This is a genomic window from Micromonospora sp. PTRAS2, assembly GCF_054052245.1.
The window spans coordinates 391,681-617,084 of record NZ_JBSWBU010000003.1 but is presented as its reverse complement, the minus strand read 5'-3'; the positions used below and the strand labels follow the sequence as shown (position 1 = coordinate 617,084).

General features: G+C 73.4%; 217 protein-coding genes, 4 tRNA genes and 1 pseudogene (1 of these 222 running past the window's edge). 145 read left to right on the top strand and 77 right to left on the bottom strand.

The features are described from left to right. From pstB to ACVMYR_RS13640, 7 genes are all read right to left on the bottom strand, one after another. Window positions 1-310, bottom strand: the beginning of a protein-coding gene (gene pstB / locus ACVMYR_RS13670) for a phosphate ABC transporter ATP-binding protein PstB (protein WP_074472378.1). 467 nt of this gene lie to the left of the window's left edge; 310 of the gene's 777 nt are visible here — the first part of the coding sequence; the start codon lies at window positions 308-310; the stop codon falls past the left edge of the window. Between the two features lie 20 nt (window positions 311-330). Next, entirely contained in the window at window positions 331-1,419 is a 1,089-nt protein-coding gene (gene pstA, locus ACVMYR_RS13665) for a phosphate ABC transporter permease PstA (protein WP_178066555.1), read from the bottom strand. Beyond that, window positions 1,416-2,507: a phosphate ABC transporter permease subunit PstC gene (gene pstC, locus ACVMYR_RS13660; protein ID WP_396789683.1), complete on the bottom strand. Its 1,092-nt coding sequence runs from the start codon at window positions 2,505-2,507 to the stop codon at window positions 1,416-1,418. Before pstC ends, pstA begins: the two co-directional genes overlap by 4 nt. 46 nt (window positions 2,508-2,553) lie before the next feature. Then, the gene (gene pstS / locus ACVMYR_RS13655; protein WP_396789684.1) at window positions 2,554-3,660 is read right to left on the bottom strand and encodes a phosphate ABC transporter substrate-binding protein PstS; all 1,107 of its coding nucleotides are present in this window, start codon (window positions 3,658-3,660) and stop codon (window positions 2,554-2,556) included. Window positions 3,661-3,958: 298 nt separating this feature from the next. Beyond that, window positions 3,959-4,882: a mycothiol synthase gene (gene mshD / locus ACVMYR_RS13650; protein ID WP_457121936.1), complete on the bottom strand. Its 924-nt coding sequence runs from the start codon at window positions 4,880-4,882 to the stop codon at window positions 3,959-3,961. A 122-nt stretch (window positions 4,883-5,004) separates the two neighbouring features. Next, a complete protein-coding gene (locus tag ACVMYR_RS13645; RefSeq protein WP_091285715.1) occupies window positions 5,005-5,889 on the bottom strand; it encodes a polysaccharide deacetylase family protein in 885 nt (294 codons plus the stop codon). Window positions 5,890-6,097: 208 nt separating this feature from the next. Further along, entirely contained in the window at window positions 6,098-6,811 is a 714-nt protein-coding gene (locus ACVMYR_RS13640) for a winged helix-turn-helix transcriptional regulator (RefSeq protein ID WP_043965210.1), read from the bottom strand. A 252-nt stretch (window positions 6,812-7,063) separates the two neighbouring features. On the opposite strand from ACVMYR_RS13640, the gene ACVMYR_RS13635 reads away from it, so the two are divergent. From ACVMYR_RS13635 to ACVMYR_RS13615, 5 genes are all read left to right on the top strand, one after another. After that, entirely contained in the window at window positions 7,064-8,116 is a 1,053-nt protein-coding gene (locus ACVMYR_RS13635; RefSeq protein ID WP_091285717.1) for a hypothetical protein, read from the top strand. Between the two features lie 172 nt (window positions 8,117-8,288). Beyond that, window positions 8,289-9,077 carry an LmeA family phospholipid-binding protein gene (locus tag ACVMYR_RS13630; RefSeq protein ID WP_457121935.1) on the top strand — a complete coding sequence of 263 codons (789 nt, stop codon included), beginning with the start codon at window positions 8,289-8,291 and terminating at the stop codon, window positions 9,075-9,077. Between the two features lie 117 nt (window positions 9,078-9,194). Continuing rightward, on the top strand, window positions 9,195-9,272 hold the full coding sequence (locus ACVMYR_RS13625) for an Ms5788A family Cys-rich leader peptide (protein WP_311202345.1): 78 nt from the start codon (window positions 9,195-9,197) through the stop codon (window positions 9,270-9,272). A gap of 205 nt (window positions 9,273-9,477) precedes the next feature. Beyond that, window positions 9,478-10,326, top strand: coding sequence for a sulfurtransferase (locus ACVMYR_RS13620; RefSeq protein ID WP_043965215.1), 849 nt, complete (start codon window positions 9,478-9,480; stop codon window positions 10,324-10,326). Window positions 10,327-10,329: 3 nt separating this feature from the next. Beyond that, on the top strand, window positions 10,330-10,662 hold the full coding sequence (locus ACVMYR_RS13615) for a DUF1416 domain-containing protein (RefSeq protein WP_077938151.1): 333 nt from the start codon (window positions 10,330-10,332) through the stop codon (window positions 10,660-10,662). A gap of 149 nt (window positions 10,663-10,811) precedes the next feature. Here ACVMYR_RS13615 and ACVMYR_RS13610 read toward each other — a convergent pair. Continuing rightward, window positions 10,812-11,060: pseudogene (locus ACVMYR_RS13610) on the bottom strand (hypothetical protein); the annotation flags it as partial. Further along, on the bottom strand, window positions 11,057-11,494 hold the full coding sequence (locus ACVMYR_RS13605) for a DivIVA domain-containing protein (RefSeq protein WP_457121934.1): 438 nt from the start codon (window positions 11,492-11,494) through the stop codon (window positions 11,057-11,059). The pseudogene ACVMYR_RS13610 and the gene ACVMYR_RS13605, both read right to left, overlap by 4 nt. A gap of 249 nt (window positions 11,495-11,743) precedes the next feature. On the opposite strand from ACVMYR_RS13605, the gene ACVMYR_RS13600 reads away from it, so the two are divergent. Beyond that, window positions 11,744-11,983: a winged helix-turn-helix domain-containing protein gene (locus ACVMYR_RS13600; RefSeq protein ID WP_077938152.1), complete on the top strand. Its 240-nt coding sequence runs from the start codon at window positions 11,744-11,746 to the stop codon at window positions 11,981-11,983. A gap of 117 nt (window positions 11,984-12,100) precedes the next feature. On the opposite strand, the gene ACVMYR_RS13595 is transcribed toward ACVMYR_RS13600, so the two are convergent. From ACVMYR_RS13595 to ACVMYR_RS13585, 3 genes are all read right to left on the bottom strand, one after another. Continuing rightward, a complete protein-coding gene (locus ACVMYR_RS13595; protein WP_457121933.1) occupies window positions 12,101-12,691 on the bottom strand; it encodes a DinB family protein in 591 nt (196 codons plus the stop codon). A 193-nt stretch (window positions 12,692-12,884) separates the two neighbouring features. Continuing rightward, window positions 12,885-13,025 (bottom strand): hypothetical protein, encoded by a 141-nt coding sequence (locus tag ACVMYR_RS13590; RefSeq protein ID WP_176734426.1) that lies wholly within the window; start codon window positions 13,023-13,025, stop codon window positions 12,885-12,887. Between the two features lie 11 nt (window positions 13,026-13,036). Then, the gene (locus tag ACVMYR_RS13585) at window positions 13,037-14,242 is read right to left on the bottom strand and encodes a glycosyltransferase (protein ID WP_077938164.1); all 1,206 of its coding nucleotides are present in this window, start codon (window positions 14,240-14,242) and stop codon (window positions 13,037-13,039) included. A 277-nt stretch (window positions 14,243-14,519) separates the two neighbouring features. On the opposite strand from ACVMYR_RS13585, the gene ACVMYR_RS13580 reads away from it, so the two are divergent. Further along, entirely contained in the window at window positions 14,520-15,311 is a 792-nt protein-coding gene (locus ACVMYR_RS13580; RefSeq protein WP_457121932.1) for a hypothetical protein, read from the top strand. A 46-nt stretch (window positions 15,312-15,357) separates the two neighbouring features. On the opposite strand, the gene ACVMYR_RS13575 is transcribed toward ACVMYR_RS13580, so the two are convergent. The 3 genes from ACVMYR_RS13575 to ACVMYR_RS13565 are packed head-to-tail and all read right to left on the bottom strand — an operon-like array spanning window position 15,358 to window position 18,242. After that, window positions 15,358-17,415 (bottom strand): amylo-alpha-1,6-glucosidase, encoded by a 2,058-nt coding sequence (locus tag ACVMYR_RS13575; RefSeq protein WP_457121931.1) that lies wholly within the window; start codon window positions 17,413-17,415, stop codon window positions 15,358-15,360. Between the two features lie 10 nt (window positions 17,416-17,425). Next, window positions 17,426-17,818, bottom strand: coding sequence for a hypothetical protein (locus tag ACVMYR_RS13570; protein WP_052503866.1), 393 nt, complete (start codon window positions 17,816-17,818; stop codon window positions 17,426-17,428). Between the two features lie 49 nt (window positions 17,819-17,867). After that, window positions 17,868-18,242, bottom strand: coding sequence for a DsrE family protein (locus ACVMYR_RS13565; RefSeq protein ID WP_043965234.1), 375 nt, complete (start codon window positions 18,240-18,242; stop codon window positions 17,868-17,870). Window positions 18,243-18,254: 12 nt separating this feature from the next. Here ACVMYR_RS13565 and mtfM point away from each other — a divergent pair, with 12 nt between their 5' ends. Both mtfM and ACVMYR_RS13555 read left to right on the top strand, forming a co-directional pair. Next, window positions 18,255-18,359: a small membrane protein MtfM gene (gene mtfM / locus ACVMYR_RS13560; RefSeq protein ID WP_043966460.1), complete on the top strand. Its 105-nt coding sequence runs from the start codon at window positions 18,255-18,257 to the stop codon at window positions 18,357-18,359. 4 nt (window positions 18,360-18,363) lie between these two features. Next, on the top strand, window positions 18,364-18,957 hold the full coding sequence (locus ACVMYR_RS13555; protein WP_077938157.1) for an FABP family protein: 594 nt from the start codon (window positions 18,364-18,366) through the stop codon (window positions 18,955-18,957). Between the two features lie 74 nt (window positions 18,958-19,031). Here ACVMYR_RS13555 and ACVMYR_RS13550 read toward each other — a convergent pair whose 3' ends face one another. Then, window positions 19,032-19,895 (bottom strand): aminotransferase class IV, encoded by an 864-nt coding sequence (locus tag ACVMYR_RS13550; protein ID WP_457121930.1) that lies wholly within the window; start codon window positions 19,893-19,895, stop codon window positions 19,032-19,034. A 68-nt stretch (window positions 19,896-19,963) separates the two neighbouring features. Between ACVMYR_RS13550 and ACVMYR_RS13545 the strand changes: the two genes are divergently transcribed. The 4 genes from ACVMYR_RS13545 to ACVMYR_RS13530 all read left to right on the top strand — a co-directional run bounded on the left by ACVMYR_RS13545 (window position 19,964) and on the right by ACVMYR_RS13530 (window position 23,629). Then, window positions 19,964-20,431 (top strand): Fur family transcriptional regulator, encoded by a 468-nt coding sequence (locus tag ACVMYR_RS13545; protein ID WP_043965237.1) that lies wholly within the window; start codon window positions 19,964-19,966, stop codon window positions 20,429-20,431. Then, window positions 20,428-21,534 carry a CAF17-like 4Fe-4S cluster assembly/insertion protein YgfZ gene (gene ygfZ / locus ACVMYR_RS13540; RefSeq protein ID WP_091285742.1) on the top strand — a complete coding sequence of 369 codons (1,107 nt, stop codon included), beginning with the start codon at window positions 20,428-20,430 and terminating at the stop codon, window positions 21,532-21,534. The genes ACVMYR_RS13545 and ygfZ overlap by 4 nt, the downstream gene beginning before the upstream one ends. A 177-nt stretch (window positions 21,535-21,711) precedes the next feature. Then, window positions 21,712-22,548: a 3-keto-5-aminohexanoate cleavage protein gene (locus ACVMYR_RS13535; protein ID WP_457121929.1), complete on the top strand. Its 837-nt coding sequence runs from the start codon at window positions 21,712-21,714 to the stop codon at window positions 22,546-22,548. 121 nt (window positions 22,549-22,669) lie between these two features. After that, window positions 22,670-23,629 (top strand): asparaginase, encoded by a 960-nt coding sequence (locus ACVMYR_RS13530; RefSeq protein WP_457121928.1) that lies wholly within the window; start codon window positions 22,670-22,672, stop codon window positions 23,627-23,629. Between the two features lie 48 nt (window positions 23,630-23,677). Here the strand turns inward: ACVMYR_RS13530 and ACVMYR_RS13525 are convergent, their stop codons facing one another. The 3 genes from ACVMYR_RS13525 to ACVMYR_RS13515 all read right to left on the bottom strand — a co-directional run bounded on the left by ACVMYR_RS13525 (window position 23,678) and on the right by ACVMYR_RS13515 (window position 26,588). Then, window positions 23,678-25,075, bottom strand: a complete 1,398-nt coding sequence (locus ACVMYR_RS13525) for a hypothetical protein (RefSeq protein WP_457121927.1) — start codon at window positions 25,073-25,075, stop codon at window positions 23,678-23,680. Continuing rightward, window positions 25,065-25,706: a SigE family RNA polymerase sigma factor gene (locus ACVMYR_RS13520; RefSeq protein ID WP_457121926.1), complete on the bottom strand. Its 642-nt coding sequence runs from the start codon at window positions 25,704-25,706 to the stop codon at window positions 25,065-25,067. Before ACVMYR_RS13520 ends, ACVMYR_RS13525 begins: the two co-directional genes overlap by 11 nt. A gap of 84 nt (window positions 25,707-25,790) precedes the next feature. After that, window positions 25,791-26,588 (bottom strand): alpha/beta fold hydrolase, encoded by a 798-nt coding sequence (locus tag ACVMYR_RS13515; protein ID WP_457121925.1) that lies wholly within the window; start codon window positions 26,586-26,588, stop codon window positions 25,791-25,793. A 246-nt stretch (window positions 26,589-26,834) separates the two neighbouring features. On the opposite strand from ACVMYR_RS13515, the gene ACVMYR_RS13510 reads away from it, so the two are divergent. The 4 genes from ACVMYR_RS13510 to ACVMYR_RS13495 all read left to right on the top strand — a co-directional run bounded on the left by ACVMYR_RS13510 (window position 26,835) and on the right by ACVMYR_RS13495 (window position 29,686). After that, entirely contained in the window at window positions 26,835-27,506 is a 672-nt protein-coding gene (locus tag ACVMYR_RS13510; RefSeq protein WP_457121924.1) for a helix-turn-helix domain-containing protein, read from the top strand. After that, window positions 27,503-28,351 (top strand): hypothetical protein, encoded by an 849-nt coding sequence (locus ACVMYR_RS13505; protein ID WP_457121923.1) that lies wholly within the window; start codon window positions 27,503-27,505, stop codon window positions 28,349-28,351. Before ACVMYR_RS13510 ends, ACVMYR_RS13505 begins: the two co-directional genes overlap by 4 nt. 133 nt (window positions 28,352-28,484) lie before the next feature. Continuing rightward, on the top strand, window positions 28,485-28,802 hold the full coding sequence (locus ACVMYR_RS13500; protein ID WP_043965247.1) for a DUF2516 family protein: 318 nt from the start codon (window positions 28,485-28,487) through the stop codon (window positions 28,800-28,802). Beyond that, the gene (locus ACVMYR_RS13495; RefSeq protein WP_077938168.1) at window positions 28,799-29,686 is read left to right on the top strand and encodes an alpha/beta fold hydrolase; all 888 of its coding nucleotides are present in this window, start codon (window positions 28,799-28,801) and stop codon (window positions 29,684-29,686) included. The genes ACVMYR_RS13500 and ACVMYR_RS13495 overlap by 4 nt, the downstream gene beginning before the upstream one ends. A gap of 18 nt (window positions 29,687-29,704) precedes the next feature. Here the strand turns inward: ACVMYR_RS13495 and ACVMYR_RS13490 are convergent, their stop codons facing one another. After that, window positions 29,705-30,403, bottom strand: a complete 699-nt coding sequence (locus ACVMYR_RS13490) for a nucleotidyltransferase domain-containing protein (RefSeq protein WP_457121922.1) — start codon at window positions 30,401-30,403, stop codon at window positions 29,705-29,707. Between the two features lie 75 nt (window positions 30,404-30,478). Here ACVMYR_RS13490 and ACVMYR_RS13485 point away from each other — a divergent pair, with 75 nt between their 5' ends. Beyond that, window positions 30,479-31,399 carry an SDR family oxidoreductase gene (locus ACVMYR_RS13485; protein WP_077938170.1) on the top strand — a complete coding sequence of 307 codons (921 nt, stop codon included), beginning with the start codon at window positions 30,479-30,481 and terminating at the stop codon, window positions 31,397-31,399. Here the strand turns inward: ACVMYR_RS13485 and ACVMYR_RS13480 are convergent. Continuing rightward, window positions 31,390-32,409, bottom strand: a complete 1,020-nt coding sequence (locus tag ACVMYR_RS13480; protein WP_457121921.1) for a helix-turn-helix transcriptional regulator — start codon at window positions 32,407-32,409, stop codon at window positions 31,390-31,392. The two genes, ACVMYR_RS13485 and ACVMYR_RS13480, sit on opposite strands and share 10 nt — an antisense overlap. Before the next feature lie 121 nt (window positions 32,410-32,530). Here ACVMYR_RS13480 and ACVMYR_RS13475 point away from each other — a divergent pair, with 121 nt between their 5' ends. Beyond that, window positions 32,531-33,346: an EI24 domain-containing protein gene (locus ACVMYR_RS13475; RefSeq protein WP_077938172.1), complete on the top strand. Its 816-nt coding sequence runs from the start codon at window positions 32,531-32,533 to the stop codon at window positions 33,344-33,346. Window positions 33,347-33,361: 15 nt separating this feature from the next. Here the strand turns inward: ACVMYR_RS13475 and ACVMYR_RS13470 are convergent, their stop codons facing one another. Further along, window positions 33,362-34,303 (bottom strand): GNAT family N-acetyltransferase, encoded by a 942-nt coding sequence (locus ACVMYR_RS13470; RefSeq protein ID WP_457121920.1) that lies wholly within the window; start codon window positions 34,301-34,303, stop codon window positions 33,362-33,364. Between the two features lie 168 nt (window positions 34,304-34,471). On the opposite strand from ACVMYR_RS13470, the gene ACVMYR_RS13465 reads away from it, so the two are divergent. Beyond that, a complete protein-coding gene (locus tag ACVMYR_RS13465) occupies window positions 34,472-35,011 on the top strand; it encodes a hypothetical protein (protein WP_457121919.1) in 540 nt (179 codons plus the stop codon). A gap of 39 nt (window positions 35,012-35,050) precedes the next feature. On the opposite strand, the gene ACVMYR_RS13460 is transcribed toward ACVMYR_RS13465, so the two are convergent. The 7 genes from ACVMYR_RS13460 to ACVMYR_RS13430 all read right to left on the bottom strand — a co-directional run bounded on the left by ACVMYR_RS13460 (window position 35,051) and on the right by ACVMYR_RS13430 (window position 42,206). Further along, window positions 35,051-35,467 (bottom strand): RidA family protein, encoded by a 417-nt coding sequence (locus ACVMYR_RS13460; protein ID WP_457121918.1) that lies wholly within the window; start codon window positions 35,465-35,467, stop codon window positions 35,051-35,053. Window positions 35,468-35,596: 129 nt separating this feature from the next. Beyond that, window positions 35,597-36,604 carry a LacI family DNA-binding transcriptional regulator gene (locus ACVMYR_RS13455; RefSeq protein WP_077938176.1) on the bottom strand — a complete coding sequence of 336 codons (1,008 nt, stop codon included), beginning with the start codon at window positions 36,602-36,604 and terminating at the stop codon, window positions 35,597-35,599. Between the two features lie 19 nt (window positions 36,605-36,623). Further along, a complete protein-coding gene (locus ACVMYR_RS13450) occupies window positions 36,624-38,003 on the bottom strand; it encodes a GH1 family beta-glucosidase (RefSeq protein WP_396791368.1) in 1,380 nt (459 codons plus the stop codon). After that, window positions 38,000-38,833 carry a carbohydrate ABC transporter permease gene (locus ACVMYR_RS13445; protein ID WP_043965268.1) on the bottom strand — a complete coding sequence of 278 codons (834 nt, stop codon included), beginning with the start codon at window positions 38,831-38,833 and terminating at the stop codon, window positions 38,000-38,002. Before ACVMYR_RS13445 ends, ACVMYR_RS13450 begins: the two co-directional genes overlap by 4 nt. Further along, window positions 38,830-39,846 carry a carbohydrate ABC transporter permease gene (locus tag ACVMYR_RS13440; protein ID WP_091285808.1) on the bottom strand — a complete coding sequence of 339 codons (1,017 nt, stop codon included), beginning with the start codon at window positions 39,844-39,846 and terminating at the stop codon, window positions 38,830-38,832. The genes ACVMYR_RS13445 and ACVMYR_RS13440 overlap by 4 nt, the downstream gene beginning before the upstream one ends. A gap of 85 nt (window positions 39,847-39,931) precedes the next feature. Continuing rightward, window positions 39,932-41,236: an ABC transporter substrate-binding protein gene (locus ACVMYR_RS13435; RefSeq protein WP_077938179.1), complete on the bottom strand. Its 1,305-nt coding sequence runs from the start codon at window positions 41,234-41,236 to the stop codon at window positions 39,932-39,934. A 208-nt stretch (window positions 41,237-41,444) separates the two neighbouring features. After that, the gene (locus tag ACVMYR_RS13430) at window positions 41,445-42,206 is read right to left on the bottom strand and encodes a maleylpyruvate isomerase family mycothiol-dependent enzyme (protein ID WP_457121917.1); all 762 of its coding nucleotides are present in this window, start codon (window positions 42,204-42,206) and stop codon (window positions 41,445-41,447) included. A 69-nt stretch (window positions 42,207-42,275) separates the two neighbouring features. Between ACVMYR_RS13430 and ACVMYR_RS13425 the strand changes: the two genes are divergently transcribed. Then, window positions 42,276-43,367, top strand: coding sequence for a UDP-N-acetylmuramate dehydrogenase (locus ACVMYR_RS13425; RefSeq protein ID WP_077938181.1), 1,092 nt, complete (start codon window positions 42,276-42,278; stop codon window positions 43,365-43,367). 34 nt (window positions 43,368-43,401) lie between these two features. Here ACVMYR_RS13425 and ACVMYR_RS13420 read toward each other — a convergent pair whose 3' ends face one another. Further along, window positions 43,402-44,181: a class I SAM-dependent methyltransferase gene (locus ACVMYR_RS13420; RefSeq protein WP_457121916.1), complete on the bottom strand. Its 780-nt coding sequence runs from the start codon at window positions 44,179-44,181 to the stop codon at window positions 43,402-43,404. A gap of 31 nt (window positions 44,182-44,212) precedes the next feature. Further along, window positions 44,213-44,977 (bottom strand): SDR family NAD(P)-dependent oxidoreductase, encoded by a 765-nt coding sequence (locus ACVMYR_RS13415; RefSeq protein ID WP_457121915.1) that lies wholly within the window; start codon window positions 44,975-44,977, stop codon window positions 44,213-44,215. Between the two features lie 192 nt (window positions 44,978-45,169). On the opposite strand from ACVMYR_RS13415, the gene mshA reads away from it, so the two are divergent. The 3 genes from mshA (at window position 45,170) to ACVMYR_RS13400 (ending at window position 48,275) form a co-directional block, all read left to right on the top strand. Further along, entirely contained in the window at window positions 45,170-46,534 is a 1,365-nt protein-coding gene (gene mshA, locus ACVMYR_RS13410; protein ID WP_457121914.1) for a D-inositol-3-phosphate glycosyltransferase, read from the top strand. Window positions 46,535-46,631: 97 nt separating this feature from the next. Further along, window positions 46,632-47,165 carry a type III secretion system chaperone family protein gene (locus tag ACVMYR_RS13405; RefSeq protein WP_077938184.1) on the top strand — a complete coding sequence of 178 codons (534 nt, stop codon included), beginning with the start codon at window positions 46,632-46,634 and terminating at the stop codon, window positions 47,163-47,165. A 288-nt stretch (window positions 47,166-47,453) separates the two neighbouring features. Further along, entirely contained in the window at window positions 47,454-48,275 is an 822-nt protein-coding gene (locus ACVMYR_RS13400) for a hypothetical protein (protein ID WP_457122052.1), read from the top strand. Window positions 48,276-48,697: 422 nt separating this feature from the next. Here the strand turns inward: ACVMYR_RS13400 and ACVMYR_RS13395 are convergent, their stop codons facing one another. Next, the gene (locus tag ACVMYR_RS13395) at window positions 48,698-49,984 is read right to left on the bottom strand and encodes an MDR family MFS transporter (protein WP_077938186.1); all 1,287 of its coding nucleotides are present in this window, start codon (window positions 49,982-49,984) and stop codon (window positions 48,698-48,700) included. 151 nt (window positions 49,985-50,135) lie between these two features. Between ACVMYR_RS13395 and ACVMYR_RS13390 the strand changes: the two genes are divergently transcribed. Further along, window positions 50,136-50,903 (top strand): phosphoglyceromutase, encoded by a 768-nt coding sequence (locus ACVMYR_RS13390; RefSeq protein WP_043965291.1) that lies wholly within the window; start codon window positions 50,136-50,138, stop codon window positions 50,901-50,903. Between the two features lie 69 nt (window positions 50,904-50,972). Here ACVMYR_RS13390 and phoU read toward each other — a convergent pair whose 3' ends face one another. After that, on the bottom strand, window positions 50,973-51,626 hold the full coding sequence (gene phoU / locus ACVMYR_RS13385; protein ID WP_043965293.1) for a phosphate signaling complex protein PhoU: 654 nt from the start codon (window positions 51,624-51,626) through the stop codon (window positions 50,973-50,975). Window positions 51,627-51,837: 211 nt separating this feature from the next. On the opposite strand from phoU, the gene ACVMYR_RS13380 reads away from it, so the two are divergent. Further along, window positions 51,838-53,148 carry a sensor histidine kinase gene (locus tag ACVMYR_RS13380; protein WP_077938187.1) on the top strand — a complete coding sequence of 437 codons (1,311 nt, stop codon included), beginning with the start codon at window positions 51,838-51,840 and terminating at the stop codon, window positions 53,146-53,148. 13 nt (window positions 53,149-53,161) lie between these two features. Then, entirely contained in the window at window positions 53,162-53,845 is a 684-nt protein-coding gene (locus ACVMYR_RS13375; RefSeq protein WP_043965295.1) for a response regulator transcription factor, read from the top strand. A gap of 107 nt (window positions 53,846-53,952) precedes the next feature. Here the strand turns inward: ACVMYR_RS13375 and ACVMYR_RS13370 are convergent, their stop codons facing one another. After that, window positions 53,953-54,759, bottom strand: a complete 807-nt coding sequence (locus tag ACVMYR_RS13370; protein ID WP_096761667.1) for a hypothetical protein — start codon at window positions 54,757-54,759, stop codon at window positions 53,953-53,955. A 74-nt stretch (window positions 54,760-54,833) separates the two neighbouring features. On the opposite strand from ACVMYR_RS13370, the gene ACVMYR_RS13365 reads away from it, so the two are divergent. After that, window positions 54,834-55,778 (top strand): Ppx/GppA phosphatase family protein, encoded by a 945-nt coding sequence (locus tag ACVMYR_RS13365; protein ID WP_077938188.1) that lies wholly within the window; start codon window positions 54,834-54,836, stop codon window positions 55,776-55,778. Window positions 55,779-55,885: 107 nt separating this feature from the next. After that, window positions 55,886-56,692: a sugar phosphate isomerase/epimerase family protein gene (locus tag ACVMYR_RS13360; RefSeq protein WP_176734114.1), complete on the top strand. Its 807-nt coding sequence runs from the start codon at window positions 55,886-55,888 to the stop codon at window positions 56,690-56,692. Between the two features lie 49 nt (window positions 56,693-56,741). Here ACVMYR_RS13360 and ACVMYR_RS13355 read toward each other — a convergent pair whose 3' ends face one another. The 3 genes from ACVMYR_RS13355 to ACVMYR_RS13345 are packed head-to-tail and all read right to left on the bottom strand — an operon-like array spanning window position 56,742 to window position 58,794. Next, complete coding sequence (locus tag ACVMYR_RS13355; RefSeq protein WP_077938189.1) at window positions 56,742-57,314, bottom strand: CGNR zinc finger domain-containing protein; 573 nt, start codon at window positions 57,312-57,314, stop codon at window positions 56,742-56,744. An 18-nt stretch (window positions 57,315-57,332) separates the two neighbouring features. Next, complete coding sequence (locus ACVMYR_RS13350; protein WP_091276688.1) at window positions 57,333-58,499, bottom strand: glutathionylspermidine synthase family protein; 1,167 nt, start codon at window positions 58,497-58,499, stop codon at window positions 57,333-57,335. A gap of 1 nt (window position 58,500) precedes the next feature. After that, window positions 58,501-58,794 (bottom strand): hypothetical protein, encoded by a 294-nt coding sequence (locus ACVMYR_RS13345; protein ID WP_457121913.1) that lies wholly within the window; start codon window positions 58,792-58,794, stop codon window positions 58,501-58,503. A gap of 101 nt (window positions 58,795-58,895) precedes the next feature. Here ACVMYR_RS13345 and ACVMYR_RS13340 point away from each other — a divergent pair, with 101 nt between their 5' ends. The 5 genes from ACVMYR_RS13340 (at window position 58,896) to ACVMYR_RS13320 (ending at window position 62,999) form a co-directional block, all read left to right on the top strand. Beyond that, a complete protein-coding gene (locus ACVMYR_RS13340) occupies window positions 58,896-59,816 on the top strand; it encodes a proline dehydrogenase family protein (protein ID WP_043965299.1) in 921 nt (306 codons plus the stop codon). Window positions 59,817-59,903: 87 nt separating this feature from the next. Continuing rightward, entirely contained in the window at window positions 59,904-60,704 is an 801-nt protein-coding gene (locus tag ACVMYR_RS13335; protein WP_457121912.1) for an alpha/beta fold hydrolase, read from the top strand. After that, window positions 60,697-61,269, top strand: coding sequence for a TetR/AcrR family transcriptional regulator (locus ACVMYR_RS13330; RefSeq protein WP_457121911.1), 573 nt, complete (start codon window positions 60,697-60,699; stop codon window positions 61,267-61,269). The genes ACVMYR_RS13335 and ACVMYR_RS13330 overlap by 8 nt, the downstream gene beginning before the upstream one ends. Window positions 61,270-61,272: 3 nt before the next feature. Further along, window positions 61,273-61,608, top strand: coding sequence for a YrdB family protein (locus tag ACVMYR_RS13325; protein WP_457121910.1), 336 nt, complete (start codon window positions 61,273-61,275; stop codon window positions 61,606-61,608). A gap of 77 nt (window positions 61,609-61,685) precedes the next feature. Then, window positions 61,686-62,999, top strand: a complete 1,314-nt coding sequence (locus ACVMYR_RS13320) for a hypothetical protein (protein WP_457121909.1) — start codon at window positions 61,686-61,688, stop codon at window positions 62,997-62,999. A 60-nt stretch (window positions 63,000-63,059) separates the two neighbouring features. Here ACVMYR_RS13320 and ACVMYR_RS13315 read toward each other — a convergent pair whose 3' ends face one another. Continuing rightward, the gene (locus ACVMYR_RS13315) at window positions 63,060-67,721 is read right to left on the bottom strand and encodes a LamG-like jellyroll fold domain-containing protein (protein WP_457121908.1); all 4,662 of its coding nucleotides are present in this window, start codon (window positions 67,719-67,721) and stop codon (window positions 63,060-63,062) included. A gap of 554 nt (window positions 67,722-68,275) precedes the next feature. On the opposite strand from ACVMYR_RS13315, the gene ACVMYR_RS13310 reads away from it, so the two are divergent. The 6 genes from ACVMYR_RS13310 (at window position 68,276) to ACVMYR_RS13285 (ending at window position 78,941) form a co-directional block, all read left to right on the top strand. Continuing rightward, entirely contained in the window at window positions 68,276-74,932 is a 6,657-nt protein-coding gene (locus tag ACVMYR_RS13310; protein WP_457121907.1) for an RHS repeat-associated core domain-containing protein, read from the top strand. A 35-nt stretch (window positions 74,933-74,967) separates the two neighbouring features. Beyond that, window positions 74,968-75,417, top strand: a complete 450-nt coding sequence (locus tag ACVMYR_RS13305; RefSeq protein ID WP_396791341.1) for a hypothetical protein — start codon at window positions 74,968-74,970, stop codon at window positions 75,415-75,417. 554 nt (window positions 75,418-75,971) lie between these two features. Next, window positions 75,972-76,181, top strand: coding sequence for a helix-turn-helix domain-containing protein (locus ACVMYR_RS13300; protein WP_007073166.1), 210 nt, complete (start codon window positions 75,972-75,974; stop codon window positions 76,179-76,181). A gap of 348 nt (window positions 76,182-76,529) precedes the next feature. After that, a complete protein-coding gene (locus ACVMYR_RS13295) occupies window positions 76,530-76,631 on the top strand; it encodes a 30S ribosomal protein bS22 (RefSeq protein WP_007465623.1) in 102 nt (33 codons plus the stop codon). Window positions 76,632-76,755: 124 nt separating this feature from the next. Further along, on the top strand, window positions 76,756-77,829 hold the full coding sequence (locus tag ACVMYR_RS13290) for an NAD-dependent epimerase/dehydratase family protein (protein ID WP_077938204.1): 1,074 nt from the start codon (window positions 76,756-76,758) through the stop codon (window positions 77,827-77,829). 215 nt (window positions 77,830-78,044) lie between these two features. Then, entirely contained in the window at window positions 78,045-78,941 is an 897-nt protein-coding gene (locus tag ACVMYR_RS13285) for a lysophospholipid acyltransferase family protein (protein WP_457122051.1), read from the top strand. Between the two features lie 46 nt (window positions 78,942-78,987). Here the strand turns inward: ACVMYR_RS13285 and ACVMYR_RS13280 are convergent, their stop codons facing one another. The 3 genes from ACVMYR_RS13280 to ACVMYR_RS13270 form a co-directional block, all read right to left on the bottom strand. Next, window positions 78,988-79,845, bottom strand: coding sequence for an HAD family hydrolase (locus ACVMYR_RS13280; protein ID WP_357748438.1), 858 nt, complete (start codon window positions 79,843-79,845; stop codon window positions 78,988-78,990). Between the two features lie 245 nt (window positions 79,846-80,090). Further along, on the bottom strand, window positions 80,091-80,999 hold the full coding sequence (locus tag ACVMYR_RS13275; RefSeq protein WP_077938198.1) for a DUF5667 domain-containing protein: 909 nt from the start codon (window positions 80,997-80,999) through the stop codon (window positions 80,091-80,093). Between the two features lie 412 nt (window positions 81,000-81,411). Beyond that, the gene (locus tag ACVMYR_RS13270) at window positions 81,412-82,380 is read right to left on the bottom strand and encodes an ECF subfamily RNA polymerase sigma factor, BldN family (protein ID WP_091276667.1); all 969 of its coding nucleotides are present in this window, start codon (window positions 82,378-82,380) and stop codon (window positions 81,412-81,414) included. Window positions 82,381-82,954: 574 nt separating this feature from the next. Here ACVMYR_RS13270 and ACVMYR_RS13265 point away from each other — a divergent pair. Together ACVMYR_RS13265 and ACVMYR_RS13260 are read left to right on the top strand one after the other, a co-directional pair. Continuing rightward, a complete protein-coding gene (locus ACVMYR_RS13265) occupies window positions 82,955-83,209 on the top strand; it encodes a glutaredoxin family protein (RefSeq protein WP_043965311.1) in 255 nt (84 codons plus the stop codon). A gap of 127 nt (window positions 83,210-83,336) precedes the next feature. Beyond that, window positions 83,337-83,987, top strand: a complete 651-nt coding sequence (locus ACVMYR_RS13260; RefSeq protein ID WP_077938207.1) for an HAD family hydrolase — start codon at window positions 83,337-83,339, stop codon at window positions 83,985-83,987. A 36-nt stretch (window positions 83,988-84,023) separates the two neighbouring features. Here the strand turns inward: ACVMYR_RS13260 and ACVMYR_RS13255 are convergent, their stop codons facing one another. Beyond that, window positions 84,024-84,677 (bottom strand): LuxR C-terminal-related transcriptional regulator, encoded by a 654-nt coding sequence (locus ACVMYR_RS13255; RefSeq protein WP_077938209.1) that lies wholly within the window; start codon window positions 84,675-84,677, stop codon window positions 84,024-84,026. Window positions 84,678-84,799: 122 nt separating this feature from the next. Further along, window positions 84,800-86,095 carry a sensor histidine kinase gene (locus ACVMYR_RS13250; RefSeq protein ID WP_228986922.1) on the bottom strand — a complete coding sequence of 432 codons (1,296 nt, stop codon included), beginning with the start codon at window positions 86,093-86,095 and terminating at the stop codon, window positions 84,800-84,802. A gap of 387 nt (window positions 86,096-86,482) precedes the next feature. On the opposite strand from ACVMYR_RS13250, the gene ACVMYR_RS13245 reads away from it, so the two are divergent. From ACVMYR_RS13245 to ACVMYR_RS13220, 6 genes are all read left to right on the top strand, one after another. Beyond that, complete coding sequence (locus ACVMYR_RS13245) at window positions 86,483-87,256, top strand: redox-sensing transcriptional repressor Rex (protein ID WP_077938210.1); 774 nt, start codon at window positions 86,483-86,485, stop codon at window positions 87,254-87,256. Then, on the top strand, window positions 87,253-88,596 hold the full coding sequence (locus ACVMYR_RS13240) for a glutamyl-tRNA reductase (RefSeq protein ID WP_077938211.1): 1,344 nt from the start codon (window positions 87,253-87,255) through the stop codon (window positions 88,594-88,596). Before ACVMYR_RS13245 ends, ACVMYR_RS13240 begins: the two co-directional genes overlap by 4 nt. Beyond that, entirely contained in the window at window positions 88,593-89,561 is a 969-nt protein-coding gene (hemC, locus tag ACVMYR_RS13235; RefSeq protein ID WP_077938212.1) for a hydroxymethylbilane synthase, read from the top strand. Before ACVMYR_RS13240 ends, hemC begins: the two co-directional genes overlap by 4 nt. Beyond that, the gene (locus ACVMYR_RS13230) at window positions 89,558-91,138 is read left to right on the top strand and encodes a bifunctional uroporphyrinogen-III C-methyltransferase/uroporphyrinogen-III synthase (protein WP_077938213.1); all 1,581 of its coding nucleotides are present in this window, start codon (window positions 89,558-89,560) and stop codon (window positions 91,136-91,138) included. Before hemC ends, ACVMYR_RS13230 begins: the two co-directional genes overlap by 4 nt. A 55-nt stretch (window positions 91,139-91,193) precedes the next feature. Continuing rightward, window positions 91,194-92,177, top strand: a complete 984-nt coding sequence (gene hemB, locus ACVMYR_RS13225; RefSeq protein WP_077938214.1) for a porphobilinogen synthase — start codon at window positions 91,194-91,196, stop codon at window positions 92,175-92,177. Window positions 92,178-92,521: 344 nt separating this feature from the next. Further along, complete coding sequence (locus tag ACVMYR_RS13220) at window positions 92,522-93,175, top strand: helix-turn-helix domain-containing protein (RefSeq protein ID WP_457121906.1); 654 nt, start codon at window positions 92,522-92,524, stop codon at window positions 93,173-93,175. A 57-nt stretch (window positions 93,176-93,232) separates the two neighbouring features. On the opposite strand, the gene ACVMYR_RS13215 is transcribed toward ACVMYR_RS13220, so the two are convergent. From ACVMYR_RS13215 to ACVMYR_RS13205, 3 genes are all read right to left on the bottom strand, one after another. Further along, on the bottom strand, window positions 93,233-96,508 hold the full coding sequence (locus tag ACVMYR_RS13215) for a lamin tail domain-containing protein (RefSeq protein ID WP_457121905.1): 3,276 nt from the start codon (window positions 96,506-96,508) through the stop codon (window positions 93,233-93,235). A 96-nt stretch (window positions 96,509-96,604) separates the two neighbouring features. Beyond that, window positions 96,605-97,615: a GNAT family N-acetyltransferase gene (locus tag ACVMYR_RS13210; protein WP_077938217.1), complete on the bottom strand. Its 1,011-nt coding sequence runs from the start codon at window positions 97,613-97,615 to the stop codon at window positions 96,605-96,607. 89 nt (window positions 97,616-97,704) lie between these two features. Beyond that, on the bottom strand, window positions 97,705-99,075 hold the full coding sequence (locus ACVMYR_RS13205; RefSeq protein ID WP_457121904.1) for a lytic murein transglycosylase: 1,371 nt from the start codon (window positions 99,073-99,075) through the stop codon (window positions 97,705-97,707). Window positions 99,076-99,131: 56 nt separating this feature from the next. On the opposite strand from ACVMYR_RS13205, the gene ACVMYR_RS13200 reads away from it, so the two are divergent. Next, window positions 99,132-99,356, top strand: a complete 225-nt coding sequence (locus tag ACVMYR_RS13200) for an FmdB family zinc ribbon protein (RefSeq protein WP_091276636.1) — start codon at window positions 99,132-99,134, stop codon at window positions 99,354-99,356. Between the two features lie 230 nt (window positions 99,357-99,586). Then, a complete protein-coding gene (locus tag ACVMYR_RS13195) occupies window positions 99,587-102,424 on the top strand; it encodes an ATP-binding protein (RefSeq protein ID WP_228986924.1) in 2,838 nt (945 codons plus the stop codon). A gap of 51 nt (window positions 102,425-102,475) precedes the next feature. Here ACVMYR_RS13195 and ACVMYR_RS13190 read toward each other — a convergent pair whose 3' ends face one another. Together ACVMYR_RS13190 and ACVMYR_RS13185 are read right to left on the bottom strand one after the other, a co-directional pair. Then, entirely contained in the window at window positions 102,476-103,000 is a 525-nt protein-coding gene (locus ACVMYR_RS13190; RefSeq protein WP_091276627.1) for a phospholipase, read from the bottom strand. Between the two features lie 181 nt (window positions 103,001-103,181). Then, the gene (locus ACVMYR_RS13185; RefSeq protein ID WP_457121903.1) at window positions 103,182-104,858 is read right to left on the bottom strand and encodes a family 10 glycosylhydrolase; all 1,677 of its coding nucleotides are present in this window, start codon (window positions 104,856-104,858) and stop codon (window positions 103,182-103,184) included. Between the two features lie 286 nt (window positions 104,859-105,144). On the opposite strand from ACVMYR_RS13185, the gene ACVMYR_RS13180 reads away from it, so the two are divergent. Next, window positions 105,145-106,632, top strand: a complete 1,488-nt coding sequence (locus ACVMYR_RS13180) for an amino acid permease (protein WP_457121902.1) — start codon at window positions 105,145-105,147, stop codon at window positions 106,630-106,632. 39 nt (window positions 106,633-106,671) lie between these two features. Here ACVMYR_RS13180 and arfA read toward each other — a convergent pair whose 3' ends face one another. Beyond that, a complete protein-coding gene (gene arfA / locus ACVMYR_RS13175; RefSeq protein ID WP_457121901.1) occupies window positions 106,672-108,183 on the bottom strand; it encodes an arabinosylfuranosidase ArfA in 1,512 nt (503 codons plus the stop codon). Window positions 108,184-108,276: 93 nt separating this feature from the next. On the opposite strand from arfA, the gene ACVMYR_RS13170 reads away from it, so the two are divergent. The 3 genes from ACVMYR_RS13170 (at window position 108,277) to ACVMYR_RS13160 (ending at window position 111,298) form a co-directional block, all read left to right on the top strand. Further along, window positions 108,277-109,287 carry a LacI family DNA-binding transcriptional regulator gene (locus ACVMYR_RS13170; protein ID WP_457121900.1) on the top strand — a complete coding sequence of 337 codons (1,011 nt, stop codon included), beginning with the start codon at window positions 108,277-108,279 and terminating at the stop codon, window positions 109,285-109,287. 134 nt (window positions 109,288-109,421) lie between these two features. After that, complete coding sequence (locus tag ACVMYR_RS13165; RefSeq protein WP_091276620.1) at window positions 109,422-109,889, top strand: hypothetical protein; 468 nt, start codon at window positions 109,422-109,424, stop codon at window positions 109,887-109,889. Next, window positions 109,886-111,298 carry a hypothetical protein gene (locus ACVMYR_RS13160; protein WP_457121899.1) on the top strand — a complete coding sequence of 471 codons (1,413 nt, stop codon included), beginning with the start codon at window positions 109,886-109,888 and terminating at the stop codon, window positions 111,296-111,298. The genes ACVMYR_RS13165 and ACVMYR_RS13160 overlap by 4 nt, the downstream gene beginning before the upstream one ends. Before the next feature lie 45 nt (window positions 111,299-111,343). Here ACVMYR_RS13160 and ACVMYR_RS13155 read toward each other — a convergent pair whose 3' ends face one another. The 3 genes from ACVMYR_RS13155 to ACVMYR_RS13145 all read right to left on the bottom strand — a co-directional run bounded on the left by ACVMYR_RS13155 (window position 111,344) and on the right by ACVMYR_RS13145 (window position 114,195). Continuing rightward, window positions 111,344-112,069: a methyltransferase domain-containing protein gene (locus tag ACVMYR_RS13155; protein WP_077938225.1), complete on the bottom strand. Its 726-nt coding sequence runs from the start codon at window positions 112,067-112,069 to the stop codon at window positions 111,344-111,346. An 82-nt stretch (window positions 112,070-112,151) separates the two neighbouring features. Further along, window positions 112,152-112,469, bottom strand: coding sequence for a hypothetical protein (locus tag ACVMYR_RS13150; protein ID WP_091276614.1), 318 nt, complete (start codon window positions 112,467-112,469; stop codon window positions 112,152-112,154). Window positions 112,470-112,557: 88 nt separating this feature from the next. Further along, window positions 112,558-114,195, bottom strand: a complete 1,638-nt coding sequence (locus tag ACVMYR_RS13145) for an ABC-F family ATP-binding cassette domain-containing protein (protein WP_457121898.1) — start codon at window positions 114,193-114,195, stop codon at window positions 112,558-112,560. Between the two features lie 187 nt (window positions 114,196-114,382). Here ACVMYR_RS13145 and ACVMYR_RS13140 point away from each other — a divergent pair, with 187 nt between their 5' ends. Both ACVMYR_RS13140 and ACVMYR_RS13135 read left to right on the top strand, forming a co-directional pair. Next, on the top strand, window positions 114,383-114,751 hold the full coding sequence (locus ACVMYR_RS13140; RefSeq protein WP_396791315.1) for a tetratricopeptide repeat protein: 369 nt from the start codon (window positions 114,383-114,385) through the stop codon (window positions 114,749-114,751). A gap of 392 nt (window positions 114,752-115,143) precedes the next feature. Beyond that, window positions 115,144-115,398 (top strand): Smr/MutS family protein, encoded by a 255-nt coding sequence (locus ACVMYR_RS13135; protein WP_099849438.1) that lies wholly within the window; start codon window positions 115,144-115,146, stop codon window positions 115,396-115,398. 269 nt (window positions 115,399-115,667) lie between these two features. Here ACVMYR_RS13135 and ACVMYR_RS13130 read toward each other — a convergent pair whose 3' ends face one another. Further along, a complete protein-coding gene (locus ACVMYR_RS13130; RefSeq protein WP_457121897.1) occupies window positions 115,668-118,049 on the bottom strand; it encodes a M28 family peptidase in 2,382 nt (793 codons plus the stop codon). 295 nt (window positions 118,050-118,344) lie between these two features. Here ACVMYR_RS13130 and ACVMYR_RS13125 point away from each other — a divergent pair, with 295 nt between their 5' ends. From ACVMYR_RS13125 to ACVMYR_RS13095, 7 genes are all read left to right on the top strand, one after another. Continuing rightward, on the top strand, window positions 118,345-119,553 hold the full coding sequence (locus tag ACVMYR_RS13125; RefSeq protein ID WP_091276606.1) for a PP2C family protein-serine/threonine phosphatase: 1,209 nt from the start codon (window positions 118,345-118,347) through the stop codon (window positions 119,551-119,553). Beyond that, window positions 119,550-121,358, top strand: coding sequence for an ATP-binding protein (locus ACVMYR_RS13120; protein WP_396791311.1), 1,809 nt, complete (start codon window positions 119,550-119,552; stop codon window positions 121,356-121,358). The genes ACVMYR_RS13125 and ACVMYR_RS13120 overlap by 4 nt, the downstream gene beginning before the upstream one ends. Continuing rightward, window positions 121,355-121,807, top strand: a complete 453-nt coding sequence (locus tag ACVMYR_RS13115) for a response regulator (RefSeq protein ID WP_077938233.1) — start codon at window positions 121,355-121,357, stop codon at window positions 121,805-121,807. The genes ACVMYR_RS13120 and ACVMYR_RS13115 overlap by 4 nt, the downstream gene beginning before the upstream one ends. Next, entirely contained in the window at window positions 121,800-122,645 is an 846-nt protein-coding gene (locus ACVMYR_RS13110; RefSeq protein ID WP_077938234.1) for an inositol monophosphatase family protein, read from the top strand. The genes ACVMYR_RS13115 and ACVMYR_RS13110 overlap by 8 nt, the downstream gene beginning before the upstream one ends. A 145-nt stretch (window positions 122,646-122,790) precedes the next feature. Continuing rightward, the gene (locus tag ACVMYR_RS13105; protein ID WP_228987022.1) at window positions 122,791-123,804 is read left to right on the top strand and encodes a coiled-coil domain-containing protein; all 1,014 of its coding nucleotides are present in this window, start codon (window positions 122,791-122,793) and stop codon (window positions 123,802-123,804) included. A gap of 36 nt (window positions 123,805-123,840) precedes the next feature. After that, complete coding sequence (locus tag ACVMYR_RS13100) at window positions 123,841-125,415, top strand: fused MFS/spermidine synthase (RefSeq protein WP_228987021.1); 1,575 nt, start codon at window positions 123,841-123,843, stop codon at window positions 125,413-125,415. A gap of 70 nt (window positions 125,416-125,485) precedes the next feature. Further along, window positions 125,486-127,150, top strand: coding sequence for a protein kinase domain-containing protein (locus ACVMYR_RS13095; RefSeq protein WP_457121896.1), 1,665 nt, complete (start codon window positions 125,486-125,488; stop codon window positions 127,148-127,150). A gap of 34 nt (window positions 127,151-127,184) precedes the next feature. Here the strand turns inward: ACVMYR_RS13095 and ACVMYR_RS13090 are convergent, their stop codons facing one another. Both ACVMYR_RS13090 and ACVMYR_RS13085 read right to left on the bottom strand, forming a co-directional pair. Continuing rightward, the gene (locus ACVMYR_RS13090; protein WP_176734118.1) at window positions 127,185-127,817 is read right to left on the bottom strand and encodes a potassium channel family protein; all 633 of its coding nucleotides are present in this window, start codon (window positions 127,815-127,817) and stop codon (window positions 127,185-127,187) included. Window positions 127,818-127,842: 25 nt separating this feature from the next. Then, a complete protein-coding gene (locus ACVMYR_RS13085) occupies window positions 127,843-129,177 on the bottom strand; it encodes a TrkH family potassium uptake protein (RefSeq protein WP_431896873.1) in 1,335 nt (444 codons plus the stop codon). A gap of 105 nt (window positions 129,178-129,282) precedes the next feature. Here ACVMYR_RS13085 and ACVMYR_RS13080 point away from each other — a divergent pair, with 105 nt between their 5' ends. From ACVMYR_RS13080 to ACVMYR_RS13045, 8 genes are all read left to right on the top strand, one after another. Next, the gene (locus ACVMYR_RS13080; protein WP_457121895.1) at window positions 129,283-130,443 is read left to right on the top strand and encodes a glycerophosphodiester phosphodiesterase; all 1,161 of its coding nucleotides are present in this window, start codon (window positions 129,283-129,285) and stop codon (window positions 130,441-130,443) included. Window positions 130,444-131,099: 656 nt separating this feature from the next. Next, on the top strand, window positions 131,100-132,305 hold the full coding sequence (locus ACVMYR_RS13075; protein ID WP_457121894.1) for a substrate-binding domain-containing protein: 1,206 nt from the start codon (window positions 131,100-131,102) through the stop codon (window positions 132,303-132,305). Between the two features lie 3 nt (window positions 132,306-132,308). Further along, window positions 132,309-133,052, top strand: coding sequence for an ABC transporter ATP-binding protein (locus tag ACVMYR_RS13070; protein ID WP_043965379.1), 744 nt, complete (start codon window positions 132,309-132,311; stop codon window positions 133,050-133,052). Then, complete coding sequence (locus tag ACVMYR_RS13065; protein WP_457121893.1) at window positions 133,049-133,780, top strand: ABC transporter ATP-binding protein; 732 nt, start codon at window positions 133,049-133,051, stop codon at window positions 133,778-133,780. The genes ACVMYR_RS13070 and ACVMYR_RS13065 overlap by 4 nt, the downstream gene beginning before the upstream one ends. Continuing rightward, the gene (locus ACVMYR_RS13060) at window positions 133,777-134,667 is read left to right on the top strand and encodes a branched-chain amino acid ABC transporter permease (RefSeq protein WP_091276581.1); all 891 of its coding nucleotides are present in this window, start codon (window positions 133,777-133,779) and stop codon (window positions 134,665-134,667) included. Before ACVMYR_RS13065 ends, ACVMYR_RS13060 begins: the two co-directional genes overlap by 4 nt. Next, on the top strand, window positions 134,664-135,779 hold the full coding sequence (locus ACVMYR_RS13055; protein WP_457121892.1) for a branched-chain amino acid ABC transporter permease: 1,116 nt from the start codon (window positions 134,664-134,666) through the stop codon (window positions 135,777-135,779). The genes ACVMYR_RS13060 and ACVMYR_RS13055 overlap by 4 nt, the downstream gene beginning before the upstream one ends. Window positions 135,780-135,817: 38 nt before the next feature. Continuing rightward, window positions 135,818-137,983 carry a DEAD/DEAH box helicase gene (locus ACVMYR_RS13050; RefSeq protein WP_457121891.1) on the top strand — a complete coding sequence of 722 codons (2,166 nt, stop codon included), beginning with the start codon at window positions 135,818-135,820 and terminating at the stop codon, window positions 137,981-137,983. 148 nt (window positions 137,984-138,131) lie between these two features. Beyond that, entirely contained in the window at window positions 138,132-139,088 is a 957-nt protein-coding gene (locus ACVMYR_RS13045) for a hypothetical protein (protein WP_457121890.1), read from the top strand. Between the two features lie 56 nt (window positions 139,089-139,144). Here ACVMYR_RS13045 and ACVMYR_RS13040 read toward each other — a convergent pair whose 3' ends face one another. Further along, a complete protein-coding gene (locus ACVMYR_RS13040) occupies window positions 139,145-139,561 on the bottom strand; it encodes a helix-turn-helix transcriptional regulator (protein WP_043965390.1) in 417 nt (138 codons plus the stop codon). Between the two features lie 277 nt (window positions 139,562-139,838). Here ACVMYR_RS13040 and ACVMYR_RS13035 point away from each other — a divergent pair, with 277 nt between their 5' ends. Then, entirely contained in the window at window positions 139,839-140,300 is a 462-nt protein-coding gene (locus tag ACVMYR_RS13035; RefSeq protein WP_457121889.1) for a hypothetical protein, read from the top strand. Window positions 140,301-140,500: 200 nt separating this feature from the next. Here ACVMYR_RS13035 and ACVMYR_RS13030 read toward each other — a convergent pair whose 3' ends face one another. From ACVMYR_RS13030 to ACVMYR_RS13015, 4 genes are all read right to left on the bottom strand, one after another. Continuing rightward, entirely contained in the window at window positions 140,501-141,655 is a 1,155-nt protein-coding gene (locus tag ACVMYR_RS13030; RefSeq protein WP_077938246.1) for a class I SAM-dependent methyltransferase, read from the bottom strand. A gap of 274 nt (window positions 141,656-141,929) precedes the next feature. Then, window positions 141,930-143,600, bottom strand: coding sequence for a DEAD/DEAH box helicase (locus ACVMYR_RS13025; RefSeq protein WP_431897172.1), 1,671 nt, complete (start codon window positions 143,598-143,600; stop codon window positions 141,930-141,932). A 384-nt stretch (window positions 143,601-143,984) separates the two neighbouring features. Beyond that, entirely contained in the window at window positions 143,985-144,212 is a 228-nt protein-coding gene (locus ACVMYR_RS13020; protein ID WP_077938248.1) for a DUF3107 domain-containing protein, read from the bottom strand. Between the two features lie 65 nt (window positions 144,213-144,277). Then, window positions 144,278-144,916: a TetR/AcrR family transcriptional regulator gene (locus ACVMYR_RS13015; RefSeq protein ID WP_043965396.1), complete on the bottom strand. Its 639-nt coding sequence runs from the start codon at window positions 144,914-144,916 to the stop codon at window positions 144,278-144,280. A 147-nt stretch (window positions 144,917-145,063) separates the two neighbouring features. Here ACVMYR_RS13015 and ACVMYR_RS13010 point away from each other — a divergent pair, with 147 nt between their 5' ends. The 6 genes from ACVMYR_RS13010 (at window position 145,064) to ACVMYR_RS12985 (ending at window position 153,363) form a co-directional block, all read left to right on the top strand. Then, a complete protein-coding gene (locus ACVMYR_RS13010; protein WP_457121888.1) occupies window positions 145,064-148,021 on the top strand; it encodes a hypothetical protein in 2,958 nt (985 codons plus the stop codon). A gap of 44 nt (window positions 148,022-148,065) precedes the next feature. Further along, complete coding sequence (locus ACVMYR_RS13005; protein ID WP_077938249.1) at window positions 148,066-149,040, top strand: alpha/beta fold hydrolase; 975 nt, start codon at window positions 148,066-148,068, stop codon at window positions 149,038-149,040. Window positions 149,041-149,045: 5 nt separating this feature from the next. Further along, window positions 149,046-149,981, top strand: coding sequence for a DUF3152 domain-containing protein (locus ACVMYR_RS13000; RefSeq protein WP_457121887.1), 936 nt, complete (start codon window positions 149,046-149,048; stop codon window positions 149,979-149,981). 92 nt (window positions 149,982-150,073) lie between these two features. Then, window positions 150,074-151,006 (top strand): DUF3152 domain-containing protein, encoded by a 933-nt coding sequence (locus tag ACVMYR_RS12995; RefSeq protein WP_457121886.1) that lies wholly within the window; start codon window positions 150,074-150,076, stop codon window positions 151,004-151,006. Between the two features lie 40 nt (window positions 151,007-151,046). Continuing rightward, a complete protein-coding gene (gene moeZ / locus ACVMYR_RS12990; protein WP_176734112.1) occupies window positions 151,047-152,294 on the top strand; it encodes an adenylyltransferase/sulfurtransferase MoeZ in 1,248 nt (415 codons plus the stop codon). A gap of 187 nt (window positions 152,295-152,481) precedes the next feature. Continuing rightward, window positions 152,482-153,363 carry a prenyltransferase/squalene oxidase repeat-containing protein gene (locus ACVMYR_RS12985; protein ID WP_091276549.1) on the top strand — a complete coding sequence of 294 codons (882 nt, stop codon included), beginning with the start codon at window positions 152,482-152,484 and terminating at the stop codon, window positions 153,361-153,363. Between the two features lie 91 nt (window positions 153,364-153,454). Here the strand turns inward: ACVMYR_RS12985 and ACVMYR_RS12980 are convergent, their stop codons facing one another. Further along, entirely contained in the window at window positions 153,455-154,699 is a 1,245-nt protein-coding gene (locus ACVMYR_RS12980) for a glutamate-5-semialdehyde dehydrogenase (protein ID WP_091276546.1), read from the bottom strand. Window positions 154,700-154,768: 69 nt separating this feature from the next. Further along, entirely contained in the window at window positions 154,769-155,926 is a 1,158-nt protein-coding gene (gene proB, locus ACVMYR_RS12975; RefSeq protein ID WP_457121885.1) for a glutamate 5-kinase, read from the bottom strand. Between the two features lie 13 nt (window positions 155,927-155,939). Here proB and ACVMYR_RS12970 point away from each other — a divergent pair, with 13 nt between their 5' ends. The 4 genes from ACVMYR_RS12970 to ACVMYR_RS12955 all read left to right on the top strand — a co-directional run bounded on the left by ACVMYR_RS12970 (window position 155,940) and on the right by ACVMYR_RS12955 (window position 159,934). Continuing rightward, the gene (locus ACVMYR_RS12970; RefSeq protein ID WP_074472481.1) at window positions 155,940-156,254 is read left to right on the top strand and encodes an MGMT family protein; all 315 of its coding nucleotides are present in this window, start codon (window positions 155,940-155,942) and stop codon (window positions 156,252-156,254) included. Between the two features lie 32 nt (window positions 156,255-156,286). After that, a complete protein-coding gene (locus ACVMYR_RS12965) occupies window positions 156,287-157,702 on the top strand; it encodes an MFS transporter (protein ID WP_457121884.1) in 1,416 nt (471 codons plus the stop codon). Continuing rightward, window positions 157,699-159,267, top strand: a complete 1,569-nt coding sequence (locus ACVMYR_RS12960) for a pyridoxal phosphate-dependent decarboxylase family protein (protein ID WP_457121883.1) — start codon at window positions 157,699-157,701, stop codon at window positions 159,265-159,267. The genes ACVMYR_RS12965 and ACVMYR_RS12960 overlap by 4 nt, the downstream gene beginning before the upstream one ends. Before the next feature lie 85 nt (window positions 159,268-159,352). Continuing rightward, window positions 159,353-159,934: an NADH-quinone oxidoreductase subunit B gene (locus ACVMYR_RS12955; protein WP_091276539.1), complete on the top strand. Its 582-nt coding sequence runs from the start codon at window positions 159,353-159,355 to the stop codon at window positions 159,932-159,934. Between the two features lie 51 nt (window positions 159,935-159,985). Here ACVMYR_RS12955 and ACVMYR_RS12950 read toward each other — a convergent pair whose 3' ends face one another. Beyond that, a complete protein-coding gene (locus ACVMYR_RS12950; RefSeq protein WP_457121882.1) occupies window positions 159,986-160,906 on the bottom strand; it encodes a hypothetical protein in 921 nt (306 codons plus the stop codon). Between the two features lie 680 nt (window positions 160,907-161,586). Here ACVMYR_RS12950 and ACVMYR_RS12945 point away from each other — a divergent pair. Further along, window positions 161,587-162,903 (top strand): DUF2252 domain-containing protein, encoded by a 1,317-nt coding sequence (locus ACVMYR_RS12945; RefSeq protein WP_431897191.1) that lies wholly within the window; start codon window positions 161,587-161,589, stop codon window positions 162,901-162,903. Window positions 162,904-162,916: 13 nt separating this feature from the next. On the opposite strand, the gene ACVMYR_RS12940 is transcribed toward ACVMYR_RS12945, so the two are convergent. Then, complete coding sequence (locus ACVMYR_RS12940; protein WP_198956615.1) at window positions 162,917-163,963, bottom strand: glucose 1-dehydrogenase; 1,047 nt, start codon at window positions 163,961-163,963, stop codon at window positions 162,917-162,919. A 126-nt stretch (window positions 163,964-164,089) separates the two neighbouring features. Here ACVMYR_RS12940 and ACVMYR_RS12935 point away from each other — a divergent pair, with 126 nt between their 5' ends. Together ACVMYR_RS12935 and ACVMYR_RS12930 are read left to right on the top strand one after the other, a co-directional pair. After that, window positions 164,090-164,758 carry an NADH-quinone oxidoreductase subunit C gene (locus ACVMYR_RS12935; protein ID WP_457121881.1) on the top strand — a complete coding sequence of 223 codons (669 nt, stop codon included), beginning with the start codon at window positions 164,090-164,092 and terminating at the stop codon, window positions 164,756-164,758. Beyond that, window positions 164,758-165,720, top strand: coding sequence for a complex I subunit 1/NuoH family protein (locus tag ACVMYR_RS12930; RefSeq protein ID WP_077938289.1), 963 nt, complete (start codon window positions 164,758-164,760; stop codon window positions 165,718-165,720). Before ACVMYR_RS12935 ends, ACVMYR_RS12930 begins: the two co-directional genes overlap by 1 nt. Window positions 165,721-165,784: 64 nt before the next feature. On the opposite strand, the gene ACVMYR_RS12925 is transcribed toward ACVMYR_RS12930, so the two are convergent. Together ACVMYR_RS12925 and ACVMYR_RS12920 are read right to left on the bottom strand one after the other, a co-directional pair. After that, window positions 165,785-167,047, bottom strand: a complete 1,263-nt coding sequence (locus tag ACVMYR_RS12925) for a S8 family peptidase (protein ID WP_457121880.1) — start codon at window positions 167,045-167,047, stop codon at window positions 165,785-165,787. A gap of 125 nt (window positions 167,048-167,172) precedes the next feature. After that, the gene (locus ACVMYR_RS12920) at window positions 167,173-168,171 is read right to left on the bottom strand and encodes a glutathione S-transferase family protein (RefSeq protein WP_457122050.1); all 999 of its coding nucleotides are present in this window, start codon (window positions 168,169-168,171) and stop codon (window positions 167,173-167,175) included. A 248-nt stretch (window positions 168,172-168,419) separates the two neighbouring features. Between ACVMYR_RS12920 and ACVMYR_RS12915 the strand changes: the two genes are divergently transcribed. Continuing rightward, window positions 168,420-168,851, top strand: coding sequence for an ester cyclase (locus tag ACVMYR_RS12915; RefSeq protein WP_457122049.1), 432 nt, complete (start codon window positions 168,420-168,422; stop codon window positions 168,849-168,851). A gap of 42 nt (window positions 168,852-168,893) precedes the next feature. Here ACVMYR_RS12915 and ACVMYR_RS12910 read toward each other — a convergent pair whose 3' ends face one another. Next, entirely contained in the window at window positions 168,894-169,469 is a 576-nt protein-coding gene (locus ACVMYR_RS12910) for a Uma2 family endonuclease (protein ID WP_457121879.1), read from the bottom strand. 104 nt (window positions 169,470-169,573) lie between these two features. Between ACVMYR_RS12910 and ACVMYR_RS12905 the strand changes: the two genes are divergently transcribed. The 8 genes from ACVMYR_RS12905 to ACVMYR_RS12870 all read left to right on the top strand — a co-directional run bounded on the left by ACVMYR_RS12905 (window position 169,574) and on the right by ACVMYR_RS12870 (window position 178,691). Next, the gene (locus ACVMYR_RS12905) at window positions 169,574-170,218 is read left to right on the top strand and encodes a NuoI/complex I 23 kDa subunit family protein (RefSeq protein ID WP_228987016.1); all 645 of its coding nucleotides are present in this window, start codon (window positions 169,574-169,576) and stop codon (window positions 170,216-170,218) included. After that, window positions 170,215-170,787: an NADH-quinone oxidoreductase subunit J family protein gene (locus tag ACVMYR_RS12900; protein ID WP_457121878.1), complete on the top strand. Its 573-nt coding sequence runs from the start codon at window positions 170,215-170,217 to the stop codon at window positions 170,785-170,787. The genes ACVMYR_RS12905 and ACVMYR_RS12900 overlap by 4 nt, the downstream gene beginning before the upstream one ends. Next, window positions 170,784-171,152, top strand: coding sequence for an NADH-quinone oxidoreductase subunit NuoK (gene nuoK, locus ACVMYR_RS12895; RefSeq protein ID WP_396791264.1), 369 nt, complete (start codon window positions 170,784-170,786; stop codon window positions 171,150-171,152). The genes ACVMYR_RS12900 and nuoK overlap by 4 nt, the downstream gene beginning before the upstream one ends. Beyond that, the gene (locus ACVMYR_RS12890; RefSeq protein ID WP_457121877.1) at window positions 171,149-173,092 is read left to right on the top strand and encodes an NADH-quinone oxidoreductase subunit 5 family protein; all 1,944 of its coding nucleotides are present in this window, start codon (window positions 171,149-171,151) and stop codon (window positions 173,090-173,092) included. The genes nuoK and ACVMYR_RS12890 overlap by 4 nt, the downstream gene beginning before the upstream one ends. A gap of 52 nt (window positions 173,093-173,144) precedes the next feature. Further along, a complete protein-coding gene (locus ACVMYR_RS12885; RefSeq protein WP_457121876.1) occupies window positions 173,145-174,650 on the top strand; it encodes a complex I subunit 4 family protein in 1,506 nt (501 codons plus the stop codon). Beyond that, window positions 174,647-176,173, top strand: coding sequence for an NADH-quinone oxidoreductase subunit N (locus ACVMYR_RS12880; RefSeq protein ID WP_457121875.1), 1,527 nt, complete (start codon window positions 174,647-174,649; stop codon window positions 176,171-176,173). Before ACVMYR_RS12885 ends, ACVMYR_RS12880 begins: the two co-directional genes overlap by 4 nt. 166 nt (window positions 176,174-176,339) lie before the next feature. Then, entirely contained in the window at window positions 176,340-177,218 is an 879-nt protein-coding gene (gene htpX / locus ACVMYR_RS12875; protein WP_043965448.1) for a zinc metalloprotease HtpX, read from the top strand. Between the two features lie 213 nt (window positions 177,219-177,431). Beyond that, window positions 177,432-178,691, top strand: a complete 1,260-nt coding sequence (locus tag ACVMYR_RS12870; RefSeq protein ID WP_457121874.1) for an MFS transporter — start codon at window positions 177,432-177,434, stop codon at window positions 178,689-178,691. 31 nt (window positions 178,692-178,722) lie between these two features. Here the strand turns inward: ACVMYR_RS12870 and ACVMYR_RS12865 are convergent, their stop codons facing one another. The 6 genes from ACVMYR_RS12865 to ACVMYR_RS12840 all read right to left on the bottom strand — a co-directional run bounded on the left by ACVMYR_RS12865 (window position 178,723) and on the right by ACVMYR_RS12840 (window position 180,823). Then, window positions 178,723-179,058 (bottom strand): YnfA family protein, encoded by a 336-nt coding sequence (locus tag ACVMYR_RS12865; RefSeq protein WP_077938276.1) that lies wholly within the window; start codon window positions 179,056-179,058, stop codon window positions 178,723-178,725. 107 nt (window positions 179,059-179,165) lie between these two features. Then, window positions 179,166-179,363, bottom strand: coding sequence for a hypothetical protein (locus tag ACVMYR_RS12860; RefSeq protein WP_457121873.1), 198 nt, complete (start codon window positions 179,361-179,363; stop codon window positions 179,166-179,168). Beyond that, window positions 179,347-179,517, bottom strand: coding sequence for a hypothetical protein (locus ACVMYR_RS12855; protein WP_396791254.1), 171 nt, complete (start codon window positions 179,515-179,517; stop codon window positions 179,347-179,349). The genes ACVMYR_RS12860 and ACVMYR_RS12855 overlap by 17 nt, the downstream gene beginning before the upstream one ends. Before the next feature lie 27 nt (window positions 179,518-179,544). Further along, complete coding sequence (locus ACVMYR_RS12850; RefSeq protein WP_396791252.1) at window positions 179,545-179,808, bottom strand: MerR family transcriptional regulator; 264 nt, start codon at window positions 179,806-179,808, stop codon at window positions 179,545-179,547. Beyond that, window positions 179,805-180,164: a hypothetical protein gene (locus tag ACVMYR_RS12845; protein ID WP_396791250.1), complete on the bottom strand. Its 360-nt coding sequence runs from the start codon at window positions 180,162-180,164 to the stop codon at window positions 179,805-179,807. The genes ACVMYR_RS12850 and ACVMYR_RS12845 overlap by 4 nt, the downstream gene beginning before the upstream one ends. 164 nt (window positions 180,165-180,328) lie before the next feature. Then, window positions 180,329-180,823 (bottom strand): YajQ family cyclic di-GMP-binding protein, encoded by a 495-nt coding sequence (locus ACVMYR_RS12840; RefSeq protein WP_043965453.1) that lies wholly within the window; start codon window positions 180,821-180,823, stop codon window positions 180,329-180,331. Between the two features lie 147 nt (window positions 180,824-180,970). On the opposite strand from ACVMYR_RS12840, the gene ACVMYR_RS12835 reads away from it, so the two are divergent. After that, window positions 180,971-181,051 (top strand) — tRNA-Tyr (locus ACVMYR_RS12835). Between the two features lie 139 nt (window positions 181,052-181,190). Here the strand turns inward: ACVMYR_RS12835 and ACVMYR_RS12830 are convergent. Together ACVMYR_RS12830 and ACVMYR_RS12825 are read right to left on the bottom strand one after the other, a co-directional pair. Beyond that, on the bottom strand, window positions 181,191-181,544 hold the full coding sequence (locus ACVMYR_RS12830) for a hypothetical protein (RefSeq protein ID WP_457121872.1): 354 nt from the start codon (window positions 181,542-181,544) through the stop codon (window positions 181,191-181,193). Window positions 181,545-181,670: 126 nt separating this feature from the next. After that, window positions 181,671-182,363 carry a lysophospholipid acyltransferase family protein gene (locus ACVMYR_RS12825; RefSeq protein WP_396791246.1) on the bottom strand — a complete coding sequence of 231 codons (693 nt, stop codon included), beginning with the start codon at window positions 182,361-182,363 and terminating at the stop codon, window positions 181,671-181,673. Window positions 182,364-184,100: 1,737 nt separating this feature from the next. Between ACVMYR_RS12825 and ACVMYR_RS12820 the strand changes: the two genes are divergently transcribed. Next, entirely contained in the window at window positions 184,101-184,667 is a 567-nt protein-coding gene (locus ACVMYR_RS12820) for an RNA polymerase sigma factor (RefSeq protein WP_396791244.1), read from the top strand. Further along, on the top strand, window positions 184,664-185,245 hold the full coding sequence (locus ACVMYR_RS12815) for a hypothetical protein (protein WP_396791242.1): 582 nt from the start codon (window positions 184,664-184,666) through the stop codon (window positions 185,243-185,245). Before ACVMYR_RS12820 ends, ACVMYR_RS12815 begins: the two co-directional genes overlap by 4 nt. A gap of 102 nt (window positions 185,246-185,347) precedes the next feature. Here ACVMYR_RS12815 and ACVMYR_RS12810 read toward each other — a convergent pair whose 3' ends face one another. Then, window positions 185,348-186,271 (bottom strand): DMT family transporter, encoded by a 924-nt coding sequence (locus ACVMYR_RS12810; protein WP_457121871.1) that lies wholly within the window; start codon window positions 186,269-186,271, stop codon window positions 185,348-185,350. Continuing rightward, the gene (locus ACVMYR_RS12805) at window positions 186,261-187,034 is read right to left on the bottom strand and encodes a GntR family transcriptional regulator (protein WP_457121870.1); all 774 of its coding nucleotides are present in this window, start codon (window positions 187,032-187,034) and stop codon (window positions 186,261-186,263) included. The genes ACVMYR_RS12810 and ACVMYR_RS12805 overlap by 11 nt, the downstream gene beginning before the upstream one ends. Before the next feature lie 327 nt (window positions 187,035-187,361). Here ACVMYR_RS12805 and ACVMYR_RS12800 point away from each other — a divergent pair, with 327 nt between their 5' ends. The 48 genes from ACVMYR_RS12800 (at window position 187,362) to rplO (ending at window position 225,331) form a co-directional block, all read left to right on the top strand. Further along, a complete protein-coding gene (locus ACVMYR_RS12800) occupies window positions 187,362-187,508 on the top strand; it encodes a hypothetical protein (protein ID WP_357965865.1) in 147 nt (48 codons plus the stop codon). Beyond that, entirely contained in the window at window positions 187,505-188,695 is a 1,191-nt protein-coding gene (locus ACVMYR_RS12795; protein WP_457121869.1) for a helix-turn-helix domain-containing protein, read from the top strand. The genes ACVMYR_RS12800 and ACVMYR_RS12795 overlap by 4 nt, the downstream gene beginning before the upstream one ends. Window positions 188,696-189,187: 492 nt before the next feature. Next, the gene (locus tag ACVMYR_RS12790) at window positions 189,188-189,589 is read left to right on the top strand and encodes a hypothetical protein (protein WP_457121868.1); all 402 of its coding nucleotides are present in this window, start codon (window positions 189,188-189,190) and stop codon (window positions 189,587-189,589) included. 430 nt (window positions 189,590-190,019) lie between these two features. After that, window positions 190,020-190,166 carry a hypothetical protein gene (locus ACVMYR_RS12785; RefSeq protein ID WP_158229434.1) on the top strand — a complete coding sequence of 49 codons (147 nt, stop codon included), beginning with the start codon at window positions 190,020-190,022 and terminating at the stop codon, window positions 190,164-190,166. A 121-nt stretch (window positions 190,167-190,287) separates the two neighbouring features. After that, window positions 190,288-192,828 (top strand): putative bifunctional diguanylate cyclase/phosphodiesterase, encoded by a 2,541-nt coding sequence (locus ACVMYR_RS12780; protein WP_396791232.1) that lies wholly within the window; start codon window positions 190,288-190,290, stop codon window positions 192,826-192,828. Window positions 192,829-192,954: 126 nt separating this feature from the next. Further along, window positions 192,955-193,027 (top strand) — tRNA-Thr (locus ACVMYR_RS12775). A 25-nt stretch (window positions 193,028-193,052) separates the two neighbouring features. Beyond that, window positions 193,053-193,125, top strand: a tRNA-Met gene (locus tag ACVMYR_RS12770). A 133-nt stretch (window positions 193,126-193,258) separates the two neighbouring features. Continuing rightward, complete coding sequence (rpmG, locus tag ACVMYR_RS12765) at window positions 193,259-193,426, top strand: 50S ribosomal protein L33 (protein WP_013288652.1); 168 nt, start codon at window positions 193,259-193,261, stop codon at window positions 193,424-193,426. Between the two features lie 122 nt (window positions 193,427-193,548). Next, complete coding sequence (locus ACVMYR_RS12760; protein ID WP_043965472.1) at window positions 193,549-193,995, top strand: MaoC family dehydratase N-terminal domain-containing protein; 447 nt, start codon at window positions 193,549-193,551, stop codon at window positions 193,993-193,995. A gap of 1 nt (window position 193,996) precedes the next feature. After that, window positions 193,997-194,389, top strand: coding sequence for a MaoC family dehydratase (locus ACVMYR_RS12755; RefSeq protein WP_077938285.1), 393 nt, complete (start codon window positions 193,997-193,999; stop codon window positions 194,387-194,389). Window positions 194,390-194,516: 127 nt separating this feature from the next. Next, window positions 194,517-194,589 (top strand) — tRNA-Trp (locus tag ACVMYR_RS12750). Window positions 194,590-194,801: 212 nt separating this feature from the next. After that, a complete protein-coding gene (gene secE / locus ACVMYR_RS12745) occupies window positions 194,802-195,197 on the top strand; it encodes a preprotein translocase subunit SecE (protein WP_077938286.1) in 396 nt (131 codons plus the stop codon). A gap of 38 nt (window positions 195,198-195,235) precedes the next feature. Further along, the gene (gene nusG, locus ACVMYR_RS12740) at window positions 195,236-195,958 is read left to right on the top strand and encodes a transcription termination/antitermination protein NusG (protein WP_077938287.1); all 723 of its coding nucleotides are present in this window, start codon (window positions 195,236-195,238) and stop codon (window positions 195,956-195,958) included. A 193-nt stretch (window positions 195,959-196,151) separates the two neighbouring features. Continuing rightward, window positions 196,152-196,583: a 50S ribosomal protein L11 gene (rplK, locus tag ACVMYR_RS12735; protein ID WP_043965477.1), complete on the top strand. Its 432-nt coding sequence runs from the start codon at window positions 196,152-196,154 to the stop codon at window positions 196,581-196,583. A gap of 85 nt (window positions 196,584-196,668) precedes the next feature. Then, complete coding sequence (rplA, locus tag ACVMYR_RS12730; protein WP_043965479.1) at window positions 196,669-197,382, top strand: 50S ribosomal protein L1; 714 nt, start codon at window positions 196,669-196,671, stop codon at window positions 197,380-197,382. A gap of 78 nt (window positions 197,383-197,460) precedes the next feature. Beyond that, entirely contained in the window at window positions 197,461-198,282 is an 822-nt protein-coding gene (locus ACVMYR_RS12725) for an ABC transporter ATP-binding protein (protein WP_457121867.1), read from the top strand. Further along, on the top strand, window positions 198,279-198,968 hold the full coding sequence (locus ACVMYR_RS12720) for a hypothetical protein (protein WP_457121866.1): 690 nt from the start codon (window positions 198,279-198,281) through the stop codon (window positions 198,966-198,968). Before ACVMYR_RS12725 ends, ACVMYR_RS12720 begins: the two co-directional genes overlap by 4 nt. Before the next feature lie 331 nt (window positions 198,969-199,299). Continuing rightward, on the top strand, window positions 199,300-199,848 hold the full coding sequence (gene rplJ / locus ACVMYR_RS12715) for a 50S ribosomal protein L10 (RefSeq protein WP_074472513.1): 549 nt from the start codon (window positions 199,300-199,302) through the stop codon (window positions 199,846-199,848). 54 nt (window positions 199,849-199,902) lie between these two features. Then, window positions 199,903-200,292: a 50S ribosomal protein L7/L12 gene (gene rplL, locus ACVMYR_RS12710; RefSeq protein WP_077938294.1), complete on the top strand. Its 390-nt coding sequence runs from the start codon at window positions 199,903-199,905 to the stop codon at window positions 200,290-200,292. Between the two features lie 581 nt (window positions 200,293-200,873). Next, on the top strand, window positions 200,874-204,305 hold the full coding sequence (gene rpoB / locus ACVMYR_RS12705; RefSeq protein WP_457121865.1) for a DNA-directed RNA polymerase subunit beta: 3,432 nt from the start codon (window positions 200,874-200,876) through the stop codon (window positions 204,303-204,305). Window positions 204,306-204,386: 81 nt separating this feature from the next. Next, on the top strand, window positions 204,387-208,274 hold the full coding sequence (locus ACVMYR_RS12700; RefSeq protein WP_077938295.1) for a DNA-directed RNA polymerase subunit beta': 3,888 nt from the start codon (window positions 204,387-204,389) through the stop codon (window positions 208,272-208,274). Between the two features lie 166 nt (window positions 208,275-208,440). After that, window positions 208,441-208,809, top strand: a complete 369-nt coding sequence (locus ACVMYR_RS12695) for a hypothetical protein (RefSeq protein WP_043965490.1) — start codon at window positions 208,441-208,443, stop codon at window positions 208,807-208,809. A gap of 1,028 nt (window positions 208,810-209,837) precedes the next feature. Next, window positions 209,838-210,206, top strand: coding sequence for a DUF4190 domain-containing protein (locus ACVMYR_RS12690; protein ID WP_043966510.1), 369 nt, complete (start codon window positions 209,838-209,840; stop codon window positions 210,204-210,206). 676 nt (window positions 210,207-210,882) lie between these two features. After that, a complete protein-coding gene (rpsL, locus tag ACVMYR_RS12685; RefSeq protein WP_014440718.1) occupies window positions 210,883-211,257 on the top strand; it encodes a 30S ribosomal protein S12 in 375 nt (124 codons plus the stop codon). A gap of 1 nt (window position 211,258) precedes the next feature. Then, a complete protein-coding gene (gene rpsG / locus ACVMYR_RS12680) occupies window positions 211,259-211,729 on the top strand; it encodes a 30S ribosomal protein S7 (RefSeq protein ID WP_077938296.1) in 471 nt (156 codons plus the stop codon). A 76-nt stretch (window positions 211,730-211,805) separates the two neighbouring features. Then, window positions 211,806-213,902 (top strand): elongation factor G, encoded by a 2,097-nt coding sequence (gene fusA, locus ACVMYR_RS12675; RefSeq protein ID WP_077938297.1) that lies wholly within the window; start codon window positions 211,806-211,808, stop codon window positions 213,900-213,902. Window positions 213,903-214,124: 222 nt separating this feature from the next. Then, window positions 214,125-215,318 (top strand): elongation factor Tu, encoded by a 1,194-nt coding sequence (gene tuf, locus ACVMYR_RS12670; protein WP_043965499.1) that lies wholly within the window; start codon window positions 214,125-214,127, stop codon window positions 215,316-215,318. Between the two features lie 357 nt (window positions 215,319-215,675). Next, the gene (gene rpsJ, locus ACVMYR_RS12665) at window positions 215,676-215,984 is read left to right on the top strand and encodes a 30S ribosomal protein S10 (RefSeq protein ID WP_007073037.1); all 309 of its coding nucleotides are present in this window, start codon (window positions 215,676-215,678) and stop codon (window positions 215,982-215,984) included. An 11-nt stretch (window positions 215,985-215,995) separates the two neighbouring features. Further along, a complete protein-coding gene (gene rplC, locus ACVMYR_RS12660) occupies window positions 215,996-216,661 on the top strand; it encodes a 50S ribosomal protein L3 (protein WP_043965509.1) in 666 nt (221 codons plus the stop codon). Further along, window positions 216,658-217,308, top strand: coding sequence for a 50S ribosomal protein L4 (gene rplD, locus ACVMYR_RS12655; protein ID WP_077938298.1), 651 nt, complete (start codon window positions 216,658-216,660; stop codon window positions 217,306-217,308). The genes rplC and rplD overlap by 4 nt, the downstream gene beginning before the upstream one ends. Beyond that, the gene (gene rplW / locus ACVMYR_RS12650) at window positions 217,305-217,607 is read left to right on the top strand and encodes a 50S ribosomal protein L23 (RefSeq protein WP_007073034.1); all 303 of its coding nucleotides are present in this window, start codon (window positions 217,305-217,307) and stop codon (window positions 217,605-217,607) included. The genes rplD and rplW overlap by 4 nt, the downstream gene beginning before the upstream one ends. Window positions 217,608-217,619: 12 nt before the next feature. Further along, the gene (rplB, locus tag ACVMYR_RS12645; protein WP_043965513.1) at window positions 217,620-218,459 is read left to right on the top strand and encodes a 50S ribosomal protein L2; all 840 of its coding nucleotides are present in this window, start codon (window positions 217,620-217,622) and stop codon (window positions 218,457-218,459) included. 12 nt (window positions 218,460-218,471) lie between these two features. After that, window positions 218,472-218,753, top strand: a complete 282-nt coding sequence (gene rpsS / locus ACVMYR_RS12640; protein WP_007073032.1) for a 30S ribosomal protein S19 — start codon at window positions 218,472-218,474, stop codon at window positions 218,751-218,753. Between the two features lie 39 nt (window positions 218,754-218,792). Beyond that, the gene (rplV, locus tag ACVMYR_RS12635; RefSeq protein ID WP_043965515.1) at window positions 218,793-219,251 is read left to right on the top strand and encodes a 50S ribosomal protein L22; all 459 of its coding nucleotides are present in this window, start codon (window positions 218,793-218,795) and stop codon (window positions 219,249-219,251) included. Next, a complete protein-coding gene (gene rpsC, locus ACVMYR_RS12630; RefSeq protein WP_043965517.1) occupies window positions 219,251-220,105 on the top strand; it encodes a 30S ribosomal protein S3 in 855 nt (284 codons plus the stop codon). Before rplV ends, rpsC begins: the two co-directional genes overlap by 1 nt. 3 nt (window positions 220,106-220,108) lie before the next feature. Further along, window positions 220,109-220,534 carry a 50S ribosomal protein L16 gene (rplP, locus tag ACVMYR_RS12625; RefSeq protein ID WP_043965519.1) on the top strand — a complete coding sequence of 142 codons (426 nt, stop codon included), beginning with the start codon at window positions 220,109-220,111 and terminating at the stop codon, window positions 220,532-220,534. Next, the gene (gene rpmC / locus ACVMYR_RS12620; protein ID WP_074472523.1) at window positions 220,534-220,770 is read left to right on the top strand and encodes a 50S ribosomal protein L29; all 237 of its coding nucleotides are present in this window, start codon (window positions 220,534-220,536) and stop codon (window positions 220,768-220,770) included. Before rplP ends, rpmC begins: the two co-directional genes overlap by 1 nt. After that, entirely contained in the window at window positions 220,767-221,048 is a 282-nt protein-coding gene (gene rpsQ / locus ACVMYR_RS12615) for a 30S ribosomal protein S17 (protein ID WP_074472524.1), read from the top strand. Before rpmC ends, rpsQ begins: the two co-directional genes overlap by 4 nt. 97 nt (window positions 221,049-221,145) lie before the next feature. After that, a complete protein-coding gene (gene rplN / locus ACVMYR_RS12610) occupies window positions 221,146-221,514 on the top strand; it encodes a 50S ribosomal protein L14 (RefSeq protein ID WP_007073026.1) in 369 nt (122 codons plus the stop codon). Continuing rightward, on the top strand, window positions 221,511-221,831 hold the full coding sequence (gene rplX / locus ACVMYR_RS12605; RefSeq protein WP_007073025.1) for a 50S ribosomal protein L24: 321 nt from the start codon (window positions 221,511-221,513) through the stop codon (window positions 221,829-221,831). The genes rplN and rplX overlap by 4 nt, the downstream gene beginning before the upstream one ends. Next, on the top strand, window positions 221,831-222,400 hold the full coding sequence (gene rplE, locus ACVMYR_RS12600) for a 50S ribosomal protein L5 (RefSeq protein WP_043965524.1): 570 nt from the start codon (window positions 221,831-221,833) through the stop codon (window positions 222,398-222,400). Before rplX ends, rplE begins: the two co-directional genes overlap by 1 nt. A 1-nt stretch (window position 222,401) precedes the next feature. Continuing rightward, the gene (locus ACVMYR_RS12595) at window positions 222,402-222,587 is read left to right on the top strand and encodes a type Z 30S ribosomal protein S14 (protein ID WP_007073023.1); all 186 of its coding nucleotides are present in this window, start codon (window positions 222,402-222,404) and stop codon (window positions 222,585-222,587) included. A gap of 118 nt (window positions 222,588-222,705) precedes the next feature. Continuing rightward, window positions 222,706-223,113, top strand: coding sequence for a 30S ribosomal protein S8 (gene rpsH / locus ACVMYR_RS12590; protein WP_043965527.1), 408 nt, complete (start codon window positions 222,706-222,708; stop codon window positions 223,111-223,113). Between the two features lie 16 nt (window positions 223,114-223,129). Further along, window positions 223,130-223,672: a 50S ribosomal protein L6 gene (gene rplF / locus ACVMYR_RS12585; protein WP_077938299.1), complete on the top strand. Its 543-nt coding sequence runs from the start codon at window positions 223,130-223,132 to the stop codon at window positions 223,670-223,672. Then, window positions 223,669-224,058: a 50S ribosomal protein L18 gene (gene rplR, locus ACVMYR_RS12580; RefSeq protein ID WP_043965529.1), complete on the top strand. Its 390-nt coding sequence runs from the start codon at window positions 223,669-223,671 to the stop codon at window positions 224,056-224,058. The genes rplF and rplR overlap by 4 nt, the downstream gene beginning before the upstream one ends. Before the next feature lie 33 nt (window positions 224,059-224,091). Beyond that, window positions 224,092-224,706 (top strand): 30S ribosomal protein S5, encoded by a 615-nt coding sequence (gene rpsE / locus ACVMYR_RS12575; protein WP_077938300.1) that lies wholly within the window; start codon window positions 224,092-224,094, stop codon window positions 224,704-224,706. Further along, on the top strand, window positions 224,706-224,888 hold the full coding sequence (gene rpmD / locus ACVMYR_RS12570) for a 50S ribosomal protein L30 (protein WP_043965530.1): 183 nt from the start codon (window positions 224,706-224,708) through the stop codon (window positions 224,886-224,888). Before rpsE ends, rpmD begins: the two co-directional genes overlap by 1 nt. Continuing rightward, a complete protein-coding gene (gene rplO, locus ACVMYR_RS12565; RefSeq protein ID WP_043965531.1) occupies window positions 224,888-225,331 on the top strand; it encodes a 50S ribosomal protein L15 in 444 nt (147 codons plus the stop codon). The genes rpmD and rplO overlap by 1 nt, the downstream gene beginning before the upstream one ends. The last annotated feature ends 73 nt before the right edge of the window (window positions 225,332-225,404 follow it).

Below are 225,404 nucleotides of genomic sequence, written 5' to 3'. Positions count from 1 at the left end.
CGTAGATACTCATGGTGGGGAACGGGTTGGGCCGCTGGAAGACCATGCCGATCATCCGACGTACGGCGGTGACGTCCACGTCGCGGTCGTAGATGTTCTGCCCGTCGATGGTGAGGTCGCCCTCGACGCGGGCGCCCGGCAGCACCTCGTGCATCCGGTTGATCGACCGCAGGAACGTCGACTTGCCGCAGCCGGACGGCCCGATGAGGGCGGTCACGGTCTTCGGCTCGACGGTCAGGTTGATGTTCTCGATCGCCTTGAAGCCGCCGTAGTAGGCGGTGACGTTGGTGGCGTCGACGCGCTTGGCCATGGTGGTGGTACCTCCGGGATTCATCGGCCGAGCCGGTTCCGGCGAGCCAGCAGCTTCGCCGCGATCGTCAGGATCAGCACGAGGGCGACCAGGGTCAGCGCCGCCGTCCACGCGCGGGCCGGGGCGTACTTCGACGCGTCGCCGGCCTGCTGGTAGACGAACAGGGCCAGCGACGACTGGTTGTTCTCGAACGGGTTGAAGTTGATCGCCGCGCCGCCGCCGGCCACGAGCAGCACCGGCGCGGTCTCGCCGGCCGCCCGCGCGATGGCGAGCATGACGCCGGTGACGATGCCGGGCAGCGCGGTCGGGAGCACGACCCGCAGGATGGTCTTCCACTTCGGCACGCCGAGGGCGTACGCCCCCTCGCGCAGCGGCGCGGGCACGAGCCGCAGCATCTCCTCGGTGGAGCGGACCACGGTGGGCAGCATCAGCACGCTCAGCGCCAGCGCGGCGGCGAAGCCGGAGAAGCCCGGCCGGCCGTCGTTGAACACCGGCGAGACGACCAGCACCCAGAAGGCCAGCACGAACAGGCCGGAGACGATGGACGGGATGCCGGTCATCACGTCGACGAAGAACCGGATCGCGAAGGCGAACCGGCCCCGGCCGTACTCGACGATGTAGATCGCGCAGAGGATGCCGAGCGGGACGGTGATCAGCGCGGCGATGCCGACCTGCTCCAGCGTCCCGACGATCGCGTGGTACGCGCCGCCGTTGGCGTCCCGGGCCCCGATGTTGTTCATCGAGGTGCCGAAGAAGTTGCCGTCGAGGCGCTCGACGCCCTTGCTGACCAGCGTCCACACCACGGAGGCCAGGGGCAGGACGGCCAGCACGAACGCGGAGTGGATCAGCGCGCTCCAGGTGCGGTTGCGGGCCGAGCGCCGCCCCTCGACGGCGTGCGCGGCGGCGAAGAGGCCGGCCAGGTAGAGCAGCGCGGCGACGGCCACGACGAGCACGGGGCCGCCGATGCCGGTGCCGTACACGACGGCGGCGGCGACCGCGACGGCCCCGACGGCGATGGCCGGCGGGGCGTACTTCGGCAGCCGCTTCGCCCGGAGGCTGGCCGGCTGGGCCGGCGGCCGGGTGCGGTGGTTGGCGACGGTGGTGCTCATGCGGCCGACTCCGTGAACTCCCGGCGGCGGTAGATGATCGCCCGCGCCGTGATGTTGACGATCAGCGTGATGGTGAACAGCACCAGGCCGGAGGCGATGAGGGCGCCCCGCCCGGTGTCGTTCGCCTCGCCGAACGCGTTGGCGATGTTGGCGGCGATGGTGTTGCCGCCGTTCTCGATCAGGTTGAACGAGATGCCGAAGGTGATGCCGAGAGTCATCGCCAGCGCGATGGTCTCGCCGAGCGCGCGGCCGAGGCCGAGCATCACGGCGGCGATGATGCCGGGGCGGCCGTACGGCAGGACGGCGGTGCGGATCATCTCCCACCGGGTCGCGCCGAGCGCGAGGGCCGCCTCCTCGTTGGCGGTCGGGGTCTGGAGGAACACCTCGCGGGAGAGCGAGGTGATGATCGGCAGCACCATGATCGCCAGCACCAGCGCGCCGAGCATGATCGACTTACCGAACGGGCCGTCGCCGCCGAAGATCGGGATCCAGCCGAAGTAGGTGTTCAGCCAGACCGAGAAGTCCCGGACCGGGTTGACGAAGACGTCCCGCCCCCAGAGGCCGAAGACCACGCTCGGCACGGCGGCGAGCAGGTCGATCAGGAAGCCCAGCGCGGTGCCGAGGCGGCGCGGCGCGTAGTGGGACAGGTAGAGCGCGATGCCCAGCGCCACCGGCACCGCGATCAGCAGCGCCAGCGCGGAGCTGAGCACCGTGCCGAAGGCGAGCGTGCCGATGCCGAACTTCGGCTGCGTCTCGTTGGGTGCCCAGCCCTCGTACGTCCAGAAGTTCGCGGTGTTGGCGCGCAGGGCCGGCACCGCCTTGGCGATCAGGAAGACCGCGATGGCGGCGATGATCACCAGGACGGCGGTGCCGGCGGCCAGGGTCAGGCCGCGGAAGGCACGTTCCGCGCCGAAGGCCCGCGCCCGGGGCAGGCCACCGCCGCCGCCGAGGCCGTCCCCGCCGGGGGTACGGGTGCTGACTGGTGCCTCGGCCACACGCGCCGAGGCACCGGCGGGTCGCCCGTGGCCGGAGGCCACGTGGATCCCGCCGGTGCCGGCGTCGGCCGAGCGGGGAGGGGTTTCACCCATCTGCTCGCTCGCTTCGAGTTGAGGGAGGTGGTGGTGTCGGGTCCGGTCAGGAGAGGTTCTTGACCGCGGCCTCGACCTTGGTGCGGACCGAGTCCGGCAGCGGGGCGTAGCCCAGCTCGGTCAGCTCGGCCTGGCCCTGGGCGCTGGCGGCGTGGCCCAGCAGGCCCTTGACCAGCGGCAGCTTGTCGGCCGCGATGCCCTTGCTGCAGACGATCTCGTAGGTCACCAGGACGATCGGGTATGCCCCGGCCTCCTTGGTGCTGTAGTCGACCGACATCTTCAGGTCGTCGCCCTGGCCCTCGATCTTGGCCCCGGCGATGGTCTTGCCGGCGTTCTCGGCGGTCAGCTCGGCGAACTCACCCGCGCCGTTACCGATCTTGGCCATCTTCAGGCCGGCGTTCTCGGCGAAGGACCACTCCATGTAGCCGATCGAGCCGTCCGCGCCCTTGACGGAGCTGGCCACGCCGTCCGAGCCCTTGGCGCCGGTGCCGCCCGGGGCCTTCCACGCCTTGGCGTTCTCGAAGGTCCAGTCCGCGGCCGAGGTCTTGGCCAGGAACTTGGTGAAGTTGTCGGTGGTGCCGGACTCGTCGGAGCGGTGCACCGTCTGGATGGTGGTCGACGGCAGCTTGGCGTCCGGGTTGTCGGCCTTGATCGCCGGGTCGTCCCACTTGGTGACCTTGCCCGCGAAGATCTTCGCGAGCGTGGCCGGCTTGAGCTGGAGGTTGTCCACGCCGCTGACGTTGTAGGCGACGGCGACCGGGCCGATCACCATCGGCAGGTGGATGGCCTGGCCGCCGCTGCACTTGGCGTCGGCCTGCGGCTGCTCCTCGGGCTTGAGGGCCGAGTCGGAGCCGGCGAAGTCGGCGGTGCCGGCGATGAACGCCTGGATGCCCGCGCCCGAGCCGGACGGCTCGTAGTTGATCGTGCTGCCGGCGCACTTCTGCTGGTACGCCTTGATCCACTCGGCCATGGCGTTCTTCTGGGCCGACGAGCCCTGCGCGTTCAGGGTGCCGGTGGCGCAGTCGGCCGCGGCGGCCGAGCCGGACGCGGAGGCGCCGCTGGCGGGCTCGTTGTTGTCCGAGCCGCATGCACTGAGACCGAGCACCGCAGTAAGAGCGAGGCAGGCGATAGTGCCGTGCCGCTGGAGCTTCACCTGAGGGGTTTCCCTTCACGTCTGGACGGGCCGTTCCCGGCTGGGTGGCCCGGGGGAGGGCCGGCGTGACCCGGCTGAACTGAAAGTTAGGAGGGCCAGGTAGCCGGATCGCCGGTCGCAAGTGAACGAGGAGTGAACAGGTGCGGCCGGGCGGGTGGCCGTGGGCTGAGGAAGGGTTGTCCATTTCGTGAACTCGCGGCCGACTATCGCTATTAATGCGATATATCCGGGCAGCCGTTATCGCGCCGAGGCCGTGGTGTGACATCGCCGTGACGCGGAAACCGGGGGAAGTAGAGCCTCAGCCGAGGTGGTAGTTGACGTGCGCGCACCAGCGGGCGAAGCCGGACCGCTCGTAGAGGGCGACCGCCCCGGTGTTCGACTCGTCCACGTAGAGCATCACCCGGTCCAGCCCGCGGCGGCGCAGGTGAGCCAAACCGGCCGAGGTGAGCGCCTTGCCGAGCCCGCCGCCGTGCGCGGCCGGGTCGACCCCGAGCACGTACACCTCGCCGATGCCGGCCGCGCCGGGCCGGGAATGCACCTTGGTCCAGTGGAAGCCGAGCAGCCGGCCGGTGTCCGTGGCGACGGCGAGCAGGAAACCGGCCGGATCGAACCACGGCTCGGCGAGGCGTACCCGCAGGTCGTCCGCCGTCCAGCGGCCCTGCTCGGGGTGGCTGGCGAAGGCCCGGGCGTTGAGCGCGAGCCACTCCGCGTCGTCCCGTCCCGGCACGAACGCGCGCAGCGTCACCCCGTCGGGCAGGCGCGGCTCGGGCGGCGGGTCGGCCAACGGCCGGCGCAGCTGCCAGAGCACCCGGGCCCGGGTGAGGCCGAGGTCGACGCCCAGCGCGGCGGCGGACGGGTGGTCGCCGTGCGCCCACGCGCGTACCGGCCCGGTGGCGGCGGCGAGGACCTCCCGGGCCAGCGCCCGGCCGGTGCCCCGCCGCCGGTGCGCGGGGTGCACGGCCAGCTCCACGCCGACGCCCCCGGCCGGGTCGGTGGTGTCCAGGTGGGCGTACCCGGTCAGGGCGCCGTCCGGCGCGCGGGCCGTGAGGTGCACGGCCGGGGCGTGCGGGTCGCGCAGCCGCAGCAGCGTGTGCTCGTCGAACGGGTCGGCCCCGTCGGCGTCGCCCGCCGCGCGGGCCAGGGCCAGCACGTCGGCCACCTCGCCCGGCGTCAGCAGGTCGGCCCGGGTCACCCGGTCGGTCGTCGGCTCGGCGCTGCTCATCCGACCAACGGTAGCGGGACCGCCGGCCGGGCGGGGCCGGCAGGCGTCGTCGCGTTCGGTGTGGGCCTGGGCGAGTTCCACGGGGGCAGGCGCGACAGCCGGCCCGGGCACCGGCCGTCGGCTCAGGTGGTGCCCGTCGGCAGGGCCTCCAGCCGGAACCGGGCGGCCAGATCCGGCAGGAGGCTGCGCAGCGCGTCCACCGTGCCCTGCCGGTTGCCGCCGGCGTCGTGCAGCAGCACGATCGAGCCCGGCTGCGCCTCGGCGGAGACGTCGTGGACGATCCGGGTCGCCCCCGGGGCCTTCCAGTCCGACGGGTCGACGGTCCAGTGCAGGGGGACCAGCCCCAGCTCCTCGGCCACCGACACCACCGGGTACGTCCACGCGCCGCCCGGCTGGCGGTAGTAGGCGATCTCGGCGTCCGGCACGGCGGCCCGGATCGCCGCGTTGGTGCGCAGCAGGTCGGCCCGGATGACGTCGGTCGACCGCTTGCCGAGCAGCTCGTCGTGGTGCCAGGAGTGGTTGCACAGGGTGTGGCCGTCGGCCACGATCGCCTGGATCAGGTCGGGGTGGCTCTGCGCGTTCTCGCCGACCACGCAGAACGTGGCCGTGACGCCGTACTCCCGCAGCAGCGCCAGGACCTGCGGCGTGTACTGCGGGTCCGGCCCGTCGTCGAAGGTCAGCGCCACCTGCGCCGTCCCGGTGGTGACCCGGGCGCCGAACAGGCCGTCGCCCCCGCTCTCCGGTGACTGCGCGGTTCCGCCGTCCTGACCGGCCTCGGTGGGCGCGGCGGGACCGCCGGCGGAGGAGGGCGGCGCCCCGCCCCGGCCGGGGCCGGTCTGCGCGGGCTGGTCGGCGAAGCTCGGGTCGTCCGCGCTCGCCGTGATCCCGGTGGCCTGCCGGGTCGGGCCGGGCACCATGCTGCGGCCCAGCGCGTACGCGGAGCCGAGCAGGGAGACCACCACGAGGGTGGCGAGCGCCACGAACCGCCCGGTCGCGTCGACGCGCATCAGTGGTCGCCGCCGCTCGGTTGCGGGGGCCGGCCCCTCGTCGCCCCCGTGGTCATCGCACGCACCGTCGCCCCTTTCCTCGGCCACTTCGCCAGTCAGGATAAAACTGGCTAGTGGTGCAAAAGGGGCAAACCGGCAATCACGTGGCTCGGGCTGGCACCGGGCGGGTCAGCCGGGGGACAGGGCCGGGCGGAAGCTGAACGGGCGGTCAGACCGGGATCGGGGCGTGCTCCGACTCGGGCAGCGACCGCGACGGCGGCACGACGAACTTGTAGCCGACCTGCCGCACGGTGCCGATCATCGACTCGTACTCCGAGCCGAGCTTCGCCCGCAGCCGCCGCACGTGCACGTCCACGGTGCGGGTGCCGCCGAAGTAGTCGTAGCCCCAGACCTCGCGCAGCAGCTGGTCCCGGGTGAAGACCCGGCCCGGGTGCTGGGCCAGGAACTTCAACAGCTCGAACTCCTTGTACGTCAGGTCGAGCGGCCGGCCCTTGAGCTTCGCGGCGTACGTGTCGGGGTCGATGCTCAGCTCGCCGGCCCGGATCGAGCCGCCCGCCCCGGACGTGGCGTTGCTCAACCGGCCGACCGCAAGCCGCAGCCGCGCCTCCACCTCGGCCGGACCGGCGCTGGCGAGGATGACGTCGTCGACGCCCCAGTCCGCGTTCAGCGCGATCAGCCCGGCCTCGGTGACCACCGCGACCAGCGGCACACCGAGCCCGGTGGCGTGCAACATCCGGCAGGTCGCCCGGGCCTCGCTCAGCTCCGAACGCGCGTCCACGAGGACGGCGTCCGGGCTCGGGCCGGCAACCAGCGTGCGGACGTCGCGGGGCGCGGTGCGCACCGAGTGTGGCAGCAGGTCGAGCGCCGGCAGCACCACCGATGGTTCACCTGCGCGCGCAGTCACCAGCAGCAGGATCTCCACACGATCACCTCCGTCCCGGCGGCCCTCAAGGCCGCTCGCGACCAGCAGCACCCTGAGGCGGGGTGCGCTGAGAACTTGCGTGGGTCCCGGCGTCGCTGACGGGCGGGTAACGGCTTGAGCGTAACCGATCGCTCCGTCCGTGCCTCCAGGTCGTTTCCCGTTTGTCGGCCTTGCCCACGATCGCGCCGCAGGTTTTAACGTCGCGGAAACCGTGGCCACCGATCCGACACCCCGGTCTGGCACGATCAGGGCGTGTTTCCCTCGACCTCCTCCGAGGCCGGCCGGGACCCGTGGGCCGACGAGGCCCACCCTGGGCCGGCCGGTCGTGCGCACCCACCGGCCCCGCGCACCGGCCCGGACGTCGACGACGACGCCCCTCCGGCACGCCGTGGGCGGCCCCGCCGGCTGCGCCGGGGCGGCGAACCCGCCCGGCGTCCCGACGACGAGGCCATCGACGAGCTGGACGAGGAGGAGATCGAGCCGGTCGAAATACGCCGGCCGCTCGCCCTGACCGTCGCCGGGTTCGCCGCGCTGCTCGGCGTCGGCCTGGTGCTCGGCGCGCAGACCGCCGGTCCCGGGCACCGGCTGCCGTTCGCGCTCATCATCTTCGGCGTGCAACTGATCTTCGTCCTGGCCTGGACGATGGCCATGCGCCCGCCCGCCCTGCTGCTGGTGGCGCTCACCAGCGCCGTGGTGGCCGCCGCCGCCGACACCGCCGCCGTGCGGTCCGACGTCGCCGGCCTCGCCCCGCTGGGCTACCTCGCGGCCGGGGGCTTCCTGCTCGGCGTGCTCGGTCAACTGGTCCGCCGGGTCGACCGCGTCCGGGTCACCGACTCGCTCGGCACCACGCTGCTGATCGTCGTCGGCGTGGTCGCGTTCGCCACGCTGATCGTGCTCAGCCGGATCCCGGCGGGCACCCAGGCGATCACCGTCTGCCTCACCGCCACCGGCGTCGCGCTGACCGTGGCCCGGATCACCGACGCGGTGCTGCCCTGGCCCAGGCTCGCCCCGCAGGTGCCCCGGGGCGCGGCCGGCGTCGTGATCGGCGCGATGGTCGGCACCCTCGCCAGCGCGGTCCTCGGCAGCTTCCTGGTCGGCTTCACCCCGACCAGCGGAGCGGTGATCGGCCTGGTCACCGCCGCCACCGCCGTGCTCGCCGACCTCGCCGTCGGATACGCGGAGGCGGGGCGCCTGATGGCCGGCGAGCCGCCGACGATGTGGGTCGCCCGGCACATGCAGGGCCCGCTCGGCGGCTTCGCCCTGGCCGCCCCGGCGGCGTACGCCATGTGCGTGCTGTTCCTCTGACCGGTCCTCCGGCCGCTCCCCGGCCGCTCCGCCGACCGTCCGAGGGGCGGCCGGCTGGTCGGACCGCGCGGCGCGACAGGCGGTTGGGGCTTTCCCGCTTCGGGTACTCTCCGGGGCGCCGCTCGGGCGGCACCGGTGCCAGGGGCGCGCCGGCACGACAGAAGGAGGCGGCGTGGCGACGGCCCACCCGGCGTACGAGGAACGTCCCCGGCGACGCGGGCGCAAGGTGCTCATCACGCTGCTGGTCCTGCTGCTGATCCTGGGCGGGCTGCTGGTCGCTGCCGACCGGGTCGCCGCCGGGGTGGCCGAACGGGCCATCACCGACCAGGTCAGCCAGGAGATCACCAAGCAGGGCGCCCAGTCCTCGCCGCCCGAGGTCGAGGTCGGCGGCTTCCCCTTCCTCACCCAGGTGCTCGACGGCAGGTACGAGCGGATCTCCATCCGGCTGCGCGACGTGCAGGGCTCGGTGAACGGCGACGCGGTGGCCCTGCCCGAACTCGACGTCGACGCCCGCAACGTGCGGGCCTCCCTGGAGACCCTGCGCACCCAGCAGGGCGACGTGGTCGCCGAGACCGTCGACGGCACCGGCACCATCACGTACGAGAGCCTGGCCGCGCTCCTCAACCGGCCCGGCCTGACCCTCGGCGAGCGCGACGGCCGGCTCGCCGTCACCGCCCCCGTCGACATCCTCGGGCAGAAGCTGACGCTCACCGGGACCGCCGACGTGACCGTCGGCAAGGAGGGCGCGATCTCGCTGCGCTTCAACGACGTCGACGCCGAGGGGCTGCCGAACATCCCGATGGCCCGCAACATGCTGCGGGGCATCGCCCAGGACATCTCGATCGACGTCCCCCTGCCCGACCTGCCGTTCCAGCTCGCGGTGCGCGAGGTCAAGCCGCTGCCGCAGGGCCTCGCGGTGACCGCAGCCGCCAAGGACGTCCCGATCAACTCGGCCGGCTGACCGCCCGCGCCCGTCCGCACGGCGTGCGCCCGGCCGGCGACTGTCGGTCGGGACGGGCGTCCCGGATGCTGGTCGGGCCGGTGGCGGGATCCGGGATCGCTGGTAGTGTCCCTGCTCATGGGGACGCTCCTCACCAAACGGCGCGCGGTCGACCTGTGCCGCGTGGCCACCTGCCTGTGTCGCCCCGTCATCTGACGGCGGGGCTGTCCTCGGCCGCCTGACGGCGGCCACCGGCCACAGGGTCTGCGTACCCTCCCGGTTCTTCCCCCTGAACGCCCGGCAGCGGCGCCGTCGCACGAACCCGTGATCCCGTCCTTCCTCTGGGTCCCGCGCGGGGTGCGACAGCTACAGACTTCGTACTCGCGCAGGCTCACCATCCACCTCACCAGGGAGTGATCTGATGAGTCGCGACACCGCACTCGTCTCGGCCGAGTGGGCCGAGAAGAACATCGACGCCCCGGGCGTCGTCTTCGTCGAGGTCGACGAAGACACCTCGGCCTACGACACCGGCCACATCGCCGGCGCCATCAAGCTCGACTGGCGCACCGACCTGCAGGACCCGGTCCGCCGGGACTTCGTCAACAAGTCCCAGTTCGAGGCGCTGCTCTCCGAGCGCGGCATCTCCAACGACGACGTCGTCGTCCTGTACGGCGGCAACAACAACTGGTTCGCCGCGTACGCGTACTGGTACTTCAAGCTCTACGGCCACCGCGACGTCAAGCTGCTCGACGGCGGCCGCAAGAAGTGGGAGCTGGACGCCCGCCCGCTGGTGACCGACGCGGTGACCCGCCCGGCCACCCAGTACGTCGCGCAGGAGCCGGACACCTCGATCCGTGCCTTCCGCGACGAGGTCGTCGCCGCGATCGGCACCAAGAACCTGGTCGACGTGCGCAGCCCCGACGAGTTCGCCGGCCGGCTGCTCGCCCCCGCCCACCTCCCGCAGGAGCAGGCCCAGCGCGCCGGTCACATCCCCACCGCGATCAGCGTGCCGTGGTCCAAGGCGGCGAACGAGGACGGCACCTTCAAGTCCGACGACGAACTGCGCAAGATCTACGCCGCGGCCGGGCTGGACGACAGCAAGGAGACCATCGCCTACTGCCGGATCGGCGAGCGCTCCTCGCACACCTGGTTCGTGCTCCAGGAGCTGCTCGGCCACGCCAACGTGAAGAACTACGACGGATCCTGGACCGAGTACGGCTCGCTGGTCGGCGTGCCGGTCGCGCTCGGCGACGAGCCCGGGGAGGCCTGAGCCATGACTGCTCCCACCGCTCCTACCGCTGCCGGGTGCGCCGCGCCCGACCAGGCCGCCCCGCTGCCGGCCAGCCTGGACCTGGAGAAGGAGACCGTCATCACCGGTGCCGTCCGGTCCGAGGCGGGCGACGCCGTCGCGGGCGCGTACGTCCGGCTGCTCGACTCGACCGGTGAGTTCACCGCCGAGGTGGTCACCTCCCCGGCCGGCCAGTTCCGGTTCTTCGCCGCCCCGGGCACCTGGACGCTGCGGGCGCTGTCCCGGCACGGCAACGGCGACACCACCGTGACCGCCGCGCGCGGCATCAACGAGGTAACGGTCACCGTAGCGCCGTAGGTGCAAGGAAGGGCCCCCTGTTAACGCTTTCTGTATAGGAGGGGCCCCCTCCTAACACCTCGGCACCGCACGCGCATCGGCTCGGGCCGGTCGCCCCGCACAAGGGGTGACCGGCCCGAGCCGTGCCGGTTCCCGGGAGCGCGTCACGAGGTGCAGCCGCCGGCATGATCGACGCGACGCACGCAGCGGCGTCGACCGCCGAGCCGCCGGTCGCAGAAGACCTGGTGCTGCGCGTCCGGCGCGCCCTCCTCCGACACCGTCGTCTCGCCGAGCACCAGCTCCGGCAGGAACGCCAGCGACCGGCCGATCGCGCGGGCCAGCAGCCGCGCCGCCGGCAGGTCGTCGGCGGCGACAGTCAGGTGTACGACGTACCGCTCGCGCCCGGTCGCGGCGGTCACCCGCGCACCACCCGGGGCCCGAACCGGGACTGCCAGTCGCGGAGCGCGCCCTTGATCCGCGCGTTCTCCTCCGGGGTACGGGCCAACTCGGCGTGCAGCGCGGCCAGCTCGTCGGCGATCCGGCGCAGGTAGCCGTCCACCTCGGCCGGGTCCAGCCCGCTGCGGCAGCGGCCGAACCGTTGCTGCCGCACCTGCGTGGCGCAGAGCGGCCGGTACGCCGCCGACCGGTGATGGTGGCCCGCGTTGCGCCGCCCCGGTGGCCCGGATCGGGCGGTGGAGCGGATGGCGGGCCGGTTGTCGACATGGCTGCTCGTGGGTCGGCTGGTGGCGCGGTGCCGGGCCGGTGGCCGGCGGTCGGGGGGTCGCTCGGCTACCGCAGCTCGGCGGGTAGTCGTCGACCGGCTCGGGCGCAACAGCCGCAGGAGCATGCGCACGATGAGGACCACCTCTCCGCAAGGGCAGCCGGGAACGGTGCTGCCGGGGAAGGCGGTCGGGGCGGGCGTATCCCTTCCAGCTTCGACACCCGCCCCGACCGGGGGAAGAGCCCTACTCGTTGCCACGCGAGGAGCGCTCACCGCCCAACTTATTTGAGGAACTGGAAAGAGTCAACGACCGCTTGCTGTGCGTGGTTGCAGGTGGTGATCGGGGCGTGATCGAATCGGAGGTGCCACGCGAGGAGTGCCATGCCTGCGACACCGGACTACATCCGGATCTCTGACGAGATAGTTGCCGACGTCAGGTCGGGTAAGTACAAGCCGGGGGACAAGCTGCCCTCGATCAGTGAGCAGTGCAGCCGGTTCAAGGTCAGCGCGTCGACGATCAACCTCGTCAACGTGCGGCTGGAGGCGCTCGGGGTGATCAGCCGTCACCAGGGCAAGGGCATCTTCGTCACCGATCCGGAGACGTGGCTGCGCAAGCCCTGACCGCGCCCAGCCCCTGCCAGCGAGCGGCAGTCAGCGTAGATCTTGGAAGATTTCGGCCCCCAGAGGGGCCATAAACTTCCAAGATCTCCCATTTGCGGGGCGGCAGGGTGCCGTTCCCTACCCGTCCGACGCCTGCTCGGCGGCCCGCTGCACCCGGGCGTGGTGCTCCGCCCATCGGCTCGCCTCGGCGTACGGCAGGTTGTCGATGTCCCGCAGCAGCCCGGCGGTGCCGTCGATCGCCTCCCGGACGATGTCCGCGTGCCCGGCATGCCGGTGGCTCTCGGCGGTCACGTGCACCAGGACCCCGTGCAGGGTCAGCCGGTTGCGGCCGGCCGGCCACCAGGGGACGGTGCCGATCGCGTCGAGCGGCAGCGCCTCGATCGTCGCGTCGGCGTGTGCCCAGGCCCGACGGTAGAGCGCCACGATCTGCTCGCGGGACTCGTCGGCGGTCGCCCACATGTCCGCGTTGGGGTCGGTGTCGGAGTCGAGCCAGGGCATCGACTCGTCGTGCGGCCGGCCGAACGTCGGCCCGAAGTAGCCGAACTCGACGCCGGCCAGGTGCTTGACCAGCCCCAGCAGGTTGGTGCCGGTCGGGGTCACGGGCCGGCGGATGTCGTACTCGGAGAGCCCGTCGAGCTTCCACAGCAGGGCCTCGCGGGCGTCACAAAGGTATCGGTGCAGGTCGGCCTTGGCGTCGAGTGGCGTCATCCGCACACCCTCCCACCCGCACTCCCGCCCCCGCCGCCCCTCCCGCCCCTGCCGCCCCCACCCTGCCCGCGCCGATCTTGCACTTAGGGCCCCGATCCTGTCTCTTTTGCCGCTTATGCGGGGGCCGAAACTGCAAGATCGCGGGGGAGCGGGGGCGGGACGGGCGGGGGCGGGGAGCAGGGGCAGGCGGGGGTCAGTTGCCTCGGCGGCGGAGCTTGGCGCCCCACTGGGCCACCGTCACCAGCAGCGCGCCGATGCCGAGGGCGAGTGCGCCGATCAGGCCGACGGCCGCCGTGGAGGCGCCCGTCACCGGCAGATCCTGGCTCGCGGACATGTTCACCTCCCTTACGCGTCGGTCGTGGCGGGGACGGCGAAGCGGGTGGGGGAGGCCCACACGCACCGGTCCACCGTTGGCTGGCGGATGGCCTTGACCAGGGCGTGCACCAGGATCACCCGGTACAGCAGGTCGGCCAGCACGATCGTCGGCAGGAACAGCAGCAGACGGGGGCGGCGCAGCCGCCAGGCGGCGAGCGCGACCCAGAGCCCCTGGCCGGCGAGCAGGAGCAGCAGGCCCGTGCCGAGGCCGGGCCCGGCGGTGGCGAGCAGCCACAGCGTGAGCGGCGCGCCGAGCACGTAGAGCAGCCAGTGGGCCATGAGCAGCACGTACGCGTAGTCGAAGCGGGTGTTCCGGCGGCCGACGCGGTGCCCGATGATGCCCTGGAAGGTGCCCCACAGCCAGCGCAGGTTCTGCTTGTACCAGTCCCGGCCGTTCGTCGGGTCCTGCAGCAGCGCGGTGGCGCGGGGGGCGTACACGACGCGGCCGAGGCCCCGGCGGTGCGTCTCCAGCACCCAGTACGTGTCGTCGACGATGTACGGCGGCTGCTGCGGCAGCAGCACGTCGAGCAGCTCGGTGCGGTAGATCGAGTTCGAGCCGGAGATGCAGTTCATGACGTTGAAGTGGCTCTGGATGCGGCGTACGACGGCCTGGTAGTTCCAGTAGCTGTAGGCGCGCTTGGCCAGCCACGGGTTCCACCGCCGCTCCGGCGGCCACCAGGTGACGTTGTGCCCGACGACGATCGCCACCCGCTCGGTGAGGTGCGCCAGCGCGGCGGTGACGAAGTCGGGCGCGACCAGCACGTCGTCGTCGAGGATGGCGACGGCCCGGTACGCGGTGCCGAGCCCGAACCGGACGTATCCGGCGTGCAGGGCGGCGGGCTTGCCGACGTTCTCCGTGAGCTCCAGCACCTCGGCCCCGGCCTCGGCGGCCTCCCGCGCGGTCGCGTCGGTGGAGGCGTCGGAGACCACGTACACCTGGGCGCCGGTGGCGCGGGCGGCCCGCACCGCCCCGGCGATCGTCGCCGCCCCGTTCCGGCAGGCGATCATGATGGCCACCTCGTCGGGGGCGACCGGCCGGTACCGGGGGAACTCGGGGCGCTCGCCGTGCCGGGTGACCCGCTCGGGGCGGAGGAAGCCGTAGCCGAAGGCGGCCACGATGAGGAACAGGACGATCCCACCGAGAGTAATCGTGGAGATCAGGAAAACTTCCCGCATGAGGCCCATTTCGCAGGTGAGGGGGTATGCGAAAGCCGCTCACGTTGCGGCGCTGCGGTAACGCTACGTGTTCTTCAGGCGGTCGCCAAATGTCGGCCCGGGTTCTGGCCGTTCGGCTGACCCGCCGTCGCCGGCCGGCGGAGTCGTGGCCGGTCAGGGGTGTGAAGCGCCGCGCGCCGGCCGGGCGTTGGGCCCCGCGTGACACGATGAGCGGGTGAGTGGTGCTGCCCCTGCCGGATACGCCCCGCCGACCGGCCCCGGCGGAAGCGGAGAGCCGATGCCGCCGGCCCGCCGGTCCCGTTGGCTGCTCGTGGCGACCGTGGCCTGGGCGGTGCTGCTCGGCGTACTCACCTGGGTCTCGGTCCGCGACGACGGGCCGACGGTCCGCGAGCAGCGCAGCCTGGCCCAGGCCGGGCCGGTGGTCGACCGCGCGGTGGGCGAGCTGGTCGCGGCGGCCGGCGACCGGGCGGTCGCGCTCACGCCGGCCCGCACGGAGCCCGGCTGCCGGGTGACCCCCCTGCTCGACGGCGCGACCCTGGAGCGCGGCGTGGAGATCCTCGACCCCGCCGCCGACCCCCGCGCGGTGCTCACCGAGGTCGCCGACCGGCTGCCGGCCGGCTGGGAGGCCGGGGTCCGGGTGACCGGCGACGGCCCCCGGCTGCGGGCCGACGCGGGGGAGTTCGTGCTGGTCGAGGGCCGCCCGGCCGGCGACGGCCGGCTCCGGCTGACCGTCCGCACCGGGTGCCGGCCCGTCGGCGACGGCTACCGCCCGCCGTCCGCGCAGGGCGGCCCGGAGGCGGACGCGCTCGCCGCCGCCCTGCGGGCGCTGGCCGCCCCCGCAGCGCCGGCCCCCGAGCTGCTCGCCGCGCCGTGCCCCGGCGGCGACCGCCAGGCCCGCACCGCCCGCGTCACCCTCGACCCCGCCCCGGCCGCGCCGGCCACCGCGCTCGCCCCGGCCGCCGGCCGCGCGGTCCTGTTCGACACCCCCGAGGGGTACGCCTACCGTGCCGGCGCGGTCACGGTGGCCCTGACCGGCGGCGACCTCACCGCCACCACGCCCTGCCCCTGACGCCCACCCGCCACGCCCAGCCCAGTCCTCCCGAGCCTGACGGGGCTCAGCGGCGGCGCACCGGGTCGCTGGCGGTGCGGCTGCGGCCCAGCGCGTCGACCAGCCCCCACCTGCCGGGGATGTCGAGCAGCTCCACCCGGCCCATGCCCTCCGGCACCGCCGGATCGATGATCAGGTGCTCGCCCTGCGGCTCCAGGCCGAGCATCACCCGCAGCAGCAGCAGCGGGGTGCCGGCCGACCAGGCCTGCGGGCTGCACGCCGTCGGATACTCCACCGGATAGTCGGTGAGGTCCCGCTCGTAGCCGGCGAACGCCTCCGGCAGCCGCCCGCCGAAGTGCCGCGACGCCGAGAAGATCCCCTCGCAGATCCGGCCGGCCTCCTCGCGGAAGCCGTACCGCCACAGGCCCCACGCGATGATCGCGTTGTCGAACGGCCACACCGTGCCGACGTGGTAGCCGATCGGGTTGTAGCGGCCCTGGTCGTCGGCGAGCGTACGCACGCCCCAGCCGGAGAACAGCCGGGGCCCGAGCAGGTGCGCGGCGACCGGGCCGGCCTTGTCGGCGTCGACGATCCCGCTCCACAGCAGGTGACCGATGTTCGATGACAGGGCGTCGACGGGCTGCCCGTCCGGGTCCAGCGCCAGCGCGTAGTACTCGCGGTCGGGCAGCCAGAAGTCCCGGTTGAACCGCTCCTTCAGCTCGGCCGCCTCCCGCTCCAGCCGCTCGGCGTACGCGGGATCGTTCCAGACCGTGCGGGCCAGCCGCGCCCCGCGCAGCTTCGCGTCGTACGCGTACCCCTGGGTCTCGCAGGTGGCCCGGGGGAAGCCCGGCAGCCGGCCGTCGGAGTAGGAGATGGCGTCCCAGGAGTCCTTCCAGCACTGGTTCGCAAGCCCCGTCTCCGGGTTGCGGGTCCGGTACCAGACGTACCCGGTGCCGAGCAGGTCGCCGTACGTGTCGATCCACTCCAGCGCGCCCCGGGCCGGGGCCTCCAGCTGCCGCACCAGGGCGGTGTCGCCGGTCCACCGCTCGTACTCGTCGAGCAGGATCACGAACAGGGGCGTCGAGTCGGCGGCGCCGTAGTACGGCGAGTGCGGCTGCTCCTCGAACCCGGCCGTCTCGCCGTACCGCAGCTCGTGCAGGATCTTGCCGGGCTCCTCGTCGCGGAAGTCGTCGATCCGGAACCCCTGGAGACCGGCCAGCATGGTGATCGTCGGCGGCACCAGGTCCGGCAGGAACGGCAGCATCTGCAGCGAGGTGAAGATGCTGTCCCGCCCGAACAGGGTCATGAACCAGGGCAGCCCGGCGGCCATCAGCCGCACCCCGAGGGCGATCGACTCGTAGCGCAGGGCCGCCAGGTCGTTCAGGCTCCGCAGGTACGCCCCGGCCAGCGGCTCGCAGTCGCAGCCGAGCTTCGGCGCCCGCGCGACGATCTCCTCGTGCTCGGCCTGGATCTCGGCGACCGAGCGGGGTTCCGCGCCCAGCGGCAGGTTGGCCCGGACGTCCTCGCCCCGGGCCCCGTAGATCACCGTGGCCACGTCGAGCCGGGTCGTCCACTCGCCGTGCGGGTCGACGCACACCCGGAACGTCATGCCCGCCGGGTCGACGGTCGCCGTGGCGCTGCTGCCCACCACGGTCTCCCGGTGGAAACCCTCCCGCCGGTACGTGAACCGCAGCTCGTTCTCCCCCGGGGCGGCGGTGGCCCGGCCCTTCTTGCGCCGGGCCTGCTTGATCTCGAACAGGTCGGCGAAGTCGGCCCCCATGTCGACCCGGACGACGAACTCGACCTGCCGCCCGGAGTGGTTGAGCACGGTCAGCTCCTCGGCGAAGCTGCCGCCGATGGACCGGCTGCGGATCACCGACACCTTCGCGTCGAGGTAGTGCGTCGGCGCGCCGGGCACCAGGAAGAACCGGGTGCGGTACGAGAACGCGTCGTCGGTGGAGAGCGGATGCAGCCGCTCCCCGTCGATGGTCAGCACCCAGGTCGACAGGAACCGGGTGTCGAAGGAGAACAGCCCGGTCGGGAAGTCCTGCGACGGCTCGATGTCGCCCCGCCGGTCGCTGACCAGGAAGGTGTTGCCGTCGAGGATGCTGACCTGCTCCCTCACGCGGGCTTCCTCACGCCGGCCGGCCGGTCTGCTCCCGGGCCACCGCCCGGGGGTCCCGGGTGCCCGGCCGGGTGGGGAAGAACCGCCGGAACGCCAGGAAGAGCACCACGTCGCCGGTGAACGTGCTCTCGTTGCGCAGCATCGACGAGATGCCGTGCGCCCGGCCGGTGACGAGCTGGTCGAACAGGTCGGCGCTGCCGAACCAGTAGGCGTCGGCCGGCCCGGTCTCCCGGGTCACCCGGGCCGAGCCGGGGGCCATCTCGACCCGCCAGTGCTCGCTGTGGTTGCCGGTGGTGATCCGGAGCTGGAGCGTGCCGCGCACCGGGCCGCGCAGGACGGCGGGGGCGCGCGCCGGCAGCGTCGCGAAGAACCGCTCCGTCGCCTCGGTCGTCGCCCCGGTCACAGGGGAGATCGTAGGCAGGGCGGGGGACGAACCGGGTGGTTATCGACACTCAGTAGACGAGTGCCCGCGCCTCCTCGGCCATCGCCTCCTCGACGAAGACCGCCGCCCCGGCGATCCGCACGCCGGGCAGCACGTCGCCGGGGCCGATGTCCCGCCGGGCCGCGCACTGGGTGCAGGCGGTCACCCGACCCGTCGTCAGGATCACGTGCAGCAGCTCGCCCAGCGGCGCGGAGTGCGGCAGCTCGAACTGCTGGGCCCGGCCGGGCAGCGCGAACCAGGTCGACTCCCCGGTCAGCCAGAGCGACACGTCCACCCCGGCGGCGGCGGCCGTGGCGGCGACGGTGAATGCCTGGGCGCACCGCTCCGGGGCGTCGGCCCCGGCGGTCGCCTTGACGACGAGAGAGCGGGCCATGGGGCCCAGCATAGGATGACCGGGATGGTTACCGAGATCGGGTTCGTCAGCCTGCTGGTCGCCGGCCTGGGCGCGCTCGCCGGTGGCCTGGTCTACGTTGCCGTACGCATCTCGAGAGGACGTTGGTGACCTGGTGAGCGACGAGAACCCCCTCCAGCCGCCGTGGCTGAACGCGCCCCCGGTCGAGGAGTACCCGTACGAGGAGAGCCACGATCTGCGCGTCGGCCCGAAGCTGCACCCGACGCTGGACGGCCTGCTGCCGTACGTCGGGGTGTGGCGCGGCCGGGGCCGGGGCGGCTACCCGACGATCGAGGACTTCGACTTCGCCCAGGAGATCCGGATCAGCCACGACGGCCGGCCGTTCCTGCACTACGAGTCGCGGGCGTGGATCCTCGACGAGCAGAGCCGGCCGGTGCGCCCCGGCGGCCGGGAGATCGGCTGGTGGCGACCGGTGCTCGACGGCGACGGCCGGGCCACCGACGAGCTGGAGGCCCTCATGTCCGTGCCGACGGGCGTGATGGAGCTGCACATCGGCAAGCGCAAGGGCACCCAGGTCGAGTTCGTCACCGACGCCGTGGTGCGCACCGCCACGGCCAAGGAGGTCACCGCCGGCCACCGCCTCTTCGGCATCGTCGAGGGCGCCCTGCTCTACGCGCAGGACATGGCCGCCGTGGGCCACTCCCTGACCCCGCACCTGTCGGCCCGCCTGATCCGCGTCGCCGGCTGACCCGCGTCGCCGGCCCGGCCCCCGCCCTCCGGGCCCGGCCTCCCGGCCCCGCCCGGCCCCGCCGCCCCGTGCCCTCAGCGGGGGTGGGCCAGCAGGGCCTGGGCGGCCTCGGTGAGCGCCGGGCGCGGCAGGCGGGCCCCGTCCAGGGTGTGCACCGGGGCCAGGCCGCGCAGGGACGAGGTGAACCACACCCCGTCGGCGGCGCGCAGCCCGGCCGGGGTGACCATGCGCTCCTCGGCGGTCAGGCCCAGGTCGGCGGCGTGGTCCAGCAGCCAGGCGGCGGTCACCCCGGGCAGGATGCCGGTGGCGGCGGCCGGCACCGTGCACAGGGTGCGCCCCACCAGCCAGACGACGTTCGCGGTCGGCCCCTCCAGGGCGTAGCCGTCGGTGGAGACCCACAGCACGTCGTCCACGCCGTGCCCGGCGGCCCAGCGGCGGGCGGCGGCGCTCACCGCGTACGACGTCGACTTGATCCCGACCGGGAGCCAGCCCAGGGCGGGGCGGGCGGTGGCGGCCACGCCCAGCGGCAGGGTCGCCACGGAGATCCCTTCGAGCCGGGCCCGCCGGGCGGCGGCCGGCACCCCGGCGAGAGTGGCGTGCGCCGACGGCGGCCCGCCGCCCTCCGGCCCCCGCGTGCAGACCAGCCGCAGCGCGCCCTCCGCGCCGACCGGCCAGCCCGCGCAGACCTCCTCCAGCAGCTCGACCAGCACCCCGGCCGGCGGCAGCGGCAGGTCGATCCGGGCGGCCCCCCGCGCCAGCCGGGCCAGGTGCTCGTCGCGCAGCCAGGGCCGCCCGCCGCGTACGTGCATGGTCTCGAAGAGCCCGTCGCCCTGGAGCGCGCCCAGGTCGTCGCCGCGCAGCACCGGCTCGACGGCCGGCACGACGCCCCGCCCCAGCACCGCGACCCGCGCGTCCGCCCCGCTGCCCACCTCCGCCACGATCGGTGAGCCTAGTCGCGTACCCCGTGGCGGCCGACGCTTCGCGGCGGCCGAACTATGATCGGACGGTGTCCGAGTCATCCCTCGCGGAAGTGCTCCGCGCCCGTGGGCTGCGGCTGACGGCGCAGCGGCAGCTGATCCTCCAGGCGGTGCTGGATCTCGGGCACGCCACACCGGAGCAGGTGCACACCGCTGTCCGCGAGGTCGCCGCCGGGGTCAACATCACCACCATCTACCGCACGCTGGAGCTGCTGGAACGCCTCGGCCTGGTGACCCACACCCACCTGTCGCACGGCTCGCCCACCTACCACGCGGCCGGCGAGCACCAGCACGTCCACCTCGTCTGCCGGGAGTGCGGCGCGATCGACGAGATCGACCCGGGGCTGCTCGGGCCGCTGGCCGACCGGCTGGTCGCCGAGCGCGGGTTCCGGGTGGACATCGGGCACGTGGCGCTGTTCGGCGTCTGCGGCCGGTGCGGGGAGGACCCCGCGGACGAGGGCGTGCCGGGCCGGAGCGAGGACGGGGAGCAGAAATGATCGACATCGCGGGTGCGGTGACCACCGACGCCATCGACGAGGAGACCCGGGATCAGCCGGAGCCGGCGCACCGGGCGGCCGGGGTGCTGTCCGTCGCCGCCCACTACGGCGACCCGCTGCGGGAGCAGCGCGTCCTCGACACCGCCGTCGGCCTCGTCGACCGGTCGCACCGGGGCGTCGTCGCCGTGCCCGGCGAGGAGCGCATCGGCTGGCTGCACACCCTCACCACCCAGCACCTGGCCGCGCTGGCCCCCGGCGAGGGCACCGAGCTGCTGGTGCTCTCCCCGCACGGCCACGTCGAGCAGCACGCCATGGTCGCCGAGGACGGCGACACCACCTGGCTCGACACGGAGCCCGGCGCCACCGGGGGCCTGCTGACGTACCTGGAGAAGATGCGGTTCTTCAGCAAGGTCGAGCCCCGCGACGCCACCGCCGAGCACGCCCTGCTCTCGCTGGTGGGGCCGGAGGCGACCGGGGCGCTCGCCACGCTGGGCGTGACCGGGCTGGCCGCGCCCGACGCCGTCGCGGTGCCCGGCCCGAAGTTCCGCGCCGGCGAGCTGCCGCCCCGGCCCACCGTCCGGTACGCGGTCGCGCCGCTGCCCGGCGGCGGGTGGGCCCGGCGGGGGCCGCTGGGCGTGGACCTGCTGGTGCCCCGCCCCGCCATGGACCGGGTCGTCGCCGAGCTGCGCGCGGCCGGGGTGCCGCCGGTGGGGCTGTGGGCGTACGAGGCGATCCGGGTCGCCGCCCGGCGGGCCCGGGTCGGGGTGGACACCGACCACCGGACCATCCCGGCCGAGGTGGACCTGGTCGCCCCGGCGGTGCACCTGGACAAGGGCTGCTACCGGGGCCAGGAGACGGTGGCCCGGGTGCACAACATGGGGCGGCCGCCGCGTCGCCTCGTACTGCTGCACCTGGACGGGGTGACCACCGACCGGCTGCCGGCCGCCGGCACGCCGGTGACCCTCGACGGCCGGGCGGTCGGCTTCGTCGGCACGGCGGTGCTCCACCACGAGCTGGGCCAGGTCGCGCTGGCGGTGCTGAAGCGCAACGTCCCCGACGACGCCCGCCTGCTCGTCGGCGACTCAGCCGCCGCCATCGAGTAAGGAAGGGCCCCCTGTTAACGCTTTCTGTATAGGAAGGGCCCCCTCCTAACACCGCAGCCGGCGCGCAGGCAGTGCGTGGGCGGTGCGCGGCGCGGTGGCCGGCTGGCGGACGGGCGCGTCCGCTGTGGGAGCGCGCGCCGTCGACCGGGCCCCGGCGGGGCGTCTAGGATCGCCGGCATGACGACAGGGACGTTGATCACGGTTGCCCCCACCGGCGCGGAGTCGGCCAAGGCGGAGGTCCCGGCGCTGCCGGTGACCCTCGACGAGCTGCTGATGACCGCCAAGGAGTGTGAGGCGCTCGGTGCCGCCGTGATCCACGTCCACATCCGCGACGACGAGGCCCGGCCCACGCTCGACCAGGGGCGACTGCGGGAGACCGTGGCGGCGCTGCGCGAGGGCACCGACCTGATCGTGCAGCTCTCCACCGGCGGCGCGGTGACCGACCCGGAGGCCGACCGGCTGGCCGTGCTCGACGCCGGGCCGGACATGGCGTCCTGCACCATGGGCACGCTCAACTTCGGCGACGACGTCTTCCTCAACCGCTGGGAGTTCATCGTCGACCTGCACACCCGGATGCAGGAGCGCGGCATCGTGCCCGAGTACGAGATCTTCGACCTCGGCCACCTGACCGCCCTGCAGCGGCTCCTCGGCAAGCACGGGCTGCCGCACGGCGGGCACGTGCACGTCGACTTCGTGATGGGCGTGCCGGGGGGCATGCCGGGCACCACGGCGACGCTGGCCGCCGCCCACCAGGCGCTGCGCGACCTGCCGGAGGGCACCACGTTCTCGGCCACCGGCATCGGGCGCAGCACCATCCCGGTGCTGCTGGCCTCCCTGTCGGCCGGCGGGCACCTGCGGGTCGGCATGGAGGACACGGTGACGTACGCGAAGGGCCGGCCGGTCGAGTCGAACATGCAGCTCGTGGCGCGGGCGGTGGGCTTCGCCCAGCTCGCGCAGCGCCCGCCGCTGACCACCACCGAGGCCCGCGAGCTGCTCGGCGTCGCGCCCCGCTAGGCCCCGGTCGGGCGGCGCGCGCCGGTAAGCCCCGGCCCGGCCGTCGCCCCTGTCGCGGCTCGGGCGACTGCGCTGGTCACCCGCGTTTCGCCGCCCGCCGGCCCCTCGGTACCGTCCACCCGTGAGCAAGACGTACTCCGGTGGCGTGCCGCTGGCCGAGGTGGTCCGTTCCGGGTTCGTGGAGGGGCTGCACCGCGGCTCGGTGGTGGTGCTCGACGCGGCCGGCGCGACGGTCGCCGCCGCCGGTGACGTGGGGTCACCGGTCTTCCCCCGCTCGGCCAGCAAGCCGATGCAGGCGGTCGGCATGCTCCGCGCCGGGCTGCCGCTGACCGACCCGGCCGACGTGGCGATCGTGTCGGCCAGTCACGCCGGGGAGGAGTTCCACGTGGCCCGGGTCGGCGCGCTGCTGGCCGGTGCCGGGCTGGACGAGTCCGACCTGGGCTGCCCGCCCGACCTGCCGATGGGCGAGCTGGCCCGGGAGGCGGTGCTGCGCGCGGGCGGCGGGGCGACCCGGGGCCGGATGAACTGCTCCGGCAAGCACACCGGCATGCTGCTCACCTGCCTGGCCGCCGGCTGGCCCCGGGCGGGCTACCGGCAGCCGGAGCACCCGTTGCAGCTCGCGCTGCGGGCGGCCGTCGAGGAGTGCACCGGGGAGCCGGTGGCGGCGGTCGGCGTCGACGGCTGCGGCGCGCCGGTGCTGGCCGTGTCGCTGACCGGGCTGGCCCGCGCGTACCTGCGGCTGGTCTCCGCCGTGCCGGGCTCGCCGGAGCGGACCGTCGCGGACGCCATGCGGGCGCACCCGGAGCTGGTCGGCGGCACCTGGGCCGAGGACAGCCGGCTGATGCGCGGCCTGCCCGGCGCGCTCGCGAAGATCGGCGCGGAGGGGGTGATCGCCGCCGCGCTGCCCGGCGTCGGCGCGGTCGCCCTGAAGATCGACGACGGGGCGACGCGGGCCCGGATGCCGGTCCTGGTCTCCGCGCTGCGCCGGCTGGGCGTCCGGGCACCCGTGCTCGACGAGTACGCCGAGCTGCCGCTGCTCGGCGGCGGGATCCCGGTCGGGGCGGTCCGCCCGGTCTGGTGACGCGGCAGGGCCTCGGGGCCGAACCAGCGCGTCACCAGGCCCCGCTCGTCACCAGGCCCACACGGTCGGCTCGCCGAACTGGTCGGAGTTGGTGCCGAGGTTCGGCGTGGCCCCGGTCAGCAGGAGCCGGCCGGCCGCGTCGAAGACCTTCGCTCCGACCACCTGGCGAGGATCGACGCGCAGCGCGCCGGCCCCGGCGGCGAGCTGGCCGTCGGCGATCGTCCGCCCGCTCTTGTCGAGCAGCTCGACGCGCGTTGCCGTTTCCGGCCCGACGACCAGCACCCCGGCCGTCTCTCCCGGCACCGGGACGACGGTCAGGTCGGGGCGGCCGACGGCGGTCCGATAGCCGGTCGGTGCGCTCGCTTCCCGTGGCGGCTGCGGCCCTGCGTCGATCTTCAGCAACGCGGCGCAGCCGGCGTCGGTCGAGCACGAGTTCACCAGCACGGCCTCCGGGGCGTCGGAGACCCAGTCGGGCAGCCGCCCGCCCCAGACCACCTTCGGAGCCGGTCCGGTGAGCCCCTGGCCCTCGGCCAGCTCGCGCAGGTCGCGCACGGCGACAGCGGCGAGCGCGGCGTCCACCGAGCCGCGCGCGCCGGCGGTGGGGACCGGTGTCGCCGCCTTCGTCGACAGGACCACCCCCGGTCCGCCACCCGCCGGACCGGAGTAGCGCACCACGCCCTGGCAGGTGAAGCGCCACCGCTCGGTCACCGGGCCCGCCCCGCCGACTGCGAGGCCGTCGCTGCTCGCCACCTGCCAGCTGCGGGCGATCGAGCCGTCCGGCTGGAGCCGGCCGTCGCCGGAGGTCTCGACGAGGCACCCGGCCGGGGCGAGCCCGACCGTGACGTCGGCGACGTGCCCGCCGTCCGTCGGCGAGAGTCGGCTGAGGAAGGCGTACGGCTCCAGGGGCAGCGGCGCGTCCGGGGTGCCGGTCTTGCTCAACAGGTCCGGCACGGACGCCCCGACCTGCGCGATCGCGGAGCGGAGCAACGCGTGCGAGTCGCCGAGGAAGGCCACCACCACGATCCGGCCGCCCGGTGCGTCGTGGGCCAGCAGCACCTTCACCTCGCCCAGCGCCGGGTCGACCAGCAACCGGGCGCGGGCCGTCCGGTACTGCCGTTGGATGTCCGCGATCAGCGCCCCGTCACCGGCGAGATTGCCCCGGGTCGGCGAGTCCAGCAGCTGCCGCACCAGCGGCGTCTCGATCCGGCTCGCCGGCTGGTAGGTCCCGGTGGCAGGCGGCGACGATGCCACGCCGGTGACGAGCCGGCCGGCCGCACCGAAGGCCGGCAGCGCCAGCGCCGCCGCCGTCAGGCCGGCCACGCCCGCCACCGTGATCCGTCGCTGCCGGCGTCGGCGGACCCGGACCAGCAACCGCTGGTACGGGTCGGGGCCGGGCATCACCGGCTCGGCGAGCCGCGTCAACGCGTGCCTGATCTCATCGGCCATCGTGCACACCTCTTCCTCTCGTCGTGACCGGCGACGCGTCCGACGGTGGCGGGATGTCGGACGACGGCTCCGGCTTGTCGGACGACGGCGCCGGGGTGTCGGACGACGGCTCCCGGGCAGGTGACGAGGGCGACCCGTCTGGCGAGGCCGGCAGTACCGCGCGCAGCCGGGCGAGCCCACGGGACGCCTGGCTCTTCACCGTGCCGACCGAGCAACGGAGCGCCTCGGCGATCTGCGCCTCGGGGAGGTCCTCCCAGTAGCGCAGCACCAGCACGGCCCGCATCCGGGGCGGGAGGCCGAGCAGCGCGGTGAGCACCTCGTCGCGCAGCACGACGTCGTCCGCGACGTCCGGGCCCCGGCTCTGGCCGGCGTGCAACCGCCAGGCACCGGTCACCCCGGCCAGGAACTCCCGGGAACCGAACCGGTGCCACAGGCTGACCCGTTCGTTGACCATGATCCGGCGAACGTAGGCGACGGGGTTGTCGACGTGCCGCCAGCGGCGCATCACCCGTATCAGCGCGCTCTGCACCAGGTCCTCGGCCGCGTGCCGCGAACCGGTCAGCAGGTACGCGGTCCGCAGCAGATCCGCGTACCGGATCTCGACGAACTCGCGGAAGCTGTCCTCCGTCACCTGCGATCTCCAGTCCTGCCCGGCGTCACCGTCGAGAGGAAGACCCGGGGCGGGCAGGAAAGGTTGACCGGGGTCGTGACCGATCTACCGCAGGAAGTCCAGCAGCGCGTCGTTGACGGCGTCCGGGCGTTCCAGGGGGAGCAGGTGCCCGGCGTCCGGTACGTCCGGCAGCCGCACCGCGCCCGGCACCTCGGCGGCGATCCGGTCGGCCAGTCGGCCGATGTCCGGCACGTCGGCGGCCCCGGCGGCCACCAGCACCGGTACGCGCAGCTCGCCGAGCCGCTCGATCGCGGGCGGGTCGAGTTCGTCCACCTCGACGGCGCTCAGCGCCAGCTCGGCCGCGAGGGCCCGACGGTCCATCTCCTCGGCGAACCGGATCAGCTCCGGGTCGACGTCTTCGGGGCGGCGGCCCGGGCCGACCACCCAGAACCGCACCTCGCCGGCCGCCGTGGCCGCGTAGTCCTCGGGGTCGGTTTCGCCCACCAGGTCGTCCCAGAGGTCGTTGGCCTCGTCGGACCACTCGCTGCCGCTGACGGCCGTGCCGAACAGGGCGAGTGCGCCGACCCGATCCGGGTATGCGAGAGCGGTGTCGATCGCCACGGCCCCGCCGAAGGAGCACCCGACGAGGGCGGCCCGGGGCAGTTCCAGGGCGTCCAGGAGGCCGACCACGTCGTCGTGGTGGGCGAACGGGTCGGTGGGCAGTTCGGAGTCGCCGTAGCCGCGCAGGTCGACGGCGATCACGCGGTGCCGGGCGGCCAGGGCGGGCACCTGTTCCCGCCACATGCGCCGGTCGGCGATGCCGGCGTGCAGCAGGAGCACGGGCGTTCCGTCACCCGTGTCGTCGTACGCGAGATTCGCGCCGTTGATCTCGATCTTCGTCACCCCGGGGAAGGTACGGACCGGACGCACGACGCGCAACAGATTCAAGCCGGGCGGCGTTGACCAGGGGCGGCGGGCCGGGTTGATCGACTTCATGTCGGGGACATGGGGGTATCCCGTCCCGTTGATACCCGCATCCGGCCGGCATCCCGTCCCGCGACGACCGTGTCCCCGGCCCGGCGTGAGACCTTGCTAACTCGGGTTAGCGTTTTGCTTGCAGCAGCTAGCAGGGCCGGTTAGCGTGGGGTCATGGCCACTCCCAAGGACCTACCTGACGTCGGCGGGTTCATCCGTGACCTGCGGCGCAACGCCAAGATCTCGCTGCGGCAGCTCGCCGAGCAGGCGGGCGTCAGCAACCCGTACCTCAGCCAGATCGAGCGCGGCCTGCGCAAGCCCAGCGCCGAGGTGCTCCAGCAGCTCGCCAGCGCGCTGCGGGTCTCCACCCCGGCGATGTACCTGCGGGCCGGCCTGCTCGACGACAAGGAGGGGCAGGGCGTGCTCGCCGCCATCGCGGTCGACCCCGATCTCACGATGGCGCAGAAGCAGTCCCTGACCCAGATCTACGAGACGTTCCGGCGGGAGAACAGCCGGCTCGCCGAGGCGGAGGCCGCCACCGAGGCGGCCGAGGCCGCCACCGAAGCCGCCCAGGCGGGCTCGGGTGCCGGCCCGGCCGCCACGGCCGCCGCCCCGTCCGCGCCGGCCACCGCACCGGAGGCCCCGGGCACGGCCACGCCGGCCGCGACCGGGCCCACCACGCCGGAGGGCACCCCGACCGAGGCGGTCCTGGAGTCGGTCGCCGTCACCGAGGCCGGCCCGGCACCCGCCCCGCCCAGCAGCACGCCCGCGAGGAAGGCCGCCGAGAGGGCGACCGCCGTCGAGACCGAGCAGACCGCCGCCGCGGTCGAGGAGGAGAAGTCATGACCCAGCCGAAGACCCACCGCATCCCGGCCCCGCTCTACGCCGCCGCCGGCGCCGGCGACCTGGCCCTGGAGCAGCTGCGCAAGCTGCCCACGGTGGTCACCGACCTGAGTGGCAAGGTCGCCGCCGACCTTGGCGGCAAGGCCGTCGTGACCGGCTTCGAGCTGCGCCAGAAGGCCACCGAGACCCTGCGTACGGCCAACCAGACCGCCGCCGAGCTGCGTGGCCGGTCCGTCCCGGCCGAGCTGAACCGGCTGCGCGAGGCCGCCGACGTCAACCGGCTGCGCGAGGTCGCCGACCTGAACCGGCTGCGCGAGGCCGCGGACGTCAACCGCCTGCGCGAGCTGACCGACCTCGACCGGCTGCGCGGGCTGGCCGCCCGCAACGCGGCCGTCGTCGTCGCCGGCGCGCAGGCCGCCCAGGAGCGGGCCCTCGCCGCGTACGCCGAGCTGGTCGCCCGTGGCGAGCGGGTGGTCGGTGCCGGCGTGCTGGAGGCCGCCGACACGGTCAACGCCGACATCGCGGCGACCGAGGCCGAGCTGAACCCGGCCCCGGCCGCGCCCGCCGCGCCCGCCCCGGCGGCGAAGGCCGACGCCCCGGCCCCGGCGGCGAAGGCCGACGTCCCGACCCCGGCCGACGTGGCCGAGGTCGTCGAGGCCAAGCCGGCCGCCGCCCGGACCCCGCGCACCCGCGCGACCAAGGCGACCACGGCCAGGGCCACCGCGAAGACCGCTGCCAAGGGCGGCCCCAAGGCCAAGGCCGCCGACAGCCCGGCCCCGGAGGCCGCCGACACCCCGTCGGCCAAGCTGCCCAAGGCCACCCGGCGGGCCCGCCCGGCCGCCGAGTAGCGCAGCGACCCCGTTCGGCCCCGCCGCCGCCCCGCGGCAGCAGCCGCCCGGCGGCTTGCCGGAGTGAGACGCCGCACGACCCCGGAGACGTCCTGGCGGACGGATCCGGGGTCGTCGGCATAAGCTTGCCGGCATGGCCATCGCCGCGCCGATCTTCGCTTTCCAGGTCCAGTATTGGATCACCATGCTGCTGCTGGTGTTCGCCCTCGTCATCGAGGGGGTGGCGCTCGTGCACGCGATCACCCAGCGCGGCGAGGGCTTCGCCGCGATCGGCACCCTGCCCAAGGGCGGGTGGATCGCCATCCTCGCGGTGTGCCTGGTGCTCACGCTGCTGACCAACAACGTGCTGAACATCTTCGGCCTGATCGGCATCGCCGCCGCCCTGATCTATCTGCTGGACGTCCGGGTGGGGCTGCGTGACCTGCACGACGGCCGGGGATCCTCCTGGTGAGAGGGTTCCGCTGGCCACCGCCACCGGACGGCGGGCCACGGACCTGGGGCCCCGGCCCGGGCGCCCCGCGTACGGGCCGGCCGGCCCTGCCCGAGCCGGAGACGGAGCTGGTCGCCACCCCGCACGGGGTGCGCCTCGAACAGCTCGTCACCGGCGTCGGCGACCCGGTCACCGTGTTCGCGCACGGGCTGGGCAACGGCATCGCCACCACCCGGCCCTTCGGCAGCGGCGTTGCCGGCCGCAAGGTCTTCTTCCAGTTCCGGGGGCACGGCCGTTCCGAGGCACCGCCCGGGCCGTGGAGCTACCTCGACCTCGCCCGGGACCTGCGGGCCGTCGCCGACCTCGGCAACGCCACCCGCGCGTTCGGCGCGAGCCTCGGTGCGGGCGCGCTGTGCCGGCTGCTCGCCGAGAGCCCGGAGCGCTTCGACCGGCTGGTCTTCTTCCTCCCGGCGGCGCTCGACCGGCCCCGCACCCCGGCCGCCCGGAGCCGGATCACCGACCTGATCGAGGCGGTGGAGAGCGGCGACGCCTCCGCCGTCGCCGACGTCGTCTCGGCCGAGCTGCCGCCCGCCGTGCGCAACACGCCCGCCGGGTGGGCATACCTTCGGCAGCGGCTCGACCACCTGCTGCGCGACGGCCTCGCGGCGGGCCTCGCCGACCTGCCCGACCAGGCCCCGCTCGGCGACCGGGCGCAGCTTGCCGCGGTGGCCGCCCCGGCCCTCGTGCTGGCCTGTGCGGGCGACGACCTGCACCCGGTCGAGGTCGCCGAGCAGCTCGCGGCCGCCCTGCCCCGGGCCACCCTCCACGTGTACGACCGCCCGGGCGTGCTCTGGTCGGAGCGCGCCGACCTGCGGGAGCGGATCTCGGGGTTCCTCAACGGGTGACGCCGGCCGCCGCAGGCGTCACCCGGGGCACGCCCCGGCCGGCGGCAGGTGGGCGGCGCGCACGTCGAGCAGCCAACGCTCCACCGTGGCCTCGTCGGGCCGCTGCGGCAGCGGCGTACGCGTCGTGTCGAAGTCGCGTTCCGCCTCGGCGAGCAGGTCCCGCGCCTCCGCCAGTTGCCCGCCGGCCACCCGCTCCCCGAACGCCCGGAACCGCTCCGGGTCGGCCAGGCGGATCTCCAGCACGCCGGTGGCGTAGAGCAGTCGGCCCTGGTGCACCAGCCGGGCCAGGTGCCGGGCGTGCTTCGCGGTCCGCCGCCGCGTGTCGGCCGAGAACGTCCCGTCGCCCCGGGACGCGAGCTTGCGGAACTGCTGCGCGGCGTACCCGAGGTAGGCGTCGCGGACCCGGGGCGCGCTGAGGAACGCCGACCGGATGCCGATCAGCCGGTCGCCGAGCGCGGTGCGCGTCTCGTAGCAGTCGTCGGGCAGCCACATCAGCTCGGTGGCGGTCGGGTTGCCGCCCAGCGCCAGCCGGGCGTACTTGCCGGCCTCGTGCAGGGTGACGTCCGGCTCGGTGGTGACCACCGACTCGCGGGGCGGGTGCAGGCCGTGGAAGGCGACGGTCGGCGCGGCGAACACCCCGATCCGGTCGACGTCGGAGCCGGGCCGGGCCAGCCCGTACGCCACCGAGCCGACGATCCCGGAGAGCAGCAGGTGCATGCGCCGAGCATGACGCAGGACACCCGTTCGCGAAACCGGACTTCGGCTGTCAGGTATTGCTGTCAGGGTCGACGCATGACGACAAAACCCCTGACCGGGACGGTCGCGCTGGTTGCCGGGGCGACACGGGGCGCCGGCCGGCAGATCGCGATCCAGCTGGGCGCGGCCGGGGCGACGGTGTACGCCACCGGCCGCAGCAGCCGCACCGCCGGCCGCTCCGAACTGGACCGGCCGGAGACCATCGAGGAGACCGCCGAGCTGGTCACCGCCGCCGGCGGCACCGGCATCGCCGCCCGGGTCGACCACCTCGTGCCCGAGCAGGTGCGCGACCTGGTGGCCCGGATCGACGCCGAGCAGGGCCGGCTCGACGTGCTGGTCAACGACGTGTGGGGCGCCGACCCCCTGATCACCTGGGAGAAGCCCGTCTGGGAACAGCCCCTCGATGCCGGCTTCCGCACCCTGCGGCTCGCGGTCGACACCCACATCATCACCAGCCACTTCGCGCTGCCGCTGCTGATCCGCCGCCCCGGCGGGCTGGTGGTGGAGATCGGCGACGGCACCCGGGAGTACAACGACGCCCACTACCGGCTGTCGGTCTTCTACGACCTCGCCAAGACCTGCGTGAACCGGCTCGCCTTCACCCAGGCGCACGAGCTTGAGCCGCACGGCGGCACCGCCGTCGCGCTCTCGCCCGGCTGGATCCGCTCCGAGTTCATGCTGGAGCACTTCGGGGTCACCGAGGCCAACTGGCGCGACGGGGCGGCGAAGGACCCGCACTTCCTCATCTCGGAGACCCCGGCGTTCGTCGGGCGGGCCGTCGCCGCGCTGGCCGCCGACCCCGACCGGGCCCGCTGGAACGGCAGGTCGACCTCCGCCGGCGAACTGAGCCGCGTGTACGGCTTCACCGACCTCGACGGCAGCCAACCGGACGGCTTCCGCTACATCACCGAGGTCGTGCACGGCGGCAAGCAGGCTGACGCGGCCGACTACCGCTGACCGTCGCCCGTCCGCTCGTGGCCCTCCCGTCCGCCGCCCGGCCCGCCGTACAACTCGGCGAGCCGGGCGGCGGCAGCGGCCACCCGCCCCCGCAGCTCCGGCGGATCCAGCACCTCCACCTCCGGCCCCAGCCGCAGCACCAGGTCGTACGCCACGTCGACGGACTCGATCGGCAGCCAGGTGACCACCCAGCCGTCGCCGTCGGGCGCACCGGCGGCGGCCGTCGCCTCCGCGTACCCGAAGGGGGTCTCCGGGGCGCTGCGCAGCGCGCGCAGGCCGGCGGGGCTCAGCCGGACGCGGACCCGGGTCCGCTGCATGCTCCGCAGGAACGCCTCGGCCTGCTCGCCCCAGTAGCCGCCGAGGTCGAAGCCCTCGTCGCGGTCGAACGCCTCCCCGCCCGGGGTCACGTCGACCACCCGGTCGACCCGGTACGTGCGCGTGCCGTCGCCGACGCGGGCGACCAGATACCAGGTCCCGCTCTTGAGCACGAGCCCGTACGGCTCGACCCGCCGGACGACCTCGCCGTCGCCGCGCCGGTAGCGCAGCTCGACGACCCGGTCGGCCCACACCGCGCGGGCCAGCTCTGCCAGCCGGGGCGGCGGCGACGCGTCGCGGAACCAGCCCGGCACGTCCAGGTGGAACCGCTGCCCGGCGCGGGCGGGGGCGTCGCGCAGCGCGGGCGGCAGCGCGGCCAGCACCTTCAGCTCGGCCGAGGCGACCGCGTCGGCCAGCCCCATGTCGCCCGCCGGCCCGGGCAGCCCGGCGAGGAACAGCGCCTCCGCCTCGTCCCGGGTGAGCCCGGTCAGCCGGGTCCGGTAGCCGCCGAGCAGGCGGTAGCCGCCGGCCCGGCCCCGGTCGGCGTAGACGGGCACCCCGGCGGCCGACAGCGCCAGCACGTCCCGGTAGACCGTCCGCTCGGAGACCTCCAGCTCGCGGGCCAGCTCGGCCGCCGTCATCGCCTCCCGCGACTGGAGCAGCAGCACCAACGAGATCAACCGCGAGGCCCGCACTTACCCATTGTGTAAGGAAGGGCCCCCTGTTAACGCCTGCGGTATAGAAGGGAACCCTTCTCACCTCGCCCCGCGTTGCTTGGCGGGGCGGGCGGGACGGGCGCCGATAGGCTCAGCGGTCGTGAACGTACCCAGCAGCATCACCGCGCCGGTGACCGGTGCCGTCGGCCGATTCTTCTCCGGGGTCGGGCTGCTCCTGCGCGGCATCGGCCTGTACGTCCGCAGTCCCGGCCTGATGCTGCTCGGCATCGTGCCGGCGCTGATCTCCGGAACCCTCTTCGTGGCCGCCTTCGCCACCCTCGTCTACTTCGTGGACGACCTGGCTGCGCTGGTCACCCCGTTCGCCGACGACTGGTCCGGCACCGCCCGCAGCCTCGTCCGGGTCGTCGCCGGCCTGGCCTTCCTCGGCGTCGGCGGGCTGCTCGCGGTGCTCACCTTCACCGCCGTGACCCTGGCCATCGGCGACCCGTTCTACGAGAAGATCTCCGAGCGGGTCGAGGAGCGTTACGGCGGCACGCCCGGCGCGGTGGAGGCGCCGTTCTGGGCGTCGCTGCGCCGCAGTGTCGTCGACTCGCTGCGGCTGGTCGCGATCTCCGTACTCGTCGGCATTCCGCTCTTCGCGGCCGGCTTCATCCCGGTGGTCGGCCAGACCGTCGTGCCGGTGATCGGGGCGGCCGTGGGCGGCTGGTTCCTCGCGCTGGAGCTGGCGGGGACCCCGTTCTACCGGCGCGGCATGCGGCTGCCCGACCGCCGGACGCTGCTGAAGGCCGACCGGCCGACGACGCTGGGCTTCGGGGTGGCCGTCTTCGTGTGCTTCCTGATCCCGCTCGGCGCGGTGCTGGTCATGCCGGCGGCGGTGGCCGGCGCGACCCTGCTCACCCGTCGTGCGATGGGCCAGTCCATCGAGCCGCCGGGCCGCCCGGTGCAGGAGCGGTGACGGGGAGGTCGACCATCAGCCCAGCTCGCGGAGGCAGGACCACTGGCTGGTCACCGGCCGGTAGCCCAGCCCCTGGTTGATCGCCAGCATCGGAGCGTTCGCCGCGTCGTTCGAGGTGTACGCGACGCGTACCCCCGAGGTGGCGGCCCGGCGCAGCGCACTCGTCTTCACCAGCCGGGCCAGCCCGCGCCCCCGGTGCCCCGGCACGGTGCCGGTGTAGTCCGACCACATCCGGTCGCCGTCCCGCTTGACCAGGCTGAACGCGACCACCCCCTCGTCGGCTGCCTCCTCGCCGGCCCCCTTCCCGTCGGCCACGGCCACCGTGCTGGCCTGCCGGTCCAGCCCGAGGTTGTCCCAGATCTCGTACCGGAAGCTCTGGTAGCTCATCGCGTCCACCGGCACGTCGCCCGGCTCGTCGACGGCCGCCGCGCGGACCGCCGGGTACAGCTCATCGGGCCCGACGTCGGCCAACGGCAGCAGGCGTACGCCAGGTGCGGCGGGTGGCGGCGGCGGGACGGACCGCAGCTCCAGCGCCGAGTAGCGCAGCTCCCGGCCCGGGGTGAAGCCGTGCCGGCGGGCGAAGGGCAGCGCGTCGTCCAGCGCCCAGGCACGCACCCGGCGGATCCCGAGCGGGGCGAGATGGTCGAGTGCGGCGGTCAGCAGCGCGGAGCCGAGGCCCCGCCCCCGGTGGTCTGGGTGGACGTGCAGCAGCGAGACGCAGCCGAACCCGTCCGTGGACGTCCGGCCCTCGCGGTAGGCCGACACCCAGCCGACCACGGCGCGGTCGACCTCGGCCACGAAAGCCGTCCAGTGCTCGCCGGGCGAGGGCTCGGCGATCATCTTCCGGGTCGAGGCCACACCCCGCACGATGTACGGGTGGACAAGCGCCCGTAGGGCCACCACGTCGGGGGCGTCGTCCGGTCGGGCGACGCGCACCGGCGCCGGGGGATCGCTCATCCGCGTGACGCTAGCCCGCCCCCGACCCCGCCGCCACGCGATAACCGCCCCGCCACGCGCTCACGCGCCCGCCGGAGGTGGTGAGAAGGGAACCCCTCTCTACCGTATGCGTTAACAAGGGGCCCCTCCTTGCACCTATCCTGAAGCGGACGAAAGGTGCAATAGGGGGTGCCTCGCGTGCGGTTCGGCCGGTTCAGGTCCGCGGTCTCTGCGACCACGACCTGCCTGCTGGTGCTCGGGGCCGCGGGCCTGCCCCGGCGCGAGGTCCGGACCGACCCGTCGACCGCCCGGCCGTCCGCGCCGCCGGTGCCGCCCGCGCCCCTGCCCGGTCCACGCACGACGATCCGGCTGGACCCGGCCGACGCGCCGGTCCGGGCGGCCGGGCGCGGGCCGGCGTGCGCCGCGGGCCTGGGCGGCGGGCCCTATCCGGACGAGGACGTGTGGGTGTTCGGCCTGGCGGCCGGCGGGGTCGGGGCCCGGTTCGTCGCGGTCACGCCCGAGTTCGTCGCCCCGAACCGGGAACGCGTCGCCCTCACCGTGCCCACCGAGGGCGGCGCGCTGACCGTGGACGACGCCGGGGCCAGCGCGGCCTGGCTGCGCCTGCCCGCCGGCTGGACCCTGACGGGCGGCTCGGCGGCGATCGCCGGGGACGCCGGCTCCTTCGCGCTCACGGCGGTCTGCCCGGCGTCCGGGGCACCGTCGTCCTGAGCGGCCCGCCCGGTGCGACCCCACCGCCGGAGCGCACCGTCAGCGGCCGGGCTCCCGGACGGCGGCGACCGCCTCCACCTCGACGAGCTGGTCGTTGTAGCCGAGCACGGTCACCCCGAGCAGGGTGCTGGGCGGCTCGTGGTCGCCGAACGCGTCCCGGACCACCTCCCACGCGGCCACCAGGTCGGCCTGTTGGGTCGACGCCACGTACACCGTGGTCTTGACGACGTCGGCGAGCCGCGCCCCGGCGGCGGCGAGCGCGACCTCCAGGTTGGCCATCACCTGCCGGGCCTGCGCCGCCGGGTCGCCCGGCGCGACCGTGGCCCCGTCGGCGTCCAGCGGGCAGGCGCCGGCGGCGAACACCAGCCGGGCCGGCGGGTCGACGGTCGCCGCGTACGCGTACTCGGCGACGTCGGAGAGTTCGGACACGTGCACCAGCGCCACGGGATCGCTCATCCGCGTGACGCTAGCCCGCCCCCGACCCCGCCGCCACGCGATAACCGCCCCGCCACGCGCTCACGCGCCCGCCGGAGGTGGTGAGAAGGGAACCCCTCTCTACCGTATGCGTTAACAAGGGGCCCCTCCTTACGCCGAGGCGCGCAGGACCAGCTCGGTGGGCAGCACGAGGGCCGGCTCGACGTCCTCGCCGGCCGCCATCCGCAGGAGCTGGCGGGTCGCCTCCCGGCCCAGGTCGAGTATCGGCTGCCGCACGGTGGTCAGCGGCGGGTCCGTGTACGCGGCCGTCTCGATGTCGTCGAACCCGATCACGGCCACGTCGGCGGGCACCCGCCGCCCCGCCTCGCGCAGCGTCCGCATGGCGGCGTGCGCCATCAGGTCGGACGCGGCGAAGACGGCGTCCAGATCGGGGTGGGCGTCGAGGAGCTGCCGCATCGCCGCCGCCCCCGACTCCCGGGTGAAGTCCCCGTACGCCACCCGCTCGGGCAGCCCCGCCTCGGCGATCGCCGCCCGGTAGCCGGCGAGGCGTTCCACCCCGGCGAACATGTCCTGCGGACCGGCGATGGTGGCGATGCGCCGCCGCCCCGAGCCGAGCAGGTGCCGCACGGCCCGGGTCACCCCGCCGACGTGGTCGACGTCGACGTACGGCACGCCGACGTCGCCGAGGAACCGCCCGCTGCACACCACCGGGATGCCGAGCCGGGCCAGCCGGGCCGGCAGCGGGTCGGCCCCGTGCAGCGAGGCGAAGACGACGCCGTCGACGTGCCGCCCGGTGGTGTACCGCTCCACCCGGGCGTGCCCGGCCGGCGAGCCGGCGAGCATCAGCACGAGCTGCTTGTCGGCGGCCTCCAGCTCCTGCGCGACGCCCCGGATGATGCTCGGGAACACCTGGTCGTCGGAGAAGACGCGGGTGGCCTCCTCGGGCAGCACGAGGGCGATGGAGTCGGTCCGCTGGGTGACCAGGCTGCGGGCGGCCAGGTTCGGCACGTACCCCAGCTCGGCCACGGCCTGGCGGACCGCCTCCCGGATCGGCTCGGCGACGGTGGTGGAGCCGTTCACCACCCGCGACACGGTCGCCCGGGAGACGCCGGCCCGTCGGGCCACCGCCTCCAGGGTCGGCCGCTGGGCCGTCGTCATCGGAGCGCTCCCCACCTCGTCACAGCCCGTTCCGGGAGATCACCTCCTGGTACCACCGGGCGCTGGCCTTCGGTGTGCGCCGCTGGGTCAGGTAGTCGACGTGGACGATCCCGAACCGCTTGCGGTACCCCTCGGCCCACTCGTAGTTGTCCAGCAACGACCATACGAGATAGCCGCGCAGGTCCACCCCCCGGCCGATGGCCGCGTGCACGGCCCGAAGGTGCCCGTCGAGGTAGGCGATCCGGTCGGCGTCGGCCACCCGACCGGCGGAGTCGGTCGTGCGGTCCGGGAAGGCCCCGCCGTTCTCGGTGATCATCAGCGGCAGGCCGGGGTAGTCGGCGGCGAGCCGGTCCAGCAGGCGGCCCAGCCCGGCCGGCTCGATCGCCCAGCCCATGTCGCTCACCGGCCCGGCGGCCGGCAGGAACTGCACCGCCCCCTCGGTGCCCGGCCAGGCGCTGCTGCCGGCCCCGTCCGGCCGCCCGGCCACGTAGGTCGGGGAGTAGTAGTTGATGCCGAGCAGGTCGATCGGGGCGGCGATCAGCTTCTCGTCGCCGTCCCGCAGGAACGTCGCCGGGTCGACCATCCGGGACACGTGCTCCAGCACGTCGGCGGGGTACCCGGCGCCGGTCAGCGGGTCCAGGAAGATCCGGTTCTGCAGCCCGTCGACCAGCCGGACCGCCGCCGCGTCCGCCGCGCTGTCCCGGTCCGCCGGCTGCACCTCCGCCGGGTTCAGGGTGATCCCGACGACCTCCGCGCCGCCCGCGCGCAGCGCCCGGACCGCCAGGCCGTGCCCGAGCAGCAGATGGTGTACGGCGGTGAAGGCCGCGCCCGGGTCGCTCACTCCGGGGGCGTGCACCCCGTTGCCGTACCCGAGGTAGGCCGAGCACCACGGCTCGTTGAGCGTGGTCCAGGTGCGGATGCGGTCGCCGAGCCGGCCGTGCACGGCCGCCGCGTACGTGGCGAAGTGCTCGGCGGTCTCCCGGTTGGTCCAGCCGCCCCGGTCCTGAAGGGCCTGCGGCAGGTCCCAGTGGTAGAGCGTGACGATCGGGTCGATGCCCCGGTCGAGCAGCGCGTCGGTGAGCCGGTCGTAGAAGTCCAGCCCGCGCGGCTCGACCGGCCCGGTGCCGTCGGGCTGGATCCGGGGCCACGCGATCGAGAACCGGTACGCCTTCAGCCCCAGCTCCGCCATCAGGGCCACGTCGTCGGCGTACCGGTGGTAGTGGTCGCAGGCGACGTCGCCGGTGTGGCCGGCGAAGACCTTGCCCGGCGTACGGCTGAAGGTGTCCCAGATCGACGGGCCGCGACCGTCGTCGCGGGCCGCGCCCTCGATCTGGTAGGAGGCGGTGGCCGCGCCCCAGACGAAGTTGTCGGGGAACCGTAGCTCGCTGCTCGCGCTCACGCCTTGACCGCACCTTCCATGATTCCGCCGATGATCTGGCGGCCGAACAGGACGAATACCAGCAAAAGGGGCAGAGTTGCGATGGCCGTGCCGGTGAAGACCTGTGACATGTCCTGGTAGTAGCCGTCCGACAGCGCCCGCAGGGACAGCTGCACCGTCGGGTTCTCCGGGTCGTTGAGCACAGCGTACGGCCAGAGGAAGTCGTTCCAGGTCGTCATGAAGGTCAGCAGGCCGAGGACGGCCGCGGCCGGGCGCAACGCCGGCAGCACCACGTTCCAGTAGATCCGCGCCGTGCCGCAGCCGTCCATCCGGGCGGCCTCGATCAGCTCGGTGCTGACGGCCTGGCTGGCGTACTGGCGCATCATGAACACGCCGAACCCGGTGACCAGCGCCGGCACGATCACGGCCGGCAGCCGGTCGTTCCAGTTGAGCTTCGTCATCAGCAGGTACAACGGGATGACCCCGAGCTGGGTGGGGATCATCATCGTCGCGATGATCACCAGCAGCAGCCCGTTGCGGCCCCGGAACCGCAGCTTGGCGAAGGCGAACCCGGCCAGCGTGGAGAAGAAGACCACCGACACGGTGACCGTGACGGCCACGATCGCCGAGTTGATCAGACCGGTGAGGAAGTACGCGTCGGTGTTGTCGAACAGCCGGGCGATGTTCGCGCCCAGGTTGCCGCCGGGGGTGACCGGTGGCGGAATCTGGCCCATCGCGTCGCTGGAGCGGCTGGCGACCACGAACATCCAGTAGATCGGGAAGACCGACAGCAGGGCGGAGACGGCCAGGGCGGCGTACGTGAGCCGGCCGGCGGACCAGAGCTTGTTCATCGGGTGCGCTCCTTCCGGGGCCGGCGGACCCGCGTCGGCCCGTCGGTGCCGCCGAGCCGGCGCAGGATCACCACGTTGATCGCCGCGACGATCGCGATCAGGGCGAACAGCAGCCAGGCGACCGCCGAGCCGTAGCCGAAGTTGTAGTGCGGCGCGAAGGCGTTCTCGAACATGTACATGGTCATCGTCTGCGACTCGCGAAGCGGCCCGCCCCGGATCGGGTTGGTGCCGGAGTGGAACATCCGGGGCTCGGTGAAGAGCTGGAGGCCGCCGATGGTCGACACGATCACCGCGAAGATGATCGTCGGCTTGAGCAGCGGCACGGTGATCTTCCAGAACTGCCGGGCCCGGCTGGCCCCGTCGATCGCCGCCGACTCGTACAGGTCGCGGGGGATGGCCTGCATGGCGGCGAGGAAGATCAGCGCGTTGTAGCCGGTCCACCGCCAGTCGACCATGGCGGAGATGGCCACCCAGGAGGCGAACCGGTTGGACTTCCAGTCGATCGCGTCGACGCCGACCAGGTCGAGCAGCCAGTTGATCATGCCGAACTGGCGGCCGAACAGCACCCCGAAGACGATCGCCACGGCGGCGGTCGAGGTGACGTTAGGCACCAGCACCGCCATCCGCCAGGTGGTCCGGGCCCGCAGCCGCCGGTTGAGCAGGCTGGCCAGCCACAGCGCGGCGAACAGCTGCGGCACGGTCGAGATGACGAAGATGCCGAGGGTGTTGACCACCGAGTGCCAGAAGTCGGGGTCGGCCAGCAGGCGGGTGTAGTTCTCCCCGCCGACGAACGGGTGCTCCGCGGCGAGCAGGTCCCAGTCGTGCAGCGACACCCAGAACGTGTACGCCAGCGGGTACGCCCCGAACACGCCGAAGAGCAGGAAGAACGGTGCGATGTAGAGGTAGGGGGAGTACTTGTCGTCGAGCCGGCTGAGCCGGTACCTCCGGGGCGGGCGGGCGGTGCTCCGCTCCGTCGGTGTCACCGGTGGCAGGGCGTCGAGCTGGACGGCCATGGGCCCGGTCACTCCTTTCCGCGTCTTGCGCGGCGCGGGCGGCGCTCCGGCACGCCGGAGCGCCGCCCGCGCGTCCGCGTCGGGCCTACTTGGCGGCGGCCTTCTTGGCGTTGTTCACCGCGTCGGTCCACGCCTGCTCGGGGCTGCGCTGGCCGAGGTCGACGGTGCGGACGGCGTTCTCCACCTCGGTGCGGACGGCCTGGTTCTTCGGGCCCATGTAGACCGGCTTGAGGCTCTTCGCGCCCGCCGCGAAGATCTTGCCGACGGGGGCGTCGGAGAAGTACGCGTTCTTCGAGTCGACGATCGCCGGGTCGTCCAGCGCCTGCGGGTTGGACGGCAGCGGGCCCTTGGCCTTGAACGCCCCGATCTGCCCCTTGGCGCTGGTCAGGAACTTCGCCAGCTCGATCGCCTCGGCCTGGTGCTTGCTCTGCTTGGGCACGGCGAGGAAGGAGCCACCCCAGTTGCCGCCGTTGCCGGGCACCTGGGCGATGTCCCACTTGCCCTTGGCGGCCGGGCCGGCGTTGCCCTCGATGACGCCGGTCATCCAGGCCGGGCAGGCGATGGTGGCGAACTTGGCCTGCTTGAACGCCGAGACCCACTCCTCCGACCAGGAGCCGTACTTGCCGGACAGGCCGGAGTCGAGGATGTCCATCGTGGTGTCCCACGCCTGCCGCACGGCCGGGTTGCTGTCCACCACCAGGTTGTTGGCGGTGTCGTAGTAGTGGTAGCCCTGCGCGTTGCCGGCGGTCTGCAGCACGATCGTGTTGAAGATGTTGGTGGCCGAGTCCAGGAACGCCGCGCCGGTGTTGGCCGCCTTGAACTTCTCGCCGGTGGCGACGTAGTCCTGCCAGGTGGGCCAGAGCTTGGACACCTCGTCGCGCTGGGTCGGCAGCCCGGCCTTGGCGAACAGGTCGCTGCGGTAGCACATGGCCATGCCGCCGACGTCGGTGCCGAGGCCGATGAGCTGCTTGCCGTCGGCGGTCAGCGCCTGGTTCCACTTCCAGTCGAGGAAGTTGCCCTTGAGCTCGGCCGCGCCGTGGTCGAGCAGGTTGACGAAGTTCTGCGGGTTGGCCTTGTACTCGACGAGCAGGCCCTCCTCGATCGCGACCACGTCGCCGGCGCCCTTACCCGCGGCGAGCCACTGGGTGAGCTTCGGCGAGTATTCGTCGAGGTTGCCGCCGGTGCCCCGCTCGACGATCTTCACGTCGGGGTGGGCGGCCATGTACTCCTGGTAGAGCTCCTGGTAGCCCATCTGGCCGAAGACGTCGACGGTCAGCGTGACCGGCCCGCCCTCGGCGGGCTCGTCCCCGCCGCAGCCGGCGGTGGTGAGCAGTGCGGTGGCCGCGACGAGGGCCACGGCCGCGAGGCGGCGGCGTGGAAAGACACCCATCTTGTTCTCGGACCCCTCTCAGGTCGTGCGCATGGTGGTGGGGACGGGGGTGGAACCTTCGAGAGAGCGCTCTCACAAGAGAGTGGTCGCTGTCCATGCGGATGTCAATAGAGCGCTCTCGGAGCGGAAAGGAAGGGCGGGGCGGCGGGCACGACGACGCGTGGCCCCCGGCAACGCCGGGGGCCACGCGAGGCGGGAAAGAGGGCGGTCAGCCGGTGCGCAGGCCGTCGAGGAGGGCCCGGTCGCCCCGCACCCCGAGCGTGTCGAAGCTGACCCGGCCCATCAGCGCCAGCAGCAGGTCGCTCGCCGTGCCGGTGACCTCGACCCGGGCGTGGTGGTCGTCGTGGTCGAGGATGGTGTCGGTGTCCAGCAGCGCCACGCCCTCGCCGCGCAGCCGCAGGTACCAGTCCTGGCCCGCGTCGGGCGCGGCCAGGTGCACCACCCCGTGCCACTGGCCGGTGGCCTTGCGCCGGCCCGCCGGCAGCCAGGTGTCCAGCACCTCGCTCACCCCGTCGGCCGCGAGCTTGGCCTCGATCGGCTCACCGGCGGCGATGGCGAGCTGGGCGTCCCAGCGGTGCACCGAGGTCTCGTGCGCCATCCGGCGCGGCCAGAAGCCGGCCTTCTTCGGCTGCGGCGCCCAGTTCCACGTCGGGGTCTCCGGGTCCAGCCCGTCGAAGGTCGCCATCAACCGGTCGTACGACTGCTGCCAGAACTCCACCGCGGACGTCCCGGCGGGCGGCGCGGCCGGGACGCTCGGGCGCTCGGGCCGGGTGGTGCCCCCGGTCGTCACGATGGTGTTCACCCAGGTGTAGACCTCGCCGAGGTGCACGGTCAGGTCGGTGATCGTCCAGCCGGGGCAGGAGAGCACGGGTGTCTCGGGGGGAGCCTCCGCAACGGCGGCGGCGAACGCGGGACCCTCGGTCCGCAGCGCGCCGATCCAGAAGTCCTTCGTGCCGTGCAGTCTGCTCATCACGATCCTCCCGGGCGACCGCGCCACCAAGTGGGTGCCGCGGCTCCCTCTCAGCCTAGGGTGAAAGGCGTGTCAGATGTTAGTGCCCGCCCGGCCACCGAAACCCGCGCCGCCGAACCGACCAGGTTGGCGGAATACACCACGCTGTGCCTCGGAGGCCCGGCCGGACGGATCGAGACCGCTGCCAGCGCCGAGGAGATCGTACAAAAGGTGCAGCAGGCCCGCCTGCGGGACGATGAGGTCCTGATCCTCGCCGGCGGCAGCAACGTGGTCGTCGGCGACGCCGGATTCCCCGGCACCGTCGTGCTGGTGCGCTCCCGGGGGCTGCGGGTCGTCGCCGAGGACGCCGACACCGTCACCGTACGGGTCGAGGCCGGCGAGCCGTGGGACGACCTCGTCGCCGCCACCGTCGCCAACGGCTGGTCGGGGCTGGAGTGCCTCTCCGGCATCCCCGGCTCGGCCGGCGCCACCCCGATCCAGAACGTCGGCGCGTACGGCCAGGAGGTCGCCGAGACGATCACCGGCGTGCAGGTGTACGACCGCGTCGAGGAGAGCCTGGGCCGGGTCGAGGCGGCCGACTGCGGCTTCGCGTACCGGTCGAGCATCTTCAAGTACAGCGAGCGCTGGGTGGTGCTGTCGGTCGACTTCCGGCTCGCCCGCTCCCCGCTGTCCGGCCCCGTCCGCTACGCCGAGCTGGCCCGGGCGCTCGGCGTCGAGCCCGGCGACGCGGTGCCGCTGGCCGACGCCCGGGCCGCCGTGCTGCGGCTGCGCGCCGGCAAGGGCATGGTGCTCGACGCCGCCGACCCCGACACCCGCTCGGTGGGCTCCTTCTTCACCAATCCCGTGCTCGACGGCGAGGCGTACGAGCTGCTGCGCGGGCGGGCCGCCGACCTCGGCGAGCCGCCGCACTGGCCCGGGGCCGGCGACACGGTGAAGGTGAGCGCCGCCTGGCTGATCGACAAGGCCGGCTTCGCCAAGGGCCACCCCGGACCCGAGGGGGTGGCCATCTCCAGCAAGCACACCCTCGCCCTGACCAACCGCAGCGGCACCGCCAGCACCGCCGCGCTGATCGCCCTGGCCCGCGACATCCGCGACGGCGTGCACGCCCGCTTCGGCGTGCCCCTGCACCCGGAGCCGGTCCTGGTCAACTGCGCCGTCTGACGACCCCACCGGCCGGGCCGAGGAGCGGGGCGGCTCAGGCGGGGGCGACGGCGGACCAGTCGACGGTCAGCTCGCCGTGCCGCCAGCGGCGGGGCCCGTCGGCGACCGGCCAGCCGGCGTCGCGGACCGCCGCCACCGCCCGCAGCCACCGCTGGCGGGGCCCGAAGGGCGCGTACGCGGCGGCGGAGCGCCACGCGTCGTCCAGGTCGCGGAGGAGGTCGTGGATCGCCTCGCCCGGCACGTTGCGGTGGATCAGCGCCTTCGGCAGCCGCTCGGCCAGCTCGGCGGGACTGCCCAGCGTGGTCAGCTTCGCCGCCAGGGTGAGCGTGCGCGGGCCCTCGGAGTCGATCAGCAGCCAACCGCCGAGCCGGCCCAGCTCGTCGCAGGTGCCCTCGACCAGCAACCCGCCCGGGGCAAGCCGCCCGGTGACCGTGCGCCACGCGGCGGCGACCTCGGCCTCGTCGTACTGCCGCAGCACGTTGAACGCCCGGACCAGCGCGGGCCGCAGCCCGGCCAGCTCGAACCCGCCCCGGGCGAACGTGAGCCGGGGCGGGTCGGCGGCCGGCTGCGCGGCGGCGACGCGTTCCGGATCGATCTCCAGCCCGACCACCCGCACGTCGGCGCGGACCCCGGCGGCGAGCCGGGCGCGCAGCTCCACGGCGGTGACCGGGGTCGCGCCGTAGCCGAGGTCGACCACCAGCGGGTCCGCCGCGTCCCGCAGCCGGCCGCCGCACGTCTCGACGATCCAGTTGTCGACCCGGCGCAGCCGGTTGGGGTTGGTCGTGCCCCGGGTGACGACCCCCTGCGGCCTCACCGCCGCCTCCGCCCGCGCGACCGGGGACCCATCAGCCCGCCCGGTGCACCTTGTGCTGCGCGGCCTGGGCCAGCGGGCGGACCACGAGCCGGTCGACGTTGACGTGCTGCGGCCGGGTCGCGCACCAGGCGACGCAGTCGGCGACGTCCTCGGCGACCAGCGGCTCGGCCACCCCGGCGTAGACCGCGTCGGCCCGGTCGGCGTCGCCGCCGAAGCGGACCAGCGCGAACTCGTCGGTCTTCACCATCCCCGGGTCGATCTCGATCACCCGGACGGGCCGGCCGCACAGCTCCAGCCGCAGCGTGCCGGCGACCGCCGTCTGCGCGTGCTTCGCGGCGCTGTAGCCGCCCCCGCCCTCGTAGACGACGTGGCCGGCGGTCGAGGAGACGATCACGATCGTGCCGGCCCCGGACGCCTCCAGCGCGGGCAGCAGTGCCTGGGTGACCCGCAGGGTGCCGAGCACGTTCACGTCGTACATCCACTGCCAGTCGCCCACCGACCCGGACTCCACCGGGTCGAGCCCGCGCGCGCCGCCGGCGTTGTTGACCAGCAGGGTGACCGGCCCGGGGGCCGTCGCCGCGGCCGCGGCGAGGCCCGCCACCGACTCCGCGGACGTGACGTCGCACTCGACGGCGGCGGCCGACCCGCCGGCCGCCCCGATCTCCGCGACGAGCGCGGCCAGCCGGTCGGTGCGCCGCGCGGCGGCCAGCACGTGGAACCCCTCGGCGGCCAGCCGGCGGGCCGTGGCCGCGCCGATCCCGCTGGACGCCCCGGTGACGATCGCGACAGAGGTCATCGGGCCATTCTCACCCCGCCGGGACGCCGCGCGCGCCGCCGGCCGGCCGCCCGCGTCGATGAGGTCCGTCACGCCCGGGGGCCGCCGGTACGAATTTCCGGTTCCCGATGGGGAAGATGACACGCGGCGCGCAGGTTGACCGAGGAGCGCCGGTCGTGCGGGACGGCATCAACCGTGACAGAGGGAGCGGACGTGGCGGAACAGCACACCGGCGTGGGTCGTCAGCGAGGTGCCCGGCCGTGGCCGCGCCCCCGGCGCATCGCCACCCTGTCGGTGCACACCTCGCCCCTGCACCAGCCCGGCACGGGCGACGCGGGCGGCATGAACGTCTACATCCTGGAGGTCGCCCGCCGGCTGGCCGCGGCCGACGTCGAGGTGGAGATCTTCACCCGGGCCACCTCCGGCGACCTGCCGCCGGTGGTCGAGATGTCCCCGGGCGTGCACGTCCGGCACGTCACCGCCGGCCCCCTGGAGGGGCTGACCAAGGAGGAACTGCCCGGCCAGCTCTGCGCGTTCACGGCCGGGGTGCTGCGCACCGAGGCGGCCCGCCCGCCGGGCCACTACGACCTGATCCACTCGCACTACTGGCTCTCCGGGCAGGTCGGCTGGCTGGCCAAGGAACGCTGGGGGGTGCCGCTGGTGCACACCGCGCACACCCTGGCCAAGGTCAAGAACGACCGGCTCGCCGCCGGTGACCGCCCCGAGCCGAAGGCCCGCGTCATCGGCGAGGAGCAGGTCGTCGCCGAGGCCGACCGGCTGGTCGCCAACACCCGGGTGGAGGCCCGCGACCTGCTCGACCGGTACGACGCCGACCCGGCCCGGGTCACCGTGGTCGAGCCCGGCGTCGACCTGGACCGGTTCCGGCCCGCCGCCGGGGACCGGCACGCGGCCATGCTCGCCGCCCGCCGCCGGCTCGGCCTGCCCACCACGGGGTACGTGGTGGCCTTCGTCGGCCGGATCCAGCCGCTGAAGGCCCCCGACGTGCTGATCCGCGCCGCCGCCGCCCTGCGGGAACGGGACCCGCTCCTCGCCGACGAGCTGACCGTGGTGATCGTCGGCGGCCCCAGCGGCAGCGGGCTGGACCGGCCCACCGCCCTGATCGAGCTGGCCGCCTCGCTCGGGATCGCCGACCGGGTGCGCTTCCTGCCGCCGTGCACCGGCGACGACCTGCCGGCCGTCTACCGGGCCGCCGACCTGGTGGCCGTGCCGTCGCACAACGAGTCGTTCGGGCTGGTCGCCCTGGAGGCGCAGGCGTGCGGCACGCCCGTGCTGGCCGCCGCCGTGGGCGGCCTGGTGACCGCCGTCCGGGACCAGGTCAGCGGGGTGCTCGTCGACAGCCACGACCCGGTCGACTGGGCCCGTACGCTGGCGGGGCTGCTGCCGGACCGGGCGCGGCGGGCGACCCTGGGGCGGGGCGCCGAGCAACACGCCCGCAACTTCTCCTGGGACCGCACGGTCGGCAACCTGCTCGCCGTCTACGGCGAGACGATCGCCGAGCACCGGGAGCGGCTGGCCAGCCGGCTCGCGGCGGACCGGGCGCTCTCCTGCGCCTGGTGAGGTGCAAGGAAGGGCCCCCTGTTAACGCATACGGTAGAGAAGGGCACCCTTCTCACCGCGCCGTCGCGCCACCGCCGGCGGCCGTAGAGTGGGGCGGATGAGCGCGAGGAGCCAGGTGGCCGCCCTGATCGAGTCGGTCTGTGCCGAGCGGGAGCTGGCGGTCGAGTCCACCGGCGAGGCGTCGTACGCGGTGACCCTGCCCGGCACCCACAAGCTCAAGACGATCTGCAACCTCGTCGTCGGCGAGCACGCGCTGCGGATCGAGGCGTTCGTGATGCGCCAGCCGGACGAGCGACGCGAGGAGCTGTGGGCCTGGCTGCTGCAGCGCAACGCGCGGATGTACGCCGTGTCGTTTTCCATCGACGCGGTCGGCGACGTCTACCTGACCGGCCGGGTGAACCTGGCGGGGGTCGACGAGGACGAGCTGGACCGGCTGCTCGGCAGCGTGCTGACGTACGCCGACGAGTCGTTCGACACGATGCTGGAGATCGGCTTCGGCAGCGCCATCCGGCGGGAGTGGGAGTGGCGGGTCAAGCGCGGCGAGTCCACGGCCAACCTGGCGGCGTTCGCGCACCTCTTCGAGCCGTCGCCCGCCGGCCGGGCTGCGGCGGGAGGTTCGGAGCCGTCCTGACGGGTATGCCGCACCGCGCGGTGCGGCACTGGGATCCACCGCGCGCCGAGGACGGACTGTCAAGGAGCGGAGCATCCCATGGCTCAGCGGAACAGCTCAGGTCGCGGCGGGGCTGCGACCAGGACGAGACGGCAGACGGGCAACCAGACCCCGAACACCCCGACGATCTCCGAGTCGGAGATCTCCCGCATGCGGGTGGACGACATCCGCGGCCAGCTGCGTCGTCGGGGCGTCGCCGGGATCTCCGTGCTGCGCAAGCCGGAGCTGGTGAAGGCCCTGGCCCGTACCCTGCGCGCCGAGGGCCGGGGCGCGGCGCGGCGCAGCACCGGGCCCGCGGGCCGCGCCAGCGGCACGAAGGCCAAGACCGCCGGGGGTACGCGCACCGCGGCCGCCGCCCGAACGAAGGCGACCCCGGCCCGGGCGAAGGCTTCCCCGGCCCCGACGAGGGCGAAGGCGGCCCCGGGCCGGGCCAAGGCGGCCCCGTCCCCGGCGCGGGCGAGGGTGGCCCAGAGCCGGGCGCGGACGACGGCGTCCCCCACGCGGGCGCGGGCGACGGCGTCCCCGGCGCGGGCGAAGGCGACCCCGACGCGGGCGGCCAAGGCGGCCCCGGCTTCGGCCTCGGCGCGCCGGGCCGCTTCGGCGAGGAAGGCCGTCCCGGCTTCGGCCTCGGCGCGCCGGGCCACCCCGGCGAGGAAGGCGGCCCCGGCGCGGGCCGGCCAGGGCGCGGCCCAGCGGTCGGCGATCCGGACCGGCCGGTCGTCGTCCCGGTCGGCGCGGTCCTCGCAGCCGATCACCTCGCTCCAGGACCGGCCGGAGCGTCCGGGGCGCAGCCTGGTCACCACCAACCACGACGTGATCCGGCGCTGGGCGCGGGAGCGCAACGCCCGGCCGGCCACGATCGCGGGCACGGAGCGCAACGGCCGGGCAGGGGTGCTCACGTTCAACCTGCCGGGGTACCGGGAGAGCAGCCGGGTGCGGGAGATCACCTGGGACGAGTGGTTCCGCACCTTCGACGGCCGCAGGCTCAACCTGATCTACCAGGAGCAGCTGCGCGACGGCCGGCAGAGCAACTTCTTCCGCACGGAGTCACCCGATCGTGAGGACGCCTAGGCGTTTGCGGGGCCGGCGCACGGGTAGTCCCGGTGTGCCGGTGGTGACCCGGCGAACGGGTACGGTTTCGGACGGTGATGCTGTGACCGGCGAGACAGCCGTTCCGGGTTGAATCCGCAACCAGGGGAAACTAGCTTTATTGCACGCGCCACGCTCGTAACCGTTCGGGGGAGCGGTGGATCGATCAGATCCGTGCACGAGTGCAGGCGCAGGGACGGGTGGATCCCGCCGTTGGGGGACGGCGCCACCCGTTGGAACCGGCGGCGCGAGCGGGCGACGCTTACGGGGGTGAGTGTCGCCCGCCGCCGCCGGCACGATGCGGGCGCCCATCACGACCACTGGTCGAGGTGGGCGCTTTGCGTCGCCCCGGCCTTTCGTACCCCCGGATCCCGGCCTTTCGTGCCCCCGGATCTTGGACAGCTTCAGTTCACGACGGACGTCAACTGTCCACGTTCCGCCGGCGCGGGCCCGACGGGCTCGGCCGGCGGGCGCAGCGCCGTGGCCCGCCGCTCCCGGGCCGGCCCGGAGGCCAGGTGGGCGACCGCCACCACGACGCCGACCGCCGCGCAGCCCAGCCAGAGCGCCGCGTTGCCGGCCTGCTGCCGGACCAGGCCGCCGAGGATCGGCGCGCTGGCCCCGGCGACCTGCCAGGACAGCGAGAAGACGCCCTGGTACCGGCCGCGCAGGTCGGCGGGGGAGAGCTCCGCGATCAGGGTGGAGTTCGACGGCGAGTTGAGCATCTCGCCGAGGGTCCAGACGAGCACCGTGAGAGCGTAGAACCAGGCGGCGTCGGCGAACGCGGTCAGCCCGAACCCGACGCCCATCACCACGGCGGCGAGGGCGAGCACGTGCGAGCGGCTGCGCCCACGGATCAGCCGGGGCACGAAGAGCTGCCCGGCCACGATGAGCACCCCGTTGAGCGCGATCACCACGCCGTACGTGGACGGGCTCAGGCCGTCGTCGCCCATGGCGATCGGCAGCATCGAGATGTGCTGGAGGAAGACCAGCGCGCCGAGCAGGTTGAGCGCCACGAAGCCCAGGTAGACCCGGTCGCCGAGGATGGTGCGCAGCGCCCCGCGGGGACGGGCGGCCCCGGCGGGGTGCACGGCGGCGCGGGCCGGAGCCCGGGTCTCGGCCACCTTCACGAAGATGATCACGGCGGTGGCCAGGGTGGTCGCCGCGTCGATCACGAACAGCAGGAGGTAGCTGGCCTCGGCGGCCAGGCCGGCGAGGATCGCCGCGCAGGCGAAGCCGAGGTTGATCGCCCAGTAGTTGAGCGAGAACGCGCGCAGCCGGTCCCGCTCCGGCACCACGTCGATCATCATCGCGCCGAACGCCGGGCGGGCCGCCTCGGCGAACAGGCCGAGCAGCAGCGCCCCGCCGGCCACCGCCCAGAGCTGCTGGGCGAAGCCGAGGGTGAGCATCATGGCCGCCGCGCCGAGGTGGGCGGTGAGCAGCGTCGGTCGCCGGCCCCACCGGTCGGCGAGCGTCCCGCCCAGCGTCGTCCCGACCGCGCCGCCGACGCCCCACAGGCCGAGCACGAGGCCGGCGGCCAGCTCGTCGAAGCCGCGCTCCTGGGTGAGGTAGATGGCCAGGAAGACCAGGACGAACGAGCCGAGGCGGTTGATCAGGGTGCCCGTCCACAGGTACCAGAAGGTCCTGGGCAGCCCGCCCGTGGTGTCCCGGAACCAGCCCCGCATCGCCCGCACGCTCGCGCCCCGCTTTCGGTAATGACCGATGTATCTAAAGCGCCTTACAACCTAGTCGCGGGGCCGAAGGCCGGTCACCGGCTTTTCCACGTGGTGGTCGTCACCGCAGGTCCCCGCGTGTCCATCGACGGAGTGCGGCAGGATGATCGGCATGACTGCGAGCGAAGGGCCCACCGTCGGGACGCTGGTCCTGCTGCGGCACGGCGAGAGCGACTGGAACGCGAAGAACCTCTTCACCGGCTGGGTCGACGTCGACCTGACCGCCAAGGGTGAGGCGGAGGCGCGCCGCGGCGGTGAGCTGCTGCGCGAGCACGACCTGCTGCCGGACGTGGTGCACACCAGCGTGATGCGCCGGGCGATCCGCACCGCCGAGCTGGCGCTGAACGCCGCCGACCGGCACTGGATCGCGGTGCGCCGGTCGTGGCGGCTCAACGAGCGCCACTACGGCGCCCTGCAGGGCAAGAACAAGAAGCAGACCCTCGACGAGTACGGCGAGGAGCAGTTCATGCTCTGGCGTCGGTCGTACGACACCCCGCCGCCGCCGATCGCCGACGACGACGAGTGGTCGCAGGTGGGCGACCCCCGGTACGCGCTGCTGCCGACCGAGCTGATGCCGCGCACCGAGTGCCTCAAGGACGTCGTCGAGCGGATGCTGCCGTACTGGTACGACTCGATCGTGCCGGACATCCTGGCGGGCCGGACGGTGCTGGTGGCCGCGCACGGCAACTCGCTGCGCGCGCTGGTCAAGCACCTCGACCAGATCAGCGACGAGGCGATCGCCAAGCTCAACATCCCGACCGGCATCCCGCTGCGCTACGACCTGGACCCGCAGCTGCGTCCGCAGGTCCTCGGCGGGACGTACCTCGACCCGGCCGCCGCCAAGGAGGCCGCCGCCGCGGTCGCCAACCAGGGCCGCTGACCGACGAAGGAAGGGCCCCTTGTTATCGCTTTCGCGATAACAAGGGGCCCTTCCTAACGCGTGGGGCGCTCACTCGGCCGCGGCGGCCGGCTCCCCGGTGATCAGGTAGACGACGTGCTCGCCGGCGTTGACCGCGTGGTCGGCGAACCGCTCGTAGAAGCGGCCGAGCAGGGTGGCGTCGATCGCCGTCTCCACCCCGTACGGCCAGTCGTCGCCGAGCAGCACCCCGAACAGGCTCTTGTGCAGGTCGTCCATGGCGTCGTCGTCGCGGTCCAGCTCGGCGGCGAGGTCGGCGTCGGGCTTGGCCAGCACCGAGCCGATCTTCTCGGCCATCCGGTCGGCGATCGACGCCATGTCGACGAAGACCGGCCGCAGCTCCGCCGGCACGGCCGGCGAGGGGTGCCGGCGCAGCGCGGTCTTCGCCACGTGGTCGGCCAGGTCGCCCATCCGCTCCAGGTCGGCGGCCACGTGCAGGGCGGTGATCATGGCCCGCAGGTCGGAGGCGACGGGGGCCTGCCGGGCCAGCAGGTCGCAGACCCGCTCCTCGACGTGCCGGTAGAGCTCGTCGATCTCGGCGTCCCGCTCGATCACGTTCTCGGCGGCCTGGCGGTCGGCGGTGAGCAGGGCGCGGGTGGCCTGGCGCATGGCCGCGCGGATGGCCTCGGCCATGTCCACCAGCAGCTGGCTGACAATCTGGAGGTCGGCCCGGAACTCGTCGCGCATCATCACGTCCTGTGGTCGGTGGTCGCCGGCCCGGAGCTGCGGGCGTCGGCGCTGGTCTGGCAGGGTGCGCGACAACCGTAGGCCGGGGGAGATGACCGGAGGTGAACGCTGGTGAACGACGCGGGACCGACGGGTGAACATCGCCGGAAGCGAGAGCGTTTCATCCCGTTTGTGGCGATGTCCAGATGAACAATGACCCTACGATCGCCGGGTGGAGTGGGCGGTGACGACGGCGGCGGTCGTGACACTGGTGGCCGGGCTGGCCATCGGGTCGCTGCTGCCCCGGCTCGTCCGGTCGTGGCGTCGCCGCGGCCCGGCCGCCGGGAGCGGCGGCCCCGCCCGCCTGTTCCGGACCAGGGGGAGGCCCGTGATGGTCGACGAGCAGCAGACCGGCCTCTCCAGCCTGGGCCGCCGCACGGTGGACTCGCTGCGCGCCGGCGTCGTGGTGCTCGGCCCCGATGACGTGCCGGTCCTGGTCAACCCGGCGGCCCGCGCGATGGGGCTGCTGCGCACCGGGGCCACGCCCGGCTCGATCGCCGCGCACCCGCTGATCCGTACCCTCGCGGGGCAGGTCCGGCGCACCGGCGTGCGGCGCGAGATCGAGCTGGACCTGCCGCGCGGCCGCGACGCCTCCGGCCCCGACCCGCTCGGCGTGCACCTGCGGGCGATGGCCATCGGCGGCGGGCACGTGGCCGTGGAGGCGGCCGACGTCACCGAGTCGCACCGGCTGGCCCGGGTCCGCCGGGACTTCGTGGCCAACGTCAGCCACGAGCTGAAGACGCCCATCGGGGCCCTGCAACTGCTCGCCGAGGCGCTGCTGGACGCCACCGAGCCGGCCGGCGCGGCGGCCCCCGACCTCTCCGAGGACCTGGTCGCCGCGCGCCGGTTCGCCGAGCGCATCCAGCACGAGTCGACCCGGCTGGGGCGGCTGGTGCAGGAACTGCTGGAGCTGACCCGGCTCCAGGGCGCCGAGCCGCAGCCCGCCCCGGAGCCGGTCGCCGTGGACTGGGTGATCGCCGAGGTGATCGACCGCACCCGCACCACCGCCGCCGCCCGGCGGATCGAGGTGGCCACCGAGGGCGAGCGCGGCCTGACGGTCTACGGCAGCGACGCCCAGCTCGCCACCGCCGTGGCGAACCTCGTCGAGAACGGCATCACCTACTCGGGCGAGGACACCACCGTCCGGGTCACCACCCGGTCCGACGGCGAGCACGTCACGATCTCCGTCGCCGACCAGGGCATCGGGATCGCGCCGACGGACGTCGAGCGGATCTTCGAACGGTTCTACCGGGCCGACCAGGCCCGTTCCCGGGCCACCGGCGGCACCGGCCTCGGCCTGGCCATCGTCAAACACATCGCCAGCAACCATGGCGGCCGGGTCGAGGTGTCGAGCACTCTTGGTGGTGGGTCGACGTTCACCCTCCGGCTGCCGGCCCGTCCACCGGACGACCTGCTGCCGACACCGCAATCGGATGGGATCGAGGCCGGCCCGGCCGAGCTCCGGCAGGTCCGACCGCTATGAAAGGAATACCCCGTTGAGCCGCGTTCTGGTGGTCGAGGACGAGGAGTCGTTCTCCGACGCCCTGTCGTACATGCTCCGCAAGGAGGGCTTCGAGGTCTCGGTCGCGGCCACCGGCCCGTCCGCCCTCACCGAGTTCGACCGGACGGGCGCGGACATCGTGCTGCTCGACCTCATGCTGCCCGAGATGTCCGGCACCGAGGTGTGCCGGCAGCTCCGCCAGCGCTCGCACGTGCCGATCATCATGGTCACCGCGCGGGACAGCGAGATCGACAAGGTCGTCGGCCTGGAGATCGGGGCCGACGACTACGTGACGAAGCCGTACTCGCCCCGGGAGCTGGTGGCCCGGATCCGGGCGGTGCTGCGCCGGCAGACCCCCGACGTGGCCGAGTCGGGGGCGCCGACCCTGGCGGCCGGGCCGGTGCGGATGGACATCGAGCGGCACGTGGTCACCGTGGACGGGGGCACCGTGCAGCTTCCGCTCAAGGAGTTCGAGCTGCTGGAGCTGCTGCTGCGCAACGCCGGCCGGGTGCTGACCCGGGGCCAGCTCATCGACCGGGTCTGGGGCGCCGACTACGTCGGCGACACGAAGACCCTCGACGTGCACGTCAAGCGGCTGCGCTCGAAGATCGAGCCGGAGCCGTCCGCGCCGCGCTTCATCGTCACCGTCCGGGGCCTGGGCTACAAGTTCGAGCCGTGACGGGCCCGATCACCGCCTGACCGCACCCGGTCGGTGCGCTGAGCACTCGCCAGCGTGGTTAGGAAGGGGCCCTTCCTATGCAGAAAGCGTTAACAGGGGGCCCTTCCTTACGCGCTGGCCGGGTGGGGGGCGATCTGGCCCTGCCGCAGCCGGGCCGCGCACAGCTCCGCGAGCTTCGCGTACGCCGCCGCGCCGACCAGCGCGGTCAGCTCCGGGCCGTACGAGACATACATCGGCTCGGTGCCGACGTGCGCGTCCGTCGACGAGGTGCACCACCAGTCGAGGTCGTGCCCGCCCGCGCCCCAGCCCCGCCGGTCGAACTCGGCCAGCGTGGAGACCAGCACCTTCGTGTTGTCCGGCCGCTTGTGCCACTCCTGGTCCCGGCGGACCGGCAGCTGCCAGCAGACGTCCGGCTTGTATTCCAGCGGGTGCACCCCGTCGCGCAGGGCCTGCGCGTGCAGCGCGCAGCCGCCCCCGCCGGGAAAGTCGGCGTCGTTGAGGAACACGCACGGTGCGTCGATCGCGCGGGTGGCGGTGCGCCGGGCCGGCGTCTTGCCGTCGACCGTGTCGTTCTCGGTCCAGTTCTTGAACCCGCGCCGGAAGTGCTGCCAGTTTTCCGGGGTGAGCCGCTTGACGGCCGCCCGGACCCGCTTCTCGTCGTCGGAGTCGGTGAAGAACGCCCCGTGCGAGCAGCAGCCGTCGGCGGCCCGGCCGGCGACGATGCCGTGGCAGCCCTGGCCGAACACGCAGGTCCAGCGGGAGAGCAGCCAGGTCAGGTCGGCGCGGATCACGTGCGTGGCGTCGGCCGGGTCGACGAACTCGATCCACTCCCGGGGAAAGTCCAGCCCCACCTCGCGGCTGCGCGGGTCGTCGGGGTCGTCCACCAGCACCTGGATCTCGATCTGGCTCGTCACCCGGACCAGCGTACGCCCGGTGCCCCGCTCGCACCGGCGAGCCACCGATCCGGGCAGGCCCTAGTGTCTTCGGCATGCGACTGGGAGTCCTCGACGTCGGTTCCAACACGGTGCACCTGCTGGTGGTCGACGCCCACCACGGCGCGCACCCGTGGCCGGCGCACTCGGAGAAGGTGGTGCTCCGGCTCGCCGAGCAGATCGGCCCGGACGGGGCGCTCACCGAGGCCGGCGCGGACGGGCTGGTCCGGGCGGTCGACGCGGCCCGCGCCTCGGCCACCCGGCTGGGCAGCGACGACCTGCTGGCCTTCGCCACCTCCGCGGTGCGCGACGCCACCAACGCGGCCGAGGTGCTGGCGCGGGTGCGCGAGGCCACCGGCGTACGGCTGGAGGTGCTCTCCGGCGCGGACGAGGCGCGGATGACGTTCCTCGCGGTCCGGCGGTGGTTCGGCTGGTCGGCGGGCCGGCTGCTCGCCCTGGACATCGGCGGCGGGTCCCTGGAGATCGCCGCCGGCATCGACGAGGACCCGGACGTCGCGGTCTCCCTGCCGCTCGGTGCGGGCCGGCTGACCCGGGAGCGGCTGCGCATCGACCCCGACGGCGCGGAGCCGCCGCCGGCCGGGGCCGTGGCGGAACTGCGGGAGTACGTCGACGGGCTGCTCGACCCGGTGGTGGAGAAGATGGCCGAGGTGGGCTGGGAACGCCCCGTGGCCACCTCGAAGACGTTCCGCACCCTGGCCCGGCTGGCCGGGGCGGCCCCCTCCGGCGCCGGCCTGTGGGCCCGGCGCAGCCTGACCCGGGACGGGCTGCGGCAGGTGCTCGGCTTCGTCCGGCACATCCCGCCGCGCCACCTGAGCGAGCTGGAGGGGGTGAGCGTCGGCCGGGCGCACCAGTTGCTGGCCGGGGCGGTGGTGGCCGAGGCGGTGCTGCGCCGGCTCGACGTGCCCGCGTTGGACATCTGCCCGTGGGCGCTGCGGGAGGGGGTCATCCTGCGCCAGCTCGACCGGCTCACCGAACGCTGAACGCCCGGTGACCTGCCGTGACGTCCCGGAGGCCCGTTGCGGCGCTACGGGCGATTTGCGATTACTCGTCACGATGCCGCAACGTGGGCCGGGCTACGCTGGCAGCTGTGACTTCCCGCGTCCCGGTGCTCCTGTCCACGTCCTCGGTGTTCCCTGAGCGGACCGCGGCGGCGTTCCAGCTGGCCGCGGCACTCGGATACGACGGCATCGAGGTCATGGTCTGGACCGACGCCGTCAGCCAGGACGCCGGCGCGCTGCGCGGCCTCGCCGCGCACTACGGTGTGCCGGTGCTCTCCGTCCACGCCCCCTGCCTGCTGGTCACCCAGCGGGTGTGGAGCCCCGACCCGTGGGAGCGGCTGCGCCGCGCCGCCGAGCTGGCCGACACCCTGGAGGCGCCCACCGTCGTGGTGCACCCGCCGTTCACCTGGCAGCGCGACTACGCCCGCACCTTCGCCGACGGGCTGGACGAGGTCGCCGGGCGGTTCACCGGGCTGCGCTTCGCCGTGGAGAACATGTACCCGGTGCGGATGGCCGGCCGGCAGTTCGTCCCGTACGCCCCCGGGTGGGACCCGACCGAGACCGGCTACCCGTCGTACACCCTCGACCTGTCGCACTGCGCGGCCTCGCACACCGACGCCCTGGCCATGGCCGACCGGATGGGGTCGAGCCTCGCCCACGTGCACCTCGGCGACGGCACCGGCGAGGGGCGCGACGAGCACCTGGTGCCGGGGCGCGGCGGCCAGCCGTGCGGCGAGCTGCTGCGCTCCCTGGCCGGGCGCGGCTTCACCGGCTCGGTGGCCGTCGAGGTCACCACGCGGGGCGCGAAGAGCCGCGCCGTCCGCGAGGCCGACCTGCGCGAGGCCCTGGAGTTCGCCCGCGCCAACCTGACCGCGCCGTCCCCCGTCGACGCCTGAGCCGCGCTCGCTGCCCGGCCGGCCCGGCGCCCGGGTCGACCCGACCCGGTCAGCGGGCCGGGGCCAGCGCCTCGGCCGGGGCGGTGACCTGCTGCTCGCCGATCGCCGCCCGCTTGCGGGCCCGGTGCGCGGCCACGTGCGACCGGGTGGCGCAGCGCTCCGAGCAGAACCGCCGGCAGCAGTTCGACGAGGTGTCCAGGTAGACGTTGCCGCAGCGCTCGTCGGCGCAGACCCCGAACCGGGCGCTGCCGTACTGGCAGAGCCACACCGACAGGCCCCACACCGCGCCGGCCAGGTATTCCGCGCTCACCGACGCGCCCCGGCTGGTGACGTGCATGTGCCAGTCGCTGGAGTCGTGGCCGGAGATGCGCGGCTGCACCGGGTACGCCTCCAGCAGCGCGTTCAGCTCGGCGACCGCCTCGATGTCGCGCCCCGAGGTGCCGTAGTCGAAGACGTCCCGCAGCCGCTTCTGCGCCCGCCGGAAGATCGCCAGGTCCCGGTCCGCGACCTCGTCGCGCATCCACGCGTTCTCGTCGGGGAAGAGGGCCCGCAGGTCGTCGAGGTCGTCCAGCCGGGCGTTGACGAGGTCAACCCCGGTCCGGGCGTACGCGTCGAAGTTCACACCCCAACGGTAGACGACTCACGTCAGGCGCGGCGTGTCGATGTAGTGCGGCAGGAACCGGGCGTAGTTGTCGGTGATGAGGCTGGTGCTCTCCCGCAGGCCCGCGCCGGCCGGCTCGCCGTCGACGATCCAGCTGCCCAGCACCACGTGGTTGCCGTCGAAGCTCGGCAGGGCCCGGAACTCCTGGTAGCAGAAGCCCTCGTCGCCGTAGTCGCTGGGATTGCTGACCTCCCCGGCGGGCGTGACGATCCGCACCGACCCGCCCTCGCGGCCGAGCAGCGGCTTCGCCACGTACTCGGTCATCTGCCGCGGCGAGTCGAGGTACGCGGGGAGGAGGTACTCGTGCCCGGGGAACAGCTCCCACAGCACGGCGAGCAGCGCCTTGTTGGACAGCAGCAGCTTCCAGGCCGGCTCGATCCAGGTCGTCGGGGTGCCCGGCTCCAGGGCCAGCGGCCCGTACGGCTCGGCGAGCATCCACTCCCACGGGTAGAGCTTGAAGCAGGTGGTGACCGGACCGTCGGCGGCGTCGACGAAGCGCCGGCCGTCCCAGCCGATGTCCTGGATCGGCAGCAGCTCCGCCTTCAGCCCCGCCTGCCGGGCGGTCTCGGCGAGGTAGCCGGCCGTGATCTGGTCCTCGCCCGACTCCTCCTCGTTCGACCACACCACGTGCACCCGGTCGTCGTGCAGGCCCGCGCCGATGCGCGCCCACGCCGCGACGAGGCGCTCGTGCAGGCTGTTCCACTGGTCCGCCGCCGGGCGCGTCTCCTCCAGCCAGAACCACTGCACGATGCTCGCCTCGACCAGCGAGGTGGGGGTGTCGGCGTTGTATTCCAACAGCTTCGGCGGCCAGCTGCCGTCGTAGCAGAGGTCGAACCGGCCGTAGAGGCTCGGCGGCTTCTCGCGCAGCGAACGGGCCACCGCCTCGGCCGCCCACCCGGGGATGCCGAACTCGGCGTACCGGCCCCGGGCCACCACGTGCTCGGCGGCGGCGACGCACATCCGGTGCAGCTCGGCGGTCGCCTCCTCCAGCCGGAGCACCTCCTCCAGCCCGAAGACGTACGCGGCGGTCTCGTCCCAGTACGACACGATCCCGCCGTCGGGCAGCTCCGTGTCGATGTAGACGAGGCCCTGCGAGCGGACCGTGGCGTCCCAGTCGGCGCGCGGGGTGGCCGCCTCGCGCCGCACGTCAGCCGCCGCAGGAGGCGAGATGGGTGCCGAAGCCGCCGCGCTCCGGCACCGCCGCGGCGGCACCCGCCCGGGGGGCGCCGCGCCCGGCGTCGGTGGTGACGGCGGTGCCGGTGGCGGGCACGTGCATCGCCAGCGCCACGGTCGTCCCGCCGCCGACCGGCCCGAGCGCGCAGTCGTCGTCATCGTCGTCGCCGGAGGACATGTTGCAGCCGGAGATGGTGAGCGCGAGGGCGGTCAGCGCGCCGAGCTGCACGGTGGCCGACCGGAGCCGGCGTCGGGGGCGTTGTTCCACGGCATCGTTGTAGCTGATCCGCGCCACGTCACCCGTCCCGGGGCTGCGCCGGCGGGGCCGCCGCCCGGCGGGGTGGTGCCCGCTGGCGTTACGCTCAGCTCATGCTCCGTTCCGTCATCCTTGCCGCCTCCCGGTCATCCCAGGTCGAGCGGCTCGTTGCGACGGCCCCGTTCACCCGGGACGTCGTCCGCCGGTTCGTCGCCGGCGCCGGCACCGACGACGCGTTGCGCGCGACCCGCGAACTCGTCGCCGAGGGCCTCGCGGTCACCCTCGACAACCTCGGCGAGGACACCGTCACCGCAGAGCAGGCCACCGCCACCCGAGACGAGTACCTGAAGCTGCTGGGTCTGCTCTCCGCCGCCGGGCTCACCCCGGCCGCCGAGGTCAGCGTGAAGCTCTCCGCGCTCGGCCAGCGCTTCGACGAGCGGCTCGCGTACGACAACGCGCGGGCGATCTGCGCCGCGGCGGACGAGGCGGGCACCACGGTCACCCTGGACATGGAGGACCACACCACCACCGACTCGACGCTGGACACGCTGGCCCGGCTCCGCAAGGACTTCCCGGCGACGGGGGCGGTCCTCCAGGCGTACCTGCGGCGGACCGAGTCGGACTGCCGCGAGCTGGCGTACGCCGGGTCCCGGGTGCGGCTGTGCAAGGGCGCGTACCGGGAGCCGGAGTCGGTGGCTTACCAGGCGGCCCGCGAGGTGGACAAGTCGTACGTGCGGTGCCTCAACATCCTGATGTCCGGCGACGGGTTCCCGATGCTGGCCACCCACGACCCGCGCCTGATCGCCATCGGCGAGGACCGGGCGCGCTGGTTCGACCGGGGGCCGGAGCGGTTCGAGTTCCAGATGCTCTACGGCATCCGGCCGGAGGAGCAGGCCCGGCTCGTCGGCGACGGCTACACCGTGCGCACCTACCTGCCGTACGGCACCGACTGGTACGGCTACCTCATGCGCCGCCTCGCCGAGCGTCCCGCGAACCTGGCCTTCTTCGGCCGGGCCCTGATGTCGAAGAAGTGACCCCAGCGGGGGAATGAAATCACCCGTCCGAGTGGACTGGGCGCTAAGCGCTTGACGCGATTGGCTAATCGGATTAGCTTTTAGGCTATGACTGTTAGCTACGTGGAGCGGGACGGTGGGCGGATCGCCTACGAGGTGCACGGGGCGGGCCCGCTGGTGGTCCTCGCGCACGGCATGGGGGAGAACCGGGCGGCCTACCGCCACCTGGTCCCGCTGCTGGTCGACGCCGGCTACCGGGTGGCGTCGGTGGACGTACGCGGGCACGGCCAGTCCAGCGCCGGCTGGCCGACGTACGCCCCGGCCGAGGTCGGCGGCGACCTGCTGGCCGTCGTCCGCGCCCTCGGCGGCGGCCCCGCCACGCTGGTCGGCAACTCCTCCAGCGGCGCTGCCGTGGTCTTCGCCGCCGCCGACGCCCCCGACCTGGTCGGCGCGATCGTCCAGGTCGGCGCCTTCGTCACCGAGCGGAAGCTGAACCCGGTCCTGCGGCTGGCCGTGGCGGCGGTGCTGCGCAGCCCCCGGCTGTTCGGCATGTTCCACCGCAGCCTCTTCCCCAGCGGCCGGCCGGCGGACTACGCCGCGTACCGCAAGGCGATGGTGGCCAACCTGCGCGAACCCGGCCGGATGGCGGCGATGCGCGGGGTCGCGGCCCCGGCCGAGCCGCACTGGACCACCCGGGCCCCCGAGGTGCGCCAGCCGGTCCTCGTGCTGATGGGCACGAAGGACCCCGACTTTCCCGACCCCGGCGCCGAGGCCCGCGCCGCCCGCCGGCTGTTCACCACCGCCGAGGCCCGCATGATCGACGACTCCGGTCACTACCCGCACGCCGACCGGCCGGCCGAGACCGCCGCGCAGCTCGTCGCCTTCCTCAAGGCCACCGCCCGTGCCTAGGGCCGGGCTCAACCAGCAGATCGTCGTGCGCGAAGCCGCCCGGCTCGCCGACGAGGTCGGCCTCGACCAGCTCACCCTCGCCGCCCTCGCCGGTCGGCTCGGCGTCGCCCTGCCCAGCCTCTACAAGCACGTCAAGGGCGCCGACGCGCTGACCCGCAAGCTCGCCGCGCTGGCCACCGCCGAGCTGGCCGACGCGCTCACCTCGGCCGCCGCCGGCCGCGCGGGCGAAGACGCCCTGCGCGCCGTCGCCGCCGCCTACCGCGACTACGCCCGCCGGCACCCCGGGCGCTACGTCGCCGCGCAACGCGCGCCCGACGCCGGTGACCCCGACCACGGCGCCGCCGCCGGGCGGGCCGTCGGCGCGATCTACGCCATCCTGCGGGGGTACGGCCTCGACGGCGACGACGCCGTCGACGCCACCCGGGTGCTCCGCAGCGCCCTGCACGGCTTCCTCGCCCTGGAGGCCGCCGGCGGCTTCGGGCTGCCGCGTGACCTCGACCGCTCGTACGACCAGCTCGTCGCCGGGCTGGACGTGGCGTTCCGCTCCTGGCCCAGGAAGGACTGACCGGTGTACCTGCTCGCCCTGGCCCTGATCTTTCTGCTCGAACTCGCCGTGCTCGTCGCCGGCGGCTGGTGGGGCTTCACCCTGGACGCGGGCTGGGCGGTCCGGATCGCCGCCGGGATCGGCGCGCCGGTGCTCCTCGCCGCCGCCTGGGGGGTCTTCGGCGCGCAGAAGGCCGCCGTGCCGCTGCCCGGCCCGGCGAAGCTCGCCTTCCAGGCCGCCTGGTTCGTCACCGGCGGGCTCCTGCTGCTTCTCGCCGGCAGTCCGGTGCCCGCCGCGGTGCTGGTCGGCCTCTGGTTGCTCGACCGGGTCCTGCTGGCGCTCACCGCACCATCGGACTGACTGCTCGACGGTCGGCGGCCCCGGGCGGCCCGTGGCGCGTTCGCCCGATCCGCCCCGGAGGTCGTACCCTTCGCCGGGTGACCGACGGCTTGGACGGCATGCACCGGTGGGACCAACCACGACGGCGTCGGCCCTGGCCGCTGTGGGCCGCGCTCGGCGTGGTGCTGGTGCTGCTCACCTGCGGCCTGCCGACCGTGCTGCTGGCCGGCGTGCTGCACGAGGCGGCGGACCGGCCGACGATCGGCCGCCTCGGGCCCACCGTGCCCGCCGACCCCGCTGTCGAGGCCGCCCGGCAGCTCGGCGAGCGGATCTCCGGCCAGCTCGACCGCCAGGCCGCCGCCCTGCTCGGCGGCGACCGGGCCGGCTTCCTCGCCATCGCCGAGCCCGCCGCCCACCCCGCCCTGGCCCGCCGGTACGCCGCCCTGCGCGCCCTGCGGGTCACCGTGTGGCGACCCGAGCAGACCGGCCTACCCACCACCGTGGCCGGGCGGCCCGACGAGTGGCGGATCGTGGTCCGCTTCCAGTACTGCTTCGTGGTGCCCGGCTGCCGGCCGAGCCCCGTGCTCGTCGGCACCCGGTGGCGGGACTCCGGCGGGCAGGTCCGGCTGGTCGCCATGGAGGAGTCCCGGTCCGCCGAGACCGGCACCCGGCCGTGGGAGGTGAGCGACCTGGTCGTGGCGGTGGGCCCGCGTACGGTCGTGGCCACCACCCCGGCGCTGCGCGGGAAGCTCCCCGGCCTGCTCCGCCAGGCCGAGGCCGCGGCGCGGACCGCCGACGCGTACGCGGTCGCCGGCCCGCCGCCCGACCGGTACCGCGTCTTCTACGCCGGCAAGGCGGAGTGGCTGAGCTGGTACGGCGGCGGCCGCCCGGCGTGGACCGGCGGGTACGCCGTCACCGTCGGCGGCGGCCACCACGAGGTGGTCCTCAACGCCGACGGGCTCTCCGCCACCGGCGCCGACGACCTGCTCCGGCACGAGCTGACGCACGCCGCCTCCCTGCCCGAGCGCGGGTACCCGGGGCGGGAGACGTGGTGGCTGGTGGAGGGGCTCGCCGAGTACGCGGGCGTCGGCGGAACACCGGTCGGCCGCTACGAGGGGCTCGCCGAGGTGCGCGAGCTGCTGGCGCCGGGCGGCGGCTGGACCGGCCGGCTCGACGACCTCACCCCGGCCGAGGACGCGTCCGCCCGGCGCGTCGGCGGCAGCTACGGCGTCGGCTACCTGGCCGTACGGCACCTCGTCGACCGGTTCGGCGAGCAGCGGGTGCTCGCCTTCTTCAAGGCGGTCGTGCACGACCGGCGGACCGCGGAGGAGGCGTCCGGGGAGGCGTTCGGCGAGCCGTGGGCGGGCCTGCACGACGAGTGCGTCGCGTACGCCCGGGCGGCGGTCGGCTGACCGGCCCCGCGGTGGTGTCGCGTCCACCCACGACGTGGGCGGACGCGACACCACCGTCGGTCAGGGAATCTCCGCCCAGGCGACGAACGCGGCCCCGGGGGACGGCTGGTCGGTCTTGTAGATCCGGCCGTCGGTGCTGCGTCCCAGCAGGGTGATCGCGTTGTTGCCGTTGAGCACGGCGGTCGGGTCGCTGTCGAAGCCGTCCGTCGGCTGGCCGGAACTCATGATGCTCCAGGCACCGAAACTGCCGCCGACAGCCGACTGCTGCGTGCCCCAGAACTTGCCGTCGGTGCCGCGTCCGTACAGGACGAACCTGTCGTTGCTGGTGCGCAACGCCGCCGGGTCGCCGACGAACGTCGGCTGACCGGTGCCCATGACCCCCCACGCGCCGAACGCGGCCCCGGCCGAGGGCTGGCCCGCGCCGTAGAGCTTGCCGTCCGCGCCGACGGCGTAGAGCACGAGCGTGCCGTTCGCGCCGAGCAGCGTGGTCGGATCGCCGGTGAACCCGCCGGTCGGCCCGCCCGTGCCGACCGTCACCCAGGTGCCGAACGCGGCACCGGGGGACGGCTGGGACACCCCGTGCATCTTCTTGTCGCCGGCCCGCGCGTAGATGACGATCGCGCCGTTGGCGGCCTTCGTGACCGTCGGCCGGCCGGTGACGCCCGCGCCGCCCACGCCGATGCGTACCCAGGGTCCGAACGTGCTTCCCGCGGCCGGCTGGGCGGTGCCCCAGATCCAGCCGTCGGCGGCCCGGGCGTACAGGGCGATGGTGTTGCTCGTGGTGAGCACGGCGCTGGGGTCGCTCGCGAAGCCGGCTGGCGGCTGGCCGGTGCCGATGGCCCGCCAGGTGGTGAAGGCCGCGCCCACGGACGGCTGGCCCACCCCGTACATCTGGTTGTCGACGCCGCGCGCGTAGAGCACGACGGTGCCGTTGGCCGCCTTCAGCGCCGTCGGCGAGCCGACGAAGCCGCTGCGGTCGCCGATGCGCACCCAGGGCCCGAACGCGCCACCGACGCTGCCCTGCCCGCTGCCCCAGATCCAGCCGTCGGCCCCGCGCCGGTAGGCCAGCACCGCTCCGGTCGCCGACGCGACCGACGCGACCTCACCGCTGCTGCGGGTGTCGACCTCCACGGTCCAGATCCGGTCCCACGTCTGGACGTGGGCCAGCTCGCCACTGAACCAGCCACCGTGCGTGGTGGCGCTGGTGCGGTGGCTGCCCATCCGGAACAGCCCGGCGGCGGTCCAGCCGGTGGTGTGCGTGGCCCGTCCGGCGTTCACCCCGCTGACGTACAGGGTCATCGCGCCGGTGGTCTTGTTCCAGCTCGCCATGACGTGTGTCCAGACGCCGACGCGGGCGGTGCCCGGGGCGCTGGTCGCCGTGTCGAGGACCGGGCTCGCGACGTCGGTGCGGGCCATCGTGAAGCGCCACGACGCGTCGCCCGCGTTGGTCCAGAGCCGGAAGCGGGCCGTGTTGGTCCCGCTCTGGGACAGCACCGTCCCACCGAGGGCGGCCGGTTTGACCCAGGCGGAGACCGTGAAGTCGGCATTGGTGTTCACCGCCGACGACGCGGTGAGCGTGCCGGTGGTGGTGGCGGGCGGGGGGTTGAGGACGACGTCCGGGTCGAACGCGTCGCCGCTGCTCCACGACACGCCGGTCGTGGCCGTGGCGTGCAACGTGCCGGCGCTGTCCCTCGCGGTGGTGACCGGACCGTCCGTGCCGTCGTTGAGCTGCCAGCTGTGGTTGGAGGTGACCAGCGTCTTCGCCGGCTGGGCGGTGACCGTGCCGAGCCCGCCGGCCAGGTTGCCGACCAGCCAGGCCGTGGTCACGCCGCCTGCCCCCACGGTCCACAGGTCCGCCGTGCCGTCGCTGTCGATGTCGGCGGCCCGTAGCCCCAGGTCCGCGCCCGTGTTCCAGTTCTCGTGCAACGTGTACGAGGTGTGGCTGAGCTGGTTGACGCCGTCGAAGGACAGATCCGTCCACAGGTACAGGGCGCCGGTCGTACGGTTCCACAGGAACATGACGGTGCTGCCGGACAGCTGCGCCGTGGTGATGGTCCACTTGTCCCAGTCGGCCCCGCCGGTCGGCGTCGGCTGGCTGATGGTGAGCGGGTCGGCGTAGAGCGCGGTGGCGTAGAAGTTCGAGTAGTAGGTCAGGTGGTGTCCGACGGTGCTGTTCCCGCTGATTCCGATCAGCTCCGGGTAGCCGGTGCCGGCCCCCCGGATGTCCCCGGCGTTGGCGAGTTGGAGCGGCAGCGTGCCGTCGGCGTCGGCGAGCAGGTCTCCCGCGATGCTGAACTGGTTGCCACTGAGCTGCGCCTGGATGACGGAGCCGTCGCCGTTGTTGCGGAGCACCCCGCCGTTGCCCGTCGCGGGGTAGTAGACGAGCGCGTCCTGCAGGCCGGTGCCCGTGAAGTGACCGGTGACGACCTGCGCGCCGTCGAAGTCCGTGGGGGAGTTGTTGCCCGTGACCCCGTTGCCGCGGGCCCCGATGTTCGTTCCGGCCACGGCGAGCTGCTCGCTGCCGCCCGGCGCGAGCCAGAGCCCGGGGGGAAGCCCGTGGGTGGCCCCGACGGTGACCAGGTCCGGGGCGGAGTCGCCGTTGAGGTCGCCGTCGGCCGCCACGGTGGCCGGGTTGGAGTTGAACGTGACGCTCCTGCTGTCACCGATGTTGCCGCCCGCGGAGACGCTGGTGACGGTCAGGGTGTTGGTGAACCGGGTCGGGGTGACGGCGATGGTCGCCGCGCCGTTGGTGGCGGACACGTCCGAGGGCGGGCCGGCGTTGAGCTGGTAGACGTACCCGCTCGGGTCGGTGCCGTCGGCCTTGGCGATGTCCACGGTGAAGGACTCGCCGATGGTGGTCGTCCCGTCGGCGATCTCGGGGATCGCGGGCGCTCCCGGCCGGGTCGGGTCGAAGGTGAACGAGCAGACCCCCGACCAGTCGCCGGCCATGCCGAAGTCCGTCGCCTGCACCTTCCAGGAGAAGCCGGTGCTCGCTCCGTTGGCTGCGGTCCGCAGGGTCGAGACGGGTACGACGAGCACCGCGGTGCTGCCGGAGGAGTAGGTGAGCAGGTTCGGGTTGGAGGAGGCCAGCGCGGTCTGGGTGGCGTCGGCGGTCTTCCACAGCTTGAAGGTCACGCCGAGGGTGCCGCCGTTGCGGTCGGAGACCGGCGCGTACAGCGACACGGAGGCATCGCCGACCGTGCTGGTGCCGGCGCAGGTCGTCGGCGGCGAGGTGGTCATCCCCGTCGGGGTGTTGGGCTTGTGGTTGTAGCGGATGGTGAGGGTGGGGCTGGTTTCGAGGAACTCCTTCCAGCTCTGGGTGTCGCTGGCCTCGTTGGCGGCGATCATCCGCAGGGTGCGGGTGGCCCTCTGGGCGGTGACGTCGGCCTCGATCTGGTTGGTGACGTCGAAGGAGACGGCGGCGGCGTCGCAGCCGCTGTAGCCGTAGGCGAAGCTCTTCGACGCGGCGAGGGGGCCGTTGGACACGCCTTCCCAGTGGTTCCAGGTGGCGTTGCCGGAGGTGAGGGTGGTCGCGGGGGCGTAGATGTTGACGGTCTTGTCGGTGCAGTTCCAGGACCGGGTGTTGGTGATCTTGAAGATGGCGTCGTAGATCTCGGCCCCGGCGAGGGTGCTGTAGGGGACCGGGAAGTTGATCAGGGTCTGGGAGCGTTGGCTGCCGGAGTTGCCGACCTGCATGCGGCCGATGAGGTCGGGGGTGTTCTTCCAGAAGTTGGTGGACTGGTGCTGGTAGGAGATGGTGGCCCAGCCGGACATCTTCGGCCCGACGGGTGTCCAGTTGAACGTGGGATCGATGTAGACGGGGTAGACCGTGGCAGAAGCCGTGAGCAGCCCTCTGTCGGGAGTCAGGCGCAGCTTCCTGGGCGTGACCTGCACGGCGATGGGAGCGCTCCGCGCGGTCCTGCCCGGTGCGGAGGCGCTCGACGCGACGGTCCCTCGCTCGTTGGCGCCGGCGGTGGAGTCCCACATGGTCGGCGCGGGGGCGGTGAGGACGGCGTGGCCGGCGCGGTCGCGGCCCGTGATGTTGCCGGTCTTGTCGGCGGTGAGGGTGACACCCCGGGCCGTGGTGCTCAGGTCGAGGGTGGACAGCCTCGGGTTGGCGGCGGCCCGACGGTTCTTGACGACGAAGACGTGGGAGAAGCCGCCCTCGGGGGTGACCCGTACGGTCAGGTCGACGCCGGGCAGCACCTCGGTGTAGGTGGCCGTGGGCCCGGACAACGTGGGCGCGGGCAGGGCCAGCGGCGCGGTGAGCGAGAGTGCCCGGTCGCCGCTGGTCAACTCAGCGAGCGGGCCGGTGCCGCCGGGGGAGAGCCGGACCTGGTTCGTCGTCACCGCCGGGGTGATGCTGCCGTCGGAATGGCGGACCAGGGTCGCGTCGAGCGTCTTCCACTGTCCGTCGACCCGGGTTCGGGTCGGCACCGCGGTCTGGGTCAGCTCGACCGTGCCGTCGGGTCGGGCGGTCACCGTGGAGGTGGAGGTGCCTGCGGCGGTCGCCTCGACGGGCCGACCCGTCCGCCGGGCCTCGGCCACCGCCCGGTCCACGCCGAGCGGGCCGGGCGCCGGCTTCGCGGTGGGTGTCGAGGGTGCCGCCTCGGCCGGCTGGACGGGCAGCGAGGCGACGCTGGCGGCCAGGAGGCCGAAGCTGACGCCGGCAGCGACGAGCCTCCCTCGAAGGGCCCATCGTGGTGGGTGAGCTGCGAGCATGAAGCGGTTCCTCCCGTGGCCATTGCCGGTGGACGCCGGGCGGCGTCCGGTGGGCGGCCACAGTGAACCAGCCCCACCTGCTCACGGGGAACGTCGAATCTCACCATCGGTCGTCCTTTTGCGACTCTCTGCGACCGATTTGGACGAAGTGATCTCGGCCTATCGTTACCGCGCCGTGACCTTCCGCTCCGGCGAACATGGAACATTGTTCGCGCCACGAGAGTGCTCGTTCGGACACTCTGCGTGGCTTTACTTGTCTCTCGCGGAGTGGGGTACGCATGGTCGGGCACGGGGGCATACGCCTGTTGGCTGGTCCGGGGCGGCTGGTCGCGGTGGCCGTGGCGGCATCGTTGGCGGCGGGAGTGCTGTCCGGTGCTCCGGCGTCGGCGAGGCCCCTCGACGACGGCGGGCAGGCGAAGCTGCCCCCGGTGTCCCCCGGCCGTTCGGTCACCGGCGTCAAGCCGTTGCCGACGCGCTTCGTGTCACCGCCTGACGACGCGAGGTCCACCCATCGCCCGTCACGGACGGCGTGGCCGAAGGCCGCGTCAGCGCGGGTGGACCTGAGCGTGCCGGCGGCAGCCGGGGTACGAACGGCGGCGAAGGCGCGGGCGGCGGGGACGCCCGTGTGGGCGCAGCCGGTCGCCGAGGGTGGCCGGCACGCCGGCCCCCGCCGGCTCGACGTGCGCGTCACGGATCGGGCCACGGCGGAGGCTGCCGGGGTCGACGGCATGCTGCTCACGGTCACCCCCTCGCCCGCAGCCGCCCCCGGGAGGGTGCGGGTCGGCGTGGACTATGCCGGCTTCGCCGAGGCGTACGGTGGGAACTACGGCTCGCGGCTGAGGCTGGTGCGCCTGCCCGCATGCGCCCTGACCACACCGGCGGCGGCCGGGTGCCGCACGGTGACGCCGCTGCCCTCCACCAACGACGTCACCGCCGAGACCGTGTCGGCCGAGATCCCGCTTGTGGGCACCGCAGCCGCCGGCCCGACGACCGTGCTGGCGGCGGTCGCGACCGCCGGGGACGAGGGCGGGGCGGGCGGCACCTACGCCGCGACCGACCTGTCGCCGTCCCAGTCCTGGAGCGCGGGCGGCAGCACCGGCTCGTTCAGCTACACCTACCCCGTGACGGTGCCGCCGACCCGCTCCAAGCTGGTGCCGAAGGTGGCCCTGTCGTACGACTCGGGCGCCGTCGACGGGCAGACCTCCTCGACCAACGCCCAGGCGTCGTGGGTCGGCGACGGCTGGACGACGCCGCGGTCGTACGTCGAGCAGACCTTCGTCTCCTGCAAGGACGACCCGGGCGGCAGCCCCTCCCCGGTCGAGACCCACGACCGCTGCTACGCCGGCCCCATCCTGACGATCGCGCTGAACGGTTCGTCGAGCGCCCTGATCTGGGACGCCACCAAGCAGGTGTGGAAGCTCCAGAACGACACCGGGGCCAAGGTCACCCGGGTGACCAACTCCGGCAACGGCAGCGGCACGCACGACGCCGACTACTGGCGGGTCACCGAGCGCGACGGCACCGTCTACGAGTTCGGCCGCAACCGCCTGCCCGGCTGGAGCTCCGGGAAGCCGGAGACGAAGTCGGTCGACACCGTCCCGGTCTACTCCCCGCACTCGGGCGACCCCTGCTACGACCCGGCCGGCTTCTCCTCCTCGGTCTGCACCATGGCGTACCGCTGGAACCTCGACCACGTCACCGACGTCCACGGCAACGCGATGGCCTACTACTACGACCAGGCCACCAACCGCTACGGCCGCAACATGGGCGCCACCGACGTCAGCTACGTCCGGGACAGCCACCTCGCCCGGATCGACTACGGCTTCCGCGACGGCTCGGCGTACGGCACGGTGCCGAACCGGGTCGTCTTCGCCACCGGAAACCGGTGTCTCGCCGGCACCTGCCAGCCGCTGAACTCGGCGAACAAGGCGAACTGGCCGGACGTACCCTTCGACCTGGTCTGCAACGCCGGCACCGACTGCCCGGCGTGGAGCCCGTCGTTCTTCTCCACCGTCCGGTTGACCTCCATCGAGACCCAGCAGTACGACACCGCCACCTCGACGTACCAGAAGGTCGACTCGTACGCGCTCGCGCACACCATGCCGGCGACCGGTGACGGCACGTCCCCGACGCTCTGGCTGTCCTCCATCACCCGCACCGGGCACGACACCACCTCCGGCGGATCCACCGCGCCCGTCGCGCTGCCGTCGGTGTCGTTCAGTGGCATCAAGCTGGCCAACCGCGTCGACGTCACCGGTGGCCTGCCGAGCTTCTACCGGCAGCGGATCTCGGCGATCACCACCGAGACCGGCTCGGTCGTCTCACCCAGCTACGAGCTGCCGCTGCCCTGCACCGCCCCCGTCACCACCAGCCCCGCCGCGAACACCAGGTCCTGCTACCCGATCCACTGGACCCCCGACGGGTACACCGACCAGATCCGGGACTGGTTCCACCGGTACGCCGTCACCCGGGTCACCGCCACGGACCCCACCGGCGGGGCCCCTGCCACGTCCACCAGCTACGAGTACGTCGGCGGCGCCGCGTGGCACTACGACGACAACGAGGTGGTCAAGGCCAAGTACCGCACGTACGGCCAGTTCCGCGGCTACGGCAAGGTCAGGGTGCGTGGCGGCGACGGGGTCAACGACCGCCGGACGTTGTCCGAGACGACCTACCACCGCGGCATGAGCCGCAACAACAACACCACGGTCGTCAACCTCACCGACTCCGCCGGCGGCGTCCACGAGGACGTCGACCAGCTCGCCGGCCGGGAGTTGGAGACCACCAGCCACGTCGGCGACGGCGGCCCCGTCGACAGCTCGACGGTCACCTCCTACTGGGTGTCCGAGGCGACCGCGACCCGCACGCGTACCGGACTGTCCCCGTTGACCGCGACGTTCGCCGCGCCCGCGCGGGTCTGGCGGCGGCAGGCGGTCACCACCGGCGGCGCGACGACCTGGCGGTACAGCGCGACCGACAACTCGTACGACGCGTCGACCAGCTCGGCCACCTTCGGGTTGCTGAGGCACACCTACGACCACACGGTCCCGGCGAGCGCCGCCTACGACCGGTGCACCACCACGTCGTACGCGGCCCCGAACACCGGCCTCAACCTCGTTGGGCTGACCAGCGAAACCGAGACGGTGGCGGTGGCCTGCGGCGGCTACGCCCAGGGCCCGTCGGCGTCGTCGCCGGGCAGCATGAACACGCTGACCGCCCCGACCACGGTCAACCGGCCTGCGCAGGTCGTCTCGCATGTCCGGACGTACTACGACGACCCGGCCTTCGCCACGACGTTCCCGCAGGCCGCCGCGCCCACCAGGGGCACCGTCACCATGGTCCGCAAGGCGTCCGGCTGGGCCTCCGGCGCGTACACCTACCAGACGACCGACCGCGCGGAGTTCGACGCGTACGGCCGGGCCACCGGCACCTGGGACGGCAACGGCCACAAGAGCACGGTCGGCTACACGGACAACGCCGTCGGACTCACCACCGGCCTGACCGTGACGAACGCGGAGGGCCACGCCACCACCAGCGTCGTCACGCCGATGCGGAACCTGACCACCAGTAGCACCGACGCGAACAACGTGGTGACCCGCACGCAGTACGACGCGCTGGGCCGCCGCACGTCCGTCTGGCTCGCCTCCCGGGCCACCAGCAGCTCGGCCCACCTCAAGCACACCTACACGGTGTCGAAGACCGGCCCGTCGGCGACCACCACCCAGACGCTGAACAACAGCGGTGGCTACCAGAAGACGACCACCATCTACGACGCCCTGCACCGGGTGCGGCAGGTCCAGGCGGACACCCCGCAGGGCGGGCGCATGGTCACCGACACGTTCTACGACAGCCGGGGCTGGGTGCGGGCCACGTACAACGGCTGGTGGGATGCCGCCACCACGCCGGACACCACCCCGGTGTACGCCGACAACCTGCTGAAGAAGGCGCTGAACCAGACCTTCAACACGTACGACGGACTCGGCCGGGTGATCCTGGCCGAGGCGGCCCGCGACGGCGTGGTCAGGTCGGCGACCCGGACCGTGTACAACGGGGACCGGACGACGGTCGTCCCGCCGACGGGCGGCACCACCACCACGGTGGTGACGGACCCGATGGGCCGGACACAGCAGCAACTCCAGTACACCTCGGCACCGACCCTGACCAGCCCGGCCGACCCGTTCACCGGGAGCTACCAGCTCACCGGCGGCACCACCGTCGCCACCGGCTACGGCTACGACGCGGGCGGCAACCAGTCCACCCTGACCGACCCGGCCGGCAACGTCTGGACCCGCCAGCACAACCTGCTCGGGCAGGTCGTGAGCCGGGACGACCCGGACGCCGGCACCAGCACGACGCGCTACGACGGCGTCGGGAACACCGTCGAGACGACCGACTCCCGGGGCAGGACGACGTCCTTCACGTACGACAAGATCAATCGCAGGACCGGCAGCTACGCCGCCGCCCTCTCCGCGCAGGCGACCGGCAACCGGCTCGCCGCCTGGGTGTACGACAACGACAACGCCGCCGAGCCGACGATGGCCAACCCCGTCGGCAAGCTGACCACGAAGATCGCCTTCCGCGACGGTGCCGAGTACCGGACCCAGTGGACCGGCTTCAACGCATTCGGCTCGTCGACCGGCGAGAAGATCGTCATTCCGGCGGTGGAGGGGCTGCTCGGCAACACCTACGGCTACACCCACAGCTACCACAGCTCGACGGGCAAGCCGCTCGGCGACACCTACCAGGCCCGGGGCGGCCTGCCCGCCGAGACGGCCATCCACGGCTACAGCGGCGTCCTCGACCTGCCCAGCACCCTAGGTGGCCTGGCCACCTACGCCAGCTCCACGGAATACGACGCGTGGGGCCGCGTGACCCGGGGCGTCCAGGGTCCCCCGACGAGCGCCGCGTCGCTCGTCAACACCTACGACGACCACAACGGCCGGCTGCTCCAGCAGAAGGTCACCAGGACCACGACCACGACCACCGACGTCGGCAGGCAGGACTACGCGTACGACCTGTTCGGGAACATCGTCAAGAACGTCGACACCCGCCACCTGCCGGGCACCGCCGCCGAGACCGAGTGCTACCGGTACGACGCGCTGCGGCGGCTCACGAAGGCGTGGACCGCGACCGACGACTGCGCCGCGACACCGACGACCGGCAACCGCGCGACGGTCGGCAGCGGCATCGGCGCGACCAGCGCCTACTGGACCGAGTGGGAGATCGACCCGCTCGGCAACCGCACCAAGGAGACCCGGTACTCGCCGACCGGCGGCGCCGACACCGTCACCACCTACGCGTACGACGGCAACGGCGGCGGGCAGCCGCACACGCTGACCGGCACGACCACCAGCGGCGGGCTCACCGGCAGCACGTCGTACGCGTACGACAGCGCGGGGAACATGACCACGCGCCAGGCCGGGCAGGGCACCCAGAGCCTCACCTGGGACGACGCGGGCGAGCTGGCCTCGGTGACCGGCGGCACGGACGGGGACAGCTCGTTCCTGTACGATGCCGACGGCAACCTGCTCATCCAGCGGGACCCGGGCTCCACCACGCTCTACCTGGCCGGCGAGCAGATCACCCTGGACACCACCACCCAGGCGCTGAACGGCATCCGCTACCACGCCCTGCCCAGCGGCGCGGTGGCCTACCGGACGGGCAGCGGCACCGCGTACGGCTTCGTCCTGCCCGACCACCAGGGCACGCCCAGCCTGTACCTCAACAACACCGCGCAGGTGCCGACCTGGCGGCAGTACACCCCGTACGGCGCGCCGCGCGGCGCGACGGTGACGGCCCCCGACAACCGGGGGTTCCTCAACCAGCCGCTGAACCCGAACACGGGCCTGACCCAGGTCGGCGCCCGCAACTACGACCCGACGATCGGCCGGTTCGTCTCGCTCGACCCGCTCCAGGACCCGGCCGACCCGCAGCAGTGGAACGGCTACTCGTACGCCAACAACACCCCGGTCACCTCCAGCGACCCGTCCGGGCTGATCCCGGACGACTGCAGGTACTTCGACTGCTACGGGTACGACCCGAGCAAGGGCTGCCCGCACGGCTGCGGTTCGACGGACAACGTCACGTGGGGCGAGGAGAACGGCAAGGGAAGCTCCAAGCCCAACAAGGACAACCACCCGAGGGACCTCGGCTACGGCATCCAAGTGCCGGAGAGCGTGCCGTTCGAGGAGTTCATGCGCCGCTGGCGCGAACAGCGCGCGAATTGGTTCGCCACGCGGGGCGAGGGCGCCGACAAGGCCGGAATGCGCGACGACACCGCCGTGCTCGCCATGAACATCTGCAGTGAGATGGGCAGACCGGGCGGGTGCAAGGAGTGGATCGAGGAACTCTGGGAGATCCACTACCAGTGGGGCGCGGACACCCTCCCCATGGACGAGGGTGGCCTCCCCAAACCCCCCGCGGGTACGAGCGTCGGCAAGGGCACCGGCGGTCGAGGCGTCAGATCGGGTGGTGCGTGCAGCTTCAGCGGCGCCACCGAGGTCCTGATGGCCGACGGGACCAGGAAGAAGCTCGAAGACGTGCAGGTCGGCGACGAGGTGATGGCGGCCGACCCGCAAACCGGCGAACAGGGGCCCCGCGCTGTCACCCACGTGTGGGTGCACGAGGACGAACTCGTCGACCTACAGATCGGGGACGCCTTCGTCGCCACCACGGAGGACCATCCGTTCTGGAACCACACTGACCGCGAGTGGCAGCGCGCCGACGAGATCGATCGGGGCGACCTGACGCTCGGCCTCGACGGCAGGGCCCGCTTGGTCGGTGAGTTGAGGCGGCACCCGGTGACCGCAGCGCTTGCCTACAACCTCACCATTGACGGGGTCCACACGTACTATGTGCTCGCGGGGCATACGGCTGTCCTCGTCCACAACACCTGCGGCCCTGACCTGCGGATCGATGCGGGCCAGTTCGGTAAGAAGTGGGGAAAGCATGCGCAGGACTACGGACTTGATCCGGCCAATGCGGCGCATCGTGAGCAGTTCTTGCGGCGGATGAAGGAGATACATTCCGGACCGCACGAGGTTCGGGTTGGGCCGATCATGAAGGGCGGTCCGGATAACATTATGTACCGCCAAGGAAGTGACCTTCTTATTACGAAAATGGATGGCACCTTCGTGAGTATGTACCCGGGCGGCAGCACGAGTGGATGGTTCGCCAAGGCGGCGCCCCGGCCTTGTATGTGTTCGGGATAGCGGGTGTCCCGGCGGGTTCGGAAAAGGTGGTGTCGGTGTTGGACGGGAATCTTGCGGCTCTTCTCACGAGTCCGATTGCCCGAGTTAGGCGGATCAACTACGTCCAGCCAGGTGGGGTGCGTGAGGGCAGTGACGGGCCGATCGAGCTGAAGTTGGAGAACGGTTCCGTCTTTCGTCTGGAGTCTGGCGCTGATGGTGAGTCATTGCGGCTTGGTGTAGGGGAATGGTGTGATCCGTTCGCGGAGCCGATGAGTGCCGAGAACAGAGACTTCGTGGCCAAGTCCGGGAAATGGGTGGCCTTTGATGTGTCGCGCGAGAGTGGTTACAGGGAGCTAATCGGGCAGCGGGTCGGGGATCTCGGTCTTCTTGTCGAGCTTGGCAAGATAGTTGGCGCGGAATTCTTGTTTGGGTCGACGACTCTGCGGGTCTCGGTTCACGCCGACGAACTGCTCGTGGAACTTCGAGGAGGCGATTCATGTCAGTAGGGGGCAGGCGTCGAGGTTGGCGAGGCGGCAGGGTCAACTGCGAGTGAGGATCTCGTTCCAGGGGTGACGTCGTTGTTCGCGTCTGAGGAGTGGGCGCACAGTCCATGATCGACCGCTGTCCGGGCTCGACGGGGCACCTGCGACACTGAAGCGCTCCCAGTGCGGAGCCCCGGTCCGCGTCCGGAAGCGGCCCGGGGCGCCCGCCCGGTGGCTCCGGTGGCGCCGCCGGAGCCACCGGGTGCCTTGATCGACTCCATGTCGGCGACGTGGCGGGGTCGGGAGGCCCCGGACACCGCCATGTCGCCGACATGGCGCGGGCCCAACCGGACGCCGGCCTGGCAGGCCCCGGCCCGGCAGGCCCCGGCCCCCCGGGGCGGGGCGAAACGGCAGGCCACGGTCGGGGGAAACCCGTCTCCGGCGTGATCAACATGCGCGAAGGGATCGCGCCGGTCACAGCCGTCCCGCTACCGTACTGGTAACACGCGCGTAGCCCGTCCTGGCGGGAGGATCCCGTCCGGCGGCACGCGCCGGGGCATGGGATGGGGCGGTGGGCCATGACCGGTTCGCAGTCCGACGGCAGGCTGTCGGAGGTCAGGTTCCTCACCGTCGCCGAGGTGGCGACGGTGATGCGGGTGTCGAAGATGACGGTCTACCGGCTGGTGCACAGCGGTGAGCTGACCGCCGTGCGGGTCGGCCGGTCGTTCCGGGTGCCCGAGCACGCGGTGCACGAGTATCTCCGGGGCGCGTTCCAGGAAACCGCCTGATCCGCCTGCCGCTGTTCCGCCACCCGCCGATGCCACCCGCCGATGCCACGAGGCGGGCACCCCGCAAGGGCCACGAGGCGGGCACCCCGCAAAGAGCGCGGAGCGGCAACCCGCAAGGGCCACGGAGCGCCGCCCCGCAAAGGGCACCGAGTGCGACGTAACGGGCATCGACGGGGGCGCGTTGGTCCTGCTGAGCCTCTCCCGCTACCCTGGACCGGACCGTGACCGCACACCGGTGCGCCCGCCGCACGCCAGCTGGTCCGGCCCGTTGTCCGCAAGCGGCCCTCGACGCCACCGCGTGGTGTCATCCGGTCCGCCCCGCACGTTGCATCGAAAGGCTGTCGTCGTATGGGCTCGGTGGTCAAGAAGCGCCGCAAGCGCATGGCTAAGAAGAAGCACCGCAAGCTGCTGCGCAAGACCCGCGTCCAGCGTCGCCGTCTCGGCAAGTGACCGGGGCCGGGCCCACCGTGGCCCGGCACCCCGTGTCGCTTGCCAACAGTCGACCCTCGGAGGCTCAGGTGATCAGGCCGCGGTTGCCCCGGCTCGATCCCATCTGCCGGGGTAGGTGCACGACGTGACCCCCGGTGGCACCCCAGGTGCCCCGGGGGTGGTCGTCGTCACCGGGGTCAACCGATACCTCGGTGCGCACGTCGCCGCCCGGCTCGCCGCCGACTCCCGCATCGAGCGGGTGATCGGCGTCGACCCGAGCGCCCCCAACCCCGAGGTGGCCGGCCTGCTCGACCGGGTCGAGCGCATCCGGCTCGACCTCGGCTCGCTCGGCGGCCTCCTCGCCGACCTCGACGTCGACGCCGTGGTGCACCTCGCCCTCGTCACCGCCCCCGATTCGCAGCAGGGCGGCCGGTCGGCGATGAAGGAACAGAACGTCATCGGCACCATGCAGCTGCTCGCCGCCTGCCAGCGGGCGCCCCGGCTGCGCAAGCTCGTCGTCCGCTCGTCGACCGCCGCGTACGGGGCGTCGTTCCGGGACCCGGCCGTCTTCACCGAGGAGACCGAGCCGCGCGAGGTGCCGCGCGGCGGTTTCGGCCGCGACATCCTCGACATCGAGGGGTACGTTCGCGGCTTCCGCCGCCGCCGGCCCGACGTCACCGCCACGGTGCTGCGCTTCGCCCCGTTCATCGGCTCCACCGCAGACACCACGCTCACCAGGTATTTCTCCCAGCCGTTCGTCCCCACCGTCTTCGGGCGCGACCCCCGGTTGCAGTTCGTGCACTTCGACGACGCACTGGAGGTGCTGCACCGGTCGGTCGCCGAGGAGCACCCGGGCACGTTCAACGTCGCCGGGCCGGGTGTGCTGTCCCTGTCCCAGGCGATCAGGCGGGCCGGGCGGGTCGGGGTGCCGGTGTTCGAGCCGGGCCTGTCCGGGGCCGTCGCGCTGGCCCGCAGCCTCGGCTTCGGCCGGTACGGCCTGGACCAGGTCGACCTTTTCGTGCACGGTCGGGTCGTGGACACCTCCGCCCTCGAACGCGAGTACGGCTTCGCGCCCCGCTCGACCGCCGCCGCGTTCGACGACTTCATCCGCGCCCACCAGGGCGGCGTGGTGGTCACCCGGGAACAGTTGGCCGCCGCCGAGCGGGCCGTCCTCGACGGCATCCGCCAGGTGCGCGCGGTTGCGCGGGAGCGGTCGTGACCCCGCCGGACGAGGAGCGCGGGCGCGCCGGGGCCAACGGCCGGTACGACGTACCGCTGGTGGTGGCCGGTCCGGGCGCGGAGCCGGCGCGGCGCAACGGCCATCACCCTGCCCCGGGGCCCGCCGCTGACCCCGCCAGTGGCCCGGCGGACCCGCAGCCGACCCGGCGGGAGCAGCCGGCGGAGCGGGAGCTTCCCGAGGTGGCGGAGCGGGAACTGCCGGAGTCGGCGGCGCGGGCTCCACGGGACGCGGCGGTGCCGGACCAGCCCGGCGACGTGTGGGACCGGCGGGTCGCGTCGGGTCTGGCGTTCCTGCGTCGGCGGCTCTCCGGCGACTACCAGGTGGACGAGTTCGGGTTCGACCCGGAGCTGACCGAGTCCGTCTTCCACCCGATGCTGCGGCTGCTCTACCGGGACTGGTTCCGCACGGAGGTGACCGGGCTGGAGCACGTGCCGGCCGACGGTGCCGGCCTGGTGGTCGGCAACCACTCCGGCACGGTGGCGCTGGACGCGCTGATCCTCTCCGCCGCCCTGCACGACCAGCACCCGGCCCACCGCTACCTGCGGCTGCTCGGCGCGGACCTTGTGTTCCGGATGCCGGTGGTGTCCGAGATCGCCCGCAAGACCGGCGGCACGGTCGCCTGCAACCCCGACGCCGAGCGGCTGCTCCGCTCCGGCGAGGTCGTCGGCGTCTTCCCCGAGGGGTTCAAGGGCGTCGGGAAGCTCTACTCCGACCGCTACAAGCTGCAACGCTTCGGCCGGGGCGGATTCGTCTCGGCGGCGCTGCGCACCGGCACCCCGATCGTGCCGGTGGCGATCGTCGGCGGCGAGGAGATCTATCCGATGCTCGCCGACATCAAGCCCCTCGCCCGGCTACTCAAGCTGCCATACTTCCCGGTCACGCCGACGTTCCCGTGGTTGGGCCCGCTCGGGATGGTGCCGCTGCCCAGCAAGTGGCTCATCGAGTTCTGCCCGCCGATCCCGACCGCGCACCTGACCGACTCGGCCGATGACCCGCTGGTCGTGTTCAACCTCGCCGACCAGGTGCGGGAGACCATCCAGCAGACCCTCTACAGCCTGCTGGAACGCCGTCCGGACCCGTTCGGCCCCTGACCCGCCGGCATCCGTCGCGCCCCACCGGGCGCGGGGCGGCGGGTCGTCAGCGAACGCGGCGGCGCTTCTGCAGCGCCATTCCGGCGCCGACCGCGCCCGCGAGCAGCCCGGCCGCCGCCGTCGACGGCACCGCGATCTTCACGGCCCGCCGGCCGGTGCGGAAGTCGCGTACCTCCCAGCCCCGCCGCCGGGCCTGCCGCAGCAGGGCGCCGTCCGGGTTGACGGCCACCGCCCGGCCCACGGCCGACAGCATCGGCAGGTCGTTGGCGGAGTCGCTGTAGGCGGAGCAGCGCGCCAGGTCCAGCCCCTCGACGGCGGCGAGCTGGGTAACCGCCTCTGCCTTGGCCGGCCCGTGCATCAGGTCGCCCACCAGCCGCCCCGTGTACGCCCCGTCGACCACCTCGGCGACCGTGCCGATCGCCCCGGTCAGCCCCAGCCGGGACGCGATCACCCGGCCGATCTCGACCGGCGCGGCGCTGACCAGCCAGACCCGCTCCCCGGCGTCCAGGTGGCGCTGCGCCAGCCGGCGGGTGCCGGCCCAGATCCGGGGGGCCATCAGCTCGTCGAAGATCTCCTCGGCCAGCCGCTCCACGTCGTCGACCCGCCAGCCCTCGATGAACGCGAGCGCCGCCTCCTTCGCCTGTGACATGTCCCCGGCGTGCTCGGTGGCGAGCACCCGGAAGCGCAACTGCTGCCAGGCGAACCGGGCCAGGTCCCCGGTGGTGAAGTAGTTGCGGGCGGCGAGCCCGCGGGCGAACCAGTAGATCGAGGCGCCCTGCATCATCGTGTTGTCCACGTCGAAGAAGGCCGCGGCGGTCGGATCGGGGGCAACCGGGGTGGCGGGCGCGGCGTCGGTCTCGGCCCAGCCGGCGGTGTGACCGCGCCGGTCGGTGCTGACCGTCATCCTGCCGTTGCGGGCCACCCGACCTCCCTCGCTCGACGACCCCGACGAGTGCCTCCCCGCGAGCGTAGCCGGGCGTCCTGGTCGCCCCACCTGCCACGGCGAGAACTGTGGCGCGCGCTGCTCGGTAAGGAAGGGCACCTTGTTAACGCATAACGGTGTAGAGGGGCCCCTTCCTAACAGCAGGCGACGCTGGGAACGCAGCGGGAGTAGGAAGCAGGAAAGCCGCGAAGCGGGAGATCGGGCGCTCAGCGGTCGCCGGGGCAGGCCGTCGGCGTCGGGCCGAGCGCGTCGCTGCCGGCGGGCGCGGGCAACTCGCACTCGATGGCGGCGCGCAGCCCGTCGGAGCGCTTGCGGATCGCGTCAAGCAGGGCGATCGACTCGCGGACCCGGTCCCGCTCCGCGCGGCTGGCCCCGTCGAGCAGGTCACCGACCGCGCGGCGCTGCCCCGTGACGAAGGCGTTCACCGAGTCCAGACCCGCCGGGTCGGAGCGCTGCGCAGCCGTGGTGGTGAGCAGGCGTACGCCCTGACGGGTGTCCGAGTCCATGTCGTCGAGGACGGCGTCGAACCCGAGCCGGTCCCCGCGCAGCGCGGCGGCCTCGCCGAGCCGGGTGCGGGCGAAGTCGAGGAAGAGCTGGCCGCGGCTGAGATCCGAGCTGGCCAGGGCGAGCTGGGCGCGCTCGGTCGAGCGCTTCATCCCGTAGAGGGCGTCGCCGGGCACGGCGTTCTCACTGGCGGCGGAGATGCCGGAGACGGCGATCGCGCCGGCGGTCACGCCGATGAGAATGGCACCCCGGGCCCGGGCCCGGCGGGCGGTCACGGCCGGCAGGAACGGGCCGCGTGGGCCGGCGCCGACGGTGCCGCGCTGACCGAGTCCGCCCCGTCGGGCGGCCGGCGCGGCCTCCGGGGCGCTGGCACCGGCCCCGACGCCCTCCCGCTCGGCGGCGGCGACGAGCATCGCCCGCAGGCCGGTGCGGAAGTCGGGGTCCACCGCGACGGGCGGAGGGTCGGCGTTGAGCTGCCGGCCGACCGCGACGAGCGCGGCGAGATGATCGTCGGCCCGGGACCGGACGTGGTGACGTCGGCCGCCGTTGGCTTCGTCGAGAAGCTGCGCGAAGCGCTCGGCGCGCCGGCGGGAGAAGAGGTTGCTGGTCACCGCAGGCACCTCCTCTCGCTGGTGGCGGCCGGTCGGTCGGCCGCTGTCGGCACCAGCGACCGGCGGCAGCGTGCACCCAGGACGAAGCTTGTGGCGGCTGCGCTGTCCGGACCGTCGGGCCCGGGAATGCCGGAGAACCACCGGTCGCACCGGGAGAAACGCTCCGCCCCGGGCACGGGTTACGGGGCCGACGGGAGCGAAATCACGAAGAGTGATGGCCATCACGCCGCCGCGGTCGGCGCTCCCGTCCGCGCCGCGCGCCCCGGCTGGCGTACGGGCGTGAACCGCCGTCGGGGCCGGACCCCTCGCGGACGCCGCCGGCCGGGCGGTCGGCCTCGCGCGGGGGAGGACGAACCGCCGGGCGGGGTGGGACGGGCGGGGCGAGGCGGAAGGACGCAGCCGGTGGCGGCGGTCAGGGCTGGAAGCCGTCCGGCAGCAGCCGGGCCAGCGCGCGGACCGCGCGGTACTGCAACGCCTTGATCGCGCCCTCGTTCTTGCCCATCGCCCGCGCCGTCTCCGCCACCGAGAAGCCCTGGAGGAACCGCAGCACGATGCACTCCTGCTGCTCCGGGTTGAGCTGCTTGACGGCGGTGAGCAGGGCGACGTTGGTGATGTGTTCGACGACCGCCGCCTCCGGGCTGCCCTCGGGGCCGCGGTCCTCCCGGTCGGCGTCCAGCACGTCGCCGGTGGTGACCTCCAGCCGGTACCGGCCGGACTTGAAGTGGTCGGCGACCAGGTTCCGGGCGATGGTGACCAACCACGCGCCGAGGTCCCGGCCCTGCCAGGTGAAGCTGCCGATGCGCTTGAGGGCCCGCAGGAAGGTGTCGGAGGTGAGGTCCTCGGCGAGCTGCCGGTTGCCCACCCGGAAGTAGACGAACCGGAAAACGGTGTCGACGTACCGGTCGTAGATCAGCCCGAACGCCTCGGCCTCGCCGGCCTGGGCGCGTTCGACCAGCTTCCAGACCTCGGTGGCCGGGTCGGACGGGTCGGGGCGGCTCGGGAAGCCCGTCGGCGTGCCGCCGCCCGGGGGCCCGGGGGGCGGCGGGGGCGGACCGGCCGGCACCGCCGGCAGCACCGCCGTCTCGCCGGCCGACGGATCGGTCACCGGCGGCGTGTCGCCACTGCGCCGGCCCTGCGCCGGCATGGTCGGCCGGGCGGGTGACGCGACCCGTCCGCCGTTGCCCCCCGGCGTGGCCGGACGGGGCAGCGCCTCGTTGTGATGGGACCGGTTGCGTAACCGTCTGGATGCCCCGTCGCCGCGTACGGCGAGGCTGGACCCGTCGTCCGCGGGGCTCCGGCCGACGCCCAGCCGTTCGTTGAGGACGGCACGGGCCGCCGCGGCCAGCCCGACCGGTCGTTGCGCGTAGCCGAAACTGGTCACCGTGCCTCCCCAATCGGGGTCGCCGCGGACCGCTGGGGCGCCCCGGCGCGGGCGCGGCCGGGGCCGTCGGGCAGGGCTCGTCCGGGACGTGCCGACGGGCGGCAGATCCCCTTGAGGTACGGGTCCAATGCGCTCACAGGCACGGGGGGCCTCCTCGGGCTGAGGGGTGTCGACTCACGGCAAATGGGGTGAGTCGACCCGAGTGATAATAGGGCCAACGTCACCCGCGCGTGGCAAGTCCGTTACACAGAGCAGAAGTATTTGCTTCCCGGTCGCACCGGTGCCGGACCGGTTGTCCGTCGGGGGAGGTTGACTTTCGCGCGCCGGGCTGGTTAGGGATAACCCCAGCTCAGCGCCCGATCGGCCCGCTCGGCGAGGGGCCGGGACGACGGCTGCGACGCCTGCCCGCACGGGGTGGCGCCGGCGCTCCCGCGCGTCCGCAGGGGCGCGTCCGCGTACGGTGCGTGGCCGAGTCGGCGGTACCGGGTGTGTCGCACCGACGGGTCGGGGGAGACTGTCCGGGCGCGGGCCGCCGCAGGGCGGTCCCGGCTGACACCCGCACGGAGGTTTCCCGATGTCCAGTGACGCCCGGCTCACCCTGATCACCCGCCCCGGCTGCCACCTCTGCGAGGACGCGAAGGCGGCGCTCGGCCGGGTGGTCGCGGTCACCGGCGACCGGTGGATCGAGAAGGACGTGACCACCGACGTCGAGCTGGAGCGCGAGTACGGCGACCGCCTGCCGGTGGTGCTGCTCGACGGCAAGGAGCACGGGTACTGGCGGGTGGAGGAGGAGCGGCTGTTGCGGGACCTGACCACCCCGCAGCTCTGACCGCGGCGGCGCAGCTCCGACCGCGCCCCGCCGCGCTGACCGCGATCCCGCAGCTCCGACCGTGCCCGCCGCATCGACCGCGACCCGGCGGTCCCCGCGGTGGCCGTCCGCCGCCTATCGTGCTCGGATGACCTCTGCGCGCCCCCACCTCGTCTGGGACTGGAACGGCACCCTGCTCAACGACCTCGACCTGGTGGTGGCGGCCACCAACGCGGCGTTCGCCAGCGTGGGCGGGCCGGCGGTCACCGCGGACGAGCACCGGGTGCGGTTCCGCCGCCCGATCGCCGACTACTACGCCGGGGTGCTCGGCCGGGCGGTCGACGACGAGGCGTTCGGCGAGCTGGACCGGATCTTCCACGACGCGTACCGCAGCGGGTTGACCACCTGCGCGCTCGCCGACGACGCGGCGGCGGCGATGTCGACCTGGCCGGGCAGCCAGTCCCTGCTGTCCATGTGGTTCCACGACGAGCTGGTGCCCGCCGTGCACTCCTACGGGCTGACGGGGCGGTTCGCCCGGGTCGACGGGCTGCGCGCCACCGTCGGCGGCGACCGCAAGGCCGAGTCGCTGGCCAAGCACCTGTCCGAGCTGGGATTGGACGGCCGGGCGGTGGTGCTGATCGGGGACTCGATCGATGACGCCGACGCCGCCGAGTCGGTGGGCGGCCGGGCGGTGCTGTACACGGGGGGCTTCACCGACGCGACCCGGCTGCGGGCCTCCGGCCACCCGGTGGCCGACACGCTCACCGAGGCCGTTGCCCTGGCCGCCGCCCTGCACTGACCGCGAGGCCGGCTGGGCGCAAGGGCGGTGCGGCGGTCAGCCGCGCAGGTAGGCGAGGACGGCCAGGACGCGCCGGTGCTGGGCGGTGTCCGGGGGCAGGCCGAGCTTGGTGAAGATGTTGCGGACGTGCTTCTCCACCGCGCCGTCGGTGACCACGAGGGCCCGGGCGATGGCGGTGTTGGAGTGCCCCTCGGCCATCAGGGCCAGCACCTCGCGCTCGCGCGGGGTCAGCTCCCGCAGCGGGTCGTCGCGCCGCCGGCGGACCAGCAGCTGGCCGACCACCTCCGGGTCGAGCACGGTGCCGCCGGAGGCGACCCGGGCCAGCGAGTCCAGGAAGTCGTCGATGTCGGCCACCCGGTCCTTGAGCAGGTAGCCCACCCCGCCGCCGCCCCCGCCGGTGGTGGCCAGCAGGTCGTCGGCGTACGACACCTCGACGTACTGGGACAGCACCAGGACCGGCGTACGGGGGACGAGGCGGCGGGCCTCGACCGCGGCGCGCAGTCCCTCGTCGGTGTGCGACGGCGGCATCCGCACGTCGACGATCGACACGTCGGGCCGGTGGGCGACGACCGCCCCGACCAGGGCGTCGCCGTCACCGACGGCGGCCACCACCTCGTGCCCGCGCTCGGTCAGCAGCCGGACCAGCCCCTCCCGGAGCAGCACGGCGTCGTCGGCGATCACCACCCGCATGATGCTGCTGTCTATCACGCCGTGGCCCTCGACGGCGTCGCCGGGAGCGCCTGCGGCGCTGTCGGGGGTGTCGCGGGGAGCGCCTGCGGTGCCGTCGCCGGTGGCCGCCGGGATCGCCGTCGTCACAGCGGGAGGTCCGCGCGGACCTCGGTGGGCCCGCCGGCCGGGCTGAGCACGTCGAGCCGGCCGCCCGCCGCGCGCACCCGGTCGGAGATTCCCGTCAGGCCGTGCCCCTTGGCCAGGTGCGCGCCGCCGTGGCCGTCGTCGGCGACGGCGACCACCAGCCGGTCGTCGGCGTGGGTGACCTCGACCCGGCACTCCGTCGCCCCGCTGTGCTTGGCCACGTTGGTCAGCGCCTCGGCGACCACGAAGTAGGCGGTGCTCTCCACGGCCGGGTCGAGTCGCCCGCCCGGGGCGTCCAGCCGGGGGTCGAGGCGCAGTTCGATCGGGATCAGGCCGCGTCCGGCGAGGGCGGCCAGGGCGCTGGGCAGACCCCGGTCGACCAGGATCGGCGGGGCGATGCCCCGGGACAGGGCGCGCAGCTCGGCGAGGGTGTCCCGGGTCTGGGCTACGGCCTCGTCGAGGGTCCGGCCGGCGGCCTCCGGGTCGTCGGCGAGCTGGTGCCGGGCCCGGCTGAGGTCCATGGCGAGCCGGACGAGGCGCTGCTGGGGGCCGTCGTGGATGTCGCGTTCCAGCCGTCGCAGCGCGGTGGCCTCGGCGGAGGCGGCCGCCCGCCGCCGCTCCTCCAGGACGGTGATCCGGCTGCGCATCTCGGCCACCCCGGTGAGCAGCGCGCGGGCGAAGCCGGCCTTCAGGCGCGCGCACCCCCGCACCACGAGCGGCAGGGTGACCAGGAAGAACAGTCCGGCGGCGGTGTTGATCGCGATCCGGGCGGCGGCCGAGTCGCCCAGGCCGAGCAACTCGCTGAGGGGCTGGTCGTCGGGCGGGTGCGGCAGCGCCCAGTCGTAGACCGAGTAGAGCGTGCCGACGAGCGCGGCGGCCCACCAGGTGACGGTCACCACGAAGGTGACGAGGGCCACGACCAGGTTGAAGATGCCGTGGGTCAGGTCGAGCCAGGACTGCACGTCCCCGATGGGTACGAGGATCCGCCGCCAGGCGCCGGCACCCGCCTCGGCCCGGCGGTACTCGGGCCGCACCCGGTCCTGCCCGAGCACGGCGGTCAGCCGCAGCCGCTCCACGTCGGCGAAGCCCCGGGCGGCGTAGAGGGTGGCGGCGAGGACGGGCAGGCCGATCACGGTCACCACCAGTCCCACGCCCAGCGCCAGCCCCGCCACCAGGACCGCGAAGCCGGCCACGGCGAGGGGGAGGCCGAGCAGCACGTACCCGGAGTCGCGCAGGAGTTGGCGGGGGACGCTGGGCGGGAGGGCGGCCGGTTCGGCCGTGGTGGCGGCGGTCATGGTTCGAGGCTAGGGACGTCGGCCCCGCCGTCGGAATCCCGTCGGCCGTCCTCTTGCTGGTGGTGCCAGCCCTACCGCCGGCCGGGCGCGCCGCTGGGCGGGACGGGCCGGCGGCGGGCGCGGCGCTCGCGCGATTGGTGACGGAAGTCGGGAATGAGCAATAATCGGCGCGGGCCACGCGAGGCGCCGGATCGATCTTGGGGGGTGGAGGGGCAGGTGGAGGCGGGTCGCTGGTCTTCAAGATCGCGATTTGTGCGTGTCTTCACAAGCGCCTACTCTGTAGTTCCGACGCGTCCTGCTAGCACAGCCGGCAATCTCGGTCGCCAGCGGGAGTCCCGATACGGCAGGCCGCTGAAGCCGGCCGAGGATCGCACCGCACGGAGTCTCATGAGTCAGCAGCACCGTCACCCTGGCGCGTCCGGCCGCGCCGGTGCCGTACCGGCGCTCCCGGACCTGCCCGAGGCGACCGTCGCGCGGCTGCCCGAATACCTCCGCGCCCTGCACAACCTCGCCGAGTCCGGTCACGAGACCGTCTCCAGCGAGGGCCTGGCCAGCGCCGCCGGGGTCAACTCCGCCAAGCTCCGCAAGGACCTGTCCCATCTCGGCTCCTACGGCACCCGCGGGGTCGGCTACGACGTCGCCCTGCTGGTCGAGCAGATCGAGTTCGTGCTCGGGCTCACCCAGCGGCGGGCCGTCGCCCTGGTCGGGGTGGGTAATCTCGGTCACGCCCTCGCCGGCTACGACGGCTTCGCCAGCCGCGGCTTCCGCATCGCCGCCCTGCTGGACGCCGACCAGGGGCGGGTCGGCGAGGAGATCAACGGCCTGGTCGTGCGGCACGTCGACGAGCTGCCCCGCATCGCCGCCGAGGAGCCGATCGCGATCGGCGTGATCGCCACCCCGGCCCGGGCCGCCCAGGCGGTCGCCGACCAGCTCGTCGCCGTCGGCGTGACGAGCATCCTCAACTTCGCGCCGTGCGTACTCTCGGTCCCGGACGGGGTCGACGTGCGCAAGGTCGACCTCGCCATCGAGCTGCAGATCCTGTCCTTCCACGAGCACCGCAAGGCGTCGCTGACCGCGCTGCCCGCCACCGGCGGCACCGCCCTCACGGCCCTGCCCGGCGGGCTCGCCGCCACCGACCCCCAGGAGGCGATCGGCACGTGAAACTGCTCGTCGTCGGCGCGTCCTACCGCACCGCTCCCGTCGCCACCCTGGAACAGCTGGCGGTCGGCCCGGCCGACCTCACCCGCACCCTGGACCACCTGCTCGCCCAGCCGTACGTGAGCGAGGCCGTCCTGGTCTCCACCTGCAACCGGGTGGAGGTCTACGCCGCCGTGTCCGGTTTCCACGGCGGCCTCGGCGACATCTGCGCCGTCCTCGCCGAGCAGGCCGGCACCCTGCCCGCGAGCCTGGCCAACCACCTCTACGTGCACTACGACGCCGCCGCCGTCGACCACGTCTTCCGGGTCGCCGCCGGGCTGGACTCGATGGTCGTCGGCGAGGCGCAGATCCTCGGCCAGCTCCGCGACGCATACCACTGGGCCAGCGGCGCCGACTCCGCCGGCCGGCTGCTGCACGAGCTGATGCAGCAGGCACTGCGGGTGGGCAAGCGCGCGCACGCCGAGACCGGGATCGACCGGGCCGGCCAGAGCGTGGTCAGCGCCGCGCTCGACCTGGCCGCCGGCCACCTCGACGGCGCGCTCGCCGGCCGCCCGGCCCTCGTGGTGGGCGCCGGCGCGATGGGCGCGCTGGGCGTGGCGACGCTCTCCCGGCTCGGCGCGGGGCCGCTCACCGTGACCAACCGGGGGGCCGACCGGGCCGTGCGGCTGGCCGAGTCGTACGGGGCCAGCGCCGCGCCCATGGCCGGGCTGACCGACGTGCTCTCCACAGTGGACATCGTAGTGGCCGCCACCGCGGCCACTGAACCGGTCCTCACCCGCGAGGTGGTCACCCGGGCGCTCGCCGACCGCGACCCCGACCGGGGCCCGCTCGTGCTGCTCGACCTCGCCGTCCCCCGCGACGTCGAGGCCGGCGTGGCCGGGCTGCCCGGCGTCGAGGTGATCGACATCGACCGGATGGCGGCCGTCCTGGCCGGCGGTCCCGCCGCCGCCGAGGCCGCCGCCGTCGAGCGGATCGTCACCGCCGAGGTGGAGTCCTTCCTCACCTGGCTGCGCGGCGCCGACGTGGCCCCGACCGTGGCCGCCCTGCGCGGCCGGGCCGAGGACGTGGTCGCCACCGAGCTGCGCCGGCTGGCCCAACGCCGCCCCGACCTCAGCGACGACCAGCGCGCCGACGTGGCCCGCACCGTGCACCGGGTCGTGCAGCGGCTGCTGCACCAGCCCACCGTGCGGGTCCGCCAGCTCGCCGCCGAGCCCGGCGGCGACCAGTACGCGGCGCTGCTGCGCGAGCTGTTCGACCTCCAGGTCCCGCAGACGTCCCCCGTCGACACCGTCCCCGACGTGGTCGACACCGACCCCACCCCGTACCCCGGAGGCGAGAGATGACCGCCCCCCTGCGCCTCGGCACCCGGGGCAGCACGCTGGCGATGGCCCAGTCCGGCCAGGTCGCCGCGGCGCTCACCGAGGCGACCGGCCGCGAGGTCGAACTCGTCGAGGTGGTCACCGCCGGCGACCGCTCGTCCGCCCCCGTGCACCGGCTCGGCGTCGGCGTCTTCGTCTCCGCGCTGCGCGACGCCCTGACCGCCCGCACCATCGACCTCGCGGTGCACTCCTACAAGGACCTGCCCACCGCGGCGGCCCCCGGGCTGCACGTCGCGGCGGTGCCGCCCCGCCAGGATCCGCGCGACGCGCTGGTCGCCAAGGGCGGACGTACCCTCGCCGAGCTGCCGCCCGGCGCCGTGGTCGGCACGGGCGCGCTGCGTCGCATCGCCCAGCTGCACGCACTCGGGCTGCAACTGGAGGTCACCCCGATCCGCGGCAACATCGACACCCGCCTGGCGCGGGTCCTCGGCCCGGACGCCGACCTCGACGCCGTGGTCCTGGCCCGGGCCGGGCTCGCCCGGATCGGCCGCACCGACGTGATCACCGAGACGCTCGACCCGATGCTCATGCTGCCCGCGCCCGCCCAGGGCGCGCTGGCCGTGGAGTGCCGGGCCGACGACACCGACCTGGTCGAGCTGCTCGCGGTGCTCGACCACGCACCGTCCCGGGCCGCGGTCATCGCGGAACGGGCGCTGCTGGCCACCCTGGAGGCCGGGTGCAGCGCACCCGTCGCCGCCTATGCGGAACTCGCCGAAGGCGACGCCGGCGATGAGATCTACCTGCGCGGGGCGGTGATCAGCCCGGACGGCACGCGAGACCTCCGGCTGTCCCGCACCGGAACGCCCGCCGACGCGGCGGAGATCGGCAAGGCACTCGCCGCCGAACTCCTCGAACTCGGCGCCGACTCGATCCTCGGCCACGAAGGAAACGCCGGTCCGGGGACCCAGCAATTTGGGAGCACAGAATGACCCGCACCCGTAAGCCCGTCGGCCGTATCGCGTTCGTCGGGGCCGGCCCCGGCGACCCGGGCCTGCTGACCCGCCGGGCGCACGACGCCCTGGTCGACGCCGACCAGGTGGTATACGACCGGGGAGTCCCCGAGTCGCTGCTCGACGCCGTGCGCGCCCAGGCCAAGTCCGATGCCCAGTTCTCCCCGGCGGAGGGCGTGCCGGGTGACGTGGCGAAGGTGCTGATCTCGGCCGCGAGGTCCGGCCTGAACGCCGTGCACCTGGTCGCCGGGGACCCGTTCGGCCACGACTCCGTGGTCAAGGAGGTGCAGGCGGTCGCCCGGACCGCCGCGCACTTCGAGGTGGTGCCGGGCGTCGGGCAGGCCGAGGGCGTCGCCACCTACGCGGGCGTGCCGCTGCCGGGCGTACGCACCGCCGCCGATGTCGAGGACGTCACCACGCTGGACTTCGACGCGCTCGCCGCCGCCGTCGGCCGGGGCTCGCTGGCGCTCGCCGTGGACGCCGGTGACCTGGCCGCGATCCGCGACGGCCTGCTCGCCGCCGGGGTCGACGGCGCCACCGGCGTCGGGGTGACCGGCGACGGCACCGGGGAGACCCAGTACACGACCACGTCGACCGTCGACTCGTTCGTCGCGGCGGCGCTCGGCTTCACCGGCCGGGTCGTGCTCACCGTCGGCGAGGGCGTCGGCCAGCGCGACAAGATGAGCTGGTGGGAGAACCGCCCGCTGTACGGCTGGAAGGTGCTGGTCCCGCGCACCAAGGAGCAGGCCGGGGTGATGAGCGCCCGGCTGCGCGCGTACGGGGCGATCCCGTGCGAGGTGCCGACCATCGCGGTCGAGCCGCCGCGTACCCCCGCCCAGATGGAGCGGGCGGTCAAGGGCCTGGTCGACGGCCGGTACGCCTGGGTGGTCTTCACCTCGGTCAACGCCGTCCGCGCGGTGTGGGAGAAGTTCGCCGAGCACGGCCTGGACGCCCGGCACTTCGGCGGCGTCAAGATCGCCTGTATCGGCGAGGCCACCGCCGACGCGGTGCGCGCGTTCGGCATCCAGCCGGAGCTGGTCCCCGCCGGGGAGCAGTCCTCCGAGGGGCTGCTCGCCGAGTTCTCGCCGCATGACGAGATCCTCGACCCGGTGGGCCGGGTGCTGCTGCCGCGCGCCGACATCGCCACCGAGACCCTCGCCGCCGGGCTCACCGAGCGCGGCTGGGAGGTCGACGACGTGACCGCGTACCGCACGGTCCGGGCCGCCCCGCCGCCCGCCGAGATCCGGGACGCGATCAAGTCGGGCGGGTTCGACGCGGTGCTGTTCACCTCGTCCTCCACGGTCCGGAACCTGGTCGGCATCGCCGGGAAGCCGCACGCGCGTACCGTTGTCGCGGTCATCGGGCCCAAGACGGCGGAGACCGCGACGGAGTTCGGCCTGCGGGTCGACGTCCAGCCTCAGCACGCCTCGGTGCCCGATCTCGTGGAGGCGCTCGCCGCCTACGCCGTCGAGCTGCGCGAGAAGCTGGCCGCCATGCCGGCCAAGCAGCGCCGGGGCTCGAAGGTGCAGGGGCCGACCGCCCTGCGGTTCCGCTAGCCGCACCGGCTGCGCGGCTCGCACGGTTCGTCCAGCTCGTTCAGGGAGGCCCCTCATGCCGTACCCCGAGATCCGGCCCCGCCGGCTGCGCCGCAACGCGGCCGTGCGGCGGCTGGTCTCCGAGACCCGCGTCGACCCGGCCGAGCTGGTCGTGCCGATGTTCGTCAAGGAGGGGCTGACCGAGCCGCGGCAGATCGCGTCGCTCCCGGGGGTGCTCCAGCACTCCCGGGACTCGCTGCGCAAGGCCGCCGCCGAGGCGGTGCAGGCCGGCGTGGGCGGGATCATGCTCTTCGGGGTGCCGGCGACGCGGGACGAGCGGGGCTCCGGCGGCATCGACCCGGGCGGCATTCTCAACGTCGCCATCGCCGACGTGGTCGCCGAGGTGGGCGACGCGACCGTGGTGATGAGCGACCTGTGCCTGGACGAGTTCACCTCGCACGGGCACTGCGGCCTGCTCACCCCCGACGGCGAGGTGGACAACGACGCCACCCTCGCCGCGTACGCCGAGATGGCGGTGGCCCAGGCCGCCGCCGGGGTCGGGGTGGTCGGCCCGTCCGGGATGATGGACGGGCAGGTGGGCGTGGTCCGCCGGGCCCTGGACGCCGCCGGTCACACCGACGTGGCGGTGCTCGCGTACGCGGCGAAGTACGCCTCCGCCTTCTACGGCCCGTTCCGGGACGCGGTGGAGTCGTGCCTCGACGGGGACCGGCGCACCTACCAGCAGGACCCGGCGAACCTGCGGGAGTCGCTGCGCGAGGTCGCGCTCGACGTCGCCGAGGGCGCCGACATCGTGATGGTCAAGCCGGCCCTGCCCTACCTCGACGTGGTGGCGGCGGTGCGCGCGGCGGTCGACGTCCCGGTCGCCGCCTACCAGGTCTCCGGCGAGTACGCGATGGTCGAGGCAGCCGCCGCGAACGGCTGGATCGACCGGGAGCGGGTCATGCTGGAGACACTGACCTCGATCCGGCGCGCCGGGGCGCAGATCATCCTCACCTACTGGGCGGTCGAGGCCGCCCGCCTGCTCCGCGAGCGTTACTGAGCGCATCTGGGGCTGCGCGCCCTCGTTTCCCTTCCGCTCCCTGCTGTCCCTTTTGTGCGCCCTTTGCGTCGGGCCCCAACCCTCTTTTCCGCCCCCTTTGCTCTGCACCCACGGGCGCAACGCTCACCTAGGGTGACTGCTGCGTCGGTGGGTGCAGAGCAAAGGGGCCGAGGGGAGTGGTTGCCTGCGCCGCGATCGGCCCCGGCCCTCACGCCGGTCCCCGGCCACAGCCCAGCCACATCCGCAGTCGCCGCGGACGGCGGGGTTACCGCCAGACGCCCGGTTATCCACAGCCGCGCGGGGCGGGGTTGCGACCGGTCCGCGCGGCCGGGGAACGTGAACCCATGGCAGCCCACACTGCGCCACAGCAGCCGGACGGCGCCCCCGGAGGCGACGACGCCGAGTCCGGCGACCCGACAGCCGGCGGGGCCACGGACGCCGATCCGGCAGCCGGCGGGGCCACGGACGCCGACCCGGCAGCCGGCGAGCCCACAGCCGGCGACGAGCCGTCGGTGATGCTGACCGAGCCGTTCGACATCCCGTGGCCGGCGGCCGGCATCATCCGGGCCGTGCGGCGGCGGGCCGACGCCAGCCAACGCGAGCTGGCCGCCTACGCAGGGGTGCACCCGTCCACGATCGGGCGGATCGAGGCCGGCGCGCTGACCCCCAGCATCGCCATGCTGCGCCGGCTCCTCGCGGCGGCGGGCTTCCGGCTGGCCGTGGTGGACGAGTTCGGCCGGGTGCTCCAGCCGATGCGCGACCGCGACGACGCCCGCGACGGGGCCGAGCGGCGCTACCCGTCGCACCTGGACACCATTCTCGACCCCGAGCCGGGGGAGTGGTGGGCCGACGTCTACGGCCTGGCCCGCCCGCCGGAGACCTTCTACCGCAACCGCGCCTACCGGGACGCGATGCGTCGCCGCAGCCGGTGGGAGGTCCGGGTCGCCAAGCTCCGGCACGTGCCGCCACCCCCGCGCGCCGTCCCCCCGTACGGCTGACGGCCCGCCGCCCGGCCAGGAGCCGGGTGACGGGCCGCCGTGGGGCCGCCGTGCGGGTCAGTCGTCGTTGGCGATGGTGCCGACGGCCAGCGGGTCGGCCAGGTGCAGGCCGGGCACGCCGGCCACGAGCAGGTTCACCTTCTCGTCGGCCTCGCGCTTGCGGTCACCGCGCACGGTGACCGCGAAGTTCAGCGAGGTCTGCCCGGCCGCGAGGACCTTGCAACCGACGTACGGCTCGTAGTCCGACCCGGCCTGCGCCGTGGTGCCGTAGGTGGCGGCGCAGATCAGGGCCGGCTGGGACAGCGGCCGGGACACGGTGACGGTGAAGGTGAGCGGGCGGGTGCCCTTGTCGCCCTCGACCACGGTGGCGTCGGCGACGCTCAGCGACGCGCGGGAGCGGAACCGGGCCACCTGCGGGTCGTGGTCGCTGGAGCCGCGCGACCCGTCCCCGGTGAACTCCGCCGGCCAGTCGGCGTTGACGTGCGCCGCCCGCACCTGGACCAGGTCGTCGCGCAGCGCGTCGTTGACGAACAGGTGGTCCAGCGTCTGCGCCTGCCCCTGGAAGCTGTACGAGTACGCCGACGACGGCACCTCGGCGACCAGGTCGTCCCACAGGCTGTGCAGGCCCGCGTCGTAGAGCGCGGCGAGCTGGTCCGACGGGGTCGGGTCGGCCCCGGTGGCGATCGGGTCGTCGGGGCGGGGGAAGACGTTCAGGTCCCCGCCGTACACCACCCGGGAGTTCGGGTCCGCGTTGTGGATCGCGGTGACCAGCGCGGCACCGTAGCGGGCCTGCTCCGTGCGCTGGCCGACCCGGCTGTCCGGCCCCGACGAGAAGTGGTTGCTCAGCGCCCACAGGTGGTAGCCCTCGGACGAGCCCGGGGCCGCCTTGACCCAGAACCTGCCGAGCTGCGGGGCCCGGGTGTAGACGTTGTTGCCGTCCTTGCCGGTGGAGGTGTCGGTGTCGGCCGGCAGCACCGCGTTGAGCGCCTTCGGGTTCTGCACGTCCGCGTTGGACGGCAGCCCCGCCGACCGGTACGGCACCGTCGGCGCAGAGCCGAGCAGCGGGTCGGTGGCGGTCGCCTCGGGCAGCGACAGCCGGTCGGTGCGGTACAGGAACCCGGCGGTGATGCCCCGCGCGTCCGCGCCGGTCCGGTCGTACGCGGCGGCGTACGCCGGCCCGCCCGCGGCGGCCACGGCCAGCGCCAGCTCCTGGAGGGTGTCCGGCGCGCCGTCGGCGTCGTTCGTGTCGCCGCACACCAGCGCGCCGCCGGAGACGGAGCAGATGTCCTGGTCCTCGGCCTCCTGCACCAGGATCAGGTCCGGCGCGTGCAGGTCGGTGCGGATCTGGTCGGCGAGCGCGGTCAGGTGCTCCCGGTAGTCGGCCTCGCTGGCCGGCACGTAGTCGAACGGCGGGCTGACCCCGGTGCAGCCGGCGTTGCCGGTGAAGTCGCAGCCGTCGAACGGGTCGTCCCGGTAGTCGTACAGGTTCTCCACGTTGTACGTGGCGACCGCGATCTCCCGCGACCGGTCGGCCGGCTGCGGCGGGTTGTTCTTCGACGGGTCGGCCCCGGCCGCGAAGGCGGCCCGCTCGACCTGGACGCCGTACTTCTCGAAGGAGAAGTAGAGCGCGCCGTACGCGTCCTCGGTGAGGGTGTCGAAGGTCCGGGCCGGCGGCAGCAGCGCGGCGTTGTCCCCGGCGGTGGCCTTGACGCCCATGGTGCCCAGCATGATCCGCTGGCCGTTGCCGTCGTCGAAGCGGCGGGTCGCGTCGTTGTCCAGCGGGTGCGCGTCGCGGAACACCCGGCGGGCGTACGCGTCGGCGCGGCCCAGCAGCGGGTCGTCCCGGTCGACCACCCACACCTCCGAGTCGGCCGTGGACGCGAACACGTCCCGGCCGCTCACCGCGCCGCTGCCGGCCCGGACCCGCACCCGCGCGCCCTCGTGCCGCTCCCAGAACCGCTGCGCGGCGGCCAGGTCGGCCGGGGGCACCGCGTCGTCGACGGCGACGACGGCGTTCACGTCGAGCCCGGAGGCGACCTTGCGCACCAGGGAGGCCCCGGAGAGCTGGGTCATGTTGTAGTACTCGGACACCCGGGCCCGCAGCACCACCTCGTCGCCCACCGTCGGCACGTAGCCGCCGATCAGCGACGTGAACGCGCCCATGAAGACGAAGATGCCGTCGGAGGAGTTCGGGTCGCCGTCGGTGTCGTCGGCGCGGCTCTGCAGGAAGAAGCCGTGCTGGTCGGCCCCGGCCGACGTCCGGGCCAGGGTGCGCTGGGTGATCACGCCGCGCACGTCGTACAGCGTGCTGCTCGTGCCGTTGCCCGAGGCCGGCGCGAGCGGCGACCGGTCGGCGGGGCCGGACTCGGCGTCGGTGGTCGGGCCCTGCACCTCCCCGACGGTCAGCTCCCGGGTCACGGTCACGGCCAGCGCGCAGGTGGCGGTGGCGCCGTCCGCGTCCGTCGCGGTCACGGTCACGGTGTACGCCCCGGCGGCCAGGTCGGCGCTGGTGGCGACCGTGGCGCGGGCGGTGCCGCCGACGGCGTCGGCCGGGGTGAACCCGGTGCGGCTGATCGTGCCCGTGGCCGGGGCCGGCGCGACCGAGGTGACCGCCAGGTCGACGATCGTGTCGTCCGGGTCGGTGGCGGTGACCTCGCGGCTGGCGGCGGTGCCGGCGGACGTGGTCAGCGCCCCGCCGCAGGTGACGGTGGCGGGCTGGTCGACGGGGCCGCCGCCGTCGACGGTGTGCGCGCCCAGCCCGTCGAACGTGTCGGTGGCGAAGCCGGCCCACTGCGCGGCCGGGTCGAAGGCGTCCGACGGGTCGGTGTCGCCGGAGGTGACCGTGGGCAGCCGCCGCAGCGTGTTGTCGGCGGTGCTGGTCAGGCCGCTGCCCCACTCGGTGCCCGGGTCGACGCCGACCTGACCGATCGAGTCGAGCACCGTCGTGCCCCGGCGCAGCACGATCGCGTCGTCGCCGTTGAACAGGCTGGCGGTGGTCGTCTGGTCGGCCTGGGCGAGGATCGCCGGCGCGGCCGAGGCGGCGGCGAAGACGAACGTGTCGCCCGCCGCCACCGTCCCGGTGAGGGCCAGGGTGGTGGCCGTGGTGTTGCCGTTGAAGTAGAGCAGGAGCTGGTAACCACCGGCGGTGAGGTCGACGGGGGCGCCGGTGCCGTTGTACAGCTCGATCGCCTTGTTGTTGGACGAGCCTTCGACGTACTCCGAGATGAACAGGTCGGTGGGCGCGGCGCTGGCCGCGGTGGGTGCGACGCCGATGACCGGGATGGTGACGGCTACGGCGGTCGCGAGCGCGGCAGTTCTGCGGCGCGGGCGCATGGGGCCTCCACGATGGGTGGACGTGAACGAACGCACGTTAAGCGGCGGCGCTGTCCGCCGTCCATCCCCCACGGGGCGCTTTGGTGAATAGCCGACTCAGCCGCCGAGGCGGTGCACCAGCTCGGCGACGTCCACGCCGTATTCGCACCACTCCCGGTCCGGTTGGTATCCCAGCTCGGCGTTGACCTTCAGCATCGCCTCGTTGGCCTGGGCGTTCCAGGTCTGCACCTCGGTCAGGGTGGGCTCGGCCGAGCGCAGCTCCAGCAGCATCCGGGCCTTGATCGCCCGGTCGATGCCGTAGCCCCGGTGCTCCTGCACCACGATCGTGTCGTACTGGTCGGCCCGGGTCGGGTGCTGCGCCGGCACCACCACCTCGGTCAGCCCGGCCACCTCCCCGGTGCGGTCGTGGGTGGCGAGCACGATGTACGGCTTCATGCCGCGCCGGTGCAGCGTGGCCAGGCTGTCCCGCAGCCGCTGCGGGTCGTACGAGCTGGGGCGCAGCTCGCCGTCGTCCACGTCGCGCACCTCGGCCTTCGCCCGCGCGTACGCCTCGATGAGGTCGTCCGGCGGGCCGCCCGGGCAGAACCGGACCTGGTATCCCGCGCCGACTCCCGTGGCCATCTCGGCCAGCGCCGACCAGTCCACCCCGGACAGGTCGAGCACACTGCGGGTCTCCACGTATTCCCGGGAGAAGCCCAACGCCTCGTAGAACGCCACCGCCGGGGTGCCGCCGACGACCTCGACCCCGATCGACTGGAAGCCCTCCTGGTAGACCCGGCGGGCGGCAATCCGGGCGAGGTCCCGGCCCAGGCCGGTGCGGCGCACCGACGGATGCACCAGCACCTCCAGCACGCCGATGTCGCCGAGCAGCAGCACGTGGACGTGGCCGAGGATCGGGCCGGGCGCGCCACCGGCGGCCGGGTCGGCCTGGGCCACCCAGGAGATCCGCCGCTCGCCGGGCATCACCTCGGAGAGGTATTCCCGCAGGTGAGTCCCCCGCCACGGCGGGTCCTGCGGGAGGTCGGCCGCCAGCACCGCGTTCAGCGTGTCCAGCAGCGACGCGAGCTCGGCGGGCGACGCGGTCCGGGGGTCCCATTCGCGCACCATCACCCGTCTAGCTTGCCGCTTACGGCAGCTTGACGGAAGTGTCCAGTTCCTGGACGCGCCCGGTTTCTCCCGCGGGCCCGGCGGTCACCTCACAGGCGGCGGCTGGCCAGCCCGTACTCGTTGGCCTTGTCGAAGACGTCCTGGGCGTAGCGGCGCACGTCGTTGTACGACAGGATGGCCCCCCACCAGTCGCCCGGGACCGTCATGTTCCGGCCGCCCTTGCACAGGTAGTTGCCGGCGGCCAGGGCCGCGTCGTCCAGGTCGTGCGGGTTCTTGCGCCCGTCGTTGTCGGCGTCCGCGCCGATCTCCTGCCAGGTCGTCGGGATGAACTGCATCGGCCCGATCGCCCGGTCGTAGACGGTGTCGTCGTCGAACAGCCCGCGGTCGGTGTCGGTGATCCGCTGCCGCCCGCCCTTACCGTCGAGCGCGTCGCCGATGATCTCCGGGAGCGCCTGCCCGTCCGGGCCCAGGGTCGCGCCGTTGGCCTGGCCGTGGCTCGACTCGACGTACCCGATCGCGGCGAGGGTGGTCCAGCTCAGCCGGCAGCCCGGGGTGGTCTGGGCGAGCGCCAGCTCGGCGTACCCGTACGCCTGCATGGCCACCGGCGAGATGCCGACCTTCGCCCCGGTCTGCTGGGCCCACGCGGCGAGCGCGTCCGCCGGCCGGCCGTTCGGCACCGGCACGACCGGCCCCGCGCTCGCGCCGGGCACCGCCGTCGCGCCGGGCGGCAGCGGGGTGGCCGACCCGCCGGGCAGCAGCCCGCCCTGCGGCGTCGCCGTGCCGGCCCCCGGCGTGCCGGCGGTGCCGTCCACCGCCACCGGGCGGGGCTTCGGCGCGGACGCCGGCACCAGCAGCGCCCCGGCGGCGGCCGTGCCGGCGACCAGCGCGAGCAGGAACAGGCCGGGCAGGGTGAGCCGGCCGCTCGGGCGGCGGGACCAGGCCCGGGTGGCGCGGGCGGCGGCGACCGCCGCCTGCCGGGGCGGCGGCATGCGTACGGCGTGGGCGAACGGCACCCGACGCCGGCGGGCCACCCCGGTCGGCTTCGCCGCCCCCTGTTCGGCCTCCGCTGCCCCGGGCTCGGCCGGCTTCTCCGGCTCGGCCTCCGGTGTGGTCGGCTTCTCCGCCTCCGGCTCGGTGGCTTCCTTCGCCGTCGACTTGGTCGTCTCGTTCGCTTCCGGCTCGGCCGGTTCCTTCGCCGTCGGCTCGGCCGGCTCCGTCTTCGGCTCGGCCGGCTCCGTCTTCACCGGTTCGGGCTTCGCCGGCTCCGGTTCGGCCGGCGGCGGGGCGTCGGCGGTCGGCGGGGCTGCGGTGGGCGGTGGGGCGTCGGCGGGCGACTCGCCCCGCAGCCAGGGTCGGCGGGGGCGGGGCACCCGGGCGCGTGGCGGCACACCACCCGGGCCCTCGGGCGGCGCGGCCGGTCGCAGGGGCCGAACCGTCGCTCTGTCCTCGCCGTCCACCACCCGTCGAGTATCACCCATGTCCCGCCCGGAGTCAGGCCCGGCCGTACCCTGGTGCCATGCCCCGGTACGAGTTCCGCTGCCGCGCGTGCGGCGACACCTTCGAGGTCAACCGTCCGATGGCGCAGGCCGGTGCGCCGGCGTCCTGCCCGAGCGGGCACGCCGACACCGTCAAGCTCCTGTCCACCGTGGCCGTGACCGGCCGTGGCGGCGCGGGTGCGGCCGCACCGGCCCCCTCCGCCGGCGGCGGTGGCGGCTGCTGCGGTGGCGGGTGCGGCTGCTGACCCCGCCCCGAACGGCGACGCCCCGAACGACCCTGGCCCCCGGGCCGACCCGTCGCGTCCGGCCCAGGCCCGCCCGACCTGGCCCGACGGGGCCGTAACGGCCCGGGTCCTGCCGTTTCCGGCCCCGGTTGGCACCTTGGGGCGGATTTCGCCCATCCGTTCTCACGATGCGTGACGGCACGACCATAGGGCAGCATGTACCCGTCGTCACGGGGGCGGAGGTTCGACGCATGTCGCCAGTGGTCCACCTCCCGAGCGGATGGGTGACCTTCGTGTTCACCGACATCGAGGGTTCGACGCGCCTGGCCCAGCTGCTCGGTCCCGGGTACCGTCCGGTGCTGCGGGAGCATCGCAGGCTGCTGCGGGACACGTTGGCCCGCACCGACGGCGCGGAGCTGCTCACCGAGGGCGACTCGTTCTTCATCGCGTTCCCCGATGCCGGTGCCGCGCTCACCGCCTGCCTCACCGCGCAGCGCGCGCTCGCGACGCACGACTGGCCGGCCCCGGAGGCCGCGCCCCGCGTCCGGATGGGCCTGCACACCGGCTGGGCGGAGCCCCGCGACGGCGAGTACGCCAGCCACGAGGTGCACCGGGCCGCCCGGGTCGCCGCCGCCGCCCACGGCGGGCAGGTGCTCTGCTCGGCGGCCACCGCGCGGCTCGCCTCCCCGCTGCCGGCGGGCGCGTCCCTGCTGGACCTCGGCCTGCACCGGCTGCGCGGCTTCGACGACCGGGAGCGGCTGTTCCAGCTGCTCGCGCCCGGCCTGGAGCGGCAGTTCCCCCGGCCGCGCACCGCCGACGCGGTGGCGCACAACCTGCCGACCCAGGTCACCTCCTTCGTCGGCCGGGAGGCGGAGCGGGCCGCGCTGCGCCGGCTCACGGCGGGGCACCGGCTGGTGACCGTGCTCGGGGCGGGCGGGGCCGGCAAGACCCGGCTCGCCGTCGAGCTGGCGGCCGGCATGGTGGAGGAATATCCGGACGGCGTCTGGTTCGTCGACATCGCCACGGTGACCGACCCGGGGCTGGTGGCGTTCGCGGTGGCCGCCGTGCTCGGGCTGCGTCCGGAGCCCGGCCGCCGGATGGTGGACACCCTCGTCGAGTACGCCGCCGCCCGCCGGATGCTGATCCTGCTGGACACCTGCGACGCCCAGCCGGCCGCCTGCGCCGAGCTGATCTCCCTGCTGCTCGCCGGCGGGGGCGGAGTCCGGGTGCTGGCCACCAGCCGCGAGTCGTTCGGCCTGCCCGGCGAGGTGGTGTGGCGGATCCCGCCGCTGTCCGTGGAGCCCCGGCCGGGCGGTGCGGAGAGCGACGCGGTGGCGCTGCTGCTGGACCGCACGGCGGCGGCCCGGGGCGGCCGGGAGCCGGCCCCGGTCGAGTCGGCCGACCTGCGGCGGGTGGTACGTCGGCTCGACGGGCTGCCGCTCGCCATCGAGCTGGCCGCCGCCCGGCTGCGGGTGCTCTCCGTCGGGCAGCTCGCCGAGCGCCTCGACGACGTGCTCGGGACCCTCGACGCCGGCCGGGACGCCGCCCCCCAGCCGCCCCGGGACGAGCCTGGCTGGACGGGCAACCAGCAGGACACCGTCGACCTGGTGGCGGCGTCCCGGGGCAACGCGCCGCCCACCCCGGCGACCCGGGCCGTGCAGCGGTCGGCCGCCGAGCGGCACCTCACCATGCAGGCCACCGTCACGTGGTCGTACCGGACGCTCGGGCCCCGGGCGGCCCGGCTGCTGCGCTGGCTGGCGGTCTTCGCCGGCCCGGTGGACCTGCCGACGGTGGAGTGGCTGCTCGACGACGACCCGCTCGACCCGCTGTCGGTGCTGGTGGACAAGTCGATGATCCTGGCCGAGCCGCACGCGTCGGGCAGCACGTACCGGATGCTCGACCCGATCCGGGCGTACGCGGCGCGGCGGCTGGCCCAGGCGGGTGAGGAGCGGGCCGCCCGGGACCGGCACCTGGCCTGGTCGACGCGCGCGCTGCGGCGGGCCTACCTCGGGCCGGACGGCCGGCCGACGACCCTCTCCCTGTACGCCCTCGACCCGCTCGCCGGCGAGCTGCGCGCCGCGCTGCGCTGGTGCGCGACCGGCGGCAGCGCCCGCAACGGGCTGTGCCTGGCCGGCGGGCTGGACCAGTGGTGGCGGGAGCGCGGGCTGGCCCGGGAGGGACGCCTCTGGCTGTTCCGGCTCTACGGCCGGATGGCCGAGACCGGGGAGCACGTGCCGGACGCCGAGCTGGCCGCCGCGTACTACATGCACTCGCTGCACGCCGGCGCGGACGGCGAGTTCGCGGAGGAGCTGCGCTACTCGCAGCAGGCCGAGGCGGCGGCCCGCCGGGCCGGCGACGCCGGCCTGCTGGCCCGGGTGCTGGCCGGGCGGGCCGCCCCGCTGGTCGACATGGGGCAGTTCGCCGACGCCGAGCGGGCCTGCCGGGAGGTCATCGCCTGGGCGCACGAGCGGGAGGTGGCGGGGGACGCCCTGTTCGCGGTGCTCAGCCTCGCCGAGCTGCTCTGGCGGCGCGGCGCGCTGGCGGAGGCCGCGGAGCTGCTCGGCGCGGCCCGCCCGGTCGAGGCGGCCCGCCCGGCGGACCGGGGGCGCCGGTCGGTGGACATGCTGCTCGGCATGGTGGCGCTGGCCCGGGGCGACCTGGTGGCCGCGCACGAGCACCTGCTGGTGGCGTTGCGCTCCCGGATGAGCCACGGCTTCCACCGCCGGGCCTGCGACACGCTGAACGCGATCGCGGTGCGCTGCGCGGCCGGCGGCGACCCGCTGACCGCCGCCCGGCTCTTCGGCGCGGCGCAGGCGACCCGGGAGAGCCTGCGGTCGACCCCGGGCATCTACGGGGCGTACTGGCTGGAGCGGCAGGCCGCGCTGCGCCGGGAGATGGGCGACGTGGCGTTCGACGAGGCGTACGCGCAGGGGAGCGAGCTGGGGCTGGAGGAGGCGGCGGCGCTGGCGTTGGCGGTGGAGCACCCCGACCTCGGGGTGGACTCGACGCGCTTCGCGGCCACCGGCATGCCGGCACCCGCCCCCGCGCCCGCCCCTGCCCCTGCGCGCCCCGCCGAGGGCTGCGGTTAGGAAGGGACCCCTGCTATGCAGAATGCGTTAACAGGGGCCCTTCCTTGCGCCTCAGCGGGCGGCGGCGGCCTTGATGCGGGCGGCGCGGTCGATGTCGGCCTGCCGGACCGCCGCGACGGAACCGAAGATGCTGACCGCCTCGTAGTAGGTCCAGGCGAGGCTGTAGCAGGCGGGGCGGACCACCGAGCTGTACGTGGCGCAGGCCCGCTTCAGGTCCTCGTAGAAGGCGCTGTCCACCCGGGCCTTGTTGGCCGGGAACTGGCCCATCTCCTTGTAGTTGCGGTAGCCGAAGTCGTGCCGCTGGCAGGAGAGCTTGAAGTTGAACCCGAGCGGGTTGTCCGGGCTGGACGAGCAGTAGTCGGTGGACCAGTTGAAGGCGTACTCGGCCCAGGCGGACTGGTTCTGCCGGGCCGAGTTCCAGGTGCTGTAGCTGCTGGCGCTGGTCTGCGTCCAGCTCGACAGCACGCTGAGCTTCTGGCTGGTGCTGACGGCGGCGGTCGCGGGGGAGGCGACCGCGAGCGCCGCGAGCAGGGCGAGCGCGCCGGAGGCGAGGACTGTGGCGAGGCGTCTGGGCACGGGGGACCTCCGCGGGGGTGTGCGGTGCGGCTGGTTACCGGCGGGTCACCGGATTCGACAAGTGTCGATCACGCCGCGGAGGGTCGAGTACGTCATAAACCAACATCTGGTGACATCAGTTGAAACAGACGAATACCCCGGACGCTGGGGCGCCCGGGGCACTCGTCCGTGCCGCCAGCCCTCAGCGCACGACGCGCGGCGGGCTGACGGGGCTCTCGTTCCACAGCCGGTCCAGCGCCGCCACGTGGTACGTGTACCGCGCGCCGGCCTCGGCGGTGACGTCCACCCAGGACTGGGTCGCGCCGGGGGTGGCCCGGACGGTGCCGACCAGGTGGGACGCGTCGGCGAAGCCGCACGCCCCGGCCGGGCCGGTCCCGTCGAACCGGTAAACCGCGTACGACGTGGCCCGGCCCAGCGGGCCCACGCCGCCGGCCGGATGCCGCCAGCTCAGCCGCACCCCGTCGGCCTGCCGCTGCGCGCCGGTGACCACCGGGGGCAGCAGCGGCTTCGCCGGCAGGTGCGGCATCGCCGGCACCAGGGCGGGGCGCGCGTAGTGCTCGGCGGCGTAGAGGTCGGTCGCCCCGAGCCGGTTCGCCCGCACCTGCACGGCCGAGAAGTGCACGTTGCCCCGCACCTCCGGGTACGCCCGGTTGAGCGTCAGGTGGTCGGACAGCTCGCGCGGGTTCTGCCAGAACGACCCGTACGCCGGGTCGCCGCTCTTGTAGTCGGCCTGGCCGATGTAGAGCTGCACGCGGGTGCCGCGCACCGTCTCGGCCCACCACGGCACCAGCCGGGCGTAGTCGGCCGCCGGGTACTGGCCGATGTACCAGTAGAGCTGCGGCACGATGTAGTCGATCCACTCCTGCTTGACCCACTTGCGGGTGTCGGCGGAGATGATGTCGTACGACTGGCTGCCGGTGGTGTCCGAGCCGTTCGGGTCGGCCGAGGCGTTGCGCCAGATGCCGAACGGGCTGACGCCGAACTTCACCCACGGCTTCGCGGCCTTGATCCGGTCGTTCATCTCCCGGATCAGCAGGTCGATGTTGTCCCGCCGCCAGTCGGCCCGGTCGGTGAAGCCCCGGTTGAACTCGGCGAACGTCGCGTCGTCGGGCACCTGGTAGCTGCCGCTCGGGTAGGGGTAGAAGTAGTCGTCGAAGTGCACGCCGTCGACGTCGTAGCGGGTGACGGCGTCCATCATGGCGGTCTGGACGAACTCGCGGACCGCCGGGACGCCGGGGTTGTAGTAGAGCCGGCTGCCGGCGACGCCGGCCGGCGGGTACGCGAACGTCCACTCGGGGTGCTGGCGGGCCGGGTGGTCGGGCGCGAGCTGGGTGAGGTCCGCGCCCGCGCCGCCCGGGGCCGGCATGGAGATCCGGTACGGGTTGAACCAGGCGTGGAACTCCAGGTTGCGCTTGTGCGCCTCGTCGACGAGGAACGCCAGCGGGTCCCAGCCCGGGTCCTGCCCGCGCACCCCGGTCAGGTACTCCGACCACGGCTCGTGCGGCGACGGCCAGAACGCGTCGGCGGTGGGCCGGACCTGCACCACCACCGCGTTGTGGTGCAGCCGCTGCGCCAGGTCGAGCCAGCCCAGGTATTCCGCCCGCTGGGCGGCGGCGCGGTCCGGGGCGGTCTGCGACGCCTTGGTCGGCCAGTCGATGTTCACCACCGACGAGATCCACATGGCCCGGAACTGCCGCTTCGGGGTGGCCGGGTCGGTGGTGCAGGAGGCGGTGGCGCCGGCCTGCGTGGCGGTGCCGCCGCCGTTCGCGGCCGCGGAGGCGGCGGTCGGTGGGGCGGCGGCGAGCGTGCCGAGCAGGGCCACGGCCAGCCCGGCGGCTCTGAGCCGAGTTGCCTTCATCCGGTGCGTCCCTTCGGTGGGGCTCGGCGGGCGGGCGCGATGCTTGCTGCGGCAAGAACCGCCGCAGTCAATCTTTCGCTGGTAGGAAATTTTCACACCGGGCGGGCCCGGCGCAAGACCTCCCGCCGGATCGATGCCCTCCCGACCTCGAACCCCGCCCGACGCGCCCCGGGCCGCGTGGCGGACCGTGACCGTATCGACACCCGAAGTCGTGATTCGTGGGTCGCCGGGCTGGGTAGCTTGGCCGGTCACCGGCCGCCACGGTGGTGGTCGCACGGTGGGAGGGGTGAGCGCGGTGTCCGTGCTGCGTACCAAACCGATCAAGGACGTGATAGCCCAGGGCGAGGCGGACGGCGAGGACGGCGGCCTCGGCCTCAAACGCCGCCTCGGCGCGCGTGACCTCACCGGCTTCGGCATCGGCATCGTCATCGGCACCGGCATCTTCACCCTCGCCGGCATCGAGGCCCGCGACAGCGCCGGACCCGGCGTGGTGATCTCGTTCGCCATCGCCGGAGTGGTCGCGCTGCTCGCCGCGCTCTGCTACGCCGAGCTGGCCTCCAGCGTGCCGACCGCCGGCAGCGCCTACACCTACGCGTACGCGACGATGGGCGAGATCGTCGCCTGGATCATCGGCTGGGACCTGCTGCTGGAGTTCGCCCTCGGCGCGGCCGTGGTGGCCCGCGGCTGGTCCGGCTACCTCGCCGAACTGCTCGGCCTGCCCACCGCCTGGTTCGGCGAGGAGGGCAGCATCGTCAACGTCGGCGCGATCGCCGTCGTGCTGCTGCTCGGCGTCGTGGCGATCGTCGGCATCCGCGAGTCCGCCCGGGTCACCAACCTGCTCGTGCTGGTCAAGGTGGCCATCTGCGTCTTCATCGTGGTCGCCGGCCTGTTCTTCGTGAAGGCCGCGAACCTCACGCCGTTCATCCCGCCGGCCGAGCCCGCCGGCGCCGGCGACGACGGGATCAAGCAGCCCGTCACCCAGGCCCTGTTCGGGCTGGAGCCGTCCGTGTTCGGGTTCGTCGGCGTGCTCAGCGCCGCCGCCGTGGTCTTCTTCGCGTACACCGGCTTCGAGGCCGTGGCCAACCTCGGCGAGGAGACCCGGCGGCCCAAGCGGGACCTCACCCTCGGCCTGCTCGGCACCCTGCTGATCTCCACCGTGCTCTACATCGGCGTCTCGCTGGTCGTCGTCGGCATGGTCCCCTACACCGAGATCGACCGGGGCGCGCCGATCGCCTCCGCGTTCAACGCGGTCGGGGCCGAGTGGGCCGGCATCCTCGTCTCCATCGCCGCCGTCGCCGGCCTGACCAGCGTGATCCTCGTGGACCTGGTGGCCATGGGCCGGATCGGCTTCGCCATCAGCCGCGACGGGCTGATCCCGCCGTCGGTGGCGAAGGTGCACCCGCGCTGGGGCACCCCGTACCGGATCTCGGCCGTCATGACGGTGGCCGTGGCGCTGCTCGCCGGCTTCCTGCCGCTGTCGGCCCTGGCCGACCTGGTCAGCATCGGCGCGCTCTGCGCGTTCGTGCTGGTCTCGGTGGCCGTGCCGATCCTGCGCCGCAAGCGCCCCGACCTGGAGCGGCCGTTCCGGGTGCCGTTCTCGCCGGTGCTGCCGATCGTCTCCGCGCTGGCCTGCTTCTACCTGATGCTCAACCTGTCGGTGGAGACCTGGATCCGGTTCCTGATCTGGATGGCGCTCGGCGGGATCATCTACTTCGGCTACGGCTACCGCCGCAACCGCCTCGCCCGCAAGGAAGGGCCCCCTGTTAACGCCTGAGGTAGAGAAGGGTCCCCTTCTCACTCGCCCCCACCGGCGCTACGTGCCGGTGGGGGCGAAGCGCAGCAGGTTCCAGGAGACCGCCGGCAGCAGCACCGCGCAGCGACCCCCGTCGGGGGTGGGTGCCGCCAGCTCCCGGGGCGTGACCCGGTCGGGCTCGGCCTCGGTGTTGACGGCGTCCGGGTCGTCCCCGGCGGCGAGGGTCAGGTGGGCCGCCCCGGCCAGGCCGGGCAGGCCCCGCAGGTCCAGGTCGAGGGGGAGGTCGGCGGTGCCCCGGTTGACCGCGAGCACGGTCAGCGCGCCGGTCTCCTCGTCGTGCACCGCCACGGTGTCCAGCACCGGCACGTCGCCGTAGCGCTTCGTGGCGTACGTCGGGCAGACCGGCTCGGTGCGCAGCACCGTGCCGGTGGCGTACCGGGCGGTGAGGGCGAACGGGTGGAAGATGCTCTGCCGCCAGGCGGGACCGCCGGTGCGGGTGCGGATCGGGGCGATCACGTTGGCGAGCTGCGCCTGGCAGGCCACCCCCACCCGGTCGGCGTGCCGGAGCAGGGTGATCAGCAGGTCGCCGACGACCACCGCGTCGACGGCGGTGTAGTCGTCCTCGATCAGGGTGGGGGCCTCGACCCAGCCGCGCCGGTCCAGGTCGGCCTGGAGGCGGGACTGGTACCAGACGTTCCACTCGTCGAACGAGATCTTCAGCTTGCGCCGGTGCCGCTGCTTGGCCGCCACGTGGTCGGCGGTGGCCACCACCTCGGCGATGAAGTGGTCCATGTCCACCGCCGAGGCCAGCAGGCTGGCCCGGTCGCCGTCGGCGGGGTCGTAGTAGGTGTGCGCGGAGACGTAGTCCACCAGCTCGTAGGTGTGCTCCAGCACCGTCGCCTCCCAGGAGGCGAACGTCGGCATGCCCCGGCCGGAGCTGCCGCAGGCGACCAGGCTGACCGACGGGTCGATCATCTTCATCGCGCGGGCGGTCTCGGCGGCGAGCCGGCCGTACTCCTCGGCGGTCTTGTGCCCGACCTGCCACGGGCCGTCCAGCTCGTTGCCGAGGCACCACAGCTTCACCCCGTACGGCTGCTCCGCGCCGTGGGAGCGGCGCAGGTCCGACAGCCGGGTGCCGCCGGGGTGGTTGGCGTACTCCAGCAGGTCGCAGGCATCCTGCACGCCCCGGGTGCCGAGGTTGACGGCCATCATCGGCTCGACGCCGGCCGCCGCCGCCCAGGTCATGAACTCGTCGAGGCCGAAGGCGTTGGTCTCGATCGTCTTCCAGGCGAGGTCGAGCCGGCGGGGGCGGTCGGCGACCGGGCCGACGCCGTCCTCCCAGCGGTAGCCGGAGACGAAGTTGCCGCCGGGGTAGCGGACCACGGAGACGCCCAGCTCCCGGGTCAGCTCCAGCACGTCGCCGCGCAGGCCGTGCGGGTCTGCGCTGGGGTGGCCGGGCTCGTAGACCCCGCCGTAGACGCAGCGCCCCAGGTGCTCGACGAAGGAGCCGAAGATTCGGCGGTCGGCCGGGCCGATCGCGAAGGCCGGGTCGATGGTCAGCTTCGCGGTCACCGGGGAATCCGCCTTTCGTCGATGTCCCGTCGGTTCTATAACGTTGTACTCGACGTGTAAAGGGGCGCTCGCGGCACCAGCGCGGAGGTGGCGGTGCGACACCGGCTCAAGGACGTGGCGGAGCGCGCGGGCGTGTCCGTGAAGACCGTCTCGAACGTCGTCAACGGCTACCAGCACGTGCGGCCCGACACCCGGGCCCGCGTCGAGCAGGCCATCGCCGAGCTGCGCTACCGGCCCAACCTGTCGGCGCGAAACCTGCGCAAGGGACGTACCGGGATGATCGCCCTGGCCGTGCCGGAGCTGGACGCCCCCTACTACGCCGAACTGGCCCGGCACGTCGTCACCGCCGCCGCCGAACAGGGCTGGACGGTCCTGATCGGCCGGACCGGCGGCGGCACCGAGCGGGAGCGGGCCGTCGCCGCCGGCATCGGCGGCCACCTCATCGACGGCCTGATCCTCAGCCCGCCGGCGCTCGCCGCCGAGGACCTCGCCAACCTCCACGACGGCACCCCGACGGTGCTGCTCGGCGAGCGCGTCGCCCCCGGCCCCGCCGACCAGGTGACGATCGACGACGTGGCCGCCGCCCGCGAGGCCACCGCCCACCTGATCGCCCTCGGCCGTCGCCGCGTCGCCGCGATCGGCGCGCGGCCCACCGCCGAGGGGACCGGCGCCCGGCTCCGCCTCGCCGGCTACGCCGCCGCGCTCGCCGAGGCCGGCATCGCCTACGACGAGCGCCTCGTCGCGTCCGCGCCGGTCTGGCGTCGCGCGGACGGCGCGGCGGCCGTGCGCCACCTGCTCACCTCGGGGGTACGCCCCGACGCCGTCCTCTGCTTCGACGACACCCTCGCCCTCGGTGCCCTGCGGGCGCTGCACGAGGCCGGCCTGCGCGTCCCCGCCGACGTGGCGGTGGCCGGCTTCGGCGACATCGAGGACGGCCGTTTCTCCACCCCCACCCTCACCACCGTCGCCCCCGACAAGGAACGCCTCGCGCGGCTGGCCGTCGACCTGCTGGCCGACCGGATCGACGGGGACCGGAGCGGCCCGTCCCGCGCGCTCACCGTCCCCTACCGGCTCGACACCCGGGAGAGCACCCTCGGCCGCTGACCCCGCCCGAGGCGTCTGTTTGTCCACATGCGACAGTCGTGCCGCCGGCTGACGCCGAACAGGGGATGGGCGCGGTGACGGCGAGTCGCGATGATGTGGCGGCACGTGGGGACGAGCAGAAAAGTGGGGGCGAGATGAGCGCCGATTCGAGCTGGGGCGACTACCTGTCCGCTGACACCTCCGTCACGGACGCCGGCATCGCCACCTTCGACCAGCCGGTGGTCGAACCGATCGCGATCGAGCCGGTGCTGCCCGAGCCGGTGGTGGACGCCGTCGAGAGCGAACTGGCCGGGGCGGCTGCCGACCAGGACTGGTCGGCCTGGCATGCCGACAGCGGCGACCAGTGGGCCGACTCGGCGCAGGACTGGGTCGACTACGCCAACGAGAACCTGGCCGCCGGCAACACCGACATCGCCGCCAGCGCCTTCGACACCGCCGCCAACCACGCCGACCTGGCCGGCGGCAACTACGACGTCTCGTTCGACTACGCCGCCCAGGCCGGCACCCACCTGGACACCGCCGTCGCGGAGGTCGCCCCCTACGACACGTACGACGCCGGGACGAGCTTCGACGCCGGCACGAGCTTCGACGTCGCGGAATGAGCTGGGCCGACGACAACGACCCCGGCAGCCGGCCGCAGCCGGCCGTGCTGGCCGCCGAGGCCGGCCGGCTCGCCGCCGGCGCGGAACGCCGGGTCGCCGCCCCGGCGAGCGTGGCCCGGCAGCACCTGCTCCGCGTCATCCGGGACCTCGCCTTCGACCTGCGCGCCGAGCAGCTCAGCCTGCTGGAGGCGGTCCGTGGGTCGAAGCTCGGCGGGGTGACCCTCTCCGCCACCCGGGTGCCCGTCTTCCTCCGGGTCGGTCTCGAAGCCGACGCGGCCGGCACCCGGGTCACCGTCCTGCTTGCCGACCGCTGGGTCGGCAAGGTGGGCCGGAACTGGGGTCTGACCTCCGTCTACGTCGAGCTGTTCGGGTCCGTCCTCAGCGCCGTCGACGGCGTGCTGGGCCGGCTCGACCCGGCCGCCGCCGCCGCGTTCGCGCCCTGGTGGCGGCAGACCGGCCCCGGCGACGTGGCGATCATGCAGAACGCGGCCGGCATCGCCAACCGGGCCCAAGCGGTGCTGTCCCGGCACGCCTCCCGCCTGCTCGAAGGGGACGCCGCCACCCCGCGCCGGGCGTCGGTCAGCCGCGCCGGCACCGAGACCTTCACCTTCGAGACACCGCAGGCCGTCGCGGAGGTGCCGGCCGAACTGGCCGACGGCATGCTGATGGTCGGCACCCTGGTGGCCAGCCGCCCCGACGGGATGCCACCCCACCTGGTGGCGCAGGTGCAGTCACTGGTCGTCCGGATCGAGGAGCACCTCGCCGCGGTCGCCGGCACCGTCGGGTCGGCCCCGGCCGCCCGATTCACCGTCGACCCGGCGGACGTGCCGGTGGTGACCTTCCTGCACCAGCAGGCGCGGATCCGGGGCATGCTTCCGGTGCGGACCCTGCGCACCTGCACCACCTGTCGGCTGGAGAAGGTCACCAATCCCGATCTGGAACGGTTGCAGGAACGCACCCGCCGGACGCGGGACCTGGCGAGCAGCATCAGCGCGGTGGTCACCCCGTACGTGCTGGCCGGACGGCTGGTGCAGCTCAACGGCAAGGGGCCCAGTTTCGCCTGCCCGCGCTGTCAGGGCATGGACGCCGACGAGACGGTGGTGACGTACTGCCAGCGGTGCGGCGACCGCCGGGCCGAGACGGCCCTGCGGACCTGCCCGAAGTGCCAGTTCGACTTCCGCAGCCTGCTCGCCGGTGACAGGCCCTGGCAGCCGCGCGCGGCGCAACCGACGGGCGTGGCCGCCCCGGCCACCGCCGCCGTCGCCCCGGGCCCCGCCCCGGAGCCCGCGCTGCCGCCCGCACCGCCGGCCCCGACCGTCGCCCCGTCCCCGCCGTCCCCCGGAACGCCCCGACGGGTGGATTCCGAGGCGGAGCAGTGGCCCCGCCCACCGGGGTACGCGCCCGGCTGACCGGCGCCGGGCCACCGGGACCGGGGCAGCCGGGCCGACCGGGTGTCAGCTGAAGAAGCGGGCCAGGTGCGGCGGCTCCGGTGCCGGGTCGTCCGCGCCCAGCGGGGTCAGGTCGGCGAAGATGCTGGCACCGTCGCAGCCCACGTGCAGGGGATGCCAGCGCGGGGTGCCCGGCGGGCGTTGCAGACAGATGCCCTTGACCGTCTGCACGTCCAGCAGCCGCACGTGCGTCGGGTCGGCCACCGCGTTCACGTGCCCCCACCAGGGGCTCATCACGTGCAGCACCCCACCCGGGCGCAGCACCCGGTGGCACTCGTCCACCAGCGGCAGGAAGTCGATCAGGTGCTCCAGGATGTGCACCGCGAACAGCACGTCCACCGAGTCGTCGGCCAGCGGCAGCGACCCGGACAGGTCGGCCACCGCGTCCACCCCCGGGGCGGGGTAGATGTCCAGCCCCAGGTTCTGCGGATACTGCTTGGTGCCGCCGCAGCCCAGGTCCACCACGACCGGTTCGCGGCCGGCGACCCGCACCCGGCCCCAGACGCCGAACACCCCGGCGAGCCGGCCGACCAGCTCCCGCACCAGGCGCAGCTGCGCGGCGTCGGCGACCTCCCCGGTCAGGTGGGCCACGCCCCGGTCGAAGCGCACCCGCACCGCCAGGTCACGCAGCCGGGCGTCGTGGGCCGCCTGATCCGCCCACGCCTCGGCGAGGAACTCGTCGACCGCCCGCAGCCGTTCGGCCGAGGGCGCGGTCAGGGCCGTCGCGACCATGGGCCACCTCCGGTGCGCCCGTACCCGGCTGGGCGGGCGCTACACCCCGACCGGGCAACGTCCCCCGAACGAGGACGAGCCGTCAGCCGGTGATGCGCCGGGCGGCCCGGCCCGCGCCCCGGATCCGCTGCCGGGGCGGCGCGGAAGCCGCCTTCGGCCGCTTGAGGTGGTACCGGTGCAGCTCGCTGCTGCCCGGCTGCGACGGGTCCTCGCTCATCCCGACCAGCTCCCAGCCCTGGTCGCCGGCCCGGTTCAGGTGCGCCAGCGCCGTGTCCCCGTACGGGGTGACGTCGACCATCGAGCCGTCCGGGCCGTACCAGACGAACACCAGCTCCCAGCCGACGTCCGTGCTGGCCGCCTGGCGGCGCCGGACCAACAGCGCGTACTCCCACTTGAGCATGGAGTCATTGTCACCCCGCCGGCCCCGGTCGGCACGCCGTCGGAGCAGGCGAGCCGCCCGGCGGCGGAGCGGCGCGAGCCGCCCGCCGTCAGTCCTCGGTGATCCGGCCGCCGTCCACCCGCACCCGCCGGTTGACGGCGACCGCGTCCAGCATCCGCCGGTCGTGCGTCACCAGCAGCAGCGTCCCCGGGTAGCCGGCCAGCGCCGACTCCAACTGCTCGATGGCCGCCAGGTCCAGGTGGTTCGTCGGCTCGTCGAGCACCAGCAGGTTCACCCCGCGCCCCTGCAGCAGCGCCAGCGCCGCCCGGGTCCGCTCGCCCGGCGACAGCGACGCCGCCGTCCGCAGCACGTGATCGGCCCGCAGGCCGAACTTGGCCAGCAGCGTCCGCGAGTCCGCCGGCGACAGCTCCGGTACGGCCAGCCGGAACGCGTCCAGCAGCGGCTGCTCGCCGAGGAACAGCCCCCGGGCCTGGTCGACCTCGCCGACCACCACCCCCGGGCCCAGCGAGGCGTGGCCCGCGTCCAGCGGCAGCCGCCCCAGCAGCGCGGCGAGCAGCGTCGTCTTGCCGGACCCGTTCGCCCCGGTGATCGCCACCCGGTCCGCCCAGTCGATCTGCAGGGTCACCGGGCCGAGGGTGAAGCTTCCCCGGCGTACCACGGCATCGCGCAGCGCGGCTACGACGGCGCCGGCGCGGGGCGCGGCGGCGATCTCCATCCGCAGCTCCCACTCTTTGCGCGGCTCCTCGACCACCTCCAGCCGCTCGATCAGCCGGTCCGTCTGCCGGGCCTTCGCCGCCTGCTTCTCCGACGTCTCCCCCCGATGGTGCTTCACGTGCTTGTCCCCGTCGGTGGCCTTGCGGCGGGCGTTGCGCACGCCCTTCTCCATCCAGGCCCGCTGGGTGCGGGCGCGCGCCTCCAGCGCGGCCCGGGTGTCGGCGTACTCCTCGAACTCGGCGCGGGCGTGCCGGCGGGCCACCTCCCGCTCCTCCAGGTACGCCGCGTAACCGCCGCCGTAGTGCCGGACGAGCTGCTGGTGCAGGTCCAGCTCCAGCACCCGGGTCACCGTGCGGGTGAGGAACTCGCGGTCGTGGCTGACCAGCACCGTGCCGGCGCGCAGCCCGGAGACGAATCCCTCCAGTCGGTCCAGCCCGGCCAGGTCCAGGTCGTTGGTGGGCTCGTCGAGCAGGAACACGTCGTAGCGGCTGAGCAGCAGCGAGGCCAGCCCCGCACGGGCCGCCTGACCGCCGGACAGGGCCGTCATCGGGTGGTCCAGGTCGACGGTGAGCCCCAGCTCGGCGGCCACCTGCTCGGCCCGCTCCTCCAGGTCCGCCCCGCCCAGGCCCAGCCAGCGCTCCAGCGCCTCGGCGTACGCGTCGTCGGACCCGGCCGCCCCGGCCGTCAGCGCCTCGGTCGCCGCGTCCAGGGCCGCCTGCGCCGCCGTCACCCCCGTCCGCCGGGCCAGGAAGTCCCGCACGGTCTCCCCGGGCCGGCGCTCCGGCTCCTGCGGCAGGTGCCCGACGGTCGCGGTGGGCGGGCTCAGCGTGACGCTGCCGGCCTCGACGGGCAGCAACCCCGCGAGGGTACGCAGCAGCGTCGACTTGCCCGCCCCGTTCACCCCGACCAGGCCGACCACGTCGCCCGGGGCGACCACCAGGTCCAGCCCGGAGAAGAGCAGCCGCTCGCCGTGCCCGGCCGCAAGATCCTTGACCACCATCGTCGCGCTCATCAGCACCCGAGCCTATCCACCGCGCTACGCGCGTAAGGAAGGGCACCTTGTTAACGCCTTTTGTATAGGAAGGGCCCCTTCCTAACACCTCGCCCGGCTGCAACTTCCTGTGGCGGAACACTCGCGGTCCGGCCGGTGTTGTGCCAGCGTCGGATCAGGTGCCGGCGCGAGACGAGGAGGTGGGTCGATGGACCTTCTGGCGGACTACCGACGGGCGACCATGTTCTTCGAGATGGGTGACGCGTCCGGGGCGGTGCGGCTGCTGGAGCCGATCGTCGAGGCCGAGCCCGGCAACTCCGCGGTGCGGCAGCTGCTGGCCCGCGCCTACTTCCAGACGGCGCAGCTCAACCGCGCCGAGGAGCAGCTGCGCGAGCTGGTCGACCGCGACCCGAGCGACCACTACGCGCACCACGTGCTGGGCCGGACGCTGGAGCGGATGAACCGCCCGGCGGACGCGCTGCGGCACCTGCGCATCGCCGCCGCGATGTACTCGACGAACACCGACTACACGACCGCGCTGCGCCGGGTGGAGAACCGGGTCAGCGGCAGCCACTGACCGCGCCGCCGGGGGAGGGACAAGGCGCCCTCTCCCCGGCGCGCGCCGCCTCCGGCTGGGTATCCCCGCCCGCTGATCAGCGCCCACGCCCGCCGCCGCGCACCAGGGGCGCCGTGACTCTTCGTGACTGCCCCTGGCATCAACTACCATCTCGTTCCCCCTTTGCTCTGCACCTACCGACGCACACCCCTTGCTGAACTGGGAATATGCGGGCCTGGGGGCGAGGAGCTGGACATGGTGGCGCTTACTTTCAGTGGCTGTTGCGCGCGTGGGTGCAGAGCAAAGGGTATGCTGGCGGTGGTGCCGCCGGGCTGGATCGCTCGCGTGGTGTCCCGCCGTGCCGCGGGCCTACCATGGGCTGCCATGGAAGCTGCGCAGGTGGTGGAGGCGGGATGAAGCTCAAGCTGGACCTGCACGACATCTTCAACAAGGGCCACGACATCGACCGCGCGCTACGCGGGATCATGGACGAGGCGGTGGCGAAGAAGGCCACCCTCGTCGAGATCATCCCCGGCAAGGGCTCCGGCCAGCTCAAGAAGCGGGTGCTGCGCTTCCTCGACCAGAAGGACGTCAAGCAGCTCTACCACCGGGTGGAGAAGGACTCGAAGAACTTTGGCCGGCTCTTCATCCACTTCCGCTGGAAGTAGTGCCGATGTTCCCGCTGGCGGGAACACCCGCAGTCAGGGCTGCCCCCTGACCAACTACGCGCCGGAGTTGTAGAGATCTTGGAGGATTTCGGCCCCTGGAGGGGCCGTTTCGCTCCAAGATCTCCCCAGGTTCGGACCCGCCGCCGACGCGGGCGGACCGGGACGACATGAGGGGTTCGCCGGGGCCCGCCCGCGGAGGGATCAAGCCTGACCGCCCGGAGCGGGCGGGCCCCGGCGAACCCCACCCCGACCAGCAACAAGGGCAGGACCTACAGCGGGTACGTGCGGGCCACCGCGAGCATCTCCGAGCTGTGCGAGCCGACCACCCCGACGTCCGCCGGCCGGGGCCGGAACCCGGGGACGGCGTCCAGCCCGTCGCTGGCGTCCATGGAGCGCAGCGCCGCCGCCCCGGTGCCGCCGGCCAGCACGAGGGTGACCTCGATTCCCTCCGGTGGCGGGGCGTGGAACACGATCCCGAAGCCCCAGGGGGTGCCGGTGGCGCGTCCGCCGGGGACCGCCTGGCCGGCCACCACCGCCGACTCGACCTCGGTCGCGCCGTCGACGTGCAGGGTGAGCAGGCGTACCGGCCGCTGCGGGGTGACCCGCACCCGCACGGTCCGCTGTTCCGTGGACCTGGTGTCGGCGAGGACCTCCAGCTTCGGCGCGGGCAGGTTCGCCGCCTGCGCCGGCCCGGAGCGCAGTTCGGTGTCGCCGAGCCCGGGGAAGTCCGCGACGGTCGTGGCCCCGTCGACGAACTGGGCCGTCCACGGCTGGGGGTCGGTCTCGTGGCTGAGCCAGCGGGCCTGGCCGGTGCCGGCGTCGAGGGCGTACATCAGGTGGGTGGGCACGGGGTGGGTGGCGTCGAAGCGGTCGACGGCGAGCCCGACCCCGGCGAACACCGCCGCCGCGAGCCCGGCGGCGACGGCCGGGAGCGCGCCGGCCCGGCGGGCGCGGGCGGCGACGAGGCCGCGCTGGCCGCCGGCCTCGGGGTGCAGCAGGTCCACCACGGGCAGCGCGGCCAGGCCGAGCAGCACCGCGAACAGCGCGGCGACGCCGCCCATCGCCATGCCGAGCGCCGGGAACAGCAGGACGACGGTCGGCAGCAGGATGACCACGGCGACCGCGCCGGCCCCGGTCGCCGCGACCACGGGCCACGGGCCGTCGATCCGCACGGTGAGCGCGATGAGCCCGGCCGCCGCGCCGGCCAGGGCGGGCAGGGTCGTCAGGTACGCCCCGCCGGGCACCAGCACCGCCAGCACGATGCCGAGTACGGCAAGCCAGCCCAGCCCGCCGATCGCGAGGGCGGCGGGGCCGACCCGGCGGCGGGTCAGCGCGTACCAGGTGAACAGGGTCGCGGCGGCGAGCGCCACCACGGCGAGCCGGTACCAGGTGGGCCGGTACGGGTCGAGCAGCTCGGCGTAGCCGGGCCGGACGGCGGTGACGCCCGCCCAGAGCAGCTGTGCGCCCAGCGGGGCGACGACGATCGGTGCCAGCCCCAGCGCGAAGCCGGCGGCGAGCCGCCCGTACGTGGTCCGGCCGCGCCGCCGGGCGAGCCAGCCGAGCGCGGCCACGGCCAGCAGGGCGGCGACGGCCAGCGGCAGGACCAGCCAGCCGGGGTAGCGGGCGAGCCCGCCGGGGACGGGGAAGTAGGTGGCGTCGTGCCCGGCGTCGAGGTCCTTGAGGTCGGCGCGGCCGAACTCGCGGGCGAGGCCGAGCGCGTTGTCGCCGTGCTGCTGGAGGCTGGCTCGGTCCATCGCAGCCGGGGTGTCCAGCGGCGTGTGGTAGACGGCCCCGCCGTCGATGTAGGCGGAGTTGAGCCCGACGAAGCCGGCCCGGTCGAGGAACGCGGTGAAGTCGGTGTCGTTGGGCAGCGCCCGGTAGATTTCCACGGCGAACGAGGTGCCGACGGGGTGTGGGGCGGCGCGGCCGAACACGTCGACGAGCTTCGCGTTGTCCCGGGACGTCTCGAACATGATCACCGGGCCGGTCGAGCCGCGCGCCTCCAGGTTGAGCACGACCCCGCCGTCGGCGGCGAGCGGATGGTCGGCGGCGAACGCGGACGCCCCGCAGAGGCACGCCTCCTCGGCGTCGGTGAGCACGAACACGACGTCGTTGCGGGGGCGGGGGCCGGCGGCCAGCGCGCGGGCCACCTCCAGGATGGTGGAGGTGCCGGCGGCGTCGTCGTTGCCGCCGGGGCCGGACTGCACCGAGTCGTAGTGGGCGACCAGGAACACCTTGCCGGTGGGGTCGGTGCCGGGCAGCCGGGCGACGACGTTGCGGACCCGGGCCAGGGTCGACCCGGCGGCGGCCCCGCTGAGCTGGCCGGCCTCCCGGGCGACGGTGTCCTGCACCGAGGTCTCCAGGCCGAGGCCGCGCAGCACGCCCTCCAGGTACGCGCGGACCTGGTCGTTGGCCGGGCTGCCGGCCGGGTGCGGCCGGGCCGCGATCGTCTCCACGGTCCGGTACGCCCGCGCGGCGCTGAACTCGTCGGCGGGGGCGTCGGCGGGGCGCGGGGCGGGGGTGTCCAGGTCGTACGCGACGGTGCCGCCGACGGCGAGCAGGGCGGCGAGCGCGGCGAGGGCGGCGAGCGGACGGCGGCGGGGGCGGGCCAGCGCCCGGTCGGCGGCGCGGGTGGGGGGCGGTGCGCCCACGGGTACTCCTCGGGGTGTGGCCGGGCCGGGCCTCGGGGTGGTGGGCCAGGGTGGGCACCATCCTGCACCGTCGGGCCCCGCGGCGGGACTCCCCGCGGCACTTGTTCCCTTTGTCCGCGCCGGGTGGTGACCGGCGGCATCCCGTCCGTGCCGGACCCGTCGTGTTGTGTGGGAGCGTTGTCTAATACAGGATCAGCAGGGCACTCGGAAGGAGCCCGACATCACCAGCGATCTCCCGCGTCCCGGTGCGGTGACGCGGCCGCCCCGGGGGGCCGGCCCTGCCGGTTCCTCCGTCGTGCCCCGGGCGTTCCCGGCCGCCGGCGGCCTGGGTCACCACCCGGTGCTGCCGCCCGGCGAGCGGCTGCGGGTGCTGCTGGTCGAGGACGACGAGGGCGACGCCTTCCTGGTCGGCGAGTTGCTCGCCGAGACCAACTCGTCGATCGACCTGCTGGTCGCGACCAGCCTGAGCGAGGCCCGGCAGCGGGTGATGGGCGTCGACTGCGTGCTGCTCGACCTCGGCCTGCCCGACGCGCAGGGGCTGGACGGGCTGCGCCAGGTCCTGGAGATGTCCAGCGGCGCGGCGGTCTGCGTGCTGACCGGGCGTTCCGACGAGCACCTGGGCATCGTCGCGGTCGCCGAGGGCGCGCAGGACTACCTGGTCAAGGGCCAGGTCGACGGGGTGCTGCTGACCCGGGCGCTGCGCTACGCGGTGGAGCGCAAGCGGGCCGACGTCAACGCGCGGCGGCTGCGCGAGGTGGAGCTGCGCCAGGCCGAGTCGGCCCGGTTGGAGCGCGGCCTGCTGCCCCAGCCGCTGATGTCGACCGACGAGGTCGCGGTGCACACGTTCTACCGGCCCGGCCGGCACGCGGCGCTCATCGGCGGCGACTTCTACGACGTGGTGCAGACCCGCCCGGACCGGGTGGACCTGATCGTCGGCGACGTCTGCGGGCACGGCGTGGACGAGGCGGCGCTGGGGGTGGAGCTGCGGGTGGCGTGGCGGGCGCTCGTGCTGGCCGGGGTGCCCGACGACGAGGTGCTGCCGGCCCTGGAGCAGGTGCTGATGAGCGAGCGCCGGCTCCAGGAGATCTTCGCCACCGTGGCGACCGCCCGGCTCGACCTGGCCGGCAACGCGGCCACGGTGCGCCTCGCGGGGCATCCGCCGCCGCTGCTGCTGTCCGGGGGTAAGGTCGCGCCCGTCCCGGCGCCGGGCGGCCTGCTGCTGGGCGTCCGCCCCCGCCGTCCCGTGGCCTTCGACCTGGAGTTCGACACCGATGACTGGTCCCTGTTGATGTACACCGACGGCCTGATCGAGGGGCGCGTCGGCGACGGCGACGAGCGGCTCGACGTCCCCGGCCTGACCGAGCTGCTCGGCGACCGGGACAATCTCGCCGTGCCGCTGGCCGAGCTGCCGGCGTGGCTGGTCGGGCGGGCCGAGCAGATCAACGGTGGCCCGCTCGCCGACGACGTCGCCATGCTCCTGGTCACCCGGGGCGGTGGCCGGTGACGGCACGCACCGCCGGCTGGACCCTGCGCCGCCGGGTCGTCGCGCTGCTCACCGTCGTGGGCGTGCTGCTGGGCGCGTCGGTGGCGGTGGAGATCGCCGTGGCCGCGAAGAACCGCGACTACACCCACTCGGTGCTCGACCGCACCGGCCCGCTGCGTGCCCAGTCGCAGGAGCTGCTCAGCGTGCTGGTCGACCAGGAGACGGCGATCCGGGGGTACGCGCTGACCGGCGACCGCCGGGACCTCGAACCGTACGTGCAGGGCGGCGAGCGCGAGCAGCAGATCTACCGGAGCATGCGCGGCCTCATCGGCGTCTACCCGGCGCTGGCCCGCCAGCTCGACGCCGTCGAGGCGGAGGCGGGCCGGTGGCGCAGCACGGTCGCCGAGCCGGTGATCCGCACCACCGAGGAGCAGGGCACCACCGCCGGGCGGGCGTTGATCACGGAGGACTCCCGGCAGCGCTTCGACGTCATCCGCAAGTCGGTGAGCCAGCTCCAGGAGGGCATCCTCGTCGAGCGCGAGAAGGGCGCCGACAACATCTACCGCACCAGCAGCATGCTGGTGCTGCTGCTGGTCGGGGCGGCCCTGGTGGTGGCGGTCGCCGGGGCGGTGCTGCTGATCTCGCTGGAGCGGATGGTGGTCCGGCCGCTGACGGGCCTGGCCGAGCAGGTCCGCGAGGTGGCCAGGGGCGACTTCCAGCACCGCATCGCCGGCTCCGGGCCGCCGGAGTTCCTGCGGCTCGCCGACGACGTGGACGCGATGCGCCAGAAGATCGCCAAGGACCTGGCCGAGGTGCGGGAGGCCCGGGAACGCATCGAGTGGGTCAACAGCCAGCTCCAGAAGCAGGCCGAGGAACTGGTCCGGTCCAACCGGGACCTGGAGCAGTTCGCGTACGTCGCCTCGCACGACCTGCAGGAGCCGCTGCGCAAGGTGGCCAGCTTCTGCCAGCTCCTGCAGCGCCGGTACGCGGGGCAGCTCGACGAGCGCGCCGACCAGTACATCGCGTTCGCCGTGGACGGCGCGCAGCGGATGCAGCGGCTCATCAACGACCTGCTGGCGTTCTCCCGGATCGGGCGGCTCACCACCGGCTTCACCGAGGTCGACCTCAACGGGGTGATGGGCGACGTGGCGGGGCAGACCGAGGCCGCCCGGCAGTACGCCGACGGCGAGCTGACCTGGGACGCGCTGCCGACGATCCGGGGCGAGGAGCCCCTGCTGACGAACCTGCTGGCCAACCTGGTCAGCAACTCGATCAAGTTCCGCCGCCCGGACGTGCCGCCGAGGGTGCACGTCTCCGCGCGGCTGGTGGGCGACGAGTGGGAGATCAGCTGCCAGGACAACGGCATCGGCATCGAGCCGGAGTTCGCGGACAAGATCTTCGTGATCTTCCAGCGGCTGCACTCCAAGGACGCGTACCCAGGCACCGGCATCGGGCTGGCGATCGTGAAGAAGATCGTCGAATACCACGGCGGCCGGGTCTGGGTGGACACCGACACCGCCGAGGGCACCGCGATCCGGTTCACCCTCCCGGCGCTGCCCGAGGACGTGGAGGCGGCCGCGCGGGCCGCCGAGCAGCCGCCGGCCGGCGAGGCGACGGGCGACGAGGCGGCGGGCGACGAGGCGACGGCGGGCGACGAGCCGGCGACCGGCGAGGCGGCCGGGGCCGACCCCGTGGAGGGCGGCGCGCCGGTCGAGCCGGCCGACGACGACGGGGCCCGGGTGGAGGTGCCCCGGCCACGCGGCGCGCGGGCGGAGGGGACCGACGGGACCCAGGACAGCGACGGCACGAAGGAGGCGGTGGGATGACCGCGCCCGCAGACGGCAAGAGCCCGATCGAGGTCCTGCTGGTCGAGGACGACCCGGGCGACGTGTTGATGACCCAGGAGGCGTTCGAGGAGCACAAGCTCCGCAACCGGCTGACCGTCGTCTCCGACGGCGCGGAGGCTCTGGCCTACCTGCGCCGGGAGGGCAAGTACGCGGACGCGGTGGCGCCGGACCTGATCCTGCTCGACCTGAACCTGCCCCGCCGGGACGGTCGGGAGGTGCTGGAGGAGATAAAGCAGGACGAGCAGCTCTGCCGCATCCCGGTGGTGGTGCTGACCACCTCCCAGGCCGACGAGGACATCCTGCGCAGCTACCAGCTGCACGCGAACGCGTACGTCACGAAGCCGGTCGACTTCGAGCGGTTCATCGCGGTGGTCCGGCAGATCGACGAGTTCTTCGTCAGCGTGGTGAAGTTGCCGCCGCGTGGCTGACCTCACCGACACCCTGACCGACGACGTCGCCGAGCTGCTGCACCGCGCGGCGACGGACGTCGTGCTGCCCCTGTTCCAGCAGCTGGACGACGCCGACGTGACGGAGAAGGCCCCCGGTGACCTGGTCACCGTCGCCGACCAGCGGGCCGAGGAGCTGATCAGCGCCGGGCTGCGCCGGCTGCGCCCCGCTTCGGTGGTGGTCGGCGAGGAGGCGGTCGCCGACGACCCGTCCCTGCTCGGGCATCTGCGCCCCGGCGGGGCCGGCGGGCACCTGAGCGGCGGCGGCGACGTCTGGCTGGTCGACCCCGTCGACGGCACCGCCAACTTCGCCGCCGGCAGGCGCCCGTTCGCGCTGATGGTGGCGCTGCTGACCGGCGGGGAACAGGTCGGCGCGTGGGTGCTGGACCCGCTGGGCGGGACCCTGGCCGTCGCCCGCGCGGGCCACGGCACGACGGTGAACGGTGTGCCGGTGCGCATCGGCGACGCCGTGCCGCCGCCCGGCGAGCTGCGCGGCACGGCGATGACCCAGTTCCTGCCGCCGAAGCTGCGGCGGCGGGCCGAGGCCGGCGGGGAGCGCATCGGCGCGCTGCTGCCCGGCCAGCACTGCGCCGGTCGGGAATACCTCGACATGCTCGTCGGCGAGCAACAGTTCGTGCTCTTCTGGCGCACCCTGCCGTGGGACCACGCCCCCGGGGCGCTGCTGGTCCGCGAGGCCGGCGGGGTGGCCCGCCGGTTCGACGGCAGCGACTACCACCCGGCCGAGGACGCGCCGGGGTTGCTGGTCGCCGCGAACGAGCGGGTGTGGGCCGAGGCCCGCGAGGCATTGATCCTCGACTGAGATCCGTGGGAGCCTCCGCCGGGGCGTCCGCCGCCGTCCGGTCCGGTATCCTGACCGGCGGTCTCCGCCAGCGGGCCGTCGCCCGGCGTCGGTGGGGGCCGCCGCGCACCACCGGGAGCCGGTGGTCGAGGGAAGGGACGCCGCCGTGCCCAGGACCAGCCTCATCCGGCGTCGCGGCCGGGGGCCGCTGACCGTGCTGCTCGTCGCCGTGGCGCTGCTGCTCGGCGTGGGCGCCGTGCCGGCCGCCGCCGAACCCAACGAGGGCGGCACGAAGAAGCTGCGCGAGGCGCTGGAGTCCGCCGCCAAGGGACACATCGAGGCCAAGGCGAAGCTCGACAACTCCAAGCGCCGCCAGCAGCTGCTCACCACCCAGCTCAAGACCGTCGAGACCCGGCTGGTGGGGCTGACCGCGCAGGTCGGCGAGGTGGCCGCGCAGTCGTACCGGCTGGGCCGGATGACCGCGCCGGCGCTGCTCATCCAGTCGGTGTCCCCGGAGGCGTTCCTGAACCGCGCCGTCGAGCTGGACGTGATGGCCCAGCGGGACAGCCGCCGGTTGCGCGAGATGATCGAGACCCGGGACGAGGCGAACCGCGCCAAGATCGCCATCGACGCCGAGGTGCGGGAGCAGCAGAAGCAGCTCGCGGCGCTGGCCAAGAAGAAGCGGGAGGCCGAGACCGCGCTCGCGGCGGTCAGCTCCGGCAGCGGCTCCGGGTTCAGCGGCGGCTCCGCCTCGGCCAAGCCGGCCCCGCGCAACTCCGACGGCAGCTGGCCGTCCGAGTCCTGCTCGGTCAACGACCCGACCACCTCCGGCTGCATCACCCCGCGCACCCTGCACGCCCTCCAGCAGGCCAAGGCCGCCGGCTACAAGCGGTACGTCTCCTGCTACCGCAGCGGCGGCAGCGGCGAGCACCCCAAGGGGCGGGCCTGCGACTTCTCCGCCGCCACCAACGGCTTCAAGGACGAGACGGCCACCGGTGGCGACAAGGCGTACGGCGACAGCCTGGCCAACTACTTCAAGAACAACGCCAGCCGGCTCGGCGTGCTCTACGTGATCTGGTACAGGCAGATCTGGATGCCGAACACCGGATGGCGGGCGTACAGCGGCAGCGGCAGCCCCGCCGCCGACCACACGAACCATGTTCATCTCTCGATGTACTGACCCGGGGGCCCAGCTTCGCTGCGTACCATCGCGACGGTGAGCAGCTCATCGTCGCCCGCCGCCGTCGCGCAGGCGCGGCCCGCGCCGCCCCCCGCCCGCGCCCTGCCCAACGGTCTCGCCGCGTTCCTGGTCTTCTTCTCCAGCGGGGCGGTGCTCGTGCTGGAGACCGTCGCGCTGCGCCTCGTCGGCCCGTACGTCGGGGTCACCCTGGAGGTGACCAGCTCCGTCATCGGCATCGCGCTGGGCGCGATCGCGTACGGGGCGTGGACGGGCGGCTGGCTGGCCGACCGGCGGGACCCGCGCGCCCTGATCGCCCCGGCGCTGGTGCTGGCCGGCATCGCCACGGCCGTCACCCTCCCCGTCGTCCGGTACGCGGGCGAGGTGCTGCGCGGCGGGGCGGCCAGCGCCGTGCTGCTGCTCACCGCGCTCGCCGTGTTCGTGCCGGCGGCGCTGCTCGCGGCGGTCACCCCGCTCGTGGTGAAGCTCCAACTCGCCGACCTGCGCCGCACCGGGCAGGTCGTCGGCCGGCTCTCCGGCATCGGCACGCTGGGCGGCATCACGGCGACCCTGCTGACCGGCTTCGTGCTCGTCGCCGCGCTGCCCAGCAGCGTCATCCTGCTCGCCCTCGCCGTGCTGCTCGGCGGCACCGGGCTGGGGCTCGGCGCGTACCTGCACCGGCAGGGGCGGGCGGGGCTGGCCGGGGCGGGGGCGGGGCTGCCCGGCCCGGGCCGGACGAAGGCCGTCCTCGCGGTGCTCGGGCTGGCCGGGGCGGGACTGACCACCATCGCCCCGAACCCGTGCGACGTGGAGACGGCGTACCACTGCGCGTCGGTGGAGACCGATCCCGGCCGGCCGTCCGGGCGGACGCTGCTGCTCAACTCCGCCCAGCACTCGTACGTCGACCTGGCCGACCCCACCCACCTGGAGTACGCGTACACGCAGTGGATCGGCGCGGCGGCCGACGTGGCCGCCCCCGCCGGGCAACGCCTGGACGCCCTGCACCTGGGCGGCGGCGGCTTCACCGTGCCGCGCTACCTGACCGCCACCCGGCCCGGCACCGACAACGCGGTCTTCGAGATCGACGGCGGCCTCGTCGAGCTGGACCGCCGGGAGCTGGGCGTGCGCCCCGGGCCGGGCCTGCGCATCGAGGCCGGCGACGCCCGGGTGCTGCTCGACGCGGAGCCCGCCGACAGCCGCGACCTGGTGGTCGGCGACGCGTTCGGGCACCTCGTGGTGCCGTGGCACCTCGCCACCCGGGAGATGGCCGCCGGGATCAACCGGGTGCTGCGCCCCGGCGGGATCTACGTGCAGAACGTCATCGACTACCCGCCCGGCCGGTTCGTCCGCAGCGAACTGGCCACCGTCGCCGCCGCGTTCCGGCACGTCGCCCTGGTCGCCCCGCCCGACGCTGTCGCCGGCCGGACCGGCGCGAACTTCCTCATCGTCGCCTCCGACGCGCCGCTGCCGCTGGCTCCGCTCGCGGGCCGGGTCAACGCCCTGCCCGAGGCGGCGATCGTGCTCGCCGGCGACGTGCTGACGTCCTTCGTCGGGGACGCGCTGGTGCTCACCGACGACTACGCCCCCGTGGACCAACTGCTCGCTACCGCCTGAAAGGGTGAAACCCTGACCGATTCTGACCGTGCGGGGTTAGGACGGCGCGGGTCGGGCAAAACCTCCGACCATGGGTGGAGCGGTCCGTAACGGCGCGCAGCTGCTCGGCGAGCGCTACCGGCTCGTCGAGCAGCTCGGCGCGGGCGGCATGTCCGTCGTGTGGCGCGGCTACGACGAGGTGCTGGGCCGGCAGGTCGCGGTTAAGGTGCTCGCCTCCCGGCTGGCCAGCGACCGGGCGTTCCGGCATCGGCTCCGCGCCGAGGCCCAGGCCGCCGCCCGGCTCTGCCACCCCAACATCACCAACGTGTACGACTACGGCGAGTCCGAGCAGGCCGGGCTGACCGTCCCGTACGTCGTCATGGAGCTGGTCGACGGCGGGCCGCTCAGTGCCCGGCTCGGCCGCGACGGGACGCTGCCCTGGCGGGAGGCCGTGACCATCGGCGCTGAGGTCACCTCGGCGCTGGCCACCGCGCACGCCCGGGGCGTGGTGCACCGCGACGTGACCCCGGGCAACGTCATGCTCACCTCCACCGGCGTGAAGGTCGTCGACTTCGGCATCTCGGCGCTGGCCGGGGAGAGCGAGAAGGGCGCGGAGGGCACGCTGCTCGGCACCCCCGCCTACCTGGCCCCGGAGCGGCTGGACAACGGCCAGGTCTCCCCGGCCACCGACGTGTACGCCCTCGGCCTGCTGCTCTACCGGATGCTCACCGGCCGGCTGCCCTGGCAGGCGAGCACCACCACCCAGATGCTGCGCGCCCACATGTACGCCGAGCCCGAGCCGATGCCGGACGTGCCGGGGCTGCCCGTCGAGGTGGCCGGGATGGTGCACCGCTGCCTGGCCAAGCGCCCCGAGGACCGCCCGGCCACCGCCGAGGTGGCCCGCACCCTCGCCGACGCGGCCGGGATGCTCGCCACGGTTCCGGTGCCGTCCGCGCCGGCCGGGGGCGACCCGGCCCGGCTCGACCCGGACGTGCTCGCCAACGCCGGCACCACGATCCTGCCCTGGTCGACGGAGACCGGCGCGCTGCCCTTCCCCGGTCGCACCCGCGCCCGGCGGGCGGTGGCGCGGCGGCGTCGGGTCGAGGCGGGGGTGGCGGCGGCCGGCCTGGTGGCGGTCACCGCGACGATGTGGGGGCTGACGTCCCGCAGCCCGGCCAGCGGCGGCATCGACCGGCCCATCGAGGCCCGGATGGGGCTGACCGGGCCGCCGCCCTGCGCCGTCGACTACGCGCTGCGCAAGGACTCCGGGAAGGACTTCACCGCCGAGCTGACCCTCACCAACACCTCCGAGCGGGAGCTGCGCGACTGGACGATGAGTTTCGCGTTCCCCGGCCAGCAGACCGTGACGAAGACCGACCCGGCCGTACGCCAGCAGGGGCGCACGGTCGAGGTGCGTCCCGCCGCCGGGCAGCCCGCGCTGGCACCCGGCGCGGCCCGGAAGGTCGCGCTGACCGGCCGGTACACCGGCACGAACCCGCTGCCGCTGGAGTTCCGCCTCGGCGACGCCGAGTGCCGCGTACGCGTCTCCGGCGTCGCCGGGACCGTGCCCACCGCCAAGCCGACCGCCAAGCCGACGAAGGCCCCGGCGAAGCCCACCACGAAGAAGGCCACGGTCGCGAAGGCCGGCGGTGCGAACAGCGGCTCGGGCGGCGGCGCGAAGGCCCAGCCCGACAAGCCCGCGAAGCCCGGCCCGCCCGCCAAGCCCGGTGCGCCCGGCAAGGGCAAGGGGAAGTAGCCCGGCCGGCCCGGCTCAACCCAGCGCAGCTGGCTCAGGTCAGCTCGGCGAAGCGCTGCACCTGGGCGATGCTGCCCTCCACGATCAGCACGCTGCCCGGGGCGAGGACGGTGCCCGGGTCGGCGTACCGGAACCGCTCGCCGGGCAGCTTCGCCCCGACCACCATCACCCCGTAGCGGTCCGCCGGGGCCAGCTCGCGCAGCGGCCGCCCGACCAGCGCGTCCGGCACCCGCACCTTGGCGATGGCGAAGTCGTCGCCGAACTCGATGAAGTCGAGCATCTTGCTGACGATCAGGTGCGCCACCCGTTCCCCGGTCTCCGCCTCCGGGAAGATCACGTGGCGGGCGCCGACGGAGCCGAGGATCTTCGCGTGCTTCTCCGAGGTGGCCCGCGCCCAGATCTCCGGCACGCCCAGCTCGGTCAGCCCGAGGACGGTCAGCACGCTCGCCTCCACGGACGCGCCGATCGCCACGACCACGCGCGGGAAGTCCGTCACGCCGAGCTGCCGCAGCGCCCCCTCCTCGGTCGCGTCGGCCTGCACCACCCGGTCCAGGTACGGCGACCAGCGCTGCACCCGTTCGCCGTCGCGGTCGATGGCCAGCACCTCGTGGCCGAGCTGGGTCAGCGAACTGGCCAGGTGGCAGCCGAACCGCCCCAGCCCGATCACCGCGACGCCGCCGCCGTCTGAGTTCCTAGCCGACAATGGGTTGCTCCTCCGGGTAGCGGTACAGCCGTCGTCGGGTGTTCAACGCGATCGCCGACCCGAGGGTGAGCGGCCCGACCCGACCGACGTACATGAGGACGGTCAGCACGATCTGGCCCGGCTCGGCGACGGTCGACGCGACGCCCGAGGAGAGCCCGGTGGTGCTGAACGCCGAGGTCACCTCGAACAGTGCCCGGTGGTAGGCCATCCCCTCCGTGAGCAGCAGCATGAGGACGGTCCCGCCGACCACCAGCGCGACGCTGAGCAGGGCGACGGTCAGGGCCTGCCGCAGGCTGGCGGTGGACACCCGCCGCCGGCCCACGATGACGTCCGGCTCGCCGCGCAGCTCCGCCCAGATGGCGAAGCCGAGCAGGAAGAACGTGGCGACCTTGATCCCGCCCGCCGTGCTGGCGCTGCCGCCGCCGATGAACATCAACGCCACCAGCAGCGGGACGCTCTCCTCGTCCAGCCCCGCCGTGTCGAGGATGGCGAACCCGCCGGTGCGGATCACCGCGCTCTGGGTGAAGGTGGCCAGCACCTTGCCGGCGACGTCGTAGCCGCCGATGGTGCGCGGGTCGGGCCACTCGGCGGCGAGCAGCCCGACGAAGCCGACGACCAGCAGCACCGCGCTGCCCCACACGGTGAGCTTGGTGGCGATCGCCCAGCGGCCCGGCGTCCGCCACTCCCGGGACGCCTCGAACAGCGCGGGGAAGCCCAGCCCGCCGACGATCGTGCCGAACGCGATCGGCAGGCAGATCCACGGGTCCCGCGCGAACCCGACCAGGCTGTCGGAGAAGAGCGCGAAGCCGCCGTTGTTGAACCCCTGCACGGCGTGGAAGAAGCCGTACCAGAGGGCCCGGCCCGGCGGGTAGTCGTAGCCGAGCCAGAACCGCCCGGCGAGCACGGCGGTCATCACCAGCTCGCAGGCGGCCATGGTCCCCGCGATGCGCAGCAGCAGCCCGCGTACGTCGCCGATGCCGAACTCGGCGGTCTCGGCCTGCACCAGCAACCGGTTGCGGAGCCCGAGCTGCCGGGCGACCACGAGCACCACCAGGGTCGCGCCGCTGAGGATGCCGAACCCGCCGACCTGGGTCAGCACGGTGATCATCACCAGCCCGAACCCGTTCCAGTACGTCGGGGTGTCGACCACGGACAGGCCGGTGACGGAGACCGCCGAGGTGGCCGTGAAGAACGCCGTGCTGAACGGGGTGAACCGGTGCGCGTTGGTCGCCGCCGGCAGCATCAGCGCGCCGGTGCCGAGCAGGATCGCCGCCAGGAACCCGAACGGCACCAGCCGCACGGGGTGACGGAGAAACCGGTGCACCAGACAATCTTCCGTTCCCCGCCGACCGTCGGTGCCGAAACGGCCATCTGTCCGTCAACCCGCCCCGGTCTGCTGGGCGCGATCCCTCGACGACAGGAGACGGCGTTGCGACGTACCCTTTCCGCCCTCGGCCTGGCCGGCGCGCTGCTCGCGGCGGCCGTGGCGGTGCCGGCCATGAGCGCCTCGGCGAAGCCGGAGGCCGCCCCCGGTACCGCCCCGGACGCCGCCCCGCCGGCCGCCGCGGACCGGTCCCGGGCCGCCGACCGGCCGCTGGTCATCGGCCACCGGGGCGCGAGCGGCTACCGGCCCGAGCACACCCTGGAGGCGTACCGGCTGGCGATCCGGATGGGCGCCGACTACATCGAGCCGGACCTGGTCCCGACGAAGGACGGCCAGCTCGTCGCCCGGCACGAGAACGAGATCTCCGGTACGACCGACGTGGCGGCCCACCCCGAGTTCGCCGCCCGCAAGGCCACCAAGACCATCGACGGGGTGTCGGTGACCGGCTGGTTCACCGAGGACTTCACCCTCGCCGAGCTGAGGACGCTGCGGGCCAAGGAGCGGCTGCCCCAGGTGCGGGTCGCCAACACCGCGTTCGACGGCAAGCTCCCGGTGCCCACCCTCCAGGAGGTCATCGACCTGGCCCGCACCGAGAGCAAGGCCCGGGGCCGCACGATCGGCGTCTACCCCGAGACCAAGCACCCGAGCTACTTCGCCTCGATCGGGCTGCCTTTGGAGGAGCGCCTCGTCGCCGTGCTCAAGGCGAACAAGCTCACCCACCGCAGCGACCCGGTGATCATCCAGTCGTTCGAGACGGCCAACCTTCGCAAGCTGGACAAGCTGACCGACGTGAAGCTGGCCCAGCTCCTCGACGCGTCGGGCCGCCCCTACGACTTCACCCTCGACGGTGACCCCCGCACCTACGCCGACCTGGCCACCGCCTCCGGCCTCAAGTGGATCGCCGGGTACGCCGACGGCGTCGGCGCGAACAAGAACCTCATCGTCCCCCGGGACGCCGCCGGCAAGCTGCTCGCCCCCACCGCCCTGATCCGGGACGCCCACCGGCTCAAGCTGGTGGTGCACGCCTGGACGTTCCGGGCCGAGAACCAGTTCCTCCCGGCCGACTTCCGCATCGGCGCCGACCCGAACGCCCGCGGCGACATCACCGCCGAGTACGAGCTGTTCTACGGCCTCGGCCTGGACGGTGTCTTCGCCGACCAGCCGGACACCGCCGTCGCCGCCCGCGCCGGCCTGCCCCGCCACTGACCGAACTCGCACGAACGCGGCCCGCCCCCTCCGCCGGGGGCGGGCCGCGCTGGTTGGGCGTGCCGCGCTGGCCGGGTGCGCTGCGGCTGGCGGTGCGGCCCCCTGTTCTGCCGACTAGGGAGCTGATGTCGTAAGTGGATCGGGCCCGCACCGTCACGTTCCGAGCGTAGGCTGGTCAGGCCGCGTGACCACACCTGTCACCTGCCGGTGCAGCAGACCTGTCCGACCCGGGTCGAGCAGCTCCGGCTCGGTGCCGAGTCATCTGCGACATCAGCTCCCTAGCCGGCGAGAACAGGGGCCCGAGCCCAGGCGCAGCCCCGTCATGTCGGGCAGGTGGGGGTATCGGCGAGGCAGGACACGCCCATTTCCCCGACATGGAGTCGATCACCGCCGACCGCCGACCGCCGGCAGCCGGCAGCCGGCAGATGGCGGGTGGCGGTGGCGGTGGCGGGAGGCGACACACCGGCCGGTTGCCGGCGTGGCGATCGGCCCCCGGCACGTGCGGGGCGGTCGTGCTGCCATCGCGTGACTGTCCGGGCGGGCCACCCATTCATCGGTACTTGTGTGTTTCCGCCACATGGCTCGTGGGTGACGTCACTTCTAGCGTGATCCGACACATGACGTTAACTTTCTCCGAGTCCTCACGTGGAGTCGAAATGACGGTCCGGACGACGCGGCGGGTGTTCCTCTCCGCCGCCACGATGATGGCCGCGGCGCTCGCCGCCACGGCCTGTGGCAGCCCGCAGGACACCGCCTCCGGCGGCGGCGACGGTGCCGCCCCGGTGAAGGTCGGCCTGGTCTACTCCCAGTCGGGAGCGCTGGCCAGCTACGGCAAGCAGTACATCGAGGGGTTCCGGGCCGGGCTCGACTTCGCCACCAGGGGCACCGGCAAGGTCGGCGACCGGGCGATCGAGGTCACCGAGGTCGACGACGCGGGCGACCCGGCGAAGGCGGTGTCGGCGGCCAAGGACCTGATCGGCAAGGGCACGAAGATCATCGCCGGCTCGACGTCGTCGGGCGTGGCCCTCCAGGTGGCCCCGATCGCCGCCCAGAACAAGGTCCTGTTCATCTCCGGCCCGGCCGCCACCGACGCCGTGACCGGGGCGAACCGGTACACGTTCCGCTCGGGACGGCAGTCCTACCAGGACGTGGTGACCGCGAAGTCGTTCATCGGCGACCCGACCGGCAAGAAGGTCGTCGTGTTCGCCCAGGACGGCGCGTTCGGCGACGCCAACGAGGCCGCCGTCAAGGCCGTCATCGGCGGTGCCGGGGCCACGGTGAGCAGCGTCCGCGCGCCGGCCAGCGCCACCGAGTTCACCCCGTTCGCCAGCCAGATCAGGTCTGCGAAGCCCGACCTGCTCTTCGTCGCCTGGGCCGGCACCACCGCCCCCGCCATGTGGCAGACCCTCGACCAGCAGGGCGTGCTCTCCTCGACCACGGTGGTGACCGGGCTGGACATCCGCGCGTCCTGGCCCACGTTCGGTGCGGCCGGTGCCAAGATCTCCTTCCTGTCGCACTGGTTCGACGGGGCCGCCGACACCGAGGCCGCGAAGGCCGCCAAGGCGAAGGTCCCCGGCGGCACCCTCGACCTGTTCCACCCCGACGGCTTCGCCGCCGCCCAGATGGTCGTGCGCGCGGTCGAGCAGGGCGGCGACGACGTGGACAAGATGATCGCCGGCCTGGAGGGCTGGAGCTTCGAGGGCGTCAAGGGCACCATGACGATCCGCGCCGAGGACCACGCCCTGCTCCAGCCGATGTTCCAGGCGAAGCTGGCCGGCAGCGGCAGCGCGTACACGGCGACCGCGCAGAAGAGCCTGACCGGCGACGAGACCGCGCCGCCGGTCGGCCAGATGAAGGGCTGACCCGTGCTCGCCACCCGCGCCCTGACCTGGCGCATCGGTGAGGTCGCCATCGTCGACGGCGTGCACCTCGACCTGGCGCCCGGCGAGTTCCTCGGCGTGATCGGGCCGAACGGCGCCGGCAAGACCTCCCTGTTCAACCTGATCACCGGCCTGCGCCCGCCGACGGCCGGCCAGGTGCTGCTCGACGGCGAGGACGTCACCGCCCTCCCGCCGCACCGGCGGGCCCGGCGCGGGCTGGGGCGTACGTTCCAGTCGTCGTCGGTGTTCGGGTCGCTGACCGTGCGGGAGAACGTGCGGCTCGCCGTACAGGCGCACCGGGGTGGCTCGATGAAGCTGTGGCGGCGGGCGGCGGCCGACCGGGGGGTGGCCGCCGCCGCCGACGCGGCGCTCGACCGGGTCGGCCTGCACCACCGGGGTACGGCGCTCGCCGGCACCCTCGCCCACGGCGAGAAGCGCAAGCTGGAGATCGCCCTGCTGCTCGCCGGGGAGCCCCGGGTGATGCTGCTCGACGAGCCGATGGCCGGCGTCAGCGCCGAGGACGTGCCCGAGCTGGTCGCGGTGATCCGGTCGCTGACCGGCGACAGCGGCCGGTCCGTGCTCATGGTGGAACACCACATGGACGTGATCCTCGAACTGGCCGACCGGATCGCCGTGATGCACCACGGCGCGCTGCTGGCCTGCGACACCCCGGAGACCGTGATGGCCGACGCCACCGTCCAGGAGGCGTACCTGGGGGAGGCACTGTGACGGGCGAACCGGTCCTGACCGTCGCGGACCTGTCGGTGCGCATCGCCGGGCTGCACATCCTCCAGGGGGTGTCGTTCACCGTCGCGCCGACCGGCGTGACCGTGCTGCTCGGGCGCAACGGCGTCGGCAAGACCACCACCCTGCGCGCCGTCCTCGGGTTGACGCCCCGGGGCGGCGAGGCGCGCGGCACCGTGCGGATGGGCGGGCGGGACCTGCTCGACCGCCCCACCCACCGGCTCGTCCGCGCCGGGCTCGGCTATGTGCCGGAGGACCGCGACGTGTTCGCCGGGCTCACCGTCGCCGAGAACCTGCGGCTCGCCGAGCGGCGGGCCACCACCCCGGCGTACGACCGGGTCTTCGCGCTCTTCCCGGAGCTGGACCGGCGCGGACGGCAACGGGCCGGCTCGCTCTCCGGCGGGCAGCAGCAGATGCTCGCGATCGGCCGGGTGCTGCTCAACGACAACCGGCTGCTGCTGGTCGACGAGCCGACCAAGGGGTTGGCGCCGAAGGTGGTGACCGAGGTGGCCGAGGTGCTGGAACGCGTCGCCGAGACGGTGCCGGTGCTGCTGGTCGAGCAGAACCTCGCCGTGGTGCGCCGGCTCGCCACCGACGCGGTGGTGCTCTCCGCCGGCCGGGTCGCCTGGGCCGGCGGTGCGGGCGAGCTGCTGGGCTCGGCGGAGCTGACCCGCTCCCTGCTGGGCGTGGGCTCGGGGGAGGTGCGGGCGTGAACACGATCGTGCTGCTGACGCTGACCGGGCTCGGCCTGGCGGCGCTCTACTTCCTCGTCGCGTCCGGGCTGTCGCTGGTCTTCGGCCTCGCCGACGTGCTCAACTTCGCCCACGGGCTGTTCCTCGGCGTCGGCGCGTACGGGACGTGGTGGGCGGCGGGCAACCTGCCCGGTGCCGGCGGCGAGGGGCTCGGCTTCGTGCTCGCCGTCGCCTTCGGGGTGGCCGCCGGCACGGTCGTCGCCGTGCTCGTCGAGCTGGTGCTGATCCGGCCGCTGTACTCGCGCACCATCGAGCAGGTGCTCGTCACCGTCGGCCTGTCGCTGGCCGGGGTGGCGCTGCTCCAGGCCACCTGGGGCGCGGACGCCCGGCCGTTCCCCCGCCCCGCCTGGACCCGGCAGGTCACCGGGATCCTCGGCGCGCAGGTGCCCAACGGCGGGCTGCTGCTGATCGTCGCCGCCGCCGTGGTGCTGGGGGCGCTGCTGGCGTTCCTGCGCTGGACCCGGTACGGGCTGATCATCCGGGCCGGCGTGGAGAACCGGGAGATGGTCACCGCGCTGGGCATCGACGTGCGCAAGGCGTTCACCCTGGTCTTCGCCATCGGCGGGGCCGCCGCCGCGCTGGCCGGCGCGCTCGGCGGCGTCTACTTCGGCACCGTCTCGCCCGGCCAGGGCGGCTCGCTGCTGATCTTCGCGTTCATCGTGGTGGTGATCGGCGGCATGGGCTCCGTCGTCGGCTCCGCGTACGCGGCCGTCGCCGTCGGCCTGCTGCAACAGTTCGTCAACTACTACGGCGCGTCCGGCGTCGGCGACCTGTGCGTCGTCGCGCTGCTGGCCGTGGTGCTGCTGCTGCGCCCCCAGGGCATCGCCGGAAAGGTGGCTCACGCATGACCGACTCGATGGTCGAGGCGCCCCCGGCGCGGGTGCCGGACGAGCTGACCCCGCACCGGCGGGGCTGGCACGGGCTGCGGCCGTACCTGCCGCTGGTGGCGCTGGCCGTGGCGGCGGTCCTGCCGTACTCGACGCTGGAGCTGCCCGGGATCTTCGAGGGGCCGCTGAACTCGCCCGGCACCCTGCAACTGCTCGCCGTCTGCCTCGTCTTCGGCGGCCTCGCCGCCGGCTACGACCTGCTGTTCGGGCGCACCGGGATGCTGTCCTTCGGGCACGCCCTCTACTTCGCCGCCGGCGTGTACGGCACCGACATCCTGGTCACCCGGGCCGGGCTGCCGCTGTGGGAGGCCGCGCTGCTCACGATCGTCGGCGGGACGATCCTCGCCGGGCTGCTCGGCGCGGTGGCGCTGCGTACGGCCGGGATCGCGTTCGCCATGGTCACCCTCGCCTTCGCGCAGGTCGGGGCGATCCTGGTGGCCCGGGACTTCGGCGGGCTCACCGGCGGCGAGGAGGGGCTGCCGCTGGACGTGTCGGGGCTGCCCGCCGGGCTGGTCGGGGTGGCCAACACCGTCAACCTGTACTGGCTGGCGCTGGCGTACCTGGCCCTGGTGGTGTTCGTCGTGCACCGGGTGTCCGGGTCGCCGACGGGGCGGGTGCTCGCCGGCCTGCGCGACGACGAGCGGCGCATCGGCGTGCTCGGGCTCGACCCGTACCGGTTCAAGCTGGTCGCGTTCACCCTGGCCGGCGGGCTCGCGGCGGGCGGGGGAGTCGTCTACTGCCTGATCGTCGGCGGCGCGTCGCCGCACATCACCTCCAGCGAGCTGACCCTGTCGCTGCTGGTGATGGTGGTGCTCGGCGGCCCCGGCACCCGCTGGGGGCCGGTGCTCGGCGGCGTCGGCTACATGTACCTGGACCACCGGCTCACCGCGTTCGGCAGCAGCGACGCGGTGGAGTCGCTGCCGGCGTTCCTGAGCCGCCCCCTGAGCCAGCCGCTGTTCGTGCTGGGCACGGTGTTCATCCTGGCCGTCTACTTCTTCCCCGGTGGCCTGGCCAGCCTCCGCACCCGCCTCGGCCCGCTGGCCCGCCACCTGCCCGCCCGCCGCACCCCTTGACCGACGGGGCGGGGGGCCGGGGCTGGTAGGAATGGGGGGTGGATCAGCAGGGACAGGTGCGGGAACGGGCCGAGGCGGTGCTGCGTCGGCTGGCCGGCGACCACGCCCGGCTGCGGGAGGACCAGTGGCGGGCCATCGAGGCGCTGGTGGTGGACCGGCGTCGGGTGCTCTGCGTGCAGCGCACCGGGTGGGGCAAGTCGGCCGTCTACTTCGTGGCCACCGCCCTCCTGCGGGACCGCGACGGGGAGGGCCCACCCGCCGACTCGAAGCCCGCCGACTCCGGAGCCGCCGTCGTCGGGCCGACGGTGATCGTGTCGCCGTTGCTGGCGCTGATGCGCAACCAGGTCGAGGCCGCCGCCCGCGCCGGCATCCGGGCCCGCACCATCAACTCGGCCAACCTCGACGAGTGGGACGCGATCACCGCGGAGATCCACGACGGCGCGGTGGACGTGCTGCTGATCAGCCCCGAGCGGCTCAACAACCCCGACTTCCGGGACGCGGTGCTGCCTCAGCTGGCGGCGACGACCGGGCTGCTCGTCGTCGACGAGGCGCACTGCGTCTCCGACTGGGGGCACGACTTCCGGCCCGACTACCGGCGGCTGCGCACGTTCCTGGCGAACCTGCCGGAGCGTACGCCGGTGCTCGCCACCACGGCCACCGCGAACGCCCGCGTCACCGCCGACGTCGCCGAGCAGCTCGGCGACGCGCTCGTGCTGCGCGGCACGCTGGACCGGGAGTCGCTGCGCCTGGGGGTGCTCGACCTGCCCAGCCCCGCGCACCGGCTCGGCTGGCTCGCCGATCACCTGGACCAACTGCCCGGCTCCGGGATCATCTACACGCTGACCGTGGCGGCGGCCGGCGAGACCGCCGAGTTCCTGCGCTCCCGGGGCTACCCGGTCGCCTCGTACACGGGGCAGGCCGAGGACGCCGACCGGCGGGCCGCCGAGCAGGACCTGCTCGACAACAAGATCAAGGCGCTGGTCGCGACGAGCGCGCTGGGCATGGGCTTCGACAAGCCCGACCTCGGCTTCGTGGTGCACCTGGGCGCGCCGCCGTCGCCGATCGCGTACTACCAGCAGGTCGGCCGCGCCGGCCGCGCCGTCGAACACGCCGAGGTGCTGCTGCTGCCCGGTGCCGAGGACGCGGCCATCTGGCGCTACTTCGCCTCGCTGGCGTTCCCGGCCGAGGAGCAGGTGCGCGCCGTGCTGGCCGCCCTGCACACCGACCGGCCGCTGTCCACCCAGGCGCTCGAACCGATCGTCGACCTGCGCCGGGCCCGCCTCGAACTGATGCTCAAGGTCCTCGACGTGGACGGCGCGGTGCGCCGGGTGCGTGGCGGCTGGCTTGCCACGGGCGAGCCCTGGGTCTACGACGAGGCCCGGTTGCGCCGCGTCGCCCAGGCGCGCACCGCCGAGCAGCAGGCCATGCGCGAGTACGCGACGACGCCCGGCTGCCGCCTGCGGTACCTGCGGGAGTGCCTCGACGACGCCGGGGCGGGCGACTGCGGCCGGTGCGACCGGTGCGCGGGCCCGCTGTTCACCGCCGACGTGTCTTCGCCGGCGCTGGGCTCGGCCCAGGGCTTCCTGGGCCGCCCCGGGGTGGACGTCCCGCCGAAGAAGCTGTGGCCGACCGGGCTGGACGCGGTGGGCGTACCCCTGAAGGGCCGGATCCCCCCGGCGGAGCAGGCGCTTTCGGGGCGGGCCGTGGGGCGGCTGTCCGACCTGGGCTGGGGTGGCCGGCTGCGGGAGCTGGTCGGCCCCGGCGCGGCGGACCGGCCGGTCCCCGACGACGTGGCCGGCGCGGTCGTCGAGGTGCTCAAGGCGTGGGCGCACGGCGACGACCCGTGGCCGCGCCGCCCGGTCGGCGTGGTCGCGGTCGGCTCCCGGCGGCGGCCGGAGCTGGTCGGTTCGCTCGCGGAGCGGATCGCCGCCGTGGGCCGGCTGCCGCTGCTCGGCGCGGTCGTGCCCACGGGTGCCGCCGGCCCGGACGGTCCGCGCGGCAACAGCGCCCAGCGGGTACGCGCGCTGCACGACGCCTTCGCCCTGCCGGACGGGCTGGCGGACACGCTCGCCGGGCTGGACGGGCCGGTGCTGCTCGTCGACGACCTGGTCGACACGGGCTGGACGCTGACGATGGTGGCCCGGCTGCTGCGCCGGGCGGGCGCGCCCGACGTGCTCCCCCTGGCGCTGGCCGTCGCCGGCTGACGCGTGTTTGCAGGGGCCCCCTGTTAACGCATTCTGTTGTACAGGGGGCCCCTGCAAACAAAAGTTCCCGGGCGCGGCGGATTGCGACCAGGGCCACGCCGCGCGGTCGCTGACCAGGCTGGGCGGGGCCCGACGGTACGGTGGGCGGATGACCGATCAGCTTCCCGACGGCGGGGAGCCGCAGCAGCCCGGGGTGCTGGTCGACCGGGGCACGCTGCGGCTCGCGCTGGTCGTCGGCGGGCTGGTGCTCGCGGTCCTGCTCGGGTTCGGCCTCGGCCGGCTCAACCCGCCCCCGGCGGCCGGCGGCTACGCGCTGACCCCGGCCGGCGCGGACCACACCCATGCCCCGGGCACCGGGGCGCACGACCACGGCGGCACCGCCGACGGGAGCGACCCGACGGGCGTCGGCGGCCTCGCGGTCAGCTCCGGCGGCTGGACGCTGGCCCCGCTGGCGGCCGACCTCGCCGCCGGGCGGGCCGGCGAGTTCCGGTTCCAGATCCGGGACGCCCAGGGGCGGCCGGTGACCCGGTTCGCGGTCGTGCACGACAAGCCGATGCACATGATCGTGGTGCGCCGCGACCTCACCGGTTACCAGCACCTGCACCCGACGATGGCGACGGACGGCACCTGGTCGGTCCCGCTGACCCTGCCGCAGCCGGGCGTCTGGCGGGCGTACGCCGACTTCACGCTGGTCACCGACGACGGCGGGCAGAGTGCCCGGACGTTGGGCACCGACCTGGCCGTCCCGGGGGAGTACGCTCCCCGGCCGCTGCCGGCGGCGGCCCGCACCGCCACCGTGGACGGCTTCGCGGTGAGCTGGTCCGGCGAGCCCGGGATCGGCGTGACCCGGCCGCTGCGGTTCGAGGTGCGCGCCGCCGACGGCGCCGCCGCGCCGCTGGAGCGTTACCTGGGCGCGTACGGGCACCTGGTGGCGTTGCGCGAGGGCGACCTGGGATATCTGCACGTGCACCCGGAGACGGGGCCGCCGACGGCGGGGGTGAGCTTCCAGGTGACCGTGCCGGGGCCGGGCAGTTACCGGCTCTACCTCGACTTCCAGGTGGCCGGCGTGGTGCGGACGGCCGAGTTCACCCTGAACGTGCCCTGACCCGTGACCCTGCCGGGGCCGGGGTGGCTCAACCGGCGCGGCTCAGCAGGGGCGGCTCAGCCGGCGCGGCGGACCGGACGGCGGGCCAGGTAGCGGAGCAGGTCGCGGATGTGGTGCTTCTCCTCGGCCGGCACGGCCGGGTCGGCCAGCCGCTGGAGGATGACCCGGACGTCGGCCTCGACCGGCCCCTCGTCGCCGCGTCGCCGGGGGACGGGCCCGGAGTCGGGCAGCCCGAGGGCCCGGAAGGCCGCCGTCACGGGCAGGTCGAGTGCGGCGCAGAAGCCGCGCACCTTAGCCAGCTCGGGGTAGTCCTGCCAGTCGCCGGCGAGCCAGCGGAAGACGGTGGACCGGCCCACGCCGGTGTGCGACGCCAGGTCGCTGACGGTCCAGCCCCGTTCCTCGCGGGCGTCGTCGATGGCGCGTCGCACGAAACGCGCGAACGCCATCTGCGGCGAAACCTCTGGCGAAGCCATTCCTGCGCGGTCTTCCTTCGGGCCGGAGCACCGGGCGGTGCCCTCTGAGGGTAGTCCCACGGGTGGCGGAAGCAAGCGTTTGCTCGCCCCCTTCGTCCCGATCGGTGCCGTCCCGGGGCGGCTACCTGCGAATATCCCTCATGTTCTTTCCCGCCGAGTGGGAACGTTCCCACGGGAAGCGTATCGGTCGCTGCGGGTGATTGCCGTACGTCAACTAAGCTCGATGCTCGTCCGCCCACCGTCCGTGGCCGTCCGAGACCGCCCGATGAGGAGCAGCATGACCGAGCCGAGCCGTCCGGTGCCGCACCGTCCGGGTGCGGTCAGTCTCTTCTTCGTCGCCAAGGCCGGCGTCTTCGCCGTCGGCTTCTGGGGCTGGCTCGCCTTCCTGGTGCTCCACGTCGACCGGGTGACCGGGGCGCACGTCCTGGCCGCCGCGGGCGCGGTCACCACGACGCTGGTCGGCGTGGTGCTCGGCGTGCGCCTGGCCCTGCAGCGCAACGCGGCGGTGCGGCACGCCGAGCTCAAGCGGCTCCTGGTCGACATCTCCTGGAACGCCTTCGCCGCCGCCGGAAACGCGGAGACCCCGGCCAAGGTGGTGCCGTTCCCGACGGTGTCGCCCGACGCCGAGCGGCCCGGTGGCCGGGGGCGCGGAGACCGGTTCTCGGCCTTCGACCGCAGCGCCGGCAACGAGCGGCCCCCGGGGCGGGACCGGGGCGGCAGCGGCGACCGCCGCCGCTGAGCGGACCGGCAGGAGAACGGGCGGGCTGGCGCGAGAGCGGACCCGGCCCGGCCTGCCCGCTGGGCTTGATCGATTCCATGTCGGCGACATAGCGGTATCCCGACCCGTCGGACCCCGCCATATTCCCGACATAGCGAGCGTGGGCCGGGCCCGTGAGCAGGTGCGGGCCGGGGTTCGGCGGCCCCCGGGGGCGCGCCGGGTCAGCCGGTCGGCGGCGTGGCGAGCAGCGTCTCCAGGCGCGGGGTCACCCGCCACTGGTCGACCAGCGCCCGGTAGTCCGCCCGTTGCCCGTCCGTCGGCGGCCCGCCCGCCCGGCGCGCCCGGATCAGCAGGTTCCGGGGCGTGTGCCGGGAGTCGACGAACTCGACCACCTCGGTCCGGTACCCGTGCAGCCGCAGCAGCGCGGCCCGCAGCGAGTCGGTCAGCACGTCCGCGAAGCGCTCGCGCAGGATGCCCTGCCGGGTCAGCAGGTCGTACGGGGCCGGAGCCGGCCGGGTCCGCAACTGGGCGGCGAGGTCGTGGTGGCAGCAGGGCGCGGCGAGCACCCAGCGGGCGTCCCAGCGCACCGCCCGGGCCAGCGCCTCGTCGGTGGCGGTGTCGCACGCGTGCAGGGCCAGCACCAGGTCGGGGGCGGGGTCGACCACCGCGTCGGCGATCGTACCCGCCACGAAGATCACCCGGTCGGCCCAGCCGAGCCGCCCGGCCAGCTCGGTGTTGCGCTGCCGCTGGTCCTCCCGCACGTCGACGCCGACCAGCCGCACGTCCAGCCCGCGCTGCGTGAGATACCGGTACGCGGCGAAGGTCAGGTACGCGTTGCCGCAGCCCAGGTCGACCACCCGCAGCGGCCCGGCGAGGTCGTCCGGCAGGGTCGCGGCGAGCGCCCGCAGGAACGCGTCCACCTGCCGGCGCTTCGCCGCCGTGCCGCCGATCTCGGCGAAGATCGGGTCGCCCGGGTCGAGCAGCCACTCCTTGGCCCGGTCGTGCCCGGCCGGCTCGGCGGCGGGCCGGGCGGCGGCGGCCCGGTGCACCTGCGCCTCGCCGGACTTGGTCACACGGAGCTGGAGCGTCACGTCGGTCGTCTCCACGTGCCAGTTGCCGAACGGCTCGGCCAGCAGGGCGTCCACGGCCGCGCCGGCCTCCGCGCCGGGCGCGAGGTTGCGGGTGTGCGGGCGGGCCCCGTCGGAGGTGGCGAGCTGCAACCTCGGGCCCGCCTTGAGGACGACGGGGCGCAGCTCGGCGCGGACCACCGAGGGGCGGTGCCCCTTACGGCGGCCGGCGGCGACGGCCCGGGTCAGCGCGGGGTCGAGCAGCAGGGCCCGGACCTCGGTCAGGGCGGCGTCCAGGGGTTCGGGCATCTCTCCATCTTCCTCGCCGGGATTCCCCCGGGCGCGGCGGGCGGCGGCCCGCGGCGGGACACCGGGGCGATCCCTCGGCGGGACGTCGGGCGGCGATCGACGGGCAGCGGGCCGATCCCTCGGCGGGATATCGGGCGGCGGGCGATCCGTCGGTGGGGCGGCGGTCGGCGGGACGCCGGGTGTGCCGGGTCGCCCCGCCCGGTCGGTCGGCGCCGGAACGCGACATCCCCCGCTCCGGTGGGACCGGGCGGGGGATGTCGGCGTTGCGCGTGGGTCAGTCGGCGGTCGCCTCGGCGGGCGTACCCGGGCCGGAACCGCCACTGCGGCGGCGTCGGCGGCGGCGGGGCTTGGCCGGATCGCCGTCGGCCGCCGCCGCCGCGGCGGGCTCGGCGCCGGACGGCTCGGCGGTGACCACGGCGGTCGGCTCGCCGGCCCCCGCCTCGCCGACCCGGCGGCGACGCCGGCGGCGCGGGGTGCGGGCCTCGCCCTCGGCGGCCTGCTCGGCCGGGACGCCGGCGGCGTCGCCGTCGCTGGCGGGCCGCGCCGGGCGGCGCTCGCCGCGACCACGGGACTCGCCCCGCTCGCCGCGCCGGGGGCCCCGGCCGCCGGACTCGCCGCGCCGGGACCGGCCGCCGAGGTCCTCCTCGACCTCCGCCGACAGCCCGGCCCGGGTCCGCTCCGCCGTCGGCAGGGTGCCGGTGACGTCGCGGGAGATGGCCAGGTCGGTGTAGAGGTGCGGCGAGGTGTGGTAGGTCTCCGGTGGCTCCGGCATCTCCAGCCCGAGCGTCTTGTCGATGATCCGCCAGCGGGGCATGTCGTCCCAGTCGACGAAGGTCACCGCGACGCCCGTGGCGCCGGCCCGGCCGGTGCGGCCGATCCGGTGGGTGTAGGTGTCCTGGTCTTCGGGGCAGTCGTAGTTGATGACGTGGGTGACGCCGCTGACGTCCAGGCCCCGGGCGGCCACGTCGGTGGCGACCAGGATGTCGATCTTGCCGGCCCGGAACGCCCGCAGCGCCCGCTCCCGGGCGCCCTGGCCCAGGTCGCCGTGCACGGCGGCCACGGCGAAGCCGCGGAAGTCGAGGTCCTCGGCGACCCGGTCGGCGGCCCGCTTCGTGCGGGTGAAGATCATGGTCAGGCCGCGCCCCTCCGCCTGGAGGATGCGGGCCACGATCTCGATCTTGTTCATCGAGTGGGTGCGGTAGACCAGCTGCTCGGTCTGCGGCGACGGCCCGGTCTCGGCGGTGTGCCCCGCGTGGATCGTCATCGGCTGACGCAGGAAGCGCCGGGACAGCGTGACGATCGGGTCAGGCATGGTGGCCGAGAAGAGCATGGTCTGCCGGTCCTCCGGCAGCATCGCGAGGATCTTCTCGACGTCGTCGAGGAAGCCCAGGTCGAGCATCCGGTCGGCCTCGTCGAGCACCAGCGCGCGCACCCGGTCGAGGCGCAGGTGCTTCTGCTTCTGCAGGTCCATCAGCCGGCCCGGCGTGCCGACCAGGATCTCGACGCCCTTGCGCAGCGCGTCGATCTGCGGCTCGTACGCCACGCCGCCGTAGATCGGCAGCACCCGGACGCCCCGCGTGCGCCCGGCGGCGTCGAGGTCCTTGGCGACCTGGATGCCCAGCTCGCGGGTGGGGACGACGACGAGGGCCTGCGGCACGCCGTCGCCGCCCTCGGCCGGGGCGAAGACGCGCTCCAGCAGCGGCACGCCGAAGCCGAGGGTCTTGCCGGTGCCGGTCGGTGCCTGGCCGATCATGTCGACGCCGCGCAGCGCGATCGGGATCGCGTACTCCTGGATGGCGAAGGCGCGGGTGATGCCGGCCGCCGCCAGCGCCTCGACGGTCTCCGGTCGGGCGCCGAGCTCGGCGAAGGTGGGTGCCTCCGGGCGGACCGGGGCGGTGGGTGCCAGCTCCTGGCCGGCTGTGGGATCGAAGATCTGATCGCTCATATGGATTTGGGGGTGCCCTCTCGTGGTGCGCCCCTCAGGTCCTCAGGGCGCGGACGGTAGTGGCGCGGGCCACACGGTCGGGGGCGGAGATCGCCGAGCCGGACCGGGCCGCACGCGCGCCGTGGTGCAGGGCTTCGGGTCGGAATCGACCCTTCGCCAGATCGGCGCCCACGGCAACTGCCCCATACTACCTGAGCCGCCCCGGTGTCGTCCCTGTTCAGGACAGGGTCCCCACGTCGGGGTCGGTGATTGTGACCTGGGTCACTTTAGCCCTACCCGATTGCGCCCGCTGCGACGCGTTTCGGAGGGGTGGGGAGGTCCGGCCGGCCGACCTGCGCGGTCGGGCCGGCCAGCACCTCTGGCCGCCGGTCTCCCGCAGGGAGATCAGCGAACGGTGAAACCGACCGCCCGGGGCGAGGCCTCGGCGATCTCGACGTAGGCGACCTTGTTGACCGGCACGATGATCCGCCGGCCCTTCTCGTCGGTCAGGGAGAGCGTCCCTTCGTCCTTCGCGAAGGCGTCAGTCACGATCTGCTCGATCTCGGCCGGCGACTGCGCGCTCTCCAGAACCAGCTCGCGCGGCGCGTACTGCACGCCGATCTTGACCTCCACGGTGCCTCCTCAACTGGGGCGAAAAAGCCGCCGTGGGAAGGCTATCCGATCTCACGGCCGGATGTTCAGGCTGACTCACCCTGCAGCGGGAAGCTGGCGATGCCCCGCCAGGACAGCGCCGCCACGAGCGCCTCCGCCTCGGCCTTCGGCACCTGCCGGCCCCCGGCCAGCCAGAACTGCGCCGCCGTCTCCGCCGCGCCGACCAGGCCGGAGGCGAGCAGCTCGGCGTGCGCCCGGCTCACCCCCGTGTCGGAGATGATCGTGTCGGTGATCGCGGCGATGCAGCCCTGCTCCACCCGCTCCACCCGCTGCCGCACGGCCGGGTCGTTGCGCAGGTCGGACTCGAAGACCAGACGGAACGCCTCGCTCTCGTGGTCGACGAAGTCGAAGTACGCGCGGACCGACGCGCTGACGCGTTCCTTGTTGTCGTTGGTGCCCCGCATCGCGTCGTGCACCTTTGCCACGATCGCGTCACAGTGCGTGTCCAGCAGCGCCAGGTAGAGCTCCATCTTGCCCGGGAAGTGCTGATAGAGCACCGGCTTGGAAACCCCCGCCCGCTCGGCGATGTCGTCCATCGCGGCGGCGTGGTATCCCTGCGCGACGAACACCTCCTGCGCCGCCGCGAGCAGCTGCTTGCGCCGCGCGGAGCGGGGCAAACGCGTGGGCCGGCCGGCGGTCTGGGCACCGTTCCCCACAGCCGTCATGGGAACCTCCGAAACTGGTCGTACGAGCCGGCATATCGCCCGAACCGGTCGGGGTCGACGAACCCCGCGCGGAATTGGCCCGCCGCTGTAACTTATCGCCACTGTCACCACACGGTAGCCTCAGCGGGGGCGACCAAGGAGCGCGCGGTGAGTGAAGCAGGGCAACCCGGTGCCGCCACCCCGGGAGAGCACGGCGACGGCACGGGTCAGCAGGACGACCTCGCCCGTTCCGTCAGCGGGTGGGCGCCCTCGGCGACCGGCTGGTCCAGTGGCGGCGACGCCGGCGCGTCGCGGGAGGCGCCGTCCGGCTGGGGCCGCACCGAGCCGGCGTCCGGCTGGGGCGCCTCGTCGCCGCGCCACGGCGACCTGCCTGCGCCCCTGCCCGGCCCGGCCACCCGGGGTGAGCCCCCGACCCGGGTCAACGGCCACCCGCACGTCAACGGCGTGGCCCACCCCGGGGACGAGTCGCGTCCCGGCCGCCCGACGCCGGTCAGCGCGCCGCCGCTGCCGGAGGACGCCGCCTGGGAAACCGACGACGACCGGCTGACCGTCCCCGCGCAGCGCCCGGCCCCCGCCCTGGAGCGCTCGGCCGGCCCGTCGCGCGGCACCGACCCGGACCCCGCCGCCCGGCACTCCTCCGACGACCAGCCGGCCCCCCGCCTGGGCCACTGGCCCGACGGCGACGCCCCGGCGTCCGCGCCCCCCGCCGGTCAGGTCCCGCCGGCCGACGCCGGCTTCGACGCGCCGCGCGGCTTCCCCGCCGACCGGGCCGCCCTCGACCAGGGCGCGACGGCCGGCGGGCCGTACGACTGGGCCCACCGCTTCCCGCCCGAGGACGACGATCCGCGCGGCTATCCGGCCGACCCCGGCCGTGCCGGCCATCCCGGCGACCCCGGCCGTGCCGGCTATTCCGGTGAGCCCGACCGCGGCGGCTATCCCGGCCCTCCCGGCGAGCCCGACCGTGGCGGCTATCCCGGTCCTCCCGGTGAGCCCGACCGCGGCGGCTATCCCGGTCCTCCCGGCGAGCCCGACCGTGGGCCGGTCCGGAGGCGTGACGAGAGCGCCGCGCCACCCCCGCCGGGCTGGGCCGGCCCCGACTGGAACCGCCCGAGCTGGGGCGGGGGGTGGGCCCCGCCGTGGTCCCGCGACCAGGCCGAGCCGGCCGGCCGCCGCTCCCGCGACGACGAGGGCGAGCCCGCCCGCCGGTCCCGCGACGACGGGTCGGCCGGGCGTCGCCTGCGCGCCGACGAGGACACCGCCGACCGCCACGCCGGCATCGACGAGCTGGCCGGGCGCCGGGCCCGCGCAGAGGCCGAGCCGGTCGGCCCGGCGCGCGCGGAGACCGAGCAGACCGGTCCGCCGTCACGCGAGGGCCGCGCGGCCGACTGGGCCCCCCCGCCCGGTCGCAGCCACCCGCCGGAGCCGAACCACCCCTACGCCGCCGAGCCGACCCGGCCGTACGAGCCGGTGCGCGCCGAGCCGGTCCGCCCGTACCAGCCGGTGCGGGCCGAGCCGATCCGCCCGTACGAGCTGCCCCGTCCCGGGTCCGAGCCGCGTGCCGGGGCCGAACCGGCCGCCCGACCCGCCCCGGACCCTGCCGAGCGCCCCGCCTGGGCCGGTGGCCGCCCCGCGTCCGCCCCGCCCGCCGCCGGGCCCGAGACCTCAGCCGCCGCAGCCGTCGACCCGGCCGAGGTCCGGGCCGCCGCCGCCCGGCCCTTCCGGCTCCGTCCGGTCCCCGAGGACGCCCCGCCCACCGACGCACCCGGCCAACCGCCGACCGCCACCGGTGCCGGGCCGACCGCCGCACCCGCCACGAGCGGGATCGGCCGGCTGGTCCGCACCCCACCCGCGCCCGCCCCGACGAGCGCACCCCCGTACGCGGCCCGCCGATCCGCACCCGACCCGGTGACCCCGGCCGCCCCGGCCGACGGGGGCCGGCAGCCGGACCGCACGGCGGTGCTGCCGCAGCGCGTCCCCGCCGAACCGGACGTGCCCGTCGTGCCGGAGCCGCCAGCCGTGGAGCCCCCCGCCGAGACCCCGGAGCTCGCCCGCATCGCCACCCACCTTCGTCGCGACGACGAGCCCGCCCCGCCGCAGGAGCGGCCCGAGGGGTTCGACGTCAACGCCATCCTCGACGCCGTGCGCGGTGTCGCCGGGGTGCGGGACGCGGCCCTGCGCCGCACCCCGGCCGGCGCGCACAGCCTGCGGCTCGACCTCGCCGACGGTGCCGACCCCGCCGAGGTGAGCCGCCAGGTGGCCCGCCTGCTGCAGGAGCGGATGGGGCTGGCCGCCGCCCCGCAGGACGTACCAGGGATGCCGAGCGCCCCGCCGCCGCCCGTGCGTCGTCGCTCCGCCGAGGCGCGCCCCGACCTGCGGGGCACCGCCCCCCGGCCCCCCGAGCGCCGCCCCGCCGACCCCCGGGGAGCCGCCGGCCGGCTGCCGGAGGCCCGACCGCCCGCCGACGCGCCGCCGCCCCGGCTCGACCGCCGGGCCGACCCGGCGGGGGAGCCGCCGCGCCGGCGTCGCCAGGCGACCACGCACCGGGGCCGGGCCGCCGTGGAGGAGCCGGGCCAGGTCAGCGCCGCCCCGGCCGGCCTCGCGACGGGCAGCCCGGCGACGCTCGGCTCCTCGTACTCCGGTGGGCAGATGACCACGACGGAGACCGCGCCGTCGCGACCGCTGGACACCGGCGGCGCGCCGGGGCCCCGCGTGGTGATCGACCACGTCCAGGTCAGCACGTTCGGCCTTGACGCGAACGTCGAGGTGCGCCTCCTCGCGGACCAGGAAACCGCATCCGGGTACGCGACCGGGCCCGCCGTGGACGGCTACGTGCTGCGGCTCTGCGCCGTCGCCGCGGCGGCGGCGGTGGACCGGCTGCTGCGCGGCGGCGAGCAGGAGCCCGACCGGGGCCGGTGCTTCGTCGAGCACGCGGCGGTGGTGCCGTTCGGCAACTGCGAGGTGGCCACGGTGGTGGTGCTGCTGGTCTGCGACGGCTGGGTCGAGCAGCTCGCCGGCTCGGCGCTGGTGGCCGGCGATCCCCGGCAGGCCGTCGTCCGGGCCACCCTGGCGGCCGTCAACCGCCGCCTGGAGGCGCTGCTGGCGTGACCGACGGCGGGCGGGACGCCGGCGGCGCGGGCAGACTTGGTGCCATGAAAGCCGCCATCCTCGGGCCGGACCACCACCTGCCCCCGCACGGGACCCCGCCGCCGTGGCCCGGTCGGGAGGTACGCCTCGACGGCTCCGTCACCTACGTCCGGGACACCCCGGCCACCGCCGCCGGGGCCGAGCCGGCGCTCTACGTCCACGGCCTCGGCGGGTCGTCGCAGAACTGGACCGACCTGGCCGGGCTGCTCGCCGACCGGCTCGACGGCCAGGCCATCGACCTGCCGGGGTTCGGGCACAGCGAGCCGAGCCGGCGCTACACGGTCCCCGCGTTCGCCGAGCACGTGGTCCGCTGGATCGAGCACTCCGACCGGGGGCCGGTGCACCTGCTCGGCAACTCGCTGGGCGGGGCGGTCTCGGTGCGGGTCGCCGCGCTGCGCCCGGACCTGGTACGCACGCTGACCCTGATCTCCCCGGCGCTGCCCTTCCTGGACTTCCGCCGCTCGTTGCAGGGCCGGATGCTGCCCCTGCTGGCCGTGCCGCGCGGGGAACGGCTCGTCGGCTGGCAGTTGGCCCGGCTGGACCCGAAGGTGATGGCGCAGCAGGTGATGGAGTCCTGCGTGGCCGACCTGACCCGGATCAGCGAGCAGCGCCGGCAGGAGGCGCTGGAGGAGATCCTGCTGCGCTACCAGGCCGCGCACTACGCCTCCGTGTACGTGCGCACCTTCCGCGGCCTGGTCTCCAGCTTCCTGCGTTCGTACCTGCGGGGGCCGGAGTCGCTGTGGCGGCTCGCCGCGGCGGTGCGGGTGCCGACGCTGGTGATCGGCGGATCCGAGGACCGGCTGGTCGACGTGCGGGTGGCGCCGCAGGCCGCCCGGGTGATCCCGGACAGCCGGCTGTTGATGCTGCGCGGCGTCGGGCACGTGGCCCAGCTGGAGGTGCCCCGCACCGTGGCCCGCGCGGTGCTCGGGTTGCTCGACGAAGTGGCGAACCCCGTGACGGTCCGTGACGTGGCATCCTGACCGGGATGCCCGGATTCCTGCCTCGTCGCGCTTCCCGCCCGAATTCCCCCGCAGCCCCTGCCGTCCGGCGGCGTACCCTGCTGTCGGTGGCCGCCCTCGCCGGGTGCGTCCTGGCCGGCGCGGTCCTGCTGACGGCCCGGCCCCCGACAGGCGACGGTCCCCCGACCGACGTCGAGGCGCTGGCCGTCGACCAGGCGGCCCGCACGCCGGCCCCGGCGGGCGGCGTGGCCCTCCCGGCGGCGTCGCGGAGCCCCGGCGGCCCCCCGGCGGCGGCATTCGGCGGTCCCCCGCCCGTCGACACCGGCTCCCCGCCGGCGCCCGGCGCGTCCCCGGTGCTGCGGATCCCGGGGCCCGTGCCGTCGGCCGGCGGGGGCGGCTTCCGGTACGACGACCGCCCCGGCGCGGTGCTCGGCGCGGCCGGCGCGCTGCGCCGCTACCGGGTGGCGGTGGAACGGGAGGCCGGCGAGGACGTGGGCGACTTCGGCACGGCGGTGCAGGAGGCGCTGGCGGGGCCGGGGAGCTGGGTGGACAGCGGCCGGCTGCGGCTGCAACGGGTGCCCGGCGCGGCCCGGCACGACTTCACGGTCTACCTGGCCACGGCCGGCACGGCGGGGCGGATGTGCGCGGCCGGCGGGGTCGACATCCGGGTGGGCGGGCGGCCCTACACCTCCTGCCGCGCGCCCGGGAAAGTGATCATCAACCTGGACCGGTGGCGGCTGTCGGTGCCGCACTTCGTCGACGCCGGGGTGCCGCTGGCGGTCTATCGGACGTACGTGGTGAACCACGAGGTCGGGCACCAGTTGGGGCACGGGCACGAGCGCTGCCCGAAGCCGGGCCGGCCGGCGCCGGTGATGATGCAGCAGACCCTCTTCCTCAACGGCTGCGTGGCCAACCCGTGGCCGTACCGGGACGGCCGCCGCTACGCCGGCCCGCCGCTGTGACCGGGGCGCAGCGCGCCGGGAAAGGCGAGGGCTTTTCGCGCTATAGGTGGCAAAAGCGCAGTTGAGCGCGTTTTGTCTGTCAGGCTGACGGGGTGACTACCCTCTCCCCATCCGGGGCGTACCGCCCCCGGCGGCCGGGTCGCTCGCGCTCCCGTACGGCGCTCGGCGGCCTGTCCGCCCTGGTCGCCGTCGCCGCCGCCGCGCTCCTGGTCCTCGGCGCGGTGCCGCCGACCGGGCCGGCGGACCCCGGCGGGGCGGGGGCCGGGGCGGGCGACCACAGCGTCGGTGCCGCGCAGGGAGACCGGGCCGACCAGGACGGCCGGGCCGAGCGGGCCGCCCCCGGGCGGTCGGGCGGCTGGCCGACCAGCGGACCCGGCCGGTTCACTGCCGCCGCGGGTCAGTCCCCGGTCCAGGGCACGGGCGGGCCGGTGCGCCGCTACCGGGTGCTCGTCGAGCGGGACACCGGCCAGGACCCGGACGCGTTCGCCGCCGTGGTCGACGAGGCGCTGAGCGACCCGCGCAGCTGGATAGCCTCGGGCGACCTGCGCCTGCAACGGGTGGCCGGGCCCGCCGGCCCCGCCGACCCGGAGCCCGCCGCCGGCCCGGAGGCCGACGCCGTCCCCTCCGCCGACGCCGCCCCCGACACCCCCGACGTTTCCGCACCCGAGGCGGACTTCACCGTCTACCTGGCGACCCCCGTCACCTCCGAGCGGATGTGCGCGCTCGGCGGGCTGCGCACCGAGCGGTACACCTCCTGCCGCCTGCCCGGCCAGGTGATCATCAACCTGGCCCGGTGGATGGAGGCGGTCCCGGACTACGGCGCCCCGTTGGACGTCTACCGCGCGTACGTGGTCAACCACGAGGTCGGGCACGAGCTCGGCGAGCTGCACGAGGCATGCCCGGGGCCGGGCGAGCCCGCGCCGGTGATGCAGCAGCAGACGTACGGCCTCGACGGCTGCGTCGCCAACCCCTGGCCCTACCTCGACGGCAAGCGGTACGCGGGGGAGCCGACCCCGGGCACCTGAGTTATTCCCGCTCCCGCATGTCGGGCGGGTGTCCCTGCTCATGGCCGATCGGCGGTTCGGCGAGCGACAATGGCTCGTCACCCACGCCGATCCCGGGGAGTCCACCGTGTCGTTGCCCCCGCTCGTCGAGCCCGCCGCCGAGCTGACCGTTGACGAGATCCGCCGCTACTCGCGCCACCTGATCATCCCCGACGTCGGGGTCGAGGGGCAGAAGCGGCTGAAGAACGCCCGGGTGCTCTGTGTGGGCGCCGGCGGTCTCGGCTCGCCGGCTCTGCTCTACCTGGCCGCGGCGGGCGTCGGGACGCTCGGCATCATCGACTTCGACACCGTCGACGAGTCCAACCTCCAGCGGCAGGTCATCCACGGCGTCTCCGACGTCGGCCGGTCCAAGGCCGAGTCCGCCGCCGCGTCGATCCGCGAGATCAACCCGCTGGTCAACGTGGAGATCCACAACACCGCGCTGGACCGCGACAACGTGCGGGAGATCTTCTCCGGCTACGACCTGATCGTCGACGGCACCGACAACTTCGCCACCCGCTACATGGTGAACGACGCGGCGGTGCTGCTCGGCAAGCCGTACGTCTGGGGGTCGATCTACCGGTTCGACGGCCAGGCGTCGGTGTTCTGGGCCGAGCACGGCCCCTGCTACCGCTGCCTCTACCCGGAGCCCCCGCCGCCCGGCATGGTCCCCTCCTGCGCCGAGGGCGGCGTGCTCGGCGTGCTCTGCGCGTCGATCGGCTCGATCCAGGTCAACGAGGCGATCAAGCTGCTCGCCGGCATCGGTGAGCCGCTGGTCGGCCGGCTGATGGTCTACGACGCCCTGGAGATGAGCTACCGCAAGATCAAGGTCCGGAAGGACCCGAACTGCGTGCTCTGCGGCGAGAACCCGACGGTCACCGACCTGCTGGAGGACTACGAGGACTTCTGCGGCGCGGTCTCCGAGGAGGCCCAGGAGGCGGTGGTCGACGCGACCATCACCGCGGCCGAGCTGAAGGAGTGGCAGGACGCCGGCAAGGACATCTTCCTCGTCGACGTCCGCGAGCCCGCCGAGTATGAGATCGTCCGGATCCCCGGCTCGACGCTCATCCCCAAGGGCGAGATCATCTCCGGCGAGGCGCTGGCGAAGCTGCCGCAGGACAGGCAGATCGTGCTGCACTGCAAGTCCGGCGTCCGCTCCGCCGAGGCGCTCGCCGCGCTCAAGGCGGCCGGCTTCCGCGACGCGGTGCACGTCCAGGGCGGCGTCCTGTCCTGGATCAAGCAGATCGACCCCTCGCTCCCCGCGTACTGAGCACGACCGGGCTGAGTGCAAGGAAGGGCCCCTTCTTAACGCTTTCGGTAGAGAAGGGGCCCCTTCTCACACCCACCCACCCGCCGGTCGGCGGCACCTGCTCGCCCACCGTTGGCACCTGCTCGCCCAGTGTCGCCCGGCCGACCATCCGAGGTGGGATCGCGTTTGCGTCGGTAGCGTTCCTGCCGTGGTCGACTTGGACGCCGCGATCGGGTTCGTGGTGGCGCACGGTGACGCGGTGGAACGGGCCCGGCTGTCCTGGCTGCGGGCCGGCGCGGCACCGTCGCCGGAACTGCTCGACAGCGCCGAGGTGGGGCAGACTCCCACCGGCGGCTGGCCTGCCGTCTGGGGCGCCGACGTCGCCTCGGTCGACGCCACCTGCTTCCGCCTCGCCGAGCTGGACGACCTCGGTGCTCTCGGCCGTCCCGCCGCCCGCCGGGCGCTGGACTGGTTGGCGTCCCGGCAGCAGGCCGACGGCGGCTGGGAGGAGGATCCCGCCCTCGCCGACGACGCCCCCTGGTGGGCCAGGCCCGGCGACCCCGAGGCGCGGCTGTACCTGACCGCCACCGTCACCTTCTGGCTCACCGTCGCCGACCTGGACGCGCGGCACGCCGCGCCCGGCCGCCGCGCGGCACACTCACCCGACCCCCGCTGGCCGGCCGGACCACCCGACCAGGCCGCCGGCGCGTACGCCGGCAGCGCCTACCAGGGCGTGGTGCAGACCGCCGTTCAGGCCCTCGCCGGGCAGCTCCAGCCGGACGGCACCTTCCCGTCGTACCTGGCCGTCGGCTGGCTCAGCGCGGCGGTCTTCCACCAGCAGGAACTGTTCTACGAGTCGGCCCGGATCCAGGTGTCGCTGGCCGACCGGATGCCGAAGCTCTCCCCGGCCAACGCGGCGTCGCTGGCCGCCGCCCTGCGGCGGGTCGGCGTCGACGAGCAGCACTGGACGCTGGTCGCGGCCCGCCGGCGGTTGGCCGAGACCCAGCGCAGCGACGGCGGCTGGGAGAGCGACGACGGCCACCAGTTCGACGTGCACACCACCCTGGCGGCGATCCGCGCCTGCCGCTGACCGCCCCGCCGCCTGCCTCGGGCTCCGCCCAGCGGGGTGAGAAGGGAACCCCTCTCTACCGTATGCGTTAACAAGGGGCCCCTCCTTACACCTAACCCCGCAGGTGGCCGTCGCCCGTCACCACGTACTTCGTGCTCGTCAGCTCCGGCAGGCCCATCGGCCCCCGGGCGTGCAGCTTCTGCGTCGAGATGCCGATCTCCGCGCCGAAGCCGAACTCGCCGCCGTCGGTGAACCGGGTCGAGGCGTTGACCATCACCGCCGCCGCGTCGACCCGGGCCACGAACTCGCGGGCCGCCGACTGGGAGTCGGTGACGATCGCCTCGGTGTGCCCCGTGCCGTACCGGCGGATGTGCGCCACCGCCGCGTCGAGCGAGTCGACGACGGCGACGGAGATGTCCGCCGACAGGTATTCCGTGGCGAAGTCCTCGTCGGTCGCCGGCACCACCGCCGACGAGTACGCGGCGACCTCCGGCGAGCCGTGCACCGTCACCCCGGCCTCGGCGAACGCGGCCAGCACCGCCGGCAGGAACGCGTCCGCGACGGAGGCGTGCACGAGCAGCGACTCGGCGGTGTTGCAGGTCGACAGGCGCTGGGTCTTGGCGTTCAGGGTGATCGCGACGGCCTTGGCGAGGTCGGCGGCGGCGTCGACGTACACGTGGCAGTTGCCGACCCCCGTCTCGATCACCGGCACCGTCGACTCCTCGACGACGGTGCGGATCAGCGACGCCCCGCCGCGCGGGATCAGCACGTCGACCAGGCCGCGCGCCCGCATCAGCTCCTTGACCGAGTCGCGGGAGCTGGCGTCGAGCAGCTGCACGGCGTCCGCCGGCAGGCCGGCCGAGGCGACCGCGTCGCGCAGCACCGCCACCAGGGCCGCGTTGGAGTGCGCCGCCGAGCCGGAGCCGCGCAGCAGCGCCGCGTTGCCCGACTTCAGGCAGATCCCGGCGGCGTCCACGGTCACGTTCGGGCGGGCCTCGTAGATGATCCCGACCACCCCGAACGGCACCCGGACCTGCCGCAGCTCCAGCCCGTTGGGCAGGGTCGAGCCGCGTACCACCTCGCCGACCGGGTCGGGCAGCGCGGCCATCTCGCGCAGCGCCTCGGCGATGCCCGCCACCCGCGCGGCGTCGAGCGCGAGCCGGTCCAGGATGGCCGCGCTCAGCCCGGCCTCCCGCCCGGCCGCCAGGTCCGCCGCGTTCGCGGTCACGATCTCGGGGGTACGCGCGACCAGCGCGTCGGCCATCGCCACCAGCGCGGCGTCCTTGGTGGTGCGCGTGGCGACCGCCAGGGCCTCCGCCGCGCCCCGGGCCCGCCTGGCCTGCTCGACGACGCTCATCCAGTTCACTCCTCACGGTGTTAGGAAGGGGCCCCTGTACAACAGAATGCGTTAACAGGGGGCCCCTGCTTACAGCAGCACCAGGTCGTCGCGGTGGACGACCTCACGTTCGTACGCCGGCCCGAGCGCCGCCGCCAGCTCGCCCGTCGAGCGGCCGAGCAGCCCCGGCAGCTCCACGGCGTCGTAGTTGACCAGCCCCCGGGCCACCGGCGCGCCCCCCGCGTCGACCAGGTCGACGGGGTCGCCGGCGGTGAACGCCCCGTCGACGGCGGTGATCCCGGCCGGCAGCAGCGACTTGCGCCGCCCCACCACGGCGGCCACCGCGCCCGCGTCGAGGTGCAGCCGGCCGCGCGGGGTGGTGGCGTGGGCCAGCCAGAACAGCCGGGCGGTCGGGCGTCTGCGCTCGGCGTGGAACAGGGTGCCGACCTCGTCGCCGGCCAGCGCGGCGGCGGCCAGTCCGGCGGCGGTGAGCACCACGGGGATGCCGAAGCCGGTGGCGATCCGGGCCGCCTCGACCTTGGTGACCATGCCGCCGGTGCCGACGCCGGCCCGCCCGGCCCCGCCGATCTGCACGCCGGCCAGGTCGCGTTCGTCGCGGACGTCGGTGATCCGGGTCGACTCGGGCCTGGCCGGGTCGCCGGTCCACAGGGCGTCGACGTCGGAGAGCAGCACCAGCAGCTCGGCGTGGACGAGGGCGGCGACGAGGGCGGCGAGCCGGTCGTTGTCGCCGAACCGGATCTCCTCGGTGGCGACGGTGTCGTTCTCGTTAACGATCGGCACGGCCCGCAGGTCGAGCAGCTTGCGCAGCGTCCGGTACGCGTTGCGGTAGTGCGCCCGGCGGGTCACGTCGTCGACGGTGAGCAGCACCTGCCCGACGGTGAGGCGGTGCTGGGCGAAGCCGGCCGCGTACCGGCCGATGAGCAGGCCTTGGCCGACGCTGGCGGCGGCCTGCTGGGTGGCCAGGTCGCGCGGGCGGCGGCTGAGCCCGAGCGGGGCGAGCCCGGCGGCGATCGCGCCGGAGGAGACCAGCACCACCTCGCGGCCGTCGGCGGCGAGCCGGGCGAGGGTGTCGACGAGCGCGTCGACGCGGGCGTCGTCGAGGCCCCCGGACGCGGTGGTCAGCGAGGACGAGCCGATCTTGACGACGACCCGCCGGGCCGAGGTGACTGCGAGACGCACCCGCCCATTCTGCGCGGTCGGGTCGGCGGCCCCCGGTCGCGTTCCCATATCGTGGCAGCTCGTGACACCTGCGGAGTACGTCGAGGCGGTCCTGGAGCTGGTCGAGCGCATCCCGCCGGGGCGGGTGATGTCGTACGGCGCGGTCGCCGACGCGCTGGCCGAGCGCTCGGGGCGGGCGTCGGCGCGGCTGGTCGGCTCGATCATGGCCCGGCACGGGGGCGGGGTGCCGTGGCACCGGGTGGTCACCTCTGCGGGCCGGCTGCCGCCCGGTCACGAGGTCGAGGCGCGGGCCCGGCTGCGCGCCGAGGGTGCCCCGCTGGGCGGGACGGGGGTGGACATGGCCGCCGCTGCCTGGTCGCCGGAAGAGGGGATGTGACCGCGACCATAACGTGAGTAACATTCGGCGTCATGACGCTGCCGCCCGCCGGACCCGGGACGCCGCAGTCCGGCGGCCACGTCCTGCCCCGCCGGGTGCACGCCGGCTACGCGCTCGGTTCCCTGGTCACCGGGGCGTTCGGCACCGTGCCGGGGCTGCTGCTCCTGCCCTACCTGACCGACACCCTCGGCGTCGCCGCCGGGGTGGCCGCCCTGCTGGTGCTCCTGCCGAAGGCGTGGGACGTGCTGGTCAACCCCGTCGCCGGGCGGATCTCCGACCGGACCAGGTCGCGCTGGGGGGCCCGCCGGCCGTACCTGCTGCTCGGCGGCCTCGCCCTCGCCGCGCTGTTCGCCGCGATCTTCGCCGCCCCGTTCGGCGCGGGCCCGGCCGCCGGGGCGTACGTCGCCCTCGCCTTCCTCGCCACGGCGACCGCGTTCGCGTTCTTCCAGGTCCCCTACGTGGCGATGCCGGCCGAGCTGACCGACGACTACGCCGAACGTACCCGGCTGATGAGCTGGCGGATCGCGGTGCTGGCGGTGGCCATCCTGGTCTCCGGCGCGGTGGCCCCCGCCGTGGTGACCGCCGGCGGCGACGGCGTCGCCGGGCACCGCTGGATGGGCCTGTTCGTCGCCGCGCTGATCGTGCTCGGCACCCTCGGCGCGTTCCTCGGCACCCGGGGCGCGCCCACCGGCACGGTCGGCGAGAGCGAGCCGACGCTGCGCGCCCAGCTCGCCGTCGCCGCCCGCAACCGGCCGTTCCGGGCGCTGCTGGTCTGCTTCGTGATCCAGTCCGCCGGGGTCGCCACCATCCTGGCCGGGGTCAGCTACTTCGCCGACCAGGTGCTGCGCGACCCGACCACCGGCCCCACCGTGCTGTTCGCCTGCTTCGTCGGGCCGGCGCTGCTGGTGATGCCGCTGTGGACCCGCGTCGGCGCGCGGGTCGGCAAGCGGTCCGCGCTGGTCGCCGCGTCCGCGCTGCTCACGGCGGGGGCCGCCGGCCTGGTCGCCGCGCCGGTGCTGCCGGCCGTCGCGGTCTACCTCGTGGTCGCGGTCATCGGCGTCGGGTACGCCGGCCAGCAGGTCTTCGCGCTGGCCATGCTGCCCGACTGCATCGCGTACGACACGGCGCGCACCGGCCGCCGGCAGGCCGGCGTGTTCACCGGCCTGTGGACGGCGGGGGAGACCCTCGGCCTCGCCCTCGGCCCCGGCATCTACGGCTTGGTGCTCCAGCTCAGCGGGTACGTCTCCTCCGACACCGGCACGGCGGCAGCGCAGTCCGACGCGGCCCGCCTCGGCGTGCTGCTGGGCTTCACGGTGCTGCCGGCCCTGCTGGTGGGCCCGCCCCTGCTCCTGCTGCGCCACTACACGCTCACCCGGGACGACCTGCTGACCGTCGCCACCGGCCACCACGAGACCGGCCACCACGAGAGGAACGTCACCGCCGCATGAGCGACGACCAGGACAACGGCCAGGACACCGGCCGGGCGCTGCCGGAGCGCGGGCTGCCGGCCGAGCGGGTGCTCGGCGACATCGGGGCGCTGCGCGCGGGGGACCGGCCCACCCACGGGGGGCGGCTCTTCGCGTACGTCTACGACCCCGCCGTGCCCGGCCTCGACGAGCTGGCCGCCGCCGCCCACGCGAGCAGCGCGCACGTCAACGGCCTCGACCCGACCGCGTTCCCGTCGCTGCTGGCGATGGAGAACGCGCTGGTCGGGGCGGCGTCCCGGCTGCTCGGCGGCGGCCCCGCCAGCACCGCGCCGGACGTCGTCGGCAGCGTCACCAGCGGCGGCACCGAGTCGCTGATCCTCGCCGTGAAGGCCGCCCGCGACGCCCGCCCCGACGTCGCCGCGCCCCGCATCGCCGTCCCGGTGACCGCCCACGCGGCGTTCGCCAAGGCCGCCCACTACCTGCGGGTCGCCCTCGACCCGGTGCCCGTCGACCCGGTGACCCTGCGGCCGTCCGCCGCCGCCGTGGCCGCCGCGATCGGCCCCGACACGGTGCTGGTGGCCTGCTCCGCCCCCTCGTACGCGCACGGCGTCGTCGACCCCGTCGCCGAGATCGCGGCGGTGGCCGCCGAGGCCGGGGTGCGCTGCCACGTCGACGCCTGCTTCGGCGGCTGGACGCTGCCCTGGCTGCGCCGCCTCGGCGAGCCGGTGCCGCCGTTCGACTTCGCCGTCGCCGGGGTCACCTCGATCTCCGTCGACCTGCACAAGTACGCGTACGCCCCGAAGGGCGTCTCCGTGCTGCTGCACCGCACCCCGGCGCTGCGCGCCCCGCAGTTCTTCGCGTACGCCGACTGGCCCGGCTACACGATGGTCAACCCGGTGATCGCCTCCACCCGCTCGGGCGGCCCGATCGCCGCCGCGTACGCCACCCTGCGCCACCTCGGCGAGGACGGCTACCTGCGGCTGGCGGCGGCGACCCGCGACGCCGTGGCCGGCCTCGCCGACGCGGTACGCGGCACCGCCGGGCTGCGGCTGCTGGCCGAGCCCGAGTCGACGGTGGTCTGCTTCACCTCCACCGACCCGACGCTGGACCTGTTCGTGCTGGTCGACGAGCTGACCGCGCGCGGCTGGCACACCCAGCCCCAGCTCTCGTACGCCGACCTGCCGGCCAGCGTGCACCTCACCGTGACCGCCGCGGTGGCCCCCCGGGTGGCGGAGTTCGGCCCCGACCTGGCCGACGCGGCGGCGGCGGCCCGCGCCGCCGGCCCGGTGGAGCTGCCCGCCGAGCTGACCGCGCTCGCGGCGACCCTGACCCCGGACGCGCTCACCCCGGAACTGGTCGCCGGCCTGGCCGCCGCCCTCGGCCTCGGCGGGCCGGGTGCCGGCCCCGGCGGCGCGGCGGCGGACGGTGCGGGCGGCGCGGCGGCCCGTCCCGGCGGCTCGGCGGACGGTGCGGGCGGCTTCGCGCCGGACGCCACCGTCAACGCCCTGCTCGACGCCGCCCCGCCGGCCCTGCGGGAGCGGCTGCTGGTCGAGTTCGTCGGCCTGCTGCAACGCCCCACGTACTGAGCTGTCCCTGCGCCGCCGCCCCGAGCTGTCCCGTTCGGGGCGGGCGGCGGCTGTGGTTGACTGGCGCGGGAGAGAGGAGGCGGTCGTGCAGCTGCCGGCAGTGCTCGGGGAGCCGATCCGGTTCGTGCTGAACTGGGGCCGCCGCTACTCGCTGTGGGTGTTCAACTTCGGCCTCGCCTGCTGCGCGATCGAGTTCATCGCCACCAGCATGGGCCGGCACGACTTCATCCGGCTCGGGGTGATCCCGTTCGCCCACGGCCCGCGCCAGGCCGACCTCATGGTGGTCTCCGGCACGGTCACCGACAAGATGGCCCCGGCGATCAAGCGGCTCTACGACCAGATGCCCGAGCCGAAGTACGTCATCTCCTTCGGCGCGTGCTCCAACTGCGGCGGCCCCTACTGGGACTCGTACTCGGTGACCAAGGGCGTCGACCAGCTCATCCCCGTCGACGTGTACGTGCCCGGCTGCCCGCCCCGCCCGGAGGCGCTGCTGCACGGCATCCTGCGTCTGCAGGAGAAGATCGCCGCCGAGCAGTCCGGCATCGGCGGCGTCCCCCGCCCCGACCCCCTGGCCTCCCCGGCTGACGCCGCTCCCGCCGCCGCCCGGCCGCCCCGCCCGGTGGACTCGCTGACGGCCCCGCCGATCCGCCGGCCCACCACCCCCTGAAGCCACCTCGCGACAGGGGCGCTCCCGGGGGTGGTGGCGGGGGTCAGCCGGTCACTGCGGGGCCAGGGTGAACGTGACGACGTTGTCCCCCGGGGTCGCGTCGGGGCTCACCCCGAACCACGCGGTCCACAGTTCCAGGGTGACGTCCCGGGCGCTGGTGGGGGCGCTGAAGACCACGTCGAAGGCGCGCTCCTCGCCCGGCATCATCCGCGTTCCCGGCACCAGGGTCTCGTCCGAGTACGCCGGGCCGGACGTCGGATCGGTGCCTTCGATCACCACGCCAGCCGGGAGGTTGGTGGCCTTGAGGTAGAGGCTGCTGTGCGGGGCGTCGCCGGCGTACCGGACCCGCACCGGGAGCCGGTAGCTGCCGTAGGGGTCGACGGTGACCGGGCCGGTCACGTCGATCGCCGCGTCCGGGCGGGCGTCCTGGACGTACGGGACCGGACGGGGGCGGGTCAGCGACCCGGTGGTGGACCGGAACTGGGCGCCGAACGACGTGCTGACGCTCGCCCCGGCGGCCGAGAAGACGTCGAGCACACCCCCGGTGGCCGACATCGGGTAGGCGCGCGGGGTGGCCAGCACGTGGAAGCCGACGGAGAAGCTGCGGCTCTCGCCCGGCGCGAGGTCGCCGCCGTCACCCGGGACGGCGCAGATCCGGACCTCGTGGTTGTCCACCGGGTCCGCGTAGTCGCACTGGAGCGAGTCGGCGAACGAGCTGGGCACCGGCTCACGAACCTGGAACCAGAAGTGGTCGGCCGCCGGGCCCGGGTTGGTGATGGTCACCGGGAGGCTGCCCCGGTAGCCGCGCTCGGTCGGGTCCAGGATGAGCCGGCCCACCGAGACGGTGGCGGTCCCGGTCGGGCGGGCCGATGCGGGTTCGGTGGTGCGGGCCATCGCCGCCCCGGCCGGTGCCAGCGCGGCCGTGCAGCCGAGCAGGGCGATGGCGAGCAGGCCCGCCGTGCGTTCGATCATCGGTGTGGGTCCTCCGTGGGGCGCGTCCGGCGCGGTGCGCCGGGCGACGAAGCGGCACCACCGGGACGGCCCCGGCGATGTCGGGAGTGGTCCGTCCCGGGTGTCGCCGCGCCACGGCGTCGCCGCCGCGCGTGACCTTCCCGCGTCGCCACGTACCCCCGTACCGTGGCCGCGTCATCATCATCGATCCTCGGCCGGCCCGCCACCCCGTGTCCGGGTGCCGTCCGGCGGCAGCTCCGGGAGGCGGCCGGCGGTCCACCCCGGTCGGCGCGGTCCCAGCGTCGAGCGGCCACATCCCGCGGACGGCACCCGCACCCACCGGCCGGAGGCGCGACAGAACGTGACCCCCGCGCCGGCGACACAAGCCTCACCCCACCCCTTTGCTCTGCACCCGCATACGCAACGGCCACGCAGTGCAACCGGCTGCCGCACCCGCCGGCGGTCCGCGATCTTGCCGGCGGCCAGCTCCGTGGCGTGTTGCGTGGGTGGGTGCAGAGCAAAGGGAAGCGCAGGTGTCCTTCGCGGCCGGGGAGACGTGACGCAGAGTCAGGTCCCGCAGCTCTTCGCGGCCGGCAGCCCCTGCCCGGATCGCTTCGCACCGGGCGCCGTGATGGACCTCACCGGCTGGCGCGGCGCAGGGGGTAGGTGGGACGGTGGCGGGCTGGGATTAGCCTGCGGCCATGAACCAGTCTGCGGACAAGCGTTCCGCTTTCATCGTCGACGTGCTGACCGAGGAGTTCGGCGCGTCGATGGCGCTCGACCCGGCGGCGTTCCGCCGCAAGTTCCGCAAGATGGCCGCCTCGCCGTTCGCCTTCTACCGGGGCAGCGCCTCGCTCTTCTACGCCGACCAGCGCGGCGACTTCGCCGACGACGCGTTCCTCGACGAGCGCACCAGCCGGGTGTGGATCCACGGGGACCTGCACGCGGAGAACTTCGGCACCTACATGAACGCCTCCGGGCGGCTCGTGTTCAACGTCAACGACTTCGACGAGGCGTACGTCGGGCCGTTCACCTGGGACCTGCGCCGCCTCGCCGCCAGCGTCGCCCTGCTCGGGTACGCCAAGGCGCTCTCCGACCGCGCGATCGGTGACCTGGTCGCCGGCTTCGCCCGGTCGTACCTGACGGAGCTGCGGGCCATCGCCGCCGGCGGGGACGACGCGATCGGCTCGATCACCCTCGACAACGCCGACGGCGTGCTGCGCCGGGTGCTCCAGCAGGCCCGGCTCAACACCCGGGTGGACCTGCTCGCCGCGCAGACCACCGTCGACAACTACGAGCGCCGGTTCTCCCTCGGCGACGGGGTGTTCGAGATCGACGGCGACACCCGGGAGAAGGTCTGCGCCGCGTTCGCCGAGTACCTCGGCACGCTGCCGGAGTCCTCGGCGAACCTGCGCCCGGTCTCCGCGCACATCAAGGACGTCGTCCTGCGCAAGGGGGTGGGCATCGGCTCGGCCGGGCTGCCGTCGTACAACCTGCTGCTGGAGGGGCACACCGAGGCGCTGGAGAACGACGTCGTCATCTACATGAAGCAGGCCCAGGTGCCGGCGGTCGCCCGGCACATCGACGACGAGCGGGTGCGGTCGTACTTCCGGCACCAGGGGCACCGGACGGCGGAGTCGCAGCGGGCGCTGCAGGCCCATGCCGACCCGTGGCTGGGCTTCACCGAGCTGGACGGGGCGGGCCAGCTCGTCGCCGAGGTCTCCCCGTACGCCGCCGACCTGGACTGGTCGGACGTCAACGAGCCGGAGGAGCTGGCCGGGGTGCTGGCCGACCTGGGCCGGGCGGTGGCCCGGATGCACTCGGTCGCCGACGACGAGTCCAGCCACGACCTGGTCGACTACTCCACCGAGGAGGCGATCGTCGGGGCGGTCGAGACGGACCCCGACGGCTTCGTCGCGGGCCTGGTGGAGTTCGCCCACGCGTACGGGCTGCGGGCCCGCGAGGACCACCAGCTCTTCGTCGACCTGTTCCGCAACGGCCGGCTGCCCGGCATCTGAGCAGGGCCGAGTCTCACAGGGTGAAGTCGAGCACCACCTTGATGTCGTCGCCGGTGGGGGTGTACGCCTGCGCGTACTCCGCCACCGGCACCCGGCGGGTGATCAGCGCGTTCAGCCAGGACTGGTCGGCGCGGGCCAGCGCCGCGGCGGCCAGGTCCCAGTGCCGCCGATTGGCGTTGACCGAGCCGAACACCACGTTGTTCTCCAGCACCAGCTCCCGGTTGAGCGCCCCGGCGTCGAAGTCGAGGGGCCGGCCGCCGCTGGACACGCCGGTGAGGCAGACGATGCCGGTCGGCCCGGCCTTGCACATCGCGTCGAGCACGACCGACGGCGCGCCGGTGCACTCCACCACCACGTCCGGCACCAGGTCGAGCTGCCCGACCGGCCCCGTGTGGTACGTCGCGCCGAGCGCCCGGACCAGGTCCGGCTTCGGCCCGGTCTCGGCGCGGTCCAGCACGTGCACGGCGAACCCGCGCTGGGTGGCCAGCAGCGCCGCCAGCAGGCCGATCGGCCCGGCCCCGGTGACCAGCGCGGTCTGCGGCTGCCACTCGGCGCGGGCCCCGATGCGCTCGATGTGGTCCCACGCCTTCGCCACCACGCTGGTCGGCTCCAGCAGCATCCCCACGGGAGCGAGGGCGGGGTCCAGCCCGACGGCGAAGCGCGGCTGCACCCGCCACCGGTCCCGGGCGAAGCCGGGCAGCCCCTTGATGCCGTGCTCCGTGTACTCGCCGTTGCGGCACATGTCCCACTCGCCGACCGCGCAGTTGGCGCAGGGCACCGGGTCCGGGTGCCGGACGATGCCGACCACCAGGTCACCGGGGTGCAGGGTGCCGCTCGGGTCCTCCAGCACCCGGCCCAGCGACTCGTGCCCGAGCACCAGGGCCGACGCGCCGGGCGGGGCCTCGCCGAAGGTGCCCTCGACGATCTCGTGGTCGGTGCCGCAGATCCCCACGGCCAGCGCCTCGACGAGGATCGCCCCCTCCTCGGCGTGCGGCTCCGGGTAGTCGTCCACCAGCCGCAGCGAGTCGCGGACTCCGGGGTTGACGGTCACGGCGCGCACGACCCCCATCCTTCCCCGCCGGGCGCGCCGCCGCTCGGCGAATCCGGCATCCGGCCCGCCGCCCGCCCGGCAGAACCGGCATCCGGCCCGCCCCGGGGGACCGGCGTCGGTCATAGGATCAGCGGCATGACTCCCGAAGAGGTCGGCCAGCGGCTGGTCGCGCTGCTCGCGCCCGTCGAGGCCACCGCGTCGGTGTCCGGCGGCCAGGCGTACGCGCGGGCCACCGTCGACGTACCCCCGGCGAGCTGGCGGGACGCGCTGCGCGCGGCCCGCGACGACGCCGACCTGGGCTGCGACTTCTTCGACTGGCTCTCCGCCGTCGACCAGCTCGCCGACGGCTGCGAGGTGGTCGCCCACCTGTGGTCGACGGGGCGTCGGCACGGCCTGCTGCTGCGCACCCGGGTGCCGTGGGACGCGCCCCGGGTGGACTCGGTCGTCGACCTCTATCCCGGCGCGGCCTGGCACGAGCGGGAGACGTTCGAGATGTTCGGCGTCGACTTTCCCGGGCACGGCGAGCTGCGTCCGCTGCTGCTGCCGCCGGAGTTCGAGGGGCACCCGTTGCGCAAGGAGTTCGTGCTCGCCTCCCGGGTGGCCAAGCCGTGGCCGGGCGCGAAGGAGCCGGGCGAGTCGACCGCGGCCGGTGGCCGCCGGGCGGTGCGCCCGCCGGGGGTGCCGGCCCCGGGCGAGTGGGGGCCGGCGTCGCCGCCCGCCGCCACCCCGCCCACCGCGCGACCCGCTGCCGCCACCCCGCCCGCCGCCGCGCAGCGGGGCGACGGCGACGGGGGCGCGGCCTGATGCCCGACTGGTTGGAGGCCGTGCTGCGGGTGGTCGGCGTGCTGGTCGCCTTCCTCACGCTGCCGCTCGTCGTCGGGCAGGCCGAGCACAAGGTGATGGCGCACATGCAGGGCCGGCTCGGCCCGATGTACGCGGGCGGCTTCCACGGCTGGGCGCAGCTCGTCGCCGACGGGGTCAAGTTCGTGCAGAAGGAGGACGTGACCCCCCGGGAGGCGGACCGGGCGGTGTTCCGGCTGGCCCCCGTGGTGGCCCTGGTGCCCTACCTGCTCGCCCTGCTGGTGATCCCGCTCGGGCCCGGCGACCTGGTGGGCCAGCCGCTGGACATCGGCCTGTTCTTCGTCCTGGCCGTGGTCGGGGTGGGCGTGGTGGCGGTGCTGATGTCGGCGTGGGCGTCGGCCAACAAGTACAGCCTGCTCGGCGGGCTGCGCGGGGCCGCCCAGCTGCTCGGCTACGAGCTGCCCCTGGTGCTGGCTGCCGCGTCGGTGGCGATGGCGGCCGGCACGCTGAGCCTGCCGGGCATCGTCGAGGCGTGGCGGCCGTGGTGGCTGCTCTGGCAGGCCCCCGCGATGATCGTCTTCTTCGTCGCCGGGCTGGCCGAGATCCGCCGGCCCCCGTTCGACATGCCGGTCGCCGACTCGGAGCTGGTCTTCGGCTACATGACGGAGTACACGGGGCTGCGCTTCGCGTTCTTCCTGCTCGCCGAGTACGTCGGCATCGTGGTGATCGCCGCGCTGACCACCGTGCTCTTCCTCGGCGGCTGGCAGGGCCCGTTCGCCGACGCCCAGCTCGGCTGGCTGTGGACGCTGCTGAAGGTCTTCGCCGTCTCGTTCGTGATCATCTGGCTGCGGGTGTCGTACCCCCGGCTGCGCGAGGACCAGCTCCAGCGGTTGTGCTGGCTGGTGCTGGTGCCGGCCTCCCTCGCCCAGCTCGTCCTCACGGCCGCCATCCGCGTCTGGATGTAAGGAAGGGCCCCCTGTTAACGCATTCTGTTGTACAGGGGACCCCTCCTAACACTCCTAACACTCGTTACGGGGCGGCGTAGAGCAGGCGGTTCGGCGAGCCGGGGCCCGGGTTGCCCACCACGCCGGTGGTGGCGGCGGCGATCAGCGCGCTCTTGGCCTGCGCGAGGGTGGCCGTCGGGAACTGCTGCCGGTAACGCGCCATCCACCCGGTGACGTGCGGCGCGGCCATCGAGGTGCCCGACCAGCCGGAGGCGACGGCCGTGTTCGAGGCGATGCCGGCGGAGGTGATGTCGACGCCGGGGGCGAAGACGTCCACGCAGGTGCCGTAGCTGGAGAACGAGGCCCGGGTGTCCGTGACGTCGGTCGCGGCGACGGTGACGCCCCGGGACGAGCGGGGGCCGTTGGTGCAGGCGTCGGTGTTGAAGTTGTTGGCGATGAAGACGGTGTGCACGCCCGAGTCGATCAGGTTCTCGGCGGCGGTGTTGGGGGTGGTGCCGTACCCCTGGAGGCTGAAGTTCGCCACCGACACCGGGTCGTGGTTGGCGGCGATCCAGTCCATGCCCTCGATCAGGTCCGTCGTCCAGCCGGAGTTGTCGCACTGCAGGACGCGTACGGCCTTGATGGTGACGGCCTTGGCGACCCCGTACGTCGCGCCGCCGACCGTGCCGGCGACGTGCGTGCCGTGGCCGTGGCAGTCGTTGGTGCCGTTGCCGTCGCCGACCGCGTCGTAGACGCCGCTGGCCCGGCCGCCGAAGTCGACGTGGGTGGCCCGGATGCCCGAGTCGACCACGTAGACGGTGACGCCGGAACCGGTCGACGTGTAGCCGAAGCTGTTGTTCAGCGGCAGGTTGTGCTGGTCGATGCGGTCCAACCCCCAGGACGGCGGGTTCGACTGCACAGCAGACGTCGAGAAGTCGTCGGTGCCGCCGCCGTAGATGCGGCTGTCCCGCTCGACGTACGCGACGGCGGGGTCGGCCCGCACGGCGGCGAGGGCGGCCGGGGTGAGCCGGGCGGCGTACCCGTCGAGGACCCGGGTGTAGCGGTTGAGCACGGTGCCGCCGGCGCGCTCGGCGACGGCGGCGGCCCGGCTCGTGCGGGCGGTGCGCGTGGCGCGGTCGGTGCCGGCGGGCGGATCGGCGAGCACCACGATGTACCGGTCCGGCGCGGCCTCCGGCCCGCCCGGGCGCAGCGGGGCGGGCGCGGGACGGCCGGGCTCCGCCGCGCCGGGGGCGGCCGACGCGGGTACGGCGAGGGTGGTGACGAGCGCTCCGGTGAGCATGCCGGCCAGCACGCCGAGGCGTACCGTTCTGCGACCTGGCTTCCGCAAGGCTGATCTCCTCAACTGTGGACAGCCTGCGCCGAACACCGGCGAAAGGCCGGCGGCGCAGGCCACTCAAGTCGATCAGCCTGAATTGAAGCGAGTGTTAAATGATGAAGAGCATCGATGTGATTTCAGTCCGGCGGGGTGTGCGCCGGGTCGACCCGCTCGGCGGGCGGCGGGGGCGGCGGCGGGGTGCCGTCGCCGAAGGGTCGCCCACCGAGGGCCTCCCGGCCGTGCGGGGTGAGCCAGTTCGTCAGGTCCGGGCCGAGCGGGACGACCCCGGTCGGGTTGATGTCCCGGTGCACCTCGTAGTAGTGCCGCTTGATGTGGTCGAAGTCGATCGTGTCGCCGAATCCGGGGGTGGTGAACAGGTCCCGGGCGTACGCCCACAGCACCGGCATCTCCGACAGCTTGCTCCGGTTGCACTTGAAGTGGCCGTGGTAGACCGGGTCGAAGCGGACCAGCGTCGTGAACAGCCGCACGTCGGCCTCGGTGATCGTGTCGCCGACCAGGTACCGCTGCCCGGACAGCCGCTCGGTCAGCCAGTCCAGCCGGTCGAACAGCCGCCGGTACGCCGTCTCGTACGCCTTCTGGCTGCCGGCGAACCCGCACCGGTACACGCCGTTGTTGACGTCGGCGAAGACCACGGCGTTGACCTCGTCGATCTGGTCGCGCAGCCGGGCCGGGTACAGCTCGGGCGCGCCCTGCCGGTGGTACGCCGTCCACTCGGTCGACAGGTCCAGGCTCATCCGGGCGTAGTCGTTGGTGACCACCTGCCCCGTCGGCACGTCCACCATCGCCGGCACGGTGATCCCCCGCTCGTAGCCGGGGAACCGCCTGAAGTACGCCTCCTGGAGGCGCTCGATGCCGAGCACCGGGTCCCGCCCGCCCGGGTCAAGGTCGAACGTCCAGCTCCGGGCGTCGTGGGTCGGCCCGGCCACCGCCATCGAGATGGCGTCCTCCAGGCCGAGCAGCCGGCGCACGATGATCAGCCGGTTGGCCCAGGGACAGGCGCGGCTGACCGCCAGCCGGTAGCGACCCGGCTCGACCGGCCAGCCGTCCCGCCCGTCGGCGGTGATCCGGGTGGCGATGTACCGCTGGTCCCGGGTGAACTCCCCACCGGGCTCCACGTACTTGCCGCCGGGCTCCGCGCCGCTCGCGCCGGATTCCGAGCCCTTGCCGCCGGTCGTCGCGCCCGCCTCGTCGCCCACGTCGCCCCCTGCTGTCCGCCTCGCCGTCTCCGTCCGTCCCATCTTGACCGATCCGCCGCCCCGGGGCCCGCCGAGCGCCGATCATCGTGCCCGGAGCCCGCCGAGCGCCGATCGCCGCGCCTCCGGACCGCCCGGGGCCGGCTGGCTAGGCTGCCCCGGTGAGCGACATGGAGGCGGCGGCGGTGCACGACGTGGAGGCGGCGGCCCGGCGCTTCGTCGCCGACGTGTGGAACGCCGGGCGCGAGGAGTCGGTGTACGAGCTGGTCGCGGCGGGCTGCCCCGGGTTGGGCGGTGCGGGCCCGGAGGCGGTCCTGGCGTGGCACCGCGAGCGGCGGGCGGCCTTCCCGGACCTGCGCTACAAGCTCGTGGACGTGGTGGCCGCCGACGACCGGGTGGCGGTGCGCTGGCGGGCCGCCGGCACCCAGGCCGGCCCGTTCGGGCCGGTGCCGCCCACCGGGCGGGTGGCGAGCTTCTCGGGGGCGACGTTCCTGCGCTTCGACCCGGCGGGGCGGATCGTCGACGTGTGGCACGCCACCGAGCTGTTCCAGCTCCTCCAGCAGCTCGGCGTCGAGATGCTCCCGCCGCTCACCGGCTCCTGACCCCGCCGCCGCTAACCGGCTCGGCACGCTGGGCGGAACCGCTCACAGGTGCCGGGGCGTGATCCGGGCGATCGACAGGTTCACCGGGAACGGCTCGCCGGTGTCGACGAACTTCGTCCAGCGGCCGGTCTCCGTGTAGACCTCGTTGACGGGGTCGATCCGGTGGGTGTGGACGGCCAGCTCGCCGTCGCCGGTCTCGATCCGCCAGTAGAACGGGATGCCGGCCTGCGCGTAGAGGGCCGGCTTGAGCACCCGGTCGATCGAGCGGGTGCTCGGGGAGACGACCTCGACGGCCAGCACCACCTCGTGCGGCGCGTACCGCGACGGCGAGCGCCGGGCGGCCTCCGCCGTGGTGACCAGCACGTCCGGGATGAAGCAGCGGGTCCGGTTGATCCGCACCTCGACGCCCTGGGCCACGTCGTACTCGTCGGGGCACTCCTCGATGAGGGCCGCCATGAGGAGACCGGCGATGATCTGGTGGATGCGGGTGGGGGAGGGGGACACGAGCAACACTCCGTCGAGCAGTTCGCGGCGGCGACCGTCCTCGGGCAGCCCGTCGAGGTCGTCGGTCGTCCACCCGCCCTCGGGCGGGACGTCGCTCTGCAACGCGGCGGTCATGGGACAAGTCCTTCCCGGCGTGTCGTTCTCCCCGCCGTCACCGTACCGCGCGAAGGGCCGGGTGGTGGTCGCGCGCGCCGGGGCCACAGGGCAGGATGGGCGGCATGGGCGAGACGAGTGGGCGGGGCGTGCCTGGCGAGGGGCTGGCGAAGGGGCTGGCGGTCACGCTGCGCACGATGACCCGCCGCTCGACGACCCAGCAGTACCCGGACGTCGCCCCCGAGCTGCCGCCCCGCTCCCGGGGCGTGATCGCGCTGCTGGCCGAGAACTGCACCGTCTGCATGCTCTGCGCCCGCGAGTGCCCCGACTGGTGCATCTACATCGACTCGCACAAGGAGGAGGTGGCGGTGCCCGGCGCCGCCCGCCCCCGCCAGCGCAACGTGCTCGACCGGTTCGACATCGACTTCTCGCTCTGCATGTACTGCGGCATCTGCGTCGAGGTCTGCCCCTTCGACGCGCTCTACTGGTCGCCCGAGTTCGAGTACGCCGAGTACGACATCAAGGACCTGCTGCACGACAAGGACCACCTCGGCGAGTGGATGGCCACCGTCCCGCCGCCGCCCGCGCACGACCGCAACGGCGAGCCGGCGAAGGAGGAGGCCACCGCCGCGCGCAAGGCCGCCGCCCCCGCCGGGTCCGCCGCCCGGCCGACCCCTGCCCGGGTACGCCCCGAGCCCGGCCCCGCCGCCCGCCCGACCCCCGAGCCCCCGGCGGACGGCACCCCCACCGACCCGGGTGCCGCCCCGTGACCGGTGCGGACGTGCTGCTGCTGGCCCTCGGCGCGGTGGCGGTCGGCGCGGGGGCGCTGGTGGTGACGACCCGCCACCTGGTCCGCGCCGGCCTCTACCTGGTGGTCTGCCTGGGCGCGCTGGCCGGCGTCTACCTGGTGCTCGCCGCCGAGCTGGTGGCCTGGGTGCAGGTGCTGATCTATGTGGGTGCCGTGGTGGTGCTGCTGCTGTTCGCGGTGATGCTGACCCGCGCCCCGATCGGCGCGTCCGACGACCTGGACCGGCCGGGCTGGCCGGCGGCCCTGATCGGCGGCGGCGCCGGCCTCGGGCTGGCCGCCCTGCTGGTCGACGCCTACCGCTGGACCCGGGTGGACCTGCCCGCGCCGGGCACCGCCGAGCGGCTCGGCGAGCAGGTGTTCCGCACCTGGGTGCTGCCGTTCGAGGTGCTGTCGGTGCTGCTGCTGTCCGCCCTGGTCGGCGCGGTCGTGCTGTCCCGCCCCGACATCGGCCGCCGCCCGGCCGACCGCACGGTCCGGGGAGCAGCGGGCAGCGCGGGAGCCGGTCAGGACCGCGCGGGAGGCCGCCCGTGAGGCCCGTCGTCCCGTACGTCACCGCCGCCCTCCTGTTCGGCCTCGGCGTCTACGGCGTGCTGCGCCGCCGCAACGCGGTGCTCGTGCTGATGGCGGTGGAGCTGATGCTCAACGCCGTCAATTTGATCCTGGTCACCGCCGACGCGACGGTCCGGGCGGCGCTGCCGCACGCGGGGCAGGTGTTCGCGCTGTTCGTGATCGTGCTGGCCGCCGCCGAGATCGGCGTGGGGCTGGCCATCGTGCTCCAGCTCTACCGGCTGCGGGCCAGCGTCGCCGTCGACGAGGTGCCGCTGACCGAGCCGCCGGCCGGACCGCCAACCACACAGGCGGGGCGGGCCACGACCACCGGCGAGGTGACCCGGTGACCGGCCTGCTCGGGGCGCTGCTGCCGGCCGTACCCCTGGTGGCGGGTCTGGTGGGGTTGCTGCTGCCGCCCGTGTCGCGCGGCGGGGGCGCGCGGGCCGGGGCGGATCCGGCCCGCCGGGTCGCCGTCGGGCTCGGCGTGGCGGGCGCGGCCGGGGCGCTGCTGGTCGCGGTCGCGCTGCTGGCCCGGGTCGGCGCGCCCGTGGAGACGTCGACCAGCTGGGTCGACCTGGGCGGCCTGCGGGTCACCCTCGGCGTCCGGCTCGACGGCGCAGCGGCTCTGGTCGCCGTCGCGGTGGCGGCGGTGGCGCTGGCCGTGCAGGTCTACTCGGTGGGCTACCTGCGGGCCGGCCCGCACGACGAGGCCGGCGTCGACGTCGACCACCGCTACCCGCCGTACGCGGCGCAGATCAGCCTCTTCACCGCCGCGATGCTGCTGGTGGTCGTCGCCGGTGACCTGGTCATGCTGCTGGTCGGCTGGGAGGTGATGGGCCTCTGCTCCTACCTGCTCATCGCCCACGACCGCCGGTTGCCCGGCGCGCCGGCCGCCGCGATGAAGGCGTTCCTGGTCACCCGCGTGGGTGACGTCGGCTTCCTGCTCGGCATCGCCCTGCTCGGCGTCTCGGCGGGCAGCTTCCGCATCGCCGACGTGCTCGCCCACGACCACTCCGCCGGCACGCTCACCGCCGCCTGCCTGCTGCTGCTCGCCGGGGTGGCCGGCAAGAGCGCCCAGTTCCCGCTGCACACCTGGCTGCCCGACGCGATGGCCGGCCCGACCCCGGTCTCCGCGCTGATCCACGCCGCCACCATGGTCGCGGCCGGGGTCTACGCGGTCACCCGCCTCTTCCCGCTGTTCGAGCGGGCTCCGGCGGCGCTGGCCGTGCTCGGGGTGCTGGCCTCGGTGACCCTGCTGCTCGGCGCGCTCGCCGCCACCGCCCAGGACGACCTGAAGCGGGTGCTGGCCTGGTCGACGGTGTCGCAGCTCGGCTACATGACGGGCGCGCTGGCCGTCGGCGCGCCCGCCGCCGCGCTGTTCCACCTGCTCACCCACGCCGCGTTCAAGGCGCTGCTGTTCCTCGCCGCCGGCGCGGTGATCCACGCCCTCGGCACCCCGCTGCTGTCCCGCATGGGCGGGCTGCGCTCGACGATGCCGGTGACGTTCTGGTGCACGGCGGTGGGCCTCGGCGCGCTGGCCGGCGTCCCGCCGCTGGCCGGCTTCTGGAGCAAGGACGGCGTGCTCGCCGCCGCCCAGGCCGCCGCGCTCGACTCCGCCGGCCCGGCCCCCGCCTGGGTGGGCTGGCTGGTGTGGCTCGCCGGGCTGGCCGGCGTCGCCGTCACCGCCTGGTACGCCACCCGGCTGCTGCTGCGCGCGTTCCTCGGCGCGGCCCGCCCGCCGCTGCCCCCGCACGACCGGCCGATCTCGCTGCACCCGCACGACCCGCCGGCCGTGATGCGGGTGCCGATGCTGCTGCTGGCGGTGCCGGCCGCGCTGCTCGGGCTCGCCGCGTTCTGGCCGGCGTTCACCGGCCGGCTCGGCGCGGGCGAGGGGGAGTGGACCCACGTCGGCCCGGCGCTGCTGCTGCCGCTGGCGCTGCTGGTCGCCGGGGCCGCCCTCGCCTGGGCCGGCTGGCGGCGGGACCGGGCCGCCGACCCGGCCCGCGCCCTCGGCCCGCTGGGGCCGGTGTTCGCGGCCGGCTTCCGGCTCGACGACGTGCAACGCGCCCTCGTCGTACGCCCGGTGACCGCCCTCGCCCGGTTCGCCCGCGCCGCCGACGAGCGGGTGGTCGACGGCGCGGTGGAGGGCACCGGCCGGGGCGCGACCGGCCTCGGCGGGGCGCTGGCCGGGCTGCACCGGGCCGCGCTGCCCCGGGCGGCGGCCGGGGTGCTGGCCGGGGCGCTGCTGATCGGCCTGGCCGCGGTGCTGATCGGGGGCGTCGCGTGAGTGCGGCGCGGGTGCACGGGAGTGGTCGCGTGCGGGCGATCGGGGGAGCCGGATGAGCCTCGGACAGGTCCTGCTCGTCGCGGCGCTGGCCGTCCCGGCCGTCGGCGCGGCCGTGGTCGCCCTGCTGCCCGGTGACCGGGCGGCCCGTGTCGTCGGCACGGTGGCGGCCGGGCTGACCCTGCTGGCGACCCTGCCCCTGGCCACCGGCGACCGCAGCTGGACGGCCTACGGGGTGAACCCGGCGGTGCGCCCCTGGCACCGGCTCGACCTGCCCTGGGTGCCCGCCCTCGACCTGCGCTTCCACCTCGGCGTCGACGGCATCTCCTACCCGCTGGTCGTGCTGACCGCGCTGCTCACGCTGCTCTGCTGCGCGTACACCCTGTGGCGGGTGCCCGACGGCGGCGGCAGCGGCCGGGCCCTCGTCGCGTTGCTGCTGGTCGTCGAGGTCGGCATCCTCGGCACCTTCCTCGCCCTCGACCTGGTCCTGTTCTTCGTGTTCTTCGAGGTCGTCCTCCTGCCGATGTACGCGATCATCGCCGGCTGGGGCGGGGCCGACCGGCGGCGGGCGGCGGCCAAGTTCGCCCTCTACACGCTGCTCGGCTCGGTGCTGCTGCTCGTCGGCGTCTACGTGGTCGTGGCCGCCGCCGGCACCGCCGACCTCCTCGCGCTCACCGGCGGCACGGGGCTGTCGCGGGGCACCCAGCTCGCCGCGTTCACCCTGCTGGGGCTCGCGTTCGCGGTGAAGAGCCCGCTGTGGCCGCTGCACTCCTGGCTGCCCGACGCGCACACCCAGGCGCCCACCGTCGGCAGCGTGATCCTCGCCGGGGTGCTGCTCAAGATGGGCACGTACGGGCTGATCCGCGTCGCCGTCGGGGTGGCCCCGGAGGGGGCCCGCTGGGCGGCCCCGGTGCTCGGGGTGCTCGCCGTCGCCGCCATCATCGTCGGCTCGCTGGTCTGCCTCGCGCAGGGCGAGCTGAAGCGGCTCATCGCCTACTCCAGCGTCGGCCACATGGGCTTCGTGCTGCTCGGGGTGGCCACGCTCACCGCCACCGGCCTGCAGGCCGCGCTGATCGGCAACGTCGCGCACGGGGTGATCACCGGCCTGCTGTTCTTCCTCGCCGGGGCGATCAAGGACCGCGCGCACACCGGGTCGCTGGCCGAGCTGTCCGGGCTGCGGGAGACCGCGCCCCGCCTCGCCGGCCTGCTCGGCTTCGCCGCCGTCGCCTCGCTGGGGCTGCCCGGCCTCGCCGGCTTCTGGGGCGAGGCGTTCGCCGTGGTCGCCGCGATCGGGCGGGGCGGCCCGCTGTGGACCACCCTCGGCGTGCTCGCCGCCGTCGGCGGGGCGCTGACCGCCGCGTACCTGCTGCGGCTGCTGCGCCGCGTCACCCACGGCCCGGCCAGCCCGGCGGTCGGCCGGATCGGCCCCGGCCTCGCCGCCGCCGAGTGGACGGCCTGGGCCCCGCTGGTGCTGCTCGCCCTCGCCGTCGGCCTCGCCCCCACCCTGGTCCTCGGCGTCGCCGCCGACCCGGTGGCGGCCCTCGTGGGGGTGCTCAAATGAGTCTGGTGCAGAGCGTCGACAACGTGGCGCTGCTCCCGGCCTACCTGGCGGCCGGCACCGCCGTCCTGGTGCTGCTGGCCGACCTGCTGGTGGCCCGCGCCGCCGCGACGGTCGCCGTGGCCGCCGCCGGGGCGGTCGCCACCGCGCTGGGCAGCGCGGTCGTCGGGGCGGGTGGGCCGCGGTCCACCTTCTGCGTCGCCGCCGACTGCTCGTACGTCTTCGGCGGCCGGGCCGCCCTCGTCGGGGCGCTGTTCGCGCTGCTCACCCTCGGGGTGCTGGCCCTGTCCGGGCCGGCGCTGCGCGCCGGGCAGTCGCCCGTCGGCGAATACTGCTTCCTGCTCGCCTGCTCGATGACCGGCGGCGTGGTGCTCGGCGCGGCCGGCGACCTGATCACCCTGATCGTGGCGCTGGAGACGCTGACCCTCCCGCTGTACGTGCTCGTCGGCCTGCGCCGGGGCAGCCTCGCCTCCGCCGAGGCGGCGGTCACGTTCTTCGTGGTGAGCGTGGTCGCCACCACCGTCACCCTGCTCGGCGCGGCCCTGCTCTACGCGGTCACCGGCGGCCTGCACCTCGACCGGCTCGGCGCGCTGCTCGCCGGGCGGCCCGACCTGCTGGACGTGCCGCTGACCACGGCGGCGGTGGCGCTGGTGCTGCTCGGGCTGGCGTTCAAGGTGGCCGCCGTGCCGTTCCACGCCTGGGCCCCGGCCACCTACGACGGCGCGCCGCTGCCCGTGGCCGCCTACCTGTCGACCGCGTCGAAGCTGGGCGGGGTGGTGGCCCTGCTCGCGGTGGTGCAGCGGGCGCTGCCGGCCGAGGTGACCGGCCCGGTGCTGGCCGGGCTCGCCGTGCTCACCATGACCGTGGGCAACCTGGTGGCACTGCGCCAGCGCCGCACCGTGCGGCTGCTCGCCTGGTCGTCGGTGGCCCAGGCCGGCTACATCCTCGCCCCGCTGGGCGCGCTCGCGCTGGCCGCCGGGCGCACCGCCGACGCCCGCGCCGCCGCGTACGCCGCCGCCGTGGCGTACACCGTGTTCTTCGTGGTCCTGGAGCTGGCAGCCTTCGCGGCGCTGGTGGCCCTGCGCCCGGCGGGAGCCGACGGCGGCACCCTCGCCGACCTGCGCGGCGCGGCCCGGCGGCGGCCCTGGGTGGCGGGGGCGTTCGCGCTGGCCCTGGTCGGGCTGGCCGGGCTCCCGCCGGGGCTGGCCGGCCTGTTCGCCAAGGTGACCGTGGTGCGGGCGCTGCTGGACGGCGGCGCGGGCTGGCTGGCGCTGGTGGTGGCGGTGAACGCGGTGATCGGCCTGGCCTACTACCTCCGCCTTGCCGCCACCCTCTACGCCCCGCCCGCCGAGACCGCGCCCGCCGAGACCGCCGAGACCGCCGAGGCCGGTGTGGCTGCCGAGGCTGGGGGCGCCGCCGGCACCCGGCCCGCCTGGGCGGTGCTCGGCACCCTCGCCGTGGCCACCCTGGTCGCCGTGGCCGTCGGCTTCGCCCCGCAGCTCGTGCTGGACCTCGCCGCCCGCTGAGCGGCCCCTGAGCGGCCCCTGAGCGGTCGCCGGGCCGGTGCCCGCCCGCAGTGTTTCCGCAGGTCGATCCCAGGCAACTCACAGCGTTGAGACGGATGGTTGGCGGGTACCGAGGTGTTGTACCGGTCAGCGGATCCCGCGCGGTCCGCGCACCGAAGGAGCGATCGTGCATCACAACCGTCTGAAGACCGCAGCGCTGCTCGGCCTGCTGACCTCGCTGATCCTCGCGGTCGGCTACTGGTTCGGTGGCAGCGGCGGGCTCGTCGTCGCCGTCGTCGTCTCGTTGGTGATGAACGGCGTGACCTACTTCTACTCCGACAAGCTCGCCCTGCGCTCGATGCGGGCGCAACCGGTCAGCGAGGCACAGTTCCCCGAGCTGTACCGGATGGTCCGCGAGCTGGCCACCGAGGCGCGGCAGCCGATGCCCAGGCTCTACGTCAGCCCCACCTCCCAGCCCAACGCGTTCGCCACGGGCCGCAACCCGGCCAACGCGGCGGTCTGCGTCACACAGGGGATCACCGAGATCCTCGACTACCGGGAGCTGCGGGGCGTGATCGGGCACGAGCTGTCGCACGTCTACAACCGGGACATCCTCATCTCCAGCGTCGCCGCCGGCCTCGCCGGCATCATCACCATGCTGGCCAACATCGCCTGGTTCATCCCGCTCGGCGGTGGTGACGACGAGGACGCCCCCAACCCGGTCGTGCTGCTGCTCACCCTGATCCTCGGCCCGCTCGCGGCCACCGTGATCCAGCTCGCGATCAGCCGCAGCCGCGAGTTCCAGGCCGACGAGTCGGGGGCCCGGCTCACCCGGGACCCGCTGGCCCTGGCCAGCGCCCTGCGGAAGATCCACCTGGGCACCCAGGCCCGGCCGCTGCCGGCCCAGGGGCAGCTCACCAGCACCGCCCACCTGATGATCGACAACCCGTTCAAGCGGGGCGGCGGCATCGCCGCGCTCTTCTCCACCCACCCCCGGATGGAGGAGCGGGTCGCCCGCCTGGAGCGGATGGCCGCCAGCGCCGGCCCCGTGCAGTTCCAGCGCTGACCCGTCCCGACCCCGATCCCGCCCGCGCCCGGTCCGACCGGGCGCGGGCGTTTCGTCTGGTACGCGGCGAGACGCGCACCATAACCAGTTCACGGCTGCCCAGCTGCGGCGTTAGGGTCGGGACGTTTCCGGCTCGTTACATGCTCTCGTCGCACCCCTCTCGTTCCACCCCTCTCGTTTGCACCCCTTTCGTTGCACCCCCTGGAGGTTCCCGTGGCCGCACTGCGCCAGTACCTCGGCGTATGGCGGATCCCCGGCGCGCCGATGCTGCTCGTCCTCGGCGTCATCGGCCGGCTCGGGATCGGCATGACGCCGCTGGCGCTGCTGCTCGTCGTGCAACAGGTCACCGGGCGCTACTCCCTCGCCGCCGTCGCCGGTGGCATCTACGCCCTCGCCGGGGCCGCGCTCAGCCCCGTCGCCGGCCGCGTCGCCGACCGGGTCGGCCCCACCCCCGTGCTGCTGGCCACCGCCGTCGCCCACCCCCTCGCGCTCGGCGGGCTGCTCTGGGCCAGCCGCGCCGACGGTGCCAGCATCCCCCTGATCTACCTCGCCGCCGGGGTGGCCGGTGCCACGTACCCGCCGCTGACCGCCGCGCTGCGCGGGGCCTGGAACGACCTCACCAGTCCCGCCACCGGCCGGTACCACCTGCGCAACACCGCCCTCGGCGCGGAGACTGCGCTCCTCGAAGTCGTCTTCGTGCTCGGCCCGCTGCTGGTGGCCGCGTTCGTCCTCATCGCCGACGCGGCAGCCGCCCTGGTCGGCGCGGCGGTGGTCACCCTCGTCGGCACCGCCGCCGTGGCGCTCGGCCGGGTCATGCGCGGCTGGCAGCCGCACCCGAAGGAGAACCACGCGCGGGGGCTCGGCCCGCTGCGCGTCGGCGGCTTCCCCGCCCTGCTGCTCTGCATCGCCGGCCTCGGCATAGCGTTCGGGGCCGCCGGGGTCATCGTGCCGGCGTTCGCCGGCAACCAGCCCACCGACGACCCGGAGAGCCTGGCCGGCGTCCTGCTCGCGGTCTGGGGCCTCGGCAGCGCCGCCGCCGGCTTCTGGTTCGGCGTCCGCAAGCCCGCGGCCAACATGACCCGCCAGTTCGCCTGGCTGCTCGCCGCCGTCGCCGCCACCTTCGCCGTGTACGCGGTGATGCCCGGCCCGCTGGCCCTCGGCGTCGCGCTGGTCGTCGGCGGGGCCGCCATCGCCCCCGCGCTCACCCTGGAGAACACCCTCGTCGGGCGGATCGCCCCGGCCGGCATGCTCAACGAGGCGTACACCTGGGCGGTGACCATCATGGTCGCGTCCAGCGCCGCCGGTGGCGCGGTGGCCGGGCTGATCATCGACCACGCGGGCGGCGTGCCGTGGGCGTTCGTCTTCGCCGGGTCGGCCGTCGCCGTCGGGGCCGCCGTCGCCGCGCTGCCCGCCGGCCCCATCGCCCGCGCCGAGGCCACGGCGGTACGCGTCGAGCAGACCCTCGCCGCCTGAGCGTTCTGCTCGGCCGGTGCGTGGGGGCTGGTCAGCCGTTGCGCGGCGCGTACATGATGACGGCGACCCCGACCAGGCAGATGGCCGCGCCGACGACGTCGTAGCGGTCGGGCCGGAACTTGTCGACGACCATGCCCCACGCGAGCGACCCGGCGACGAACACCCCGCCGTAGGCGGCGAGGATACGGCCGAAGTTTGCGTCGGGCTGGAACGTGGCGACGAAGCCGTAGAGCCCGAGCGCGACCACGCCGCCCGCGATCCAGAGCAGCCCCCGGTGCTCCCGCCAGCCCTGCCACACCAGCCAGGCCCCGCCGATCTCGGCGAGGGCGGCGAGCAGGAACAGCAGAATCGAGCGAGCGACCGTCATGCGTCAGACCGTAGCGGCACCACCTGGTGGGGCTGCTGACCGGCCGGCCCACAGGAGCAGTCCCCGCCTGCGCATCCGGTGGTGTGGCGGCGTCTGCCGGCCCACCACTAGGAGAGGCCGGCGAGCACCGCCAGGGCGACGGCGACGCCGGGCAGGAAACGGTTGACCGCGGCCCAGCCGGCACCGCCGAGGACCCCGGCGGCCAGCAGCAGCGGCAGGGCGCAGCAGGCGGCGCAGGCGGCCCCGGCGAGGCCGGTCATGCCGGAGGGGAGCAGCCGGCGCATCAGGTCAGCAGGCTTCGACACGGTCGTTCCCTTCCTCGGTGAGTTCGGTGAGTTCGGCGAACGGCAGGGGACAGCAGGAGCTGCCGGCGCAGGCGATCAGGTCGTCGCAGCCGGCGGAGATGGCAGCGCGCAGGCTGTCGCGGATGACGGCCAGGTCGACCAGCTTCTGCTCCACCGCGACGAGCTTCTCCCGGGCCCGCGCCTAGAGGCCGGCGTCCGGTCGGCCGCCGTGCCGGTGCCGGCCGGCGTCGAGGAGGCCGGCGACCTCGTCGAGGGTGAAGCCGAGGCGCTGCGCGGTCTTGATGACCCGCAGCAGGGTGACCACGTCCGGCGGGTAGAGCCGATGGCCGCCCGGCGACCGCTGCGGGGCGGCGAGCAGCCCCCGGCGTTCGTAGTAGCGCAGCGTCTGCGGGTTCACCCCGGCCGCCGTGGCGAGTTGGCCGCTGCGCAGCTTTGGCCCGGTCATCGTGGAGCCGCCTGGCGCGCTCTCGCCCGCTCGGCGAGGGCATCGAGTACGTCCACATGGGCGGCCGGCACCTGAACGTTCAGCGTCAGCGCCTCCGGGCGGGGCCGCGCGACGTTGAAGGTGAAGAAGGAGCAGCACGCCGATTCGCGGGCCGTCAGGTCCCGTACGGTTCTCTCGACCTCAGCCGCGCCGTCGAGGTGCAGCCGGAGCCGTCGCGGCGACAGCCGGTCGGCACGCCGGACCGCGTCGTGGAAGAGCTGGTCGAACTCGGCGAGCCGCAGGGGTTGCTCAGCCGTCGGCAGGCTGCACGCGTCGGGCGGCCACGAGGCATCCGTCGTGAGGGGTCGGTCGGTCATGTTCCGACGGTAAGCCTGTACCCGGGTACCGGATGCAAGCCTTTGCGGCAGGGGGATTGCCCAGGCCGTCGCCGGACCGTCGGGCGTCGGACGATGCCCGATCGGCGACGGCCACTGGCGACGATGCGTGGCCCGGGTAGGGCGGCGCGACCCCGGCGGGCGCGTTACCGGTAGTTGGTGAACTGGAGGGCGATGCCGAAGTCCTCGCTCTTGAGCAGGGCGATGACAGCCTGGAGTTCGTCCTTCTTCTTGCCGGTGACCCGGAGCTGGTCGCCCTGGATCTGCGCCTGGACGCCCTTCGGGCCCTCGTCGCGGATCTTCTTGCTGATCGCCTTGGCCTTGTCCGAGTCGATGCCCTGGACCACCTTGGCGTCGATCTTGAAGATCTTGCCCGAGGGGCGCGGCTCGCCCGCGTCCAGGGACTTCAGCGAGATGTTCCGCTTGACCAGCTTCTCCTTCAGGACGTCCAGGGCGGCCCGGACGCGTTCCTCGGTCTCCGCCTGGAGGCTGATCGCCTCCTCACCCGACCAGGAGACTTCCGCGCCGGTGCCCCGGAAGTCGAACCGCGTCGAGAGCTCCTTCTCCGCCTGGCGGAGGGCGTTGTCGACCTCCTGCCGGTCGACCTTGCTCACGATGTCGAACGACGGGTTCGCTGCCATGCTGATGCTCCTGCTGTCCGGCGGTCAGTGCACGTACGCGCCGCCAACCAGCGGCACGACCCCCTGACGGTACCCGGTTGCGCTCGCCCCGGGAGCAACCGCTATCCTTGGCTCCGCTGCCACGCCACGGCGCGGCGGTAACGCCCTGGCGGGTTGCCCGAGCGGCCAATGGGAGCGGACTGTAAATCCGTCGCGAAAGCTACAGAGGTTCGAATCCTCTACCCGCCACAAGGTGCACAAAGAGGCCCTTGACCAGCGTAAAAGCCGGTCAAGGGCTTCTTTCGTTGAGTCCAGCGGAGTCCAGCTAGATCCGGTGTCTGATGGGCGTCCACGGGAACATGGCGGGAACGCTGATCTTGGTCGTGGACTACTGCTGCGGTTGCTCCTCGGGGCAGAGTCCGGCCCGGACGTGTGTGCCGCACCACGGCGGTAGCTCGGCCGACCAGACACGCCACCCGCCGGCATCCCGTCGCCTCTCCGTTCCCACCTTCGAGGGTGGGCGCCTGGTGCTCTCCATCGCGGCCCGGTACTCCTGCCACTGCGTCAGCAGCTCGTCGTGCCGCTCGTCGGCCAGCACCCGCGACAACCCGATGCGCTCTCCCGCACTGAGCTGGAGCAGCCACACGGTCACCGCGGATTCCGGGCTGGCCTCTCCGCGCTCGGCGTCCGACTGCATCCGACCGGCCACCACCGCCGCCGTGGTCAACAGGCTGGCGCACACACGGCTACCGCCACGGCGGCCACCACCGGCCAACGTCGGCGCGGCCGGAACGGCTGCACCCGCTGATCCGGCACGCTCGCCGGCAAGCCCTCCCCCAAGGTCATCCGGGCACGATAGAGCCACTAGCTAGGCGGAGGCCGAGGTGCTACCCGGCCGGACGGCGTACGTACCAACGACCTCCTGCTTCGTCAGCTCGGCGATCCGCTCCATCACCTCGTCCGTCATCGCGCGCAGTTGCTTGGCGTTGTGTCGCGTCTCGTCGGAGCGCTCGAAGCGTAGTGGCTTGCCGAAGCGGACTTCGACCTCATGGCCAGGGCGGGGAAGAAGGGCGCCGCGCGGCTGAACTGCGTCCGTTCCGATCAGACCCACCGGAACCACCGGTGCCCCGGTCATCAGCGCTAGGCGCGTGACGCCGGTCTTGCCGCGGTAAAGCCGGCCGTCCGCGGACCTAGTGCCCTCGGGGAAGATGCCAAAGACCTTGCCGCTGAGAATCACCTGGCGGGCCTGCTCCAAGCCGGCGAGCGCGGCCCGTCCGCCGCTACGCTCCACCGGGATTTGGCCCACCGACCGCATGAACAGCCCGCGCAACCGTCCCTTCACACCGGTCTCGACGAAGTAGTCGGACTTTGCCATGAAGAACACCAGGCGCGGGCAGGCGACCGGCAGGAAAAGGTGGTCGGCCACGGAGTGATGATTGGCCGCCAGGATGACAGGGCCCTCCTTCGGCACATGCTCTACGCCGCTGATGCGCAGTTTCCAGAGCGCCTTCAGAGTGGGCTTGGCGATGATGCGGAGGCTGGAGTATATGAGTGACAACATACCTTCCAAGGGTCGACGGGGCCTGATCACCCCGTTCGGCCGCCAAGCCGTTCGCAGTAGCCTCACGGCCTGCTTCCGTGGCCCCCAGTATGGTAGAGCGCTGTCGGGGGGGCGCGGGAAACGGAGCCTTCACCGGAGCCGGAAGCCCTTACCCTCTCAGTACATTAGCTAGTTGGCTCTCGTGTCGCGGACCCTGCCCCCGGCGGACACCGCCACAGCGGCGCCTTTGACCTGACCGGGACTGGCTACGGCGTCGGCTCCTGGGCGATCGGCCCGACCACGGCGGTCACCACCACCTTCCCAAGTGCCGGTTTTGACCTGCCCGGGACTGCGGTAGCTGCTGGCGTGGGCGTCGTCTGCTCGGGCACGGCGGACACCGCCCCCATGCTCGGGGCTTGCCGCGCGAACCTTGCCGGCATTCTCGGCGCTGCGCTCCGGCGGCGGTCGGTTCCTCCTGCTACGCCGTGCGCCGGGGCGTGACCGGCCGCCAGGCCGCATGCGCGCCCCGGCGCGACACGGCGGCGGGCCGCTTGCGGCCCGCCCTTGATGGGCTGTGCGTCAGGCTTGATGGCAAGCCGGCGGCTGCGAGTACGATTCGCCGCAAGCGGGCCATCTTCTACAACGCGATCGGGTACGCCGTCGAGCTGGGGCGCCTGGACGCCAACCCGATCAACCGCATCCAATGGACCGCCCCTGAGGTCGCCTCCGCCGTCGATCGGCGGGTAGTCGCCAACCCGATGCGTGGGCCGGTGGCGCACCGGCGGACGCGGACGTGCCTGGGATCGGCGGCTCCCACAGCGGCGGCCTCACCGATGAGGCCGCCGCTGATGTCGCCGGATGAAGGCGCTGGTGTCCCCCGTCGAGGTGCTGGTGTGCCCTGTCCGATGATGGGCAACCCCACGAGCGACGCGGCCTCAAGCATCGGGCACGCAACGACACCCGTCCGGTTCCGGTCCCGCCGCCACTCGTCGCGCTCCTGCATCGGCACTTTACGAAGTACGACACGGCCCCGGATGGCCGGCTGTTCCGGGGCCTGCACGGTGGGCCGCTGTCCGAGTCCGTCTATGACCGGTGGTGGAAGCTCGCGCGGGAGAAGGCGCTCACCTCGGCTCAGGTCGCCTCGCCCCTTGCACGTCGCCCGTACGACCTGCACCACGCTGCCGCCTCACTCTGGCTCAACGCTGGCGTCCCGGCTACCGAGGTCGCTCGCCGCCTGGGCCACAGCGTGGCCGTGCTGCTGCGGGTCTACGCCAACTGCATCGACGGGGGAGAGGACGGGGTCAACGACCGGATCGGCAACGCGCTCGGATGAAGTGTTCCCGCTGCGGGAACATCACGGGAACACTGGGCGTCCAGTGCTCATGATCGACACAAAGCGGCTGGTCACGGGCGGTGTGGCTTCCAAGATCGCGCGTTCCCTGTAAATCCGTCGCGAAAGCTACAGAGGTTCGAATCCTCTACCCGCCACCAGGTGCGAGCACGGCCCCTCAGCACCGGGAAATGCTGATCGGGGGCCGTTGTCGTTGCGCTGGCCGAGTCCGGCTGAGTCCAGCCGTCAACGACTGGTTGTGGGATGGTCTCGCGTGTCCTGATGTGAGCGCTCTTCGTGTTGCTCCGCCCGAGACCGACGCGCACGTCTCAGGTCGGGGAAGTCAGAGCCGGAAACTTCCCGGATGGCTGTAAGAAACCGTAGCCGGAGCGACAAGTATGGGTGTGAGACCACCACCTGGAGGATCGGTGCCGGACGCGCGGACGATGACCGCAGACCGCCAGCGCCTGACCGACCTGTTCCGTCGACACGGCGACGCGGTCTTCGCATACGCCAGTGATCGGCTGGGCGGCGAGGATGCGCAGGACCTCGTCAGCGAGGTGTTCACTGTGGCGTGGCGGCGCTTGGCAACCATCAAGGAAGGCGAGGAGCGGCCCTGGTTGTTCGGAGTCGCGCGCCGGCTCGTGTTACAGCATCGACGCAGTCGCGCGGGTCACGCCGCGTTGCAGGTGCGCCTGCATTCTCAGGCCGAGGCCGTCGAGGCTGAGCACGGCACGCCCAGCTCCCAACGGGTAGACGTGATGGCGGCATTGGCGGAACTACCGGAAACCGACCGCGAGGCATTGCTGCTGCGGTACTGGTACGACTTCAACAGCAGGGAATCGGCGAAGGTGCTGGGGTGCACGGCGGCGACGTTCGCCGTGCGGTTGCACCGCGCTCGTCGCCGCTTCGAGGCCGCCTACGGACGTCGGCGGGTAGGGCCGAAACCGTCTCCGATCGGCGGTCTGACCGCGTACCCGAAGGGGCTGGAATGAAGCACTACGACGCAGCAACCGAGGAGCTAATTAATCGTGCCCGGCCTGGCGACCGGGGCGGGTTCACGACAAGTCCTCAGGGGGAGGCGATGCTCGCTCGCATCCTCGAATTGCCGCAGCAGCCCGAGAAGAAGCCTCGAAAGAGGCGCTTGGGGGTCATCGGAGCAGTCGCCGCCGGTTTCATGGTCGTTGGTGGTGCGACCGCTGCGATCGGCGGCTACCGTGCGCCCACCGCGCCGCCTGAAGCAATGCCGGCAAACGGCGACGCATTCGTTTGTGCTACGGCGGGCATGCACCGGATGGGAGATGTGGCGTCCAGGGCTGGTGAGACTCCGGTCGATGCGTGCCGGAGGTCGTGGAGCCGGATCTTCAGTGTCGAGGCACCCGACCATCTGTATGCCTGTGTGCAGCGTATCGAGGAGATTCCCTCCTCGAAGAGCAGCGCCTCACCCTCACCCTCCGCTTCTTCGGGAGCAAGGTGGGGGAAGCTCGTGTACGTCATCGATGGCGAGCAGTTTAAGGACGCATCCGAGACGTGTGGGTCGGTCAAGATGTTCGTAGCGCCAGCGCGCGACTGAATGGACGTGCCGGGGGATGGCAGATGTCATCCCCCGACGCTGCAATGGTTGGCTTACGGGTAGCTGGGCTGCAGCCGACTGAGAGCGCGTCTCGCATGCGTGTCAGTCGGATGTTGGCTGTTGAAGGTGGCCTCCGATTTGTGGCTTCCTGCTGAGTATGACCCCGGCGAGCACCAGAACAATGCCGGCCACGATGACGGCGGTGATGGCCTCTCGGAGGAACAGCCATCCGAGGATGATGGCGACGATGGGCAGCAGGTAAATGACGGCGGATGCGGCGGTGGGTCCTTCGTCATCGATGATCCGGTAGTTAAGGACGTAGGCGGCCCCGGTGCCGAGTACGCCGAGCACAAGCAGACTCACAGCGGCGTCGATCCGCCAAGTTGGCGTTTCCAGGCCGGCGAACGGCATTGCGATGGCCAGCAGCACTGTCGCTGCACCGAGTTGGCTGGCTGACAGCATGAGAGGCGGAATGCCACGCCCGGTCAGAAAGCGGCCCATGTAGACGTAGCCGACGCCGTAGCTCGCGGCTGCGGCGAGGCAGGCGAGCCCGCCCCAGCTCGCGATCTCGCCAGCGGACCTCCAAGGCGAGAAGATGATCACCACCCCGAGGAATCCGAGGACGATGCCGGCGGCCTTCCTCGCGGTGACGGCTCGGTCGACGCCGACAAGGAAAGCCAGTAGCAGGGTCCACAACGGGGTAGTTGCGTTGAGTACACCGGCCACGTTCGAACCGACGGTTTCCTCTCCGATGCCGAACAGCACGTACGGCACGGCGTTGGCGACCAGGGCGGCGGCGAACAGGTGTGCCCAGGTGCGTCCCTGCCGGGGGAAGCGCAGACCGCGTGACAGGGCGATGGGTGCCAGGACCGCGAAGCCGAGCAGGAGTCGCCCGAAGACGATCTGTACGGGGTTGAAGCCGCGTAGCGCGAGCTTGATCCATAGGAAGCTGGAACCCCACAGCAGAGCCAGGGCGGCCACCCGGACGAGTCCAGCCCGGCTGACGCCCTGGTGGTCAGTCGTCAACGGGCATTTCGTAGTCCAGGCCGTTCACGTCGGCGCGCAGGACGAACCGCGTCACCTCGAAGGCCCGCCCTTTGCCGTCGATGCTGGTGTGCAGCACCTCGATCACTGGCACGCCCGGCGGCATCGCGAGGCCCCTCGACTCCTCCGGTGTCGGCATACGTGAGCTGACCTCTTCCCGGATGCGGGCGATGGGGTAGCCGAGATCTTCGAACCGCTGGTAGATGCTTCCCCGGCCGAGCTTCTTCTCGGTTGCCAGAGGCGACCCCGCGACGATGGCAGTGGGGATGAAGGTGACCCCGACCTGCACGGGCTCGTCGTCCGCGAAGTACCAGTTCTCGCGGCGGACGACGTCCTGGCCGGGACTCAGCCCGAGCCGGTCAGCCACGTCGGCCGGCGGCGGCACGACGGTGATCGATCGACACTCGGTGAGCGGTGTGCGTCCCTGCTGTTGCACCTCGATGCGGAACGGCGACAGCCCGGTTTCGTCCCGTGCCTGGCGGGAGTACCTGTCCCGGCCCATCCGCACGAGTGGACGGCGCTGACGCACGAAGACGCCTCGGCCGTGCTGGGCGACGGCAAGGCCCTCGGCTTGCAGGATGCCCAACGCCTCGCGGGCTGTGTTGCGGGCGGTGGCGTACCGGGAGGCCAGCTCGCGCTCCGAGGGCAGCCGGTCGCCCTCCGCGAGATCGCCTCCTGTGATCGCGGCCCGTAGGTCATCGGCGATGCGGCGGCTCGGGGGTCGTCTGTCTTCCTGATCGCTCATCAGATCACCTGCTTCTCGATGTGGCTCCAGGCTAGCGCAACTGGCTCAAGCCAGCTATTGACAGTTGGGTCACCCTCACGCAGTCTGGCTTAAGCCAGTTGCGACCCGGCTGGCAGTTGTCCGCAGACGTCGGTGGAGACCGACGCGACAAGGAGGCAGGGGCATGGTCCGAACACGATCAAGCTTCCGATCCGATCGACGGCGTCCATCCGCAGGCTGTGCGATGCCCAGGTGTGCAGCCGGTAGTGGGCTTCCGTATGCGTGGGCAGGACCGTCGGTGATCTCGCATGCGAGTACCTCTGACCAGCCGAGGAAGCGGGAGTGCTCGTGATCTCCGGAGTCGTGTCGATTGTGTTCGGTGGGCTGGTGCCCGGCTTCCTGCTCGGGCTGCTCGCCTTCCGCGTCAAGTCCCGCTGGTGCCCGCGCTGCGGCGAGTCCACCCTGGCCATGCCGCCGGGGGAGCAGGACAGATGAGCGACCGCGGCGAGGTGCCGATCGGGCGGCGGATGGCCGAGTTGCGGGCCCGCCGGGGCATGAGTCAGCAGGTCTTCGCCGACCGGATCGGCAAGTCGAAGAGCTGGGTCGACAAGGTCGAACGAGGCGTACGCACCCTCGACCGGCTCTCCGTCATAGAAACCGTGGCGGCCGCCCTCGGCGTCACCCCGACCATCCTGCTCACCGGCAGGCCCCGCCGGGAAGGCGTCACCGACACCGACGCCGCCGTGGAACGCATCCGCGCGGCGCTGGCCCGCCACGACCCACCCGGGGCCGACGCCGACAGCCCCACCGCGCGGCAGCTCGACGACCGGGCCGGTCACGCCTGGGCCGCGTACCGCAACGGCCACCACGCCCAGGTCCTGCGCGCCCTGCCCGACCTGCTCGCCGCCACCCGGCACACCACCCGCGCCGAGCCGGCGGCCGACCCGCCCGTCCGCGTCTACCGGCTCACCGCCCAGACGCTGGTCAAGCTCGGCCAGCCCCACCTCGCCTGGCTGGCCGCCGACCGCGCCATGACCGCCGCCACGGGCGACCCCCACCGCACCGCGCTCGCCGCCGTCTCCCTCGCCCAGGCCCTGCGCGCCCTGCACCGGGGCCGCCTCGCCCAGGCCGCCGCGCTCACCGCCGTACACCAGCTTGACCCGGCGGCGCACGACGGCCCGCCGGACCCGGGCCTCGCCGGGACGCTGCTGCTCGAAGCCGCCCTCGCCGCCGCGAGCTACCGCGACGCCGCCACCGCCCACGACCTCACCGAGCGTGCCGCCCACCTCGCCGCCGCGCACGACGGCCACCATCAGGGTGACGGCGACGGCATCGCCTTCGGCTCCGCCGCCGTCACCCTCGCCCGCGCCCTGGTCGCCACCCGGCTCGGCGACCACCACCAGGCCGTGACAATCCATGGGTACGCCACCAGCGGCGACGGCTGGCCCATGCTTCCCGCCGAGCACCGCGCCGCCCACCTCATCGACATCGCCCGCGCCCACCTCGATCTTGGCGACCCGCGGGCCGCCGGCCGCGCCCTGATCGCCGCCGACCAGATCGCCCCCGCCGAGGCTCGCACCCGCCCCGCCGCACGCGCCGCCCTCACCGCAGTCGTCCGCACCGGACTCACCGCCGCCGACGTCGCCCGCCTCGCCGCCACCATCGGACTCACCCGGCAGTAGGCATCCGCCCGATCGTGCCGCGCTGCCGTCGCGCCGCCGGCCCTGCGGCCCCGCCCGACGGTGCTGCCGGCTCCGGCGCCGCCCGACGGTCGGCCACGAAGATCGCCTGTCGGGTACCGGCATCCGGCTCGGCGTGTCGCGCCGGTGACGAGCAGACGATCAAGGTGTTGCCAACCGGGAACGAGTGGGGTCGGGGTGGCGCTTCGGGAGTGCGGCCGGGCGTCGTGAGTGATGTCGTATCTGACTCAGCTCCCTATGCGCGGCAGAAGCCGCCCGCCGGGGCAATGGCAATGGGCGGCGACTCCGCCCATTCCGGGGAAATCGAATGGGCGCGTGGCATCGCGCCACCTAGCTTCGCGAAGATGGACGATCCTGACGAGCGGGGCTTGGTCGAGCGCGGATACGACGCGTTGTCATACCACTACCGAGCGGACGATGCCGGGGGCGGCCAATACGCTCCGTGGCTCGCCGCTTTGCACCGACGCCTGCCGGATGCGGCAACGGTTCTCGATCTCGGCTGCGGCTGCGGCGTGCCGGCCGCACGCTTCCTCGCCGCTGCCTGGTGCCCACCGGGACCTTCCTCCGCGCCGACGCCACCCGCGTCGACCTGCCCTCATCCACCTGCCCCTGCCCGAGCAGCCCCGCCTCGTCGGGCGCATCTTCACCTGGCTGCGCCCGGGCGGCTGGCTGCTGGCCACCGTCGGCGACAGCGCCTGGACCGGCACCGAGGACAACTGGCTCGGCGGTCCCGCCGCCATGTGGTGGAGCCATGCCGACGCGTCGACCTACCGCTCCTGGCTGCGGGACGCCGGGCTGCTGGTCACCGCCGAGGAGTTCGTGCCCGAGGGGACGGGCGGGCACGCCCTCTTCTGGGCCCGCCGACCCCCAGCCTGACCAGGTCATCGGGCCCGTCGCGGCCATGTCGGGCAGGTGGCGGTATCCCGGCCGCCGGACACCCCCATGTCGCCGACATGGCGGGCCCAGCCCCGCCCAGCGCGGGTTCGGGACGAAGGTCCCTTTCGATATCTCGTCGTCTGTGGTGTGCTGTTTCCCGATGCGTGGCGCCAGGGGGCTGGAGCATGCATTCAATGAATTTCCATGATTGGCGCGCTAGGTCCGAGTGTTCGCCAAATGAAGGACCGCGTGGAACGCGGGAACGCAGGGGTATCACCCCGCCAGGCAGGGCGTCCTGCCGATCGGTCGGACTTGTTGCCGTCCAGGCGGAGCCAGGCCACCGAGGGCTTTGTTGCCCTCAGTGCGTGTGGCACCATCATGGAATCTTCACGCCCCCCGTGCTGCCCGTTTCGTGACAGGAGCCCCACAGATGCCTACTCAAAAGCTGGGTCGGCTGCTCGGCATGACCCTGATGCTGTTCGCGCTCGCCTCCGGGGTCGCCTCGGTCGCCTCTGTCGCCGGTGCCCCGGCCTCAGCTTCGGGCGGCCTGGTGAACCTCGAGTTCGAGTGGAACTAGGTTCTTCGCAGTTCGTGTGACACCGCCGTCGCCCGGCCACCCACCGGGCGGCGGCGGTAGCGGCGAGACACGGGCCAGGCATCGGCGCGGAGTTCACTCTCGGTGACAACAAGGGAGCAGGATGACGAGCCGAGCGGCAGCCGTGCGACGACGCGGGACTGACCTGGCCTGGCTGATCACCGGGCCGCTGGCGTTCCTGGCGGTCATCTGCTGCCTGCTGATCGCGCTGGTCACCGACGACAAGAAGGACGCCTACGGCGAGTGGGGCCTGGGCCTGCTGCTGCTCACCGCCCTGGTCGCCGCCCACCTGCCGGTGCTGAGCTTCATCGTCCGGCGGCAGACGCTCTCCGCCACGATCACCGAGATCCCGCTGGTCCTGGCGCTCTATTACCTTCCGCCGCTGACCCTGGTGCTGGTGGCCACCCTGGCGGCCCTGATCGCCCAGCTCCGGCGGCGGCTCGGCCCGGCCAAGTTCGCGTTCAACGTCGCCCGGTCCGCCGCGGCGACGTCCCTCGCCGGCCTGGTCCTGCTGGCGTTGCCCCCGATCCGGGGGGTGGGCCCCGGCACGTGGGGCATCCTCTTCGCGGCGGTCAGCACCGTCACCCTGGTCACCCTCGCCGCCGTGGTCGGCGTGATCACCCTGCTCCAGGGCTGGCAGGCCGGGCTGGAGGTGGTCCGGACGTCCACCGTGCCGCTGCTCGCGGCGGCGGTGAACGCGACCGTCGGCCTGATCATCCTGCTCGCGTTGAAGGCCACCTACTGGTCGCTGCTGCTGCTCGCCGCGCTCGCCCTGACGGTGGCGCTGGTCTACCGGGCGTACGCCCAGTTCCTCCGCCAGCACCGCACGCTGGCCGACATCTACGACCTGACCCGGGCGATGACCCGCAGCGGCCAGGACGGCACGCTGCCGGATGCGCTGCTCGGCCGGGTCCGCGCCCTCATGCAGGCCGAGTACGCGACGCTGTGGCTGCCCGCGCAGGGCCGGCACCCGGAGGTGCTGCTGACCGCCCGGATCGACGGGCGGGGCCTGCTCGACTTCTCGAAGATCCCGGCGTCGGTGCGGGAACAGGTCGTGCAGCAGCGGCAGACCGTCGCGCTCGGCGCCCGGCTCGGCGGGGACCGCGTGCAGTTGGCCATGCTCCGGGCAAGTTCGACCAAGGACGCGATCGTCGTGCCGCTGCGCTCCGGCGAGGCGGTCATCGGCACGCTGGAGGTGGTCAACCGGCTCAGCGACGTCGGCCACTTCACCCCGTCGGACGTGCCGGTGATCGAGACGGTCGCCGCGCACGCGGCGGTGGCCCTGGAGAACTCCCGGCTGGTCGACCGGCTGCGCCACGACGCCTACCACGACACGCTGACCAAGCTGCCCAACCGGCGGCGGATCAGCGCGGCGCTCGACGAGGCCGTGAGCATCCGGGCCCCCGGCGAGGTGGTGGCCGTCCTGCTGTTCGACGTGGACGGGCTGCGTCAGGTCAACGAGTCGCTCGGCCACGCGGCCGGCGACCAGGTGCTCGCCGAGGTCGCCGTCCGACTGCGCGACTCCGCGCCCTCCTCGGCGCTGGTCGGCCGGGCCGGCGGCGACGAGTTCCTGGTGACGCTGCGGCTGGAAAACGCCGAGGCGGCGCTGGAGTTGGCCGCCCGGCTGCGCGAGGAGATCCGCGCCGAGATGGTCTTCGACGCGTTCACGCTGGACGTCGACACGGCCGTCGGCGTGGCCGTGCACCCCGACCACGGCAGCGACGCCGCGACCCTGCTGCAACGGGTCGACCTGGCCGCGATGGCGGCGAAGTCCATGCCGGGCAGCATCCAGTTGTTCAACCCGGCGCTGGAGTCGCGCTCGCTGCGCCGCCTCGGCCTCGCGGGCGACCTGCGCAAGGCCCTCGACGACGGCGCGCTGGAGGTCTACTTCCAGCCGAAGGTGACGCTGCGGGACCGCCGCCTGGTCGGGGTGGAGTGCCTGGCCCGCTGGGAGCACCCGGCGCACGGCGAGGTCGCCCCGGAGGACTTCGTGGCCGTGGCGGAGCACACCGGCCAGCTCGGCCGGTTGACCGAGGTGGTGCTGCGGGAGGGGCTGCGGCGCAGCCGGGACTGGGCGCACGCCGAGCAGCCGCTCGCCGTCGCGGTCAACCTCTCCGCGCGTACGCTCACCGACCGGCACTTCCCCGACCGCGTGCGCGAGCTGCTCGCCGAGTACGACGTGCCCCCGCAGCGGCTCACCTTCGAGATCCGCGAGGCCGGGGTTCTCGACGGCACCGACCGCCCGATCCCGACCCTGCGCCGGCTGCGCGACCTCGGGGTGCGGCTGTCGGTGGACGACTTCGGCACCGGCTCGTCCTCGCTGGCGTACCTGCGCCGGCTGCCCGTGCACGAGGTGAAGGTCGACCGCTCCTTCGTGCAGGGCATGGCGACCGACCCGGGGGACCTGGCCATCGTCAACGCCGTGGTGACCCTCTCCCAGCAGTTCGGCCTCGCGGTGGTGGCCGAGGGGGTGGAGAGCGAGCTGACCCTGGAGCTGCTGCAGGACATCGGCTGCGAGATCGGCCAGGGCTTCCTGTTCAGCCGGCCGCTGCCGTACGAGCGGCTGGAGGCGTGGTTCGGGGCCCAGTTGGAGTCCGAGGCGCTCGTCACCCCGGACGTCCGGCGGCTGCGTATCGTCCCCTGATTCCGCCCCGAAGACGGCGCTGAGCTGGGGGAACGTTGCGACGCGCGAGGGTGGGGGGATCCGATTTCACCTCCGGCGCGGGGCCGTGTACTCTTACCTCTGCGCGGCCACCGAGTGATCGCGCAGGCCCCCTTAGCTCAGTCGGCAGAGCGTCTCCATGGTAAGGAGAAGGTCTACGGTTCGATTCCGTAAGGGGGCTCAAAGGGTCCGGCTGGACCCGCCACGGCGGTGTAGCTCAGATGGCAGAGCAAGCGGCTCATAATCGCTGTGTCGCCGGTTCAAGTCCGGCCACCGCTACTCTCGTCCTCCGGGCCAGCTTCCGGTGGTCGGTGGGATGGGCGCCATAGGCGCCCACTTTGCATGTCCGCGTCGCCAGCGCGTAGGCTGAGGCGCTGTAGTTGTTGTCCGTTAGCGAGGAAGGCACTCCGCCGTGGCGAAGGCTACCGATGTCCGGCCGAAGATCACTTTGGCGTGTGTGGAGTGCAAGGAGCGCAACTACATCACGCGCAAGAACCGTCGCAACGACCCGGACCGCATCGAGCTGAAGAAGTTCTGCCCCCGGGACGGCAAGCACACGGTCCACCGCGAGACCCGCTGATCGTCGCCGGCGCACGCCGGCCAGCACGACACCCGATCGCCGATCCGGAGCGAGCGCAAGGCCACTCGGCCGACCGTCCGCCCCCGGGTCGGCTTTCGTGCTTCCCGTGTAGGTTCTCGGGCATGTCCCTGGACCCGTCCTACGTCGGCCGGACCTATCCGCCGACCGCCCCCTACCAGGTGGGCCGTGAAAAGATCCGCGAGTTCGCCACGGCGATCGGTGCCGCCGACCCGGCGCACCACGACCCGGAGGCCGCCCGTGCGCTCGGGCACCCGGACGTGGTCGCTCCGCCGACCTTCCCCGTGGTGATCACGATGGCCGCCACCCGGCAGATCGTCGACGACCCGGCCCTCGGGGTCGACTACAGCCGGGTGGTCCACGGCGACCAGCGGTTCGCCTACACCCGGCCGGTGGTGGCCGGCGACGAGCTGGTCTGCGTGAACACCATCGAGGACATCACCAGCCGCGGCGGGCACGACTTCCTGACCACCCGCACCGACGTGAGCACGGCCGCCGGCGAGCCGGTGGTCGCCGTCTGGTCCAAGCTCGTCGTACGCGGGGAGGCCTGACATGGAGCTGCCCACCCAGACCTTCCGGGTCACCCGGGCCGACCTGGTCCGCTACGCGGGCGCGTCGGGCGACTTCAACCCGATCCACTGGAGCGACCGCGTCGCCACCGGGGTCGGCCTGCCCGGGGTGATCGCGCACGGCATGTTCACCATGGCCCTGGTGGGCCGGGCGGTGGCCGAGTGGGCCGGCGCGCCCGACGCGGTGGTCGACTACGGGGTCCGGTTCGCCCGTCCGGTGGTCGTCCCCGACGACGACGCCGGCACCGAGATCGAGGTGACCGCGAAGGTCCGCGAGGGCGCGGGGGAGGGCCTGACCAGGCTCGACATCACCGCGACGTGCCGGGGCGAGAAGGTGCTCTCGCAGGCCCGGGCGGTGATCCGGACGCCCCGCTGAGAAGGTCGCGCCACGCGCGGGGGCAGACCGGTTGGGAAAGTCGGGTCCGTACCCGTACACTGGTCCGCCGTGGGGCAAGTGACCCCGCCCGGTGCTTCATGGCCGGGTCGGGCGAGCGTTGCCGCACAGGGGTGTAGCTCAATTGGCAGAGCAGCGGTCTCCAAAACCGCAGGCTGCAGGTTCAAGTCCTGTCACCCCTGCGCCTCAGGCCTGACCGTTCCCGTGGGTCGCGCCGCCAACCGGCGGCGTCCGGCCCGTGGTGGTGGCATCGGCGGGGTGGGTTCCGAGGCATCGGGGCCCGTCCGTCGATCCGCCGGCCGCGGCCCGTCGCGGGACGGTTGGTCCGGCCGGCGTGACCAGCGCCGCGCACGCCGCACCGGTGTGCGACCCGATTCCCGCGACGGAGGGCGAAGTGGCCGAGAACAAGCGGCGCAGCGAGGACGCCGGCGACGACGACCGTCTGAACGACGAGGTCGCCGACGACGTGGCCGCCGACGACGACGCCTCCGACGCGGACGAGCCGGTATCCCGCGGTGGCACGGCCACCCGGGCGCGGGCCAAGGCCGAGTCGGCCGACGAGAGGAAGACCCGCAAGGACACCGAGCGGATCGGGCTGTTCGCCCGCATCGCGCGGTTCTTCCGCGAGGTCGTGGCCGAACTGCGTAAGGTCATCTGGCCGACCCGCAAGGAGCTGCTGACCTACACCGCGGTGGTGGTCACCTTCGTCGCCGTGATGCTGACGATCGTGGCCGGCCTGGACTACGCCTTCGCGAAGGGCGTGCTGTGGGTCTTCGGAAACCCCAGCTGACCGGCTGATCAAGCCGATAGTTACGGAAGTGAGCGAGCGTGCCTGAGTACGACGAGACCGCCGAGACCACGGACGAGCAGTCCGCGGTGGCGACGGCGGCCAACGATGAGTCGGTCGAGGCCGCCAGCGAGCCGGACTTTCCGACCACCGAGCCCGCCCCGGACGAGGAGTACGACCCGGTCGCGGAGCTGCGCCAGAAGCTGCGCTACGCGCCGGGCGACTGGTACGTGGTGCACTCGTACGCCGGCTACGAGAACAAGGTCAAGACCAACCTCGAGACCCGGATCACGTCCCTCGACATGGAGGACTACATCTACCAGGTCGAGGTGCCGACCCGGGAAGAGGTCGAGGTCAAGAACGGCAAGCGGTCCCAGATCCAGGCCAAGGTCTTCCCGGGCTACATCCTGGTCCGGATGGAGCTGACCGCCGAGTCCTACTCCTGCGTGCGGAACACCCCGGGGGTCACCGGCTTCGTGGGGGCGACCGACCGGGCCGACCGGCCCGCGCCGCTGAGCCTCGACGAGGTCCTCAAGTGGCTGGCCCCGGCGGTCGAGACCGAGCAGAAGAAGGCCAAGCCCGAGATCAAGGTCCTCGACTTCGAGGTGGGCGACTCGGTCACCGTCACCGACGGCGCGTTCGCCTCGCTGCCGGCGACGATCAGCGAGATCAACGCCGACCAGCAGAAGCTCAAGGTGCTGGTGTCGATCTTCGGCCGGGAGACGCCGGTCGAGCTGAACTTCAACCAGGTCACCAAGATCTGACGTTCCGTCTCGCCGGCGGTGGGCAGCGGCCCGCCGCCGGCGAGGCCGTTTCCGCCCCCGTGCCGGCCTCGGCGGACCTCGCCGCATCCGGGGGCGGAGCCTTGCGCTAACCTAGAACGTCGGCCGTCGCATCGCGCTGACCGTGCGCGCCCCCGGCCGGCACCTTTCCCAGTTCCAAGCCCCAGGAAGAGACATGCCTCCGAAGAAGAAGCTCGTCAAGACGTTCACGCTTCAGCTGAAGGCGGGCCAGGCGACCCCGGCGCCGCCGGTCGGCCCCGCGCTCGGCCAGCACGGCGTCAACATCATGGAGTTCTGCAAGACCTACAACGCGCAGACCGAGGCTCAGCGGGGCGACATCGTCCCCGCCGAGATCAGCGTCTACGAGGACCGCAGCTTCACCTTCGTCCTGAAGACCCCGCCCGCCGCCCAGCTGCTGATCAAGGCCGCCGGCGTGCAGAAGGGCTCGGGCAACCCGCACAAGGAGAAGGTCGGCTCCGTCACCCGCGCCCAGCTGCGGGAGATCGCCGAGAAGAAGATGGTCGACCTCAACGCCAACGACCTCGACCAGGCTGAGAAGATCATCGCCGGCACCGCCCGGTCGATGGGCCTGACCGTCGGCGACTGACCTCGCCCCACCGCCTCACCCGATCAGTTCGTGGGAGGGCACGCGGAGCGCCGCGGCCCGCCATAGACCACAGGAGTAAGCAGAGATGCAGCGCAGCAAGACCTACCGCAAGGCCGCCGAGGTCATCGACCGGTCGAAGCTCTACACGCCGGCCGAGGCGGTCAAGATCGCCAAGGACACCACCAGCACCAAGTTCGACGCCACGGTCGAGGTCGCCATGCGCCTCGGCGTCGACCCCCGCAAGGCGGACCAGATGGTCCGCGGCGTGGTCAACCTGCCGCACGGCACCGGTAAGACCGCCCGCGTGATCGTCTTCGCCGCCGGCGCGAAGGCCGAGGAGGCCGTCGCCGCGGGTGCGGACGAGGTGGGCACCGACGAGCTCGTCGCCCGGATCCAGGGCGGCTGGCTCGACTTCGACGCGGCGATCGCCACGCCGGACCAGATGGCCAAGATCGGCCGGATCGCGCGGATCCTGGGCCCGCGCGGCCTGATGCCGAACCCGAAGACCGGCACCGTGACCATGGACGTCACCAAGGCCGTCTCGGACATCAAGGGCGGCAAGATCACCTTCCGGGTGGACAAGCACTCCAACCTCCACCTGATCATCGGCAAGGCCTCGTTCTCCGAGACCCAGCTGATCGACAACTACGCGGCGGTCCTCGACGAGGTGCTGCGGGCCAAGCCCTCGGCGGCCAAGGGCAAGTACCTCAAGAAGGTCACCCTCACCACCACGATGGGCCCGGGCGTGCCGGTCGACCCCAACCTGATCAAGAACCTCCAGGAGGGCGTCGAGGCCTGAGCACCACCGCCTCGCCGGGGCCCCGCCACGACTCGTGGCGGGGCCCCGTCCGTCTGTCCGGTGTGGCAGGCTCACGCCATGCGCTGGGAGGACGTCGGGCTCCGTTACCACCGGCGCGGTCCGTGGGTGCTGCGGCAGGTCGACCTGCGGCTGGGCGCCGGCGAGGCCGCGGTGGTGCTCGGCCGCAACGGCGTCGGCAAGTCCACGCTGCTCCAGCTCGCGGCCGGGGTGCTCCGGCCGTCCCGGGGCCGCGTCGTCGACCGGCCCCGGCACGTCGGCTGGGTCCCGGAGCGGTTTCCCGCCGACCAGCCGTTCACCGTGGGCCGCTACCTCGCCGGCATGGCCCGCGTCGCCGGGCTGGGCGGTGCCGAGGCCGGCGACGCCGTGCGGCGGTGGACCGAGCGGCTGGGCCTGGGCCCGTTCCACGGGGTGCGGCTGCCCGAGCTGTCCAAGGGCACCGCCCAGAAGGTGGGCCTGGCCCAGGCGATGCTCCGCCGGCCCGGCCTGCTCATCCTCGACGAGCCCTGGGAGGGCCTCGACGCCGCCGCCCGCGACCTGGTCCCCGCCCTGATCGACGAGGTGCTGGCCGCCGGCGGGTCGGTGCTGGTCAGCGACCACCGGGGCGAGACGGCCCGGCTGCCGGGCGCGGCCCGCTGGACGGTCGCCGACGGCACCGTCACCGCGCAGGCCCCGCCCGACGCGTCGCCGGGGGCGCTCGTCGTGGTCGAGGTGGCGGTCCCGGCCGCGCGCGCCGCGGGTGCCGTGGCCCGGCTCCGCGCCGACGGTCACCACGTCCTTCGCGTACGCGCCGACCCCGCCCCGCCCGACGCCCCCGTGCCCGCCGGAGGGCCACCCGACCCCGCCCCCGACCCCGGGGCGGGCGGGCAGGTGCCCCGGTGACCGCGCTCGCGCGGCTGCGGCTGGCCGGCTTCCTGCGTACCGGACGGGCGGTCGCCCCGCTGCTGGCCGGCCTGCTCGCCCTCGGCGTCCTCTACGGCGGCGGCCGGGCCCAGCCGGCGGAGGCCTACGGCGTGTCGGCGGTGGTGCTCTTCCCGGTGCTGGCGTGGCAGACCAAGCTCCTGCTCGACGTCGAGCCGGACGTGCAGCGCCGGCTGGCCCTGGTGCTCGCCGGCGCCGCCCGGGAGTGGGCCGCCGGGCTGCTCGCGGCGCTGGTGGCCGGGCTCGGCACGGTCGCCGTCGCGCTGGTCTTCCCCTGGCTGGTGGGCGGGGTGACCGGCCAGGCGGAGCCGGGCGGCCCGTCGGTGGCCGCCGGGGTGGCCCTCGGCGTCTGGGCGCACCTGCTCGCCCTGCCCGCCGCGGTGGCGTTGGGCGCGCTGGCCAGCCGGGCGGTGACGGGCAGCGCCGGTTACGGGGTGGCGGTGCTGGCGCTCGGCGCGGTCGGCTCGTTGGTGCTCGGCCTGTCGGCCTCGGTGGCGCCCTGGCTCGCGCCCCCGGTGCTGCCGGTCGCCCGGGCCACGGCGGCCGGCCCGTCCCCCGCCTCGGTGGCCCTGCTCACCGCGTGGGCCGTCGCCTGGAGCGCGACGGCGCTCGCCGGGTACGCCTGGCGGCGGCGCGCCCGCGCCTGAGGGGTGCGGGCGGCGGGGGAGTGACGGGGCGCACCCGGGGGCGATTTGGTGCTCACGGGGCGTGTCGCGTAACCTTGCGGCGAAGTACCACCCAGAGACCGCTGGTCACCGTGCCTAGGCACGGTCGAAGGTCCCGATCCGACGGGCGACCCGCGCAGGGCGGCAAGCGAAACTCGGCTGTGTTCCCGTGGTCCGCCGACTGCGGCGCGACCGGCCGGCCCTCGCCCCGTGCGCCCTGCGCCGGGGCTTTTCTCGTTGTCGTGGCCCTCCGGTACCGGGAGGCCCACCGGCCTCCTGGTGGATCAGCCTGGAGCAACGAGAGAGGAGGGACATGGCGGACAAGCCGATCCGGGCCGACAAGGCCACGGCAGTCGCTGAGATGACCGACAGCTTCCGCAACGCGGGAGCTACGGTGCTGACCGAGTACCGTGGTCTGACGGTTTCCCAGCTCACCCAGCTGCGGCGCTCGCTCGGCAAGGAGACCACCTACACGGTCGCGAAGAACACGCTGGCGAAGCGTGCCGCGGCCGACGCGGGCATCTCCGGCCTCGACGAGCTGTTCACCGGTCCTACCGCGCTGACTTTCGTTTCGGGCGACGTCGTCGAGGCGGCGAAGGGGCTTCGCGACTTCGCGAAGGCCAACCCGAAGCTCGTCATCAAGGGCGGCGTCTTCGAGGGCAAGGCCATTTCCGCGGCCGAGGTCACGAAGCTCGCCGACCTGGAGTCCCGCGAGGTGCTGCTGGCCAAGCTGGCCGGCGCGATGAAGGGCAACCTGAGCAAGGCCGCGGCCCTGTTCCAGGCTCCGCTCTCCAAGGCCGCCCGCGCGGCGGCCGCCCTGGCGGACAAGAAGCGCGAGCAGGAGGGCGCCGAGGCGGCCTGAGGCCGCGTCCGGCGCACCCACGTTCTTAGACAACCGTTAGAAAGGACGCCAGCCATGGCGAAGCTCAGCACCGACGAGCTGCTCGACGCGTTCAAGGAGATGACGCTGATCGAGCTCTCCGAGTTCGTGAAGCAGTTCGAGGAGACCTTCGAGGTCACCGCGGCCGCCCCGGTCGCGGTCGCCGCCGCCGGTGGTGCCGGTGGCGCCGCCGCCGCGCCGGCGGAGGAGGAGAAGGACGAGTTCGACGTCGTCCTCGAGGCCGACGGTGGCAAGAAGATCCAGGTCATCAAGGTCGTGCGCGAGCTGACCGGCCTGGGCCTCAAGGAGGCCAAGGACGCGGTCGAGGCCGCGCCGAAGGCCATCCTGGAGAAGGTCAACAAGGAGACCGCCGAGAAGGCCAAGGCCAAGCTCGAGGGCGAGGGCGCCAAGGTCACCCTCAAGTAATTGAGGTTGGACTCAGGCGTGCGCCCGGCTCGCCTCACGTGAGCCAGGGCACATCGCGTCGCGGCGGGCGGTGATCCGGACTCGGATCACCGCCCGCCGTGTTCGTGTCGTGACTCCCTGACAGCGTCGTGAGCAGGGCGGCGACGCTCCGCGCCCTTTGGCGGGGCGCTCCGGGGCCGTCGCCCACGCGTGGGAAACACCTGTCGCGCACGAGACGGGCCCTTGACGCGGCCCCCGGCTGCCAGGCACGCTGACACCAGCAAGACCTTCCGCGCTTGCGACGGCCACCATCCGGGTAATGGCAGCGGCGGCACCATCGTCCGCTGCACCTGGGCGGTCCGTGGGTATGCCGCGTTCCGAGCGGCCCGGTGAGGCCCCGTTCCGGGGGCCCCGAGGCACGTTCCGCGGCGACCTGCGGGTTGGGCTGGACAGCGGTTAGCCTCTCGGCTACACTGCTAGTTTGCGCTGCCTTCCGACTTGACCCCTGCGCAGAAATGTCCGATTACGGATATTTCTGGTGGGGTCATTGGAGTGCACGCGTACCAGCCGTTCTGCAGCACCGGTCCTCGGAAGGACGCATCTTGGCAGCTTCCCGCCCTGCGAAGACCAGTCGTACGTCGAGCGCTTTCGCACCCCGCCGAGTTTCATTCGGCAGGATCACCGAACACCTCGAGGTCCCCAACCTCCTCGCCATCCAGAACGAGTCCTTCGACTGGCTCGTCGGCAACGAGGCTTGGCAGGGCCGGTCGGCGGACGACCCGCACGCACGCTCGGGTCTCGCGGAAATCCTCGACGAGATCAGTCCCATTGAGGACTTTTCCGGCACCATGTCGCTCTCCTTCTCGGCACCGCGCTTCGACGAGGTCAAGGCCTCGATCGAGGAGTGCAAGGAGAAGGACCTGACCTACTGCGCCCCGCTGTTCGTGACGGCGGAGTTCACCAACAACACCACCGGCGAGATCAAGAGCCAGACGGTGTTCATGGGTGACTTCCCGATGATGACGCCCAAGGGCACGTTCATCATCAACGGCACCGAGCGCGTCGTGGTCAGCCAGCTCGTCCGCTCCCCGGGCGTCTACTTCGACAAGCAGCCGGACAAGACCTCCGACCGCGACCTCTCCAGCGTCAAGGTCATCCCGAGCCGGGGTGCCTGGCTCGAGTTCGACATCGACAAGCGCGACACCGTCGGCGTCCGCATCGACCGCAAGCGCCGGCAGGCCGTCACCGTCCTGCTCAAGGCCATCGGTTGGTCGGCCGAGCGGATCCGCGAGAAGTTCGGCTGGTCCGAGCTGCTGATGACGACGCTCGAGAAGGACCACATCGCCGGCCAGGACGAGGCGCTGCTAGACATCTACCGCAAGCTCCGCCCTGGCGAGCCGCCGACCCGCGAGAACGCCCAGACCCTGCTCGACAACCTCTTCTTCAACCCGAAGCGGTACGACGTCGCCAAGGTCGGTCGGTACAAGTTCAACAAGAAGCTCGAGCTGAGCGTGCCGATCACCACCGGCACGCTCACCGAGGACGACATCGTCGCCACCGTGGAATACCTCTGCCGGCTGCACGCCGGTGAGGACGGCTACGAGGCCGACGACATCGACCACTTCGGCAACCGGCGCCTGCGCACCGTGGGCGAGCTCATCCAGAACCAGGTCCGCGTCGGCCTGTCCCGGATGGAGCGGGTCGTCCGCGAGCGGATGACCACCCAGGACGTCGAGGCGATCACGCCGCAGACCCTGATCAACATCCGCCCCGTCGTGGCGGCGATCAAGGAGTTCTTCGGCACCTCGCAGCTGTCCCAGTTCATGGACCAGACCAACCCGCTGGCGGGCCTGACCCACCGGCGTCGGCTGAGCGCGCTCGGCCCGGGTGGTCTGTCCCGGGAGCGGGCCGGCTTCGAGGTCCGCGACGTGCACCCGTCCCACTACGGCCGGATGTGCCCGATCGAGACGCCCGAAGGCCCGAACATCGGCCTGATCGGCGCGCTGTCCACCTTCGCCCGGGTCAACCCGTTCGGCTTCATCGAGACGCCGTACCGGAAGGTCGTCGACGGTCGGGTCACCGACCAGATCGACTACCTGACCGCGGACGAGGAGGACCGGTTCGTCAAGGCCCAGGCCAACGCGCCGCTGAAGGCCGACGGCACGTTCGCCGAGGACCGGGTCCTCTGCCGCCGTAAGGGCGGCGAGACCGAGGACGTGGTCCCGGCCGCCGTCGACTACATGGACGTCTCGCCGCGGCAGATGACCTCGGTCGCGACCGCGATGATTCCGTTCCTCGAGCACGACGACGCCAACCGGGCCCTGATGGGCGCGAACATGCAGCGTCAGGCGGTGCCGCTGGTCAAGGCGGAGTCGCCGCTGGTCGGCACCGGCATGGAATACCGTGCCGCCGTCGACGCCGGTGACGTGGTCGTGGCCGAGGTCGGCGGTGTCATCGAGGACCTCTGCGCCGACTACATCACCATCCACCAGGACGACGGCCACCGCCGGACGTACCTGCTGCACAAGTTCCGCCGCTCCAACGCCGGCTCCTGCGTCAACCAGAAGCCGGTCGTCTTCGAGGGCGACCGCGTCGAGGCCGGCCAGGTCATCGCCGACGGTCCCTGCACCGACGAGGGCGAGATGGCGCTCGGGCGCAACCTGCTGGTCGCGTTCATGTGCTGGGAGGGCCACAACTACGAGGACGCGATCATCCTGTCGCAGCGCCTCGTGCAGCAGGACGTGCTCACCTCGATCCACATCGAGGAGCACGAGGTCGACGCGCGGGACACCAAGCTCGGCCCGGAGGAGATCACCCGGGACATCCCGAACGTCAGCGAGGAGATGCTCGCCGACCTCGACGAGCGCGGCATCATCCGGATCGGCGCCGAGGTCGTCCCCGGCGACATCCTGGTCGGCAAGGTCACGCCCAAGGGCGAGACCGAGCTGACCCCGGAGGAGCGGCTGCTCCGCGCGATCTTCGGCGAGAAGGCGCGCGAGGTCCGGGACACCTCGCTGAAGGTGCCGCACGGCGAGACCGGCACGGTCATCGGCGTACGCACGTTCTCCCGCGAGGACGGCGACGAGCTGCCCCCGGGCGTCAACGAGCTGGTCCGGGTCTACGTCGCCCAGAAGCGGAAGATCCAGGACGGCGACAAGCTCGCCGGCCGGCACGGCAACAAGGGCGTCATCTCGAAGATCCTGCCGATCGAGGACATGCCGTTCCTGGAGGACGGCACCCCGGTCGACATCGTGCTCAACCCGCTGGGTGTGCCGTCCCGGATGAACATCGGCCAGGTGCTGGAGACGCACCTCGGCTGGGTGGCCAAGACGGGGTGGAGCGTCGACGGCGAGGACGCCGACTGGAAGCGCCAGCTGCGCTCCATCGAGGCGCACGAGTCCGAGCCGGACACCAACGTGGCCACGCCGGTCTTCGACGGTGCCCGCGAGGAGGAGATCTCCGGTCTGCTCGCGTCGACCCTGCCCAACCGGGACGGCAAGCAGCTGATCGGTTCCTCCGGCAAGGCGCAGCTGTTCGACGGTCGCTCCGGCGAGCCGCTGCCGGACCCGATCGCGGTCGGCTACATCTACATCCTGAAGCTCAACCACCTGGTCGACGACAAGATCCACGCCCGGTCGACCGGTCCGTACTCGATGATCACGCAGCAGCCGCTGGGTGGTAAGGCGCAGTTCGGTGGCCAGCGTTTCGGTGAGATGGAGTGCTGGGCGATGCAGGCGTACGGCGCCGCGTACGCCCTGCAGGAGCTGCTGACCATCAAGTCCGACGACGTCCTGGGCCGGGTCAAGGTCTACGAGGCGATCGTCAAGGGCGAGAACATCCCGGAGCCGGGCATTCCGGAGTCGTTCAAGGTGTTGCTCAAGGAACTGCAGTCGCTGTGCCTGAACGTCGAGGTGCTCTCCAGCGACGGCGTGGCCCTGGAGATGCGCGAGACCGACGACGAGGTGTTCCGGGCCGCGGAGGAGCTGGGCATCGACCTGTCCCGGCGCGAGCCGAGCTCGGTCGAAGAGGTGTAAGTGGTGTGGGTTGGGGGCCGGGCGACCGGCCCCCAACCCCGCCCGTGATCTAGCTGTAAAGACGACGACATAGGGGACATAGTGCTCGACGTCAACTTCTTCGACGAGCTGCGCATCGGTCTCGCCACCGCCGACGACATCCGTCAGTGGTCGCACGGCGAGGTCAAGAAGCCCGAGACGATCAACTACCGCACCCTCAAGCCGGAAAAGGACGGGCTCTTCTGCGAGAAGATCTTCGGTCCGCAGCGGGACTGGGAGTGCTACTGCGGTAAGTACAAGCGGGTCCGGTTCAAGGGCATCATCTGCGAGCGCTGCGGCGTCGAGGTGACCCGCTCCAAGGTTCGCCGGGAGCGCATGGGGCACATCGAGCTGGCCGCTCCGGTGACCCACATCTGGTACTTCAAGGGCGTGCCGAGCCGGCTGGGCTACCTGCTGGACCTCGCCCCGAAGGACCTCGAAAAGATCATCTACTTCGCCTCGTACGTCGTGACGAGCGTGGACGCCGAGTCGCGTCACCGTGACCTCTCGACCATCGAGAACGAGATCCTCGCCGAGAAGCGGCAGTCGGAGAACAGCCGCGACTCGGAGATCGAGAAGCGGGCCGCCAAACTGGAGGCCGACCTGGCCGAGCTGGAGGCCGAGGGCGCGAAGGCGGACGTCCGGCGCAAGGTCAAGGAGGGCGGAGAGCGCGAGATGCGCCAGATCCGCGACCGGGCCCAGCGCGAGATCGACCGCCTCGACGAGGTGCTCGACACCTTCCGCAAGCTGGAGCCGAAGCAGCTCGTCACCGACGAGCTGCTCTACCGGGAGCTGCGCGACCGGTTCGGCGAGTACTTCACGGGCGGCATGGGCGCCGAGGCGATCAAGGCGCTGGTCCAGAACATGGACCTCGACGCCGAGGCCGAGAGCCTGCGCGAGACCATCCGCTCCGGCAAGGGCCAGCGGAAGATCCGGGCGCTCAAGCGGCTCAAGGTCGTCGCGGCGTTCCTGAACACCCGCAACTCGCCGCTCGGCATGGTGCTGGACTGCGTCCCGGTCATCCCGCCGGACCTGCGCCCGATGGTGCAGCTCGACGGTGGCCGCTTCGCGACGTCCGACCTGAACGACCTGTACCGCCGCGTGATCAACCGGAACAACCGCCTCAAGCGGCTGATCGACCTCGGTGCGCCCGAGATCATCGTCAACAACGAGAAGCGGATGCTCCAGGAGGCCGTCGACGCGCTGTTCGACAACGGCCGCCGCGGCCGGCCGGTCACCGGCCCGGGTAACCGCCCGCTCAAGTCGCTGTCCGACATGCTCAAGGGCAAGCAGGGCCGGTTCCGGCAGAACCTGCTCGGCAAGCGCGTCGACTACTCCGGCCGTTCGGTCATCGTGGTCGGCCCGAAGCTGAAGCTGCACCAGTGCGGCCTGCCCAAGCAGATGGCGCTGGAGCTGTTCAAGCCGTTCGTGATGAAGCGGCTGGTCGACCTCAACCACGCGCAGAACATCAAGTCCGCCAAGCGGATGGTCGAGCGGCAGCGCCCGGTCGTGTGGGACGTGCTGGAAGAGGTCATCGGCGAGCACCCGGTGCTGCTCAACCGCGCGCCGACCCTGCACCGCCTGGGCATCCAGGCCTTCGAGCCGCAGCTGGTCGAGGGCAAGGCCATCCAGATCCACCCGCTGGTCTGCACCGCGTTCAACGCCGACTTCGACGGCGACCAGATGGCGGTGCACGTGCCGCTGTCGGCCGAGGCGCAGGCCGAGGCGCGGATCCTGATGCTGTCGTCGAACAACATCCTCAAGCCGGCCGACGGCAAGCCGGTCACCATGCCCACCCAGGACATGGTCATCGGCCTCTACCACCTCACCCACCTCACCACCGGTGAGAAGGGCGAGGGCCGGGCGTTCAGCTCGGACGCCGAGGCGCGGATGGCGTTCGACGCCGGCGAGCTGCACCTGCAGGCGCCGGTGCGGATCCGGCTGCGCGGGCTGGTCGGGGTCGACAACGGCGCCGGCGCGCAGCCGTGGGTCGCGCCGGAGGGCTGGGTCGAGGGTGAGCCGCTCACCGTCGAGACCACCCTGGGCCGGGTGCTGTTCAACGAGACGCTGCCGCAGGGCTACCGCTTCGTGAACTACGAGATCCGCAAGGGTCAGCTCTCCGCGATCGTCAACGACCTCGCCGAGCGCTTCCCGAAGGTCGCCCTCGCCGCGACCCTCGACGGGCTCAAGGAGGCCGGTTTCCACTGGGCCACCTGGTCCGGCGTGACGATCGGCATGGAGGACGTCATCGCTCCGCCGCGCAAGCGGGAGATCCTGGAGCGGTACGAGAAGGAAGCCGACCGGATCGACAAGCAGTACCAGCGTGGTCTGATGACCGCCGAGGAGCGTCGCGGCGAGCTCATCGAGATCTGGACCAAGGCGACCAACGAGGTCGCCAAGGAGATGGACACCGCGCTGCCGCAGGAGAACCCGCTGTGGAAGATGATCAACTCGGGTGCCCGCGGTAACCTGCTCCAGCTCCGCCAGATCGCCGCGATCCGTGGTCTGGTGGCCAACCCCAAGGGCGAGATCATCCCGCGACCCATCAAGGCGTCGTACCGGGAGGGTCTCTCCGTGCTGGAATACTTCATCTCCACGCACGGTGCCCGTAAGGGTCTGGCCGACACCGCGCTGCGGACCGCCGACTCGGGTTACCTGACCCGTCGTCTGGTGGACGTCTCGCAGGACGTCATCATCCGCGAGGAGGACTGCGGCACCGACCGGGCCATCCCGATGCAGATCGGCGAGCGGCGCGACGGCAAGCTGTACGTCCACGAGCACGCCGAGACCAGCGTCCACGCCCGGACTCTGGCCGACGACATCAAGGGCCCGGACGGCACGGTCGTCGCCCACCGGGGCCAGGACATCAACTCCATCCTGGTCGACGCGATCGTCGCCGCCGGGACGGAGACGGTGCGGGTGCGCAGCGTGCTCACCTGCGAGTCGAAGCTGGGCGTCTGCGGTGCGTGCTACGGCCGTTCGCTGCCGACCGGCAAGACCGTGGACGTCGGCGAGGCGGTCGGCATCATCGCCGCCCAGTCGATCGGTGAGCCCGGTACGCAGCTGACGATGCGTACGTTCCACACCGGTGGTGTCGCGGGTGAGGACATCACCCAGGGTCTGCCCCGGGTCCAGGAGATCTTCGAGGCCCGCGTCCCGAAGGGCAAGGCGCCCATCGCCGACACCCCGGGCCGGATCCGGATCGAGGACGGCGAGCGGTCGCGGAAGATCATCGTGGTGCCGGACGACGGCTCCGACGAGATCGTCTACGACAAGATCTCCAAGCGGGTCCGGCTGCGGGCCCACGACGGCGACCACGTCGAGGTCGGCGAGAAGCTCACCGAGGGCACCATCGACCCGCACGAGCTGCTGCGCATCCTCGGCCCGCGCGCGGTCCAGGTCCACCTGACCCAGGAGGTCCAGGAGGTCTACCGCTCGCAGGGTGTGCTCATCCACGACAAGCACATCGAGATCATCATCCGCCAGATGCTCAAGCGGGTGACGGTCATCGACTCCGGCTCGACCGAGTTCCTGCCGGGCGTGCTGGTCGACCGGGCGCTGTTCGAGTCGGAGAACCGCCGGCTCGTCGGCGAGGGCGGCGAGCCCGCCGCCGGTCGCCCCGTGCTGATGGGTATCACCAAGGCCTCGCTGGCCACGGACTCCTGGCTGTCGGCGGCCTCCTTCCAGGAGACCACCCGGGTGCTGACGGACGCGGCGATCCACGCCCGCAGCGACTCGCTGATCGGCCTCAAGGAGAACGTGATCATCGGTAAGCTCATCCCGGCCGGTACGGGCATCAGCAAGTACCGCAACGTCCGGGTCGAGCCGACCGAGGAGGCCAAGGCCAAGGTCTACTCGATGACCGGATACCCGGAGACCGACTACGGCTTCGGGCCGGCCAGCGGGCAGGCCGTGCCGCTGGACGACTTCGACTTCGGGTCGTACCGCTAAAGATCACGCACTGACGACGAGGCCCCCGGCGCACCGCCGGGGGCCTCGTCGCGTCGGGCCGTGCGACACCGCCATGTCGCCGAGCTGGCGGGGTCGCCGGCCCGGGATACCGCTATCTCTCCGTGGTCGGCTGGGATCGTCGCGGGGGACGGGCATGATGGAGGGCATGACGATCGCACCCGGGCAGGTGCCCGTCGCCCCGCACGGGGCACGCCATCCGCTCGACCCCGACCCGGTGCGCTCCAGCAAGGCCCGGGCGGTCTTCGCGCTCGGCCTGATGGGCGCGCTGACCGGGCTGTTCGTCGGCGGGGTGGTGCCGGCCACGCTCGCTCTCGTGCTGGCCCGGCAGGCCCGCCGTGAGGCGTACGCCTCCGGGGGTTTCCTCACCGGCGCGGCCTGGCTGCGACGCGGGGAGCGCCTGGCCTGGGCCGGGCTGGTCCTGGTCGCGGCGGCCGTGGTGGCGGCCCTGGTGATCGGCCTGGTGCGGTTGGCCGGAGCGCCGTTCGGGCACGACTACGCCCCGAACGTGGACTGACCGTCCCGCGCGGGGGAGACGCCGACGCGCGCCCACGGGGCTGGCCGGGCGACGGTAGCCTGGCCGGTGTCCGCCGCGCGGCGGTGGACGACGACCGGTGACAGGAGGCCCTCGTGACGGAACCGGCGCGGCCCTCGGGCGGGTCGGCGGAGGGATCCGCCGCGCACCCGGATCCGGCGGGGTCGCCGGCAGCGCCGGAGGAGAGCCCGTGGGCCCGGCCCGCCACCGGCACCGATCCGGGGGCACCGGGCATCCCTACCGTCCCCGCCCCGCCGTCGGTCTCGCCTTCGTCGGCCTCCCCACCGATCGGGAGCACCGGCCCCTCTGCCGGCGCGTTCCCGCAGCCCGACCCGTTTCCCGGGCCGGGTCCCGGCCCGGCGGCCGGCTCCCCGCCGCAGTTCGGCCCAGGCCCGGGGGCCGGCGACGCCGCGCAGCCGAATTCCGGGCCACCGCCGGCCCCCGCCGCACCGCCGACTTCGCCCGAGCCGTGGTCCCCCGCCGCGCAGTCGTCTCCCTCGGCGCAGCCGGGCCCCGCCGTGCCGCCGTCCCCCTCGGCGTCGGGTTCCGCGTCGCAGCCGGCTCCGCCCGCGCATCCGGCTCTCTCGGCACCACCGGCCTCTCCTGCCCAGCCGGGCCCCCCGGCACCGCCAGCTTCCTTCGCGCCGCCGTCTTCCCCTGTGCAGCCGGCCTCCTTCGTGCAGCCGGGCCCCCCGGCATCGCCGGCTTCTCCCGCGCAGTCTGCGCCCTTCGTGCAGCCTGGCCACGCACCACAGTCGGCGGCCGGGCCGCATCCGGCTCCCGCTTCCTGGCCGGGGCACCCCGGCACGACCACCCATCCGGGGGGCGCGCCGGGCGGCTACCCGGGTCAGGCGCCGGGCGGTGCCTGGGGCGGACCGAGCGGCGGCTGGGGCGGACCGAGCGGCGGCTGGGGCGGACCAGGCGGCGGCTGGGGCGGACCGGGCGCTGGCCGGGGGGCGGTGCCCCCGCCGCCGAAGGACGCGGCCCGACCGCCCAAGCGGGTCGACCCGGTGCCGGGCACCCCGTTCGGCGTGGTGCATCTCGACGTGCCCCCGGTGACGTCCGGGCTCGCGATCGGGTCCCTGGTGGCGGGCATCGCCTCCGCACTGGTGTCGCTCCTGGTGATCTGCCTCGGGGCGACCGCCGGCAGCCAGGGGGCCTGGGCCGCCGGTGTGTTCGCGGTCCTCGGGCTGCTGGCCGGCACGGCCGCGGTGGTGGCCGGTGCGCTCGGCCGGCGGCAGATCCGGCGTCCGGCACCCCCGCCGGCGGTGCGCTTCACGGGCCGGGGGCTGGCGGTGGCCGGGATCAGCTGCGGCGTGGTGGGCGTGGTGCTCAGCCTGCTGGGCCTCGGCCTGGGGCTGCTGCTCGCCCTGAGCTGAGTCTCCGCCCGTGCTGCGGCTGGTCCGGCTTGATCGACACCATGTCGGCGACATGGCGGGGTCGTGGGTGCCTGGATACCGCCATGTCGCCGACATGGCGGCCCGGCCCGGGGCAGCCGGCCCGGGGCCGCTCCGGCGGGGGCCGGGCCGGGTGCGGTGGCCCCGGCGGAACCGGGCCGGCGGCTCAGAGGCAGGGCGGGGCGGCGGCGTTACCCAGGGCCGACGGGCCGGGTGCCGCGGTAGCCGTTACACTTGTTTCTGTAGGTGCCCATCGCAAGTGGGCAGGCGCGACGGTTCGGCCGGCAGGGCGGTGACGCTGATCTCCGGGACCTCTCCGTTTTGACCTGTGCGGCTGTGATAGGTACTCTTTCCCCTTGTGCCCGGGCTCGCCCGGGCAACTCGTGCGTGCGTCGGAACCGGGTTCCCGGTGATCGCGCGGCAGCACGACAGAGAGCCAGAAGACCCGGCGCGCGGTGACCGTGTGCCGGTGACAGAAATCCGGTGCGCGCGCGAGCGGCTGCACCGGGACCGTGAGCCGGGCGACACGCCCGACCGCGGGTGCCGGGACCTCCGCAAGGCGGGCCTGGCCGGAATGTAGGAGAGCCTTTCCACGAGGGATGGCTACGAGCAGACGGCGCGGTCGCCGGAAGGCGGCCGAAGGGAGCGGAGAAACCCGGTGCCCACGATCCAGCAGCTGGTCCGAAAGGGCCGCCAGGCGAAGACGAGTAAGACCAAGACCCCGGCGCTGAAGGGTTCCCCTCAGCGGCGCGGCGTGTGCACCCGCGTGTACACCACCACCCCGAAGAAGCCGAACTCGGCGCTGCGCAAGGTCGCTCGTGTCAAGCTCAGCAGCCAGATCGAGGTGACCGCCTACATCCCGGGCGTGGGTCACAACCTGCAGGAGCACTCCATCGTGCTCGTCCGCGGCGGCCGGGTGAAGGACCTCCCCGGCGTGCGTTACAAGATCGTCCGCGGTTCGCTGGACACCCAGGGTGTCCGTAACCGCAAGCAGGCGCGCAGCCGTTACGGCGCGAAGAAGGAGAAGAGCTGAGATGCCGCGTAAGGGACCCGCTCCGCGGAAGCCGCTGGTCGCTGACCCGGTGTACAACTCGCCGTTGGTCACCCAGCTGGTGAACAAGATCCTGCTGCGCGGCAAGCGCCAGCTCGCCGAGCGCATCGTGTACGCGGCCCTGGAGGGCTGCCGCGAGAAGTCCGGCACCGACCCGGTCGTCACCCTGAAGCGGGCGATGGACAACGTCAAGCCGACCCTCGAGGTGCGCAGCCGCCGTGTCGGTGGCGCCACCTACCAGGTCCCGGTCGAGGTCCGGCCGGCCCGGGCGACCACCCTGGGCCTGCGCTGGCTGGTCACCTACTCCCGCGCCCGGCGCGAGAAGACCATGATCGAGCGGCTGATGAACGAGCTGCTGGACGCGAGCAACGGCCTCGGTGCCGCCGTCAAGCGGCGCGAGGACACGCACAAGATGGCCGAGTCGAACAAGGCCTTCGCGCACTACCGCTGGTAACACATCTGGTTCCGGCGCCCGCGTGGCGCCGGAACCACCACCAGTTGTGTCGAGACGACGATAAGTAGGGATTGAAGTGGCCGCCGCAGACGCGCTCGCCAACGTACGCAACATCGGCATCATGGCGCACATCGATGCCGGTAAGACCACTACCACCGAGCGGATCCTCTTCTACACCGGTATCACGTACAAGATCGGTGAGGTCCACGAGGGCGCTGCCGTCATGGACTGGATGGAGCAGGAGCAGGAGCGTGGTATCACCATCACCTCCGCTGCCACCAAGTGTGAGTGGAAGGGCCACACGATCCAGATCATCGACACGCCCGGTCACGTCGACTTCACGGTCGAGGTCGAGCGGTCGCTGCGGGTGCTGGACGGTGCGGTCGCGGTCTACGACGGCGTGGCCGGCGTGGAGCCGCAGACGGAGAACGTCTGGCGTCAGGCCGACAAGTACAACGTCCCGCGGATGTGCTTCGTCAACAAGCTCGACCGGACCGGCGCGGACTTCTTCCGCTGCGTCCAGATGATGATCGACCGGCTGAACGCGACCCCGCTGGTGCTCCAGATCCCGATCGGGCTCGAGGGCGACCACATCGGTGTCGTCGACCTGATCGGCATGCGTGCCCTCACCTGGCGCGGGGAGACCCAGAAGGGTGAGGACTACGCGATCGAGGAGATCCCGGCCGACCTCGCCGACTCCGCTGCGGAGTGGCGCGAGAAGCTGATGGAGACCCTGGCCGACGTCGACGACGCGGTGATGGAGAAGTACCTGGAGGGCGAGGAGATCTCCGTCGAGGAGATCAAGGCCGCCATCCGGCGGGCCACGATCGCCAGCAAGGCCAACCCGGTGCTGTGCGGCTCGGCGTTCAAGAACAAGGGCGTGCAGCCCATGCTCGACGCCGTGGTCGACTTCCTGCCGTCGCCGCTGGACATCCCGGCCATCGAGGGCACCGCGACCGACGGCGAGACGCCGCTGCAGCGGAAGCCGTCGAAGAAGGAGCCGTTCTCCGGTCTCGCCTTCAAGATCCAGACCGACAAGCACCTCGGCAAGCTCACCTACGTCCGGGTCTACTCCGGCGTGGTCGAGTCCGGGTCCCAGGTGGTCAACTCCACCAAGGACCGCAAGGAGCGCATCGGCAAGATCTACCAGATGCACGCCAACAAGCGGGAAGAGCGCGGCTCGGCCCAGGCTGGCGACATCATCGCGGTGCAGGGTCTCAAGCAGACCACCACCGGTGACACGCTGTGCGACCCGGCGAACCCGGTCATCCTGGAGTCGATGACCTTCCCGGAGCCGGTCATCGAGGTCGCCATCGAGCCGAAGACCAAGGCCGACCAGGAGAAGCTCAGCACCGCCATCCAGCGGCTGGCCGAGGAGGACCCGACCTTCCGCGTCAAGCTGGACGACGAGACCGGCCAGACGGTCATCTCCGGCATGGGCGAGCTGCACCTGGACATCCTGGTCGACCGGATGCGCCGCGAGTTCAACGTCGAGGCGAACATCGGCAAGCCGCAGGTGGCGTACCGCGAGACCATCCGCCGCAAGGTGGAGAAGGTCGAGTTCACCCACAAGAAGCAGACCGGTGGTTCCGGCCAGTACGCCCGGGTCATCATCAGCCTGGAGCCGCTGCCGCTGGACAACGACTCGCCGACCTACGAGTTCGCGAACGCCGTCACCGGTGGCCGCATCCCCCGGGAGTTCATCCCGTCGGTGGACGCGGGCGCCCAGGACGCCATGCAGTACGGCATTCTCGCCGGCTTCCCGCTGGTGGGTGTCAAGCTGACCCTGGTGGACGGCCAGTACCACGAGGTCGACTCGTCCGAGATGGCGTTCAAGATCGCTGGCTCGATGGCGCTGAAGGAGGCGGCCCGCAAGGCCGACCCGGCGCTGCTGGAGCCGGTGATGTCCGTTGAGGTCACCACTCCTGAGGAGAACATGGGTGACGTCATCGGCGACCTCAACTCCCGCCGTGGCATCATCCAGGCGATGGAGGAGCGCAGCGGCACCCGCATCGTGAGGGCGCTGGTGCCGCTGTCGGAGATGTTCGGCTACGTCGGCGACCTGCGGTCGAAGACCCAGGGCCGGGCTAGCTACAGCATGCAGTTCGACTCCTACGCCGAGATTCCGGCCTCGGTGGCCAAGGAGATCATCGCCAAGGCGACTGGTGAGTGACGCTCGCCTGAGCTGATCCGATGAATCGGGGCTGGTCGCGGGAGGGATTCCCGCCCGCGGCCACCTCGGTCGGGTTGTGTGAGACCGGGCCTGTAGGCTTCATCGCCGCAGAACCCACAAAAGCTCTCCGGCCGTCAGGCCGGAAAGGCTGTCGACAGAGTCCTAAGCGCCTACCTGGCGTGCCGGGGCGAGAAGAACCAAGAAGTCCACAGGAGGACACCAGTGGCGAAGGCGAAGTTCGAGCGGACTAAGCCGCACGTCAACATCGGCACCATTGGTCACATCGACCACGGTAAGACGACGCTGACGGCGGCCATCACCAAGGTCCTGCACGACCAGTTCCCGGACCTGAACCCGTACACCCCGTTCGACGAGATCGACAAGGCGCCGGAGGAGAAGGCCCGCGGCATCACGATCTCCATCGCGCACGTCGAGTACCAGACCGAGGCGCGGCACTACGCGCACGTCGACTGCCCCGGGCACGCCGACTACATCAAGAACATGATCACCGGTGCCGCGCAGATGGACGGCGCGATCCTGGTGGTGGCGGCGACCGACGGCCCGATGCCGCAGACCCGCGAGCACGTGCTGCTGGCCCGTCAGGTCGGTGTGCCGTACATCGTCGTGGCGCTCAACAAGAGCGACATGGTCGACGACGCCGAGCTCCTGGAGCTCGTCGAGCTCGAGGTCCGCGAGCTGCTCTCCTCGCAGGAGTACCCGGGCGACGACCTGCCGGTCGTGCAGGTCTCCGCGCTGAAGGCGCTCGAGGGCGACCCGGTGTGGACCGAGAAGCTGCTCGAGCTGATGAACGCGGTCGACACCGCGATCCCGCAGCCGGAGCGCGAGACCGAGAAGCCGTTCCTCATGCCCGTCGAGGACGTCTTCACGATCACCGGTCGTGGCACCGTCGTCACCGGTCGTGTCGAGCGTGGCGTGCTGCTCCCGAACGAGGACGTCGAGGTCGTCGGCATCCGCGAGAAGGGCTTCAAGACCAAGGTCACCGCGATCGAGATGTTCCGGAAGACCCTGGACGACGCGCGCGCGGGTGAGAACGTCGGTCTCCTGCTGCGTGGCACCAAGCGCGAGGACGTCGAGCGCGGCATGGTCGTCATCAAGCCGGGCACCACGACCCCGCACACGGAGTTCGAGGCGACGGTCTACATCCTCTCCAAGGAGGAGGGCGGCCGGCACACCCCGTTCTTCCAGAACTACCGCCCGCAGTTCTACTTCCGCACCACGGACGTCACCGGCGTCGTCACGCTGCCCGAGGGCACCGAGATGGTCATGCCGGGCGACAACACCACGATGAGCGTCAAGCTCATCCAGCCCATCGCGATGGAGGAAAACCTCAAGTTCGCGATCCGGGAGGGTGGCCGTACGGTCGGCGCGGGTCGGGTCACCAAGATCGTCAAGTGAACTGGGTAACCCCGATTAGCGTCGCCGCCGGTCGTGCGGCATACTAGTCAGGTTGCGTAACGGCAGTTCCTCGCCCGTGTCCGGCATCCGCTGGACCTCCGGGTCGTTGAACAGTCGCGCGTAGGGTGGTTGGCCTGCCACTGTGCGGCCAACCACCCTCGCACGGCGTCCGGGTCGCGGTGAACGCGATCGGCGCCATTGACCCACCGCATGGCCAGCAGAGCTCCGGGGTCCCGGGGCGGAGCCTGGTCCTAGGGCGCGACACGCCCGACCGCGGGGGTCGGCGGAAGTGGGCCTGCACCAGCCGGTGCAGGCGCCCGCAACACAGCGGCATCGAGAGAAGGAACAGAAGCCACCATGGCGGGACAGAAGATCCGCATCCGGCTCAAGGCCTATGACCACGAGGTCGTCGACTCCTCGGCTCGGAAGATCGTCGAGACGGTGACGCGTACCGGGGCGCAGGTCGCTGGCCCGGTGCCGCTGCCCACGGAGATCAACCGTTTCTGCGTTATCCGCTCGCCGCACAAGTACAAGGACTCGCGCGAGCACTTCGAGATGCGTACGCACAAGCGGCTGATCGACATCATCGACCCGACCCCGAAGACGGTCGACTCGCTCATGCGCCTCGACCTGCCGGCTGGCGTCGACATCGAGATCAAGCTGTAGGGACCGGACAAATGGACAGGCAAGTCAAGGGGATCCTGGGCGCCAAGCTCGGCATGACCCAGGTCTGGGACAACAACAAGGTTGTGCCCGTGACCGTGGTGCAGGCCGGCCCGTGCGTCGTCAGCCAGGTTCGTAGCGCCGAGAAGGACGGTTACTCCGCGGTCCAGCTCGCGTACGGCACCATCGACCCGCGCAAGGTCAAGAAGCCGGTCAGCGGGCACTACGCGAAGGCGGACGTGGCGCCGCGCCGGCACATCGTCGAGCTGCGCACCAAGGACGCCGCGGACTACTCGCTGGGCCAGGAGGTCACGGTCGAGCAGTTCCCGGTGGGCGTCACCATCGACGTCACCGGCAAGACCAAGGGCAAGGGCTACGCCGGCCCGATGAAGCGGCACGGCTTCCACGGTCTGCGCGCCAGCCACGGTGTCGAGCGCAAGCACCGCTCGCCGGGCTCCATCGGCGCCTGCGCCACCCCGGGTCGCGTCTTCAAGGGCACCCGGATGGCGGGTCGGATGGGTGGCGTGCGCTACACCGTCCAGAACCTGACCGTCCAGGCGGTCGACACCGAGAACAACCTCCTGCTCGTCCGCGGCGCCATCCCCGGCCCGAAGGGCGCGCTGGTCCTGGTCCGCACCGCGGCCAAGGTCAAGGCGAAGAAGGGCGGTGCGGCCAAGTGACCACCGTTGACGTGCTCAACGTCGAAGGCACGAAGAGCGGCGCCGTCGAGCTGCCGTCCGACGTCTTCGACGTCCAGGCCAACATCGCGCTGATGCACCAGGTCGTGGTGGCCCAGCTCGCGGCCGCCCGGCAGGGCACGCACAAGACCAAGACCCGCGGCGAGGTCGCCGGTGGCGGCAAGAAGCCGTACAAGCAGAAGGGCACCGGTCGGGCCCGCCAGGGTTCGATCCGCGCGCCGCAGTTCGCCGGCGGTGGCGTGGTCCACGGCCCGGTGCCGCGCGACTACAGCCAGCGGACCCCGAAGAAGATGAAGGCCGCCGCCCTGCGTGGCGCCCTCTCCGACCGGGCCCGCGCCGGCCAGGTGCACGTCGTCGAGGCGTTCGTCTCGGGCGAGAAGCCGTCGACCAAGGCCGCCCTGGCCACGCTGGCCAAGCTGACCGAGGCGCGCCGCGTCCTGGTCGTGCTGAGCAGCACCGACGAGCTGAACTGGGTGTCGCTGCGCAACGAGCCGCGGGTGCACCTGATCGAGGCCGGCCAGCTCAACACGTACGACGTGCTGGTGGCCGACGACGTGGTCTTCACCAAGGACGCCCTGGACGAGTTCCTGGGTGTCCCGGCCGAGACCACCGAGGAGGGTGACAAGTGAGCACGATCGCCGATCCGCGTGACGTCATCATCGCGCCGGTCGTCTCGGAGAAGAGCTACAGCGAGCTGAACCGGAACTGGTACACCTTCCTGGTGCACCCGGACGCCAACAAGACCGAGATCAAGATCGCTATCCAGCAGATCTTCAACGTCCGCGTCCTGACGGTCAACACGCTCAACCGCGAGGGCAAGCGCAAGCGCACCAAGACCGGCTTCGGTCAGCGCAAGGCCACCAAGCGGGCGATCGTGAAGCTGGCTGACGGTGACCGTATCGAGGCCTTCGGCGGCCCGGTCAGCTGAGGGGTGTAGACAATGGCTATCCGTAAGTACAAGCCGACGACGCCGGGCCGGCGTGGCTCGAGCGTCGCCGACTTCGCCGAGATCACCCGGTCGACGCCCGAGAAGTCGCTGCTGGTTCCGCTGCCGAAGAAGGGCGGGCGTAACGCCCACGGCCGGATCACCGCGCGGCACCACGGTGGCGGCCACAAGCGCCAGTACCGTCTGATCGACTTCAAGCGGGTCGACAAGGACGGCGTCCCGGCGAAGGTCGCGCACATCGAGTACGACCCGAACCGCACCGCGCGCATCGCGCTGCTGCACTACGCCGACGGCGAGAAGCGGTACATCATCGCGCCGAAGGACCTGAAGCAGGGCGACGCGGTCGAGTCCGGTCCGGGCGCCGACATCAAGCCCGGCAACAACCTGCCGCTGCGCAACATCCCGGTCGGTACGACGATCCACAACGTGGAGCTTCGTCCGGGTGGCGGTGCCAAGCTGGCCCGCTCGGCCGGCGTCGGCATCCAGCTGCTCGGCCGGGAGGGCGCGTACGCGACCCTGCGTATGCCGTCCGGCGAGATCCGGCGGGTCGACGTGCGCTGCCGCGCCAGCGTCGGCGAGATCGGCAACGCCGACCAGTCGAACATCAACTGGGGCAAGGCCGGCCGGATGCGGTGGAAGGGCAAGCGCCCGACCGTCCGTGGTGTCGCCATGAACCCGGTCGACCACCCGCACGGTGGTGGTGAGGGCAAGACCTCCGGTGGTCGCCACCCGGTCAACCCGCAGGGTAAGCCCGAGGGCCGCACCCGTCGTAAGGGCCAGCCGAGCGACCGGCTGATCGTCCGCCGCCGCTACGCCACGCGTAAGCGCGGCTGAGGGAGATAAGACATGCCTCGCAGCCTGAAGAAGGGCCCGTTCGTCGACGACCACCTGCTCAAGAAGGTGGAGACGCAGAACGACAAGGGCTCGAAGAACGTCATCAAGACCTGGTCGCGGCGCTCGACGATCATCCCCGAGATGCTCGGCCACACGATCGCCGTGCACGACGGACGCAAGCACGTCCCGGTGTTCGTCACCGAGGCGATGGTCGGGCACAAGCTCGGCGAGTTCGCGCTGACCCGCACCTTCAAGGGTCACGAGAAGGACGACCGGAAGAGCCGCCGGCGCTGAGCCGCGGGCATACGGATAGAGGAACAAGGGGTTACAGCGATGCCAGGAAAGGGCGACGCTCCGGTGCTTCCGGGCGCGCGGGCGGTTGCGCGGCACGTGCGCATCTCGCCGATGAAGGCGCGCCGGGTGGTCAACCTCGTCCGCGGCCTGCCCGCGAAGGAGGCGCTCACGGTGCTGCAGTTCGCGCCGCAGGCTGCGAGCGAGCAGGTATACAAGGTGCTCGCTAGCGCGATCGCCAACGCGGAGAACAACGAGCGGCTGGACCCCGACGCGCTGCTCGTCAGCGAGGCGTTCGTCGACGAGGGCCCGACCATGAAGCGGTTCCGGCCGCGGGCGCAGGGCCGGGCGTACCGGATCCGCAAGCGCACCTGCCACATCACCGTGGCGGTCGAGGCGGTCGCGCCGGCCGCGCCGAAGAAGTCCGCGGCGAAGAAGGCCGCCCCGGCGCAGCAGCCTGCGGCCGCTGAGACGGAGAGCAAGACGGAGGGCGCCGAGTAATGGGTCAGAAGGTTCACCCCACTGGGTTCCGGCTCGGCATCTCGACCGACTGGAAGTCCCGCTGGTTCGCGGACAAGCTCTACAAGGACTACATCGGCGAGGACGTCAAGATCCGCCGGATGATGTCCAAGGGGCTCGAGCGCGCCGGCATCTCCAAGGTCGACATCGAGCGCACCCGGGACCGGGTCCGCGTCGACATCCACACCGCCCGGCCGGGCATCGTCATCGGCCGTAAGGGTGCGGAGGCCGACCGGATCCGCGGCGAGCTGGAGAAGCTCACCGGCAAGCAGGTGCAGCTGAACATCATCGAGGTGAAGAACCCCGAGTCGGACGCGCAGCTGGTCGCCCAGGGCGTCGCCGAGCAGCTCTCCAGCCGGGTCAGCTTCCGTCGGGCGATGCGCAAGGCGATGCAGTCGGCGATGAAGAACCCGGTCTGCAAGGGCATCCGGGTGCAGGTCTCGGGTCGCCTCGGCGGCGCCGAGATGAGCCGGACCGAGTTCTACCGCGAGGGCCGGGTTCCGCTGCACACGCTGCGGGCCAACATCGAGTACGGCTTCTTCGAGGCCCGTACCACCTTCGGCCGGATCGGCGTGAAGGTCTGGATCTACAAGGGTGACGCGGTGCCGGGTCGGGAGGCTCCGGCCGAGGCTCCGTCGCGCCCGCGCCGTGAGCGCGGCGACCGCCCCGAGCGGCCGCGCCGTGGTCGGTCCGGTTCGTCCGGCACGACCGCCGGTGGCACCGAGGCCGGCCGGGCTGCCGCGACCACGATCGCGCAGCAGGCCGAGACGCCGAGTGGCGAGCCGGTGGACGCGTCCGCCGTCGCCGCCGCGGCAGAAACGCAGCAGGAGGGCTGACAGATGCTGATGCCGCGCAAGCCCCCGAAGGGCTTCCGCAAGCCGCACCACCCGGACCGCCACGGTGCGTCCAAGGGTGGCAACCGCGTGGTGTTCGGCGAGTTCGGGATCCAGGCTCTCGAGCCGGCGTACGTGACGAACCGGCAGATCGAGTCGGCGCGTATCGCGATGACCCGTCACATCAAGCGTGGCGGTAAGGTCTGGATCTCGATCTTCCCGGACCAGGCCCTGACGAAGAAGCCGGCCGAGACCCGGATGGGTTCCGGCAAGGGCTCGCCCGAGTGGTGGGTCGCCAACGTCAAGCCGGGGCGGATCCTGTTCGAGATGTCCTTCCCCAACGAGCAGATCGCGCGAGAGGCGATGCGTCGCGCGATCCACAAGCTCCCGATGAAGTGCCGCATTGTTACGCGCGAAGTGGGTGAATCCTGATGGCAGCGGGCGTTAAGGCCTCCGAGCTGCGTGAGCTCTCCGAGGAGGAGCTGGTCACGAAGCTGCGTGAGGCCAAGGCGGAGCTGTTCAACCTCCGCGTGCAGGCCGCAACCGGGCAGCTGGACAACAACCGGCGGCTGCAGGTCATCCGTCGGGAGATCGCCCGGATCTACACGATCATGCGTGAGCGCGAGCTGGGTCTCTCGGTCGCGCCGACTGAGGTGACTGCATCATGAGCGAGACCGAGAACACCACCGTCGACGCACGGGCCCGCCGGAAGGTGCGTGAGGGCCTGGTGGTCAGCGACAAGATGGACAAGACCGTCGTGGTCGAGGTCGAGGACCGGGTCAAGCACGCGCTGTACGGCAAGATCATGCGCCGTACCCGCAAGCTGAAGGTGCACGACGAGCAGAACGCCGCCGGCATCGGCGACCGGGTCCTGATCATGGAGACCCGGCCGCTGTCCGCCACCAAGCGTTGGCGGATCGTGGAGATCCAGGAAAAGGCCAAGTAGCGAAGGCTCGAGCTCGCCCGGCGTCAGTCGGGCGCAGGTTCCGCCAGGCTCCGGCCGCGGCAGGCGGCCGGAGAACCGGCAGACATAGGAGATAGACGTGATTCAGCAGGAGTCGCGACTGCGCGTCGCCGACAACACGGGTGCCCGGGAGATCCTGTGCATCCGGGTGCTCGGTGGCTCCGGTCGGCGCTACGCGAGCATCGGCGACGTCATCGTGGCCACGGTCAAGGACGCGATCCCGGGTGCCGGTGTGAAGAAGGGCGACGTCGTCAAGGCCGTCGTCGTCCGCACCGCCAAGGAGAAGCGGCGGCCGGACGGCTCGTACATCCGCTTCGACGAGAACGCCGCCGTCATCATCAAGGACGGTGGGGACCCGCGCGGTACCCGTATCTTCGGCCCGGTGGGTCGGGAGCTGCGGGACAAGCGGTTCATGAAGATCATTTCCCTCGCGCCGGAGGTGTTGTGACCGTGAAGGTCAAGAAGGGCGACACGGTCGTCGTCATCGCCGGCAAGGACAAGGGTGCCAAGGGCAAGGTCATCGCGGCCTACCCGCGGCAGGACAAGGTCCTGGTCGAGGGCGTGAACCGGGTCAAGAAGCACACCCGCATCAGCACCACCCAGCGTGGCGCCAAGACCGGCGGCATCGTCACCCAGGAGGCACCGATCCACGTCTCCAACGTGATGGTCGTGGACTCCGACGGTAACCCGACCCGCGTCGGGTACCGGATCGACGACAACGGCCAGAAGGTCCGCATCGCGCGTAGCACCGGTAAGGACCTGTGATGACCACGGCTACCGAAACCAAGACCATGCCGCGCCTCAAGGAGCGGTACCGCAACGAGATCGTGGCCAAGCTGCAGGAGCAGCACAACTTCGGCAACCCCATGCAGGTGCCGCGGTTGGTCAAGATCGTCGTGAACATGGGTGTCGGCGAGGCCGCCCGGGACGCCAAGCTGATCGACGGCGCCGTGCGGGACCTGGCCACCATCACCGGCCAGAAGCCGCAGGTGCGGCGGGCGACCAAGTCCATCGCGCAGTTCAAGCTCCGCGAGGGCATGCCGATCGGCGCGAAGGTCACCCTCCGCGGCGACCGGATGTGGGAGTTCCTGGACCGCCTGCTCTCCATCGCGCTGCCGCGTATCCGCGACTTCCGCGGGCTGGACGGGCGCAAGCTCGACGGGCACGGCAACTACACGTTCGGCCTGACCGAGCAGTCGGTGTTCCACGAGATCGACCAGGACAAGATCGATCGCCAGCGGGGCATGGACATCACGGTGGTCACGACCGCCACGACCGACGACGAGGGCCGGGCGCTGCTCAAGCTCCTGGGCTTCCCGTTCAAGGAGAACTGAGATGGCCAAGAAGGCGCTGATCCTCAAGGCGGCCGCGAAGCCGAAGTTCTCGGTTCGCGCGTACACCCGCTGCCAGCGGTGCGGGCGTCCCAAGGCGGTCTACCGCAAGTTCGGTCTCTGCCGGGTCTGCATCCGGGAGATGGCCCACCGCGGTGAGCTGCCGGGCGTGTCCAAGGCTTCCTGGTAAGGGCGACCGCGCCCCGGCTGCCGGCCGGGGCCCCCTTGCACCGATCATGTATTGCTCTTCGCCGTAGGCCCGGGGCTGACCGCCCCGGGAACCCCGGCGAGAAAGGCTGACGAAATCCATGACGATGACCGACCCGATCGCAGACATGCTCACGCGTCTGCGTAACGCCAACCAGGCGTACCACGACCGGGTGACGATGCCCTACTCCAAGATCAAGGCGAACATCGCCGAGGTCCTGATGTCCGAGGGCTACATCGCCACCTGGTCGGTCGAGGAGCCCGAGGAGGGCGCCGTCGGCAAGCGACTGGTCGTCGAGCTGAAGTACGGCCAGAACCGCGAGCGGAGCCTGGCCGGCATCAAGCGCGTGTCCAAGCCCGGTCTCCGGGTGTACGCCAAGTCGGACGGGCTCCCGCGGGTGCTCGGCGGGCTGGGCGTGGCGATCATTTCGACGTCCCAGGGGCTGCTCACCGACCGGCAGGCCCGCAAGCGGAGCGTTGGCGGGGAAGTCCTCGCCTTCGTCTGGTAACGGGAGACAGGTAGAAATGTCGCGTATTGGACGTAAGTCGATCCCGGTGCCTGCCGGCGTCGACATCACGATCGACGGCCAGGCCGTCAAGGTCAAGGGCCCGAAGGGCGAGCTCGTGCACGTGCTCGCCGAGCCGATCACCGCGGAGCGGGCCGAGGACGGTCAGCTTCAGGTCAACCGGCCGAACGACGAGCGCAAGGCCAAGGAACTGCACGGCCTGAGCCGGACCCTGATCGCCAACATGATCGTCGGCGTGACCGAGGGCCACCGCAAGAGCCTGGAGATCGCCGGCACCGGTTACCGGGTCACGGCCAAGGGCAAGGACCTGGAGTTCGCGCTCGGGTTCTCGCACCCGGTGCTGGTCCCCGCGCCGGACGGCATCACCTTCACGGTGGAGAAGCCGACCGTCTTCCACGTGGCCGGCATCGACAAGCAGCTCGTCGGTGAGGTCGCCGCCAACATCCGGAAGATCCGCCCGCCGGAGCCCTACAAGGGCAAGGGCGTGAAGTACCAGGGCGAGGTCATCCGCCGCAAGGCCGGAAAGGCAGGTAAGAAGTGAGCGCCACGCTGCTCAAGCGTCGCCGCGGCGTCGCCGCCAAGCGCGCCGTCGGCCGTGCGCGTCGACACTTCCGGGTCCGCAAGAACGTCAGCGGCACCCCCGAGCGTCCCCGCCTGGTCGTCACTCGGTCGCTGCGTCACATCGTCGCGCAGGTCGTCGACGACACCAAGGGCCACACCCTGGCGTCGGCCTCGACCCTCGACGCGTCGGTGCGCGGCACCGAGGGCGACAAGAGCGCCCTGGCCGGCAAGGTCGGCGCTCTGCTTGCCGAGCGGGCCAAGGCCGCCGGCGTCTCGAAGGTCGTCTTCGACCGCGGTGGCAACCGGTACGCGGGGCGGGTCGCCGCGCTTGCCGACGCCGCCCGCGAAGCCGGGCTCGAGTTCTAGAAACCCCGTCACGAGAGATAAGGAAGGCTGCTGATGCCAGGTCAACAGCGCCGTGGCGGCGGGTCCGGTGGCAACGAGGGTGGTCGCCGCGACAACCGCCGTGAGGGCGGCCGCGGAAACGCGCCCGTCGAGAAGACCCCGCACATCGAGCGGGTCGTCGCGATCAACCGCGTCGCCAAGGTCGTGAAGGGTGGTCGTCGCTTCAGCTTCACCGCCCTGGTGATCGTGGGCGACGGCGACGGCACCGTCGGCGTGGGCTACGGAAAGGCCAAGGAGGTGCCCGCGGCGATCGCCAAGGGCGTCGAGGAGGCCAAGAAGCACTTCTTCAAGGTGCCGCGGATCGCTTCCTCGATCCCGCACCCGGTGACGGGTGAGGCCGCCGCCGGTGTGGTGCTGCTCAAGCCGGCCTCCGCCGGTACGGGCGTCATCGCCGGTGGCCCGGTGCGTGCCGTGCTGGAGTGCGCGGGCATCCACGACGTGCTCTCCAAGAGCCTCGGCTCGTCCAACCCGATCAACATCGTGCACGCCACGGTGGCGGCGCTGAAGGGGCTGGAGTCCCCGGAGGCCGTCGCGGCCCGTCGTGGCCTGCCGGTCGAGGACGTCGCGCCGGCCGCGATGCTCGCGTCGCGGGCGGGGGTGGCGTCCTGATGGCTCGCCTGAAGGTCACCCAGCTCCGGTCCGAGATCGGTGCCAAGCGCAACCAGCGTGAGTCGCTGCGTTCGCTCGGCCTGAAGCGGATCAACGACGTGGTGGTCAAGGAGGACCGTCCCGAGATCCGGGGCATGATCTTCGCGGTCAACCACCTCGTGAAGGTCGAGGAGGTCGAGTAATGACGATCAAGGTCCACCACCTGCGCCCGGCGCCCGGTGCCAAGACCGCGAAGACCCGCGTGGGTCGCGGTGAGGGCTCCAAGGGCAAGACCGCCGGTCGCGGTACCAAGGGTTCCAAGGCCCGCAAGAACATCTCGGCGGCGTTCGAGGGTGGGCAGATGCCCATCCACATGCGCCTGCCGAAGGTGAAGGGCTTCAAGAACAAGTTCAAGGTGGTCTTCCAGGTGGTCAACCTGGACAAGCTCGCCGAGCTGTTCCCGAACGGCGGTCAGGTCGGCCCGCAGGAGCTGGTCGAGGCCGGCGCGGTCCGCAAGGGTCACCCGGTCAAGGTGCTCGGCACCGGCGACCTGAACGGCGTGTCTCTCCAGGTGTCGGCGCAGGCGTTCAGCGCGTCGGCCAAGGAGAAGATCACCGCCGCCGGTGGCTCGGTCACCGAGCTTTAAGGCAGTGTCTGTGGCGCCCGCTCAGTTCTTCGTGACTGGGCGGGCGCCTCGGTCTACCCCGGGCGTCTCCACC

What these genes read in the sequence shown, in the direction of transcription:
- ACVMYR_RS13585 (WP_077938164.1), bottom strand. Translation starts at nt 14,242, where the DNA reads ATGCGGGAAGTTTTCCTGATCTCCACGATTACTCTCGGTGGGATCGTC.
- ACVMYR_RS12935 (WP_457121881.1), top strand. Translation starts at nt 164,090, where the DNA reads ATGACTCCCGAAGAGGTCGGCCAGCGGCTGGTCGCGCTGCTCGCGCCC.
- ACVMYR_RS12865 (WP_077938276.1), bottom strand. Translation starts at nt 179,058, where the DNA reads ATGACGGTCGCTCGCTCGATTCTGCTGTTCCTGCTCGCCGCCCTCGCC.
- ACVMYR_RS13040 (WP_043965390.1), bottom strand. Translation starts at nt 139,561, where the DNA reads ATGGCTTCGCCAGAGGTTTCGCCGCAGATGGCGTTCGCGCGTTTCGTG.
- ACVMYR_RS13000 (WP_457121887.1), top strand. Translation starts at nt 149,046, where the DNA reads ATGCCCGGATTCCTGCCTCGTCGCGCTTCCCGCCCGAATTCCCCCGCA.
- rplA (WP_043965479.1), top strand. Translation starts at nt 196,669, where the DNA reads ATGCAGCGCAGCAAGACCTACCGCAAGGCCGCCGAGGTCATCGACCGG.
- ACVMYR_RS12910 (WP_457121879.1), bottom strand. Translation starts at nt 169,469, where the DNA reads ATGACCGCCGCGTTGCAGAGCGACGTCCCGCCCGAGGGCGGGTGGACG.
- moeZ (WP_176734112.1), top strand. Translation starts at nt 151,047, where the DNA reads ATGGCCGATCGGCGGTTCGGCGAGCGACAATGGCTCGTCACCCACGCC.
- rpmD (WP_043965530.1), top strand. Translation starts at nt 224,706, where the DNA reads ATGGCTCGCCTGAAGGTCACCCAGCTCCGGTCCGAGATCGGTGCCAAG.
- ACVMYR_RS13525 (WP_457121927.1), bottom strand. Translation starts at nt 25,075, where the DNA reads ATGGCCGATGAGATCAGGCACGCGTTGACGCGGCTCGCCGAGCCGGTG.
- ACVMYR_RS13145 (WP_457121898.1), bottom strand. Translation starts at nt 114,195, where the DNA reads ATGAGCGCGACGATGGTGGTCAAGGATCTTGCGGCCGGGCACGGCGAG.
- ACVMYR_RS13220 (WP_457121906.1), top strand. Translation starts at nt 92,522, where the DNA reads ATGGCAGCCCACACTGCGCCACAGCAGCCGGACGGCGCCCCCGGAGGC.
- ACVMYR_RS13415 (WP_457121915.1), bottom strand. Translation starts at nt 44,977, where the DNA reads ATGACCTCTGTCGCGATCGTCACCGGGGCGTCCAGCGGGATCGGCGCG.
- ACVMYR_RS12805 (WP_457121870.1), bottom strand. Translation starts at nt 187,034, where the DNA reads ATGAGCGATCAGGAAGACAGACGACCCCCGAGCCGCCGCATCGCCGAT.
- ACVMYR_RS12725 (WP_457121867.1), top strand. Translation starts at nt 197,461, where the DNA reads ATGCGCTGGGAGGACGTCGGGCTCCGTTACCACCGGCGCGGTCCGTGG.
- ACVMYR_RS13245 (WP_077938210.1), top strand. Translation starts at nt 86,483, where the DNA reads ATGAGTCAGCAGCACCGTCACCCTGGCGCGTCCGGCCGCGCCGGTGCC.
- ACVMYR_RS13280 (WP_357748438.1), bottom strand. Translation starts at nt 79,845, where the DNA reads ATGACGGTCAGCACCGACCGGCGCGGTCACACCGCCGGCTGGGCCGAG.
- ACVMYR_RS13045 (WP_457121890.1), top strand. Translation starts at nt 138,132, where the DNA reads ATGACCGATCAGCTTCCCGACGGCGGGGAGCCGCAGCAGCCCGGGGTG.
- ACVMYR_RS12965 (WP_457121884.1), top strand. Translation starts at nt 156,287, where the DNA reads ATGACGCTGCCGCCCGCCGGACCCGGGACGCCGCAGTCCGGCGGCCAC.
- ACVMYR_RS12930 (WP_077938289.1), top strand. Translation starts at nt 164,758, where the DNA reads ATGCCCGACTGGTTGGAGGCCGTGCTGCGGGTGGTCGGCGTGCTGGTC.
- ACVMYR_RS13315 (WP_457121908.1), bottom strand. Translation starts at nt 67,721, where the DNA reads ATGCTCGCAGCTCACCCACCACGATGGGCCCTTCGAGGGAGGCTCGTC.
- ACVMYR_RS13510 (WP_457121924.1), top strand. Translation starts at nt 26,835, where the DNA reads ATGGCCACTCCCAAGGACCTACCTGACGTCGGCGGGTTCATCCGTGAC.
- rplP (WP_043965519.1), top strand. Translation starts at nt 220,109, where the DNA reads ATGCTGATGCCGCGCAAGCCCCCGAAGGGCTTCCGCAAGCCGCACCAC.
- rpsH (WP_043965527.1), top strand. Translation starts at nt 222,706, where the DNA reads ATGACGATGACCGACCCGATCGCAGACATGCTCACGCGTCTGCGTAAC.
- ACVMYR_RS12825 (WP_396791246.1), bottom strand. Translation starts at nt 182,363, where the DNA reads ATGTTGTCACTCATATACTCCAGCCTCCGCATCATCGCCAAGCCCACT.
- ACVMYR_RS13340 (WP_043965299.1), top strand. Translation starts at nt 58,896, where the DNA reads ATGCTCCGTTCCGTCATCCTTGCCGCCTCCCGGTCATCCCAGGTCGAG.
- phoU (WP_043965293.1), bottom strand. Translation starts at nt 51,626, where the DNA reads ATGCGCGACGAGTTCCGGGCCGACCTCCAGATTGTCAGCCAGCTGCTG.
- ACVMYR_RS13055 (WP_457121892.1), top strand. Translation starts at nt 134,664, where the DNA reads ATGACCGACTCGATGGTCGAGGCGCCCCCGGCGCGGGTGCCGGACGAG.
- ACVMYR_RS12595 (WP_007073023.1), top strand. Translation starts at nt 222,402, where the DNA reads ATGGCCAAGAAGGCGCTGATCCTCAAGGCGGCCGCGAAGCCGAAGTTC.
- ACVMYR_RS13645 (WP_091285715.1), bottom strand. Translation starts at nt 5,889, where the DNA reads ATGCGCGTCGACGCGACCGGGCGGTTCGTGGCGCTCGCCACCCTCGTG.
- ACVMYR_RS13200 (WP_091276636.1), top strand. Translation starts at nt 99,132, where the DNA reads ATGCCCCGGTACGAGTTCCGCTGCCGCGCGTGCGGCGACACCTTCGAG.
- ACVMYR_RS13460 (WP_457121918.1), bottom strand. Translation starts at nt 35,467, where the DNA reads ATGAGCGATCCCGTGGCGCTGGTGCACGTGTCCGAACTCTCCGACGTC.
- ACVMYR_RS13500 (WP_043965247.1), top strand. Translation starts at nt 28,485, where the DNA reads ATGGCCATCGCCGCGCCGATCTTCGCTTTCCAGGTCCAGTATTGGATC.
- rpsQ (WP_074472524.1), top strand. Translation starts at nt 220,767, where the DNA reads ATGAGCGAGACCGAGAACACCACCGTCGACGCACGGGCCCGCCGGAAG.
- ACVMYR_RS13590 (WP_176734426.1), bottom strand. Translation starts at nt 13,025, where the DNA reads ATGTCCGCGAGCCAGGATCTGCCGGTGACGGGCGCCTCCACGGCGGCC.
- mshD (WP_457121936.1), bottom strand. Translation starts at nt 4,882, where the DNA reads ATGAGCAGCGCCGAGCCGACGACCGACCGGGTGACCCGGGCCGACCTG.
- ACVMYR_RS12695 (WP_043965490.1), top strand. Translation starts at nt 208,441, where the DNA reads ATGACGATCGCACCCGGGCAGGTGCCCGTCGCCCCGCACGGGGCACGC.
- ACVMYR_RS13490 (WP_457121922.1), bottom strand. Translation starts at nt 30,403, where the DNA reads ATGCACCTGCTGCTCTCCGGGATCGTCGGCTCGGTGGCGTACGGGCTG.
- ACVMYR_RS13265 (WP_043965311.1), top strand. Translation starts at nt 82,955, where the DNA reads ATGTCCAGTGACGCCCGGCTCACCCTGATCACCCGCCCCGGCTGCCAC.
- ACVMYR_RS13215 (WP_457121905.1), bottom strand. Translation starts at nt 96,508, where the DNA reads ATGCGCCCGCGCCGCAGAACTGCCGCGCTCGCGACCGCCGTAGCCGTC.
- ACVMYR_RS13565 (WP_043965234.1), bottom strand. Translation starts at nt 18,242, where the DNA reads ATGCTGGGCCCCATGGCCCGCTCTCTCGTCGTCAAGGCGACCGCCGGG.
- rplC (WP_043965509.1), top strand. Translation starts at nt 215,996, where the DNA reads ATGGACAGGCAAGTCAAGGGGATCCTGGGCGCCAAGCTCGGCATGACC.
- ACVMYR_RS13405 (WP_077938184.1), top strand. Translation starts at nt 46,632, where the DNA reads ATGAGCGCGAGGAGCCAGGTGGCCGCCCTGATCGAGTCGGTCTGTGCC.
- rplL (WP_077938294.1), top strand. Translation starts at nt 199,903, where the DNA reads ATGGCGAAGCTCAGCACCGACGAGCTGCTCGACGCGTTCAAGGAGATG.
- ACVMYR_RS13535 (WP_457121929.1), top strand. Translation starts at nt 21,712, where the DNA reads ATGACGACAGGGACGTTGATCACGGTTGCCCCCACCGGCGCGGAGTCG.
- ACVMYR_RS13455 (WP_077938176.1), bottom strand. Translation starts at nt 36,604, where the DNA reads ATGACGACGGCCCAGCGGCCGACCCTGGAGGCGGTGGCCCGACGGGCC.
- pstC (WP_396789683.1), bottom strand. Translation starts at nt 2,507, where the DNA reads ATGGGTGAAACCCCTCCCCGCTCGGCCGACGCCGGCACCGGCGGGATC.
- ACVMYR_RS13185 (WP_457121903.1), bottom strand. Translation starts at nt 104,858, where the DNA reads ATGAAGGCAACTCGGCTCAGAGCCGCCGGGCTGGCCGTGGCCCTGCTC.
- rplJ (WP_074472513.1), top strand. Translation starts at nt 199,300, where the DNA reads ATGGCGGACAAGCCGATCCGGGCCGACAAGGCCACGGCAGTCGCTGAG.
- rpsE (WP_077938300.1), top strand. Translation starts at nt 224,092, where the DNA reads ATGCCAGGTCAACAGCGCCGTGGCGGCGGGTCCGGTGGCAACGAGGGT.
- ACVMYR_RS13250 (WP_228986922.1), bottom strand. Translation starts at nt 86,095, where the DNA reads ATGACCGCCGCCACCACGGCCGAACCGGCCGCCCTCCCGCCCAGCGTC.
- ACVMYR_RS12845 (WP_396791250.1), bottom strand. Translation starts at nt 180,164, where the DNA reads ATGACCGACCGACCCCTCACGACGGATGCCTCGTGGCCGCCCGACGCG.
- ACVMYR_RS12785 (WP_158229434.1), top strand. Translation starts at nt 190,020, where the DNA reads ATGCCTACTCAAAAGCTGGGTCGGCTGCTCGGCATGACCCTGATGCTG.
- pstA (WP_178066555.1), bottom strand. Translation starts at nt 1,419, where the DNA reads ATGAGCACCACCGTCGCCAACCACCGCACCCGGCCGCCGGCCCAGCCG.
- ACVMYR_RS13485 (WP_077938170.1), top strand. Translation starts at nt 30,479, where the DNA reads ATGACGACAAAACCCCTGACCGGGACGGTCGCGCTGGTTGCCGGGGCG.
- ACVMYR_RS12760 (WP_043965472.1), top strand. Translation starts at nt 193,549, where the DNA reads ATGTCCCTGGACCCGTCCTACGTCGGCCGGACCTATCCGCCGACCGCC.
- ACVMYR_RS13295 (WP_007465623.1), top strand. Translation starts at nt 76,530, where the DNA reads ATGGGCTCGGTGGTCAAGAAGCGCCGCAAGCGCATGGCTAAGAAGAAG.
- ACVMYR_RS13615 (WP_077938151.1), top strand. Translation starts at nt 10,330, where the DNA reads ATGACTGCTCCCACCGCTCCTACCGCTGCCGGGTGCGCCGCGCCCGAC.
- ACVMYR_RS12945 (WP_431897191.1), top strand. Translation starts at nt 161,587, where the DNA reads ATGAACCAGTCTGCGGACAAGCGTTCCGCTTTCATCGTCGACGTGCTG.
- rpsC (WP_043965517.1), top strand. Translation starts at nt 219,251, where the DNA reads ATGGGTCAGAAGGTTCACCCCACTGGGTTCCGGCTCGGCATCTCGACC.
- ACVMYR_RS13445 (WP_043965268.1), bottom strand. Translation starts at nt 38,833, where the DNA reads ATGAACAAGCTCTGGTCCGCCGGCCGGCTCACGTACGCCGCCCTGGCC.
- rpmC (WP_074472523.1), top strand. Translation starts at nt 220,534, where the DNA reads ATGGCAGCGGGCGTTAAGGCCTCCGAGCTGCGTGAGCTCTCCGAGGAG.
- ACVMYR_RS13625 (WP_311202345.1), top strand. Translation starts at nt 9,195, where the DNA reads ATGGGGACGCTCCTCACCAAACGGCGCGCGGTCGACCTGTGCCGCGTG.
- ACVMYR_RS13335 (WP_457121912.1), top strand. Translation starts at nt 59,904, where the DNA reads ATGACTGTTAGCTACGTGGAGCGGGACGGTGGGCGGATCGCCTACGAG.
- ygfZ (WP_091285742.1), top strand. Translation starts at nt 20,428, where the DNA reads ATGATCGACATCGCGGGTGCGGTGACCACCGACGCCATCGACGAGGAG.
- ACVMYR_RS13365 (WP_077938188.1), top strand. Translation starts at nt 54,834, where the DNA reads ATGCGACTGGGAGTCCTCGACGTCGGTTCCAACACGGTGCACCTGCTG.
- rplO (WP_043965531.1), top strand. Translation starts at nt 224,888, where the DNA reads ATGACGATCAAGGTCCACCACCTGCGCCCGGCGCCCGGTGCCAAGACC.
- ACVMYR_RS13155 (WP_077938225.1), bottom strand. Translation starts at nt 112,069, where the DNA reads ATGGTCGCGACGGCCCTGACCGCGCCCTCGGCCGAACGGCTGCGGGCG.
- ACVMYR_RS12840 (WP_043965453.1), bottom strand. Translation starts at nt 180,823, where the DNA reads ATGGCAGCGAACCCGTCGTTCGACATCGTGAGCAAGGTCGACCGGCAG.
- ACVMYR_RS13260 (WP_077938207.1), top strand. Translation starts at nt 83,337, where the DNA reads ATGACCTCTGCGCGCCCCCACCTCGTCTGGGACTGGAACGGCACCCTG.
- ACVMYR_RS13390 (WP_043965291.1), top strand. Translation starts at nt 50,136, where the DNA reads ATGACTGCGAGCGAAGGGCCCACCGTCGGGACGCTGGTCCTGCTGCGG.
- ACVMYR_RS12850 (WP_396791252.1), bottom strand. Translation starts at nt 179,808, where the DNA reads ATGACCGGGCCAAAGCTGCGCAGCGGCCAACTCGCCACGGCGGCCGGG.
- rplV (WP_043965515.1), top strand. Translation starts at nt 218,793, where the DNA reads ATGCCAGGAAAGGGCGACGCTCCGGTGCTTCCGGGCGCGCGGGCGGTT.
- rplB (WP_043965513.1), top strand. Translation starts at nt 217,620, where the DNA reads ATGGCTATCCGTAAGTACAAGCCGACGACGCCGGGCCGGCGTGGCTCG.
- ACVMYR_RS13115 (WP_077938233.1), top strand. Translation starts at nt 121,355, where the DNA reads ATGACCGCGCCCGCAGACGGCAAGAGCCCGATCGAGGTCCTGCTGGTC.
- ACVMYR_RS13210 (WP_077938217.1), bottom strand. Translation starts at nt 97,615, where the DNA reads ATGGTGCGCGAATGGGACCCCCGGACCGCGTCGCCCGCCGAGCTCGCG.
- ACVMYR_RS13600 (WP_077938152.1), top strand. Translation starts at nt 11,744, where the DNA reads ATGCCTGCGACACCGGACTACATCCGGATCTCTGACGAGATAGTTGCC.
- ACVMYR_RS13095 (WP_457121896.1), top strand. Translation starts at nt 125,486, where the DNA reads ATGGGTGGAGCGGTCCGTAACGGCGCGCAGCTGCTCGGCGAGCGCTAC.
- ACVMYR_RS13015 (WP_043965396.1), bottom strand. Translation starts at nt 144,916, where the DNA reads ATGACGGCTGTGGGGAACGGTGCCCAGACCGCCGGCCGGCCCACGCGT.
- rpsG (WP_077938296.1), top strand. Translation starts at nt 211,259, where the DNA reads ATGCCGCGTAAGGGACCCGCTCCGCGGAAGCCGCTGGTCGCTGACCCG.
- ACVMYR_RS12880 (WP_457121875.1), top strand. Translation starts at nt 174,647, where the DNA reads ATGAGTCTGGTGCAGAGCGTCGACAACGTGGCGCTGCTCCCGGCCTAC.
- ACVMYR_RS13035 (WP_457121889.1), top strand. Translation starts at nt 139,839, where the DNA reads ATGACCGAGCCGAGCCGTCCGGTGCCGCACCGTCCGGGTGCGGTCAGT.
- ACVMYR_RS12885 (WP_457121876.1), top strand. Translation starts at nt 173,145, where the DNA reads ATGAGCCTCGGACAGGTCCTGCTCGTCGCGGCGCTGGCCGTCCCGGCC.
- ACVMYR_RS13505 (WP_457121923.1), top strand. Translation starts at nt 27,503, where the DNA reads ATGACCCAGCCGAAGACCCACCGCATCCCGGCCCCGCTCTACGCCGCC.
- rpsS (WP_007073032.1), top strand. Translation starts at nt 218,472, where the DNA reads ATGCCTCGCAGCCTGAAGAAGGGCCCGTTCGTCGACGACCACCTGCTC.
- ACVMYR_RS13140 (WP_396791315.1), top strand. Translation starts at nt 114,383, where the DNA reads ATGGACCTTCTGGCGGACTACCGACGGGCGACCATGTTCTTCGAGATG.
- ACVMYR_RS13195 (WP_228986924.1), top strand. Translation starts at nt 99,587, where the DNA reads ATGTCGCCAGTGGTCCACCTCCCGAGCGGATGGGTGACCTTCGTGTTC.
- ACVMYR_RS13595 (WP_457121933.1), bottom strand. Translation starts at nt 12,691, where the DNA reads ATGACGCCACTCGACGCCAAGGCCGACCTGCACCGATACCTTTGTGAC.
- ACVMYR_RS12795 (WP_457121869.1), top strand. Translation starts at nt 187,505, where the DNA reads ATGAGCGACCGCGGCGAGGTGCCGATCGGGCGGCGGATGGCCGAGTTG.
- ACVMYR_RS13230 (WP_077938213.1), top strand. Translation starts at nt 89,558, where the DNA reads ATGACCCGCACCCGTAAGCCCGTCGGCCGTATCGCGTTCGTCGGGGCC.
- ACVMYR_RS13005 (WP_077938249.1), top strand. Translation starts at nt 148,066, where the DNA reads ATGAAAGCCGCCATCCTCGGGCCGGACCACCACCTGCCCCCGCACGGG.
- ACVMYR_RS13165 (WP_091276620.1), top strand. Translation starts at nt 109,422, where the DNA reads ATGAGCGCCGATTCGAGCTGGGGCGACTACCTGTCCGCTGACACCTCC.
- ACVMYR_RS12790 (WP_457121868.1), top strand. Translation starts at nt 189,188, where the DNA reads ATGCGGCAACGGTTCTCGATCTCGGCTGCGGCTGCGGCGTGCCGGCCG.
- hemC (WP_077938212.1), top strand. Translation starts at nt 88,593, where the DNA reads ATGACCGCCCCCCTGCGCCTCGGCACCCGGGGCAGCACGCTGGCGATG.
- ACVMYR_RS13150 (WP_091276614.1), bottom strand. Translation starts at nt 112,469, where the DNA reads ATGCTCAAGTGGGAGTACGCGCTGTTGGTCCGGCGCCGCCAGGCGGCC.
- ACVMYR_RS13435 (WP_077938179.1), bottom strand. Translation starts at nt 41,236, where the DNA reads ATGGGTGTCTTTCCACGCCGCCGCCTCGCGGCCGTGGCCCTCGTCGCG.
- ACVMYR_RS13075 (WP_457121894.1), top strand. Translation starts at nt 131,100, where the DNA reads ATGACGGTCCGGACGACGCGGCGGGTGTTCCTCTCCGCCGCCACGATG.
- ACVMYR_RS13025 (WP_431897172.1), bottom strand. Translation starts at nt 143,600, where the DNA reads ATGAGCGATCAGATCTTCGATCCCACAGCCGGCCAGGAGCTGGCACCC.
- ACVMYR_RS13160 (WP_457121899.1), top strand. Translation starts at nt 109,886, where the DNA reads ATGAGCTGGGCCGACGACAACGACCCCGGCAGCCGGCCGCAGCCGGCC.
- rplF (WP_077938299.1), top strand. Translation starts at nt 223,130, where the DNA reads ATGTCGCGTATTGGACGTAAGTCGATCCCGGTGCCTGCCGGCGTCGAC.
- hemB (WP_077938214.1), top strand. Translation starts at nt 91,194, where the DNA reads ATGCCGTACCCCGAGATCCGGCCCCGCCGGCTGCGCCGCAACGCGGCC.
- ACVMYR_RS13430 (WP_457121917.1), bottom strand. Translation starts at nt 42,206, where the DNA reads ATGAGCAGACTGCACGGCACGAAGGACTTCTGGATCGGCGCGCTGCGG.
- ACVMYR_RS12780 (WP_396791232.1), top strand. Translation starts at nt 190,288, where the DNA reads ATGACGAGCCGAGCGGCAGCCGTGCGACGACGCGGGACTGACCTGGCC.
- mtfM (WP_043966460.1), top strand. Translation starts at nt 18,255, where the DNA reads ATGGTTACCGAGATCGGGTTCGTCAGCCTGCTGGTCGCCGGCCTGGGC.
- ACVMYR_RS13580 (WP_457121932.1), top strand. Translation starts at nt 14,520, where the DNA reads ATGCCGCCGGCCCGCCGGTCCCGTTGGCTGCTCGTGGCGACCGTGGCC.
- ACVMYR_RS13030 (WP_077938246.1), bottom strand. Translation starts at nt 141,655, where the DNA reads ATGCCCGAACCCCTGGACGCCGCCCTGACCGAGGTCCGGGCCCTGCTG.
- ACVMYR_RS13255 (WP_077938209.1), bottom strand. Translation starts at nt 84,677, where the DNA reads ATGCGGGTGGTGATCGCCGACGACGCCGTGCTGCTCCGGGAGGGGCTG.
- ACVMYR_RS12815 (WP_396791242.1), top strand. Translation starts at nt 184,664, where the DNA reads ATGAAGCACTACGACGCAGCAACCGAGGAGCTAATTAATCGTGCCCGG.
- rplE (WP_043965524.1), top strand. Translation starts at nt 221,831, where the DNA reads ATGACCACGGCTACCGAAACCAAGACCATGCCGCGCCTCAAGGAGCGG.
- ACVMYR_RS13300 (WP_007073166.1), top strand. Translation starts at nt 75,972, where the DNA reads ATGACCGGTTCGCAGTCCGACGGCAGGCTGTCGGAGGTCAGGTTCCTC.
- ACVMYR_RS12755 (WP_077938285.1), top strand. Translation starts at nt 193,997, where the DNA reads ATGGAGCTGCCCACCCAGACCTTCCGGGTCACCCGGGCCGACCTGGTC.
- rpsJ (WP_007073037.1), top strand. Translation starts at nt 215,676, where the DNA reads ATGGCGGGACAGAAGATCCGCATCCGGCTCAAGGCCTATGACCACGAG.
- ACVMYR_RS12905 (WP_228987016.1), top strand. Translation starts at nt 169,574, where the DNA reads ATGGGCGAGACGAGTGGGCGGGGCGTGCCTGGCGAGGGGCTGGCGAAG.
- proB (WP_457121885.1), bottom strand. Translation starts at nt 155,926, where the DNA reads ATGGGAACGCGACCGGGGGCCGCCGACCCGACCGCGCAGAATGGGCGG.
- rplK (WP_043965477.1), top strand. Translation starts at nt 196,152, where the DNA reads ATGCCTCCGAAGAAGAAGCTCGTCAAGACGTTCACGCTTCAGCTGAAG.
- ACVMYR_RS12915 (WP_457122049.1), top strand. Translation starts at nt 168,420, where the DNA reads ATGGAGGCGGCGGCGGTGCACGACGTGGAGGCGGCGGCCCGGCGCTTC.
- ACVMYR_RS12950 (WP_457121882.1), bottom strand. Translation starts at nt 160,906, where the DNA reads ATGATCGAACGCACGGCGGGCCTGCTCGCCATCGCCCTGCTCGGCTGC.
- ACVMYR_RS13620 (WP_043965215.1), top strand. Translation starts at nt 9,478, where the DNA reads ATGAGTCGCGACACCGCACTCGTCTCGGCCGAGTGGGCCGAGAAGAAC.
- ACVMYR_RS13440 (WP_091285808.1), bottom strand. Translation starts at nt 39,846, where the DNA reads ATGGCCGTCCAGCTCGACGCCCTGCCACCGGTGACACCGACGGAGCGG.
- ACVMYR_RS12980 (WP_091276546.1), bottom strand. Translation starts at nt 154,699, where the DNA reads ATGAGCGTCGTCGAGCAGGCCAGGCGGGCCCGGGGCGCGGCGGAGGCC.
- ACVMYR_RS13135 (WP_099849438.1), top strand. Translation starts at nt 115,144, where the DNA reads ATGAAGCTCAAGCTGGACCTGCACGACATCTTCAACAAGGGCCACGAC.
- ACVMYR_RS12960 (WP_457121883.1), top strand. Translation starts at nt 157,699, where the DNA reads ATGAGCGACGACCAGGACAACGGCCAGGACACCGGCCGGGCGCTGCCG.
- ACVMYR_RS13470 (WP_457121920.1), bottom strand. Translation starts at nt 34,303, where the DNA reads ATGAGCGATCCCCCGGCGCCGGTGCGCGTCGCCCGACCGGACGACGCC.